The organism is Pantoea sp. Cy-639, assembly GCF_011752525.1.
Lineage (GTDB): Bacteria > Pseudomonadota > Gammaproteobacteria > Pseudomonadales > Pseudomonadaceae > Aquipseudomonas.
This window is the reverse complement of sequence record NZ_VWXI01000001.1, coordinates 57,672-283,874: the sequence shown is the minus strand read 5'-3', so window position 1 is coordinate 283,874 and position 226,203 is coordinate 57,672. Positions and strand designations below refer to the sequence as shown.

200 protein-coding genes and 1 riboswitch (2 of these 201 running past the window's edge) are annotated in these 226,203 nt (G+C 65.8%); of the genes, 110 read left to right on the top strand and 90 right to left on the bottom strand.

The window, feature by feature from the left end; translation table 11 throughout:
- The 9 genes in view from F3J43_RS01225 to F3J43_RS01185 are tightly spaced (at most 56 nt apart) and all read left to right on the top strand, a layout consistent with a single transcriptional unit that may run on beyond the window.
- Positions 1–1,463 carry the 3' portion of a terminase large subunit gene (locus F3J43_RS01225; RefSeq protein WP_166882995.1) on the top strand. The gene continues 205 nt to the left of window position 1, outside the view, so the window shows 1,463 of its 1,668 coding nt (coding positions 206–1,668); its start codon lies off the left edge, out of view; its stop codon occupies positions 1,461–1,463.
- A 56-nt stretch (positions 1,464–1,519) separates the two neighbouring features.
- On the top strand, positions 1,520–3,469 hold the full coding sequence (locus F3J43_RS01220) for a phage major capsid protein (RefSeq protein ID WP_166882994.1): 1,950 nt from the start codon (positions 1,520–1,522) through the stop codon (positions 3,467–3,469).
- A 48-nt stretch (positions 3,470–3,517) separates the two neighbouring features.
- Positions 3,518–3,733 carry a hypothetical protein gene (locus tag F3J43_RS01215; protein WP_205297565.1) on the top strand — a complete coding sequence of 72 codons (216 nt, stop codon included), beginning with the start codon at positions 3,518–3,520 and terminating at the stop codon, positions 3,731–3,733.
- Positions 3,734–3,747: 14 nt separating this feature from the next.
- Positions 3,748–5,115, top strand: a complete 1,368-nt coding sequence (locus tag F3J43_RS01210) for a phage portal protein (RefSeq protein ID WP_166882993.1) — start codon at positions 3,748–3,750, stop codon at positions 5,113–5,115.
- On the top strand, positions 5,102–6,208 hold the full coding sequence (locus F3J43_RS01205; RefSeq protein ID WP_166882992.1) for a phage portal protein: 1,107 nt from the start codon (positions 5,102–5,104) through the stop codon (positions 6,206–6,208). Before F3J43_RS01210 ends, F3J43_RS01205 begins: the two co-directional genes overlap by 14 nt.
- Positions 6,205–6,528 (top strand): head-tail connector protein, encoded by a 324-nt coding sequence (locus F3J43_RS01200; protein ID WP_166882991.1) that lies wholly within the window; start codon positions 6,205–6,207, stop codon positions 6,526–6,528. Before F3J43_RS01205 ends, F3J43_RS01200 begins: the two co-directional genes overlap by 4 nt.
- Positions 6,525–6,869, top strand: a complete 345-nt coding sequence (locus F3J43_RS01195; protein WP_205297564.1) for a phage head closure protein — start codon at positions 6,525–6,527, stop codon at positions 6,867–6,869. Before F3J43_RS01200 ends, F3J43_RS01195 begins: the two co-directional genes overlap by 4 nt.
- A complete protein-coding gene (locus F3J43_RS01190; protein WP_166882990.1) occupies positions 6,862–7,356 on the top strand; it encodes an HK97-gp10 family putative phage morphogenesis protein in 495 nt (164 codons plus the stop codon). Before F3J43_RS01195 ends, F3J43_RS01190 begins: the two co-directional genes overlap by 8 nt.
- A complete protein-coding gene (locus tag F3J43_RS01185) occupies positions 7,353–7,721 on the top strand; it encodes a DUF3168 domain-containing protein (RefSeq protein WP_166882989.1) in 369 nt (122 codons plus the stop codon). The genes F3J43_RS01190 and F3J43_RS01185 overlap by 4 nt, the downstream gene beginning before the upstream one ends.
- 7 nt (positions 7,722–7,728) lie before the next feature.
- Here F3J43_RS01185 and F3J43_RS01180 read toward each other — a convergent pair whose 3' ends face one another.
- Positions 7,729–8,061, bottom strand: coding sequence for an HIRAN domain-containing protein (locus F3J43_RS01180; protein WP_166882988.1), 333 nt, complete (start codon positions 8,059–8,061; stop codon positions 7,729–7,731).
- A gap of 142 nt (positions 8,062–8,203) precedes the next feature.
- On the opposite strand from F3J43_RS01180, the gene F3J43_RS01175 reads away from it, so the two are divergent.
- The 14 genes from F3J43_RS01175 to F3J43_RS01110 all read left to right on the top strand — a co-directional run bounded on the left by F3J43_RS01175 (position 8,204) and on the right by F3J43_RS01110 (position 21,476).
- A complete protein-coding gene (locus tag F3J43_RS01175) occupies positions 8,204–8,695 on the top strand; it encodes a phage tail tube protein (protein ID WP_166882987.1) in 492 nt (163 codons plus the stop codon).
- Between the two features lie 2 nt (positions 8,696–8,697).
- Positions 8,698–9,042, top strand: coding sequence for a phage tail assembly chaperone family protein, TAC (locus tag F3J43_RS01170; protein ID WP_166882986.1), 345 nt, complete (start codon positions 8,698–8,700; stop codon positions 9,040–9,042).
- 32 nt (positions 9,043–9,074) lie between these two features.
- Positions 9,075–9,338 (top strand): hypothetical protein, encoded by a 264-nt coding sequence (locus tag F3J43_RS01165; protein WP_166882985.1) that lies wholly within the window; start codon positions 9,075–9,077, stop codon positions 9,336–9,338.
- Positions 9,339–9,390: 52 nt separating this feature from the next.
- Positions 9,391–9,735: a hypothetical protein gene (locus F3J43_RS01160; protein WP_166882984.1), complete on the top strand. Its 345-nt coding sequence runs from the start codon at positions 9,391–9,393 to the stop codon at positions 9,733–9,735.
- 57 nt (positions 9,736–9,792) lie between these two features.
- Positions 9,793–12,852 (top strand): phage tail tape measure protein, encoded by a 3,060-nt coding sequence (locus F3J43_RS01155; RefSeq protein WP_166882983.1) that lies wholly within the window; start codon positions 9,793–9,795, stop codon positions 12,850–12,852.
- A 189-nt stretch (positions 12,853–13,041) separates the two neighbouring features.
- The gene (locus F3J43_RS01150) at positions 13,042–13,626 is read left to right on the top strand and encodes a hypothetical protein (protein ID WP_166882982.1); all 585 of its coding nucleotides are present in this window, start codon (positions 13,042–13,044) and stop codon (positions 13,624–13,626) included.
- The gene (locus tag F3J43_RS01145; protein WP_166882981.1) at positions 13,626–14,225 is read left to right on the top strand and encodes a hypothetical protein; all 600 of its coding nucleotides are present in this window, start codon (positions 13,626–13,628) and stop codon (positions 14,223–14,225) included. The genes F3J43_RS01150 and F3J43_RS01145 overlap by 1 nt, the downstream gene beginning before the upstream one ends.
- A 3-nt stretch (positions 14,226–14,228) precedes the next feature.
- Positions 14,229–14,627: a DUF6950 family protein gene (locus tag F3J43_RS01140; protein WP_166882980.1), complete on the top strand. Its 399-nt coding sequence runs from the start codon at positions 14,229–14,231 to the stop codon at positions 14,625–14,627.
- Positions 14,624–17,980, top strand: coding sequence for a phage tail protein (locus tag F3J43_RS01135; RefSeq protein ID WP_166882979.1), 3,357 nt, complete (start codon positions 14,624–14,626; stop codon positions 17,978–17,980). The genes F3J43_RS01140 and F3J43_RS01135 overlap by 4 nt, the downstream gene beginning before the upstream one ends.
- Positions 17,980–19,038, top strand: coding sequence for a hypothetical protein (locus F3J43_RS01130; protein WP_166882978.1), 1,059 nt, complete (start codon positions 17,980–17,982; stop codon positions 19,036–19,038). Before F3J43_RS01135 ends, F3J43_RS01130 begins: the two co-directional genes overlap by 1 nt.
- Before the next feature lie 11 nt (positions 19,039–19,049).
- A complete protein-coding gene (locus F3J43_RS23745) occupies positions 19,050–20,270 on the top strand; it encodes a phage tail fiber protein (protein WP_205297563.1) in 1,221 nt (406 codons plus the stop codon).
- 57 nt (positions 20,271–20,327) lie between these two features.
- Positions 20,328–20,759: a lysozyme gene (locus F3J43_RS01120; RefSeq protein WP_166882977.1), complete on the top strand. Its 432-nt coding sequence runs from the start codon at positions 20,328–20,330 to the stop codon at positions 20,757–20,759.
- A gap of 17 nt (positions 20,760–20,776) precedes the next feature.
- A complete protein-coding gene (locus tag F3J43_RS01115) occupies positions 20,777–21,262 on the top strand; it encodes a DUF2514 domain-containing protein (RefSeq protein WP_353618173.1) in 486 nt (161 codons plus the stop codon).
- 4 nt (positions 21,263–21,266) lie between these two features.
- Positions 21,267–21,476, top strand: coding sequence for a hypothetical protein (locus F3J43_RS01110; RefSeq protein WP_166882975.1), 210 nt, complete (start codon positions 21,267–21,269; stop codon positions 21,474–21,476).
- A 221-nt stretch (positions 21,477–21,697) separates the two neighbouring features.
- Here the strand turns inward: F3J43_RS01110 and F3J43_RS01105 are convergent, their stop codons facing one another.
- Both F3J43_RS01105 and F3J43_RS01100 read right to left on the bottom strand, forming a co-directional pair.
- Positions 21,698–22,111 carry an SOS response-associated peptidase family protein gene (locus tag F3J43_RS01105; RefSeq protein WP_205297561.1) on the bottom strand — a complete coding sequence of 138 codons (414 nt, stop codon included), beginning with the start codon at positions 22,109–22,111 and terminating at the stop codon, positions 21,698–21,700.
- A 57-nt stretch (positions 22,112–22,168) separates the two neighbouring features.
- Positions 22,169–23,059 carry an alpha/beta hydrolase gene (locus tag F3J43_RS01100; protein ID WP_166882974.1) on the bottom strand — a complete coding sequence of 297 codons (891 nt, stop codon included), beginning with the start codon at positions 23,057–23,059 and terminating at the stop codon, positions 22,169–22,171.
- A gap of 82 nt (positions 23,060–23,141) precedes the next feature.
- Between F3J43_RS01100 and F3J43_RS01095 the strand changes: the two genes are divergently transcribed.
- The gene (locus F3J43_RS01095; protein WP_166882973.1) at positions 23,142–23,765 is read left to right on the top strand and encodes a TetR/AcrR family transcriptional regulator; all 624 of its coding nucleotides are present in this window, start codon (positions 23,142–23,144) and stop codon (positions 23,763–23,765) included.
- Between the two features lie 136 nt (positions 23,766–23,901).
- Positions 23,902–24,249: a Y-family DNA polymerase gene (locus tag F3J43_RS01090; protein WP_205297560.1), complete on the top strand. Its 348-nt coding sequence runs from the start codon at positions 23,902–23,904 to the stop codon at positions 24,247–24,249.
- Positions 24,250–24,326: 77 nt separating this feature from the next.
- Here the strand turns inward: F3J43_RS01090 and F3J43_RS01085 are convergent, their stop codons facing one another.
- Positions 24,327–25,205 carry a LysR family transcriptional regulator gene (locus F3J43_RS01085; protein ID WP_166882972.1) on the bottom strand — a complete coding sequence of 293 codons (879 nt, stop codon included), beginning with the start codon at positions 25,203–25,205 and terminating at the stop codon, positions 24,327–24,329.
- A gap of 111 nt (positions 25,206–25,316) precedes the next feature.
- Here F3J43_RS01085 and F3J43_RS01080 point away from each other — a divergent pair, with 111 nt between their 5' ends.
- The 4 genes from F3J43_RS01080 to umuC all read left to right on the top strand — a co-directional run bounded on the left by F3J43_RS01080 (position 25,317) and on the right by umuC (position 28,243).
- Positions 25,317–25,922 (top strand): LysE family translocator, encoded by a 606-nt coding sequence (locus F3J43_RS01080; RefSeq protein WP_166882971.1) that lies wholly within the window; start codon positions 25,317–25,319, stop codon positions 25,920–25,922.
- A 75-nt stretch (positions 25,923–25,997) separates the two neighbouring features.
- On the top strand, positions 25,998–26,210 hold the full coding sequence (locus F3J43_RS01075) for a hypothetical protein (RefSeq protein ID WP_205297559.1): 213 nt from the start codon (positions 25,998–26,000) through the stop codon (positions 26,208–26,210).
- A gap of 340 nt (positions 26,211–26,550) precedes the next feature.
- Positions 26,551–26,979: a LexA family protein gene (locus F3J43_RS01070; protein ID WP_166882970.1), complete on the top strand. Its 429-nt coding sequence runs from the start codon at positions 26,551–26,553 to the stop codon at positions 26,977–26,979.
- 4 nt (positions 26,980–26,983) lie between these two features.
- On the top strand, positions 26,984–28,243 hold the full coding sequence (gene umuC / locus F3J43_RS01065; protein WP_353618180.1) for a translesion error-prone DNA polymerase V subunit UmuC: 1,260 nt from the start codon (positions 26,984–26,986) through the stop codon (positions 28,241–28,243).
- A 341-nt stretch (positions 28,244–28,584) separates the two neighbouring features.
- Here the strand turns inward: umuC and F3J43_RS01060 are convergent, their stop codons facing one another.
- Positions 28,585–29,067, bottom strand: a complete 483-nt coding sequence (locus tag F3J43_RS01060) for a tyrosine-type recombinase/integrase (protein WP_205297558.1) — start codon at positions 29,065–29,067, stop codon at positions 28,585–28,587.
- A 155-nt stretch (positions 29,068–29,222) separates the two neighbouring features.
- Positions 29,223–30,173 (bottom strand): LysR family transcriptional regulator, encoded by a 951-nt coding sequence (locus tag F3J43_RS01055; RefSeq protein WP_166882968.1) that lies wholly within the window; start codon positions 30,171–30,173, stop codon positions 29,223–29,225.
- A 160-nt stretch (positions 30,174–30,333) separates the two neighbouring features.
- Between F3J43_RS01055 and F3J43_RS01050 the strand changes: the two genes are divergently transcribed.
- The 3 genes from F3J43_RS01050 (at position 30,334) to F3J43_RS01040 (ending at position 32,690) form a co-directional block, all read left to right on the top strand.
- Positions 30,334–31,254 carry an alpha/beta hydrolase gene (locus tag F3J43_RS01050; protein WP_166882967.1) on the top strand — a complete coding sequence of 307 codons (921 nt, stop codon included), beginning with the start codon at positions 30,334–30,336 and terminating at the stop codon, positions 31,252–31,254.
- Positions 31,255–31,338: 84 nt separating this feature from the next.
- The gene (locus F3J43_RS01045) at positions 31,339–31,980 is read left to right on the top strand and encodes an SDR family oxidoreductase (protein WP_166882966.1); all 642 of its coding nucleotides are present in this window, start codon (positions 31,339–31,341) and stop codon (positions 31,978–31,980) included.
- 8 nt (positions 31,981–31,988) lie between these two features.
- On the top strand, positions 31,989–32,690 hold the full coding sequence (locus F3J43_RS01040) for a flavodoxin family protein (RefSeq protein ID WP_205297557.1): 702 nt from the start codon (positions 31,989–31,991) through the stop codon (positions 32,688–32,690).
- Between the two features lie 484 nt (positions 32,691–33,174).
- Here F3J43_RS01040 and F3J43_RS24400 read toward each other — a convergent pair whose 3' ends face one another.
- From F3J43_RS24400 to F3J43_RS01020, 4 genes are all read right to left on the bottom strand, one after another.
- Positions 33,175–34,242 (bottom strand): bifunctional HD family hydrolase/N-acetyltransferase, encoded by a 1,068-nt coding sequence (locus F3J43_RS24400; protein WP_166882965.1) that lies wholly within the window; start codon positions 34,240–34,242, stop codon positions 33,175–33,177.
- A 119-nt stretch (positions 34,243–34,361) separates the two neighbouring features.
- Complete coding sequence (locus F3J43_RS01030) at positions 34,362–34,919, bottom strand: helix-turn-helix domain-containing protein (protein ID WP_166882964.1); 558 nt, start codon at positions 34,917–34,919, stop codon at positions 34,362–34,364.
- 136 nt (positions 34,920–35,055) lie between these two features.
- Entirely contained in the window at positions 35,056–35,271 is a 216-nt protein-coding gene (locus tag F3J43_RS01025; protein WP_205297556.1) for a hypothetical protein, read from the bottom strand.
- A 268-nt stretch (positions 35,272–35,539) separates the two neighbouring features.
- Positions 35,540–36,469 (bottom strand): LysR substrate-binding domain-containing protein, encoded by a 930-nt coding sequence (locus F3J43_RS01020; protein ID WP_166882963.1) that lies wholly within the window; start codon positions 36,467–36,469, stop codon positions 35,540–35,542.
- A gap of 103 nt (positions 36,470–36,572) precedes the next feature.
- Between F3J43_RS01020 and F3J43_RS01015 the strand changes: the two genes are divergently transcribed.
- Positions 36,573–37,277: an SDR family oxidoreductase gene (locus F3J43_RS01015; RefSeq protein ID WP_166882962.1), complete on the top strand. Its 705-nt coding sequence runs from the start codon at positions 36,573–36,575 to the stop codon at positions 37,275–37,277.
- Positions 37,278–37,361: 84 nt separating this feature from the next.
- Positions 37,362–37,703: an SH3 domain-containing protein gene (locus F3J43_RS01010; protein WP_205297555.1), complete on the top strand. Its 342-nt coding sequence runs from the start codon at positions 37,362–37,364 to the stop codon at positions 37,701–37,703.
- A gap of 1 nt (position 37,704) precedes the next feature.
- Here F3J43_RS01010 and F3J43_RS01005 read toward each other — a convergent pair whose 3' ends face one another.
- On the bottom strand, positions 37,705–38,265 hold the full coding sequence (locus F3J43_RS01005; protein WP_166882960.1) for a cysteine hydrolase family protein: 561 nt from the start codon (positions 38,263–38,265) through the stop codon (positions 37,705–37,707).
- A gap of 268 nt (positions 38,266–38,533) precedes the next feature.
- Here F3J43_RS01005 and F3J43_RS01000 point away from each other — a divergent pair, with 268 nt between their 5' ends.
- Positions 38,534–38,956, top strand: coding sequence for a DUF892 family protein (locus F3J43_RS01000; RefSeq protein ID WP_166882959.1), 423 nt, complete (start codon positions 38,534–38,536; stop codon positions 38,954–38,956).
- A gap of 30 nt (positions 38,957–38,986) precedes the next feature.
- On the opposite strand, the gene F3J43_RS00995 is transcribed toward F3J43_RS01000, so the two are convergent.
- Positions 38,987–39,523 (bottom strand): heme-degrading domain-containing protein, encoded by a 537-nt coding sequence (locus F3J43_RS00995; RefSeq protein WP_166882958.1) that lies wholly within the window; start codon positions 39,521–39,523, stop codon positions 38,987–38,989.
- A gap of 366 nt (positions 39,524–39,889) precedes the next feature.
- Between F3J43_RS00995 and F3J43_RS00990 the strand changes: the two genes are divergently transcribed.
- From F3J43_RS00990 to bla, 4 genes are all read left to right on the top strand, one after another.
- Positions 39,890–40,084 carry a DUF1289 domain-containing protein gene (locus F3J43_RS00990; protein ID WP_166882957.1) on the top strand — a complete coding sequence of 65 codons (195 nt, stop codon included), beginning with the start codon at positions 39,890–39,892 and terminating at the stop codon, positions 40,082–40,084.
- A gap of 303 nt (positions 40,085–40,387) precedes the next feature.
- Complete coding sequence (locus F3J43_RS00985) at positions 40,388–41,005, top strand: hypothetical protein (protein ID WP_166882956.1); 618 nt, start codon at positions 40,388–40,390, stop codon at positions 41,003–41,005.
- Positions 41,006–41,149: 144 nt separating this feature from the next.
- Positions 41,150–41,785 carry a glutathione S-transferase family protein gene (locus F3J43_RS00980; RefSeq protein WP_166882955.1) on the top strand — a complete coding sequence of 212 codons (636 nt, stop codon included), beginning with the start codon at positions 41,150–41,152 and terminating at the stop codon, positions 41,783–41,785.
- Between the two features lie 70 nt (positions 41,786–41,855).
- Positions 41,856–42,731 carry a class A beta-lactamase gene (gene bla, locus F3J43_RS00975; protein ID WP_166882954.1) on the top strand — a complete coding sequence of 292 codons (876 nt, stop codon included), beginning with the start codon at positions 41,856–41,858 and terminating at the stop codon, positions 42,729–42,731.
- Between the two features lie 70 nt (positions 42,732–42,801).
- Here the strand turns inward: bla and F3J43_RS00970 are convergent, their stop codons facing one another.
- Both F3J43_RS00970 and F3J43_RS00965 read right to left on the bottom strand, forming a co-directional pair.
- Positions 42,802–43,200 (bottom strand): hypothetical protein, encoded by a 399-nt coding sequence (locus tag F3J43_RS00970; RefSeq protein ID WP_166882953.1) that lies wholly within the window; start codon positions 43,198–43,200, stop codon positions 42,802–42,804.
- A 183-nt stretch (positions 43,201–43,383) separates the two neighbouring features.
- The gene (locus tag F3J43_RS00965; RefSeq protein WP_166882952.1) at positions 43,384–43,698 is read right to left on the bottom strand and encodes a hypothetical protein; all 315 of its coding nucleotides are present in this window, start codon (positions 43,696–43,698) and stop codon (positions 43,384–43,386) included.
- A 161-nt stretch (positions 43,699–43,859) separates the two neighbouring features.
- Here F3J43_RS00965 and F3J43_RS00960 point away from each other — a divergent pair, with 161 nt between their 5' ends.
- Genes F3J43_RS00960 through F3J43_RS00950 form a run of 3 tightly spaced genes read left to right on the top strand, consistent with a single transcriptional unit; the run spans position 43,860 to position 45,984 of the window.
- On the top strand, positions 43,860–44,507 hold the full coding sequence (locus F3J43_RS00960; RefSeq protein WP_205297554.1) for an STN domain-containing protein: 648 nt from the start codon (positions 43,860–43,862) through the stop codon (positions 44,505–44,507).
- On the top strand, positions 44,504–45,046 hold the full coding sequence (locus F3J43_RS00955; RefSeq protein WP_166882950.1) for an RNA polymerase sigma factor: 543 nt from the start codon (positions 44,504–44,506) through the stop codon (positions 45,044–45,046). Before F3J43_RS00960 ends, F3J43_RS00955 begins: the two co-directional genes overlap by 4 nt.
- A gap of 29 nt (positions 45,047–45,075) precedes the next feature.
- Entirely contained in the window at positions 45,076–45,984 is a 909-nt protein-coding gene (locus tag F3J43_RS00950) for a FecR family protein (protein WP_166882949.1), read from the top strand.
- Here the strand turns inward: F3J43_RS00950 and F3J43_RS00945 are convergent.
- Together F3J43_RS00945 and gspH are read right to left on the bottom strand one after the other, a co-directional pair.
- Entirely contained in the window at positions 45,977–46,576 is a 600-nt protein-coding gene (locus tag F3J43_RS00945) for a type II secretion system protein GspJ (protein ID WP_166882948.1), read from the bottom strand. The two genes, F3J43_RS00950 and F3J43_RS00945, sit on opposite strands and share 8 nt — an antisense overlap.
- Entirely contained in the window at positions 46,573–47,007 is a 435-nt protein-coding gene (gene gspH / locus F3J43_RS00940; RefSeq protein WP_205297553.1) for a type II secretion system minor pseudopilin GspH, read from the bottom strand. The genes F3J43_RS00945 and gspH overlap by 4 nt, the downstream gene beginning before the upstream one ends.
- Before the next feature lie 116 nt (positions 47,008–47,123).
- On the opposite strand from gspH, the gene F3J43_RS00935 reads away from it, so the two are divergent.
- The gene (locus F3J43_RS00935) at positions 47,124–47,555 is read left to right on the top strand and encodes a general secretion pathway protein GspC (RefSeq protein ID WP_166882946.1); all 432 of its coding nucleotides are present in this window, start codon (positions 47,124–47,126) and stop codon (positions 47,553–47,555) included.
- Positions 47,556–47,729: 174 nt separating this feature from the next.
- On the opposite strand, the gene F3J43_RS00930 is transcribed toward F3J43_RS00935, so the two are convergent.
- On the bottom strand, positions 47,730–48,209 hold the full coding sequence (locus tag F3J43_RS00930; RefSeq protein WP_166882945.1) for a GNAT family N-acetyltransferase: 480 nt from the start codon (positions 48,207–48,209) through the stop codon (positions 47,730–47,732).
- Positions 48,210–48,392: 183 nt separating this feature from the next.
- On the opposite strand from F3J43_RS00930, the gene F3J43_RS00925 reads away from it, so the two are divergent.
- From F3J43_RS00925 to F3J43_RS00905, 5 genes are all read left to right on the top strand, one after another.
- Positions 48,393–49,013: a LysE family translocator gene (locus F3J43_RS00925; protein ID WP_166882944.1), complete on the top strand. Its 621-nt coding sequence runs from the start codon at positions 48,393–48,395 to the stop codon at positions 49,011–49,013.
- An 18-nt stretch (positions 49,014–49,031) separates the two neighbouring features.
- On the top strand, positions 49,032–49,904 hold the full coding sequence (locus tag F3J43_RS00920; RefSeq protein ID WP_166882943.1) for an alpha/beta fold hydrolase: 873 nt from the start codon (positions 49,032–49,034) through the stop codon (positions 49,902–49,904).
- Between the two features lie 156 nt (positions 49,905–50,060).
- Entirely contained in the window at positions 50,061–51,197 is a 1,137-nt protein-coding gene (locus tag F3J43_RS00915; protein WP_166882942.1) for an HlyD family secretion protein, read from the top strand.
- Positions 51,187–52,695 carry an MDR family MFS transporter gene (locus tag F3J43_RS00910; protein ID WP_166882941.1) on the top strand — a complete coding sequence of 503 codons (1,509 nt, stop codon included), beginning with the start codon at positions 51,187–51,189 and terminating at the stop codon, positions 52,693–52,695. The genes F3J43_RS00915 and F3J43_RS00910 overlap by 11 nt, the downstream gene beginning before the upstream one ends.
- A 92-nt stretch (positions 52,696–52,787) precedes the next feature.
- Positions 52,788–53,540, top strand: a complete 753-nt coding sequence (locus F3J43_RS00905) for an AraC family transcriptional regulator (protein ID WP_166882940.1) — start codon at positions 52,788–52,790, stop codon at positions 53,538–53,540.
- On the opposite strand, the gene F3J43_RS00900 is transcribed toward F3J43_RS00905, so the two are convergent.
- On the bottom strand, positions 53,510–54,940 hold the full coding sequence (locus F3J43_RS00900; protein ID WP_166882939.1) for an efflux transporter outer membrane subunit: 1,431 nt from the start codon (positions 54,938–54,940) through the stop codon (positions 53,510–53,512). The genes F3J43_RS00905 and F3J43_RS00900 overlap by 31 nt on opposite strands.
- A 16-nt stretch (positions 54,941–54,956) precedes the next feature.
- Positions 54,957–55,733, bottom strand: a complete 777-nt coding sequence (locus F3J43_RS00895; RefSeq protein WP_166882938.1) for a helix-turn-helix transcriptional regulator — start codon at positions 55,731–55,733, stop codon at positions 54,957–54,959.
- A gap of 425 nt (positions 55,734–56,158) precedes the next feature.
- Here F3J43_RS00895 and F3J43_RS00890 point away from each other — a divergent pair, with 425 nt between their 5' ends.
- From F3J43_RS00890 to F3J43_RS00850, 9 genes are all read left to right on the top strand, one after another.
- A complete protein-coding gene (locus F3J43_RS00890; protein WP_166882937.1) occupies positions 56,159–62,497 on the top strand; it encodes a non-ribosomal peptide synthetase in 6,339 nt (2,112 codons plus the stop codon).
- Between the two features lie 144 nt (positions 62,498–62,641).
- On the top strand, positions 62,642–63,367 hold the full coding sequence (locus F3J43_RS00885) for a hypothetical protein (protein ID WP_166882936.1): 726 nt from the start codon (positions 62,642–62,644) through the stop codon (positions 63,365–63,367).
- Between the two features lie 278 nt (positions 63,368–63,645).
- Positions 63,646–65,838: an iron-containing redox enzyme family protein gene (locus F3J43_RS00880; protein WP_166882935.1), complete on the top strand. Its 2,193-nt coding sequence runs from the start codon at positions 63,646–63,648 to the stop codon at positions 65,836–65,838.
- Positions 65,835–66,446: a LysE family translocator gene (locus F3J43_RS00875; protein WP_166882934.1), complete on the top strand. Its 612-nt coding sequence runs from the start codon at positions 65,835–65,837 to the stop codon at positions 66,444–66,446. Before F3J43_RS00880 ends, F3J43_RS00875 begins: the two co-directional genes overlap by 4 nt.
- Entirely contained in the window at positions 66,443–68,275 is a 1,833-nt protein-coding gene (locus F3J43_RS00870) for a carbamoyltransferase family protein (RefSeq protein WP_166882933.1), read from the top strand. The genes F3J43_RS00875 and F3J43_RS00870 overlap by 4 nt, the downstream gene beginning before the upstream one ends.
- A complete protein-coding gene (locus F3J43_RS00865; protein ID WP_166882932.1) occupies positions 68,262–69,395 on the top strand; it encodes an SGNH/GDSL hydrolase family protein in 1,134 nt (377 codons plus the stop codon). The genes F3J43_RS00870 and F3J43_RS00865 overlap by 14 nt, the downstream gene beginning before the upstream one ends.
- 276 nt (positions 69,396–69,671) lie before the next feature.
- The gene (locus F3J43_RS00860) at positions 69,672–70,874 is read left to right on the top strand and encodes a TolC family protein (RefSeq protein ID WP_166882931.1); all 1,203 of its coding nucleotides are present in this window, start codon (positions 69,672–69,674) and stop codon (positions 70,872–70,874) included.
- Between the two features lie 119 nt (positions 70,875–70,993).
- Positions 70,994–72,190 carry an efflux RND transporter periplasmic adaptor subunit gene (locus tag F3J43_RS00855; protein ID WP_166882930.1) on the top strand — a complete coding sequence of 399 codons (1,197 nt, stop codon included), beginning with the start codon at positions 70,994–70,996 and terminating at the stop codon, positions 72,188–72,190.
- A gap of 15 nt (positions 72,191–72,205) precedes the next feature.
- Positions 72,206–75,361 (top strand): CusA/CzcA family heavy metal efflux RND transporter, encoded by a 3,156-nt coding sequence (locus F3J43_RS00850; protein WP_166882929.1) that lies wholly within the window; start codon positions 72,206–72,208, stop codon positions 75,359–75,361.
- A 58-nt stretch (positions 75,362–75,419) separates the two neighbouring features.
- Here F3J43_RS00850 and F3J43_RS00845 read toward each other — a convergent pair whose 3' ends face one another.
- The 4 genes from F3J43_RS00845 to F3J43_RS00830 all read right to left on the bottom strand — a co-directional run bounded on the left by F3J43_RS00845 (position 75,420) and on the right by F3J43_RS00830 (position 79,638).
- Positions 75,420–75,908: an HvfX family Cu-binding RiPP maturation protein gene (locus F3J43_RS00845; RefSeq protein WP_166882928.1), complete on the bottom strand. Its 489-nt coding sequence runs from the start codon at positions 75,906–75,908 to the stop codon at positions 75,420–75,422.
- A 17-nt stretch (positions 75,909–75,925) separates the two neighbouring features.
- Complete coding sequence (locus F3J43_RS00840) at positions 75,926–76,543, bottom strand: ferric reductase-like transmembrane domain-containing protein (protein WP_166882927.1); 618 nt, start codon at positions 76,541–76,543, stop codon at positions 75,926–75,928.
- Between the two features lie 1,071 nt (positions 76,544–77,614).
- Positions 77,615–78,901, bottom strand: coding sequence for a sensor histidine kinase (locus tag F3J43_RS00835; RefSeq protein ID WP_166882926.1), 1,287 nt, complete (start codon positions 78,899–78,901; stop codon positions 77,615–77,617).
- Positions 78,898–79,638 carry a response regulator gene (locus F3J43_RS00830; RefSeq protein ID WP_166882925.1) on the bottom strand — a complete coding sequence of 247 codons (741 nt, stop codon included), beginning with the start codon at positions 79,636–79,638 and terminating at the stop codon, positions 78,898–78,900. Before F3J43_RS00830 ends, F3J43_RS00835 begins: the two co-directional genes overlap by 4 nt.
- Positions 79,639–79,871: 233 nt before the next feature.
- Here F3J43_RS00830 and F3J43_RS00825 point away from each other — a divergent pair, with 233 nt between their 5' ends.
- The 3 genes from F3J43_RS00825 to F3J43_RS00815 are packed head-to-tail and all read left to right on the top strand — an operon-like array spanning position 79,872 to position 81,119.
- Positions 79,872–80,147, top strand: coding sequence for a DUF2790 domain-containing protein (locus F3J43_RS00825; protein ID WP_166882924.1), 276 nt, complete (start codon positions 79,872–79,874; stop codon positions 80,145–80,147).
- Positions 80,137–80,685 carry a thioredoxin family protein gene (locus F3J43_RS00820; protein WP_286184300.1) on the top strand — a complete coding sequence of 183 codons (549 nt, stop codon included), beginning with the start codon at positions 80,137–80,139 and terminating at the stop codon, positions 80,683–80,685. Before F3J43_RS00825 ends, F3J43_RS00820 begins: the two co-directional genes overlap by 11 nt.
- A gap of 32 nt (positions 80,686–80,717) precedes the next feature.
- Entirely contained in the window at positions 80,718–81,119 is a 402-nt protein-coding gene (locus tag F3J43_RS00815; RefSeq protein WP_166882923.1) for a hypothetical protein, read from the top strand.
- A 3-nt stretch (positions 81,120–81,122) separates the two neighbouring features.
- Here the strand turns inward: F3J43_RS00815 and F3J43_RS00810 are convergent, their stop codons facing one another.
- Positions 81,123–81,740 carry a LysE family transporter gene (locus tag F3J43_RS00810; RefSeq protein ID WP_166882922.1) on the bottom strand — a complete coding sequence of 206 codons (618 nt, stop codon included), beginning with the start codon at positions 81,738–81,740 and terminating at the stop codon, positions 81,123–81,125.
- Positions 81,741–81,833: 93 nt separating this feature from the next.
- Here F3J43_RS00810 and F3J43_RS00805 point away from each other — a divergent pair, with 93 nt between their 5' ends.
- The 5 genes from F3J43_RS00805 to F3J43_RS00785 all read left to right on the top strand — a co-directional run bounded on the left by F3J43_RS00805 (position 81,834) and on the right by F3J43_RS00785 (position 84,797).
- The gene (locus tag F3J43_RS00805; protein WP_166882921.1) at positions 81,834–82,082 is read left to right on the top strand and encodes a helix-hairpin-helix domain-containing protein; all 249 of its coding nucleotides are present in this window, start codon (positions 81,834–81,836) and stop codon (positions 82,080–82,082) included.
- Between the two features lie 81 nt (positions 82,083–82,163).
- Positions 82,164–82,385: an MbtH family protein gene (locus F3J43_RS00800; protein ID WP_166882920.1), complete on the top strand. Its 222-nt coding sequence runs from the start codon at positions 82,164–82,166 to the stop codon at positions 82,383–82,385.
- Between the two features lie 4 nt (positions 82,386–82,389).
- Complete coding sequence (locus F3J43_RS00795) at positions 82,390–83,109, top strand: thioesterase II family protein (RefSeq protein ID WP_166882919.1); 720 nt, start codon at positions 82,390–82,392, stop codon at positions 83,107–83,109.
- A gap of 57 nt (positions 83,110–83,166) precedes the next feature.
- On the top strand, positions 83,167–83,718 hold the full coding sequence (locus F3J43_RS00790; protein ID WP_166882918.1) for an isochorismatase family protein: 552 nt from the start codon (positions 83,167–83,169) through the stop codon (positions 83,716–83,718).
- On the top strand, positions 83,715–84,797 hold the full coding sequence (locus F3J43_RS00785; RefSeq protein WP_205297582.1) for a DUF1615 domain-containing protein: 1,083 nt from the start codon (positions 83,715–83,717) through the stop codon (positions 84,795–84,797). The genes F3J43_RS00790 and F3J43_RS00785 overlap by 4 nt, the downstream gene beginning before the upstream one ends.
- A 100-nt stretch (positions 84,798–84,897) precedes the next feature.
- Here F3J43_RS00785 and F3J43_RS00780 read toward each other — a convergent pair whose 3' ends face one another.
- The 8 genes from F3J43_RS00780 to F3J43_RS00745 are packed head-to-tail and all read right to left on the bottom strand — an operon-like array spanning position 84,898 to position 90,964.
- Positions 84,898–85,788 carry a metal ABC transporter substrate-binding protein gene (locus F3J43_RS00780; RefSeq protein ID WP_166882917.1) on the bottom strand — a complete coding sequence of 297 codons (891 nt, stop codon included), beginning with the start codon at positions 85,786–85,788 and terminating at the stop codon, positions 84,898–84,900.
- The gene (locus F3J43_RS00775) at positions 85,785–86,684 is read right to left on the bottom strand and encodes a metal ABC transporter permease (protein WP_166882916.1); all 900 of its coding nucleotides are present in this window, start codon (positions 86,682–86,684) and stop codon (positions 85,785–85,787) included. The genes F3J43_RS00780 and F3J43_RS00775 overlap by 4 nt, the downstream gene beginning before the upstream one ends.
- Positions 86,681–87,430 (bottom strand): metal ABC transporter ATP-binding protein, encoded by a 750-nt coding sequence (locus F3J43_RS00770; RefSeq protein ID WP_166882915.1) that lies wholly within the window; start codon positions 87,428–87,430, stop codon positions 86,681–86,683. The genes F3J43_RS00775 and F3J43_RS00770 overlap by 4 nt, the downstream gene beginning before the upstream one ends.
- Positions 87,427–88,344 (bottom strand): metal ABC transporter substrate-binding protein, encoded by a 918-nt coding sequence (locus tag F3J43_RS00765; RefSeq protein WP_166882914.1) that lies wholly within the window; start codon positions 88,342–88,344, stop codon positions 87,427–87,429. Before F3J43_RS00765 ends, F3J43_RS00770 begins: the two co-directional genes overlap by 4 nt.
- 16 nt (positions 88,345–88,360) lie before the next feature.
- Positions 88,361–88,930: a DUF6162 family protein gene (locus F3J43_RS00760; protein ID WP_166882913.1), complete on the bottom strand. Its 570-nt coding sequence runs from the start codon at positions 88,928–88,930 to the stop codon at positions 88,361–88,363.
- Positions 88,927–89,244: a hypothetical protein gene (locus F3J43_RS00755; RefSeq protein ID WP_166882912.1), complete on the bottom strand. Its 318-nt coding sequence runs from the start codon at positions 89,242–89,244 to the stop codon at positions 88,927–88,929. The genes F3J43_RS00760 and F3J43_RS00755 overlap by 4 nt, the downstream gene beginning before the upstream one ends.
- Positions 89,241–89,780 (bottom strand): PA2404 family protein, encoded by a 540-nt coding sequence (locus F3J43_RS00750; protein WP_166882911.1) that lies wholly within the window; start codon positions 89,778–89,780, stop codon positions 89,241–89,243. Before F3J43_RS00750 ends, F3J43_RS00755 begins: the two co-directional genes overlap by 4 nt.
- On the bottom strand, positions 89,777–90,964 hold the full coding sequence (locus F3J43_RS00745; protein WP_166882910.1) for a PepSY-associated TM helix domain-containing protein: 1,188 nt from the start codon (positions 90,962–90,964) through the stop codon (positions 89,777–89,779). Before F3J43_RS00745 ends, F3J43_RS00750 begins: the two co-directional genes overlap by 4 nt.
- A 253-nt stretch (positions 90,965–91,217) precedes the next feature.
- On the opposite strand from F3J43_RS00745, the gene F3J43_RS00740 reads away from it, so the two are divergent.
- The 4 genes from F3J43_RS00740 to F3J43_RS00725 are packed head-to-tail and all read left to right on the top strand — an operon-like array spanning position 91,218 to position 122,565.
- Positions 91,218–103,433 carry a non-ribosomal peptide synthase/polyketide synthase gene (locus F3J43_RS00740; protein WP_166882909.1) on the top strand — a complete coding sequence of 4,072 codons (12,216 nt, stop codon included), beginning with the start codon at positions 91,218–91,220 and terminating at the stop codon, positions 103,431–103,433.
- Between the two features lie 13 nt (positions 103,434–103,446).
- Entirely contained in the window at positions 103,447–109,779 is a 6,333-nt protein-coding gene (locus F3J43_RS00735) for a non-ribosomal peptide synthetase (RefSeq protein ID WP_166882908.1), read from the top strand.
- Positions 109,779–121,562, top strand: a complete 11,784-nt coding sequence (locus F3J43_RS00730) for a non-ribosomal peptide synthetase (RefSeq protein ID WP_166882907.1) — start codon at positions 109,779–109,781, stop codon at positions 121,560–121,562. The genes F3J43_RS00735 and F3J43_RS00730 overlap by 1 nt, the downstream gene beginning before the upstream one ends.
- Positions 121,563–121,617: 55 nt before the next feature.
- Entirely contained in the window at positions 121,618–122,565 is a 948-nt protein-coding gene (locus tag F3J43_RS00725) for an alpha/beta hydrolase (RefSeq protein ID WP_166882906.1), read from the top strand.
- A gap of 977 nt (positions 122,566–123,542) precedes the next feature.
- Here the strand turns inward: F3J43_RS00725 and F3J43_RS00720 are convergent.
- The 6 genes from F3J43_RS00720 to pvdM form a co-directional block, all read right to left on the bottom strand.
- A complete protein-coding gene (locus F3J43_RS00720; protein ID WP_205297550.1) occupies positions 123,543–125,966 on the bottom strand; it encodes a TonB-dependent siderophore receptor in 2,424 nt (807 codons plus the stop codon).
- Positions 125,967–126,158: 192 nt separating this feature from the next.
- On the bottom strand, positions 126,159–127,811 hold the full coding sequence (locus tag F3J43_RS00715; RefSeq protein ID WP_166882905.1) for a cyclic peptide export ABC transporter: 1,653 nt from the start codon (positions 127,809–127,811) through the stop codon (positions 126,159–126,161).
- Positions 127,812–127,825: 14 nt separating this feature from the next.
- Positions 127,826–129,163, bottom strand: a complete 1,338-nt coding sequence (locus tag F3J43_RS00710) for a lysine N(6)-hydroxylase/L-ornithine N(5)-oxygenase family protein (protein ID WP_166882904.1) — start codon at positions 129,161–129,163, stop codon at positions 127,826–127,828.
- Between the two features lie 111 nt (positions 129,164–129,274).
- Positions 129,275–130,141 carry a dihydropyoverdine dehydrogenase gene (gene pvdO, locus F3J43_RS00705; protein WP_166882903.1) on the bottom strand — a complete coding sequence of 289 codons (867 nt, stop codon included), beginning with the start codon at positions 130,139–130,141 and terminating at the stop codon, positions 129,275–129,277.
- A gap of 14 nt (positions 130,142–130,155) precedes the next feature.
- On the bottom strand, positions 130,156–131,433 hold the full coding sequence (pvdN, locus tag F3J43_RS00700; protein WP_166882902.1) for a pyoverdine-tailoring periplasmic protein PvdN: 1,278 nt from the start codon (positions 131,431–131,433) through the stop codon (positions 130,156–130,158).
- Positions 131,434–131,450: 17 nt separating this feature from the next.
- Positions 131,451–132,803 (bottom strand): pyoverdine-tailoring dipeptidase-like protein PvdM, encoded by a 1,353-nt coding sequence (gene pvdM, locus F3J43_RS00695; RefSeq protein ID WP_166882901.1) that lies wholly within the window; start codon positions 132,801–132,803, stop codon positions 131,451–131,453.
- A 181-nt stretch (positions 132,804–132,984) separates the two neighbouring features.
- Between pvdM and F3J43_RS00690 the strand changes: the two genes are divergently transcribed.
- On the top strand, positions 132,985–133,419 hold the full coding sequence (locus tag F3J43_RS00690; protein ID WP_166882900.1) for a hypothetical protein: 435 nt from the start codon (positions 132,985–132,987) through the stop codon (positions 133,417–133,419).
- A gap of 69 nt (positions 133,420–133,488) precedes the next feature.
- Here the strand turns inward: F3J43_RS00690 and pbpG are convergent, their stop codons facing one another.
- Positions 133,489–134,421: a D-alanyl-D-alanine endopeptidase gene (pbpG, locus tag F3J43_RS00685; protein WP_166882899.1), complete on the bottom strand. Its 933-nt coding sequence runs from the start codon at positions 134,419–134,421 to the stop codon at positions 133,489–133,491.
- A 224-nt stretch (positions 134,422–134,645) separates the two neighbouring features.
- Positions 134,646–134,855, bottom strand: a complete 210-nt coding sequence (locus tag F3J43_RS00680; RefSeq protein ID WP_166882898.1) for a DUF6434 domain-containing protein — start codon at positions 134,853–134,855, stop codon at positions 134,646–134,648.
- Between the two features lie 172 nt (positions 134,856–135,027).
- Between F3J43_RS00680 and F3J43_RS00675 the strand changes: the two genes are divergently transcribed.
- Positions 135,028–136,266 (top strand): NADH:flavin oxidoreductase/NADH oxidase family protein, encoded by a 1,239-nt coding sequence (locus F3J43_RS00675; protein WP_166882897.1) that lies wholly within the window; start codon positions 135,028–135,030, stop codon positions 136,264–136,266.
- Positions 136,267–136,362: 96 nt separating this feature from the next.
- Here the strand turns inward: F3J43_RS00675 and F3J43_RS00670 are convergent, their stop codons facing one another.
- Entirely contained in the window at positions 136,363–136,548 is a 186-nt protein-coding gene (locus tag F3J43_RS00670; protein ID WP_166882896.1) for a hypothetical protein, read from the bottom strand.
- A 103-nt stretch (positions 136,549–136,651) separates the two neighbouring features.
- A complete protein-coding gene (locus F3J43_RS00665; RefSeq protein WP_166882895.1) occupies positions 136,652–136,996 on the bottom strand; it encodes a hypothetical protein in 345 nt (114 codons plus the stop codon).
- A gap of 162 nt (positions 136,997–137,158) precedes the next feature.
- Between F3J43_RS00665 and F3J43_RS00660 the strand changes: the two genes are divergently transcribed.
- The gene (locus tag F3J43_RS00660) at positions 137,159–137,980 is read left to right on the top strand and encodes a shikimate 5-dehydrogenase (RefSeq protein WP_166882894.1); all 822 of its coding nucleotides are present in this window, start codon (positions 137,159–137,161) and stop codon (positions 137,978–137,980) included.
- A 24-nt stretch (positions 137,981–138,004) separates the two neighbouring features.
- Here F3J43_RS00660 and F3J43_RS00655 read toward each other — a convergent pair whose 3' ends face one another.
- The 3 genes from F3J43_RS00655 to F3J43_RS00645 all read right to left on the bottom strand — a co-directional run bounded on the left by F3J43_RS00655 (position 138,005) and on the right by F3J43_RS00645 (position 139,493).
- Positions 138,005–138,247, bottom strand: a complete 243-nt coding sequence (locus F3J43_RS00655) for a hypothetical protein (RefSeq protein WP_166882893.1) — start codon at positions 138,245–138,247, stop codon at positions 138,005–138,007.
- 85 nt (positions 138,248–138,332) lie between these two features.
- A complete protein-coding gene (gene gloA / locus F3J43_RS00650; RefSeq protein ID WP_166882892.1) occupies positions 138,333–138,860 on the bottom strand; it encodes a lactoylglutathione lyase in 528 nt (175 codons plus the stop codon).
- 228 nt (positions 138,861–139,088) lie between these two features.
- Positions 139,089–139,493: a histone-like nucleoid-structuring protein, MvaT/MvaU family gene (locus F3J43_RS00645; protein ID WP_286184299.1), complete on the bottom strand. Its 405-nt coding sequence runs from the start codon at positions 139,491–139,493 to the stop codon at positions 139,089–139,091.
- Positions 139,494–139,804: 311 nt separating this feature from the next.
- Here F3J43_RS00645 and F3J43_RS00640 point away from each other — a divergent pair, with 311 nt between their 5' ends.
- Both F3J43_RS00640 and cobF read left to right on the top strand, forming a co-directional pair.
- Complete coding sequence (locus F3J43_RS00640; protein ID WP_166882891.1) at positions 139,805–141,094, top strand: OprD family porin; 1,290 nt, start codon at positions 139,805–139,807, stop codon at positions 141,092–141,094.
- A 71-nt stretch (positions 141,095–141,165) separates the two neighbouring features.
- Positions 141,166–141,915, top strand: coding sequence for a precorrin-6A synthase (deacetylating) (cobF, locus tag F3J43_RS00635; protein WP_166882890.1), 750 nt, complete (start codon positions 141,166–141,168; stop codon positions 141,913–141,915).
- Between the two features lie 8 nt (positions 141,916–141,923).
- Here the strand turns inward: cobF and F3J43_RS00630 are convergent, their stop codons facing one another.
- Positions 141,924–142,574, bottom strand: a complete 651-nt coding sequence (locus F3J43_RS00630; protein ID WP_166882889.1) for an ankyrin repeat domain-containing protein — start codon at positions 142,572–142,574, stop codon at positions 141,924–141,926.
- Positions 142,575–142,742: 168 nt separating this feature from the next.
- Here F3J43_RS00630 and F3J43_RS00625 point away from each other — a divergent pair, with 168 nt between their 5' ends.
- On the top strand, positions 142,743–143,624 hold the full coding sequence (locus F3J43_RS00625; protein WP_166882888.1) for a LysR substrate-binding domain-containing protein: 882 nt from the start codon (positions 142,743–142,745) through the stop codon (positions 143,622–143,624).
- Positions 143,625–143,765: 141 nt separating this feature from the next.
- On the opposite strand, the gene F3J43_RS00620 is transcribed toward F3J43_RS00625, so the two are convergent.
- The gene (locus tag F3J43_RS00620; RefSeq protein ID WP_166882887.1) at positions 143,766–144,329 is read right to left on the bottom strand and encodes a TetR/AcrR family transcriptional regulator; all 564 of its coding nucleotides are present in this window, start codon (positions 144,327–144,329) and stop codon (positions 143,766–143,768) included.
- Positions 144,330–144,419: 90 nt separating this feature from the next.
- Between F3J43_RS00620 and F3J43_RS00615 the strand changes: the two genes are divergently transcribed.
- Both F3J43_RS00615 and F3J43_RS00610 read left to right on the top strand, forming a co-directional pair.
- Positions 144,420–145,151, top strand: coding sequence for an SDR family oxidoreductase (locus F3J43_RS00615; RefSeq protein WP_166882886.1), 732 nt, complete (start codon positions 144,420–144,422; stop codon positions 145,149–145,151).
- Between the two features lie 27 nt (positions 145,152–145,178).
- Positions 145,179–145,772, top strand: a complete 594-nt coding sequence (locus F3J43_RS00610) for a 2-hydroxychromene-2-carboxylate isomerase (protein ID WP_166882885.1) — start codon at positions 145,179–145,181, stop codon at positions 145,770–145,772.
- On the opposite strand, the gene F3J43_RS00605 is transcribed toward F3J43_RS00610, so the two are convergent.
- The 5 genes from F3J43_RS00605 to F3J43_RS00585 form a co-directional block, all read right to left on the bottom strand.
- Entirely contained in the window at positions 145,769–146,059 is a 291-nt protein-coding gene (locus F3J43_RS00605) for a DUF7693 family protein (protein ID WP_205297548.1), read from the bottom strand. The genes F3J43_RS00610 and F3J43_RS00605 overlap by 4 nt on opposite strands.
- 7 nt (positions 146,060–146,066) lie before the next feature.
- Positions 146,067–146,612 carry a cupin domain-containing protein gene (locus F3J43_RS00600; RefSeq protein WP_023631327.1) on the bottom strand — a complete coding sequence of 182 codons (546 nt, stop codon included), beginning with the start codon at positions 146,610–146,612 and terminating at the stop codon, positions 146,067–146,069.
- Between the two features lie 79 nt (positions 146,613–146,691).
- A complete protein-coding gene (locus F3J43_RS00595; protein WP_166882884.1) occupies positions 146,692–147,897 on the bottom strand; it encodes an MFS transporter in 1,206 nt (401 codons plus the stop codon).
- 80 nt (positions 147,898–147,977) lie between these two features.
- On the bottom strand, positions 147,978–148,511 hold the full coding sequence (locus F3J43_RS00590; protein WP_166882883.1) for a cytochrome b: 534 nt from the start codon (positions 148,509–148,511) through the stop codon (positions 147,978–147,980).
- Positions 148,508–149,578, bottom strand: a complete 1,071-nt coding sequence (locus F3J43_RS00585) for a catalase family peroxidase (RefSeq protein ID WP_166882882.1) — start codon at positions 149,576–149,578, stop codon at positions 148,508–148,510. The genes F3J43_RS00590 and F3J43_RS00585 overlap by 4 nt, the downstream gene beginning before the upstream one ends.
- Before the next feature lie 134 nt (positions 149,579–149,712).
- Between F3J43_RS00585 and F3J43_RS00580 the strand changes: the two genes are divergently transcribed.
- Both F3J43_RS00580 and F3J43_RS00575 read left to right on the top strand, forming a co-directional pair.
- Positions 149,713–150,231, top strand: coding sequence for a sigma-70 family RNA polymerase sigma factor (locus F3J43_RS00580; protein ID WP_166882881.1), 519 nt, complete (start codon positions 149,713–149,715; stop codon positions 150,229–150,231).
- A complete protein-coding gene (locus F3J43_RS00575; RefSeq protein WP_166882880.1) occupies positions 150,228–150,980 on the top strand; it encodes an anti-sigma factor family protein in 753 nt (250 codons plus the stop codon). Before F3J43_RS00580 ends, F3J43_RS00575 begins: the two co-directional genes overlap by 4 nt.
- On the opposite strand, the gene F3J43_RS00570 is transcribed toward F3J43_RS00575, so the two are convergent.
- Together F3J43_RS00570 and xthA are read right to left on the bottom strand one after the other, a co-directional pair.
- Complete coding sequence (locus F3J43_RS00570; RefSeq protein ID WP_166882879.1) at positions 150,970–151,386, bottom strand: LysR substrate-binding domain-containing protein; 417 nt, start codon at positions 151,384–151,386, stop codon at positions 150,970–150,972. The two genes, F3J43_RS00575 and F3J43_RS00570, sit on opposite strands and share 11 nt — an antisense overlap.
- Before the next feature lie 611 nt (positions 151,387–151,997).
- Positions 151,998–152,810, bottom strand: a complete 813-nt coding sequence (xthA, locus tag F3J43_RS00565; RefSeq protein WP_166882878.1) for an exodeoxyribonuclease III — start codon at positions 152,808–152,810, stop codon at positions 151,998–152,000.
- A 163-nt stretch (positions 152,811–152,973) separates the two neighbouring features.
- On the opposite strand from xthA, the gene F3J43_RS00560 reads away from it, so the two are divergent.
- The 3 genes from F3J43_RS00560 (at position 152,974) to F3J43_RS24230 (ending at position 159,091) form a co-directional block, all read left to right on the top strand.
- A complete protein-coding gene (locus tag F3J43_RS00560) occupies positions 152,974–153,624 on the top strand; it encodes a GNAT family N-acetyltransferase (protein WP_166882877.1) in 651 nt (216 codons plus the stop codon).
- 107 nt (positions 153,625–153,731) lie between these two features.
- Positions 153,732–155,420 (top strand): autotransporter assembly complex protein TamA, encoded by a 1,689-nt coding sequence (locus tag F3J43_RS00555; RefSeq protein WP_205297547.1) that lies wholly within the window; start codon positions 153,732–153,734, stop codon positions 155,418–155,420.
- Positions 155,421–155,425: 5 nt separating this feature from the next.
- Positions 155,426–159,091 (top strand): translocation/assembly module TamB domain-containing protein, encoded by a 3,666-nt coding sequence (locus F3J43_RS24230; protein WP_205297546.1) that lies wholly within the window; start codon positions 155,426–155,428, stop codon positions 159,089–159,091.
- 85 nt (positions 159,092–159,176) lie between these two features.
- Here the strand turns inward: F3J43_RS24230 and F3J43_RS00545 are convergent, their stop codons facing one another.
- The gene (locus tag F3J43_RS00545; RefSeq protein WP_286184306.1) at positions 159,177–159,551 is read right to left on the bottom strand and encodes a Mor transcription activator family protein; all 375 of its coding nucleotides are present in this window, start codon (positions 159,549–159,551) and stop codon (positions 159,177–159,179) included.
- Positions 159,552–160,016: 465 nt separating this feature from the next.
- On the opposite strand from F3J43_RS00545, the gene F3J43_RS00540 reads away from it, so the two are divergent.
- Entirely contained in the window at positions 160,017–160,205 is a 189-nt protein-coding gene (locus tag F3J43_RS00540; protein WP_011533313.1) for a hypothetical protein, read from the top strand.
- Positions 160,206–160,241: 36 nt separating this feature from the next.
- On the opposite strand, the gene F3J43_RS00535 is transcribed toward F3J43_RS00540, so the two are convergent.
- Positions 160,242–160,607 carry a fe2+ zn2+ uptake regulation protein gene (locus F3J43_RS00535; protein WP_166882873.1) on the bottom strand — a complete coding sequence of 122 codons (366 nt, stop codon included), beginning with the start codon at positions 160,605–160,607 and terminating at the stop codon, positions 160,242–160,244.
- Between F3J43_RS00535 and F3J43_RS00530 the strand changes: the two genes are divergently transcribed.
- Both F3J43_RS00530 and pvdQ read left to right on the top strand, forming a co-directional pair.
- Entirely contained in the window at positions 160,606–160,794 is a 189-nt protein-coding gene (locus F3J43_RS00530; RefSeq protein WP_166882872.1) for a hypothetical protein, read from the top strand. The two genes, F3J43_RS00535 and F3J43_RS00530, sit on opposite strands and share 2 nt — an antisense overlap.
- Before the next feature lie 58 nt (positions 160,795–160,852).
- Positions 160,853–163,165, top strand: coding sequence for a bifunctional acylase PvdQ (pvdQ, locus tag F3J43_RS00525; RefSeq protein ID WP_205297545.1), 2,313 nt, complete (start codon positions 160,853–160,855; stop codon positions 163,163–163,165).
- Positions 163,166–163,253: 88 nt separating this feature from the next.
- On the opposite strand, the gene F3J43_RS00520 is transcribed toward pvdQ, so the two are convergent.
- Both F3J43_RS00520 and F3J43_RS00515 read right to left on the bottom strand, forming a co-directional pair.
- Positions 163,254–163,976, bottom strand: coding sequence for a UDP-2,3-diacylglucosamine diphosphatase (locus F3J43_RS00520; RefSeq protein WP_166882871.1), 723 nt, complete (start codon positions 163,974–163,976; stop codon positions 163,254–163,256).
- Positions 163,973–164,473 carry a peptidylprolyl isomerase gene (locus F3J43_RS00515; protein ID WP_166882870.1) on the bottom strand — a complete coding sequence of 167 codons (501 nt, stop codon included), beginning with the start codon at positions 164,471–164,473 and terminating at the stop codon, positions 163,973–163,975. Before F3J43_RS00515 ends, F3J43_RS00520 begins: the two co-directional genes overlap by 4 nt.
- Before the next feature lie 258 nt (positions 164,474–164,731).
- Here F3J43_RS00515 and F3J43_RS00510 point away from each other — a divergent pair, with 258 nt between their 5' ends.
- Positions 164,732–166,435: a glutamine--tRNA ligase/YqeY domain fusion protein gene (locus F3J43_RS00510; protein WP_166882869.1), complete on the top strand. Its 1,704-nt coding sequence runs from the start codon at positions 164,732–164,734 to the stop codon at positions 166,433–166,435.
- Between the two features lie 9 nt (positions 166,436–166,444).
- Positions 166,445–167,827: a cysteine--tRNA ligase gene (gene cysS / locus F3J43_RS00505; RefSeq protein ID WP_166882868.1), complete on the top strand. Its 1,383-nt coding sequence runs from the start codon at positions 166,445–166,447 to the stop codon at positions 167,825–167,827.
- A 48-nt stretch (positions 167,828–167,875) separates the two neighbouring features.
- Here cysS and F3J43_RS00500 read toward each other — a convergent pair whose 3' ends face one another.
- The 10 genes from F3J43_RS00500 to F3J43_RS00455 all read right to left on the bottom strand — a co-directional run bounded on the left by F3J43_RS00500 (position 167,876) and on the right by F3J43_RS00455 (position 178,971).
- The gene (locus tag F3J43_RS00500) at positions 167,876–169,453 is read right to left on the bottom strand and encodes a sensor domain-containing diguanylate cyclase (RefSeq protein ID WP_205297544.1); all 1,578 of its coding nucleotides are present in this window, start codon (positions 169,451–169,453) and stop codon (positions 167,876–167,878) included.
- Positions 169,454–169,541: 88 nt separating this feature from the next.
- Positions 169,542–170,021 (bottom strand): hypothetical protein, encoded by a 480-nt coding sequence (locus tag F3J43_RS00495; RefSeq protein ID WP_166882867.1) that lies wholly within the window; start codon positions 170,019–170,021, stop codon positions 169,542–169,544.
- 150 nt (positions 170,022–170,171) lie between these two features.
- Positions 170,172–170,327, bottom strand: a complete 156-nt coding sequence (locus F3J43_RS00490) for a hypothetical protein (RefSeq protein ID WP_166882866.1) — start codon at positions 170,325–170,327, stop codon at positions 170,172–170,174.
- A 60-nt stretch (positions 170,328–170,387) separates the two neighbouring features.
- Positions 170,388–171,167, bottom strand: coding sequence for an ABC transporter ATP-binding protein (locus tag F3J43_RS00485; protein WP_166882865.1), 780 nt, complete (start codon positions 171,165–171,167; stop codon positions 170,388–170,390).
- The gene (locus F3J43_RS00480; protein WP_166882864.1) at positions 171,164–172,180 is read right to left on the bottom strand and encodes a FecCD family ABC transporter permease; all 1,017 of its coding nucleotides are present in this window, start codon (positions 172,178–172,180) and stop codon (positions 171,164–171,166) included. The genes F3J43_RS00485 and F3J43_RS00480 overlap by 4 nt, the downstream gene beginning before the upstream one ends.
- Entirely contained in the window at positions 172,177–173,190 is a 1,014-nt protein-coding gene (locus tag F3J43_RS00475) for an ABC transporter substrate-binding protein (protein ID WP_166882863.1), read from the bottom strand. The genes F3J43_RS00480 and F3J43_RS00475 overlap by 4 nt, the downstream gene beginning before the upstream one ends.
- A 115-nt stretch (positions 173,191–173,305) precedes the next feature.
- A riboswitch (cobalamin riboswitch) is annotated at positions 173,306–173,517 on the bottom strand.
- 177 nt (positions 173,518–173,694) lie between these two features.
- On the bottom strand, positions 173,695–174,669 hold the full coding sequence (locus F3J43_RS00470; RefSeq protein WP_166882862.1) for a PDR/VanB family oxidoreductase: 975 nt from the start codon (positions 174,667–174,669) through the stop codon (positions 173,695–173,697).
- 65 nt (positions 174,670–174,734) lie between these two features.
- Entirely contained in the window at positions 174,735–175,856 is a 1,122-nt protein-coding gene (locus F3J43_RS00465) for an aromatic ring-hydroxylating oxygenase subunit alpha (RefSeq protein WP_166882861.1), read from the bottom strand.
- A gap of 164 nt (positions 175,857–176,020) precedes the next feature.
- Positions 176,021–177,619, bottom strand: a complete 1,599-nt coding sequence (locus F3J43_RS00460) for a BCCT family transporter (protein WP_166882860.1) — start codon at positions 177,617–177,619, stop codon at positions 176,021–176,023.
- A 260-nt stretch (positions 177,620–177,879) separates the two neighbouring features.
- On the bottom strand, positions 177,880–178,971 hold the full coding sequence (locus F3J43_RS00455; protein ID WP_166882859.1) for a tartrate dehydrogenase: 1,092 nt from the start codon (positions 178,969–178,971) through the stop codon (positions 177,880–177,882).
- Positions 178,972–179,068: 97 nt separating this feature from the next.
- On the opposite strand from F3J43_RS00455, the gene F3J43_RS00450 reads away from it, so the two are divergent.
- Positions 179,069–179,980 carry a LysR substrate-binding domain-containing protein gene (locus tag F3J43_RS00450; RefSeq protein WP_166882858.1) on the top strand — a complete coding sequence of 304 codons (912 nt, stop codon included), beginning with the start codon at positions 179,069–179,071 and terminating at the stop codon, positions 179,978–179,980.
- A 148-nt stretch (positions 179,981–180,128) separates the two neighbouring features.
- Here F3J43_RS00450 and F3J43_RS00445 read toward each other — a convergent pair whose 3' ends face one another.
- Both F3J43_RS00445 and F3J43_RS00440 read right to left on the bottom strand, forming a co-directional pair.
- A complete protein-coding gene (locus tag F3J43_RS00445) occupies positions 180,129–180,332 on the bottom strand; it encodes a hypothetical protein (RefSeq protein ID WP_166882857.1) in 204 nt (67 codons plus the stop codon).
- Between the two features lie 115 nt (positions 180,333–180,447).
- Positions 180,448–181,872: an aminotransferase-like domain-containing protein gene (locus F3J43_RS00440; RefSeq protein ID WP_166882856.1), complete on the bottom strand. Its 1,425-nt coding sequence runs from the start codon at positions 181,870–181,872 to the stop codon at positions 180,448–180,450.
- 438 nt (positions 181,873–182,310) lie between these two features.
- On the opposite strand from F3J43_RS00440, the gene F3J43_RS00435 reads away from it, so the two are divergent.
- Positions 182,311–183,720 carry an amino acid permease gene (locus F3J43_RS00435; protein ID WP_166882855.1) on the top strand — a complete coding sequence of 470 codons (1,410 nt, stop codon included), beginning with the start codon at positions 182,311–182,313 and terminating at the stop codon, positions 183,718–183,720.
- A gap of 55 nt (positions 183,721–183,775) precedes the next feature.
- Here the strand turns inward: F3J43_RS00435 and F3J43_RS00430 are convergent, their stop codons facing one another.
- Positions 183,776–184,234 (bottom strand): FecR family protein, encoded by a 459-nt coding sequence (locus tag F3J43_RS00430; protein ID WP_166882854.1) that lies wholly within the window; start codon positions 184,232–184,234, stop codon positions 183,776–183,778.
- 104 nt (positions 184,235–184,338) lie between these two features.
- On the opposite strand from F3J43_RS00430, the gene tam reads away from it, so the two are divergent.
- Positions 184,339–185,115 (top strand): trans-aconitate 2-methyltransferase, encoded by a 777-nt coding sequence (gene tam, locus F3J43_RS00425; RefSeq protein WP_166882853.1) that lies wholly within the window; start codon positions 184,339–184,341, stop codon positions 185,113–185,115.
- A 229-nt stretch (positions 185,116–185,344) separates the two neighbouring features.
- Here the strand turns inward: tam and F3J43_RS00420 are convergent, their stop codons facing one another.
- A complete protein-coding gene (locus tag F3J43_RS00420; RefSeq protein WP_166882852.1) occupies positions 185,345–186,214 on the bottom strand; it encodes a LysR substrate-binding domain-containing protein in 870 nt (289 codons plus the stop codon).
- 264 nt (positions 186,215–186,478) lie between these two features.
- Here F3J43_RS00420 and F3J43_RS00415 point away from each other — a divergent pair, with 264 nt between their 5' ends.
- The 5 genes from F3J43_RS00415 (at position 186,479) to F3J43_RS00395 (ending at position 192,663) form a co-directional block, all read left to right on the top strand.
- Positions 186,479–187,795 carry an MFS transporter gene (locus F3J43_RS00415; protein WP_166882851.1) on the top strand — a complete coding sequence of 439 codons (1,317 nt, stop codon included), beginning with the start codon at positions 186,479–186,481 and terminating at the stop codon, positions 187,793–187,795.
- A gap of 14 nt (positions 187,796–187,809) precedes the next feature.
- The gene (locus F3J43_RS00410) at positions 187,810–189,201 is read left to right on the top strand and encodes an FAD-dependent oxidoreductase (protein ID WP_166882850.1); all 1,392 of its coding nucleotides are present in this window, start codon (positions 187,810–187,812) and stop codon (positions 189,199–189,201) included.
- Between the two features lie 163 nt (positions 189,202–189,364).
- A complete protein-coding gene (locus F3J43_RS00405) occupies positions 189,365–190,075 on the top strand; it encodes a YebC/PmpR family DNA-binding transcriptional regulator (protein WP_166882849.1) in 711 nt (236 codons plus the stop codon).
- An 85-nt stretch (positions 190,076–190,160) separates the two neighbouring features.
- On the top strand, positions 190,161–191,105 hold the full coding sequence (locus tag F3J43_RS00400) for a LysR family transcriptional regulator (RefSeq protein ID WP_166882848.1): 945 nt from the start codon (positions 190,161–190,163) through the stop codon (positions 191,103–191,105).
- A gap of 148 nt (positions 191,106–191,253) precedes the next feature.
- Positions 191,254–192,663 carry a DOPA decarboxylase gene (locus F3J43_RS00395; RefSeq protein ID WP_166882847.1) on the top strand — a complete coding sequence of 470 codons (1,410 nt, stop codon included), beginning with the start codon at positions 191,254–191,256 and terminating at the stop codon, positions 192,661–192,663.
- Between the two features lie 24 nt (positions 192,664–192,687).
- On the opposite strand, the gene F3J43_RS00390 is transcribed toward F3J43_RS00395, so the two are convergent.
- Positions 192,688–193,287, bottom strand: a complete 600-nt coding sequence (locus F3J43_RS00390; protein WP_166882846.1) for a hypothetical protein — start codon at positions 193,285–193,287, stop codon at positions 192,688–192,690.
- A 131-nt stretch (positions 193,288–193,418) separates the two neighbouring features.
- Complete coding sequence (locus tag F3J43_RS00385) at positions 193,419–194,327, bottom strand: hypothetical protein (protein WP_166882845.1); 909 nt, start codon at positions 194,325–194,327, stop codon at positions 193,419–193,421.
- Between the two features lie 367 nt (positions 194,328–194,694).
- Here F3J43_RS00385 and katG point away from each other — a divergent pair, with 367 nt between their 5' ends.
- A complete protein-coding gene (gene katG / locus F3J43_RS00380) occupies positions 194,695–196,923 on the top strand; it encodes a catalase/peroxidase HPI (protein ID WP_166882844.1) in 2,229 nt (742 codons plus the stop codon).
- Positions 196,924–196,995: 72 nt separating this feature from the next.
- Here the strand turns inward: katG and F3J43_RS00375 are convergent, their stop codons facing one another.
- On the bottom strand, positions 196,996–198,333 hold the full coding sequence (locus tag F3J43_RS00375) for an MFS transporter (RefSeq protein WP_166882843.1): 1,338 nt from the start codon (positions 198,331–198,333) through the stop codon (positions 196,996–196,998).
- A 197-nt stretch (positions 198,334–198,530) separates the two neighbouring features.
- Positions 198,531–198,761: a hypothetical protein gene (locus tag F3J43_RS00370; protein WP_166882842.1), complete on the bottom strand. Its 231-nt coding sequence runs from the start codon at positions 198,759–198,761 to the stop codon at positions 198,531–198,533.
- Positions 198,762–198,878: 117 nt separating this feature from the next.
- Here F3J43_RS00370 and F3J43_RS00365 point away from each other — a divergent pair, with 117 nt between their 5' ends.
- Positions 198,879–199,028 (top strand): hypothetical protein, encoded by a 150-nt coding sequence (locus tag F3J43_RS00365; protein WP_166882841.1) that lies wholly within the window; start codon positions 198,879–198,881, stop codon positions 199,026–199,028.
- Between the two features lie 6 nt (positions 199,029–199,034).
- Here the strand turns inward: F3J43_RS00365 and F3J43_RS00360 are convergent, their stop codons facing one another.
- The 4 genes from F3J43_RS00360 to F3J43_RS00345 form a co-directional block, all read right to left on the bottom strand.
- Positions 199,035–199,823: a DNA/RNA non-specific endonuclease gene (locus tag F3J43_RS00360; protein WP_166882840.1), complete on the bottom strand. Its 789-nt coding sequence runs from the start codon at positions 199,821–199,823 to the stop codon at positions 199,035–199,037.
- A gap of 66 nt (positions 199,824–199,889) precedes the next feature.
- Entirely contained in the window at positions 199,890–202,046 is a 2,157-nt protein-coding gene (locus F3J43_RS00355) for a GAF domain-containing hybrid sensor histidine kinase/response regulator (RefSeq protein WP_205297542.1), read from the bottom strand.
- Positions 202,047–202,207: 161 nt separating this feature from the next.
- Positions 202,208–203,833 (bottom strand): methyl-accepting chemotaxis protein, encoded by a 1,626-nt coding sequence (locus F3J43_RS00350; RefSeq protein WP_166882838.1) that lies wholly within the window; start codon positions 203,831–203,833, stop codon positions 202,208–202,210.
- A gap of 221 nt (positions 203,834–204,054) precedes the next feature.
- Complete coding sequence (locus tag F3J43_RS00345) at positions 204,055–205,254, bottom strand: NAD(P)/FAD-dependent oxidoreductase (protein WP_166882837.1); 1,200 nt, start codon at positions 205,252–205,254, stop codon at positions 204,055–204,057.
- Between the two features lie 260 nt (positions 205,255–205,514).
- Between F3J43_RS00345 and F3J43_RS00340 the strand changes: the two genes are divergently transcribed.
- Positions 205,515–206,054 carry an RrF2 family transcriptional regulator gene (locus tag F3J43_RS00340; protein ID WP_166882836.1) on the top strand — a complete coding sequence of 180 codons (540 nt, stop codon included), beginning with the start codon at positions 205,515–205,517 and terminating at the stop codon, positions 206,052–206,054.
- Positions 206,055–206,063: 9 nt separating this feature from the next.
- Here F3J43_RS00340 and F3J43_RS00335 read toward each other — a convergent pair whose 3' ends face one another.
- Positions 206,064–206,981 (bottom strand): AraC family transcriptional regulator, encoded by a 918-nt coding sequence (locus F3J43_RS00335; RefSeq protein ID WP_166882835.1) that lies wholly within the window; start codon positions 206,979–206,981, stop codon positions 206,064–206,066.
- Positions 206,982–207,083: 102 nt separating this feature from the next.
- On the opposite strand from F3J43_RS00335, the gene F3J43_RS00330 reads away from it, so the two are divergent.
- From F3J43_RS00330 to F3J43_RS00310, 5 genes are read left to right on the top strand one after another with little or no spacing between them, the layout of a single operon-like run.
- Positions 207,084–207,644, top strand: coding sequence for a carboxymuconolactone decarboxylase family protein (locus F3J43_RS00330; RefSeq protein ID WP_166882834.1), 561 nt, complete (start codon positions 207,084–207,086; stop codon positions 207,642–207,644).
- A 47-nt stretch (positions 207,645–207,691) separates the two neighbouring features.
- A complete protein-coding gene (locus tag F3J43_RS00325; protein ID WP_166882833.1) occupies positions 207,692–208,756 on the top strand; it encodes an acyl-CoA dehydrogenase family protein in 1,065 nt (354 codons plus the stop codon).
- Positions 208,753–209,574, top strand: coding sequence for an ABC transporter ATP-binding protein (locus tag F3J43_RS00320; protein WP_166882832.1), 822 nt, complete (start codon positions 208,753–208,755; stop codon positions 209,572–209,574). Before F3J43_RS00325 ends, F3J43_RS00320 begins: the two co-directional genes overlap by 4 nt.
- Positions 209,567–210,766, top strand: coding sequence for an ABC transporter substrate-binding protein (locus F3J43_RS00315; protein WP_286184298.1), 1,200 nt, complete (start codon positions 209,567–209,569; stop codon positions 210,764–210,766). The genes F3J43_RS00320 and F3J43_RS00315 overlap by 8 nt, the downstream gene beginning before the upstream one ends.
- Positions 210,766–211,521: an ABC transporter permease gene (locus F3J43_RS00310; RefSeq protein WP_166882830.1), complete on the top strand. Its 756-nt coding sequence runs from the start codon at positions 210,766–210,768 to the stop codon at positions 211,519–211,521. The genes F3J43_RS00315 and F3J43_RS00310 overlap by 1 nt, the downstream gene beginning before the upstream one ends.
- A gap of 108 nt (positions 211,522–211,629) precedes the next feature.
- Here the strand turns inward: F3J43_RS00310 and F3J43_RS00305 are convergent, their stop codons facing one another.
- Together F3J43_RS00305 and argC are read right to left on the bottom strand one after the other, a co-directional pair.
- Positions 211,630–212,316 carry a GNAT family N-acetyltransferase gene (locus F3J43_RS00305; protein WP_166882829.1) on the bottom strand — a complete coding sequence of 229 codons (687 nt, stop codon included), beginning with the start codon at positions 212,314–212,316 and terminating at the stop codon, positions 211,630–211,632.
- 84 nt (positions 212,317–212,400) lie between these two features.
- On the bottom strand, positions 212,401–213,327 hold the full coding sequence (argC, locus tag F3J43_RS00300; protein ID WP_166882828.1) for an N-acetyl-gamma-glutamyl-phosphate reductase: 927 nt from the start codon (positions 213,325–213,327) through the stop codon (positions 212,401–212,403).
- 157 nt (positions 213,328–213,484) lie between these two features.
- Here argC and F3J43_RS00295 point away from each other — a divergent pair, with 157 nt between their 5' ends.
- Complete coding sequence (locus F3J43_RS00295) at positions 213,485–214,366, top strand: LysR family transcriptional regulator (protein WP_166882827.1); 882 nt, start codon at positions 213,485–213,487, stop codon at positions 214,364–214,366.
- 36 nt (positions 214,367–214,402) lie between these two features.
- Here the strand turns inward: F3J43_RS00295 and F3J43_RS00290 are convergent, their stop codons facing one another.
- Together F3J43_RS00290 and F3J43_RS00285 are read right to left on the bottom strand one after the other, a co-directional pair.
- Positions 214,403–214,609 (bottom strand): tautomerase family protein, encoded by a 207-nt coding sequence (locus F3J43_RS00290; RefSeq protein ID WP_166882826.1) that lies wholly within the window; start codon positions 214,607–214,609, stop codon positions 214,403–214,405.
- A gap of 16 nt (positions 214,610–214,625) precedes the next feature.
- Entirely contained in the window at positions 214,626–215,360 is a 735-nt protein-coding gene (locus F3J43_RS00285; protein ID WP_166882825.1) for an SDR family NAD(P)-dependent oxidoreductase, read from the bottom strand.
- A gap of 124 nt (positions 215,361–215,484) precedes the next feature.
- On the opposite strand from F3J43_RS00285, the gene F3J43_RS00280 reads away from it, so the two are divergent.
- From F3J43_RS00280 to F3J43_RS00265, 4 genes are all read left to right on the top strand, one after another.
- Positions 215,485–216,405, top strand: a complete 921-nt coding sequence (locus F3J43_RS00280) for a LysR family transcriptional regulator (RefSeq protein ID WP_166882824.1) — start codon at positions 215,485–215,487, stop codon at positions 216,403–216,405.
- Positions 216,406–216,506: 101 nt separating this feature from the next.
- On the top strand, positions 216,507–216,776 hold the full coding sequence (locus F3J43_RS00275) for a PA2433 domain-containing protein (protein ID WP_166882823.1): 270 nt from the start codon (positions 216,507–216,509) through the stop codon (positions 216,774–216,776).
- 124 nt (positions 216,777–216,900) lie between these two features.
- A complete protein-coding gene (locus F3J43_RS00270; RefSeq protein WP_166882822.1) occupies positions 216,901–217,599 on the top strand; it encodes an MOSC domain-containing protein in 699 nt (232 codons plus the stop codon).
- A gap of 38 nt (positions 217,600–217,637) precedes the next feature.
- The gene (locus F3J43_RS00265; protein WP_166882821.1) at positions 217,638–218,573 is read left to right on the top strand and encodes a 5'-nucleotidase; all 936 of its coding nucleotides are present in this window, start codon (positions 217,638–217,640) and stop codon (positions 218,571–218,573) included.
- Positions 218,574–218,612: 39 nt separating this feature from the next.
- On the opposite strand, the gene F3J43_RS00260 is transcribed toward F3J43_RS00265, so the two are convergent.
- Both F3J43_RS00260 and F3J43_RS00255 read right to left on the bottom strand, forming a co-directional pair.
- Complete coding sequence (locus F3J43_RS00260; RefSeq protein ID WP_166882820.1) at positions 218,613–219,263, bottom strand: TIGR04211 family SH3 domain-containing protein; 651 nt, start codon at positions 219,261–219,263, stop codon at positions 218,613–218,615.
- A gap of 223 nt (positions 219,264–219,486) precedes the next feature.
- The gene (locus tag F3J43_RS00255; RefSeq protein WP_166882819.1) at positions 219,487–220,068 is read right to left on the bottom strand and encodes a LysE family translocator; all 582 of its coding nucleotides are present in this window, start codon (positions 220,066–220,068) and stop codon (positions 219,487–219,489) included.
- Positions 220,069–220,330: 262 nt separating this feature from the next.
- Between F3J43_RS00255 and F3J43_RS00250 the strand changes: the two genes are divergently transcribed.
- Entirely contained in the window at positions 220,331–221,902 is a 1,572-nt protein-coding gene (locus tag F3J43_RS00250; protein WP_166882818.1) for a TerC family protein, read from the top strand.
- Here the strand turns inward: F3J43_RS00250 and rarD are convergent.
- Positions 221,865–222,752, bottom strand: coding sequence for an EamA family transporter RarD (gene rarD, locus F3J43_RS00245; RefSeq protein ID WP_166882817.1), 888 nt, complete (start codon positions 222,750–222,752; stop codon positions 221,865–221,867). The genes F3J43_RS00250 and rarD overlap by 38 nt on opposite strands.
- 31 nt (positions 222,753–222,783) lie before the next feature.
- Positions 222,784–224,370 (bottom strand): EAL domain-containing protein, encoded by a 1,587-nt coding sequence (locus F3J43_RS00240; protein WP_166882816.1) that lies wholly within the window; start codon positions 224,368–224,370, stop codon positions 222,784–222,786.
- Positions 224,371–224,675: 305 nt separating this feature from the next.
- Between F3J43_RS00240 and hppD the strand changes: the two genes are divergently transcribed.
- On the top strand, positions 224,676–225,752 hold the full coding sequence (gene hppD, locus F3J43_RS00235; protein ID WP_166882815.1) for a 4-hydroxyphenylpyruvate dioxygenase: 1,077 nt from the start codon (positions 224,676–224,678) through the stop codon (positions 225,750–225,752).
- A gap of 96 nt (positions 225,753–225,848) precedes the next feature.
- On the opposite strand, the gene F3J43_RS00230 is transcribed toward hppD, so the two are convergent.
- A protein-coding gene (locus F3J43_RS00230; protein WP_166882814.1) for a type 1 glutamine amidotransferase domain-containing protein crosses the window boundary here: on the bottom strand, positions 225,849–226,203 show its 3' portion. 335 nt of this gene lie beyond the right edge of the window; only the last 355 of its 690 coding nucleotides appear in the window; its start codon lies beyond the right edge, outside the window — the gene reads right to left on this strand; its stop codon occupies positions 225,849–225,851.

Sequence of the window (226,203 nt, the reverse complement as noted above, 5' to 3'; positions counted from 1 at the left end):
GGTACGACGCGGAAACCGGCAAGCAGCTGATCCGCGAGTTCGGCCTGCTGATCAGCAAGAAGAACACCAAATCCACCATTGCCGCCGGCATCATGCTGACGGCGCTAATTCTGTGTTGGCGTGAGGAAGAGGAACACTTGATCCTGGCGCCAACTCGAGAAGTGGCCGACAACGCCTTTAAACCCGCAGCTGCGATGGTTCGCGCCGACGAAGAGTTGTCAGCGATGTTTCACGTTCAGGATCATATTCGGACGATCACGGATCGCACGACGCGCAACAGTCTGAAAGTCGTAGCAGCAGATACCGATACCGTGTCAGGCAAGAAGTCTGGCAAGGTGCTGGTGGACGAGCTTTGGGTATTCGGCAAAAAGCCAGGCGCCGAGGCGATGTTCATGGAGGCGCTGGGCGGCCAGATCTCTCGGGACGAAGGGTGGGTTATTTACCTGACCACCCAAAGCGATGAGCCACCAGCTGGAGTGTTCAAGGAGCGGCTTCAGTATTGGCGGGATGTACGTGATGGCGTCATCGAGGATCGCAAGACGCTGGGGATTCTATACGAATTCCCCAAGGGCATGATCGAAGACCGGTCGTACTTGCATCCAGAGAATTTCTACATCACCAACCCCAACCTGGGGCGCTCCGTCAGTGCCGAGTGGCTGCAAGACGAGCTCCGCAAGAAGCAGGGCGCCGGCGATGGTTCGCTTCAAAAGTTCCTGGCGAAGCACCTAAACATTGAGATCGGACTGAATCTTCGCTCAGATCGATGGACTGGGGCTGATTTCTGGGAGGCTCAAGCTGATGAGTCGCTAAGCCTTCAGGTGCTGCTCGATCAGTCAGAGGTTGTGACCATCGGCATCGACGGCGGCGGTTTAGATGACCTGCTCGGCTTTACTGTGATTGGTCGACGGCGGGGAGGGGATGAATGGCTATCGACCTCCATGGCTTGGGCTCATCCAGTAGCCCTTGAGCGGCGGAAGTCGGAAGAGTCCAAGTACCGGGACTTCGAACGCGACGGCGACCTGGTCATCATCAAGGAGTTGCCGGGCGATGTAGCGGCGGTGGCGGACGTTGTCGAGATGATCTACGGCACCGGCCTGTTGGCGGCTATCGGCATGGACCCTGAGAAGACCCACAAGGTCATGCTCGAGGAGCTACTCAGCAGGAACATCGACGAGAAGATAATTTTCGGCATCCCGCAAGGCTGGAAGCTGGTGGGAGCCATCAGTATCGCAGAGCGCAAGTTGGCAGAGCGCAAGCTGTTCCATGCCGACCAGCCGTTAATGGACTGGTGCGTCGGTAATGCCAGGATCGAGTCGCGAGCCAACTCGGTGTTGATCACCAAGCAGGCCAGCGGAACCGCCAAGATCGACCCAGTGATGGCATTGCTGAACGCCGTTTCCCTGATGGCGACGAACCCGTCTCCGCCGGCCAAGAAATACCAGATGTTTTTCCTCAACTCGTAGCCGATCCGCTACGCCGAGCCCGCCAAGTGCGGGCTTTTGCATTTCTGGGGTAACCAATGAACAGAGCCTACAGCCTCCTTGAAATCAAGGCGGTGGACGATGACGCGCGCGTGATCACCGGCATAGCCACCACCCCTTCGCCTGACCGCATGGATGACGTGGTCGAGCCCAAGGGTGCGCAATTCAAGTTGCCAATCCCCTTCCTGTGGCAGCACAACCACGACCAACCGGTAGGACAGGTGACCAAGGCCACCGTGACAGCAGCCGGCATCGAGGTGACTGTCGAGCTGGCCAAGGTCGACGAGCCCGGAACCTTGAAGGATCGGCTCGATGAAGCCTGGCAGTCGATCAAGGCCAAGCTGGTCCGCGGCCTTTCCATCGGATTTTCACCGATCGAGTCGGCCAACATCGACGGCAGCTGGGGCCGCCGCTTCCTCAAGTGGGAGTGGCTGGAGCTTTCTGCCGTGACGGTTCCGGCTAACGCCGGTGCCAGCATCCAGACCATCAAATCCATCGACCGTGAGCTGCGCGCCGCGACAGGCATCAGCGCTCTACCGGTCGTGCGCATCACCCCTGCCGGCGCTTCGGCAACCATCACCAAATCAGCGAAGCCCGAGGAGGGCGATATGAACATTCAGGAACAAATCAAATCCTTCGAAAGCACCCGCGCCGCCAAGGCAGCGCGCCTCGAAGAAATCATGGCCAAAGCGGCGGAGGAAGGCCGCACCCTGGACGCCTCCGAGTCGGAGGAATACGACACCATCGAGGGCGAACTGAAGTCCATCGACGGCCACCTGGGACGCCTGCGCGGGTTGGAAAAGTCCATGGCGGCCGGCGCCAAGCCGGTAGAGCCTGGCCGCGTGAACAGCGTGTCCAAAGGCCATGAGGTGCGCGACAACGCAGTGATTCGCGTCGAGCGCACCTTGCCGAAGGGTACTTCCTTCACTCGCTACGCCATCGCGCTGGCGCGCTCGAAGGGCAACCTGATGCAGGCTGTCGAGGTCGCCAAGGGCTGGGAGGAATCCACCCCCGAGGTCGTGACCGTGCTGAAGGCTGCGGTTGCTGCAGGCACCACCACTGACCCGGCCTGGGCGGCACCACTGGTCGAGTACCAGACCATGGCGAGCGAGTTCATCGAGTTGCTGCGCCCGCAGACCATCATCGGCAAGATCCAGGGGCTGCGCCGTGTGCCGTTCAACATCAAGATGTCCGGTCAAGCCTCCGGCTCCAGCGTGAACTGGGTTGGCGAGGGCAAGCCGAAGCCGGTGTCCGCCCTGGCGTTCGACACCACTACTCTACGCTTCACCAAGGCTGCGGGCATCGTGGTGCTGACCGATGAGCTGGTGCGCTTCAGCAACCCGAGCGCCGAGGCTCTGGTGCAGGCGGACCTCACCGCATCGATGGCGCAGTTCCTCGATGTGGCCTTCGTCGACCCAGCCATTGCCGAGGTGGCCGAGGTTTCGCCCGCATCGATCACTCACGGCGTAACGCCGATCGTCGCCAGTGGGACCACCGCCGACGCGCTGAAAGCGGACGTGAAGCGACTGTTCGCTGCCTTCCTGGCTGCCAACATGACCCCGGCTGGCGCGGTCTGGATCATGACCCCGACCATGGCCCTGACCATCGGCATGATGACCAATGCCCTGGGCCAGGCTGAGTTCCCGGGTATCGACATGAACGGCGGCACCTTCATGGGGCTGCCGGTAATCGTGTCGGAAAGCGTTCCGGCCAACCCTGGGTCGGGCAGCCCGGTTACCGGCGCAGGCCAGCGGCTCATCCTGGCCAAGGCATCGGAGATCCTGCTGGCTGACGATGGTGGAGTGACCATCGACGTGAGCCGTGAGGCGTCCCTGCAGATGGACAGCGCGCCTGCAGCTGGTGCTACCGAGTTGGTCAGCCTGTGGCAGAACAACATGGTGGCCCTGCGCGCCGAGCGCTTCATCAACTGGAAGCGCCGTCGCCTGCAGGCGGTGGGCTACATCGACTCGGCCAACTACGAGTCCTGATCCATCAGGGCCGGGGTAGATCCCGGCCCTACCTGGAGGGAAGTCACCATGCAAATGGTTGCTCTGAAAGAATTCCGCTATGCCGGGCGGCAGTTGTTCCCGGGTGATGCGTTCGAGGCCCGTGATCGCGATGTCAGGCTGCTGAAGGCGATCAGCAATGCTCGGCTTGACGATGAGGCCGACGCCTCAACTGAGCAGGAACAGAAGGGATCGCCAACCCCCGCGAAGCGCACCTACAAGCGCCGCGACATGAAGTCTGAATAATCGGTGGAGCCGCGATGAGACTGTTCAAATGGGGCAAGAAGTCCGAAGAGAAGGGCTTGCGGCCGGCTGACAATCGCGGCGGCTGGCTTGGGGTGGTGCGTGAGGCGTTTGCTGGGGCTTGGCAGCACAATGTCGAGGTGAATCAGGACACTGTCCTAGCCTTCTCCGCCGTGTTCGCCTGCATCACCCTCATTGCGTCGGACATTGCAAAACTACGCTTGAAGCTGATACAGCTTACCGACCAGAAGGTGTGGGAAGAAACATCAAGCCCATCGTTCTCTCCGGTCATCAAGCGGCCCAACCACTACCAGAACCGTATCCAGTTCTATGAGACCTGGATGTTGTCGAAACTGACCAGTGGCAACACCTATGTGCTGAAGATCAGGGATGGTCGTGGCGTGGTGAGCAAAATGTTCGTGCTCGACCCGCGTCGCGTAGTGCCATTGGTTGCTGACGATGGCAGCGTGTTCTACCGTCTGATGGCTGACAACCTGTCGACCCTCGAGGAAGGGATGACCGTTCCAGCGAGTGAGATCATTCACGATCGCATGAACTGTCTGTTCCACCCGTTGGTTGGTGTCTCGCCTATTTATGCATGTGGCCTGGCTGCGATGCAGGGCAATGCCATCCAGAACAACTCAGCCAGGTTCTTCCAGAACGGTTCGAAGCCGGGTGGAGTGCTGACCGCGCCGGGCGCGATTGGCGAGGACACCGCAAAACGCCTCAAGGCTCACTGGGATGCCAATTTCTCCGGCGATAACGCCGGCAAAGTGGCTGTCCTGGGTGATGGCTTGAAGTACGAATCGATGGCACTTTCTGCCGCCGATTCGCAGCTTATCGAGCAACTGAAGTGGTCGGCAGAGACGGTGTGCTCGGTCTTTCATGTACCTGGGTACAAGGTTGGGGTGGGTGCAACTCCAACCAATGCCGGCGCTGAGATCTCCAACCAGGCGTATTACTCCGACTGCCTTCAGTCACTGATCGAGGCGGCAGAGCTGTGCCTGGACGAAGGCTTGGAGCTGCCTTCGCCATACGGTACGGAGTTCGATCTTGACGGCCTGCTGCGCATGGATACGCCGACTCTGTACAAGGCCAACAACGACGCTGTGGGTGGAGGCTGGATGAAGCCCAACGAGGCGCGCCGCCGAGCAGGTCTTGCGCCGGTTGAAGGTGGCGACTCTCCGATGATCCAGCAGCAGAACTACAGCCTTGCGGCCATTGCGCGCCGTGATGCGCAAGCCGATCCGTTCGGGAAAGCTGCTGTCGCCGCGCCGCCACCAGCAGCACCCTTGCCGGAAGAGCTGCCGCCCGAGGATCTGGAGAATCAGGTGCGGGTGTTCGCGCTATTGGTTGAGAAGGAGTTGAATCTTGAATCTGCGTGAACTTGAGGCACAGGCCAAAGCGCTCGCACCGGTCCTGAAGGGGTTTGTCGAAAAAGCCCTGACATCATTCCGAGAGGCTTTGTCGAAAGACCTGGATCAACGGGATTCCGTCCTGCGCGAGGATTTCAAGAAGTCCATCGAGGGTATTCCTCCGCTAGATGTCGAAGAAGTTGCCAGAGAGGCAGCGCAGCTCATACCAACGCCGGAGAATGGAAAGGACGCCGACCCCGAGCTGATTCGTCTGGCAGTGGCCGATGAGGTTGCCAAGCTGCCAGCGCCAAAGGATGGTGCATCGGTCACGCTGGAAGATGTCACTCCAATGGTGCTCGAAGCGGTGAAGGAGGCTGTCGAGGCACTGCCGCCACCTGAGCCTGGGAAAAGCATCGCGGTAGAAGATGTCCGGCCGTTGATTGCAGAGGAGGTGGCCAAGCTGCCAGCGCCCAAAGATGGTACATCGGTCTCACTAGAAGATATTGCCCCGATGCTGCTCGAGGCCGTGAAGGATGCGGTCGACTCCCTACCCCCGGCGCAACCTGGGGTCAGTGTAACGTCAGAAGATCTCCGACCAATCATCGCAGAAGAAGTCGCCAAGGTGATGCAGGGCCTGGTCCTGCCGAAAGATGGCGAGCCAGGCCGAGATGCCTTGCAACTGGAGATCCTGCCGGAGATCAGTCCCGAGAAGGCGTACGCCCGCGGCACCTATGCCAAGCATTTGGGTGGCCTATGGCGTTCCTTCGAGCGGACTACGGGCATGAAGGGATGGGAGTGCGTCGTCGAGGGCGTCGGTTCCGCAGTAGTGGAGCAATCCGGCGAGAGGGGGGTCGAGCTGGCTCTGGTGCTCTCCAGCGGCGCCGAGATCCGTAAAAAGCTTGAACTGCCGGTGATGATCTATCGCGGCGTGTTCAGTCCTGGCGACTACGTGCCGGGCGACACGGTGACCTGGGGGGGCAGCCTGTGGCACTGCGACGAACCAACGACCGACAAGCCGGGCGAGGTTGGGAGTAAGGGCTGGACCTTGGCGGCGAAGCGCGGCCGCGACGGCAAGCCCGGCACCAACGGCAAGGACCTGATCAAGGGGGTATCGGCATCATGATGTTCATCACTCTGGAGCAAGCAAAATCTCAGCTTCGCGTGGATGATGACGCCGACGACGATGACATCCGAGACAAGGTGCTCGAGGCGAGCGACCTGGTCAGGGGTTATCTCAAGTCCGCCGCTGATGCCTATCTGGATGCAGACGGCGAGGCCATTCCCGGCAAGGTTCCCTATGCGGTGAAGGCAGCCACCAAGCTCATGCTTGGCTACCTGTACAACCAGCGCGATAACGACCAAGACCGGGAGTTCGAGCAGGGTATGCTCCCAAGGCCGGTAACAGCGCTTCTCTACCACCTTCGCGATCCGGCACTGGCATGAGCATTCAAGCAGGCAAGCTGAGGCATCGAATCGAGATTCAGCACAAGGTCACGCCGCGCGACCCTGAGACATTGGAGTTCGGCGAGCCAGATTGGCAGTTGTTTGCCAAGGTGTGGGCGCAGGTTTCCCCGCTGTCTGGCCGCGACCTGATTGCTGCCCAGTCCGCACAGTCAGAAGCCACCGCCAGGATCGTGATTCGCTACCGCTCAGGGGTGCTGCCTACCATGCGCATCGTCTATCGGGACGAGGTGTACAGCATTGTTGGTCGTCCTTTGGAGGACCCGAACTCTGGTCGTGAATACCTCACGATCCTTGTGTCGAAGGGGGTGAAAGATGGCTGAAACAGTCGAGTTCAGCCTGATCGGCCTGGATAGCCTGCTGGGAAAGCTCGATGCTGTCAGCTACGACGTTAAGCGAAAAGGTGGTCGTACTGCGTTGCGCAAGGCTGCCCAGGTGGTGGTGCAGAAGGCGAAGGAGGGCGCTGAGCGCATCGACGACAAGGAAACCGGCCGCTCGATCTCCGACAACATCGCACTGCGCTGGAATGGTCGCTTGTTCAAGCGGACCGGCGACCTGGGCTTCCGGGTCGGCGTGCTGCATGGAGCCGTGTTGGCGAAGAAGGGTGAGACGGTCGACCTATCGATCAATGCTCCCACCCCACACTGGCGCCTCATCGAGTTCGGTACCGAGAAGATGGCCGCGGCCCCGTTCATGCGACCGGCCCTGGCCAACAGCATCAGCGAAGTCACCAACACCTTCGTCACCGAGTACGAGAAGGCGATCGACCGCGCAATCCGGCGCGCTGCGAAAAAGGCTGCATCCTCATGACACCACCCATTGAACTCGTTTGCGCGGCTGACCCCGGCGTTACAGCTCTGCTCGGTGCGGGTGTGAACCTGCGCCTGTACCCGTTTGGCGAGGCCCCGGAGGGCGTGGCCAAGCCGTATGCCGTTTGGCAGCTGGTGCGCGGGAGCCCGGAGAACTATCTGGCAGGCCGCCCTGATGTCGATGGTTTCACGCTGCAGGTGGACGTGTACGGCACCACCAGCGCATCCGTGCGCAAAGTGCGTGACGCAATCCGCGATGCAATCGAATTGCGCGCCTACGTCACTCGCTGGGGTGGTGAGTCGCGCGATTCTGCGACCAAGCACTACCGCACCAACTTCGACGTGGACTGGATAGTCCGCCGTTGAGTCAGGCTTACCAGTCGGTCTCAACTATGAGTGAGACCCGTGGGTGATCAAGCTCCAGGTACATGCTGTTCACATATGCCCCCAATATCTTGCCGCCTTCGCGAAGCTTCTTCGTGAAGAATTTGGCTCGCTCTTTCTTTATGTAGCCGATGTGGACATCGGTTGTTAGGAAGAGGGTGAACCAGCGGCGAACGGTGACATAGACAGCTATGGCATTTTCGTCATGAGGGTTGTTCGGTTCTGGAACCAGTTTCACCTCCATACCTTCTTTTACGGCCAGGCGGATGCGGCTTTGCCGGCCCTCGAATCCAGTGCCTGCAACAATGACGCTGTACTCCATGGGCACTCCTTGGATCGATAGATGGCGAAAGCTATTACGCATGGCCAGTGAATTGCCACTGGCTTTTCATCCACCTGGATAATTAAACAGTTCAACTGAGCCCGCCAAGTGCGGGCTTTTCTTTGCCCGACAGGAGACCACCATGTCGATTCTCACCCAAGGCACCCAGGTCTACGCCCTGATGCCGCCTCTCACTGGCACCGGTCCATTGGCTGTAACGGAGGTCGAGTGCGCCACGGCCTTCAACCCTGGTGGAGCGCCGGCGGAGCAGATCGAGGACACCTGCCTCAGCTCCACTTCCCGGACCTACAAGAAGGGCCTGCGTACCCCGGGTCAGGCATCGCTGACCATCAATGCCGACCCTAACAGCGCGAGCCATGTCCGCCTCCACCAGCTTTCCGAGGCCGACGGCGACACCACCATCAAATGGGCCGTGGGCTGGTCGGACGGCACCGCATCGCCGACGCTCAGCACTGAAGGCGATGACTTCGAGCTGCCTGCCTCGCGCACCTGGTTCGTGTTCGAAGGCTACGTCGCCGACTTCCCGTTCGACTTCGCCGCTAACGCCGTGGTGAGCACCGCGGTATCCATCCAGCGTTCGGGCGGTTCCGCCTGGATTCGTAAGGTGGCCTAACGATGGAACTGAGCATCTCCAACCTGAAGAAGTCCAAGGCCTTCACCGCTCGCCCGGTGGCCAAGGAGATCGAGTGGGACGACAAGAAGTTCACCTGCTACGTGCGGCCGCTGTCCTACCAGACGGCCATCGGCGATATCGCTGCTCACCGTGGCGCCGACCCGCTGGCCTGCCGTATCGCCTCGAGCATCTGCGATGCCGAGGGAAAGGCGGTGTTCACCGTCAACGACATCACCGGCGAGGCCGATCCGGAGAAGGGCGCTCTCGACCCTGACCTGACCAACCTGTTGCTGATCGCCATCGGTGAGGTGCAGAACGGCGCCGTCGCGGGAAAGAGGAAGCGCTAGAGCCGATCGACGAACTGTGGTGCGAGCTGGTGATGAACGGGATAGGCGGCCGCACCATCGCCGAGGCGCAAGAAAACATGACCTATCCCGAGTTTCTGACTTGGGTGAAGTTCCGGCAGAAGCGCGGATCGCTTCACCTGGGGATGAGGCTGGAGGTAGCTCTGGCCCAGTTCCAGGCCATTTACTTCAACAGCAAGACCAGAGAGTCGGCACCGAAACTGTACCCGCAGGACTTCGCTCCGCACATGGACCCACGGGTCGAGACGCTGGAGGAGGCCCTGGAAAGCTGGAGCTGATAGCCACAATGCGCCAAACTTAGCAGTTTGCTGACATTAATGGAGGGGTAAAGTGGGCAGGAATCTTGCTCTAGCACTGTTTTTTGTATCCGCAGCTTGCTTTGCGGGCGCTGAAAAAGTTCCTGCAACAGCAGCGGATTTGGCAGGCATTAAGGCCGCGATGGATGATGTTCTGAAGGATTCAGATAGTGCGAAGGTGAAAAGCGTATTTTTGACCCGTGAAGATAAAGGCTGGCAGTTCTGCGGACTAGTGAACGCCAAGAACTCTTACGGAGCTTATGCAGGATACTCGCCATTTATAGGAATGAAATTTCCTCGGGATACGGGTAAAGATGTCTATGTAGTGATGAGTGTTGGAGATGGTGCGGGTATTGTCTGCGGAAACGCAGTGAAGTGAAGTTGTGGATTTAAATCATGCCGCCTCCGGGCGGCTTTTTTTCGCCTGGAGAACGTCATGGCTGGATCGCTTGGCACGCTCACGCTTGACCTGATTGCCCGGATTGGCGGTTTCACTGGGCCGATAGACCAGGCGGGCCGGGCCGCCAAGAAATCATCAAAAGAGATGGTTGAGGCCGCCAATCAGGCAAAGTTTGCCTGGAGCGCTTTGGGGGAGGCTGCTGCTGGAGTAGTTGCTGGACTGTCCGTCGCAAGCATTTTTGGACGATTTGTCACAGAAACTAGAAATGCGGAGAGGGAACAGGCTCAGTTGAGCGCAGTCCTTCGTTCAACTGGTGAGTCGGCAGGCTTCAATCGTGAACAGCTGAATGACATGGCCGCCGCCATGGAGAAAGCGACAACGTTCTCGGGTGGTGATATCAACCAAGCCCAAACCACTCTTCTCGCATTCTCTGGAGTGGTCGGTAACCAATTCAACAGGGCGTTACAAGCCGCTGCTGACATGGCTGCACGGACAGGCATGTCGGTTAAAGACGCAGCGGAAACTATTGGTCGAGCCCTAGATGTACCGTCCAAAGGTCTAACTGCTCTCAGCAAGCAAGGGTTCCGCTTCACTGACGAACAGAAGAAGATGGCTCTGGCGATGGAGTCGACAGGTAACGTCGCCGGCGCCCAGGGCATCATTCTTCAGTCTCTCGAAGAATCTTATGGTGGTGCCGCAGCCGCCGCTCGGGATACTTTCGGCGGCGCAATGGAGGCCCTGCAAAATACAATCTCTGGCCTGCTGACTGGAGAGGGCAGCCTGACTGCGGCAAAGGACGTGGTTGAGTCGCTCAACAAGGTTCTTGGATCGCCTGAAGCAAAAGTTGCGTTGGAGGCGACAGCCAAGGCCGCAGTTGTCTTGGCTGGTGTGCTTTCCGTCCGCCTCGCAGCTGCAGCTGCAACCGCGGCCGCCTCCTTTGTTCGGGTCCAGTACGACACTGCTCGTTATCAGGCAACTCTCGCTACAATGGCTGGGGTGAGCAGGACGGCCGCCGCCGGCATTACCGCAATGAGTGTCACAGCCAGGGCGGCATCTGCATCGATGGCGCTTCTTGGCGGACCTGCAGGGATATTGATTGCAGCAGGTACAGCCCTGACCTACTTCACAATGAAAACGGACGATGCGCGGAAGTCGCTCATTGACGTCAGTAGGCCGCTTGACGAGCTAGCCGAAAAGTTCAGGGCGCTTGGGCGCGACCAAAAGGCAGCACAGCTCGCTGAGTACACGTCTGATTTCAAGCAAGCCACCCAGGACCAGGCAGACGCCTACAGCACGCTGATGAAGCGGGTGAATCGTGACCTGGGCAGTTCATTGTTCCCCCGGATCAAGAAAGAGTTCGATGAGGCCTATGCTGCTGGGCAGCCATTGTCCCTGGTCATCGAGGACCTGTCGCGGCGGTTCCGGCTCAAGCCGGAAGCCCTACAGGCTTGGGTGGCGCAGTCGGGCGCAGTTGCTGAGGCCGGCGAGAAGGCGTCCTATGCCGCCAGTCTGGTCAAGCGCCTCACCGATGAGTTCAACGCTAACACTGTCGCGGCGGCCACGAACGCAAACACGGTCCCCGAAAGGTCCAAGGTCTACACCGACTTGGCCAAGAAGATCGACGAGCAGATCGCTGTTGCTGGGAAGCGAACCGAAGCTGAGAAGCTTTCGGCAAGGATCAGTGGTGGCTTCGTTGAGGGCTTGAAAGAGGGAGAGGGTGATCTGCTGGTTGCCAAGCAGAAGAACTTAGACGCAATCGAAAAGGCTGCTGCGGCGACGAAGAAGGCCGAGGAAGACGCCAAGTCCCGCGCGAAATCAGCAGCAGAAGCACTGAAGAAGCGCGGGGTCGACGCCGAGGAAGGCTACCGCCGTCAGATCGCCCTCATCGATGAGACCACCGGCAAGCAGGGCAAGGCTACCGAGGTAGCCAAGTTGGCCTTCGAGCTGGAGACCGGCAAGCTCAAGGGTGTCAGCGCCGAGCGCCAGAAGGTGCTGGAAGGCCTGGCAGCCGAGCTCGACGCCAAGATCAAGCTGCAGAAGCAGAACCAGGAAGACCTGAAACTGGCCACCTACGCGGCCAACCTGAAGGACAGCAACACCATTGTTCGCCAGGGCTTCGAACTGGAGATCGCTGGCGCTGGCCAGGGTGAGAAGCTGCGCTCGCGGATGCGGGAAAACCTGGCGATCGAGCAGGACTTCGCCAAGCAGCGCAACGAGCTCTACAAGCAGTACAAGGAAGCTGACCTGCTGGGCGATCCTGATGCCAAGGCGCGATATGACAAGGAAACGGCCCTGCTGCGTGATGCCATGGCCGACCGGATTCAGATCCAGGAGGACTACTACCGCAAGCAGGATGAGCTGCAAGGCGACTGGCTCAGCGGTGCGAAGGACGCCTGGCAAGACTACGCCGATAGCGCCATGGACATGAACTCGCAGATGTACAGCGTCACCAGCAATGCCCTGGGCAGCCTGGAAGATGAGCTGGTCAACTTTGTGAAGACCGGCAAATTCAACTTCAGCGACTTCGCCGAAGGCATCGCCAACGACCTGCTGCACATGTTGGTGAAGGTGGGCCTCCAGATGGCGGTCAACGCCGCGATTGGTGACGCTGCGGCAGCTTCCTCGGCGGCGCTGGCGGCGGCGACCGGTACTGCCATGGCTGCTGCCTACGCGCCGGCCGCCGCCATGGCCTCCCTCGCCTCGTTCGGCGCCAACGCCGCGCCTGCATCGGCGGCGATCACAAGCACCACGGCTCTGGCCAGCAGCTTGTCGCTGGTCGGCATGGCGCATGACGGTATCGACAGCGTGCCGCGTGAGGGCACTTGGCTGCTGCAGAAGGGCGAGCGGGTAACCACGGCGAACACCAGCGCCAAGCTGGACCGCACCTTGAGCGATATTCAGCAGAACGGAGGATCGGCGGGGTGGAGCCAGATGCCACCCATCCAGCAGCACTTCCAAATCCAAGGCTCCGCGGATGAAGCCACGCTGGCGCGGATCAGGGAAGCTGCAACCCAAGGAGCAAACGCCGGATATCAGATGGTCCTCAAGGACTTCAAGACCAACGGCCCAGCGCGAAAGATGCTGCGCAACGGCTAGCCATGCGTATTAGGGGGATTCAATGACCGAAAAGCAGAAGGGGGCCAGCGAAGATCTTCTCGCTCGGATACGCAAGGCAGCGGCTCAGGGAGCCATGGAGGGCTACCGGAGGGTGCTCGAGGAATTCAGGGCAAATGGGCCGGCGCGGTAGGCACTGCGCAAGGATGATCAATCACCAGGAGAACCTACATGGCAATCGCATGGCCGGATGGCCTGTGCCCGAATGAAATGACCTGGGGGGTCGTCTACAACAACCGTGCGTTCACCTCAACGCTGTCCAACGCACAGCAGATCGTCGGTTACCCGGGAGCGTACTGGCAGTGCCAACTGACCTTTTCGGCGCTCTCGCGGGAGCAGGAGCGACTGCTGACGGCGTTTATCGGTCGCCTGCAGGGGATGTTCGGCACATTCAACCTGCCAGCCTTTACCCGCACACGCGCTGACTTCATCGGCGCACCGGTGGTGGTCACAGCCAATGCGCAGTCGTCGGTGATGCGCATTGGAGGCGTGACCGCCAACGCCAAGGTCTTCTCGATGGGCGACTACATCACCATCGGCGGGGTCATGTTCGAGGTCGTTGACGATGCAGTGTCGGGCGCCAATGGGCAGGTGCAGGTGACAGTGAACAAGCCTGTGCGCAAGACGATCACCGCCGGCACGCCGGTCGAGTACAGGGCGCCGTTCGCCGAAATGCGCCTGACCAGCGATAGCCATTCTCTGGCCCGGCGGCCGGTGATTTCCAATCTCACACTTGAACTTCGGGAGGCCTTCTGATGGCAGGCGCATTTCCCTTCAGCCAGCGGGTGGTGGACATCATCGCCCAGGGCAATTTCACCGCGGTGTGGGCCTGCCAGCTGGACTTTCCTGATCGGATGGTATTCGCGCACACCGGCACCGGGGATCTGGTGATCGATGGGATCACCTACCTGGGTGTCGGCAACTTCGGCGAGGTTGGTCAGGCTCAGGAAAGCAGCAGCTCCGGCTCACCCATGAGCGTTGAACTGACACTCAGCGGCCTGGATACCACGATCATCACCGAAACCAGCCTCAAGGGCTGCCGGGGGCGTAACGCCAAGTTGATGTTCGTGGTGTTCAGCCAGTCCGGCGAGTATGCCGCCGACATCCTGTTCAGCGGACGCATGGATGCTGCCCAGTTCGCCTACAGCGGTAACGGTAGCGACGGCAACCACATCAAGGTTCCGATCATCGATCGCATGGCCGAGTGGAGCCGTATTGGAACCGAGCGTTGGACGGATGAGAACCACCGAGCTCGATACCAGAACGACCGCTTCTTCTACGCCGTCGCCCAAATGGCCGACTGGCCCATCTACTGGGGTGCCAGCAAGGACGCTCCATCCTTCAGCTACGAGTAGCCCATGCGAAATCGAGACTGGACCACACAACTCGCGAACACGATCAAGGCCGCCACTGAGCGGCCTTTTTCATGGGGCGAATTTGACTGCTGCCTGTTCGCGGCTGACTGCGCGGTGGCGGTCTGTAAAACCGACCCGGCCGAGTTGTACCGGGGCCGGTACACGACCGAAACGGGCGCCAAGCGCCTACTGAAAAAGGTACACGGATCGCTTGAGGCCGCCTGGGATACCTGCTTCCAGCGGGTTAACCCGGCATTCATCCAGCGCGGGGACGTGGCCATGTACGACGGGCCGAATGGCCGAGGCGTGGCAGTGTTCTGGGCGGGTGAGTTCTGGTCGGTGGCAGAGGATGGGGTAGGGCGCATCGCCTGTGACCCGCTGGTGGTGTGGAGGGTTGAATGAGTAAGGCAGTCAGGAAGGTTGCGCTAGTCGCCGCCGGCGCCGCTCTGGGTTTTGTTACTGGCGGTGTAGGATTCGCGCTTATTGGCGGCGCCGTGGGGCTTTTTGTCGGCAGCCAGCAGGATGCTGCGCTGAAGTCTGGCCGCGGTAGTTATAGCAGCGAGCCGTCCGCGCAGACCGTGCGTTCGTCCAAAGCGCCGGCGCGCTTCATCCTCGGCAGAGTTAGCACCGGAGGCGTTCTGGTGTGGGCGCAGGAGCAGGCTGGTGCTCAGACCGATGGCGAGTGGGTTCACCTTGTTTACGTGCTTAGTGAGGGCGCCGTTGATGAGCTGGAGGCGATCTACCTTGGCGAGGAACTGATCAATACGTTCGGTGAGTTCGCTTCATACGAGCTGGTGGTGAACCCGACGCAGGTAAACGCCTTCTTGCGCGCAAACTGCCCTGACTGGAAAGACACACAGATTGGTCGGGGCCTGTCCTATGTGCGCGTGTCACTGAAGCACAACCCTGAGAAATTCCCATCTGGCATCCCGAACGTGCGGTTTGTTGTTCGTGGGAGGAACGATCTGTTTGACCCGCGTACCGGAATGACCGGCTACAGCGAGAACACTGCGCTTCACCTGCTGTGGTTCCTGCGCACGCGCTGCAAGGTGCCAGATGACGAGATCGTGTTCGAAACCTTCGCCAGTGCTGCCAACGTCTGTGATGAGTCGGTGGGGAATCCTGACGGTACTACCGGGCCTAGGTACCGATCTGGCTGCGTCATTGGCGCCGACGAGCAGCGCACCAACGTCATCCAGAAGTTGGAGGAGTCGTGCGCGGGGCAACTGATTCGCGTCGGCGGGAAATGGATGCTGCAAGCGGGCGCCTACTACGGACCGTGGGACTTCGAGATTACCGAGGACATGGTGATCGGCACCGTCTCTGGGGCGACCGAAGTCGGCAATGATGCAGCGATCAACGTTGTCACAGGCACATTCATCGATCCGTCGCAGTCCTGGGCGGAGACGGACTTTCCCGAGGTCCGGGTGCAAGAATGGGTTGATCAGGACGGTGGCGAGTCTGCCGAATCGATGTCGCTCGGGTATGTGTTCGACGCCTACCAAGGGCAGCGCCTGGCCAACATCAAGCTACGCCGCGCTCGGGCTGCTGGATCTCTACAGATTCCGATGAACTTCTCAGGTTATAACTGCCGCCCTGGGCGGGTGGTGCGTGTGAACCTGCCATCGCTGAACATCGTAGGCGAGTTCATCGTCACCGATTGGAACCTGGCCGCCGATGACGGCTGTACGGTCACGGTGTCGCAGTACGAAGCAGCAATCTTCGATGACGCCGTCGGACAGCCCTACAACCCGATCGGCTTCATCAATCTGCCGTCTGGCGGCCTGGGCAGTCCTACCGGGTTGACCTGGACCGTGGATGATACCGCCGAGGTAACCCAAGGCGTACTGAGCTGGGACGCACCGACCGGCATCGTGACGGGCTACGCAGTGACCGTGCGCCAGGCCGGTGTGGCCGTGCAGGCCCAGCAGGTGCCAGAGACCACGCTGCAGTTGCCCCTGGCCGGCCTTCCGTCGGGCAACTACACGATGAGCGTAGCCGCTCTCGGGCCGCAGGCGCGCTCGGGCGAGGCGAGCATCACGGTGAACATCGACGGCCCGCCGGTACCGGAAGCCTGCGTGGTGACATCGACGATCGAGAGCATCAACCTGGCGCCCAGCAACGTGCAGCACGGCCTGAATGGAGGCACCTACGAGTACTTCTACACGATGGACCCGCAGGCGCCGGTATCGCAGGCCGAATATCTTGGGCAGGGGCTTAGCCTGACGCACACCGGCCTGGCCTTCTTCACCAACTACTACTACTTCATCCGCTCCAAGAATGCCTACGGCGTGAGCGGTTATTTGAAGATTGCAGCCTCAACATCGACCGATGTGAGCACGATGCTGGCCGCTCTAGCTGGCAAGATCACTGAGACTGAACTTGGCCAAGAGCTGCAAAAGGAGATCGACAAGATCTCCGGCAACGAGCCCGGATCAGTCAACGATAGAATCGAGAAGGCGAAGCAGGATCTGGAGGACCAGATCAGCGAGCTGACTGACCCACTGCTGTACGACCCGGAGGGCGCTTACCTCAAGAACGACAGCGTCCGGCAGGGGCAGCGTCTCTACATGGCAATCATTGACGTTCCCGCCGCTCCGGATGGCAGCAACGCGCCGCCGAACCCGACCTACTGGGTCGATATTGGCAGCGTCGCCGAAACGTCAAACGCGCTCGCCAGCGTTGTAGCAAAGAATACGAGCGACATCGTGGATATCGACGGCCGGGTCACGGCGCAGTCGTCGATTATTCAGGCGGTGCAGGCTGCCTACCGCGACGACAACGGCGAAGGTGATCTGGCCGATGCTCTGGGCGGGTGGGATGCCCACGCGACGATTGCCCAGGAAATGCGTACTCGTGCGAGCGAGAACTACGCGATGGCCGAGCGTGTCACCAGGCTGAATGCCGAGGTTGGCGGAAACACGGCAAAGCTCGGCGAACTTGAGCGCGTTGTTGCAACAAACGAGGAAGCTACCGCAACGAGGTTCTCGAGCCTTGAAGGGCGGGTAGGCGACAACGAGGCCGGTCTGGCGCAAGAGGAGGTGGCCAGGGCCAACGGTGACGAGGCGCTGGCCGAGCGTATCGGCCTGATGGAAGCGACATTCGTCCTTCCGCAAGGTGACCGGGATGACAACGGCGAGGGTGATCTGGCCGGCGCGATGAAAGCCTGGCAGAACTCGGCGAAGATCGCCGACGAATCCCGCGTGCGCGCAACGGCTGATGAGGTCCAGGCGCGGCGATCGGAGACACTCGAGGTATCGCTGGGGCAGACGAACGCAGCTGTGCAGACGGTCAGCCAGGCCCAGGCGAACTTCGAGGGAAAAGCCAGCACGATGTGGGCGGTCAAGATGCAGCTGAACTCGCAGGGGCAGTACGTCGCAGCGGGCATCGGCCTCGGCATCGAGAACGGCCCCGCCGGCCTGCAGAGCCAGTTCCTTGTATCAGCAGACCGGTTCGCGGTGGTCAACAACATCAACGGGACTCTCGCGTCTCCGTTTGTTGTGCAGGGCGGGCAGGTCTTCATGAACACCGCGCTCATCAACACCGCATTCATTCAGCAGATCGTTCTCGGCATGACGCTGCGTTCGCAGGCAGTAGACTCGCAAGGCCGGCCGCTGGTTGAAATCAACATGGTGACAGGGGCGGTGACGATTCGAGGCCAGGATGCAAACGGCTCGACGCTGCTCAACAACGGCGGCCTCTACGTCTACGACGTGAATGGCGTCGAGCGTACCGCTGTGGGGAGGCTTACTTAATGGCGGCGCAATATGGACTTCGAACGCGGGATGCGACCGGCGCGGTAACGCTTGACACAACAATTACGCCAATACGCTCGCTGAAGATGATGCAGGTTGTTGGAAACGATGCCTTCGATCAGTACATCTCGATTCCGGAGATACAAGCGCAGTCGTTCGTTGTTGTTGATGCTCTCTATGATGGCGGTCAGAACACATCATCACCGCAGGCATGGTACTCGACTGGGCAGTTGCAGCTTCGACAGCCATACACCAGAACCTGGCAGGTGATGATTTTGTCGCAAGGAGGAGAACCGTTCGCGGCGCCGGGAAGCTACGGGGTCCGGGCCTTCAATAATAACGTGCGCACGCAAATAGATTCGACCAACAAAGTCTTGACGGTTCGTCACAGCGGAAACTTCAACATCGGATTCCAGGGGCCAGGGAGTGGTAACCAGATTCAATGGGGGGATGTGATATTCCCGGCGCCTGTAACCACGACCGAGCGCCCCCTGATCTTCCTGAACGCTGCGGACTACATGATGGTCGGTAATTTCTACGTAACGGGAGGCCCAGGTAACTGGACTGGATTCAGGCTGAAGGCTTGGAACAACCAGGGCGCTCATGGCACTCCAGCGCTCTATCCGATGCTGATCAAGTGGTTCTGTGCGAGTTATATGGCGCCCAATACTGGAGTAGGGAATTACGGCATTTCTGTCCGAGACGCAGCAAGTAACCGCACATTCGTCACAACTGCAAACTTGTCATTGCTCAACAGCCAGCCGGCATCTAATCAGTTCGTTAACATAGGGGCCCCGATCACCGGAGCGGGCGGCTACTACGCGCCAAGCCAGCAGATGCCCTGGACGGGAAGTTATGACGATTACGTTCTGGCGAATGCTCTGTTCTCGTGCACGAACGTAGGTCAAACAACGCAGCCGATTCGTGCAAATTTTGGCGGATTTCTGCCCGGTAATCGCTCAATTCTGCAGATGTACTGCGACAACGGCTCTGGAATTAATCCACTGACCGCGAATGGTCGAACTTTGTTCGCTTCGCGCCCTATGAAACCACTTTGAAGGAACTGCTCATGCCATGGTACAGACAAGGCACGGTAACTGTGACCTCTGGTCAAACGACAGTGACCGGCGCAACAACCAACTTCTCGGCGAACAGCCGTGTCGGCGATGCTTTCCAAGGGCCAGACGGTCGCTGGTACGAGATCACGAACATCGCCAGCGATACCGTGCTTAGCATTCTGCCCGCGTATCAAGGGGCGTCGGCCGCTGGTGGTGTGTATGCCTTGGCGCCGATGCAGGGTTACGTGAAAGAGTCGGCCGACCGGCTGCGGCAGATCGTAGAGCAGTTCGGCGGCACGCTGGCGGTGTTCGGCGGCGCGACCGACGCAGCGACATTGCGAGCGAACATCAACGCGGCGACCCGTGGCGCGAACAGCGACATCACGTCGATGACCGGTCTCACGACCGCGCTGAGCATCGCCCAGGGCGGCACGGGCGCGAAGACTGCTCCGGATGCTCGGACTGCGCTTGGCCTGGGCACTGCCGCACTCACTGCATCAGGCTCGGCGCCGGGCAACTCGATGCTTGTCGGCGACCGCAACTCGCCGACTGCGTCGACGATCAACACCTGGGGCAACTCCTTCCAGCTGTGGACTGCGCAAGCTACAGCCGGCGCCCCGGAAGCGGGCTCGTTCGGGATGATCATCAATGCCGGATGGCCAGGCGGCGGCTACGGCGGCCAGATCATGCTTTCCGTCACGGGCAAAATCTACTTCCGCTGTGGCGACTACACCAGCGCAACGACCCGCGAGATCTATCACACCGGCAACACCACGCGCGGTTCGGGCGGTGCGTTGTCTGCTGCATCGCCGATCGTGCGCATCGCGGATGTCGCCCGAAGCGAGCGCCGAGACCTGCTCGAGCAGAGTTTCGAACAGGCCGGGGACTGGGGGGCGGCAAACGACGAGGCACCGGGCGTCGCTGTCGAGCGTGTCGACGTTGGCGTGTACCGCGTCACCGGCGCACTTGGCCTTGCTGTGGAGGGTTGGCGCATCCAGGCCCCGTGTTCCCCGGATGGCGGCCGCGCCCTGGGCGTCACAGAGAGCGAGCAGGACGCCCAGGGCGTCGTGACCGTCCGGCTGTTCAAACAGCGCTGGACGCTCGATGACGAGGGCGAGTTGCATCCCGGAAAAGGGGCGCCTATGGACGTGCCGCTGGACAGCTGGATCGACGTTCGACTTCACATGCCGCCGGCGGCGCCGCTGCCTGACCCCGATGCGCCGCCGGCCTGACCTAGCCGACTGATCACCACCGCCGCCTGGCGGTATTTTTTTGCCTGGAGAAAACCCATGCGTACATCGCAACGCGGCTTGAGCCTCATCAAGTCGTTCGAGGGCCTGCGCTTGCAGGCCTATCAGGATGCCGTCGGCGTCTGGACCATCGGCTACGGCACCACTCGCGGCGTGAAGGCTGGCATGTCGATCAGCAAGGAGCAAGCCGAGCGCATGCTGCTGAACGATGTGCAGCGCTTCGAGCCGGAGGTGCAACGCCTGGTCACGGCTCCGCTGAACCAGAACCAGTGGGACGCCCTGATCAGCTTCACCTACAACCTGGGCGCGGCGAATCTGGAGTCGTCGACGCTGCGCCGACTGCTCAATGCTGGCAACTATGCCGCGGCCGCTGAGCAATTCCCGCGCTGGAACAAGGCTGGCGGAAAGGTGCTGCCAGGGCTTGTGCGGCGGCGCGCTGCTGAGCGTGATCTGTTCCTGGGGGCTGCGTGAGTGGCTGGGGCGTTCGAGTGATCGCGCTGTTTGCCGTGGTCGGGTCGTACTGGCTCGTCTACCAGCATGGTCGATCAGTTGAACGCGCCGAGGCTGAAGCCGCGTCAGCGACCCGTGACAGTCGCGATCGCTTGGCTGAGGTGTTGGGCGAGCGCGGAGCGCGCCAGGAAGAACAACGCCGCGCCGCGGCACATGAAGAGGTGAGGGCGCATGCTAATGAACAACGAACGATCGCTGAAGGCGCTGCTGCTGGGGCTGATGCTGTTGGCCAGCGGCTGCGCGACGAAGCCGGCAAGCTCGCTGCCGCCGTCGGTTGCCCCGGCACGGATACCGCCGCTATCGCCCGAGGCCAGGCAGCCACCCGCGCCGCCATGGTGCTCTCCGACTTGCTCGCACGGGCTGATGCTCGAGCGGGAGAGCTGGCGTCAGCGTATGACCGTGCCAGAATAGCTGGGCTTGCGTGCGAGGCGTCCTATAATGCCTTGGTCAAACCGGCAGGATAATGTCGTGAAGCGAAGCATCGAAGGGCTAGCGCAGGCTGGCGAGCCGCTGATACGCGAGGCCATTGAGGCAATACGCGCGTATCAGGACGCTGCGGATGCTGGTGCACCAGTTGAAGAGGTGAGGCGGTTGAAGCTCCAGGCCGATTCGCTTTACCAGGCCGTTATTGACTACCAGCTTCTGGTTTCTGGTAGCCCTCCGTCGACGATCCAATGAACAGGCCAAACGCATGAAACGACCAGCACCACTCATGCCTGATCACCCTATGTACACAGACGCTGTAGCAGCATTCAAGCGGTACCAGGACGCGCAGGAAGCCGGCGCGCCCGTAGAGGAGCTAGAGCAACTGCGGCAGCATGCTGAGTTCCTGTTCCAATCAGTGACGGACTACCAGCTTGAAGCGTTGGGAGGTCAATCGCTTAACCGTCACTGAACCGTCACTGAACCGGCTCTATGAGGCCTGCGCCCTGGTTGCGCACGTTGCCGACATCGGTGCCGACCCGATGCCACTCGAAGGCCTCTGCAGGCTCTCCCAGGTTGAGCACCATCTGTTCGGCGTGCTCGCTGGGCATGCTGTCCGCGATCCACTCGACCGCAAGATTTGGTGGCAGCACTACAGGCCGCCGATCGTGCACGTCGACAAGCCCGCCTTGCGCATCGGCGGTGATGATCACGAAGCCGTCATGCTCGCCGCCTGAGAACTGACCAACTGCGGCGCAGAGGGCAGGGCGCCCATCCCGCCGGCGGATGTAGTAGGGCTGCTGCTTCGGGCCGCCTTCGTCAACCCACTCATACCAGCCGTCCACCGGTGTGATAGCCACTACGCGTCCAGTCAAATCGTACTTTGCCATTTCTTGTCCTCAGGCCACTCGGCCTTGATCATTGCTTTGAAGGGCGGGTGCTGAACGCTAGACAGGCACGTTGTGGCGTAGAAATTCGAGCTGCTGGCGATTCACTCGCTCGAAGGCTTCGCCACCGTAAATTTCGAAATGGCCTTCTGAGCAGAGAACCACCTCAGCTTTTTTGGCTTGCCTGGCATAGCGCAGCGTCGGCCCAGAGGGGGCCACGCTATCGGTCTCGCACACGTGAACCAGCAAAGGGCAGTTGATCTCAGCGGCGCTGCGTCCTGGGTAATAGCAGGAGATATCCAGGGCAATTCGTGCAGCGGCTTTGTTGCTATATGCCTTGCCCTCCGGCACGAGAGCGAGGTAGCCAGGCAGAGCATCAGGAGCCGTCATCAAAGCTGCTGCGTTAGCAGGCCCAGCAACATCTACCAGCAACGGAGCCGCGCCGAAGATCGAGCCAATGCGATCAACGACGCCCAAGAGCGTCAGCTTCAAAGCCGTTCTTGTGCTTTGGGCCATTGCAGAAGCGAATCCAGAGGTAAACGGGCATTGGCTCATCACTGCAGCTACACAGCCGTCCTGTGCGCCAACGCGCATGACATGGCCACCACTGAATGACGTACCCCAAAGAATTACTCGCTTGGCATCCAACTCAGTTCTGGAACGTGCGTAGGAAATAGCAGAGCGCCAGTCCTCCAGTTGCCTGGAGATGCTGAGCAGATTTCTAGGGTTGCCGTCGCTGTCGCCGAAGTGGCGGTAGTCGAAAACAAGGCAGGCATAGCCAGCATTTCTGAATCGCTCAGCGACCATGTCCAGCCGCATATGGCGAATGGCCCCCAAACCGTGAGCCATGACGATGACGGGTAGCGGCTTCTCCCCTGCGGATGGCAGGTACAGCCAAGCTGAGCAACGTGAATTTCCCGAAGCGAAGGAAACATCCAAGCGTGAAGTCATGGGCAGCGAACCTCTTTCGTTTTTTTGATGCTATTCCAATTTTGGAAGTGCATCAAATTTTGTTCGGGTATACTGCCGTCCCATGAACATCTCCACTCCAACCCGCACCCAGCGCAAAGCCGAGGCCACTCGCCTTGCGATCATCCATACCGCCGAAGCATTGATTCTGGAGGAAGGGCTTTCTGCCCTGACGCTGGAGGCAGTTGCTGAGCGTGCCGATATCGCCGTGCAGACGATCTACAACCGGGTCGGTGGACGATCTGCCTTGCTCCTAGCCGTGACGGAAAAGGCCATGGAGGAGAACCGGGTATACATGGAAAGGGCCTACGCGGCGGCAGGTACTCCGTTGGAGCGGATTCGGGTTGCTGCTATGGGATACATCCGGTTTGCCAAGGAGCGCCCCAACGAGTTCCGTCTCATGGCCTCTCCTCCCGATACTCCGGAGGCTCAGACCCGTATTAGCTCGATGGTGAAGAAACATAACGCTCGACTTGAGGCTGCGCTGCGCGATGGCATAGCCGACGGTTCAATCGATCCAGCCATCGACCCATACCTTGTGTCTACCGCGATGTGGGCTGCCATGAATGGCATGCTTAGCCTGGCCTGGCGAGCAGATAGTGCGGCCGTCACGTCGGATGTAATGGATCAGCTTCTAGCTCAATCCATGGAATTGACGTTCAAAGGGTTGACCGCTCATTTGCGGTGAGCCCCCCGATCAAGCGTCCGCTATTGGCCGATTGCTGCCCTTCGCGAGAGACCGCTACCGACCCATAGCGGCCGCTCACACCAAGATGTCAGAGTGCTCGCAGTGACTTGATTTTCTATTCCACATAAATGGCGACATGAGCGAGCGGGTCATGTCGCTGATCGAGTCGATGGTGCCGGCTGTCGAGGTGTATTCGATAGATGAGTGCTTTGCAGACCTGTCTGGTGTCCAGGGTGATCTGACACAGTTCGGCCGCCAGATCCGCTCCAAGGTGCTCAAATGCACAGGCATCCCTGTCGGGGTGGGGATCGCCCGTACAAAGACGCTGGCGAAGTTGGCAAACCATACCGCGAAGCGCCTCCAGGCACAGACCGGAGGCGTGGTCGACATCTGTGATCCGTTTAAGCGTGACTGGGTTCTGCGCAACACGGATGTCAGCGAAGTATGGGGCATCGGCAGGCGGATTGAATCGCCTTTAGTTTGATAGACAGCTTGAATGGCTGCAAAGGTTCGAAAGCTGCCGGTCGCGGCTGACTGCTTTCGACCTATTGCGGAAACTTCCTACGTTGTGTGGCCAGAGAGCGAAGCGTCAAGGGACTGAACAATGAAACGCCGCAGACCATCCACCGCATTGGATCCCTGTGATGCCTTGCTTCGATAAACTGCAACATTCATGGGCTCGAGCGGCCCCAGCCCATGCATAGCACCTAGTATCTGGAAATGCGTGGGCACACTGCACCGCGTGAGAACAGCTACTGCCAACCCGCTTTCAACCGCCACGATCTGCCCAGCCAGACTGGAGCTGTTGTAGACCACCTTGTAATCGCGCCCTTGCCTGGCCAAGGAGCCAAGTGCGCCGAGCCGAGCCAAACTTCCCGTTTCATAAACGGCGATAGGCAGCGGATCTCGTGTCCAGAGTTCAAACTGGGGCGACCCCACCCAGACCATGGGTTCCTGGAAAAGCACCGAACCTCGACGAGCGCTATCGCTGGAGATCAGGGCAAGGTCGAGCTCACCACTGACTACCCGAGGTATCAGGGTTGTGGATTGCTCGCACGTCAGTTCGATCTCCACCCCCTCATGCCTGGGAGCGAAGCGTTTGAGTATCGGCGTGAGGTAATGCGCTGCATAGTCTTCTGCCACGCCAAGCCGGACCCGTCCAGTAAGCAGTTCACCGCGAAACGCGGCCTGAGTTTGAGCGTGTAATGCCAGCAAGCGCCGCGCATAGCCCAGCAGCATCTGGCCATCCTCGGTCAACTCGAGATTGCGTGGCCCCCGCTTGAGCACCTCTCGGCCAAGTGCAGCTTCCAGTTTCTTGAGTTGCATGCTCACTGCGGATTGGGACCGATGCACTTCGATCGCCGCGCTCGACAGCGAGCCGGTATCGACGGCGGCGACAAAGCATTTCAACCAGTCGATCTGCAAATCGCGAAGTGACATGGTGCTCTCTTGTTGATTTCGATAATCGAATACCTAGATGCCATATTATTCGCTTTTCGTCCAATGTGGGCAGACCTGATGATGCTCCGAATCTGAAATCCTGGAGACATCATGCAGCTCGATACCTGGTTGCTTTATCTGATTACATGCTGTGGTATTGCAGTGGTCCCAGGACCTAATGCGTTGCTGGTCCTTACCCATGGCGCCTTACACGGAAGAAACAAGACGCTCTTCACAATCAGCGGGGGCGTGATCGGCTTCGTCGGAATGATCGCACTCTGCGTGCTTGGCCTGGGCGCACTGCTTCAGGCTTCGATGCTGTGGCTGACGGTGTTGAAGATCGTCGGCGGGCTTTACCTGATTTGGCTAGGGGTCAATCTGTGGCGATCAGAACCGATTACGCTGGCCAATAAGGATAACTCTAGTTCTGGCAGCTGGTCGCTATTCTATCAAGGGCTGCTCAGCGCGGTTTCCAACCCCAAAGCACTGCTGTTGTTCACGGCATTTATTACACCCTTCATTGATCCTCGAGGAGATCTCGTGGCCCAAGCTGCGATTCTGTCCATGACATATGCCGTGGTGGAGTTTGGAGTCGAACTAGGCGTGGCAAGTGCTGCGCACAAAGTGAGGCCTTGGCTGGCTCGAACGGGGCGTCGATTCAATCAGATCTGCGGAGGGTTCTTCGTGATCTTCGGTGTGTTGATCCCAGCGCATTAGCAATGATCATGTGACTGCTTTGGGTCGATAGCTGCCCCTCGGGCAGGCAGTGAGCCGCCTATAAAGGAACGTATTGTGAAGAACAGCAAAAAAACCGAATACTGCACGATCTGCGGATGTCTACTCGACAATCCGGAAGATCCACTATCAGGCAATACCGGCGGAGATTGCTGGGGATGCATAGGCGCCATCGAGGCGGAAATGGGGTGCGCAGAGTCGCTCGCCTACGTACGCAAAGAATTTGAGGCAGGACTTCGGCCCGGTTGGATTGATCCATTCAAGCCCTAATTTGGAAGCTGCTTTACGACCCTTTGGGTCGGTTGCCCAGTGCGCCGCCACCCCCATCTCACCAGGTCCGCACGCGGGCCTGCGTCATCTACCCGCAGCACCGCGACTTGCGTCGTTGGCGCTACGTTGTACCGGCCAAGCGGATGGTCACCGACGTTGTTCCGCCAGACTTCCGGCATGCCCAGGGTCTCTATGTACTCACGTATCCCGCTGTACTGAGTGACTCTCCCGCACATACCCCACCTCGCGTTTGTCGGATGCCGGCGACAACACATTGACGGCTGAACGGTCTGAACGTTTACTGTATGAATATACAGATATCCGATTGAGTCCATCAGCCATGACCATAACCTTCCTGGGAACGCCAACCGGTGGCCCAGCGCAGCTTCCTGTCTACTCGTTTCGTGTTCCTGCTGGCTTCCCTTCGCCAGCTGCTGACCATTTGGAACGGCATATTTCGCTCGACGAGCTGTTCGAGCTGCGCGCCCCGCATGTGTATCTAGTGCAGGTAGAGGGCGACAGCATGCAGGGGGCCGGTATCTACTCTGGCGACCTACTCATCGTAGACCGCAGCAGGGAAGCCGAACACGGCGACATCGTGATCGCAGCGGTCAATAGCGAGCCCGTCTGCAAGCGGTTGTACCGTCGAGGTGGGGTAGTGATCCTGCAGTCTGAGAACCCGGCTTACCCGCCGCGGTATATCCTCGAGGGCGACGACCTGGTCATGTGGGGTGTCGTTCGCTACAGCGTGCGTGATCATGCGGTCTGAGCAGGTGTTCGCGCTTATTGATTGCAACAGTTTCTACGCAAGCTGCGAGCGCGTGTTCAGACCGGATCTGGCCAGGACGCCCATCGTGGTGCTGAGCAACAACGACGGCTGCGTGATCGCTCGCAGCTACGACGCGAAGCCGTTCGTGAAGATGGGCGAGCCTTATTTCCAGTGCCGCGAGAAGCTGCGTCGACATGGCATTGTGGCGTTCTCTTCGAATTACGCGCTGTATGGCGACATGAGCGAGCGTGTCATGTCGTTGATCGAGGCGATGGTGCCGGCGGCCGAGGTCTACTCGATTGATGAATGCTTCACTGACCTCACAGGTGTGCAAGGAGATCTGCTCCAGTTTGGCCGGGAGGTGCGGGCAAAGGTGCTGCGCTGCACCGGCATTCCGGTCGGGGTGGGTATCGCTCGCACGAAGACCCTGGCGAAGCTGGCCAACCACACGGCGAAGCGGCTGCAGGCACAGACGGGCGGGGTGGTCGATATCACTGACGACTTCAAGCGCGACTGGGTGCTGCGTAACACCGACGTGAGTGAAGTGTGGGGCATTGGCAGGCGAATGACTGCGCACCTCGAGGCGATGGGGATCAAGACAGCAATGGATCTGGCCAAGGCTGATCCTTGGACGCTCCGGCAGAAGTTCAGCGTGGTGGTGGAGAAGACCGCGCGCGAGCTGGCAGGCACGCCATGCCTTGAGCTCGACGAGCCAGACCCACCGAAGCAAGAGATCTGCTGCAGCAGAATGTTCGGGAAGCGATTGGAGACCCTGCCGCCGATCAAGGAGGCCGTGGCCACATACATGATGCGCGCCTCAGAAAAGCTCCGGGCCCAGGGCTCTGTGTGCAAAAAGGCCAGAGTGAGCATCCGCACCGGCATGTTCAACCCTGACGAGGTCAAGTACGCGAACGGAGCGATAATCGAGTTGCCGTATCCGACCGACGATGTGCGACTTCTGACGAAGGCGGCCGCGACCGCGCTCGAACGGCTGTTCCGGCCTGGGTACAGGTACAGCAAGGCGGAGGTTCTGCTGATGGATTTGTGTCAGCGGGGTGAGTACACGACTGACCTGTTCGCGGCGGAACAGCCTGTCGAGGCCACGCGGCTGATGTCTGTTGTCGATCAGATCAATGGTCGCTGGGGGAGGGGGACGATGCGGGCCGCCAGCGTTCCGGCGATGCCGGACTGGGGAATGAGACGGGATATGAAAAGCCAGTCGTACACAACGCGGCTTGATCAGCTGTGGACTGTTAAATGCTGAGCAGCGATAGAAGGTGAATTGTGGTCGGCAGAACGCCGGAGGAGGGTTTGAAATCAGTTCCAAAACTGAAACGGCGACCCTTGCAGTATGCGGCCTGTAGCCGTGTCGTTTCGTCTTTGTTTTGGAATCGATTTCACCGTTTGGGCCGCATTGGTCGGGCGTTTATACAACGGTCTTGAAAACCGTCGATGGGCAACTATCCTAGAGTTCGAATCTCTACGCTTCCGCCACATTCAAAGCCCTGATTATTCAGGGCTTTTTGCGTTTTTGGGGCATAAAAATACGACCCGTGGGAACACCCATTGGGAATGGTTTTATTTGTCAGCGATGACAAAGCTTTGCTACTTGGTGGGTTTCGCCAAGGCTCCAACTCGACGATAAACCCTCTCGGTAATGTCTCCCTTCGTGTGGCCCAGCAGCAGGCTGGGGTGGTCCACATCAGTGATCTCTGAAGCTGCTTTCGGGCGAATGTCGCGGAACTGGAACTGGCTGATACGGCCGGCCATGACCTGGTCGCCGGCGGCAGTTGCTTCCTTAACCGTCTCCTCCCTGGCATCGTCCCATCGATGGCGCAGCATCGGTGCTGTGACCCGCTTGCCGTTGTCGGTCAGCAGCAGGTAGGGCGAGCCATGCGGAGCGTTGCGCTCCAGAATTTTTCTGATTAGGGCGCCCAAGCTGCTCTCTACACCATCTACTTCGAGCATGATCCGCGGCTTCTTGTGGGTCTTCTTCTGCTTCACGCCGAGAGCGTTACCATCGATGTCGTCCCTCCTCATCACCAGCACGTCCGCCGGACGCTGGCCCGTCAAGTACGCCAAGTCCATGGCGTCCTTCAATTCACCAACCGCTTTCGCGTAAACCGCGCTCCAGATTGCGTCATTGCGTAGAAGTCCCGGGGTAACGCTGACGACTCATGGCACCTCCTATTTGGGCCTCATTATGAGGCTTGGAGGTGTCTACGAAACCAGGGGCGATTCACTCAGCGCCCCCGCTTCTTCTTGGACGGCGGCGGCTGCAGGGCTGCCATGCCTTCGCGCTTCTCGACCAGGAAGTCAATCAAAGCGCGCACCTTGGCGGGCATCTGCGTGCGGGTCGGCGCGTAAATGTAGAAACCCGCGAAGGGCTTGCACCAAGGCTGCAGCACACGCACCAGAGCGCCTGACTCCAAATGTCGCTGCACGGCAATGTCGATGTGCTGGATAAGGCCCACGTTCTGCAATGCGGCGCGGATCATGCCGTCATCGTCGTTCGTGATGACGCTGCCCTTCGGCTCTACCGTGAAGGCGTGTCCGTCTTCTTCCGGTCCAGTGAATTCCCATGGCAGGATCGCACCACCCGGCATCCGAAACCGCAGGCAGTTGTGCTGCGCTAGATCGGCGGGGGTGACCGGTTGTCCATGGCGCTCGAAATAGGCGGGCGTGCCCACCACCGCCAGTTCCAGCGCCGGCGTGATCGGCACGGCCACCATGTGCTCGGCCAGACTCTCGCCGACGCGGATGCCTGCATCGCAGCCGTCGGCCACGATGTTGGCCAGCGCATCATCGGCAACCAGCTCCAGTTGGAGTTTAGGGTAGCGGGAGCAGAACTCCTCCAGATGCGGCTCCAGCAGGGTTTTGGCCGCCACGCGGGAAGTATTCACCCGCACCAGACCCGAAGGTTCATCGCGTGCGTCATGCATGGTGCGCACCGTGCGTTCCACTGCAGTCAGCGCCGGATACCACACGTCATAGAGCCGCTGGCCTTCCTCGGTCAGCGACATATCCCGCGTCGTGCGGTACAGCAGCTTGACGTTCAGACGCCGTTCCAGTGCCTTTACGTTCTGCGACAGGTTGGCCCGGGAGACCCCCATCTCCGCTGCCGCCTTGGTGAAGCTGCGATGGTGGGCTACATGGGCGAACCAGGCCAGGGAAGGAAGCAACGACGGATCCATGCGGCGCTCATTGTCAATTTTAGAATACAACTGTAATCCAGATTGATGGCTATGAGGAGTCAAATGTTCGGCCTAGAGTGTATCCATTGATGCTTGATCGAACATCCCTCGAAGGGCGGTGATCAAGCAATTCACTCAGCGGCCCACTAAGGAGCGCACCATGCAAAGTATCAAGATCCAGACCACCTACTGGGACATCGCAGCGAATCTGTACTTCCCCCCGAGCTTCGACAAAACCAAGAAGTACCCGGCTCTCATCAGTGCTCATCCCATCGGCAGCTGCAAGGAGCAGACATCGGGCAACGTCTACGGGGAAGCCCTGTCCAAGGAAGGCTTTGTCGTCATTGCCTTCGACGCCAGCTTCCAGGGCGCCAGTGGTGGCGAACCGCGCTTCATCGAAGACCCGACGCTACGTGTCGAGGATTTCCGAGTGGTCTGTGACTACCTCGTGACGCTGCCCTATGTGGATGAAGAGCGCATTGGCGTACTCGGCATCTGCGGAGGCGGCGGCTACGCCATCAACGCGGCCATGACCGAGCGTCGTATCAAGGCTGTGGGGACCGTCACAGGCGCCAACTACGGCCGTGTGATGCGCGAGGCCTTCAGCGGCTTTGACCCCATCGGCGCACTGGAGGCCATGGCGAAGCAACGCACGGCTGAAGCCCGGGGCGCTGCGCTGCGCGTGGATGATCTGCTGCCGCTGTCTCCCGAAGCTGCCAAGGAAGCTGGCATCAAGGACATCGACATGGTCGGTGCCACCGACTACTACCGTACCGACCGCGGTCGCTCGCCCAACGGCCTGAACCGCTCGTTGTTCTCACATCAGACTGCAGCCATCGGCTGGGATGCTTTCCACCTGTGCGAGACCTTGCTGACGCAGCCCCTGATGGTGGTAGTCGGTGACAAGGTCGGAGGGTTTGGCGCCTATCGCGACGGCTGCGAGATCGTCGGTCGCGCAGCCTCGAAGAAGAAGGAACTGGTGGTGGTTGAAGGCTGGTCTCACTACGACCTGTACGACAAGCCGGAACCCGTGAGTCAAGCGCTGGCCAAGCTGGTTCCTTTCTACAAGGAAAACCTGTAAGGCCTAGCTTAGCGCCTGTTGAGGATGAACCAGCCTTCGGCCCTGCCGGGAACGGCGGGGCCGATTCATTTGGATAACTACACCATGACCATCAAAGTTTTGATCCTAGGCGCCAGCGGCCAGATTGCCCGCCATGCAGTGCAGATGCTGGGCGAGCGTAAGGATGTCGAGCAGACCCTGCTTGTGCGCGATCCCAAGAAACTGACCAGCACCGAACCCTCCAATGCCAAGATTGCGATCGGCGATGTGATGGACAAGACACTGCTGCCCCAACTCATGGAGGGGCAGGACGTGGTCTATGCGAACCTAGCGGGCAACGTGGACAAGCAGACCGCGCACATTCTGGCGGTGATGAAGGCCAAGAGTGTCAAGCGCTTGATCTTCGTGAACTCGCTGGGCGTCTACGACGAAGTGCCAGGCAAGTTTGGCGAATGGAACCGCAATGAGATCGGACAGTACTTGCCGCCGTACCGCGTGTCCGCGGATCTTATCGAGGCCTCGGATACTGACTACACCATCCTGCGCGCCGCATGGCTGCAGGACGAGGATGAAGTGGACTATCAGATCACCAACCGCAATGAGCCTTTCAAGGGGACGGAAGTGTCGAGAAAGAGTGTGGCCGCGCTGGTGACCGAGTTAGTGATGAGCCCCAGCCTACTGGTTCGTGCCAATGTGGGGGTGAACAAACCCAACACAGACGGCGACAAGCCCGCTTTCATCGAATGAGAAAAACCATGACCACCTCGCACTGGATTCTTACCGCCGTGGCACTGGCGTTGCTGGCAGTGTTCGCCTACCTATATGCCGTGACCTGGATTGAAAGCCACCAGGCCCGGCAACTGGAAGGCAAGCAGCTCTACGCTTCGACTTCTACGGGTACTTCACGCTCGGCGGTGGTGTATTTCTCGCGCTCGGGTAATACCGCGCTGGCCGCGCGCCATGTGGCCCAACGGCTTGATGCGAAACTGTTCACGCTGGAAGCGCCCAGCTACGAGTTGGGCATGGGGGGCCTGGCGTATGCCGTCATGGATGCGAATGCCCGCAGGTCGAAGCCTGAGGTGTTGCCGGGCACCACCCCGCGCACCATCGACCTCAAGCCTTTTGATACGGTGTGGATCGGCTCGCCCGTATGGCTGTACAGCCCCGCGCCGCCGATCTGGGCGTTTGTCGAGCACAACCGCTTCGACGGCCAGCATGTGGTGCTGTTCAATACCTTCAACAGCCATATCGGCGATGACTACATCGCCGCGCTCAAGACCAAGGTGCTGGAGCGTGGTGCCAAGTCCTTCGAGCACAAAAGGGTGCTGCGCGGGCGCATGACGCAGCAACTCAAGTCCGAGCAGATGCTGCAGGTGATTGATGAAGAATGGTTTGCTGCTGATACTGAGCGTGATTGCGAGCAGCATGTTTTCCCTGAATCGACCTTGGTTTCGTAGAGGCCTCGAACGGCTGCAAAGGGTCGATAGCTGTCCCTCGGGGCAGGCAGTGAGCCGCCTAAACGGAACGTATTGTGAAGAACAGCAAAAAAACCTGGGTTGATTCATTTACTAACCCAAAATCGCCAACGTCTAGTTTGCTGTTTTGGAGCTGTTTTGGAGCCGCAACAAGCTGAGCAAGTGAAGCCCAGTGATTTTGCTGGGCTTACTTCGTATTGCGCGGGCTGCAGCAAGGCTGTGGAAGATTGCGAAATCACACTATGCGCAGAAAGAAGCGCTGTGAAAGTACAAAACCTCGTTGAGCAACAGCAGAGGCTCGATCAGGACCTGATGGTGTATGTGAGTTGCGAAGATCCAGAGGTGGAGCCCGTTCGAATATGGAGACTTTCACCCTATTCGAAGTTCTGGTTTTTCAGGACTTCTTATGTTTACAGGGGCATGGAAAATCCACCCGTGGCGACGGCGCGTTCGATTACCGTCCGCGCTATCGGGTCGCTTCGAAAGCCTCATGGTATTGCACATCCCCTTCAGGTATTTCCCCTGCCAATGCCAGGGCCTGGAAGTATTCAGGCGGAACGCCAGGCAGCCTGAGTCCGGCCTGGGCCAGGAATCCGAAACGCCCATAGTAGGCTGGCTCCCCCAGTACCACGCAGCCAGCCGCACCAAGGTGGCGCAGTCGAGCGAGCGCGGCGTTCATCAACGCTGAGCCGATGCCCTGCTGCTGACGATCGGGGCTTACCGAGACAGGCCCGAGGCCATACCAGTCGGTTGTTCCAGGCGTGATCGTGACGGGGGAGATGGCAAGATGACCAATGATCACACCATGCTCCACGGCTACCAGAGACACGGGCAGTCGATTGGCGCGTCGCAGTGCGTTGACGATGAAGTGCTCGGTATGACTCGAGTGTGCGGCGTTCGCAAACGCCGCCTCCGTCACGCGGGCGATGGCATCGATGTCATCGGGCTGTTCGCAGCGGATTGTGATGTTCATGCAGATATTTTTCCTGGTGCCTTCGTCGAGCAGGTTGCGAAGCGCCTCGAACAATGGCGTGGCATCGGTGTATTTCTTGCCGTAGCCCAGATTGAATGCGTAATCGAAGTCTGGCGGGTTCTTGCCTTGATTGTGCTGGAGGATGGTCTCCAGCTTGTCCAGCGCCTTGACCGCCCTGGCTTCGGGTGACTGTGCATATTCATAGTCTTCCCAAAGCGCCAGGATTTCAGCTTTCAATGTTTCATCCAGTGCCTGAGTCAAGAGCAGGAGGTCGTTGCGCTCTTGTTGGCTTTTATTGGGGTATGCCTGCTTGCTGACAGCTGGGATATCGCCATTGATAGCCTCTCCCAGGTCGTGGATGACGCACAGCTTGAGCATTTTCAGCTTGTCGAGACCGGCCAGTTGCTCCTCGAAAACCATGGCCATCAAGCAAAGACGCCAGCTATGTTCAGCTGTGCTTTCGGTACGGCCGGAAGAAGTATGTGCGCTTCTGAGCACATCCTTGAGTCTTTCCGCTTCGCTCAGGAAGGCGAGGCGTCCTTTGAGTATTTCGATATCCATGGTTTCCCCAGGCACGGTCGGCGAGCGGCAGGCAGTTCGTCTCGAGTCGAGATCAGCCTAGAGCCGAAGGCAGTCAACGTCCACGCATAAAATATGCGGGCAGGCTGCACTGACCTCGCTCAGAGTGTTTCCACCAGGCGTGCGGCCGTTCCATCCGAGAGCGGGATGCGTGTCCAGCGGCAGTGGCTTTGGCTGATGGGGACGAGGTGGGAATCATTGGCGCCGCTGGAAAACTCCAGCGCAGGAGGCGCCAGGCGTTCCCGCCACCCCAACCCGTCCAGCGCTAGCTCCTGCTCAATGATCTGCGCCGTCGCGAAGCGCCAGAGGGACTGGCCAAGCAACTCGCTGAGCGGGCGGGTGAACTGGGCTGCGCGTGAGGGCGAACATGCCAGCAAGCGGTGTGTCAGGTCGCAAATCAGGTGGACTGGCCGTGTACTTTCCCTGACCAGCCGAGCCAGGGCCTGGTCGGAGGCCGCATCGAGGCGAGCGGCGAGGAGTCTCTCCAGGGTTTCGCGTGCGCTCGGGTCCAGTGCCAGCGCGCCACTTTCCCAGCGCGAAACAGTCGATTGGGTGACGTTGAACAACGTCGCCGCATGGGACTGCTTGACGCGGTGCAGCAGGCGCCATCGCCTGAGTGCAACACCTGGTAATTCCAGCCTTGGCAGCATGTGCGACATGAAGGGTCCGAGAGAGAGCGGGGCGGCGAGTGTGGGTCATGCCCGGCCACCCTGCAAGTTGGCTGGATGGAAGGGGGCGTGCCTTGCATGGCGGCGTCGGGCAGAGCCAGCCCGACGCTCGCTCTGCCTTCTTCCTTCACTGCAACGTCGTGGGTTTCAGCCCTTCTGGCGTTTGTGTCATGCCTGGTTCCAGCTTGGCGATGATTCGCGCCAGGCTCTCGGCCCTCTCACGGTCTCCCGATGCCTTCAATCGCTCAAGATCCCGACGCAAGTTCAGCAGGCATTTCTGTAGCCCCAAGGCAGAGGTGTCGTATTCATTGTCCATGTCGTTCTCGCGTTCCTTGGCATCCATGCCGTTTCAAGAAAGACAAGACGGTATCAGCTCAATCGGGGGGTAAATACTGATTATTCATACACCGCAGTGTGGGAGTCTGAAACCTCCTACATCGCTATAAGACCGATCCTACATAGTGGCTAGCAGAAGTGTTTCCAGCCGATTCAACAAGCATTCGCTGCCAGACCCTGTCGGACGGGAGCTGGCAGCGAATGGGCGGTATTGCCCATCAGGCTTTTTCGCCCGTTCATGGTCGAGTCCTCCTGAAATGATATGTAGCAAATACCTAGCGGTGATCCACGTCGATGAAGGCCGCTGAAGCCTCCTGCTCGAGCCAGCGCACCACCACGGCGGCGGCCGAACCGGGTTCTGGCGCTTGCGCCGCGAGCAGGTGGAAGCCTGCGGGCGTCTGCAGTTCGTGGTGTTCAAGGGCGCACACCAGGGTTCCGGCGCGAAGTGCATTCTCTACCAGCAGGCGGGGTACCAGGGCGATCCCCATGCCTTGCTCGGCGGCCTCGATGGCGAGGATGGTCTGGGAAAACACCGGGCCGTGGACGCGCTGGCCGGGTTGGCCGTGGTGGTCGAGCCAGCGTCGCCAGTTGTCGTGGCTATCAGAGATCAGCGGCACCCCGGCCAGGTCGCTGGCCTGCTGCCAACGCCGCTCGCCGCGAAGCGCCGGGGCGCATACCGGAATGGCCAGGCCAGGCAGCAGGGGCAGGGCGTAGGCCTCGGCGAAGGGCGGCGTACCCCAGCGCACGGCCAGATCGACAGCGCCTTTGCCGCTGAGTGGGCGGGTGCTGTCGGAGGCGTCGATCATCAGCGCCACCTGCGGCTGGGCTCGCGCCAGTTGACCCAGGCGTGGGATCAACCAGCGGCTGGCGAAGGCGGGGGTGGTGCTGAGCAGGACCTGACCGGGATCGGCCTGCTCGTCGCGCTGCAGCAGCTCACGGGTGGCATCCTCGAGGATGTCCAGGGCCAGGCGTACCCGCAGCAGGTAGGCGGCGCCTTTGCGGTTGGTCCGCAGGCCACGGGGCAGGCGTTCGAACAGCGGTCGGCCGAGCTTGTCCTCAAGTGTCCGGACCTGCTGCGCGACAGCGCCAGGGGTAACATGCAGCTCGTCGGCGGCGGCGCGGAAGCTGCCCAGCCGGGCGGCGGCCTCGAAGGCCGCCAGGTGGTTGACGATGGAGGGGGCGGTACGTCGCCCGGTGGCGCTCATCCAGTAGATTTCCTGCTGGCTGCTGCCAGTATTTGTGAATGGTGCATGGCACCGGATTCTGGCTTCATGAGGCCTTTCGATCAATCCCCCGAAGGAGCAGCGCATGTCTTCCGAAAAAGTCGCAATCATCACCGCCGGCGGCAGTGGCATGGGAGCCGCCGCCGCCCGGCGATTGGCCGCCGATGGCTTCAAGGTGGCGATCCTGTCGTCGTCCGGCAAGGGCGAGGCGCTGGCCGCCGAGCTGGGTGGCCTGGGGCTCACAGGCTCCAACCAGTCAGTAGAGGATCTGCAGCGTCTGGTCGATGCCGTGATGCAACGCTGGGGACGGGTCGATGTGCTGGTCAACAGCGCAGGCCATGGCCCGCGCGCACCGGTCCTCGAGCTCAGCGACGAAGACTGGCACCGCGGCATGGAGGTGTATTTCCTCAACGTAGTGCGCCCGACTCGATTGGTGACACCGATCATGCAACGCCAGCAGGCCGGCGCCATCATCAACATTTCCACCTTCGCCACCTTCGAGCCAGATCCGGCCTTCCCCACCTCCGGGGTGTTCCGTGCCGGGTTGGCGGCGTTCACCAAGCTGTTCGCCGATCGTTACGCCGCCGAGAACATCCGCATGAACAACGTACTGCCAGGGTTCATCGACAGCTTGCCGGAGAAGGCGGAGTTTCGTAGCCGCATTCCCATGGAGCGGTACGGCAAGGCCGAAGAGATTGCCGCCACCATCAGTTTCCTGGCGTCTGACGGCGCGGGGTACATCACTGGGCAGAACCTGCGGGTCGACGGCGGCATCACCCGTGCGGTGTGAGCTGACGGGCGTGCGTCATGCGCCGGGGCCGGTCTGCTAGCATCGACGCTTTTCGCAGCCAGGGAGAGGCTAGTGAAGTACGTCGTGATTGCACTTCATCGCAGTGAATATCCAAGGCCCATCACCTTTGCCCGGGGAACCTGGCTGCAGATCGGCCAGCGCTACGAGGGGGAGGAGGACTGGGAGGACTGGTACCTGTGCAGTTGTGCCGGGCAGACGCCGGGCTGGGTGCCGGTCCAGGTGATCGAGCGGCTGGGTGTCGATCGAGGCAGGGCGTTGGAAGCCTACAGTGCCCATGAGCTGGATATCGACCCAGGGCAAGTGGTGGAGGGGCTGCGGCGTCTCAATGGCTGGTTGTGGTGCCGCAGCCTGCGCAATGACGAGTTGGGATGGTTGCCGCTGGCGAAGCTGCGCCAGCTTGCCTGATTCAACCGCCGGCCAGGACCTGCGCGCAGTCCAGGACCCGGGCGTAGTCCATGGCCAGGTTGGCCAGCGACAGGGCGTGCACGTCCTCTGCCGGCCATCGCCGTCCCTGGGCATCGTGCAGGTCGAAGGTGTAGCAGGCGTCCGCCACCACCACGGTGTCGAACCCCAGGTTGCCGGCACTGCGCGCGGTGGCTTCCACCGAGTTGTTGGTGATCACCCCGGCGATCACCAACTGCTCGATCCCACGGACGTGCAGCCAGCGCTCCAGGCCGCTATGGGCGAAGGCGTCGGGCACGTGCTTGTCGAACAGCGCCTCGTTGACCTGCGGGCTGAATGCGGGTTGGAACGCGCAGCCGGACTGTCCGGGCCAGAACACCGAGGCAGGGTCGCGTGACACATGCCGTACATGGATCACTGGGCGTTGCCACAGGCGCCAGGCCGCCAGCAACTCGCCCAGGCGCTGCTCGGCTTCGGGGTTGTTGCGCCGGCCCAGGCGAGGGTGATTGATGCCGGCCTGCATGTCGATGATCAACAGGGCAGCGTTGGGGGCGAATGCGCTCATGGGCGGTGACTCTCCTTGGCAGGCCGGTGGCTTTTTCGGCTTCCGATACTGCAAGAAAACGGCATCGATGCACAGCGCATGCGTACCTTGCAGTGGCTGGCGCCGCTTCTGTGCTCATTGGCGCATCTGGTAGTTGCAGGTAGGTGGCTGTGGGGGATCTATTCGTTTTGTTGCACTCAAGCCCCATTTTTTTTCAATTATGTTCATCGCGCCATGGCTCTAAGCTCCTGTAGTCACCGCGCCGTAGAGCGGCTCCAGGAGTCTTGCGATGTGCTCTGCCCAATCCCTTCACGCCGATACCCCGCTTTGCGGCGAACTGATCGACTGGTTGCGCATGCTGTTGCGGGCCGAGCGCGCTGGCGCTCGGTTGATGCTCGACACTGCCCGCCAGACCGACGATCCCGAACTGCTCGCGCGTCTGGAGCACCTGCACCACGGCGAGGCGGAAAGCTGCCGCCGTTTGCGTCATTGCCTGGAGCGGCTGGAGGTCGCGCCGGGGCAGGGCATGGGTGAGTTCCATGGCAAGGCCATGGCCATTGCCGACCTGGACGAGCGTCTGCTGTTCATTGCCCGTGGCCAGCGCTGGGTTGCCCGACAGATCCGCGAGCGGCTGCCGACCCTGGCACAACCGTGGTTGCGTGACGAGTTGGCAGTGGTGCTGCATCTGCACCAGAGCGACGGCGAGGCCTGAGCGTCCGCCGGCGCCCACCCAGAACCACGTTCAACTTGCCTGCGCGACCTTGCGCGGCGCCGGCGCGTGGGTATGTGCTGCCAGCGAGAGTGCGTCGCGATCATGGCCGAGCAGGGTGCACAAGGCATCGATGATGACCTGATGGTCCTGCCGTTCAGGCAGGCCGGACACGGTGACGCTGCCGATCACCCCGGCGCCCTTGACCGTGATCGGGAAACCGCCGCCGGCACTGGCATAGTCGGCCGGCGACAGGTTGTAGCGCTGGGCGATGTCCTTCTGGTCCATGGCCAGTTGATGGCCGATGCGGTAGGAGCTGCACTGGAAGCGCTGTACGGTATTGCTCTTGCGCCGCACCCAGTCATGGTTGTGCGGTGTCACGCCGGGGCGGGCGGCGAGAAACAACGGGCGGTCGAAACGACGCACATCGATCACCAGCAGCCAGCCTTCGGCCTCGGCTCGCTGTTGCAGCAGCGAGCCGAGTTGCCAGGCCACGTCTTCGTCGAAATGGTCGAACAGCAGGGTCTTTTCCTGCTGGATCAGCAGCGCCAGGTCTTCGGCCAGTGTCATGGAAAGCTCCTCCCGCGGGTAACGATGAAGCTTCCGTGCAACAAGGCGCTTGGCGATCCTGCGTGGCGCTGCGATGGGTTTGTCCTGCCGTAGGACTTCCCAGGGCGGTGTCAAATGAAAGGTTTTTCATCTTTTGTGCAGCGTAGCAGCACGGCTCCATTTCACCTGTGGTTCAGCGTGGCGAGATAACCCACTGCCGGGCCGCGAGCCTTGGCAGGCAAGGGGGCGACCTTTCGTCGCCTCGCAGGCCGCTACCGATGTCGTGGCGCCGGCAAGTGGATCCGGTGCGCATGTCCTGGCGCTTGCGGGTGAAGGACAGGGCGTCGCTGACCGGGTACCCTACGCGCCCCTCGACGGAGCGCGACCATGGCCAAAGACATCGAAAATCCCTGCGTCTCGCTGTGCCAGCTCAACAGCGAAATATGCACCAGTTGCGGACGCAGCCGGGAAGAAATCCGCCGTTGGCGGAGCATGAAGCGGCCGGAGAAGATGGCCACCGTGCAGCGCGCGGGTACGCGGTTGAAGGCTTACCAGAAGAAACAGGACAAGCGCGGCAACTGACGATCACCGGGCTGCGTCTTTCCCTCGCGCGCTCGGCCTCAGTTGTCGGTCTGGTTCTGCTGCGATGCACGTATGCATCACCGGCGCGCTGCTGGTCTGGCGGGGCGAGTATCTGTTAACTGCCAGGTCATCATCACCAGGCTCGAGTCGATCATCAGCAGCAAGGCGGTGGTGGCGGGAGGGGGCTGCACAGTCTATCCGCGACGCGGTGAAGCCCTGCAATAGCGGGCATGCAGGGCCTGCCTGGGGCGATTGATGGCCGTATGATATTGTCTGCGCCTTTCACTGCAAGGTGTGCACGAGATGCCGGGTGTTGCCGATGTCGGGATCGAATTCGAGAAGTTCCTGCAATCCTGGACGGCCGAACGGGGCAACTTGCCTGCGTCCGTGGAAGTGCTGGGCAATGGTTTCGAAGGCTGGTTGAAGTTCGAGTTCTATTTCTGGCTGATCCGCGAACATGGACTTCGCGCCACCTGTGCCGGCGAGTATGGCGACATCGGTGTGGAATATGGGGTGGCCCTCGATCAACGTCGAGCGAGCATGGACATCCGGGAAAAGCGCTGCGACCTGTGGGTCAGTGACCTGGAGGGGCGCTATCACTTCATCGAGATCAAGGTGCCTTTCGCCAATCGCAACCAAGGCAAGATGTTCAACAGTGCCAGCGATGACTATTGGTACATGAGCCGGCTCAGGTCCCAGGCGGAGAAGGTATCCACTGGCAGTGTGATCATCGTTGGCGTGAATTTCGCTGACGAGCGCTGGGACAAGCATCTCGAGCGGGTGGCGGGGGCGGCAGATGCCTATCGGCAGACGAGCCATTGCGGTGGCCGGGTACCTGGCTCGCAGAGCCTGCACTGGGCAGTGCTAACCACCCATTACCCGCAGCCCGTCAGGGACGCTGTCGAAGAAACCAGCCTCTGATATGAGGGCGTGCCTGCTAGAGCGGACTGCATCGATATAGAAAATCTAAAGTCCCAGGGGCTAGATATCGTTTTTCCACGCCGGGGCCAGTGCCTAGCATGGCGACCAGGTGCAGCGTCGCACCAGCCCTGCAAGGAGTACGGCATGTCAGCCCCCGACCTGGTTCTCTATACCGACAGTTCACCCAATGGCTTCAAGATCACCATCGCCCTGGAGGAGCTCGGCCTGCCCTATACCTTGCACCATGTGCGCATCGAGCAAGGTGAGCATCGCGCCGAGCAGTTTCTCGCGCTCAACCCCAGCGGGCGTATTCCGGTATTGGTCGACCGTGCGGCCGATATCGTGTTGTTCGAGTCCGCCGCCATTCTGTTGTACCTGGCGCACCTGAGCGGGCAGTTGCTCGGGCAGGGGCCTCAGGAGCGCTGGGCGGTAATCACCTGGCTGATGTACCACAGCGCGAGCATGGGGCCTCTGCTGGGGCAGCGGGTGCATTTCGAGTGTTTCGACAGCCCGCCCAACCCCTGCGCCATTCACCGCTACCAGGCACTGACCGAGGCGACCTTCGCCACGCTCGACCAGCGTCTGGCCAGTCATCCCTGGCTGGCCGGCGAGGCCTACTCGATGGCGGACATCGCCACATTCGGCTGGCTGCATATTGCCCGTCTGGTGGCGTTCGACTTCAGTCGCTACACACACCTTGAAGCCTGGTATGCCCGAGTGGCGCAGCGTCCTGGCGTGCAGCGGGGCATCCGCCTGCCGGCACCGGCTACTGGGCCCTGAAGGGGGCCTTGGCTTACACGGTAAAAACCTCTAGCCTGCGCGCCTCGTCCATTGTCCCAGGGAGCAGACCATGCCATCGACCATCAGCCGCCGTCACCTCTTGCAGGGGGGGCTGGGTGGTGCTGCAGCCCTGGCGCTGCCTGCCTGGGCGGGCAACTCGCTGCAACGTCAGTTGCAACAGCTTGAACACGCTGCCGGCATCACTCTCGGCCTCTGGGCCCTCGATACCGGCAGCGGCAAGCGCCTGGCCTATCGTGCGGACAAGCGCTTCGCCTTTTGTAGTACGTTCAAGGCTGTCCTTGTCGGAGCGGTCCTGCACAAGAGTCAGACGGATCCTAAATTACTCGAGCGCCAGATCCCCTACGACATTGGCCAACTGGTGGTCTATTCACCGGTCACCGAAAAGCACACCGGGGCGGGCATGACCGTCGCCGAACTCTGCGCCGCTGCCTTGCAGTACAGCGATAACACTGCCGGCAACCTGTTGCTGGAACTGGTGGGCGGCCCGGCCGGACTGACCGCCTTCGCCCGACGCCTGGGCGATCCGAGTTTCCGCCTTGATCGCAACGAGCCGACGCTGAACAGCGCATTGCCGGGCGACCCACGCGATACCACCACGGCGCAGGCCATGGGTGTCACCCTGCAGCGCCTGCTGCTGACCAACGGCCTGCCGGCCGGTGCCCAGGACCAGTTGCGCGACTGGCTCAAGGGCAACACCACCGGCGACAGCCGCATCCGTGCCGGCGTGCCGCAGGGTTGGGTGGTGGGGGACAAGACCGGGTCGGGGGATTATGGCGTGGCCAACGATGTCGCGATCATCTGGCCGAAGGGACGGGCACCGTGGATCCTGGTGGTGTTCAGCCGCGCACAGGAGAAGAGCGCGGCGTGGAACAGCGAAGTGATCGCCCAGGCGACCCGCGTGGTGGTGGATACCTGGAAGGGCTGAGCCCCCGCTTCGGGTGACGGGGCTTGGCGTCATCTGCGAGTCGGCCGTTGGCGTGTGCCTGGGCGCGGCTTCAGCGCCGGTAGTAGCGACGATCATCCTGGTAGCGATGGTGCATGGCACGGTCGTGATGACGTTCCCAGTAACGCTGGCGCTCCACTTCCCGACGATGCTGCTCGCGACGCCATTGTTCACGGCGCCACTGTTCCTCGCGCCAGTCGTCCCGGCGATAGTGCCAGCGGCCGTCGCGCCAGTAGCGGTCGTCATGGGCAAGCATCGGCCCGCCCTGTTGCGCCGTGCCGCTGGCCAGGTTCGGCCAGGGGGAGGCCGGCGTTTGCAATGGCGGCTGCACGGTCGCCAGCGCGTGCGCCGGGGCAGGGCCCTGGGCCTGCATCTGGGCGGCAGACGCCGAGCCGACCGCCGCGAGTGCGAGCAGACCGAGCAGCAGCATGCGAGGGGCAGGGATTTTCATGGCGAAGACAACCTCTATGGACAGTCGGGCGCGTGGCCATCGGGCTGCAGGACCGCGACCCACGCCTAGCCATAGACCGGCACCGTGGCAAAAGTTCTGGCCGGGCGTCGCAAAATAGTCAGTATGCTCAGCGTGTTACCAGATATTTCTGGCGCCCCGGAGCGCGCTCCCCCAGTGCGCCCCCTAAGGCCGCTGCGGTACCACCGACACCCCGAACCCGCTGCCCATTCGGGTCGACGTCGCTGCCGGCGTCGCCAGCCCCAACTGGTTCGGTGACCTGCGCCTGAGCTGCTGGGCCGGATCGGTCTGCTCGCGCAACCGCTCGGCAGCCCGTTGATCCCCTCCGCGCAGTGTCTGCGTCAGGCAGTCATAGGCCAGCGCCCGCGCCTGGCCGACCTGCACGTCGATGCAGCCTTTGCCGGCCCCGGAATCGTCAGCGAATACCGGCAGTGCGCAACCCAGCAGCAAGGGCAGGGCGGCCCTCGATAACCTTGACATGCATCTCGCTCCTCGATTGGCCCGAAGCCAGAGTCTAGCCCGCGTCACCTGGCATCGGGGTGAAGCTTTGGTTGCCATCGGCTGTCACCACCGCGTCATACACAGGCCCCAGGATGACACTTCCCCGGCAACGGCGGCCAAGCAAGGAGGCCTGCTCATCCGTGCGTGCATTCCTTGTGGCCGGTCTCGTGCTGCTGGCCTGGCTGCTGGTTTCGTGGCCAGCGCGTGGCCATGGCCTGCTGACCCTCGACATCCCGGCGCAACCCCTGGACATGGCCCTGGATCGTTTCGCCCGGCAGAGCGGGCTGGCGGTACTGGTCGACCAGGCTTTGCTGGCCGGGCAACGCTCCAGCCCGGTGCAGGGGCGTTATCCGGCCCGTGAAGGGCTGCAGCGCCTGCTCCAGGGCACCGGGCTCGAGGCGCGCTACGGTGTGGCCGGCGGATTCACCGTGCAGCCGCTGCGCCTGCGTGGCGCTACGGCGCGCGGCCATGCCCCGGGCGGTTCGGCGGACAGTTATGGCGTGGTGTTGCAACAGGCCGTCGAGCATGCGTTGTGTGGCTCGGCACTGACCCGTCCTGGCAACTACCGGGCGGCCCTGCAGGTATGGATCGATGCACGTGGCCAACTGGTGCAGAGCCGCTTGCTGGCCTCGACTGGCGATCATGCCCGCGACGTGGCCGTGATCGAACGCTTGCGCGCGGTGCGCCTGGAACGGGCACCGCCGACATCCCTGGCGCAGCCGCTGACCTTGCTGCTGCGCCCGGTACCTATGGATTGCCCATTTTCGCAAGGAGCTGCGGCGGCATGAACAAACCTCGGGACAGTGCGCTGCTCAAGCTGTTTCTGAATTCCTACGATGCCTTCAGGATTCGCCTGAAGCGCCGGCTCGGCTCCGATGACCTGGCCCACGATGTACTGCAGGAAACCTACCTGCGGGTCGACCGCATGGACGCGGCGCAGGATCTGCAGAAGCCCGGCGCCTACCTCTATCGCATGGCGCTGAACGTCGCCGCCGACCGTCGCGAGGCCGATGCACGGCTGCTGACCGGGGCCGAGATCGAAACCCTGCTGCAAGTGGCCGAGGACCAGGACCCGGCACGTATCGTCGGTGGCCAGCGCGAGATCCAGAATCTGCTCGGCGCGCTCTATGAGCTGCCGGCCCGGCGCCGGCGGATCTTCATCGCCGCGCGCCTGGAAGAGGCTTCGCACCAGGAGATCTCCCAGCGCTTCGGCATTTCCACGCGCACCGTGGAGAAAGAACTCAAGGCTGCCCTGGGCCATTGCGCGATGCGTCTGGATCGAAAAGTGTTTCAGCGCTTCGGTCCCGGCGCGGGAAAACCGTCTTGATCAATAGTCGACCTCCTCATGTGAGCACCATGCCCCAGATCTCGCCCGATCCCGAGTTGCAGCGCCAGGCCCAGGACTGGCTCGTGCGGCTGACCTCCGGCCAGGCCACCCAGGACGATGCCCTGGCTCTGCAGCAATGGTGCGCGCGCAGTCCGGCGCATGCCGAAGCCTTCGCCGAGGCGCGCATGCTCTGGCGCCTCCTGGAGCCGGCGGCGCGCCAGGCTCGGCAGGCAGCTCCCATGACGCGGATCAACCGTCGGGCCCTGTTGGGCGGGGCGGTAGCTGCTTCGGCGGCCTTGCTCGTCTGGCGCGGCGGTCTGTTCGAGGACTTCGCGGCGCCAGCGGTGGCATTCGAAACCGAGCCCGGCGAGCAACGCCGTGTCGCACTGGCGCCGGGCATCGACCTGGAACTGAACGTGCGCACCCGGATCGGTCGCCAGGCACAAGGCATCGCCCTGCTCAGTGGCGAGATCGAGGTGCAGGCCAGCCAGGCGGTGCAGGTACGTGCCGCGGAGGGCGTGATCAGCGCCGAGCAGGCGCGCTTCAATGTGCGCGAGGACGACGACGGCGTCTGCGTCACCTGCCTGAGCGGCGAACTGCGGATTGCTGCCCTGGGCCAGGTCGAGGCGTTGCCGGCAGGTCGGCAACTGCGTTACGGCGCCCAGCGCATCGGCGCCGCGCAGCCCTTCGATGCCAGCCAGGTCATGGCCTGGCGCGAGCGCATGCTGGTGTTCCGCGATGCACCGCTGGCCCAGGTGATCGACGAGATCAACCGTTACCGGCCGGGACGATTGGTATTGCTCAACCCGTCGCTGGGTCGTCGTCGAGTGCAGGCGCGTTTCAGTTTCGACCAGTTGCCCCAGGCGGCGGAGCTGATCCGCAGCGCCTATGGCGCACGTTGCCTGGAATTGCCAGGGGGCGTGGTGTTGGTCAGTTGAACGGCCCCAGTACCTGGCGATAGACCTCGTCGCCCTGGGGGCCGCGCCAGGTCAGGCGTATTTCCAGCCCGGCGGGATTGTCGCTGGCCTCTCCGGCTGACGTGTGCCAGCCGGCCTTGGGTTGCCAGCTCCTCAGGTCGAAGGCCGTGACGTTGTCCAGCACCGCCACTGCGGCCTTCGGCGCCGGCAATGGATAGCGCTCGCGTACTGGCGCGGCGGCGCGATACAGGGTGCCGCCACGCACATACCAGCGCACCCGCTGCAGGCCGCTTCCTGGCTCGGCGCCGCTGCGCACCAGTTCCAGGCGCTCGGCGCGCACACGCACCGCAGGTAGCAGCGGCTTGCCCGCCGGCTCGCGACCGGGCAGGGCGGGTTCGGCCAGTTCCAGGGTGGCGCGCAGGGCCAGGTCGCGCTCCAGTTGCTGGAACACTCGCAGCAGCGCCTGGTTGTCCTCGCTGGCCTGGCGTACGTGGCGGTCGGCGCGACTGACGCTGTCCAGCCCGCGCCAGGCGATCAGGCTGACCAGCGCCATCAGCACAATGGCGATCATCACCTCGATCAGGGTGAAGCCTGACTGTCGCCGATGGTTCATGGCTGGCTCACCCGCACCTGCCCGGCGGCGCCGCGCGCCAGCTCCAGGCGCAGTGCACCGCTGCTCAGGTACAGCGTCAGCGGGGTACCGATCCATTCGCCGTCCAGCCATACCGAACCGCGTGGTTCTACCTGCACCCTGACCGGCCTGGCCTGCCAATGGCGGGGTTTCAAGGGGCCCTCGTCGAGTACCTGGCCGTCGGCGCGGACGAAGCGATAGCCGTCCTGGTCGCTCTGCCATCGCAGCGCCTGGCCATCGGCCTGGGCCTCGCTCTGGGCCAGCTCCAGCAGGCGGGCCAGGCGCTCGGCGTCGGCACGCAGGTGCTTGCCCGGGTCGGGGCGGATGTTCAGGCTGATGGCGGCGCTGGCGATGCCGACGATCACCAGCACCACCATCAGTTCGATCAGGGTGAAACCTCGTTGTCCGTTCACATGCTCGCTCCTGCTCCAGGCGGCCAGCATGCCTGGGCAAGATGATCGTGATGTGAAACAAAACCGTGAACATTGCCCGGTATGCTCGGGGCCTGGCGCACAAGGAGCCCGCGACCATGCGATTCGACCGTTTCTCGATTTCCCCTGGCCTGTTGTTGCAGGGCCTGGGGCTACTGGCCGCCGCCGCCGGGCTGGCGACCTGGACCAGCCTCCTGTTGCAGCGGTCGCCGGTGGTTGCCGCACCAGAGGCGCCTGCACTACAAGTGCTGGGGGACACGCCGGCGGGGCGCTGGTTCGCCGACTTGCCGGCCCAGGTGGACATCAAGGTCAGCGGTGTGATGGCCGGCAGCCAGGGCGCGGTGGCCATCGTCAGCCTGGACGGCGGCCCGGCCCGCGCGGTGCGCACTGGCGAAGAACTGGCCCGTGGCGTGCGCTTGCTGGCGATCGAGGCCGGTGGACTGCTGATCGAATACGCCGGTCAGCGTCGCCGGGTCGAAGTACCGGTGTTGACGCGTACTTCGTTCTGGGGGAATGAGCGCGAACCTTGATGGCAGCAAGTGCTTTATCGAGTCATCTATTGATATTCGAGAATATTGGATTTCAGGATTTTGACTTTTCAGTGGACTGCGCAAGAAGTTGCGCAGTTGTTTCGGGAAAATCACCAATCACCTGTACGAACCGGGCAGTTTCGTGCCGGCGGGTGTCGTTGTCCAGCGTCGCCCTCAACCCTCGGCGAACTGGCGTAGCCCCTCGCCATCGAGGCGGTAGCGAATCCACTCGTCCTGCGGCGCGGCGCCTAGCGACTGGTAGAAGCCGATCGCCGGGGTGTTCCAGTCCAGCACGCTCCACTCCAGACGCCCGCACTGGTTGGCCACCGCCTCGCGGGCGATGTGCCGCAGCAGTGTGCGGCCGGCGCCGTCGCCGCGCTGTTCGGGAGTGATGTACAGGTCTTCCAGGTAGATGCCGTTGCGCCCCAGCCAGGTGGAGTAGCTGTAGAAATACACGGCGAAGCCGATGGCCTGGCCGTCGCGTTCGCACATCAGGCTGCGCACGGTGCTGCCTTCGTCGAACAGGCTGTGCTCGATGTCGGCCAGGGTCGCCACCACTTCGTGGCGGGCACGCTCATAGTCGGCCAGTTCGGTGATGAAGGCGAGGATCTGCGCGGCGTCGCTGCGCACGGCGGGGCGAATGGTCAGGCTCATGGCGGGCTTCCCTGTGATTGTTGTGGCAGCCATGGTAACGGCATGGCGCAGGCCTGCCGAGGCCAGATACAATCGACCGGTGCAGTTATGTGTATCTGTTTAATTTTAGGTAACTGTACCGGTTGCTGGCCTTGCCACTCCGCTACCGTGGTCGAACGATAACCAGAACCCGGTACTCCCGCCATGTTTGCCTCCCTCGACCTGCTCAGCGCCTTCGTGCTGTTCGCCTTCGTCTCGTCCATCACGCCCGGCCCGAACAACACCATGTTGCTGGCCTCGGGGCTGAACTTCGGGGTGCGCCGCAGCATTCCCCACGCGCTGGGCATCAGCGTCGGCTTCATGGTCATGGTGCTCGCGGTGGGCCTGGGGCTGGGCGAAGTGTTCAAGGCCTGGCCGCCGCTGTACGGCATCCTGCGTTATGCCGGCGCGGCCTACCTGCTGTACCTGGCGTGGAAGATCGCCACTTCCGGGCCGATGTCCGGCGAGCTCGACGCCAGTCGCAAGCCTCTGGGCTTCTGGGGCGCGGCGGCGTTCCAGTGGGTCAACCCCAAGGCCTGGGTCATGGCGGTGGGGGCGATCACCACCTATACGCCGGCCCAGGGCTATGTGTTCAACGTGGTCGTGATCGCCGCGCTGTTCGCCCTGGTCAACCTGCCCAGCGTCGGTGTGTGGGTGATGTTCGGCAGCGCGCTGCGCAACTTGTTGCGCAATCCGCGTGCGGTGGTGCTGTTCAATGTCCTGATGGCCGTGCTGCTGGTGATTTCACTGTATCCGCTGCTGTTTGTAGAATCGGCGTTTTCCTAGCGTCGACGAGTGTTGTAGATGGAATTGATTCCCTGGTCCCATGAGTGCGCCGAAGGCTTTACCCTGCGGGGCTGGCGTACGCCGGCCAGCGGGCGGCCACTGCTGCACTTTCTGCATGGCAACGGCTTCTGCAGCCTGGCCTACCAGCCGCTGCTGCTGCGCCTGGCCGAGCACTTCGATCTGTGGTTGAGCGATGTGCAGGGTCATGGCGACAGCGATCATGGTGGTAGCTTCGTCGGCTGGAACCGCAGCGCGGCGCTGGCGGTGGAGGCGTTCGAGGCCGGGCGCGGCGAGTATGGCGAGGTGCCGCGGCTGGCGCTGGGGCACAGTTTCGGCGGGGTGCTGAGCGCATTGATCCTGGCGACCCGGCCCGGGCTGTTCCAGCGTGCGGTGCTGCTCGACCCGGTCCTGTTCAGCCGTGCCATGCTCGGTGTGCTGGGGGCGGCGGCGCTGGTCGGGTTGCACCGTCGCCACGGCCTGGCGCGCAAGGCGGCGACGCGGCGCAGCCATTGGCCCGATCGCCAGGCGGCGCTGGCCTCGTTGCAGGGGCGGGGGATCTTCAAAGGGTGGACCGATACGGCGCTGCATGCCTATGTGGAGCACGCCATCGGTGACTGCGGCGAGGGAGTGGTGCTTAAATGCCGGCCCAGCCGCGAGGTGGAGATCTTCAGCTCGTTCCCCGAGCGCATGTGGCAGCAACTGGCGCGGATCCAGACGCCGACCTGCATCCTCTACGGCGAGCGGACCTATCCGTTCGTGCCACGCTCGGTGCAACGGCTGGTGCGGCTCAACCCGCAGGTGAGCGCCCGGCAGGTGGCGGGCGGGCATTGCTTCATGCAGGAGGACCCTGCTGCCGCCGCGGAACAGATCCTGGCCTGCCTACAGCCGTGACGGTGATTCAAGTGGGAAGCCACTAAGACTGCTTGTCAGATAAGGCTGGGATCTTGAACTGTTGTCCATTTCGCGATGTTCGATGGCTGATTCGCGAGCGATAGACAAGTGCAGATTTCCTTAATCTGGCGCTCCCTTCATCGGACGGAGCCCAGCATGAACCAGGCGGTCAGCCCAGATCCCCAGCATACCCTCGAACAGATCCGCGCCCGCAGACGCCAGCGCCTGCTGCGCCTAGGCCTGGGCGCTGGCCTGGGGCTGCTGCTGGCGGCCTATGGCGGCTACTGGTGGCTGGATGGCCGCTTCCTCGAGCAGACCGACGACGCCTACGTACGCGCCGACTGGGCGCCGATCAGTGCCCGGGTCAGCGGCTATGTGGCCGAGGTGACGGTGGCCGACAACGCCACCGTCAAGGCCGGTGACCTGCTGGTACGCCTGGATGAGCGCGACTTTCGCGACCATCTGCGCAAGGCCGAGGCACGTCTGGCGGTGAGCGAGGCGGCGGTGCAGGTGCAGCAGATGCGCCTGCGCACCTTCGCCGCCGAGCAGGACGAGCAAGTCCAGGCCATCGCCCGTGCCGAGGCCGAGCGCGGTGGCAGCCGTGGCGAGGCGCAGCGGGCCGAGGCCGACTGGCAGCGCTACCAGCGCCTGGCCGAGTGGCAGGCGGCCAGCGTGCAGCGCATGGAGCAGGCCCGGGCTACGCGCATTCAGGCCCACGCCTTGCAGCGTGCCGCCGACGCCGAACTGGCTCGCCAGCATGCGCGAAAGGCCGTGCTGGCGCAGCAGGGCCGACAATTGGAAGCCGAGTTGCAACAGCGCCAGGCCGACCTCGAGCAGGCCCGTGCCGAGGCAGCGCTGGCCCGCAGCGCCCTGGCTGACACCGAGATCCGCGCGCCGTTCGACGGCGTGGTCGGCCAGCGCAAGGTGCGCCAGCAGCAATATGTCACCCCGGGCTTGCCGTTGCTGGCCGTGGTGCCCGTGGCCCAGGCCTATGTGGTTGCCAACTTCAAGGAGACCCAACTGGCGCACATGCGTCCCGGCCAGCCGGTGACCCTCGAGGTGGACACCTTCGGCCAGCACTGGCAGGGCACGGTGGACAGCGTCTCGCCCGGCTCCGGCGCGGTGTTCGCGCTGCTGCCGCCGGACAACGCCACTGGCAACTTCACCAAGATCGTCCAGCGCTTCCCGGTGCGCATCCAGCTCGCAGCGACGGCCGATGGCACGCCCCGGTTACTCCCGGGGATGTCGGTGATCGCCACCGTGGACACTCGGCAGGCCCGCGATGAGCGCTGAGGAAAAGGTTTCCGCCCGGGCCTGGGTGGCGGTGATCGGTGGCCTGTTCGGTTGTTTCATGGCCGGCATGAACGTGCACGTGACCAGTGCCGCGCTGCCGGAAATCGAAGGCGCGCTGGGTGCGAGCTTCGAGGAGGGCTCGTGGATCTCCACCGCCTACCTGGTGGCCGAGATCAGCATGATTCCGCTGACCGCCTGGCTGGTGCAGGTGTTCTCGCTACGGCGGGTGATGCTGGTGGGCTCGGCGGTGTTCCTGGTCAGCTCGGTGAGCTGCGCCCTGGCCAACAGCCTGGAGACGATGATCAGCCTGCGGGTGATCCAGGGCGCCTCCGGGGCGGTGCTGATCCCGCTGTCGATGCAACTGATCATCACCGAGCTGCCGAGCAGTCGCATCCCGCTGGGGATGGCGCTGTTCAGCCTGTCCAACAGCGTCGCCCAGGCCGCAGGGCCCTCGATCGGCGGCTGGCTCACCGACATGTACTCCTGGCGCTGGATCTTCCTTCTGCAACTGCCGCCCGGGGCGGCGCTGCTGGCGGCGGTGGCCTGGTCGATCAAGGGCCAGGCCGGCGACCGTGGCGCACTGCGTCAGGCCGACTGGCTGGGCATCGTGGCCATGGCCCTGGGGCTCGGGGCGTTGCAGGTGGTGCTGGAGGAGGGCGGACGCAAGGACTGGTTCGACTCGCGCTTCATCGTCGCCTTCAGCGTTGTCGCGGTGGTTGCCCTGGCCCTGTTCATCCAGCGCCAGTTGTGGGGCGCACGGCCATTCATCAACCTGCGCCTGCTCGGCAGTTACAACTTCGGCGTGGCCAGCCTGGCCATGGCGGTGTTCGGCGCGGCTACCTTCGGCCTGGTGTTCCTGGTGCCCAACTACCTGTCGCTGGTGCAGGGCTACAGTGCCAGCGAGATCGGCAAGAGTCTGATCGCCTACGGGCTGGTCCAGTTGCTGCTGGCGCCATTGCTGCCGCGGCTGATGCGCTGGCTCAACGCCAAGCTGCTGGTGGCCAGTGGCTTCGCCATCATGGCCCTGGGTTGCTGGTTGGGCTCGCAGTTGACGGTGGATGCGGGCAGCAACGTGATCATCCCCTCGACCGTGGTACGTGGCATTGGCCAGCCGCTGATCATGGTGGCGTTGTCGGTGCTGGCGGTCAAAGGCCTGGACAAGGCCCAGGCCGGCTCGGCCTCGGCGCTGATCTCGATGCTGCGCAACCTGGGCGGCGCGCTGGGTACGGCGTTGCTCACGCAACTGGTGTCGCAGCGCGAGCGTTTTCATTCGGTGCGGGTGGGGGAAGGGCTGACGCTGTTCGACAGCGCCTTGCAGCAGCGCCTGCCGGGCGGGATGGTCGACCCGCAGTCGCCACAGGTGATGCAGACCCTGGCGTTGATCGACCAGAGCGTGCGCGAGCAGGCCTACCTGATGGCCTATTCGGATGCCTTTTACCTGTCCTGCGTGGCACTGCTGGGGTGCGCGGCGGCGTCGTTGCTGCTGCGCAGTCGCTAGCCGGGGCCGCCGGCGATAACCGCGGTCATTCCACTGGCGGGCCCGCCCCGGGCCTGCCACTATCCCCCATCACCTGCAGCAGAAGCGTGCCCATGACCCGTCCGCTGATCCTCCCGCTTGCCGAGAACTACCGTCACGGCGAGCACATCGCCCCGCACTGCCATGACCGCGCCCAGCTGATCCATGCCATCAGCGGCGTGGTCACGGTCAATGCCCGCGAGGGCAGCTGGGTGGTGCCTCCGGGGCGCGGGGTGTGGGTGCCGGCGGCCACCGAGCACGAGCTGAGCATGGCCGGGGTGGTGCGCATGCGCACCTTGTTCGTCGACCCCGATGCGCGGCCCGACCTGCCGCGCCAGTGCCAGGTGATCGAGATCTCGCCGCTGCTGCGCGAGTTGATCATCCGCGCCATGGACATCGCTCCCGAGCCGCTGCCCCAGGGCCGTGACGGGCGCATCATGCAACTGATCCTCGACGAGCTGCGGGTGTTGCCGGTGTTCGCCCTGCATGTGCCCAGCCCCCGCTCGGCGCCGTTGCAAACCCTGTGCGAGGCGCTGCGCCAGGCACCGGCCGAGGATTGGTCGCTCACCCGTGCCGCCGCCTATTGCGGCTTCAATCCGCGCACCCTGACCCGTGCCTTCCAGCGCGAGACCGGCCTGAGCCTGGTGCAATGGCTGCGGCGCATGCGCCTGCTGGCGAGCCTGGACGCCCTGGCCGCCGGGCAATCGGTGCTGGAGGTGGCGCTGGACCTGGGCTACGACAGCCCCAGCGCGTTCAGTGCCATGTTCCGCCGTACCCTCGGGGTGTCGCCGTCGGTCTACTTCGGCAGGGCCGCCGAGCGCTGGTAGGCCAGCACGGGAATGTCGTCCCAACCGCCACCCAGGGCGGCATAGAGGTTCACCTCGGCCAGCAGTTGCGCCAGGCGGTCGTTGATCAGTCCTTCCTGGGCGCTGAACAGCGAGCGCTGGGCGTCGAGGAAGGTCAGACTGCTGTCGATGCCGGTGCGGTAGCGATGCTCGGCCAGGTCGTGGTAGCGCTGGCTGGCCGCGACCAGGCTGCGCTGGGCCTGGAGCTGGTGCTGGTAGGTGGCGCGCGCGGCAAGGCCGTCGGCAACTTCCTGGAAGGCGCCCTGGATGGCTTTCTCGTAGCGCGCCACCTGAATGTCCTTCTGCACCTTGGCGTAGTCGAGGCTGGCGCGCAGGCTGCCGGCGTTGAACAGCGGCAGGTTGATCTGCGGCTGGAACAGCCAGGTACCGGTGCCGGCGTCGAACAGGTCGGCCAGCTCGCGGCTGCTGCTGCCGGCGTTGGCGGTCAGGCTGATGCTCGGAAAGAACGCTGCCCGCGCCGCGCCGATGTTGGCGTTGGCGGCGCGCAGCTGGTACTCGGCCTGACGGATGTCCGGGCGCCGCTGCAGCAGGTCGGCGGGCAGGCCGGCAGGGAGCCTGGCGATCTGCTCGTCGGCCAGTGGCAGTGCCGGCAGGTCGCTGGCGACCTCGGCGCCGACCAGGCGGTTGAGCTGGTTCAGGTCGCGGGCGGCCAGGCGCGTGTAGCGGGCGACGGCGGCGCGGCTGCTGTCGACGCGGGTGGTGGCCTGGATCTCGTCGAGCGCCGACAGGGTGCCGGTGCGGCGTTGGCGCTGGGTCAGGCGCAGGCTCTGTTCGTCGGCCGCCAGGGTGCGTTGCGACAGGGCCAGCAACTCCTGGTCGGCGCGCCAGGTCAGGTAGGCGCCGGCGACACCGCTGATCAGGCCCAGCTCGGTGCTGCGGCGCGCCTCGTCGGTGGCCAGGTAGTCGAGCAGCGCCTGGTCGGTGAGGCTGCGCAGGCGGCCGAACAGGTCCAGTTCATAGGCGCTGATGCCGACGGTCGCCGACTGCTGGCTGCTGATCATGCCCTTGGCGCCGGTGCGCTTGCGCGGCAGGTACTGGCGCGTGCCCTGGGCATTGGCGGCGATCTTCGGCAACAGTTCGGCACGCTGGATGCGGTACTGGGCGCGGTAGGCCTCGACATTCAGCGCGGCCACCCGCAGGTCGCGGTTGTTGTCCAGGGCCTTGGCCAGCAGTTGGCGCAGCGTCGGGTCATGGAACACTGCCTGCCAGTCGCGGGGCAGGGTGTCGGCGGCCGGTCCGTCGGCGTAGGCCTCGCCAGTGGGATAGCGCGTGGCGCTGGGCGAAGCCGGGCGCTGGTAGTCCGGCGCCAGGGTGCAGCCGGCCAGCAAGGCGGCCAGCAAGGTCAGGCTGAATCGTCGCATCGGGCACTCTCGGTGATCAGGCGCCGGCCATCCAGCGGGCCAGGCCGTGGCGACCACTGACCCCCAGCTTGGCGGTGGCGCGCTTGAGGTAGGTTTCCACGGAACTGTTCTTGACGTTCAGGCGCAGGGCCATCTCCGGCACCGTGCCCCCGGTGAGCAGGCCGACGCAGACTTCCTGCTCGCGGCTCGACAGGCGGATCGCGTCCTGGTTAAGGCGCTCGATGAACAGTTGCCGCAGCGAGCCGGCTTCGTCTATCGGCGCCGCGCCCGGCCGGCGGGTGCTGGTTTGCTGGAGCAGTTGCGCGTGGTGTTCGACCAGCGGCAGCAAGGTGTCCGACAGGCTTTTGAGCAGCGACAGTTCGGCCAGCGAGAACGCCCGTTGACAGGGCAGGCGGTGGCAGCGGATGACCCAGCGCCGGTCCCCCTTGCGTGCCACCAGGTTGCACTGGTGGGCCTCGCGCCGGGAGCGGTGGGCGCCGGCGGGGGCGTTGATCTGGATCAGCAGCGGGTCTTCCATGCGCATGATGCCTTGCAGCAGCGGGTGGGCCAGGTCTGGCGCGGAGAAATCCTCGCGCAGGCCGGCGCTGCCGAGCACGATCATCTGGCTGATGCTGGCCCGATGGCTGTCGAGTGTCCATTCGCTGAGGTCGAGCCGGTGGATGGGCACCTGGGCGCCGATCAGCTGGAACATGTGTTCGGCAAAGGCGCTGTCGCCCGTGCTGGCTACCAGTTCGCCCAACTGCAGGTACAGCAGCGGGTCGTGGCGGTGTTCGAGGCTGTCGATCAGCTTCATAGTCCTGAGTCTTCCTTGATATTTCGGCCGTCGCGGCGGGCGGGTCTCGCGGTCGAGTCCTCTCTGTTCTGGGTGTTTGCGCTATTGGAAAGCAGGCTCCTTGCCTGCGTCTGTAGTGGAAACCGGGGACAGGAAAAGCGATTTAATCCGACTGTAAAAGTCGGTATTGCCGACAAGGTTTGGCTCAATATGGTCTGGTTGTTCGACAATTGGCGACAGAGTTTGCCGCTATCGCAGCATTTTCCGCTGCCAGCGGAGCGCGGTAGGACCCTGCCGGTGGCAGAAAATGGTGAAAGTCCTACAAAAAAATCAGCAAGTGCACACGGCATTTCCCAGCAGGGTGGTTGTCCGGGTTTGGGGGGCCATACAGGGGCAGGGGGCGGTGCTTGAATCCGCGGACGACCCGTTTCAAGGATGAAGCCCCCATGTCTGCCGCCGACACCTTTGCCCTGACCTGCGCCCAGCGCGATATCTGGCTGGACCAGCTCAGTCACGGCGATTCGCCGCTGTACAACATCGGCGGCTATGTCGAACTCGATGGCGCCGTGGACAGCGGGCGACTACAGCGGGCGCTGGCTCATCTGGTGCGCCTGCATGACGGCCTGCGCACGGTGCTGGTCAAGGGGGCCGACGGCCTGCCACGCCAGCGTTTCGACGCCGACTTGCAGATCGAGCTGGATGAGCACGACCTGCGCGGCGAGGCCGAGCCGGGCACTGCGGCCCAGGCTTTGATGAAGGCCCTGATGCGTCAGTTGTTCGCACTGTATGAGGGCCCGTTGCTGCGCATTGCCCTGCTGCGCGTGGGCGAGCGGCGCTACCTGCTGGCTGCCCAGGCCCATCACCTGATCCTCGACGGTTGGGGCTTCGAGCAGTTCTTTCATCTGCTCGGGCGCTACTACGGCCTGCTGGAGCAGGGGCGCCCCTTGCCGGCGACGGCCACCTCCTACCGTGACTTCATCGAACAGGACCAGCTCTACCAGGGCTCGGCACGCGAGCGGCGCGACTTCGACTACTGGCTGGCCAGCTATCGCGAGCTGCCGGATGTGTTGCTGCGTCAGCGCGAGCGTGGCTTGAAGGGTACGACGACCCCCAGCCGGGCACTCGATCGCGACTTTGCCCCCGACCTGCTGGCGGCCATGCGCAGCCTGGCGGCGGCGCAGCAGGCCTCGCCGCTGCATGTGCTGCTGGCGGCCCTTCACGTGTGCTTCTGCCGTACCGAGCAACGTGATGCGTGGGTGGTCGGCTTGCCGGTGCGCAACCGCACCGGCAAGCACAAGGCGACGCTGGGGCTGTTCACCCAGGTCAGCGCCCTGCGCCTGGATTTCGCGCGCACGCTGAGCTTCGCCGAACTGGTGCACGCCATTGCCGGCACCCTGCGGCGCGACCTGCGCCACCAACGCCTGGCACTGAGCGAGTTGAATCGCAGCCTGGGACTGCTGCGCGAGGAGCGTGCGCAGTTGTTCGAGGTCACTGTCTCCTACGAGGAGGAGGGCAACGACCTCCGCTACGGTGCGCTGCCGACCCACACGGTCAAGGTCAGCAACGACCATGAGCCGACGCCGCTGTCGATCTACCTGCGCAGCAACCGCCACAACGGCAAGGCCTGGCTGCACCTGGTGCACAACCTGGGCTGGCTGGCCGAGGACGAGGTCGAGGCGTTCGCCGAGCGCCTGCTGCAGGTGTTGGCGCAGGGGCTGGCGCAGCCGAACCTGCGGCTCGACGATTTCGAGATCCTCACCGCTGCCGAACGGCAACGCTTGGCGCAGTGGAACGACACCGGTCAGGCGGTGCAGGGCGAGCCGCTGGTGCATCGGCGGATCGAAGCGCGGGCGGCGTTGCAGCCCCAGGCCACGGCCGCCGAGCACGACGGGCAACGCCTGAGCTATGGCGAACTGAACCTGCGTGCCAATGCCCTGGCCGAGCGGCTGGCGGGGCTGGGCGTGGGGCCGGGGCAACGGGTCGCGGTAGCCGCCCGGCGCGGACTCGACACCCTGGTCGGCCTGCTGGCGACGCTCAAGGCCGGCGCGGCCTATGTGCCGATCGACCCGGCCCATCCACGGGAGCGCCTGGCCTACCTGCTGGCGGACTGCGCGCCACAGGTGCTGCTGACCCAGTCCGACCTGCGCGAACGCCTTGCCCCGGGTGATCTGCCGGTCATCGAACTCGACCGCCTGCCTGCGCTGACGAGTGCTGTGGCCAACCCGCAAGTGGCCGGGCTCGGCGGCGACAGCCTGGTCTATGTCATCTACACCTCCGGCTCCACCGGCCAGCCCAAGGGGGTGATGGTCGAGCACCGCATGCTGGCCAACCTGGTCGACTGGCACTGCTCGGCCTTCGGCCTTGACGCTGACAGCCACACCTCCAGCCTCGCCGGCTTTGGCTTCGACGCCATGGCCTGGGAGGTCTGGCCGGCCCTGTGTGCCGGCGCGACCCTGCACCTGGCGCCGGTGCGCGATGGCTCCGAGGATATCGATGCGCTGCTGCAGTGGTGGCGTGCGCAACCCTTGCAGGTGAGCTTCCTGCCCACGCCGGTGGCCGAGCATGCCTTCGCCCAGGGGCAGCCACATCCGACCCTGCAGACCTTGCTGGTGGGGGGCGACCGACTGCGTCGCCTGGCCCGCGAAGGCGGCTACCGGGTGGTCAACAATTACGGACCGACCGAGGCCACGGTGGTGGCGACTTCCGGCGAGGTCCGGACAGGCGGTCCGCTGGCCATCGGCGGACCGATCGCCAACACCCGCCTGTATGTGCTCGATGCTCAACGCCGGCTGTTGCCGCCGGGCGCGATGGGCGAGTTGTACATCGGGGGGGGCGGCGTCGCCCGGGGTTATTTCAATCGCCGGGAACTGAGCGCCGAACGTTTCCTCGACGATCCTTTTGCGCCAGCGCCGGGCGCGCGCCTGTATCGGACCGGTGACCTGGTGCGCTGGCTGGCCGACGGCACCCTGGAGTACCTCGGGCGCAACGACGACCAGGTGAAGATCCGTGGCGTGCGGGTGGAGCTGGGCGAGATCGAGAATGCCCTGGTCGCCCACGAGGCGGTGCGCGAAGCGGTGGTGTTGCTGCGCGACGGGCAACTGGCGGCCTGGTTCATCGCCGACCAGCCGGTGACACCCCTGGCGCTGCATGAGTACCTGCGCAGCCAGCTGCCGGCGGCGTTGCTGCCGGCAGCCTACGTCGCGCAGCCGGCCTGGCCGCTGACCGCCAATGGCAAGCTCGACCGCCGGGCCCTGCCGGCGCCGGGCATCGAGGCGTCGGTGCGGCGCGCCCACGAGCCGCCCCAGGGCGTCGTCGAGGAGCAACTGGCGGCGCTGTGGGCCGAGTTGCTGCAGGTCGAGCGGGTAGGGCGCCAGGATCACTTCTTCGAACTGGGCGGCCATTCGCTGCTGGCAGTGCAACTGATCGAGCGCATGCGCCAGCAGGGCCTGCGCGCCGACGCGCAGGTGCTGTTCGGTCAGCCGACCCTGGCCAGCCTGGCGGCGGCCATCGATGCCGCGCCAGCGCGTGAGGTGCCGGGCAACCGGGTACCGGCCGGCTGCACGCGGATCACCCCCGAACTGTTGAGCCTGGCCGCCCTCGACCAGGCCAGTATCGACGCCATCGTCGCGACGATTCCCGGTGGCGCCGCGAACGTGCAGGAAATCTACCCGTTGGCGCCGTTGCAGGAAGGGTTGCTGTACCACCACCTCACCGAGGCCCGCGATCCGTACCAGCAGCAGGCCTTGTTCGCCTTCGCCAGCCAGGCGGCGCTGGAGGCATTCGCCATGGCGCTGGAACAGGTGATCGCGCGCCACGACATCCTGCGCACCAGCCTGGCCTGGGAGGGCCTGGAGCAGGCGCAGCAGGTGGTGTGGCGCGAGGTGCGGCTGCCTCGGGCGAACTTCGTCGCCGCGTCTGGCGATGCCGCGTCGCGGTTGCGTGACCAGGCACCTGTGCTCGACCTGCGTCAGGCGCCAATGATGGCCCTGGCTTGCGTCGAGGACCTCGAGCAGCGGCGTTGGCTGGGCTTGCTGCACTTCCACCACCTGGTCAACGACGCGGTGTCGGTGCAGGTGCTGCTGGGCGAGCTGGGCGCGCTGATGGCCGGCCAGGGGCACACGCTGCCGGCGCCGGTGGGCTACCGCAACTATGTCGCGCTGAGCCGCGATCCGGCGCGCCAGGCGGCTCATGAACAGTTCCTGCGTCAGCGCCTGGCTGGGGTGGAGGCGCCTGCGAAGCTGGCCGGCATGGCGGAGGGTTCCTTGGCGGCGCAGCCGTTGGAAAACCACGGCGTCACCCTGCCCACGACCCTGGCGGCACGCCTGCGGCGCCTGGTCAGGGCGCAGGATGTCGGCCTGGGCAGCCTGTTCCACCTGGCCTGGGCCCAGGTGCTGGGCGCCCTGGGTGGACGCGAGGAGGTGGTGTTCGGGACCGTGTTGCTGGGACGGGTCATGGCCGGCGAGGGGGCCGAGCGGGCCCTGGGCATGTTCATCAACAGCCTGCCAGTCCGTATCGTCCTGGGCGAATGCGCTATCGGCGAGGCATTGCGCGATACCCACGGGCAACTGGCCGCCTTGCTGGGCCATGAAGATGCGCCGCTGCTGCTGGCCCAGCGCTGCAGCGGCTTGCCAGCCGGTGTGGCACTGTTCGACAGCCTGCTCAACTATCGGCACGGTGCCGCGGTGGACACCGCGGCGCTGGCAGGCGTCAGCCTGGTCGAGGCCAGCGAAGTGCAGAGCCACGCCCTGGTGTTGACCGTGGATGAGCAGGGCGATGTCCTGCAGTTGATGGTGCGGGCGCCTCGCGCGCTTGGCGCGCAGCGGGTGCTCGGGCATGTGACCTGCGCCTTGCAGGCCCTGGCCGACGCTCTGGAAGACGATCCGGCACTGGCGCTGACCACGCTTTCGACCTTGCCGGCCGTGGAGCGCGAGCAACTGCTGCTCGCCTTCAACGACACCGAGGAGGCGCTCGACCCAGCCTGCCCGCATCTGCCGGCGTTGTTCGCCGCCCAGGTGCGGCGCACCCCGGACGCGGTGGCGCTGCAGAGCGAGGAGGGGCAACTGACCTACCGCGAGCTCGATGCCGAGGCCAATCGCCTGGCCCATCACCTGGTCGCACTGGGCGCGGGGCCCGACACCCGGGTGGCGGTCTGCCTGGAGCGCGGCCTGCAACTGATCATCGGCCTGCTCGGCGTGCTCAAGGCCGGCGCTGCCTATGTGCCGCTGGACCCGGGCTATCCGGATGAGCGCCTGCACTACATGCTGGCCGACAGCGCCCCCCTGGCGTTGCTGGTGCACAGTGCCACCGCTGGGCTGTTCGACGACCAGGGCGCGGCGGTGACCGTCGATCTCGACCAGGCGCACTGGCGGCAACAGCCTGCGCATGCCCCGCAGGTGGCCGGGCTCAATGGCCGGCACCTGGCCTACGTGATGTACACCTCGGGTTCCACCGGCACGCCGAAGGGGGTGATGGTCGAGCACCGTGGCTTGTGCAACCTGATGCACTGGGGCTCGGCGCTGTGCCCGCCGCGGCCCGATGGCGCTTTGCTGCAGCGTGCGCCGTTCAGCTTCGACGGATCGGTATGGGAATTGTTCTGGCCGCTGTGCGCCGGCCTGCGCCTGGTACTGGCCAGGCCGGACGGGCATCGCGACCCGGCCTATCTGGTGCAACTGATCCAGGACCGCCAGGTGACCTGCGTGAAGTTCGTCCCGGCGTTGCTCGATGCCTTCCTCGAAACGCCCGGGGTGACAGGCTGCACCAGCCTGACCGATGTCTTCTGCGGGGGCGGCGAGCTGACCCTGGCCCTGGCCGCGAGCCTGCGCGAGCGCCTGCCCAGGGTGCGCCTGCACAACGTCTACGGCCCTACCGAGGCCACCGTCGACAGCACTGCCTGGACCCTGGAGCCGCACCAGCCGCTACCGGGCAGCGCACCGCCGATCGGCCGGCCGATCGGCAATACTCGCCTGTACGTGCTCGATGCCCATGACCGGCCGGTGCCGCTGGGCTGTATCGGCCAGTTGCATATCGGCGGGATCGGCGTGGCCCGTGGCTACCTGGGCCTGCCCAGGTTGCAGGCCGAGCGCTTCATCGCCAGCCCGTTCGTTGCCGGTGACCGGCTGTACCGCACCGGCGACCTGGTGCGCTACCGGGCCAACGGCGACCTGGAGTTCCTCGGTCGTAACGATTTCCAGGTCAAACTCAACGGCCTGCGCATCGAACTGGGCGAGATCGAGGCACTGCTGGCGGCGCATCCGGCCCTCGGCCAGGCCGTGGCCCTGGTGCGCGACGAGCGCCTGGTCGCCTATGCCAGCCGTCGCGACGGCCAGCCGGCGCCGTCCCCGGAGCTGCTGCGCAACTACCTGCTGGCACGTTTGCCGGCCTACATGGTGCCGTCGGCCTATGTGCTGCTGGACACGCTGCCACTGAGTCCCAATGGCAAGGTCGACCGCCAAGCGTTGCCGGCGCCGGATGCCGAGGCGGTGATCAGCCGCGCCTACCAGGCGCCGCGCGACGAACTGGAACAGACCCTGGCGCAGTTGTGGGCCGAGGTGCTGAAGATCGAGCAGGTAGGGCGCGACGACAACTTCTTCGAGCTCGGCGGACATTCACTGTTGGCGGTCAACCTGGTGGCGCGCATGCGCCAGGCCGGGCTGCAGGCCGATGCCCGGCTGCTGTTCAGCCAGCCGACTTTGGCCGGGCTGGCGGCGCACACGCGCAAGGCCGAGGCGCGGGTGGCCATCCCGCGGACTACCATTCCAGGCCTGGCCAGCCGCCGGCGGCTCTGAGCGCCTGACGTCATGGCCGGCCCCTGCCGACAGGCCGGTCATGACGTCGAGCAGCCTCGACCCTTGCCCCGGACTGCGGATCTTGGCACCCTTTGCCAGCCATTGCGTCTCGTTGACTCCGCACACAATTAAGGAACCACCAGGGTGAGTTGGGAAAAAGTCGGTAAATTGCTCGTCGGCCTGCTGGTCGTGGTGGCCTGCGCCACCGGGTTGTACACGCTGGTGCGTGACGGCAACCGCCTCGAGGCACGCCTGACCTATGCCTACCTGACCTACCCGAGCCAGTTCAGCGAGCGCATCAGCCAGGCCAGCGACTTGCTCAAGTACGAGCACCTGCACGAGCAAGTCGGCGAGATCGGCGCCGGCAACCTCAGCCATGCGCAGATCGACAAGCTGGTGGACCTGGCCCAGGCGCCCTACCTGCAACTGTTCGCCAAACCCTTCGAGGCCGGGTTGGTGGACCACCGTACTGGCCTGCTGATCGAACTGCGCAACCCCCGCGAGGTCCCGGCCAAGGCCGTCCAGGTACGCCTGCCGGCCAAGGGGCTGGTGCAGATCCGCGACGATGCGCAGAACGACACGATCCTCCAGGCACCGACCAACACCCTCGACATCCCAGTCATCGAAGCCGGCGGGGTGTGCAAGATCTGGGTGTATTTCGACGCCGATTACTCGTTGATCCGCCAAGGCGGGATCGGCATCCGCGATGCCGACGGCAAGGCCAATATCCAGGTCTACCGCGAGTTCATCGGCTTCCCCGCGCTGGTGGCCAGCTACAGCACCGAGCTGATGGTACTGCTGGCGCTGCTGGTGATCGGGGTGCTGGTGCTTGGCTACCGCAGCCTGGCGCTGCGCGCCGGAAGGCCCTGAGCGCGATCTCGAGGCCTGGCCGGTGCGTCACGAGGAGCATTAGCTGGGGTAATGAGAACCCCGAAATCCCCGCGTTTTACATTTTCATGAAGGCCACCCAGAATCCGCCTCGCAAAACGTTATAAGCATATTCCGGTTGTGCCGGAAGATGCTTCGCATCAAGGACGATGCACCCTTCACCCAGGCGGGTGGCTGCCTACACGAATACCTTCGTGCGGTGGTCCATGGCTCGCCCGGGTGAGGGCTGTCTGCAGGCAGTCATCAAGGGGGTGGCCATCATGGCCAACAGGGCACAGGGTGTGCCGACGTTTGCTGCGCCCAGCTTTCTGCCGATTGCGCCGAAAGCCTTGCAACAGGTGCAGCTCAATACGCGGCAATGGTTCTTCAGACTGGTCAACCAGGAAGAGCGACACGGTTTGCTGGAGCTGGTCTGGCTGCGCCTGCAGCAGCGCTTCCAGGCACCGTACGATGCAGGCCCGGCACAGACGCTGAGCGCCGTGCTGCAAGGCCGCGACCCGGCCTCGCAGAGCTTGCATGGGCAAGTGCGTGAGCTCATGCCCTTGCTGGTCGCGCAGCCTGAGCGCCTACGTCATTTCTACTTTCAGCACGCCCCGCTGTTCAAAGTGATGGGCGGCTGGCTCGACGGCGTCACCTCGATCGCCCATGCCTGGCGGCCAGACGCCGGCCTGCTGTTGCAGATCCACATGCGCATGGTCGGCGATGGTTTCCCCGAACGCAGCCAGAGCCGTGCCTTCGAGCAGGCTGCGTTGCGTGCCGGGGTGGCGTTGGGCGAGGTCTTCAGCCAGCGTTTCAGCGACGCCCCGGAGATTGCCGAAGCCGCCTTCGAGCTGCCGGTGTTCCTGCTGTCCCTGGCCTGCTTCCCGCAAGCCTTCCAGGCTCGCACGCTGGGGGTGAACCTGGCCTTGTGCGACTACCTCGACCACCTCAACCTGCTGCGCGATGGCGACACGCCGCTGTTCGGCCTGGCCGCCCCCAGCCTTTATCGCCCCTTGGCCTGCGCGGCACTGGAGGCCTACTTGCGAGAGGCACCGGAGGGGGCCCAGGACGAGGTGCTGCAAGGGCATGCCTGTGCGCTGGCGTTGCTGGCCGCCGAGCAACGGCGCCTGGCCACGGAGCTGGGTGACGCGCAGCGCTTCGACGAGCACGCGGCGATGCTGACCCTGATCGAGCGGCTTGGCCATCACGGTTGCGGCTACCACCGGCGCGGACAACTGGGGGGCGAGCCCATCGACCACTGGCTGAGCCCGGAGCGCTTCTGCCCCCACGCGACGCTGGCGGCGCTGGCCGATTCGCGCTACGTGCGGCCAGGCGAGCCGGCGCGCAGCGCACTGCTGAACCTGATCGGCAAGCCTGAAGGGCGCATGTTCGGGGTGTTCTCGGCACAGGACATCCGTGTGGTCGAGCGCTGGATCGCCACCCTGGACCCTGCGCGCAGCCAGGTCGTGCAGCCTGAGCCGCGGCCGCTGCCCAGTGGCGGCGAGCGCGACCTGTGCCAGGCGGCACTGGCCCAGGCCAGGCAGCAAGCGCTGGACAAATACGCCGGCTGGCCCCTGCAGGCGCTGTATCCCTTGTTCCTGCAGATCGACCAGGCCCCCGATGCATTACCGGCGGCCAGGGCCTATGTCGAGGACTGGCTGGCCCAGCACCGTGCACGGTTGCAGCGCGATGGGCTGCCCTTCGAGCGTTACAGCCACGCGGCCCTCGGGCAATGGCTGGAGGCCCAGCATGCGCGGCAGGTGAGCAGTTACCAGCCCCTGCGCGGCGAGCCCGAGGAAACCCGCGAGGAGATCATCGCCGATGCGCTGGCCCTGGCTCCGCTGACCCTGATCGATGGCGCCTGGCTGCGCCAGGTGGTGGCCCCGGCCAGCGTCACCAGCCCTATCGGCGCCTTGCTCTACCGCACGCTGGTCGACGAACTGGGGCAGGGCGACTGCGACCTGCACCACGGCAATATCTACCGCCAGTTGCTCGCCAGCATGCAGGTCGAGCCCTGCAGCTTCGTCGAGCCGCACTTCGCCGGCCTGGACTGTTTCGACGAGGACGACCTGCGGGTGCCGGTGTTCTGGCTGGCGATCTCGCTGTTCCCGCAAAGCTTCCAGCCGGAAACCCTGGGGCTGAACCTGGCGATGGAACTGTCCGGGGTCGGCGGCGAGTACCGACGCTCCGCCGACATCCTGCGCCACTACGGTTTCAGTGCCCTGTTCACCGACCTGCACAACACCATCGACAACGTGGTCAGTGGCCATACCGCCTGGGCCATCGAGGCCATCCGCCTGCACCTGGACGATGCCCTGCAGCGCGGTGGCGTGCAGGAGCAGGCGCGGCACTGGCAGCGGATCTGGCTGGGCTACCGGGCCCTGAGTCCGCCGCCGCGCTCGCCCTGGCAGCAGGCGAAACGGCATCTGCGACAGCTGCGTGACACCTTCACCCATCCGCGAGGTTCCTCATGACATACGGTTTTCTCTCCTTTCTGCTGGCGGTGCTGATCATCAACCTGGCCCCGGGCCCGGCCATGCTGTACGTGATGAACCAGTCGCTGCGCCATGGCGTGCGCACCGGCCTGAAGGCGGCTGCCGGGGTCGAGTTCGGGGTGTTCTTCTACGTGTTGCTGGCCGCCTTCGGCCTGATGCTGATCTTCAAAGAAGTGCCGCTGCTGTACCGCATCATCCAGGTCGCTGGCGCCCTGTACCTGCTGTACCTGGCCTACCAGTGTTGGCCGCGGCGCAGCGCGGCGGCCAGTGACGGTGAAGCGGCCCCGGCGCCGGCAGGTTTCGCCTTTGGCAAGGGCATGCTGATCAACCTCACCAACCCCAAGATCGGCCTGTTCTTCGTCAGCCTGCTGCCGCAGTTCGTCCCGGTCGATGCCCAGCCGGCCTGGCTGTACTTCCTGATCTACGGCCTGGTGTTCAACATCGGCGGGATCGTGGTGAACATGACCGTCGGCCTTGCCGCCCACAACCTGCGGGCGTTCATCCAGCGCAGTTCGTGGTTCGACTATGTGCCGCCGGTGCTGTTCCTGGGCATTGCCCTGTTGACCCTGACACGGGAGTTCGCATGACTTACATCCTCGGGCTATCGGCCTTCTACCACGACAGTGCGGTGACCCTGATCAAGGACGGGCAGATCGTCTGCGCCTTGCAGGAGGAACGCTTCTCACGGGTCAAGCAGGACAAGGGCTTTCCTCGTCATGCCCTGCGCCAGTGCCTGGCGCAGGCGGGCATCAGCCTCGGCGACGTGGCCTGGCTCGCCTACTACGAAGACCCTGAGATCAAGTTCGAGCGGATCTGCTCGACCTACAAGCGCAACTTCCCCCGTGGCGCCCTGGCCTTCGCCCAGCAATACACCAAGTTCGCCGCGCGCAAGGACATCAAGGGCATCATCGCCGAGGAGCTGCGCGCGCTGTTCCCGGACCAGCCGATGCCGCCGCTGTTCGTCAGCCAGCATCACCTGAGCCACGCCGCGTCGGCGTTCTACCCCTCGCCCTACCCGGAGGCGGCGGTACTCTGCGTCGACGGGGTCGGCGAATGGGCCACCACCACCGCCTGGCATGGCCAGGGCGCCAGCCTGAAGCCGCTGTTCGAGGTGCGTTTCCCGCATTCGCTGGGCCTGTTGTATTCGGCGTTCACCTATTACTGCGGGTTCAAGGTCGATTCGGGCGAGTACAAGCTGATGGGCCTGGCACCCTATGGCGAGCCGCGCTACGTCGACACCATCCTCGACAAGCTGATTACCCTGAACGAGGACGGCAGCTTCACCCTCGAGCGCCAGTATTTCGACTACGAAGTCGGCGAGCGGATGATCAGCGATGCCTTCGAACGCCTGTTCGGCGCGCCGGCGCGGGAGCCGGAAAGTCGTATCGGCCAGCGCGAGATGGACCTGGCTGCATCGATCCAGGTGGTCACCGAACGGGTCATGCTCGCCCTGGCCCAGCGTATCAAGGCCCAGACCAACGCCGAGTACCTGTGCCTGGCCGGCGGCGTGGCGCTGAACTGCGTGGCCAACGGCAAGCTCCTGCGCTCCGGGCTGTTCAAGGGGATATTCGTGCAGCCTGCCTCGGGCGATTCCGGAGGCTCGCTCGGGGCGGCGCTGCATTGCCACTACCAGACGGCCGACGCCCTGCGCACGGTCGACGGTCAGCACGATGCGATGCAGGGCGCCTACCTGGGCAATGCCTACGACAACACGCAGATCGAGCAGACCCTGCAACGTCTCGGTGCGCACTACCAGAAACTCGAGCCGGCCGCGCTGATCGAGTCCACCGTGCGGCAACTGGCGGACGACAAGGTGGTCGGCTGGTTCCAGGGGCGCATGGAGTTCGGCCCGCGTTCGCTGGGCGCGCGCTCGATCCTCGGCAACCCGCGTTCGGCCTCGATGCAGAGCGTGATGAACCTGAAGATCAAGAACCGCGAGTCGTTCCGTCCGTTCGCCCCGGCGGTGCTGGCCGAGCAGGCCGGGCAGTGGTTCGAGCTGGACACACCGTCGCCGTACATGCTGATCGTCGCCCCGGTACACCCGGACAAGCGCCTGCAGGGCCTGGACGAGCGGGGCTACAGCGGCATCGAGAAGCTCCAGCTGACCCGCTCGCAGATCCCGGCGGTGACCCATGTCGACTGTTCGGCGCGGGTGCAGACCGTCGATGGCCGCCACAACCCGAGGTTCCGCGAGCTGCTGGCCGGGTTCGCCGCCCACACCGGTTGCCCGGTGCTGATCAACACCTCGTTCAACGTGCGCGGCGAGCCCATCGTCGAGAGCCCCGAGGATGCCTATCGCTGCTTCATGCGCACCGAAATGGATTGCCTGGTGATCGGCGACTACCTGCTGAGCAAACCCGAACAGCCGCACTGGCACGAAGAGGCCGACTGGAGAAACCAATATGCCCTCGACTGAAAAACCGCTGCTGAGCCACCACGAGGCGGTGCAGGAGGTGTACCGCTGGACACCGCAGATCCGCGACTACGACCGCTTCATGCACATCGGCGCGCGCTGGGTGCCGTACACCATGTACTTCCACGAGAAGCTGTTCCGTTCGCCGACCATCAACACCGATGCCCTGGGCTTTCGCTACACCGAGCTGGACGGACGGCGCTACTCGGTGGCCGAGCGCCCCGAGGGTGGCAAGGTCAACCTGCTGGTGGGCGGTTCCACGGCACTGGGCGTGGGCTCGACCCGCGACGGGGCGACGGTGGCGTCCTACCTGAGCGCGATCACCGGCGAGGTGTGGCTGAATTTCGCCGGGCGCGGCTACAACTCCACCCAGGAGTTGCTGATGTACCTGATGCACCAGAAACGCCTGGGCCAGATCGGCCATGTGGTGGTGCTCAGCGGCATCAATACCCTGGCGCTGGAGGGCATCCCCGACGCCTTCGCCAGCGAGCATGGCCGCTATTACTACTCGTTCGAGTTCCAGCACTACATGAACAAGTTCAACGAGGACATGAAGCGCAAGAAGAACACCTTCGGCGCCAAGGGCGGCGAGTCGCTGCTGCAGCGCTGGAAGCAGGCGCTGTTCTACGACAACCCGGCGGACGAGGTGATCACCGACGAAGGCGTGTCGCTGGACGCGCGCCTGGAGCGCGCCGCGCTGTCGATCACCGATGCCCTGAAGCAGTGGCGCCTGCTGCTGGCCGGTAGCGGGGCGAGCCTGAGCTTCGTCCTGCAGCCGCTGGCGCACTGGTGCCGGGAGCGCCTGACGGCGGAGGAGGAGGCGGTGTTCCACGCCATCGACAGCTGCCCGAACAATTTCTACCGCTTGTTCAGCGGCGTGCTCGGCAAGGAAGTGCATGCGCCGTTCCTGCGGCATATCCAGGCCCATGCCGACGGCATCCCGTGCCTGGACATGAACGCGATGCTTACCACCAGCCCGGTGTTCGAAGAGACGCTGTTCGTCGACCGCGTCCACTTCAACGACCTGGGCAACCAGCAACTGGCCCAACTGCTCAGTGATGAACTCGGCCTTTACCAGGAGAAGCAGCATGAAGATTCTTCGCAAACTGTTAAGTCTGTTTAAGCGCAAGAAGAAACGCGGCGGGTCCATCTACCCGCTGCGTTGAGCAGGACCGGGCGCCGGGGCGGGCAGGCTGGAGAGATCAGCCCGCCTGCACCCGGCGCGCGGGACATGCGCAGTACATGGGCCTGCAACGGGCCCACGTTCCCGGCGCGACAGGCCGGGTAGCCTGCCGGTCGATTACAGAATTGTAATGTTGTCGCCACCGCCTCGATAACCACCCCTGCCTAGAGTCCCACGGCAAAGCATTCCGCCGCTTGTCGACGAGGACTCCCGACCGTGCCCATTCCCCGCAAGATCGCCTGGCTCTGCCTGTTGCTGGCCGGCCCTGCCAGCGCCCAGAGCCTGAGCCTGGACCAGGCGCTCAGCGCCGCCTTCGCGCACAACCCCGAGCTGGCCGCCGTCGGCCGCGAGATCGGCATCGCCGAGGGCGACCGCCGCCAGGCCGGGCTGGTGCCCAACCCCGAGCTGTCCTGGGAGGTCGAGGACACCCGGCGCAAGACCAGCACCACCACCGTCACCCTCAGCCAGGCCCTGGAGCTCGGCGGCAAGCGTGGCGCGCGCATCGAGGTCGCCGAGGCCGGCCAGGCGGTCGCCCGGCTGGAGCTGGAGCGCCAGCGCAATGGCCTGCGCGCCGATGTGATCCAGGCGTTCCACGCCGCGCTGCGGGCGCAGACCGCGCTGGAGCTGGCGCAGCAGTCGCAGGCCCTGACCGAACGCGGCCTGCGGGTGGTGGAAGGGCGGGTCAAGGCTGGCCAGTCGTCGCCGGTGGAGGCGACCCGTGCCCAGGTCCAGCTGGCCCAGGCCCAGGCCGCGGTGCGCCGGGCACAGAGCGGACGCAGTGTTGCCCGACAGTCCCTGGCACGCTTGACCGGTAGCGCCGAGGCCGGTTTCGACCGCCTCGACAGCGCCAGCCTTTCGCCGGGCCCGGCGCCGCGTGCCGAGCCCTTGCTGGCCAAGGTCGAGCAGACCGCCGATTGGCGCCTGGCCGCCGCGCGGATCGAGCGCGGCGAGGCCAGCCTCGGCTCGGAAAAGGCCCAGCGCATCCCCAATCTCACCGTCAGCCTCGGCAGCCAGTACAGCCGCGAGGATCGCGAGCGGGTCAACGTGGTCGGGCTGTCGATGCCGCTGCCGCTGTTCGACCGCAACCAGGGCAATGTGCTGGCCGCCGCGCGCCGCGCCGACCAGGCCCGCGACCTGCGCAACGCCGTCGAGCTGCGCCTGCGCAGCGACACCCGCAGCGCCCTGGACCAGTGGGCCACGGCCATGGGCGAGGTGCAGGCCTACGACCGCACCATCCTGCCCTCGGCGCAGCAGGCGGTGGACACCGCCACCCGCGGCTTCGAGATGGGCAAGTTCGCCTTCCTCGAGGTGCTCGACGCCCAGCGCACGCTGATCGAGGCGCGCGGGTTATACCTGGATGCGCTGGCCCAGGCCACCGATGCCCGGGCGCAGGTGGAGCGGATCTACGGCGAGCTTTGAATCACACCCCAATCGCGGGGCAAGCCCGCTCCCACGAGGCGAGCCCAGTGTCCGTGGGCGCGGGCTTGCCCTGCGATCGGGCCCGAATTGCAACCACGACTTTCCCAGCAGGAATCCCCATGACCCCACCTCGCAAACTCGCGATCCTCGCCGCTGCCCTGGCCGTCCTCGGCCTTGGCGGCGTGGCCTGGACCGGCACCCTCGGCAAGGCTGCCAGCGGCCAGGCCCAGCACGATGACCATGGCGAAGAAGGCCATGACCACGCCGATGAAAAGGCACCAGGCCACGAAGAGCAGGAAGGTCAGTTGCACCTGTCCGCCGAACAGATCCAGGCCGCTGGCGTGCAGTTGGCCACCGCCGGCCCGCAGACCCTCGGCACGGCCATCAGCTTCCCCGGCGAGATCCGTTTCGACGAGGACCGCACCGCCCATGTGGTGCCCCGCGTCCCCGGCGTGGTCGAGGCAGTGCACGCCGAGCTCGGCCAGGCGGTCAAGCGTGGCCAGGTGCTGGCGGTGATCGCCAGCCAGCAGATCTCCGAGCTGCGCAGCGAGCAGCAGGCCGCCCAGCGCCGCCTCGAGCTGGCGCGCCTGACCTTCGCCCGCGAGAAGCAGCTGTGGCAGGAACGCATCAGCGCCGAGCAAGACTACCTGCAGGCCCGCCAGGCCCTGCAGGAGGCCGAGATCGCCGCGGCCAACGCCGGGCAGAAGGTCGCCGCCGTGGCGCCGGCCGGGCGGGGCAACCGCTACGAGCTGCGCGCCCCGTTCGACGCGGTGGTGGTGGAAAAGCACCTGACCGTCGGCGAGGTGGTGGACGAGACCAGCAACGCCTTCACCCTGTCCGACCTGAGCCGGGTCTGGGCTACCTTCGCCGTGACGCCGCGTGACCTGGACAAGGTGGTCAGCGGCCGTGACGTCAGCGTCAGCGCCCCGGACCTTGGCGCCCAGGTCGACGGCAAGGTGAACTATGTCGGCAGCCTGCTCGGCGAGCAGAACCGCGCCGCCACCGTGCGCGCGACCCTGGCCAACCCCAATGGCGCCTGGCGCCCAGGGCTGTTCGTCAACATCGCGGTCACCGTCGAGCGTTTCGACGCCGCCGTGGTGGTGCCAGAAAGCGCCTTGCAGACCTGGGAGGAGCAGACCGTGGTGTTCGCCCGCACCGAGGAAGGCTTCGAGGCGCGCCCGGTCACCCCGGGACGCCGCGACGCCGGCCAGGTGGAGATCCGCGAGGGGCTTGCCGCCGGTACCCAGGTCGCCGCCGCCGGCAGCTTCGTCCTCAAGTCCGAGCTGGGCAAAGGCTCGGCCGAACACAGCCACTGACCAGGGACATCTTCCATGTTCGAACGCCTTATCCAGTTCGCCATCGAGCAACGCCTGGTGGTGATGCTCGCCGTGGTGCTGATGGCTGCCGTGGGCATCCACAGCTACCAGAAACTGCCCATCGACGCGGTGCCCGACATCACCAACGTGCAGGTACAGATCAACACCGCGGCGCCTGGCTACTCGCCGCTGGAGACCGAGCAGCGCGTCACCTTTGCCATCGAGACCGCCATGGCCGGCCTGCCGGGCCTCAAGCAGACCCGTTCGCTGTCGCGCTCGGGGCTGTCGCAGGTGACGGTGATCTTCGACGATGGCACCGACATCTTCTTTGCCCGGCAACTGGTCAACGAGCGCCTGCAGGTGGCCCGCGAGCAGTTGCCCGAAGGCATCGAGGCGGCCATGGGGCCGATCTCTACGGGCCTGGGCGAGATCTTCCTGTGGACCGTCGAGGCCAAGGACGGCGCGCTCAAGGACGATGGCACCGCGTACACCGCCACCGACCTGCGGGTGATCCAGGACTGGATCATCAAGCCGCAACTGCGCAACGTGCCGGGAGTGGCCGAGGTCAACAGCATCGGCGGCCATGCCAAGCAGTACCTGGTCGCGCCGGAGCCCAAGCGCCTGGCCGCCTACAAGCTGACCCTCAACGACCTGGTCGCGGCCCTCGAACGCAACAACGCCAACGTCGGTGCCGGCTACATCGAACGCAACGGCGAGCAGTTGCTGATCCGCGCCCCGGGCCAGGTGGCCTCGGCCGAGGACATCGCCAACATCGTCATCTCCAGCGTCGATGGCACGCCGATCCGCGTCAGCCATGTCGCCCAGGTCGGCCTGGGCCAGGAACTGCGCTCCGGCGCGGCCACCGAGAACGGCCGCGAAGTGGTGCTGGGCACGGTGTTCATGCTGATCGGCGAGAACAGTCGCACGGTGTCCCAGGCCGTGGCGGCCAAGCTCGAGGAGATCAACCGCAGCCTGCCCAAGGGGGTGGTGGCGATCACCGTGTACGACCGCACCAACCTGGTCGAGAAGGCCATCGCCACGGTGAAGAAGAACCTGGTCGAAGGTGCGATCCTGGTGATCGCCGTGCTGTTCCTGTTCCTTGGCAACATCCGCGCGGCGCTGATCACCGCCATGGTCATCCCGCTGTCGATGCTGTTCACCTTCACCGGCATGTTCAGCAACAAGGTCAGCGCCAACCTGATGAGCCTCGGCGCCCTGGACTTCGGCATCATCGTCGACGGCGCGGTGGTGATCGTCGAGAACGCCATCCGCCGCCTGGCCCACGCCCAGCAGCGCCATGGCCGCATGCTGACCCGCACCGAGCGCTTTCACGAAGTGTTCGCCGCCGCCCGCGAGGCGCGCCGGCCGCTGATCTACGGGCAGTTGATCATCATGGTGGTGTACCTGCCGATCTTTGCCCTGACCGGGGTCGAGGGCAAGATGTTCCACCCCATGGCCTTCACCGTGGTGATGGCGCTGCTGGGGGCGATGATCCTCTCGGTGACCTTCGTCCCGGCGGCCATCGCGCTGTTCGTCACCGGCAAGGTCAAGGAAGAAGAAGGCGTGGTCATGCGCACCGCGCGGCGGCGCTACGCGCCGGTGCTGGAGTGGGTGCTCGGCCGGCGCAACCTGGCCTTCGCCGCGGCTGCCAGCGTGGTGCTGCTGTCGGGCGTGCTGGCCAGCCGCATGGGCAGCGAGTTCATCCCCAGCCTCAGCGAAGGTGATTTCGCCCTGCAGGCGCTGCGGGTGCCGGGCACCAGCCTGTCGCAGTCGGTGGACATGCAGCAGCGCCTGGAGAAGACCATCATCGCCCAGGTGCCGGAGGTCGAACGGGTGTTCGCCCGTACTGGCACCGCCGAGATCGCCTCGGACCCGATGCCACCGAACATCTCCGATGCCTACGTGATGCTCAAGCCGCGTGAGCAGTGGCAGGACCCCGGTAAACCGCGCGAGGCGCTGATCGCCGAGGTGCAGCGCGCCGCTGCCAACGTGCCGGGCAGCAACTACGAGCTGTCGCAGCCGATCCAGTTGCGCTTCAACGAACTGATCTCCGGGGTGCGCAGCGATGTCGCGGTGAAGGTGTTCGGCGATGACATGGACGTGCTCAACCGCACTGCCGCGCAGATCGCCGCCAGCCTGCAGCAGGTGCCGGGGGCCTCGGAGGTGAAGGTCGAACAGACCAGCGGCCTGCCGGTGCTGACCATCGACATCGACCGTGACAAGGCCGCGCGCCATGGCCTGAACGTGGGCGACGTGCAGGACGCCATCGCCATTGCCGTCGGTGGTCGCCGTGCCGGCACGCTGTACGAAGGGGACCGGCGCTTCGACATGGTGGTGCGTCTGCCCGAAGCGCTGCGTACTGATGTCGACGGGTTGTCCAGCCTGCTGATCCCGGTGCCGGCCAGCGCCAGCGGCGGTGCCACGCAGATTGGCTTCATCCCGCTGTCGCAGGTGGCCACGTTGAACCTGCAACTGGGGCCGAACCAGGTCAGCCGCGAGGATGGCAAGCGTGTGGTGGTGGTCAGCGCCAACGTGCGCGGGCGTGACCTGGGCTCGTTCGTCGAGCAGGCCTCGCAGGCGCTGATCGAGCAAGTGCCGATCCCGCCGGGCTACTGGACCCGCTGGGGTGGCCAGTTCGAGCAGTTGCAGTCGGCGGCCGAGCGCCTGCGGGTGGTGGTGCCGGTGTCGCTGCTGCTGGTGATGGCCTTGTTGCTGATGATGTTCAACAACCTCAAGGATGGCCTGCTGGTGTTCACCGGTATTCCCTTCGCCCTTACTGGCGGGGTGCTGGCCTTGTGGCTACGCGACATTCCGCTGTCGATATCGGCGGGAGTGGGCTTCATCGCGTTGTCTGGGGTGGCGGTGCTCAATGGCCTGGTGATGATCGCCTTCATCCGCAACCTGCGCGAGGAGGGGCGTGGCCTGCGCGCGGCGGTCGAGGAGGGCGCGCTGACCCGCCTGCGACCGGTGCTGATGACGGCGCTGGTGGCGTCGTTGGGGTTCATTCCCATGGCCCTGGCCACAGGTACCGGTGCCGAGGTGCAGCGGCCGCTGGCGACGGTGGTGATTGGCGGCATCCTGTCGTCGACGGCACTGACCTTGCTGGTGCTGCCGGCGCTGTACCAGTGGGCGCATCGGCGTGAGGAGGTTCAAGCGCCAGAGAACGGCTGATATCTGGGGCGAGGATCCAGGGGCCGCGTTGCGGCCCTTTCGCGATACAAGGCCGCTCCTACAGGAACCGGCGTAGCCAGTGATCCAGGCTCAGGCGCCCCGAACCCTTCAATAACAGGGGCAGCAACGCTACCAGGTAGATCAGCGGCAGCTTGAAGTTGCCGTGGCCCTGGTCGCTGATCGCATAGCCCTGGGCCAGTTCGGCCAGGCTCGACCACTCGTTGGGCCAGTGCACGGCAGCGATCGCCACCACCGTCACCACCATCAGCACCGCCGAGGCCAGGCGTGTGCCCAGCCCCAGCAGCAACAGCAGCGGACAGACCAGTTCGGCCCACATCGACAGTTGCCAGTTGAGGCCTGCTGGCAGCAGGTTGAACGGAAACGGGAAACTGGCCTGCAGGTCGGTGAACCAGTTCACGCCATTGAATTTTTCCAGCCCCGATTCGAAGAATTCCCAGGCCAGGAACAGGCGCAAGGGCAGGTCGGCGCCCCAGCTGCCGAAACGGTCGAGGACGCTGAACGGGCGGGTGAGGGTCGGGTTCAACATGGCAAGGCTCCTTGCGATCAGTGGGAAAGGGACGGGCTGGCGCGGCGCAGGCGTTGGGCCTGCTTGGCGATGAGCTTGACGGCGATGGCGGCGAACATCAGGGCGAAGGCCAAGGGATACCAGCCGCCCAATGGAATGCGCTTGTAGAAGGACAGACAGAACACCACGGCCAGCAGCCAGGTCCCACTGCTGTGCAAACCCTTCCACAGGCGCGGGCCGAGCAGGCGCATCGGTGTCTTGAACGAAGTCAGGGTCAGCAGCAGGATGAACAGGTAGCCGAGCGAGCCTGGCAGGTTGGCCACGGTGCTGCGCCCGGCCCAGAACAGTTCGGGGAAGCGTTGGGCGTACAGGTAGATCAGGACGCCATGCACGCTGTGCGAGAAGGCGAAGGCCAGCCCCAGGAAGCGGCGTTCGCGCAACAGCCGGCGGCTGCCGGCGCCGGGCATCAGGATGACCAGCGACGAGGCGAGGAAGGTCAGCAGGAACAGTGCGAACGAGCTGCGCGCGGTGGCGCGGATCGCGCTGCGCAGCGCATCGGCGCCGGGCGGTTGGGCGACGAGCACGGCTGCGGTCATCAGCAGGGTGAGGGCGGCGAGGGTGGCGAACAGCTTCCAGCCGGAGGGCAGGGTTTTCATCATTGAAGTTCCCGGTATCTATGGCGACGGCGGGGTGCGGTCGGCCGTGGTGCCGGGGAGTGTGTGGGGGCGGGGTATCTGCAGTGTGTCGAGGCGGCGGGGTTTATGTATCCGACTGTAGACTGTGCCCCACAGACCTGTTTCCACAGGCGAAGCGACTGTAGTGCCCACGCTGAAACCGCGTCATGCCAACAAGGCGAACCAGGCAATACCACAGGAGAGATTGGCCCGAGACAAATGTGGGAGTGGGCGAAGCCCGCGATGCGCCGCGCGGGCGGCGCGCGATCTCACAGGCGCTGTGATTCTGTCGGCGAACCCTTGGCAGCACTAACGCCTTCTCCTGGCGGAACATTGTCTTTGCCGGATCGCGGGCTTCGCCCGCTCCCACAGACTGTGCCCCACAGACCTGTTTCCACAGACCTGTTTCCACAGACCTGCTCCCACAGACGAAGCGACTGTAGTGCCCACGCTGAAACCGCGTCTTGCCAACAAGGCGAACCAGGCAATACCACAGGAGAGATTGGCCCGAGACAAATGTGGGAGTGGGCGAAGCCCGCGATGCGCCGCGCGGGCGGCGCGCGATCTCACAGGCGCTGTGATTCTGTCAGCGAACCCTTGGCAGCACTAACGCCTTCTCCTGGCGGAACATTGCCTTTGCCGCATCGCGGGCTTCGCCCGCTCCCACAGACCTGTTTCCACAGACCTGTTCCCACAGACGAAGCGACTGTAGTGCCCACGCTGAAACCGCGTCATGCCAACAAGGCGAACCAGGCAATACCACAGGAGAGATTGGCCCGAGACAGATGTGGGAGTGGGCGAAGCCCGCGATGCGCCGCGCGGGCGGCGCGCGATCTCACAGGCGCTGTGATTCTGTCGGCGAACCCTTGGCAGCACTAACGCCTTCTCCTGGCGGAACATTGTCTTTGCCGCATCGCGGGCTTCGCCCGCTCCCACAGACTGTGCCCCACAGACCTGTTCCCACAGACCAGCTCCCACAGACCTGTCCCCCACAGTTCCACTCCCAACGCTCTGCCCCGGCAGGCCTGTCCTTGCCTGCGGCCTGCCCGGAGTTCAGCGCAGTTCGATCTGCGCGCACAACCCGCCCTCACGGCGGTTGCGCAGGGTCAGGTGACCGCCGATGGCCTGGGTGAGCTGCTGAGCGATCGCCAGCCCCAATCCGGTACCACCGGTGTTGCGGTTGCGTGACCCTTCGACGCGGTAGAACGGCTTGAGCACCTCGTCCAGCTCGGCCTCGGGAATCCCCGGGCCGTCGTCGAGCACGCGGATCAAGATCACGCCGGCCTCGCGAGCGACCTCCAGGCGCGCCGTGCCGGCGAACTTCAGTGCGTTGTCGACCAGGTTGACCAGCACTCGGCGCAAGGCATGCGGACGCGTCTCGAGCGTGGCCTGGGCGTTGCCCTCGCGCTCGACCTGCGCGCCGCTGTCCTGGTAGTCGAACACCAGGCTGTCGAGGAAGGCATCGAGGTTGACCCGACACGGCGCCTCGGTGCCACTGTCCATGCTGCGGGCGTAGGCGACGCCCTCGCGCACCAGGTGTTCCATGGCATCCAGGTCGTGCCACAGCTTGTCCTTCTCCAGCCCGTCGTCCATCTGCTCGACCCGCAGTTTCATCCGCGTGATCGGCGTCTGCAGGTCGTGGGAGATCGCCGCCAGCAGTTGCATGCGCTCCTTGAGGTAGGCGCCGATGCGCGCCTGCAAGGCATTGAAGGCGACAGCGGCGTAACGCACCTCGCGCGGGCCGCTCTCGTCCAGTTGCGGGCCAGGGTGGTTCGGGTCGAGGTCGTCCAATGCCTTGACCAGCCGGGTCAGCGGGCCGATGGCCAGGCGTACCGCCAGCCAGGTGCACAGCAGCAGCACCAGCAACTGGATCACCAGTACCACCGGCAGCCAGGTGGCCACCGGCACCGATGCCGGGGTCACGTCGATGGTCAGTGGTGCGCCGTCGGCCAGGCGCAGGTGGGCCTGGAAGTGGGCGTTGGGGCCGGGGATCTCGAGGAAAGTCAGCTTGTAGCGGTCGCCGATGGCCTTGACGATCGAGTCGGCGGCCATCGGCGGGTTCTCGCTGGGCATGGCTTCGCCGGGCAGGCCGCCGTCCAGCCGGTAGCGGTAGGTGCGTCGCTCAAGGCGTGGCAGCCAGGACGGGCGCTCGGCTGCCGGCAGGCGGTCGAGGATGGCCACCGAGGTGGACACGTCCAGCTCCAGGTTGCTGAGCATCATCGAGCGGCTGCTCACATAGCGCTCGTAGGCCTGCAGGCTGAACGACAAACCGTAGGCCAGCACCAGGCCGGTGAAGAAGATCAGCGCCAGGCGCGAGGCCAGGGTGCGGGGCCATTTCATGCCGGGGTCTCCAGCAACTGCACCGCCAGCGAGAACACATAGCCCTCGCTGCGCACGGTCTTGATGCAGGTGGGCTCGCGGGCGTCGTCGCCCAGGCGCTGGCGCAGGCGGCTGACCAGCAGGTCGATGGAGCGGTCGAAGATGTCCGCCTCGCGGCCCTGGGTCAGGTTGAGCAGTTGCTCGCGGCTGAGCACCCGCTGCGGATGGTCGAGGAAGACCCGCAGCAGGCGGTACTCGGCGCCGGACAGCGCCACCAGGGTGCCTTCGCTGTCGAGCAGGTGGCGCGCGGTGGTGTCCAGCCGCCAGGGACCGAAGGCCAGCAGCCGGCTGCTCTCGCTGATGGTCAGGTTCGGCGGCAGCATGCGTGTGCGGCGCAGCACGGCATTGATGCGGGCCAGCAGCTCGCGGGCGGAGAAGGGCTTGGTCAGGTAGTCGTCGGCACCCATCTCCAGGCCGATGATGCGGTCGGTCTCGTCGTTGCGCGCGGTGAGCATCAGCACCGGGGTGTTGCGGTGCTTGCTGGCGCGCAGTTCGCGGCACAGCAACAGGCCGTCGTCGCCGGGCATCATGATGTCGAGGACGATCAGGTCGACCGTGTTGCCTTCGAGGAAGGCGCGCATCTGCCGGCCATCGGCGACGATGCTGGTGCGCAGGCCGTTCTTTTTCAGGTAGTTGCCGACCAGTTCGCGAATCTCGCGGTCGTCGTCGACGACCAGGATGTGATCGACGTGTTCCATCGGGCGTGTCCTTGTTCTTGAGGGATGGGCGCAGTGTACAGAGCGGATCCGCGCTTGCCTGTCGCGGTTTGTATTGCAGTGTATCCGGCGCGGGCGCAGATACAGGAGGACGCATGTCCCCCCTGTGGCCGACACATGCGCGATACCTGGCGGGGCTGAAATGGTTCTCGACCGGAGAGCAAGCGGCTCTCCATGCCAACCCCAATGCCAAGCCTTGCACCAGGAGACACACCATGAACCTCAAACAGTTCGCCAGCGCCGCCCTGTTCGCCGTCTTCGGCCTTGCCGCCGTCGCCGCCCAGGCCAGTACCAGTTCGATCAACGATGCCAGCGTGATGCAGTACCGCTATGGCGAACACCTGGATGTGCAGAAAGTGCTGTCGGTGAAGAATGACCAGCACCATGCCTGCGGCGTGGTCAACACCCGCATGGACTACCTCGACTCCCACGGCCAGCCACAAAGCGTCAGGTACATCAGCTACGCCACCAGCGGCTGCCATGACAACTGAGGCGTGCGCCCTGCGCCGCGGTCTGCTCAAGGCCGGTGGCGTGGCCTTGGCCCTGGTCGGCCTGGGCCTGGCCGGCCACCTGCTGGCCCAGGACAGCTACGGCCCCATGCCGTCGCTGGCCGGGGCCGGGCAGTGGCTCAACTCGGCGCCACTGGACGCCCAGGCCCTCAAGGGCAAGGTGGTGCTGGTGGATTTCTGGACCTACGACTGCATCAACTGCCGGCGCAGCCTGCCGCATGTCAATGACTGGTCGCGTCGTTATGCCGACCAGGGGCTGGTGGTGATCGGGGTGCACACTCCCGAATATGACTACGAGCACGACCTGGGCAACCTGCGCGAGCAGGTGCGGCAACTGGACATCGACTATCCGGTGGCGGTCGACAACGATTACCGGGTGTGGAACGCCTGGGGCAACCAGTTCTGGCCGGCCCACTATTTTGTCGACCGCAAGGGGCAGGTACGCCACGTGCATTTCGGCGAGGGCGACTACGCCGGGCAGGAGCAGGTGATCCGCCAGTTGCTCGACGAGCAGGGCTGATCGAGCCGGCGCGAAACAGCTATGCTTGGCCGATGACCAGCCTGCCTCCCCAACGCCATCCCTGTCCTCCGGGCGCCTGCGACTGCGGGCGCGAGCGGCTGGCCGAGGCACAGGCGCCAGCCGCTCGTATCCTGCTGCTGACCCGTGAGGAGGAAAAGCGCCTGCTCGAGCGCCTGGAAAACCTCAAGGACCTGGCCGACCTCGAGCACCTGCAACGGCGCCTGTACGAGAACCTCGGCATCCGTGTGCGCATCGCCCCCGGCAACAATGAAGTACGCACCATGCGCGGCATCGTCATCGAACTGGACGAGCAGCCGGGCCTGTGCCGCAAGACCCGCCAGTCGATCCCGGCGGCGATCCGCCGTGGTCTGGAGCGCAATCCCCAGGTAGCCTTCCGCCTGCTCGATGCCCACGACCTGCTGCGCGACGCCTGAAGCTCAGCGCATTGCCGCCAGCTTGATACCGAAGCCCACCAGACAGACGCCGGCCAGGCGTTCGAGCAGGTTCACCAGGCGCGGGTTGGCGCGCAGCCGCTCGGCCAGGCGCTGGGTCAGCAGCACGGCGATCAACCCGTAGAGCAAGGTCAGCCCGGCGACGGTCGCTGCCATGAAGGCGAAGGTCAGCATGCCCTGGTGGCGCAACGGATCGATGAACAACGGGAAGAACGCCATGTAGAACATGATCGCCTTGGGGTTGAGCAAAGTGATGGCCATGGCCTGGCGCAGGTAGTGGCCGTTGCCCATGCGGCTTTCCCGGGGTGTTGCGCCAGGCTTGCTCAGCACCATGCGCAGGCCGAGCCAGGCCAGGTAGACCGCGCCGGCCCACTGCACCACATGAAAGGCCGCCGGGTAGGCGGCCAGCAGGGTGGCGACACCGGCCACCGCCAGCCACATCAGCACCTGGTCGCCGAGGATCACCCCGCAGGTCGCCGCCAGCCCGCCCTTGAGGCCACCCTTGCCGGTAGCGGCGATCAGGGCGAAGTTGCCGGGCCCGGGAATCGCCAGGAGGATGAGGAACGCGATCACGAATGCGCCGTAGTCAGTCACGCCGAGCATGGGGAGATCTCCGGGTGGGGGTTGGCGGGTAGAGACGGATATATGCCATCATCCGCGCCACTTGCAAAGCCATGGCATCACAGGGAGGTGGAGATGGCGTTTTCCGCGGATGAGCGCACGGCGCTGCTGGCGGTCCGGGGTGTCGGCCCGACGGTCGTCGAGCGCCTGGAGCAGTTGGGGTATGGCTCGCTGCGACAATTGGCCAAGGCCGATGCCGCCAGCATCGTCAGCGCGGCGGCGAGCCTGGTCGGCTCCAACTGCTGGAAGAACAGCCCGATGGCGCGCAGCGCGATCCAGGCGGCGATTGCCCGGGCCAGGGCATGGGGCGATGGCGATGAGTAATTTTTCCCGCGGCCCCTTCGTTTCCTTCAAAGCCGCCCCGCGCCCGGCGCGTTCGGCCCTCATCATCCAAGGAGACAGGCAATGACTTCCGTTTTCGACCGCGACGACATCGTGTTCCAGGTAGTGGTCAACCACGAAGAGCAATATTCCATCTGGCCCGACTACAAGGCGATCCCCGACGGCTGGCGTGCGGTCGGCAAGAGCGGCCTGAAGAAGGATTGCCTGGCCTACATCGACGAGGTCTGGACCGACATGCGTCCCTTGAGCCTGCGCCAGAAAATGGCCGAAGTCGCGGCGCAATGACGCGGTGAGCGCGCTGAACCTGCTATGCCTGCCTTACTCGGGGGCCAGCGCCATGGTCTACAGCCGCTGGCGGCGCAAGCTGCCGGCCTGGCTGCAGGTGCGCCCGGTGGAGCTGCCCGGGCGCGGGGCGCGCCTAGGCGAACCGCTGCACACCGACCTCAAGGCGCTGGCCCGGCAACTGGCGGCCGAACAGCGCCAGCATACCCGCGCGCCCTATGCGCTGTTCGGCCACAGCCTGGGCGCGCTGGTCGCCTTCGAGCTGGCCCATGAACTGCGCGCCCTCGGTTGCCCGGCGCCGCTGGCGTTGTTTGCCAGCGGCACCGCGGCGCCGACCCGGCGCGAGGACTACGACGCCGCCAAGTGGCGCCAGCCGAGCAGCAACGAGGCGCTGATCGCCGAGTTGCGCACGCTCGGCGGCACTCCCGAGGAGGTGCTGGGCAACCAGGAACTGATGAGCCTGACCTTGCCAGTGGTGCAAGCGGACTTCCTGCTCTGCGGGCGCTACGACTACCAGCAGCGCGCACCGCTGAGTTGCCCGTTGCATGTGCTCGCCGGCACCGATGACCGGGCCAGCGACGAGCAGTTGCATGCCTGGCGCCGGGAGACCTTGGGCGACTATTCCCTGGCGAAATTCCCCGGTGGGCACTTCTTCATCAACGGTCACGAGGACCAGGTGCTCGCCACGCTGTGCCAGACCCTCGCGCCGTTGCGCTTGACTGCCTGATTGACGAGGCGCCTTGCCTGGGGGAGGCTTGGGCTTTTCCCAGGCAAGAGGCTGACAATGTTGATCGATCCTCGCAAGGCCACGCTGCTGGTCGTCGATATCCAGGAAAAGCTCATCGGCGCGATGAGCGACCCGTCGGGCACCGCGGCGCGGGCGCGCTGGCTGCTGGCGGCGACGGCCGAACTGCAACTGCCCACGGTGATTTCCGAGCAATATCCCAAAGGCCTGGGCCCGACCCTGGAAGCCCTCAAGGCCGCCGCGCCCGCCGCGCTGGTCGTGGAGAAACAGCACTTTTCCTGTGTTGCTGGCGAATGCCTGCCGGTGAGCCTGTTCGAGCGCGGGCAGGTGATCGTGTGCGGCATGGAGACTCACGTCTGCGTGCTGCAGACCGTGCTCGACCTGCTGGCGCTGGGCAAGCAGGTGTTCGTCGTCGAGGACGTCTGCGACAGCCGCACGGCGGCAAGCAAGGCGGCGGGCCTGGCGCGCATGCGCGACGCCGGGGCGCAGATCGTCACCCGCGAGATGGTGCTGTTCGAGCTGCTCGGCAGTGCGGCGCACCCGCTGTTTCGCCAGATCAGCAAGACCTACCTGGTCGGTGAGCAGCCCTGAACGGGCGGCGGCTGGCCAGCGGGCTGCTGTGCCTGGGGCTGCTCCAGGGGTGTGCCGGGCATCGTGAAGAGGCGCCGGAGGCCGATCCGGGCAAGGTCCGTGCGCAGTTGCTGCACCTGCTACCGGCACAGGTGAAGGACCGCGAGGGCTGGGCCACGGACATCCAGGTGGCGTTGCAGGCCCAGGGCATCACGGCGAACAAGGGCAACCTGTGCGCGGTGCTGGCAGTGACCGAGCAGGAATCGACCTTCAATGCCGACCCGCAAGTGCCGAACCTGGGGCGCATCGCCCGCGAGGAGATCGACCGCCGCGCGGCGCGGGCGCACATGCCGCAGTTTCTCGTCGACACCGCCTTGCGCACGCCGTCGGGCAACGGCCAGAGCTACCAGCAGCGGTTGCTGGCCGTGCGCAGCGAGAAGCAGCTCAGTGCGCTGTACGACGAACTGATCGGGCGCCTGCCGCTGGGTGGCAGCTTGCTCGGCGGCCTGAATCCGGTGCACACCGGCGGGCCGATGCAGGTCAGTGTCGATTTTGCCGAGAAGCACGCCCGGGACTACCCGTACACCTACCAGGGCACGCTGCGCCAGGAGGTGTTCAGTCGCCGTGGCGGGATGTATTTCGGCATTCTTCACCTGCTCGGTTATCCGGTCCATTACGAGCGTCCGCTGTACCGGTTCGCCGACTTCAACGCCGGCTGGTATGCCAGCCGCAACGCGGCGTTCCAGGCGGCCCTGAGCCAGGTGACGGGGGTGACGCTGGCACTGGACGGCGACTTGATCGCCCCGGGAGCGATCCTGCCGGGCACCACCGAGCAGGCCGCGCGCAAGCTAGGCCCGAAGCTGGGGCTGCGCAACCCGCAGATCCGCGCGCAACTGGAGCAGGAGGGCAGCCTGGCGCTGGAGGACACTGCGCTGTACCGCGGGGTGTTCGCCCTGGCCGAGGCCCGGACGGGCAAGCCGTTGCCCAGGGCAGTGCTGCCGGGGATCGAGCTCAAGAGCCCGAAGATCACCCGCAAGCTGACCACGGCCTGGTTCGCCGGTCGGGTGGATGAGCGTTACCAGCGCTGCATGAAGCGCTGATTGATGACGGGCCCCGACGGCACCGGCGATGCCGGTATCGCGGGGCAAGCCCGCTCCCACAGCGTCCCGCGTCCTGCCTTGGTTGCAGGGGCCCGGGGCCTCAACCTTGCTCCAACGCCTGGAGCACCTGCTCGACGCAGGTCGCGAGCCCCGCCAGGCTGTCCTCGGGATCGCTGTCCAGTACCAGCAGCCTGGCCCCTGCAGCCTTGATCACCTCGGCGACCCGGGCGTCCGCTTGGCGGTGGTGCAGCACCAGCGCCACATCCTGCGTCTTCAGTGTCTTGCCCAGCGCCTCGAGCGTTGTCTCGTCCCACTGCTCGTCGGCCGGCAACGGTTGTTGCACCAGGTCCAGGTTCAGCCCGCTGGCCAGGTAGCCCAGGCGCTCGGACAGGCTGACCACGCTGAGGTTGTCCACCTGTGCCAGGCGGGCCTGGCTGCTGGCGTTCAGCGCCAGCAACTGGCGCTTGAGCCCGGCCAGGTTGGCCTGGATCCGCGTCTTGTCCGTCGGGGCCAGGCGCTCCAGGTCGCTGGCCAGCACATCCGCCATGCGTCCAAGGTTGCCCGGGCTGAGCCAGGGATAGGTCGCCAGGCCGTCGTCACCCTTCACCGCGATGCCGGGCAGGGCACCATCCACCGGGCGCGCGGCATCGATCTCGATGATGCGGATGTTGCTGCGCCGGGCCATCGGGTACAGCGGATCGTCGCGCCAGATCGAACGCAGGCCGATCACCGCGTCGGCCTGTTGCGCCACTCGCTGCAGGTCGGCGGCGCCACGGCCGTTGAAGTACGAGGGCTGGCGACTGGCCGGCAGATTGGCTGGAGCCGCCTGGCCGAGGCGTACCGAGGTGCCGTCGAGCAGGGCCGTGGCCAGGCTGTGGGTGACCGGCAAGCTGGTCAGCACCTGGGGCCCGCTGGCTGGCGCGGCACCGCCCTGCGCGGGCAGTCCGGCCAGGGCCAGGACGAGGAACAGTGGTTTGGGCGAAAGCGTCATGCCGGGTTTCCTTGCAGGTGTGGAACGAGGGCGCGGGCCAGGGCGGCGAGGGCGAAGCACAGGCCGGCGACTAGGATGATCGCGGCGCCCGAGGGCACCGGCAGGTCGAACATGATCGGCAGCAGGATACCGAGCAAGGTGCTGAGCGTGGCGATCAGCACGGCCAGGCAGAAGAACCCCTTGAGCGACTGGCTGACCAGCCGCGCCGCCGCTGCCGGGATCACCAGCAAGGCGCCGACCAGGATCGCCCCGATCACCTTCACCGCCGCCACGGTGACCAGGGTCACCAGCACCACGAACAGATAGTCCAGGGTCTTCACCGCTACCCCGCGTACCGCTGCCAGCTGCGGGTTGAAACTGGCCAGCATGATGCGGTTGTACAGCGGCAGCGCCAGGCCCAGCACCAGCAGCGCGACCACGCCGAGCACCAGCAGGTCCTGGGCGCTGACGGTGAGCACCGAGCCGAACAGCACGTTCTCGAGGATGTGCACGTTGATCTTGCCGGCCAGCATCAGCAGCAGGCTCGCGCCCAGCGCCAGCGACACCGAGAGGAACACGCCGATCAGCGTGTCCGGCGACAGCCCGGTGCGGTTGCGCAGGAAGTTGAGCAGCAGGCCGAACAGCAGGCAGTAGCCGAACAGGCTGCCGTACGGCCCGGTGTAGGGTTCGCCGAGCAGAATGCCGATGGCCACGCCAGTGAGCGCGGCATGCCCGACCGCCTCGGAGAAGAAGGCGAAGCGCTTGACCACCACCAGGGTGCCCAGGCCGCCCAGCACAGGGCCGATCATCAGCCCGGCCAGCAGCGCGTTGACCACGAAACCGTAGGCCAGCGCCTCGGGCAGGTAGCCCGCCGTGGCCCATTGCTGGAGCAGTTGACGCAAGGCATCGAAGTTCATCGGCCAGGGCCCTCGTTGCGGGGCTGGACGCTGAACAGCCCGAGCAGCCGCTCGGGGCTCAGCGCTTCGGCCGGCGGGGCGTCGAACAGCACCCGCCGGTTCAGGCCGGTGGCGCGATCGGCCAGGCGCAGCACGGCCTCAAGGTCATGCTCGATCCACAGCACGGTGGTGCCGCTCTGGCGCCAGCCCTGCAACAGTTGGCCGAACACCTGGATGCCGGCCTCGTCCAGTGCCGACATCGGCTCGTCCAGCACCAGCAACTGGGGCGCGGGGATCAGGCCCTGGGCCAGCAGCACGCGCTGGCGCTCGCCGCCGGACAGCGCGCCCATGCGCCGCTTGCGCTTGTCGAGCATGCCTACCCGCGCCAGTGCCGCGTCGATGCTCGGGCGCAACCTGCGGGACGGGCCGAGAAAGGCCGGGCGCCGCTGGCACAGGGCGGCCATGAAGTCGTCGACGCTCATCGGCAGGCCGCGGTCGAACTCCAGGGCCTGGGGCACGTAGCCGATCACCTGCTGCTCGCCTGGCCAGTGCAGGGTCAGCGCGCCCTGGTGCGGCATCTGTCCGAGCAGGGTCTTGACCAGCGAACTCTTGCCGCCGCCGTTGGGGCCGACGATGGCATGCACGCTGCCGGCAGCGACCGTGAAGCTGACCTGTTCGAGGATCCGCGTGCGGCCAAGGGTCAGGTCGATCCCGGCGAACTCGATGCGCGGCCCGCAGGCGCTGGCCAGGTGGGCGGCAGCGGTCATGTGCGGGTCTCCTGGATGGCGCGGACCACGGTGTCGAGGTTGCGCTGCATTTCCACCTCGTACTTGTCCTGGGTGTAGTCACCGTAGGAAATGTGGCTCAGCGGGTAGAGGCGCACTCCAGACTCGCGGCGGATGGTCTCGACGTAGGCCGAGGGGAAGTCCATCTCCGAGAAGATCACCTTCACGTCGAGCGCCTTGAGCTGGTCGATGGTCTTCTTCAACTGCGCCGGACTCGGCTCGATGCCGTGGGCCGGCTCGACCACCGCGGTGACTTCCAGGCCGAAGTCACGCAGCAGGTAGTCGTAGGCGGCGTGGATGGTGGCCACGCGCAACGACACGTCCGCCGTCGCGCTGACCTTGGCCAGGGCCTCGGCGCGCAGGGCGCGCAGGCGCTTGGCGTAGGCGCGGGCATTGCGCTGGTAGAAGCGGGCATTGTCCGGATCGAGCGCACCCAGCTCGCGGGCGATGTTGTTGACCTGGGCGATGGTCGCGCTGATCGACAGGAAGGTATGCGGGTTGACCACCTTGCCGGCGCCGCGCGCGGCGATGCCGGTGGCGGCCAGCAGCGGCACGTTGGCATTGGCTTCGATGGTGCGGATGGCGGGCTTTTCGCTGGCGGCGATCATGCGGTCGGCGAAGTCGTCGTGGCCGACGCCGTTGAGCACGATCACGTCCAGCGTGCCGATGCGCTTGATGTCCTCGGCGCGCGGTTCATAGGCATGGGGGTTGAAGCCCGCCGGGATCAGCGGCACCACCTCGGCCTTGTCGCCGACGATGGTGCTCACGTAGCTGTAGTAGGGGTGCAGGGTGATGCCGATGCGCAATGGCTTGCCGTTGTCGGCGACGGCCAGGGCCGGCAGGGCGCAGGCCAGGAACAGCGCCAGGGCGCGGCGGGCGAGGGCGGAGCGGAACATGGGCGGGTCCTTGGGTTCAGTGGCGGTGTTGGCGGGTGACCCCGGCGTCGTAGTGGCTGACTACCTGGCGCCAGCCGGCAGCGATCAACAGCGGCGTGGCCAGGTCGTCCGGCGCCAGGGCGCTGCTGTCGCGACGCAGCCAGATCTCGGGGCGGGTGTCTGCGTCGGCAGCCGGGATCAGCAGGAAGGTGCCGGCCAGCGAGGGATCCTGGCTGTGCCCCAGGTAGGCGCCGTTGTCGAGCAGGCGCCACTGGTGCCGGCCGCGGCGCTGGCTGCTGGCGTCGTCGACGAACGGCGGCAGGCCTTCTGCGGCCAGCGCCTGGGCATCGGCAGCGCTGCCGGTTTCCTCGCGCAGCGCGCGGATCTCGTCGGCGGCCACCCACAGGTCGGTATGAATGCCCTGTTCGGCGGCGCTGAGGTCACGCCGGGCATCGAGCTGATGGACGGCGATGGCCTGCTCGTCCTGGCGTTCGCCGCGCAGCGTCACCACGGCGGCGGCCAGCGTCACGATCAGCGCGGCGGCCAGCAGCACGCAGAGGGTCTCGTGGCCGGCGCCGGCCGGGCGCACCTGTTGGATACGGCTCATGGCGCACCGATGTCGGCGTGGTCGACTTCCACCACGTGGCCGGGGCCGGCGTCGAACAGCACATAGAACTCACCGTCGGGGCGCTTGAAGGTCAAGGTCGAGTCGTCGCCGAGCTTGCTGGCCACCAGCACCTGTTCGTCGTAGCCGATCACGTCGAGGGTCACTCCCGGAGCGCCGCTGCCGTCGGAGAAACCGCCCTTGCAGGTGATCTGTGCGCCGGTCTCGGTGCATTCGCACATCGGGTTGTGCGCCAGCGCCGGGGTGGCGACGAGCATCAGCAAGGGCAGGGCGAGCCTGCGTGGCAGCGGGGTCATGGGGTGTCTCCTTGTTTCTCGAGCCAGGCCACGGTGGCCGGCGAGGCTTGGGCGAGCGGGACCGAGGCCTGGTGCATGCGGCCGTCCCAGCCTTCGATGGTGATCCAGATCTGCGCGTCGGCCCGGGTGCGTGGCGGTATCGGCAGCGAGGTGCCCATGCGGTATGGCGTGCCGAAGAAGATCGTGCCGGCCGCGCGCAGGCTGCGCGGCTTGCCGATGCGCAGGTAGATGGCCTTGACGCCCTCGGCGCAGGTCGCGCACAAGGCAGCGTTGAACACCTTGAAATAGCCTGCCGGGCCATCTGCGCGCGGGGCCTCGTCGCGCAGCTCGGCCAGGCTCAGTTGCCAGGGGCCGACCGCGATGTTTTCGATCAGGTGCGCGCCCAGGCCGCTTTCGCCGCGCAGCAGGCGGACCTCGGCGAAGTACTTGGGCATGAAGCCCAGCGGGACCAGGATCAACAGGATGTTCAGGTGCAAGCGCCATTTCAGCCACAGCCGGCGCAGCGGGTGGACGGGCAAGGCCGGGGCCTGGGTCATGTCGGGGTCTCCACGGGCTGCTGGCGGGCCGGGCGCGGTTCGCGCTGGCGCTTGAGGGCGGCGGCGGTGGCCTGGGCGGTGCGCTTGCTCCAGATCAGCAGGCCACTGAGCACCATCAGGCTCAGCAGCAAGCCGAAGAAGGCCCACACCAGCTTGATCGCCAGGCCGCCAAAGTCGCCGGTGTGCAAGGGCCGCATGGATTCGGTGACGAACTCCAGGGGCGAGCGGTCGGCGAGCAGGAACTGGCTGTCGACGCGGCCGGTATAGGGGTTGACCTCGGCGGTCTGGAACATCAGCGGGTACCAGCCGCGTCCGCCCATGCGCACATGGCTGTAGGCGGTGGCGGGCACGGCGATGAAGCTGATCTCCAGGCCGGGGATGGCGGCAGTGGCGATGCGCGCGGCCTGGTCCAGGTCGATGCGTGGCGCCGGGCTGCCGTCGGCGCTCTGCGGCACTTCCTCGCGGGCGATCACCGGCACGATCGGCTCCGAGGACAGGGTGATGTGGTTGTCGGCGAGAATCGCCTGGATCAGGAACCAGGTGCCGGTGATCGAGATCACCGCGACGAACCAGATCGACCAGACCCCGGCCAGGCGGTGCAGGTCGCCCCAGAAGATGCGCGCGCCATGGCTGCGCCGCGGCAGCTTGAAGAAGCCTTTCCAGAACTTCTTGTAGACCACCAGGCCGGTGACCAGCGACGCCAGCATCGGCAGGCCGAGCAGCGACACCAGGTACCAGCCCCAGCTGTAGCCATGGGTGAAGGGTACCAGCCACCAGCCGTGCAGGGCGCGGGTGAAGGCTTCGAAGTTGAAGTCCGGGCTCTTGCCCTGGATCGCCCCGGTGTACGGATTGACGTAGTACATCGGCGCCGTGCCGTCGGGCAGGCTCACCGAGGCCTGCAGGGCGAAGTGCGCGCCGTCCGGCTGCACCAGCTGGCGCACGATCATCTGTGGCTGGGCCGCGTGCATGGCGTCGAGCACCTGCTGGAAGCTCAGGCGCTCGGCATCGTCGTGGGGACGGCTGGCGCGCACGTCGGGGTTGGCCAGCCAGACGATCTCCTGGCTGACCACCGCGAGCATGCCGGTGAAACAGACGATCAGGACAAAGAACCAGATCGGCAGGGCGAGCCAGCTATGGACCAGGAACCACAGCCTGGATTTGGATTTTTTCGAAGGGTTGGCCATCACTCGGTCTTCTGCGCGTAAGGGTGATCGAGCCGAAGCTCGACCGTGGGCTGCACTTAATAGGACGAATGAGAATCAAAAACCGGCGACGGCAAATGAAAGCAAATGTTTCAGGAGGCTCTGGATGCGCGAACGCACAGGCTATCCGGAGCCGTGGGAGAGGCCCTTGGGCCGGTAATTTTTTGCAAGTTGTATCCGTTTCGTAGGGATAGCCGGGCTCGGCCCGATACCCCACTCGTACGGAAGCAATCTGATGAATGCCGAAAAGTCCCTGCAATTGGCCCGCCGTTTCATCGAGCTGCCGCTGGACAAGCGCCGCTTGTTCCTGGCCAGCCTGAGCAAGGAGGGCATCGACTTTTCCCAGTTCCCGATTCCGGCCGGCGACGCGACGCAGGCGCGGCAGGCGGTGTCCTATGCCCAGCAGCGCATGTGGGTGTTGTGGCAGCTCGACCCCAAGGGTGGCGCCTACAACCTGCCGGGTGCGGTGCGCTTGTGCGGCGAGCTGGACGACGCAGCGCTGGAGCAGGCCTTCGCCACGCTGCTGGCGCGTCACCAGGCGTTGTGCACGGTGTTCGGCCGCGATGATGACGACCAGCTGTACCAGCAGCACCGTCCGGCAGCGCCGCAGATCCAGCGGCTCGACCTGCGCTCGGTGGCGGCCGGCGAGCAGGAGGCCAGGGTCCAGGCCGAGGTCGAGGCCGAGTCGTTGCGCCCGTTCGACCTCGAGCAGGGGCCGTTGCTGCGCGTGCGCCTGCTGCGTCTGGGGGCGCGCGAGCATGTGTTGCTGTTGACGTTGCACCATATCGTTGCCGATGGCTGGTCGATGAATGTGCTGATCGACGAGTTCAGCCGCTGCTACGACGCCTTCGCCGCCGGCCAGGCGCCGCAGTTGCCGGCGTTGCCGATCCAGTACGCCGACTATGCGCTGTGGCAGCGCCGCTGGCTCGAGGCCGGCGAACTGGAGCGCCAGCTCGGCTACTGGCAGGGGCAGTTGGGCGAGGAGCAGCCAGTGCTGGAGTTGGCGCTGGACCATGCGCGCCCGGCCACCCCGAGCTTTGCCGGGCAACGCCTGGAACTGGCGCTCGACGCTGGCCTGGCCGAGCAACTGCGCGGTTTCGCCCGTCAGCACAACCTGACCCTGTTCATGCTGCTGCTGGGAGCCTTCGGCCTGTTGCTGCAGCGCCATACCGGCCAGGGCGACCTGCGTATCGGCAGCCCGGTGGCCAATCGCAACCGAGCCGAGACCGAGGGGCTGATCGGCCTGTTCGTCAACACCCAGGTACTGCGCCTGCAGCCTGGCGCCCAGGACGACGTCCTGACTTACCTGCACGCCGTGCGCCAGACCGTGCTCGGCGCCCAGGCCCACCAGGACCTGCCCTTCGAACGCCTGGTCGATGCGCTCAAGGTCGAGCGCAGCCTGAGCCATGCGCCACTGTTCCAGGTGATGTACAACCACCAGCCCGAGGTCGCCGACCTGGCCAGCGTGACCCTGGCCTCGGGGCTGGAACTGCGCTCGCTGGAATGGCGCGGTCGCACCACCCAGTTCGACCTCAGCCTGGACACCTACGAGCAGGGCGGCGTGTTGCGCGCCGCCTTCACCTTCGCCACCGACCTGTTCGAGGCCGACACCGTGCAGCGCATGGCCGAGCACTGGCTGACGCTGTTGCGCGGGCTGGTCGAGCAGCCGCACCAGGCGTTGTGGCGGTTGCCGATGCTCGATGCGGCGACCCGTCGGCAGGTGCTGGAGGACTGGAACGCCACCGAGACCCGCTATCCGCTCGAGCAGGGTGTGCACCAGTTGTTCGAGGCGCAGGCGCGGCGCACCCCCGATGCGCCGGCGCTGCTGTTCGCCGAACGCACGCTGAGCTATGCCGAGCTGGACGCCGAGGCCAACCGTCTGGCCCATTGCCTGCTGGCCCAGGGCGTGGTCGCCGATAGCCTGGTAGGGGTGGCCGCCCAGCGCAGCGTCGAGATGGTCGTCGCCTTGCTGGCGATCCTCAAGGCCGGCGCCGCCTATGTGCCGCTGGACCCTGAATATCCCCGCGAACGCCTGGCCTACATGATCAAGGACAGCGGCATCGACCTGTTGCTGACCCAGCAGGCCTTGCTCGACCAACTGCCGCTGCCGGACGGCGTGCGCTGCCTGGCGCTGGACGCGCTGGACCTGCGCGAACAGCCCGATGTCGCGCCCGCGCAGGCCATCGCACCGCAGCAACTGGCCTATGTGATCTATACCTCCGGCTCCACCGGGCGTCCGAAAGGGGCCGGCAACAGCCATGCGGCGCTGACCAACCGGCTGTGCTGGATGCAGCAGGCCTATGCCCTGGATGCCACGGACACAGTGCTGCAGAAGACCCCGTTCAGCTTCGATGTGTCGGTGTGGGAGTTCTTCTGGCCCTTGATGAGCGGTGCTCGTCTGGTACTGGCGGCGCCCGGCGAGCACCGCGACCCTGCGGCACTGGTGGCGCGGATCCGCCAGCATGGCGTCACCACGCTGCACTTCGTGCCCTCGATGTTGCAGGCGTTCATCCATGAGCCTGCGGCGGCCGGTTGCAGCAGCCTGACGCGGATCGTCTGCAGCGGCGAGGCACTGCCTGTGGACGCCCAGCGCCAGGTGTTCGCCAGGCTGCCGGGAGCGGCGCTGTACAACTTGTACGGACCGACCGAGGCGGCCATCGACGTCACCCACTGGAGCTGCCGCGAAGAGGGGCGCGACAGCGTGCCGATCGGTCTGCCGATCGCCAACCTGCGCACCTATGTGCTGGATGCTGGCCTCGAACCGGTGGCGCCGGGCGTGGCGGGCGAGCTGTACCTGGCCGGTGTCGGCCTGGCCCGCGGCTATCACCGGCGTCCTGGCCTGAGCGCCGAGCGCTTCGTCGCCGACCCGTTCACCCCGGGTGGTCGCCTGTACCGCACCGGTGACCGTGTGCGCCAGCGTGGCGACGGGGTGATCGAGTACCTGGGGCGCTTCGACCACCAGGTGAAGATCCGCGGCCTGCGTATCGAGCTGGGCGAGATCGAGGCCCGCCTGGCCGAGCACGCCAGCGTGCGCGAAGCGGTGGTGCTGGCTGTGGACGGGCGCCAGCTGGTGGCCTACCTGGTGCTCGCGGCGCAGGCCGAGGGCTGGCAGCCAGCGCTCAGGGCCTGGCTGTTGCAGAGCCTGCCGGAATTCATGGTACCGAGCCATCTGCTGGCCCTCGACAGCCTGCCGCTGACCCCTAACGGCAAGCTCGACCGCAAGGCCCTGCCGCGGCCGGACAGCGCCCCGCAGGGTGAGTATGTCGCCCCGCAGGAGCCTGTGCAGATTCGTCTGGCGCAGGTCTGGAGCGAGGTGCTGGGCATCGCCCAGGTAGGTCTGGACGACAACTTCTTCGAGCTCGGCGGCGATTCGATCATTGCCATCCAGGTGGTCAGCCGGGCACGCCGGCACGGCCTGCAGTTCAATCCGCGCGACCTGTTCCAGTACCAGACCGTGCGCAGCCTGGCGCCGGCAGTCGGGCAGGCGGCGGTGGTCGAGGCCGAGCAGGGCCAGGTGCAGGGGCAGGCGCTGCTGACACCGATCCAGCAGGCCTTCTTCGAGCAGGCGATGGCGGTGCCGGGGCACTGGAACCAGTCGCTGCTGCTCGATCTGCGCGAGGCGCTGGCGCCCGACGTGCTGGCCGCTGCGCTGGCGCGGCTGGTCAGCCAGCACGACGCGCTGCGCCTGCGTTTCGCTGAACAGGACGGGCAGTGGCAGGCGTGGCACCAGGCCGATGGGCAGGGCGCGTTGTTCAGCGAAGCCCGCGCCGACAGCGACGCGGCGCTGCTGGAGATCTGCGAGGCCGCCCAGCGCGGCCTGCGCCTGGGTGATGGTCCGCTGCTGCGTGCGGTGCTGGTGCACCGTGAAGACGCTCGCCAGCAGTTGCTGCTGGTGATCCATCACCTGCTGGTGGACGGAGTGTCGTGGCGGGTGCTGCTCGAAGACCTGCAACTGGCCTGCCGGCAACAGCCGCTGGCAGCCAAGACCACTGCCTGGCAGGCCTGGGCCGCACGCCTGCCGGCCCTGGCCCAGGCGCATGCCGGCGAGCTGGACTACTGGCGCGCGCAGACCGCCGACGGCGAGCTGCCGTGCGACCATCCGGCCGGGGTGTTGAGCAATCGCCACGGGCGCACGCTCAAGGCGCGCCTGGACAGCGAGCTGACCCGGCGTCTGCTGCAGGTGGCCCCGGCGGCCTATCGCACCCAGGTCAACGACCTGCTGCTGACCGCGCTGGCGCAGGTGGTCAGCCGCTGGAGCGGGCACGCCTCGGTGCTGGTGCAACTGGAGGGCCATGGTCGTGAGGAGGTGTTCGCCGATGTCGACCTGTCGCGCACCGTTGGCTGGTTCACCACGCTGTTCCCGGTCCGCCTGACCCCCGCAGCCGGCCTCGACGCCTCGATCAAGGCCGTCAAGGAGCAGCTGCGCGCCGTGCCTGGCAAGGGCCTGGGCCATGGCCTGCTGCGCTACCTGGGCAGCGATTCGCAGCGCCAGGCGCTGGCGGCGCTGCCGGCACCGCGCATCACCTTCAACTACCTGGGGCGCTTCGACCAGCAGTTCGATGCCGACGCGCTGTGGCAGCCAGCCAGTCAGGGCAGCGGTAGCGCCCAGGACGCCGACGCGCCACTGGCCAACTGGCTCACTGTCGAAGGCCAGGTATACGGCGGCGAGCTGTCGCTGCAGTTCGGCTACAGCGAGCAGATGTTCGAACAGGCCACCATGACCCGCCTGATGGACGCCTATGTCGCCCAGTTGCGGGCGCTGGTCGAGCACTGCTGCCAGCCGCGCGCGGCCCAGGCCACGCCCTCGGACTTCCCGCTGGCGCGCATCGACCAGGCCGGCCTGGACGCCCTGGCGCTGCCGCTGGCCGAGATCAGCGACCTCTACGGGCTGTCGCCCATGCAGCAGGGCATGCTGTTCCACAGCCTGGACGGGCAGGGTGGCGACAGCTACATCAACCAGCTCAGCGTCACCGTCGAGGGCGTTGAGCCGGAGCGCTTGCGCGACGCCTGGCAGGCCTGCGTCGATGCCCATGACATCCTGCGCAGCGGCTTGCTCTGGCAGGATCCGCTGGAGCAGCCGGTGCAGGTGGTGCGACGCCAGGCCGAGCTGCCATGGCGCTACCTGGACTGGCGCGGCCAGGCCGACAGCGCCGCGGCGCTGGAGCAACTGGCCGCCGCCGAGCGCGAGCGCGGCTTCGACCTGGGCAGTCCGCCGTTGCTGCGCCTGGTCCTGGTGCGCCTGGACGACACGCGCCACCAGTTGATCCAGACCCACCACCATGTACTGATGGACGGCTGGAGCAACGCCCAGTTGCTGGCCGAAGTCCTCCAGCGCTACGAGGGGCAGGCGCCGCGGGCGAGCGGTGCACGTGTGCGTGACTACATCCAGTGGTTGCAGGAACGCGACCAGGCGCTCGACCAGGCCTTCTGGCACGCGCGGCTGGCGGCATTGCCCGGGCCGACGCGCCTGGCCCAGTCGGTGCCCGTCGTGGCGCCCGGGCAGGGGTTCGACGCGCATGCATTGCAGCTCGACGCCGATCGGCTGGCGCGCCTGCAAGCGTTGGCGCGCCGTCACAAGGTCACCCTCAACAGCGTGGTCCAGGCCGCATGGCTGTTGCTGTTGCAGCGCTACACCGGCCAGTCGACGGTGTGCTTCGGCGCCACCGTCGCCGGCCGCCCGGCGCAGTTGCCGGGGATCGAGCAGCAGGTCGGCCTGTTCATCAACACCCTGCCGGTGATCGCCGGCGCTCGCGGCGAGCAGGCCGTCGGCGACTGGTTGCGCGAGGTCCAGGCGCACAACCTGGCCCTGCGCGAGCACGAGCACACGCCGCTGGCCGACCTGCAGCGCTGGGCCGGCCAGCCTGGCGAGGCTCTGTTCGACACCCTGGTGGTGTTCGACAACTACCCGGTGGCCGAGGCATTGCGCACGACGCACGGCGGCCTGCGCTTCAGCGGGCTGACGCACCGCGAGCACACCCATTACCCGCTGACCCTGGAAGTCGGCCAGGGCAACGGCCTGACCCTGGCCCTGAGTTTCGACCGAGCCTGCTTCGACCTGGCGCGGGTGACCGAGTTGGCGGCGCACCTGACGCACCTGCTGGAGGCCTTCTGCGCCGCGCCCGACCAGGCGCTGGGCAACCTCGGCCTGCTGGACGACGAGGCCTGCCGCCGCACGCTCGGGACGTGGAACGCCACGGCCCGGGATTATCCACGGGCGAGCGTGCAGCAACTGATCGAGGCGCAGGTGGCGCGGACCCCGCAGGCCGATGCGCTGCTGTTCGGCGAGCAGCGCCTGAGCTACCTCGAGCTTGACGAGCGCGCCAACCGCCTGGCCCACCGCCTGATCGAGCAGGGTGTCGGCCCGGACGTGCTGGTGGGCATCGCCGCCGAGCGCAGCCTCGACATGGTGGTCGGCCTGCTGGCCATCCTCAAGGCCGGTGGCGCCTATGTGCCGCTGGACCCGGAGTACCCGCGCGAACGCCTGGCCTACCTGTTCGAGGACAGCGCCATGGCCTTGTTGCTGACGCAGTCGCACCTGGACTTGCCGGTGCCCGCGCAACTGCCGCGACTGCACCTCGACCGCCTGGCGTTGCAGGGCTATCCGGTGCAGCGCCCGGACGTCGCCGTCGAGGGCGAGCACCTGGCCTATGTGATCTACACCTCCGGCTCCACCGGGCGTCCGAAAGGGGCCGGCAACAGCCATGCGGCGCTGACCAACCGGCTGTGCTGGATGCAGCAGGCCTATGCGCTGGACGCCACGGACACGGTGCTGCAGAAGACCCCGTTCAGCTTCGACGTGTCGGTGTGGGAGTTCTTCTGGCCGCTGATGGTCGGCGCCCGCCTGGCCATCGCCGCGCCGGGCGACCACCGCGACCCGGCACGGCTGGTGGCGCTGATCGAGCGCCACCAGGTCAGCACGCTGCACTTCGTGCCGTCGATGCTGCAGGCGTTTCTCGGCGATGAGCAGGCCGACCGCTGTACTGGGCTCAAGCGCATCATCTGCAGCGGCGAGGCGCTGCCGGCCGATACCCAGCAGCAGGTGTTCGCCCGCTTGCCGGGCGTCGGGCTGTACAACCTCTACGGGCCGACCGAGGCGGCCATCGATGTCACCCACTGGCGCTGCCGCGAAGAGGGGCTGGACACGGTGCCGATCGGCCAGCCGATCGCCAACCTGGCCACCTATGTGCTTGACGGCGACCTCAATCCGTTGCCGGCCGGGGTTGCCGGCGAGCTGTACCTGGGCGGCGCAGGCCTGGCGCGCGGGTATCACCGCCGCGCCGCGCTGACCGCTGAACGCTTCGTCACCAGCCCGTTCGGCGAGGGTGGGCGGCTGTATCGCACCGGCGACCTGGCGCGCCAGCGCGCCGATGGGGTGATCGAGTACGCCGGGCGCATCGACCACCAGGTGAAGATCCGCGGCCAGCGTATCGAGCTGGGCGAGATCGAGGCGCGCCTGCTCGAGCAGGCCCAGGTCCGCGAGGCCGTGGTGGTGGCGCTCGACCAGCAGCTGGTGGGCTACGTCACCGGTGCGGTCGACGCCGACGCGCTGCGTCAACGCTTGCGCACCCTGTTGCCCGAGTACATGGTGCCGAGCCAACTGCTGGTGCTCGAGCACATGCCGCTGAGCCCCAACGGCAAGCTCGACCGCAAGGCCTTGCCGCGCCCGGACGCGAGCCGCCAGCAGGGCGCCTTCGTGGCGCCGCAGACGCCGACCCAGCAGGCCCTGGCGCAGATCTGGCAGCAACTGCTCAAGCTCGAACGGGTTGGCCTGCACGACAACTTCTTCGAACTGGGCGGCGACTCGATCATCTCGATCCAGGTGGTCAGCCGCGCCCGTCGCCTGGGCCTGCACTGTTCGCCCAACGACCTGTTCCGCCACCCCACCGTGGAGGCTCTGGCGCGGGTCGCCGGGGAAGGCAGCGTGGCCGTGCTCGAGCAGGGGCCGGTGACCGGTAGCCAGGTGCTGCTGCCTGCCCAGCACTGGTTCTTCGAACAGGTGCAGGTCGAACCTGAGCGCTGGAACCAGTCGCTGGTATTCGACGTATTGGCACCGCTGGACGGCGAGGCACTGGCTGCGGCCCTGGAGCGGGTGGTCGGCCATCACGATGCCTTGCGCCTGCGCCTGGACAGCGCGCGCGCTCACTATGGCGAGGCCGACAGCGCGCTGCTGTGGCAGCGCCAGCTCGACAGCGAGGCGCAGTGGCCGGCCCTGGCCGATGCGGCCCAGGCCAGCCTCGACCTGAACCAGGGCCCGTTGCTGCGGGCGGTGCTGGCCAGCGTCGAGGGGCGTCAGCGCTTGCTGCTGGTGGCCCACCACCTGGTGATCGACGGCGTGTCCTGGCGGATCCTGCTGGAGGACTTGCAGGCTGCCTATCTCGACCTGCAGGCTGGGCGCGCCGTGCAACTGCCGGCCAAGACCCATTCGTTGCAGGCCTGGGGCCAGGCCTTGCAGGCGCGTGCGCAGGGGGATGTGGCGGACGAGGTGGCGCAGTGGCAAGGCCTGCTCGACGGTGCTTCGACGGCCTGGCCTTGCCCGCATCCGCAGGGGGGCCGCCAGCGCCGTCACCTGGACGTGGCCCGTGCCAGCCTGTCGGCGGAGCATACCCGCCAGTTGCTGCAACAGGCGCCGGCGGCCTACCGCACCCAGGTCAACGACCTGCTGCTGACTGCCCTGGCACGGGTGGTCACGGCCTGGAGCGGGGCCGACGAGCTGCTGGTGCAACTTGAAGGCCACGGCCGCGATGTCGACGGCCTGTCCCTGGACCTGACCCGCACGGTCGGTTGGTTCACCGCCTTCTACCCGGTGCGCCTGACCCCGGCCGCGACACTTGGCGACTCGCTCAAGGCCATCAAGGAGCAGTTGCGCGCGGTGCCGGGCAAGGGCGCGGGCTTCGGCCTGCTGCGCCACCTGGGCACAGCCCCGGTGCGCGCGGCCATGGCGGCGCTGGCGCAGCCGGCGGTCACCTTCAACTACCTCGGCCAGTTCGATGCGGGCTTCGCCGAGCAGGATGCGCTGTTCGCCCTCGCCAGCCATGCCACTGGCCTGGAACAGTCGCTGGACGCCGAGGTGCCCGGCGAATGGTCGATCGATGCCAGGGTCGAGGGCGGCCGGTTGTCGCTGACCTGGACCTTCAGCCGCGAACGCTACCCGAGCCAGGAGGTGCAGGCACTGGCCGATGCCTATGTCGCCGAACTGGCGGCGCTGGTCGAGCATTGCTGCACGCCGGGCCAGGGCAGCGCCACGCCGGCCGACTTCCCGCTGGCCGGCCTCGACCAGGCCGCGCTCGATGCCTTGCCGGTGGCACTGCACGAGGTGCAGGACATCTACCCACTGTCGCCGATGCAGCAGGGCATGCTGCTGCACAGCCTGTTCGACAACGGCCGTGGCGACTACATCAACCAGGTGCGGCTGGATGTCGAGGGCCTCGACCCGGCACGCTTCGTCCAGGCCTGGCAGGACTGCCTGCAGGCGCACGAGATCCTGCGCAGCGGCTTCCACTGGAGCGCGCAGACCGAGCAGCCGGTGCAACTGGTCTACCGCCAGGCCCAACTGCCGGTGTCGCGCAGCGACCTGACGGGGCAGGGCGACGAGGCCTTCGACGCGCTGGCCGAAGCCGAGCGCCAGCCAGGCTTCGCGGTGCTGCGGGCACCCTTGCTGCGCCTGCACCTGGCACAGCGCGCGCCCGGGCAGCAGCACCTGGTGCTGACCTACCACCACGCGCTGCTCGATGGCTGGAGCACCTCGCAGTTGCTCGGCGAGGTGCTGCAGCGCTACAGCGGCCTGCCGGTCGCGCCCCAGGCTGGACGCTACCGCGACTATATCGCCTGGCTCGGCGAGCGCGACCAGGGCGCCAGCGAAGCCTTCTGGCGCGCACAGCTGGCCGACCTGGCCGGCCCGACGCGCCTGGTGGACGCCATCGGCGTGACTGGCGATGCAGCCCTGACGGGCGCGCAGCGTGATCTGCACCTGCACCTGGACACGACCACCTGCGAGCGTTTGCAGCGTCTGGCCAGGCACCACCAGGTCACCCTCAACAGCGTGTTGCAGCTGGCCTGGGCGCTGCAGTTGCAGCGCCTGACCGGCGCCGACCAGGTGACTTTCGGCGCCACGGTATCGGGGCGGCCTGCCGCGCTGGCCGGGGTCGAGCAGCAGATCGGCCTGTTCATCAACACCCTGGCGCTGATCTGCGCGCCGCAGGCCGGGCAGACCCTGGGCGAGGCCCTGGCCCAGTTGCAGGCCAGCAACGTCCGTCTGCGCGACTTCGAGCACGCCGCGCTGGCGGATATCCAGCGCTGGGCCGGCCAGCCGGGCGAGGCGCTGTTCGACCATATCCTGGTGTTCGAGAACTACCCGGTGGCCCAGGCCCTGCGCGAGGGGACGCCCAGCGGGCTGCGTTTCGCCAACCTGCAGGCGCCGGAGCGCACCAGCTACCCGCTGACCGTGCTGGTCAGCCAGGACCAGGGCTTGCAGGTGACCCTGCGCTACGCCAGCGAACGCTTCGCCGAGACGGCGGTGCAGGGCCTGTGCGATGGTCTGCGCGAGCTGCTGGAAGGCTTCCTCGACAGCCCCGCGGCACGCCTTGGCGAGATCGTTGCGGCCGGCAACCAGGCGCTGCGCCGGCAAGTCGCGCAGTGGAACGCCACGGCGCGCGACTTCCCGCTGCACAAACCGGTGCATCACTGGATCGAGGCGCAACCGGCCGAGGCGGTGGCGCTGCTGTTCGGCGAACAGTCGCTGACCTACGGCGAGCTCGAGGTCCGCGCCAACCGCCTGGCCCATGGCCTGATCGCCCGGGGCGTCGGCCCCGAGACCCTGGTCGGGGTCGCCGCCGAACGCAGCCTGGAGCTGGTGGTGGCGCTGCTGGCGGTACTCAAGGCCGGCGCCGCCTACGTGCCGCTGGACCCGGACTACCCGGCCGAGCGCCTGGCCTACATGCTCGAGGACAGTGCGGTGCGCTGCCTGCTGGCGCCGCCCGGTCTCGCGCTGCCGGTACCGCCAGGGGGGGTGCGGCTGGACATCGACGGCGACTGGTCGGCCTATCCGGCCAGCCGTCCGCAGGTCGAGATCGATCCGCAGAGCCTGGCCTACATGATCTACACCTCCGGTTCCACCGGCCAGCCCAAGGGTGCCGGCAACCGCCATGCGGCGCTGACCAACCGACTGTGCTGGATGCAGCAGGCCTATGCGCTGGACGCCACGGACACGGTGCTGCAGAAGACCCCGTTCAGCTTCGACGTGTCGGTGTGGGAGTTCTTCTGGCCGCTGATGGTCGGCGCCCGCCTGGCCATCGCCGCGCCGGGCGACCACCGCGACCCGGCACGGCTGGTGGCGCTGATCGAGCGCCACCAGGTCAGCACGCTGCACTTCGTGCCGTCGATGTTGCAGGTGTTCCTGCTCGACGAGGGCCTGGCGCGCTGCGCCAGCCTGCGCCGCATCGTCTGCAGCGGCGAGGCGCTGGCGGTACAGACCCAGCGTCAGTGCCTGGAACGCCTGCCACAGGCTGCGCTGTACAACCTGTACGGACCGACCGAGGCGGCGATCGATGTCACCCACTGGACCTGCCGCGAGGAGGGCCTCGACCTGGTGCCGATCGGCGCGCCGATCAGCAACCTGAGCTGCTATGTGCTCGACGCCAACCTCGAGCCGCTGGCGCCCGGCGTGATCGGCGAGCTGTACCTGGGCGGCGCAGGGCTGGCGCGGGGTTATCACCGCCGTCCGGGGCTGACCGCCGAGCGCTTCGTCACCAGCCCGTTCGGCGCCGGCGAGCGGCTGTACCGCAGCGGCGACCTGGCGCGCTGGCGCGTCGATGGCGTCATCGAGTACGCCGGGCGTATCGATCATCAGGTGAAGATCCGCGGGTTGCGGGTCGAGCTGGGCGAGATCGAGGCGCGGCTGATGGAGCAGCCCGGAGTGCGCGAGGCGGTGGTGCTGGCGGTGGACCAGCAACTGCTGGCCTACCTCACCGGCACCCCGGCGCTGGAGGCCTTGCCGGCGGCGCTGCGCGGCGTGCTGCCCGAGCACATGGTGCCGGCGCGGCTGGTGCTGCTCGACAGCCTGCCGTTGAGCCCCAACGGCAAGCTCGATCGCAAGGCCCTGCCGCGCCCCGAAGTCGCGCCAACGCAGCAGCGCGCGCCGGTCAGCGACCTGCAGCGCGAGGTCGCTGCGCAGTGGGGCGAAATCCTCGGACGCCAGACGGTCGGCCTGGACGACAACTTCTTCGAGCAGGGCGGCCATTCGTTGCTGGCCACCCGCCTGGTCATGGGCTTGCGCCAGCAACTGGGCCTGGACATTGCGCTCGAGGCCCTGTTCGCCAGTGCCAACCTGGAGGACTTCTGTGTCCGCATCGAGGCCCAGCGCGGCGCCAGCGCGCCGATTGTGGACGAATTGGCTAAATCCCTGGAGGCGCTCAAACGTCTATCTGCCGACGAACTCGAAAACCTGATCGATTGATGGGAGTGGCCTCGTGCAAGAACTATTGGACTCGGTGGCATCGCTCAGCCCGCGGGAGCGCAAGGCGTTGGCGGCGATGCTGGGCAAGAAGGGCATCAACCTCTTCGGCATCGCTCCGATCCAGCCGCGGGACCGCAACGAACCGGCGCGCCTGTCCCATGCCCAGGAACGCCAGTGGTTCCTCTGGCGCCTGGACCCTCAGGGCAGCGCCTACAACATGGCGGCTACCTTGCGTATTCGTGGCGCGCTCGACGTGCCACGCTTGCAGGCGGCGTTCCAGGCGCTGGTGGCGCGCCACGAGGTACTGCGCACCACCTTCGCCGAGCAGGCCGACGGCCCGGTGCAGGTCATCGCCGAGCACCTGCCGCTGAGGTTCGAGCGACTGGAGGGCGCGGTCGATGCCCGGCAACTGGCCGAAGCCTTCCATGCCCGGCCGTTCGACCTTGCCGGCGGCCCGCTGCTGCGGGTCGGCGTGCGCCAGGAGGGCGACGACCAGCACCTGCTGCTGCTGACCCAGCACCACATCATTTCCGACGGCAGCTCGACCCAGCAACTGATCCGCGAGGTCATGGCGCTGTACCAAGGTGCCACGCTGGCGACGCCAACCCTGCAATACGCCGATCATGCCGCCTGGCAACGCCAGTGGCTGGACGCCGGCGAGCGCGAGCGCCAGCTGGCCTGGTGGCGTGAGCGCCTTGGCGGCGAGGCGAGCATTCTGGCGCTGCCGTTCGACCGGCCGCGTCCGCTGGAGGCCGACAGCCGTGGCGCGGCGGTGGCGCTGCGCCTGCCTATGCCGCTGCTGGCGGCGCTCAAGGCGCGGGCCAGGGCCAGCGACGCGACGCTGTTCATGTGGCTGCTGGCCGCGTTCCAGGGCTTCCTCTATCGCTACAGTGGCCAGGCCGACGTGCGCGTCGGCGTGCCGGTGGCCGGGCGCAGCCGCCCCGAGCTGGAAGGCTTGCTGGGGCTGTTCGTCAACACCCAGGTGCATCGCACCGAGGTGGACGGGCAGGGCAGCTTCGAGCAGTTGCTCGGCCAGGTCATGACCGAGGCGCGCCAGGCCCAGTCGTACCAGGACCTGCCGTTCGAGCAACTGGTCGAGGCCCTGCAGCCGCAGCGCCAGCTCAATGTCAGCCCGCTGTTCCAGATACTCTTCAACTTCCAGGGTGCCCAGGCGGCGGACACGGCGACGGCGGACCTGCAGGTCGAGCACCTGGACTGGGCGCGGCCGGCGGCGCCGTTCGACCTGACCCTGTACATGCGCGAGACCGCGGCGGGCCTGGACGCCGAATTCATCTACCCGACCGCGCTGTTCGACGCCAGCACCGTGTCGCGCATGCTCGGGCATTGGCAGGCCTGGCTCGAGGCGCTGCTGGCCGACAGCGGACAGCGGATCGACGAGGTGGCGCTGCTGCCGGCCGCCGAGCGCGCCCAGCGCCTGCTCGCCGGCAACCCGCCAGCCACGCCATTGGCCAACCCGCTGCCGGTGCACGCGCAGTTCGTCGAGCAGGCCAGGCGTACGCCGCAGGCCAGCGCGCTGGTGTTCGCCGGTCAGGCGTTCAGCTACGCGTGCCTGGAGCAGGCCAGCCGGGCCGTGGCCCAGGCCTTGCTGCGCCAGGGCGTGCAGCCCGAGGCGCGCATCGGCCTGGCGGTGCGGCGCGGCCCGGCGCTGGTGATCGGCCTGCTCGGCATCCTGCGCGCCGGCGCGGCCTATGTGCCGATGGATCCGGCGTTCCCGGCCCAGCGCCTGGGCTACATGCTCGAACAGAGCGGCGTGCGCCTGCTGTTGAGCGAGCAGGCGGTGGCGGCACGTCTGGCGCTGCCGGAGACCGTGCAATGCGTGAGCCTGGACGACTGGCAGGCCCTCGTGCCCGACGCTGAGCCCCTGGCGCCGCTCGCCGACCTCGACCAGCTGGCCTATACCCTGTACACCTCGGGCTCCACGGGGCAGCCCAAGGGCGTGATGATCAGCCATCGCGCGCTGAACAATTTCATTGCCGCGATGGCCGCGCGCCTCGATCTGGCGGCCGGCGACACGCTGCTGTCGATGACCACGTTCTCGTTCGACATCTTCGGCCTCGAGCTGTACCTGCCCCTGCTGACCGGCGCCTGCGTGGTGCTGGCCAGCGAGGAGCAGGCCAAGGATCCGCTGCACCTGCGCGCGCTGCTGGCACAGCAGCCGGTGCGGGCGGTCCAGGCCACACCGTCGGCCTGGCGCATGTTGCTCGACAGCGGCCTGCACGATGCGCTGGGTGATGTGCAGGTGCTGTGCGGTGGCGAAGCGCTGCCGCCCGACCTGCTGGCACGCCTGCAGCGGCTCAGCCCGCAGGTATGGAACCTGTACGGCCCGACCGAGACCACCATCTGGTCCAGTGCCCAGCGTATCGACCGCCAGCAGGGCGAGGCCTTGCTCGGCGAAGCCCTGGACAACACCCGGCTGCATGTCCTCGGCCCGGACCTGACCCCCGCACCGCTGGGGGCGGCGGGTGAGCTGCTGATCGGCGGCCTGGGCCTGGCGCGCGGCTACCTGGGGCGTGCGGGGCTGACCGCCGAGCGCTTCCTGCCCGACCCGGCCGGCGCCGGCCAGCGTCTGTACCGGACCGGTGACATGGCGCGCCAGCGCGCCGACGGTGGCCTGGAATACCTCGGCCGTGCCGACCAGCAGGTCAAGGTGCGCGGCTTCCGTGTCGAGCTGGGGGATATCGAGGCGCAACTGCTGCTGGTACCGGGTGTGCGCGAGGCGGCGGTCAAGGTGGTCGCCGGTCAGCTGGCGGCGTGGATCGTTGCCGACGACGCCGCCAGTGACGAGGCCTTGCGCCGCACGCTCGGTCAACGCCTGCCGGCCTACATGGTGCCGGGCCTGTGGCTGCGCCTGGCGAGCCTGCCCAAGACGCCCAACGGCAAGCTCGACCGCAACGCGCTGCCGGTTATCGAAGCCGCTGGCGCCGATGACGGCGGCCGGCCGCCGGCCAGTGCGCTGGAGCAGGCGGTCGCGGCGGTGTGGGAGGAGGTCCTGGGGGTGACCGACCTGACCCTCGAGGCTGACTTTTTCGGCCGTGGCGGCCACTCGCTGCTGGCTACCCGGATCACCTCGCGGCTGCGTGAACGCCTGGGGCTGGAGGTGCCGCTGCGGCTGCTGTTCGAGCATCCGCAACTGGGCGACTTCGCCGCGGCGCTGGCTCAGCTGGGGCAACCCGGACAGGGCCAGGCCATGGCCCGCGCGCCTGTCGAGGCGCGCAGACTGCCGTCGTTCGCCCAGGAGCGCCAGTGGCTGCTGTGGCGCCTGCGCCCGGACAGTCACGCCTATACCTTGCCCGCCGGCCTGCAACTGCAGGGCGAGCTGGACCTGGACGCGCTGGAGGCGGCCTTCGCGGCGCTGATCGCCCGCCATGAGCCGCTGCGCAGCCGCTTCATCGGCACGGCCGATGGCGTCGGGATCGAGGTGCTCGATATCCTCAAGCTGCCGATCCGCACCTGCGACGTCCCGCCCGAGGGCCTGGCGGCGCTGATCGACGAACAATTGCACCAGCCGTTCGACCTGGCCGAGGGGCCGCTGCTGCGCCTGACGCTGGCGCGGCTGGGCGAGCAGCAGCAGGTTCTGCTGCTGACCCAGCACCACATCGTCTCCGACGCCTGGTCGATGCAGGTGATGGTCGAGGAACTGCTGGAAACCTACGCGGCCTTGCGCGAGCAGCGGCCGGCCAACCTGGTGACGCCGCCGCTGCGCTACTGCGACTACGCCTGGTGGCAGCGTCAGTGGCTGGCTTCGCCGGCCGGCGCGCAGCAGCTGGCCTACTGGCGCGGGCAACTGGGCGACGAGCAGCCGGTGCTCGAACTGCCGTTCGACCGGCCGCGCCCGGCCCAGCCGAGCGGGCGCGGCGGGTTGGTCAGTCGACGCCTGGGCGCCGGGTTGTCCGCTGCCGTCGCGCGCTGCGCGCGGGAGCAGGGCTGCACGCCGTTCATGGTGCTGCTGGCGACCTTCCAGGTCCTGCTGTGGCGCTACAGTGGCCAGGACGATATCCGTGTCGGGGTGCCGGTGGCCGGGCGCAACCGCCTGGAGACCGAGCGCCTGATCGGCTTTTTCGTCAACACCCAGGTGCACCGTGCCCGCCTGCAGGCCTCGGACACCTTCGCGCAGTTGCTGGCGGCAGTGCGCGACACCGCGCTGGGCGCGCAGCAGCACCAGGACCTGCCGTTCGAGCAACTGGTCGAGGCGTTGCAGCCTCAGCGCAGCCTGGCCCACACCCCCTTGTTCCAGGTGCTGTTCAACCACCATGGCGAAGTTGCCCGCAGGCCCTGGCAGGCGCCTGTCGCCGGGCTTGCGGTGACCCCGCTGGCCTGGCCGCAGGACAGCGCCAAGTTCGACCTGACCCTGGAAACCCAGGTGGTCGACGGTGACATCGTCGCCTCGTTCATCCATGCCCTCGACCTGTTCGATGACGCCACTGTCGAGCGGATGGCCGACCATTACCTGCAACTACTGGCTGCGTTCGTCGAGCAGCCATGCCTGCGCCTGGGCGAGCCGGCGCTGGCCGCGAGCCAGGTCGCGGCGCTCCAGGGCGCGTCCCTGGGCAGCGATGGCGAGACGGTCTACGGCCTGTTCGCGCGTCAGGTGCGGGCCAACCCGCAGCGCCTGGCGCTGGTCGAAGGCGCGCGGCGGATCACTTTCGGCGAACTGCAGCGCAAGGTGCTGGGGCTGGCCTCGGCCTTGGCGGGCTTCGCGCCGCAGGCCCGGATCGGCGTGGTGGCCGGGCGTGACAGTGGCTTTGTCGTCGCCGCGCTCGCCTGCCTGCGCCAGGGCCTGGTGTTCGTGCCGATCGATCCCCTTGGCGAGCCCCTGCGTGCGCGACAGGCCATGGCCGACAGCGGGGCGCAACTGCTGATCGGCGATCCTGCGCAGTTGCAGGCCTTCGCCGAGATCGCGCAACTGGACCCGGCCACGCTCGGGGAATGCGACGACGCGCAGGCGCCGGCCGCGCTGGCGGTCGACGCCGACCAGCTGTGCTACCTGCTGTACACCTCGGGCTCCACCGGCACGCCGAAAGGCGTGGCGGTGCGCCATGGCGGCCTGGGCAACTACCTGCGGGCCCTGGAGCAGTGGCTGCCATGGACGCAGATCGAGCAACTGGCGCTGCTCTCCACGCCGACGGCGGACCTTGGCTACACCACATTGTTCGGCGCGTTGAGCCAAGGTCGTACCCTGCACCTGCTCCCGGCGGCGTGGGCCTTGGACGCCCAGGCCGTGGCGCGCTATGTGCAGGCCGAGAGTATCGACCTGTTCAAGCTGGTGCCCTCGCACCTCGCGGCACTGCTCGAGGGCGGCGGTGCGGCCGTGCTGCCGCGCCGGGCCCTGGTGCTGGGCGGCGAGGCGCTGCCGAGCGAACTGCTGCGCCAGGTGCGCCAGCTCGCGACGGGGTGCGAGGTGTTCAACCACTACGGGCCGACCGAGACCACCATTGGCGTGCTGAGCACGTCGCTGGCCGGCGTCGAGGCGGGACCGGTGCCCCTGGGCCAGGCCATGGCCAACCTGCGCCTGAGCGTGGTCGATGCCCAGTGCGAGCCGCAGCCGCCAGGGTTGTACGGCGAGTTGCTGGTCGAAGGTGCCGGCCTGGCGCAGGGCTACTGGGGGCGACCGGGCCTGACCGCCGAGCGTTTCGTGCCCGCAGCGGGCGGCGGGCGGCGTTATCGCACTGGCGACCGGGTCCGGGTGCAGGCAGGTGCCTTGCTGTTCGCCGGACGCATGGACGACCAGGTCAAGGTGCGCGGCCACCGCATCGAGCCCGGCGAGATCGCCGCCGCGCTCAAGGCCCTGCCTGGCGTGGCCGACGCCCACGTTGGCCTGGCACCGTCGGTCGAGGGCCTGGTGGCCTGGGTGGTCGGCCAGGGGCCGCAAGCGCTGCAGCCGGCGGCGTTGTTGCGCGAACTGGGCAAGCACCTGGCCGACTACCGGGTGCCGGCGCATTGCGTGGTGCTCGAGCGCATGCCGTTGACCGCCAACGGCAAGACCGACCGGCGCGCCTTGCCCGCGCCGCACGTGGTGCCGACACGGCCCTTCACGGCGCCGCAAGGCGAGCGCGAGGTTCGCGTCGCGGCAATCTGGCAGGCGGTGCTCAAGTGCGAGCGGGTCGGCCGGGATGACGATTTCTTCGAATTGGGAGGCCATTCGCTGCTGGTGATGAGCGTGGTCTCGCGTGTGCAGTTGGAACTGGGAATGACCATGAGCCCACAGTTGCTGTTCAGCCACCCGACGCTCGCCGCGCTGGTGGCACACCTCGAACCCCAGGCCGCGGGCCTGGACGAAGCGCGGCTGGGCCGCCTGGAAGACCTGTTTGACGAGGTGGATGCGTGATGGACAACCAAGCGACCGCGGCCCGTATTGCCCGCCGTTTCGTGCTGATGCCGCTGGAGAAGCGGCGCCTGTACCTGGAAAAGATGGCCGCGGAAAACCTCTCGCCGGCCAACCTGCCAGTGCCCGAGTGCCAGTCGGCGCTCGAGGTGCTGCCGTTGTCCCATGCCCAGGAGCGGCTGTGGTTCATCTGGCAGCTCGAGCCCGACAGCGCCGCCTACAACCTGTCGCGCGCCCTGCGCCTGAATGGCGAGCTGGACCTCGGCGCGCTGGGCCAGGCGTTCGCTGCGCTGGTGGCGCGTCACCAGCCGCTGCGTACCCTGTTCGGCCTGCATGAAGGCCGGGCCTGCCAGTTGATCCAGGCGCCGTTCGCGGTCGAGATCGCCGTGCAGGAGGTGGCAGCGGATGCCTTGCAGGCCTGCATCGAGGACGAGGCCCACCAGCCGTTCGACCTGTCTGCCGGCCCGCTGCTGCGCGTGCGCCTGTTGCGCCTGGCGGCAGACGAGCATGTGCTGGTGCTGACCCTGCATCACATCGTCGCCGACGGCTGGTCGATGCAGTTGCTGGTCGATGAGCTGGTGCAAGGCTACCTGGCGCAGGTCGCGCCGGGGCAGGGCAGGGCCGCGGCGGCGCTGCCGATCCAGTACGCCGACTACGCGATCTGGCAGCGGGCCTGGATGGAAGCAGGCGAGCAGGCGCGCCAGCTGGCCTACTGGGTCGAGGAACTGGGCGGCGAACAGCCGGCCCTGCAACTGCCGGCCGACCACCTGCGTCCGGCTGTCCCCAGCGGGCGCGGCGACAGCGTCGAGCTGGAACTGCCCGAGGCGCTGGGCGCGGCCCTGCACGGCGTGGCCCAGGCCCATGGGGCGACGGTGTTCATGCTCCTGCTGGCATCGTTCCAGGCCCTGTTGCACCGCTACAGTGGCCAGCAGGACATCCGCGTCGGCGTGCCGAGCGCCAACCGTAACCGCCCGGAGATCGAAGGGCTGGTCGGTTTCTTCGTCAACACCCAGGTGATGCGTGCCCAGGTGGATGGGCGCATGCCTTTCGCCACCCTGTTGCAACAGGTCAAGGCGCGGGCGATCCGCGCCCAGGCCTACCAGGACCTGCCGTTCGAGCAGGTGGTCGAGCGCCTGAGCCCGGAGCGCAGCCTGAGCCATTCGCCGCTGTTCCAGGTGATGTTCAACCACCTGCGCGAAAGTGCCGGGCAAGGCCTGGTGGCGTTGCCGGGGCTGCGCGTCGAAGGCGTGCAGTGGCGCAACCACACCGCCAAGCTGGACCTGGCGCTGGACACCCGCGAGGCGCCGGACGGGCGCCTGAGCGCACGCTTCACCTATGCCTGCGACCTGTTCGAGCGCGCCACTGTCGAGCGCCTGGCCCGTCACTGGTTGCAACTGCTGCAGGCGATCGCCGCCGACAGCGACTGCGCCCTGGGCGAACTGGCGCTGCTCGACGCGCAGGAGCGCGCCGCGGCCTTGCGCGCCTGGCAGCGCCCCGCCGAGGCGATGCCCTTCACCCCGGTTCACCAGCGCATCGCCGCCCAGGCCAGGCTGAGGCCGCAGGCCATCGCGGTGACCTGCGAGGGGCGCAGCCTCAGTTTCGCCGAGCTCGACGGACGCGCCGAGCGCCTGGCCGCCAGCCTGTGGCAACGCACCGGGGGCCGTGGTGTACGCATCGGCATCGCCCTGCCGCGTGACGAGCAGGTGTTCGTCGCCCTGCTGGCGGTGCTCAAGGCCGGCTGCGCCTATGTGCCGCTGGACCTCAAGCACCCGCCCCAGCGGCTGGCCTACCTGATGCGCGACGCCGGCATGCCGCTGCTGCTGACCCATGCCAGCGTCAGCGCCGGCCTGCCCGAGGACAGCCAGGTGCAGGCGCTGGACATCGACGCGTTGCTCGCCGAGTCGGTGGCGCCACTGCCGCCCCAGGCAATCCACCCGGCGCAACTGGCCTATGTGATCTACACCTCCGGCTCCACCGGCGAGCCCAAGGGGGTGGAGGTCGGCCATGAAGGCATCGCCCGTCATTGCCAGGCGATCGGCGAGCGTTATGCGATGAGCGCCGATGATTGCGAGCTGCTGTTCATGTCGCTGGCCTTCGACGGCGCCCATGAGCGCTGGCTGACCACCCTGAGCCACGGTGGCCGCCTGCTGTTGCGCGAGGACAGCCTGTGGACGCCCGAGCAGACCCTGCAGGCCATGCTCGCCCACGGCGTCAGCGTGGCGGCATTCCCGCCGGTGTACCTGCAGCAGCTCACCGAGCAGGCGGCCCTCGGTGGTCCGCTGCCGCGTGCGCGTATCTACTGCTTCGGTGGCGACGCGGTGCCCAGGGCGAGTTTCGAGCGCTTGCGCGAGGTGTTGCGTCCGGAGCACATCATCAATGGCTACGGCCCCACCGAGACCGTGGTCACGCCGCTGCTGTGGAAGGCGCCGGCCGACCAGCCGTGCCCCAGTGCCTATGCGCCGATCGGCAGCCCGGTGGGTCCGCGCACCGCCTGCGTGCTCGATGCCGAGGCCAACCTGATGCCGGCCGGCGCCAGTGGCGAGCTGTACCTGGGCGGGCTGCTCGCCCAGGGTTACCTGAACCGTCCGGGGCTGACCGCCGAGCGCTTCGTCCCGGACCCCTTCGCTGCGGGCGGCGAACGCCTGTACCGCACTGGCGACCTGGTGCGCCAGCGCGCCGATGGCGACTACGACTACATGGGCCGGGTCGACCAGCAGGTGAAGATCCGCGGTTTTCGCATCGAGCTTGGCGAGATCGAGTCGCGCCTGCTGGCCCTGGAGGGTGTCGACGATGCCGTGGTCCAGGCCCGCGAAGGGCAGGGCGGCAAGCAACTGGTGGCCTATGTGGTCGCCGCCGCAGGGCAGGACGGCCAGGCACTGGTGGCGCAACTGCGCACGCGTCTGCGTGCCGACTTGCCCGACTACATGGTGCCGGCGCACTTCATGCTGCTGGCCAGCCTGCCGTTGAACCCCAACGGCAAGGTCGACCGCAAGGCACTGCCGGCACCGAGCCTCGATACCCGCCTGGTCGACCATGTCGAGCCTGCGGCAGGCCTGGAAGCGCAGATCGCCGCGCTGTGGCAGGACATCCTCGGGCACGCTGCGGTGAGCGCCACGGCCAACTTCTTCGAACTCGGCGGTGACTCGATCATCGCCATCCAGGTGGTCGGACGGGCGCGTCAGGCGGGTATCCGCTTCACGCCCAAGGACATGTTCCTGCACCAGAGCGTGCGCGAGCTGGCCCAGGTGGCGCGCCGCGCAGAGGCCGAGGCGCTGGCCGAGCAGGGGCCCGAGCAAGGCGCCACGGCGCTGTTGCCGATCGCCGAGTGGTTCTTCGCCCAGGCCCACCCGCGCCCGGCGCACTGGAACCAGGCGCTGGTCCTCGAACCGCGCCAGCCGTTGTCTTCCACCCGGCTACGCGAGGCGTTGCAGTGCTTGCTGGCCCACCATGACAGCTTGCGCCTGCGCTTCACCCCGACCGGGCAGGGCGTGCAGGCCTGCTACCGCGACGCGGTCGACGCTGGCGAAGTGCTCTGGCATGAACAACTGAGCGACGAGGCGCACTGGCCGGCACTGGCCGACAAGGCCCAGCGCAGCCTGGACCTGGCCGAGGGGCCGCTGCTGCGGGTGGTACTGGCCGATCTGCCAGGGCAGCGTCAGGCGCTGCTGCTGGTCATCCATCACCTAGTGGTCGACGGCGTGTCCTGGCGCATCCTGCTCGACGACCTGCAGGGTGTGCTGAGCAGCCTGGAGCAGGGGCAACCCGTCCGCCTGCCGAGCCGTACCAGCAGCGTCAAGGCCTGGGCCGGGCGCCTGCTCGAGGCCGCCGCGCAGCCGCGCTGGCAGGCCCAGCTCGACTACTGGCAAGCCCTGGCCGACGGTCCGCTGGCCGAGCTGCCGGCCCGTGCCGGCGCCGAGGTAGCCGCGTGCAACGCACAGGCCCGGCAACTGGAGGTGACCCTCGACGAGGCGACGACCGCGCGCCTGTTGCACCAGGCGCCAGCCGCCTACCGCACGCAGATCAACGACCTGTTGCTGGCCGCCCTGGCCCTGGCCGTGCGCGGCTGGACCGGGCAGGCGCGCACGCTGGTCCAACTGGAGGGGCATGGCCGCGAGAGCGAGACCTTCGAAGGCATCGACCTGACCCGCAGCGTTGGCTGGTTCACCAGCGCCTACCCGGTGTGCCTGGGCGTCGCGGACGATCTCGCCGCGACCTTGATGCAGGTCAAGGAGCAATTGCGCGCAGTGCCCGACAAGGGCCTGGGCTTCGGCCTGCTGCGCCACCTGGGCGATGCGCCGACCCGGGCGCGCATGGCCGCGCTGCCCGAGGCGCGTATCACCTTCAACTACCTGGGGCAGGTCGACGGTGGTTTCGGCGAAGACGCCCAGGGGTGGTTCCGCCCCGGCACCCTGGGTGCCGGCAGCAGCCAGGACGACCAGGCGCCGCTGGGCAACTGGCTGACCATCAATGGCCGGATCGAGGGCGGGCGTTTGACGCTGGCCTGGAAATTCGCCGAGCAGCAGTTCGCCGCCGCCGATATCGCCGCCTTGGCCGATGGCTACCTGCAACACCTGCGGGCGTTGGTCGAGTACTGCTGCGACCCGGCCAACGGCGCCCTGACCCCATCGGACTTCCCGCTGCTGGCCCTGAGCCAGGCACAGCTCGAGCAGTTGCCCGTGGCGGCGCGTCAGGTGCAGGACCTCTACCCGTTGTCGCCGATGCAGCAGGGCATGCTGTTCCACAGCCTGTACCAACAGGGCTCGGCGGACTACATCAACCAGTTGCGCTGTGATGTCGAGGGGCTCGACCCCGAGCGCTTCCTGCAGGCCTGGCAGCAGGCCATGGACCGGCACGACATCCTGCGCAGCGCCTTCCTCTGGGGCGGTGCATTCGACCAGCCGGTGCAACTGGTGCAGCGTCAGCTGGCATTTCCGTTGCGGGTACTCGACTGGCGTGATCGCCCGGTCGAGGCCGCCGCCCTCGACGCCCTGGCCGAGGCCGAGCGCCAGGCCGGCTTCGCACTGGCCAGCGCGCCGCTGCTGCGCATGCTGCTGGTGCGCCTGGACGAACACCGCCATCACCTGATCTACACCAACCACCATGTGCTGATGGACGGCTGGAGCAGCTCGCAGTTGCTCGGCGAGGTGCTGCAGGCCTATGCCGGGCAAACGGTGGCCGCGGTGCGTGGCCGCTACCGCGACTACATTGCCTGGCTGCAACGCCAGGACGCCGCTGCCAGCCAGCGCTTCTGGCAGGCGCAACTGGCGCCGCTGGAAGCGCCGACCCTGCTGGCCAACGCCTTCGCCAGCCGTGCGCCGGAGCCGGCGACCGATACCCTGCGCCAGCAAGCGGCACGGCTGATCGACGGCCAGGCCTGCGCGCGCCTGAACCAGTTCGCCCGGCGCTGCAAGGTCACCCTGAATACCGTGGTGCAGGGCGCCTGGGGGCTGCTGCTGCAACGCTGGAGCGGCCAGGACGTGGTGGCCTTCGGCGCCACGGTCGCTGGGCGTCCGGCCGAACTGGCCGGTATCGAGCAGCAGGTGGGGTTGTTCATCAACACCCTGCCGGTGGTGGTCCAGGCCGATCCTGGCCAGGCGCTGGAAGCCTGGCTGCAAGCGTTGCAGGCACAGAACCTGGCACTGCGCGAGCACGAACACTGCGCGCTGGCCGATGTCCAGCGCTGCGCCGGTTTCGAGCCGCAGGCGCTGTTCGACAGCCTGCTGGTGTTCGAGAACTACCCGGTGGCCGAGGCCCTGGGCGCCGGCGCGCCGGCCGGCGTGCGCTTCGCCACCATCGACAGCCGCGAGCAGACGCACCTGCCGTTCACCCTGACCGTGCACCAGGGCGATGGGCTGGCCCTGGGCCTGACGTGCGTTGGCCTGGATGATCCTGGCCTGGGTGAGCGTCTGCTGGAGCAACTGGCCGAGGCACTGGAGCAGATGAGCCAGGCCGCCAGTGGCACGCTGGGCGAGCTGGCGCTGCTGGGCGCGGCCGAGCAGCACCAGGTGGTGAGGCAGTGGAACGCCACGGCGCGGCACTACCCACAGGCGCAACCGGTGCACCGCTTGTTCGAGGCGCAAGTGCGCGCCCGGCCCGAGGCGCTGGCGCTGGTGTGCGCCGGGCAGCGGCTGGACAACGCCACGCTCAATGCCCAGGCCAACCGCCTGGCCCACCAGTTGATCGCCCTGGGCGTGGGCCCGGAAAGCCGTGTGGCGGTGGTGGCCGAGCGCAGCGTGGAGATGGTCGTGGCGCTGCTGGCGGTGCTCAAGGCTGGCGGCGCCTACGTGCCGGTCGACCCTGAGCTGCCGGCCGAGCGTATCGCCTACCTGTTGCAGGACAGCGCCGCCCAGTTGCTGCTGGGCCAGGCCGCCCTGCGCGAGCGGGTGCCGGTGGATGCGGCGCGGACCTGCCTGTGGCTGGAGCCTGGCGCGCTGATCGGCGAGGGCTACCCGGCCCACGATCCGCAGCCGGCGCTGCAACCTGAGAACCTCGCCTACCTGATCTACACCTCGGGTTCCACCGGCCAGCCCAAGGGCGCCGGCAACAGCCATGCCGCGCTCTGCAACCGCCTGGCCTGGATGCAGGAAGCCTATGCCCTGGGCGAGGGCGACCGGGTGCTGCAGAAGACGCCATTCAGCTTCGACGTGTCGGTATGGGAGTTCTTCTGGCCGCTGATGACCGGCGTGCCGCTGGTCATGGCGTTGCCAGGCGAGCACCGCGATCCGGCGCAGTTGATCGCGCGCATCGTCGCTGAGCGCATCACCACCATGCACTTCGTGCCGTCGATGCTCCAGGCGTTCCTGCAGGATCCGCAGGTGGCGCGCTGCAGCAGCCTGCGGCGCATCGTCTGCAGTGGCGAGGCGCTGCCGGTCGAGGCGCAGCGCCAGGTCTTCGAGCGCTTGCCCGGCGTGGCCTTGTACAACCTGTACGGGCCGACCGAGGCAGCGATCGACGTCACCCACTGGACCTGCCGCGAGGAGGGCGGCGACACGGTGCCGATCGGTCAGCCGATCGCCAACCTGGCCACCTACGTGCTCGACGCCGCCCTGCGGCCATTGCCCGCAGGCGTGGTGGGCGAGTTGTACCTGGGCGGCCTGGGCCTGGCGCGGGGCTATCACCAGCGTCCGGCGCTGACCGCCGAGCGCTTCGTCGCCAGCCCGTTCGGCGCCGGCCAGCGGCTGTACCGTACCGGCGACCTGGCGCGCCAGCGTGGCGACGGTGTCATCGAGTACGCCGGGCGCATCGACCACCAGGTGAAGATTCGCGGCCAGCGCATCGAACTGGGCGAGATCGAGGCGCGGCTGATGGAGCAGCCGTGGGTCAACGAGGCGGTGGTGGTAGCCCGCGATGGCAGCCATGGCAAGCGCCTGGTGGCTTACCTGGTGGCCGCCGCCGAGGCGCCGACGGCGTTGGGCGAGGTATTGGCCGAGCAGTTGCGCGCAGTGCTGCCGGCGTACATGGTGCCGGCGCACTTCGAGGTGCTGGCGAGCATGCCGCTGAGCCCCAATGGCAAGCTCGACCGCAAGGCACTGCCCGAGCCAGGGCTGGCCCAGGTGGCCTCACGGGCACCGCAGGGCGCGCACGAGCAGGCCCTGGCGCAGATCTGGCAGGAGGTGCTGGGCCTTGAGCAGGTGGGTGCCGACGATAACTTCTTCGCCCTGGGCGGCGACTCGATCGTGTCGATCCAGGTGGTCAACCGTGCGCGTCAGCGCGGCCTGGCCCTGGAGCCCAAGGACCTCTTCGAGCAGCAGACCATTGCCCGCCTGGCACTGAAGGTCGGTAGCGGCGGTGCCTTGCCGGCGCTGGCCACGCCGAAGGACTGGCATGGCCTGAGCGAGGCACAGGTGCAGGCCTTGCCGTTGCCCCACGAGCGGATCACCGGTCTCTACAGCCTGTCGCCGATGCAGAAGGGCATGCTGTTCCTCGGCCTGGACAGCCCTGACGCCCAGTTGTACGTCAACCAGCTGAGCGTGCCGGTGCACGGCCTGGACCCGCAGCGCCTGCGTCAGGCCTGGGTCGAGGTGGTGCGCCGCCACGATATCCTGCGCACCGGTTTCCTCTGGCAGGGGCTGGACGAGCCGCTGCAGTTCGTCCTCGATGCGTTGGCGCTGGCCTTCAGCGAGCGCGACGGGCGCGACCTGGCCGCTGATCCCATGGCCATTGGCGAGCTGGCGCGCGAGGAGCGCGAGCGTGGCTTCGACCTGGCCAATCCGCCGTTGCAGCGCCTGCTGCTGGTCGACCTGGGCGAAGGCGGGCACCAGTTGATCTGGACCTACCACCACCTGCTGGTCGACGGCTGGAGCACTTCGCAACTGATGGGCGAGGTGCTGGCGCTGTATGCCGGCAAGACGCTGCCCGAGCCGGTCGCCTACCGCCAGTACATCGGTTGGCTGCGCAACCAGGACCAGGCCCGTGGCGAGGCGTTCTGGCGGGCCCAGCTCGAACCGCTGGAGGAGCCGACCCTGCTGGCGGCCTGGCAGCCGCGCCGGGCCGACGGCGAGGGCCATCAGGCGCTGTACACGCGTTTCGACGCGGGTCTGACCGGGCGCCTGAAGGCCTTCGCCCAACAGCAGCGCATCACCTTCAACACCCTGGTCCAGGGCGCCTGGCTGCTGCTGCTCAGCCGCTACAGCGGCCAGTCCTGCGTGGCCTTCGGCGCCACCGTGGCCGGGCGCCCGGCCAACCTGGCGCACAGCGACGCGATCCTCGGGCTGTTCATCAATACCTTGCCGGTGGTGCACCCGCTGCAGCCGACCCAGGCGGTCGGTGACTGGCTGCGCGCGCTGCAGGCGCGCAACCTGGCGATGCGCGACTTCGAGTTCACCCCGCTGGCGCAGATCCAGCGCTGGGCGGGGCGCCCGGGGCAGCCGTTGTTCGACAGCATCATCGTGTTCGAGAATCACCCGGTGGATCAGGCCCTGCGCGATTGGAGCGACGAGCGCCTGCGCTTCGGCGAGATGGACAGCGTGGGCCTGACCAACCTGCCGATGGACCTGATGGTGACCCTCGACGAGGTCCTGACCATCGAGTACATGTTCCTGCGCCAGCACTTCGACGCGCAGGCCGTGGAGGGGATCCGTCTGGGCATGGAGGGCCTGTTGCAGGCGCTGGCCGAAGACGGTGAGCGTCGGCTCGGGGTGATCGGCCTGCCGTGTCCGGCACAGCCGCAGGCGCGGCTGCCGGCAGGCGCCGACGCCCACTGGCAGCCGGTTCATGCACGGATCGCCGAATGGGCCGCGGGCAACCCGCAGCATCCGGCGCTGGTCTGCGCCGAGGGTGCTCGCCTGAGCCATGGCGAGCTGCAAGGGCGGGCCAACCGCCTGGCCCACTGGTTGATCGCCCAGGGTGTCGGCCCTGAGGTGCGGGTGGCGGTGGCCCTGCCGCGCAACGAGCACCTGCTGGTGGCGTTGCTGGCGGTGCTCAAGGCCGGTGGCACCTACGTGCCGTTGGACGTCGATTACCCGCGCGAACGCCTGGCCTGGCAACTGCAGGATTGCGGCGCGGCCCTGGTGCTGACCGCCGCCGAGCAACGCGAGCGGTTGCCGATACCCCAGGGCGCGCTGGCGGTCGACCTGCCGGGCCTGGCCTTGAACACCTGGCCGGAGCAGGCACCGGTTTGCCGGGTCGATCCGCACAACCTGGCCTACATCATCTACACCTCCGGTTCCACCGGCCTGCCCAAGGGCGTGGCGGTCAGCCACGGCCCGCTGGCCATGCACTGCTTGGCGGTGGGCGAGCTGTACCAGATGAGCCCGGACGACTGCGAGCTGCACTTCATGTCGTTCGCCTTCGACGGTGCCCACGAGCGCTGGCTGACCGCCCTGAGCCATGGCGCCCGCCTGCTGCTGCGCGGCGATGAGCTGTGGACCGCGCAGCAGACCCTGGCGCAGATGCGCCAGCATCAGGTCACGGTCGCCGCGTTCCCGCCGGTCTACCTGCAGCAACTGGCCGAGCAGGCCGAGCGCGAGGGCCAGGCTCCGGCGGTGCGGGTGTACTGTTTCGGCGGCGATGCGGTGCCCAAGGCGGCGTTCGAGCGGGTTCGCGCGGCATTGGCGCCGCAGTGGATCATCAATGGCTACGGGCCGACCGAGACCGTGGTCACCCCGCTGATCTGGCGCGCTGACGCTGTCACCGACTGCGACAGCGCCTACGCACCGATCGGCTCGATCGTCGGCCGGCGTAGCGCCCATGTCCTGGATGCCGACCTCAATCCGCTGCCGATCGGGCTGGCCGGTGAGTTGTACCTGGGCGGTGAGGGGCTGGCGCGGGGTTACCTGGAGCGTCCGGGGCTGAGCGCCGAGCGCTTCGTCGCCGATCCGTTCGGCGCGCCGGGCCTGCGTCTGTACCGCACCGGCGACCTGGTGCGCCAGCGTGCCGATGGTGGTTTCGACTACCTCGGACGCCTCGACCAGCAGGTCAAGGTGCGGGGTTTCCGCATCGAACTGGGCGAGGTCGAGGCCTGCCTGAAACGTTGCCCTGGCGTGCGCGATGCCGTGGTGGTGGCCCATGCCGGGGTCAGCGGCCAGCGTCTGGCCGGCTATGTGGTGATGCACGAGCCGGCACTGGCGGTCGATCCGCGAGCAGCGTTGAGCCAGGCCCTGGAGCAGGCGTTGCCGGACTACATGCGGCCCTCGAGCCTGACCGTGCTGGAGCAGTTGCCGCTGACGCCGAACGGCAAGATCGACCGGCGCAACCTGCCGCTGCCGGGGGCCGAGCCGCGTCGCTACGTGGCGCCGCACAGCGAGCTGCAGAAAGCCCTGGCGGCGATCTGGAGCGAGGTGCTGAAGGTGGCGCAGGTGGGCCTGACCGACAACTTCTATGAGCTGGGCGGCGACTCGATCCTCAGCCTGCAGGTGGTGGCCAAGGCCCGTGGCCTGACGCGCCTGGGGCTGCGCCTGAAACTGCGCGACCTGGTCAGCCGGCCGACCATCGCCGAGCTGACTGGCGAGGTCGCGCAGGGGCCGCGGCTGGCGCCGACCCTGGCGCTCAACGCGGCGAGCGGGCAGGCGCCGCTGTTCTGCCTGCATGCAGGTTTCGGCACGGTGTTCGACTACGAGCCGCTGGCCCGTCGTCTCGATGGCCGTCGTCCGTTGGTCGGGCTGCCGTGTCGCTTGTTGCTCGAGCCCGGGCGCCAGGAGCCGTCGCTGCAGGCGATGGCCATCGACTATGCGGCGGCGATCCGCGGCCAGCAGGCCGAAGGCCCGTATCACCTGTTGGGCTGGTCGCTGGGGGGCACGCTGGCGGCGTTGGTGGCTGCCGAGCTGGAAGGCCAGGGCCAGCAAGTCGCCTTCCTCGGGTTGGCCGACAGTTTCGTGCCTGGCACCGAGCAGGTCGATCCCGACCGACCGGGCGACTGGCACGCCGACCTGCAGGGCCTGCTGGGCTGGATCAGCGACCAGGCGCCGCAAGTCGACGTGCAGGCCTTGGCCTGCGCGCAGACCGCTCGCGACTATCTGGGCCAGACCCTGGCCTTGAATGATCGGCAGGGCGGTGCCTATGCCGCGCTGGGCCTGGACGAGTGGCTGAATCTGTTCGACAGCGCCCGCCAGCTCAAGCGCCTGGCTTTGGCGGCGGGGCCATGCCCGGCGCTGCGCTGCGTGCCGACGCACTGGTGGGTGGCGGGGCGCAAGGCCCACCGCCTTGCCTTGGCCAGCCAGTTGCGGCAGCCACTGGAGGATGCCGTGATCCTGCCGTGCGACCACTTCCAGCTGCCGCGCGACGCGGCCTGGCTGGACGCGGTCGAGCAGGCTCTGGCGCCGTGCCTGGCCGTGCTGGCCAGCGACTGAACTTTCCTTTGTCTTGAACATGCCCGGCCACCTGGCCGGGCAGCGGAGATCTACCGTGAACCTCAATCCTGATATCGCTGCGTACCTGCAGTTGGTCAATGCCGCCCGTGCCAATGGCAAGGTAGCGGCGATGCATGAGATGTCCCCTGAACAGGCCCGCGAGGCGTTCGACCAGTCCTCGCTGATGATGAGCCTGGGCGGTGACGACAGCGTCGAGGTCGAGTCCCTGACGTTGATCGCCCGTGACGGCGCGGCGCTGGCTGCGCGGCTGTACCGCCCGACGCCGAGGCAGGCCGGTATGTGTTCGGCGGCGCTGGTGTATTTCCATGGTGGTGGCTATGTGGTCGGCAGCCTGGACTCCCATGATGCCTTGTGCCGCGACTTGGCACTGGACTGTGGGTTGCCGGTGCTGTCGGTGGCTTACCGGCTGGCGCCGCAGTGGCGTTTTCCGACGGCCAGCCACGATGCCGAGGATGCCTGGGCCGCGGTGCTGGCCCGGGCCGAGGCCCTGGGCCTGGATCGGCAGCGGCTGGTGGTCGCTGGCGACAGCGTCGGCGCTAGCCTGGCGGCTCAGGTCGGTACGCCTGGGGGGTGGCCGCGCTTGCGGGTGTTGATCTACCCGGTGACCGATGCCACCAGCCAGACTGCTTCGCTGCAGCGCTTCGCTACTGGCCACCTGCTGGAGACCGCGACCCTGGAATGGTTCTACCAGCAGTACGCGCCGGTGTCGGGCGAGCGTGGCGACCCGCGTCTGTCGCCTTTGCTCGGGGCGGTGGCCAATCCGCAGGTGCCGGTGTGCCTGGTGCTGGCCGACTGTGATCCGTTGTATGACCAGGGCCTGGCCTATGCTGCGCACTTGCGCGAGTCGGGTGTGGTCGTGCAGTTGCAGGTGTACGAGGGGATGGTGCATGACTTCATGCGCATGGATGCCATTGCCGACGAGGCGGCCGAGGCGCGGGCGGCGATTGCCGAGGCGGTGTGCGAGGTGCTGGGGGAGGGGTGACTGAGCAAGTCTGCATCTCGCGAGCTCGGCTGTGTCGAGGGGGCTGGATCTCCTGATGCCTGCGTTCAGTCTCCTGAAGTCGTGAAGAGGGGGTGGTGGTTGGGCTGGCGCAGCTGTCGCTAGCAGGGTTTCGTGTGATCTTGCCGGCCCAATCGCTGGCTTCGCCAGCTCCCACATTTCCCCCGCTGGTCGCCCAAGCTCCTGGTCTCCTGGTCTCCTGGTCTCCTGGTCTCCTGGTTCCTGACTTCCTGACTTCCTGATTCCTGATTCCTGATTCCTGACTTCCTGACTTCCTGACTTCCTGACTCCTGGTCTCTTGGCATCTGGCATCTGGCATCTGGCCGTCAGGTCGTTGGCTTGTAGGAGCTGGCGAAGCCTGCGATGGGGCCGAATGCCATGTACCTACAACAAGCCGGGCCGTACACAGCCCAAGCACGTGGGGCACAGTCCAAGCAGGCATATGTTCGATAGAAACATCGGCGAATAAACCAGGAGAGGCACTGCCAAACAATTCTGGAGTAGATATTCCAAGCTTCAGACTTTTTGCTCTTGCTCTTGCTCTTGCTCTTGCTCTTGCTCTTGCTCTTGCTCTTGCTCTTGCTCTTGCTTTGGCTTTTAAGCGCGCAATAGTCCAGGCGACGCCTATTGCGACTTCAGGAGGCCGAGCGAAGGTGCCTGTAGGGCCAGGTGCGCAGCACCCCTCGGCGTAGCCGAGGGCGCGAGATGTAGACTTGCGTAGCAAGTCGTAGGCCGCGCTGGCCCGAAAGGCGCCGTAGCGAGGGGACCCCGAAGCGAAGCGTAGGGGCCGGATGATGGAGCGAGGATTTTTTGGTTCCTTTTTGATCCTTCAAAAAGGGACCCGCCGTAAGGGCGGAAAGGTGACTATGCGTCGCCAAAGCCAATGAATGCGCATACATCCCGCAAAACCACCCACCCTCCAAAAAGCCGCCCCCCAAGAGTCCCCAGCCCCACTCCGATCAGAACTTGGCCCGAAGCGTGACGGTAAAGTTCCGCGGATCCCCGAAGAAGTTGTTGTAGTGGTTGAACTGGACGGTCTGGTAGTACTTCTTGTCGAAGGCGTTGTTCAGGTTGCCCTGGAGTTCGAAGTGTTTGTCGATCTCGTAGACCGCATGCAGGTTGGTCACTGTGTAGCCAGCCTGTTCCACCCGGTAGGTGGCGGTTTCCTTGTACATGTGGGTCTGCGACAGGACGCTGCCGCCCACGCGCAGTTTTTCCAGCGGTGCGGGCAGGCGATAGTCGGTGGTCAGTTTGAACAGGTGGCGCGGGATGTCGGTGTTGGCCGCCGAGCCCTTGCTGGCGCCGCCTTCGTAGCGTGGCGAGGCGTAGGTGTAGCCGGCCGAGAGGTTCCAGTTCGGCGTCAGCTCGCCGTAGGCCTCCAGGTCCAGGCCGGTGGTGCGGATTTTCTCTTTCGCGGCAAAGCAGCTGGGCACGCCCGGGGCGCAGCTGTCGAGCTGCTCGGCGGTGCCGGTCAGGTCGGTCTGGAACAATGCCAGCGAGCCGCCGAAGCGTTTGTCCAGGGTCTCGCCCTTGAGGCCCAGCTCGTAGTTGCTGCCGGTGGCCGGGGCCAGCACGCTGCCGTTGTAGTCGACGTTGCTCTGCGGCTTGAACACCTCGGTGTAGCTGGCGTAGGCCGAGAAGTTGTCGTTCAGCTCCTGGACGATGCCGGCATAGGGCGTGACTTCGCGGTTCTTCGAGTAGTCGGCCTTGACCCCCAGCAGGTCGGTCTCGGTCTTGTACCAGCTCAGGCGCGAGCCAAGGATCAGCTTGGTCGAGTCGGTCAGGCTCAGGCGGGTGGCCAGGTAGGCGCCTTGTTGCTCGGTGGTGTAGTTGTACTTCCACAGGTTGTAGTTGATGTTCGGCGCTGGCGGGTTGAAGGCGCCGAGGTCGTTCACGTCGAAGCCGTAGTTGTAGCTGGCGTCGCGGCCGCCGTGGTAGTCGAAGTCGTCCTGGCGGGCATTGAAGCCGACGATCAGGTCATGCTGGCGGCCGAGCAGCTGGAACGGGCCGCTGAGGTAGCCGTCGAGGCTGGTCTGGGTGTCGTCGTAGCGAAAACCGCGCGGGTTGAGGGTGTAGCGCCCCGGGTTGTTGGCCACCGGCCAGGTGTAGTTGGCCAGGAAGTCGGACTTGGCCCAGATCTGGTTGGCCGCCAGGACCAGTTTCCAGTCGTTGTCGAAGTGCTTCTGGTAATCGACGAAGACGTTGGTGTTGCTCTTGTTCAGGTGCGCCCAGTCGGCGGTCAGCGCGGTGGAGCGCGAGAGCGGGTAGAACTCGCCATTGGCCTTGGCCGGCAGGCCGCTCCAGTCGTAGCCGGGGTTGCGGTCTTTCTGGTAGCTGAAGCCCAGGGTCACCATCGAGCTGTCGTCGAGGTCGGCCTCGAGGATGCCGTAGATCAGCGAGTTCTCTTTCTTGGCATGGTCGCGGTAGCTGTGGCCGGTGGTATAGGACACCACCGAGCGGCCGCGCAGGGTGCCGGCATCGTTGAGCGCCGAGCTGACATCCACCGAGTTGCGGTAGGTGTCCCACGAGCCGACCGAGGAGGTGACCTGCACCTGCGGCTCGACGGTGGGGCGCTTGCGGATCAGGTTGATCGCCGCCGACGGGTTGCCGGCGCCTTGCATCAGGCCGTTGGCGCCACGGACGATCTCGACGCGGTCGTACAGGTCGGTGTTGGGCTTGGAAATCGCGTCCAGCGAATAGGCGTTGGCGATGTTGGTCGGCACGCCATCGATCTGCAGGGTGTCGATCTGCTGGCCACGGGCGTAGTAGTTGGTGCGCTCGGTGCCGTTCTTCACCAGGGTCACGCCGGTGGCGTTGGTCAGCACGTCGTCGAGGTTGACCAGGTTCTCGTCCTCGATGCGCTGGCGGGTGACCACGGTCACCGACTGCGGCGTCTCGCGGATCGACATCGGCAGCTTGGTGGCGGTGCTGGTGCTGCCGGTGGTGTAGGCGTGGGTGCCTTCGCTGATCGCGCCCAGGCTGTTGCTGGTGACGTTGGTGGCGCCCAGTTGTACCGCCGAATCGCTGGTGCTGGCCGGCAGCAGGGTGATGGTGTTGCCGTCGATGCTGAACGACAGGCCGCTACCGGCCAGCAGCCGGGCCAGGGCCTGGGCCGGCTCCAGGCTGCCTTGCACCGCCTGGCTGCGCAGACCGCGGGCCAGGTCGGGGCTGTACAGCAGCTGCATGTCGGCCTGCAGGCCGAAGCGCTGGAGCGCCGCGCCCAGTGGTTGGGCCGGGATGTCGAAACTGACCTGCTGGGCCTGGGCCAGTGTCGGCAGGGATAGCGAGGCGCTCAGCAGCAGCGAGGCGGGAAGGTGTTGACGACGCAGGCACTGCTTGACCAGCAGTGCGGCCAGCGGGGTCATCTTCGGGAAGACATGCATTACGTACGCTCTGTGTGAAGGGTTAGTTGTTGGTATTGGTTCTTATTCTCTTTATTTGACGCGCTGCAGCCAGGAAACCGGAAAAACTATTCAAAAAGATTTGTATTCGCGGTTATGCAGGCGGCTGCCGAGGTGGCCTGGCACGGCGCAGGAGTGGGTTCGGGCGGTGCGTGGCGCACCGCCCGGGAGGTTTCAGGCGTCGACGCCGCGCTCGCTGTGGACCCGGCCGGCGTCAAGGCGCACCAGTTGGTCGGCGACATCGAAATAGCGATCGTCGTGGGAGATGACGATGATGGTCTTGCCCAGGCGTTGCAGGTCGGGCAGCAGCTCGGTGTAGAACACCCGGCGGAAGGTCGGGTCCTGGTCGGCGGCCCATTCGTCGAACACCAACACCGGGCGTTCGTCGAGCCAGGCGTTGACCAGCGCCAGGCGCTTGCGTTGCCCGGTGGACAGGTCGGTGGTGGTGAAGCGCCCGTCGCGGATGTCCACCTTGTGGGCGATCTCCAGGCGCTCGAGATAGTGCCGCGCGCTGTCGGGGATCTGCCGGTCGTCGAGCAGCACGTCGTCGAACAGGTAGTAGTCGGCGAACACCGTGGTGAACAGCTGGCGGTAGTCGTCGCGGTTGCGCGCGTCGATGGCCTGGCCGTTGACCCGTACCTCGCCCTGCTGCGGCACGTACAGGCCGAGCAGCAGCTTAATCAGGGTGGTCTTGCCGCAGCCGTTCTCGCCGACGATGAAAGTGATCTCGCCTTGCCTGAAGGTCAGGTTCACCGGCCCCAGGCGAAACGGCTGCACCCCTTCGGCGGGGGCGAAGGCGAAGCCGACATCCTTGAGTTCGAGCAGGTCCAGCACCTGGCGGTTGGGCCCGGCATCCTCCAGCAGCAGGTGCGGCTCGGGCGAGGAAAAGCGCTCGGACAGTTCGGCGATGCGGCGGAAGGCGATCTGCGCCCGGCTGACGATCGGCAGGGTGCCGACCAGGTGTTCCAGCGGGCCCTTCATGTACAGCAGCACCAGCACGAAGCCGCTGGTGACCGCCGGGCTGGCGCTGGGCCACAGCGACTGCAGCACCAGGGCCAGGCCGATGACCACGAAGAACAGCATCGAACCCAGGCTCTTGGCGATGACGAAGGTGTTGATCGAGCGGACCTGGATATCGCGGATCTCGTCGGCGGTGTGGCGGATGCCCTGGTTGAACATGCGCTGGCGCCGCGGGCGCTGGATACGCAGTTCCTTGGCGCCCTCGGCGATGGCGTGGTAGTGCTTCTGCAGCCGGTCCTCGGCGTCGCGCGCCTGGTAGAAGCCGCGGATGCCGCGGGCGCGGGCGATGTACTGGATGGTCGTGCCGAGGGCGATGGCGGCCAGCATGATCAGGAACATCGGCCAGGACAGCAGGGCCAGGTAGCCCATGCAGCCGAGGGTCACGGTCAGCGAGATGGCCAGGGGCGCGAAGGCGAAGGCGAAGTCGCTGATGGTGTCGACGTCGTGGGTCAGTACCGGGATCAGGCGATGGCTGCGGTAGCGCTCGATCTGCTCGATCGGCGCCGACAGCACTTTCTCGCCCAGGCTCTGGCGCAGGCGGGCGATGATGTGCTGGCCGACATAGTTGGTGGCGATGTCGGAGCAGATGGTGCTGAGCAGGGCCACCACGCACAGCCCGGCGAAGGCCAGCACCACCGAACCGTTCAGGCCGCCTTCGGCGTGCAGGCCGTTGTTGATGGTGGCCAGCAGCGCGGTGACGCTGAGGCCACCGAGCATGCCGAGGCCGATCGACAGCGCGACGATCGGCCAGAAGGGTTTGAGCAGGGCGCACAGCTCGCGCAGCGCCCCGCGTGGTTGCTTGGACATGGACGGTTCCTGCTTCAGGCGCGGGACAGCGCGGCGGCTTCGAAGGACGGCTGGGCGAGTGGCTTGGCCAGGGCCTGGTACAGCGACTGGCCGATTTCCGCGGCGCGCACCGGCAGCACCGAGAGCAGGGTGTCGCTCAGGCCGTGGGAGGCTTCGCAGAACCCTTGCAGGTAGACGCTGGCGCCGAACTCCGGAGTGGCCAGGGCGCGGTAGTCGCGGTCGACCTCGAAGTCGCGCAGATGCTGTTGCAGCGGTGCCAGCAGCTCGCGGTGGGAGCGGCGTTCGTAGCCGGTGGCGAGGATCACCGCGTCGTAGCGGTGGGTCTGGCGCACGTCGGTGGCCAGGTCGCGCAGGGTCAGCTCGATGCCTTCGGCGGTATCTGCCACGGCCTCGATGTTGCGTCGGCAGAGCACGGTGTGGCGGTACTGATGGGCGACTTTCTGGCGGTAGAGGATGCCGTAGATGCGTTCGATCAGGTCGACATCGACCACCGAGTAGTTGGTGTTGTGGTACTCGCCGATGAGCTTTTCCCGTGCAGCGTGGGGCTGGTTGAACACCAGGTCGGTGTATTCGGGGGCGAAGATCTCGTTGACGAACGGGCTGTCGTCGGCCGGCTTGAGGGCCGAGGCGCGCAGGATCATGTCGACCTTGACCGAGGGGAAGCTGTCGTTGAGGTCGATGAACGCCTCCGCGGCGCTCTGGCCGGAGCCGACCACGGCGATGCGCATCGGTTTGCCCTGGGTGCACGGCAGGCGTTCGAGGGCACTCAGGTACTGGGAGTGGTGGAACACCCGTGGATCGTCCTTGAACGGGCAGAACACCTCGGGAATCTTCGGCGTGCCGCCGCTGCCGACCACCACAGAACGGGCCAGGCGCTGGTATTCGCGACCCTGTTGATCGCGGGAGACCAGGCGCAGGTGGTCGACGCGGCCGTCGCGCAGCTCGGGCTCGATGCGCAGCACTTCCTCGCCGTACACCGCCTGGGTGGCGAAGTGCTCGGCGGCCCAGCGCAGGTAGTCGTTGTACTCCAGACGGCAGGGGTAGAAGGTGCCGAGGTTGATGAAGTCGGCCAGGCGCTGCTTCTGGTGCAGGTAGTTGACGAAGCTGTAGGGGCTGGTGGGGTTGCGCAGCGAGACCAGGTCCTTGAGGAAGGAGATCTGCAGCTCGCTCTGGGTGGCCAGGGTGTTGCCGTGCCAGCGGTAGTCGCTCTGCTTGTCGATGAACAGCGCGTCCAGGGCGTGGCCGTTGGTTTCGGCGAGTTCTTCAAGGGCGATGGCCAGGGCCAGGTTGGAGGGGCCGAAGCCTACGCCGATCAGGTCGTGGATTGTCTCGGAGGTAGCGTGCTGGCTCATGGGTGCGGTTCCTTGGGTGATGGTGTGGGGGCGCCCGAGGCGCCCCGAGTCCTGCGCAAGTACACCGATTAGGACGAGCCGCGTTGGGTGGAATTTACCGCCGCCCGGCCTTCAGAGTTCGCGTGCCACGCGAAAGCCGAGCCAGTCGCCGCGGCGGCTGGCGGTGGCGTTGTTGCGGTTGCCCGAGCGCGAGAAGATCGGCGCCTCGCCCCAGTCGTTGCCGCGGATCGAGACGACCTCGCAGTTGGCCTGCTGCCAGGCGCTGCCGTCGGCCGGCGCGCCGATGTAGCTGTCGTGGTAGCAGTCCTCGACCCATTCGTAGACGTTGCCGTGCATGTCGTAGACGCCGAAGGCGTTGGCCGGGAAGCTGCCCACCGGCGAGCTGTAGCTGAAGCCATCCCTGGGCCCGTAGACGTTGGCGTGCCGGCTGATCTGGAACTCGCCCTCGGGGTCGAGGGGGAAGGGGAACAGGCCAGTGCTGCCGGCGCGGGCGGCGTATTCGCGCTCGGCCTCGCTGACCATGCGGTAACGGTGGCCGGTCTTGTTCGACAGCCAGGCCACGTAGGCCTGCACGTCGTGGTAGCTCATGCACACCGCCGGCTGGCGCGGGCCTTGCGGGTAGCTGGGCTTGCCATTGCTGCAGTGCCGGCCGGGGCGGTTGTCGCCATCGCCGATGACGGTGCCGGTCGCCTTCTGGTAGGCGGCCCACTCGCCGGCGGTGACTGGGTAGCGGCCGATGGCGAACGGCCGGGCGAAAGTCACCGGGTGCTGCGGGCCCTCGTCGTCCTGGCGGCCCATCTCGTCGGCCGGGGTGCCCATGGTGAAGGTGCCGGCGGGCAGCACCACCAGTTCCGGGCAGAGCGTCTTGCAGTCACGGAACACCGTGCCGGGCTTGGCCTCGGCGGTGGCGGCGAGCGCAGGCAGGCAACAGGCGGCCAGCAGGGCGGCCAGGGTCAGGCGGGGCAGGGTGGTTGGCATGGCAGGAACCTTGTTCAGAGTTGCTGGGCGACCAGGGTCATGACCCGGTCGATCTGCTGTTCGTCGTTGAGCAGGCTGGGGGCCAGGCGCACGACCGGGCCGACGTCGCGGTGCACGGCGTCGCTCATCACCTTGTGGCGCACCAGGTGCGCGGCGATGGCGTCGGCGTCCTTGCCGGGGATGCGGAAGAAGGTGAACCCGGCGGAAAACGCGGGGCTGCTCGGGGTCACCAGCTCGACCTGGCGATGCTCGGCCAGGCGTGCCTTGAGCAGGCTGTTGAGCTGGTGGATGCGCGCCTGGACATCGGCCTTGCCCAGCGCCAGGTGCAGCTTGAAGGCTTCGCCCAGGGCCCAGCGATGTTCGAAGGCGTGGTAGCCACCGGGGGTCATGATGGTGGCGAAGTCCTCGTCGCGGGAGAAGGTGGCGACGCTGGGCGTGAGGTGTTCCATGCGTGCCGAGGCGGCGCAGATGATGCCGGTGCCGCGCGGGCCGAACATCCACTTGTGGGTGCCGGCGATGAAGTAGTCGCAGTTGAAGTCGGCGAAGCGCGCGTTCTCCACGCCGAAGCCGTGCACGCCGTCGACCACGTAGAGAATGCGCTCGGCCTCGCTGCGCTCGCGGTTGTGCCGGCGTACTAGCGCGCCGATTTCGCCCACCGGCAGCTTGACGCCGCTGCCGGAATGCACCCAGGTCATGCCCAGCACCCGGGTCTGTGGGCGGATGTTGCGCTCCAGGGTGGTCAGCACCTGGTCGGTGGACACCTCCCAGGGCTTGTCGAACAGGCGCAGCTTGCGCACCTGGGTGCCTTCGCGGCGGGTGCGAAAGGCCAGGGTGCGATGGGTCGAGTAGTGCTCGTGCTCGGTGGTGAGGATCTCCTGGCCGGGGGTGACCTTGAGGCCGCCATAGATCATCGCCAGGCCCTCGGTGGTGCTGCCGGTCAGGGCGATCTGTCGCGGCCCGACTTCCAGGTAGCGCCCGGCCCAGTCGCGCACCTCGTCCTCGCGCTGCCATTCGTACTGGCTTTCCCAGTCCATCAGCGCGGCAGGGTTGCGGTCGAGATCGGCGCGGTGGCGGTCGATGGCGGCCTGCACCGGTTGCGGATGGGCGGTGACCAGGAAGTTGGCGAAGTGCGCCACCTCTGGGTCCAGCGGGAACAGCGCGCGCAACTGGCGCCATTTGTCGGCGCCGCTCAGTGGCGCGGGCGCGGGGCTGGCGGCCAGGGCGGCGGGCAGCAGTGGCAGGCCGGCGGCGACCAGCCCGGCCTGCTTGAGAAAGGTACGACGGTTGCTCATGCGCGGACGGGCCTTGTTCAGCGGGTGGTGGTGGCGACGGGGCGGGCGGCTTGCTGGACCTGGCCCCAGACCCGCAGGAAGTTGCCGGCCCAGAGCTTGGCGATATCGGTTTCGCTGTAGCCGCGGGTGAGCAGCTCGGCGGTCACGTTGCGGATCTCGCTGACGTCCTTCCAGCCCTGCAGGCCGCCGCCTTCGTTGAAGTCGGAGCTGATGCCGACGTGGTCGATGCCGACCTTCTTCACCGTGTAGTCGATGGCGTCGACATAGGTCTTCAGGGTGGCCTTGGGGTCTTCCTCGAGGATGCCGTAGAGGCTGCTGGCGTACTCGCCGAAGCGTTGCTCCGACCAGATGGCGATGGCCGGATCGCCCGGCATCAGGGCGTAGTTCAGGTCGTTCAGCGGACCGAGGTCGAAACGCGCGCGCAGGGCCTCGAGCTTGTCCAGCACCGGTTTGGCCGGGCGCTTGAGGTAGCCGCTGAAACCGACTACCTGGATCAACCCGCCGCTGTCCTTGATCAACTTCATCTCGTGGTCACCGAGGTTGCGGCGGATGTCCAGCAGACCGCGCGGCGCCGAGTGCGAGGCGACGATCGGTGCGCGGCTCAGGCGCGCCACATCCTCCAGGGCCAGGGTCGACATCTGTGACACGTCGATGATCACCCCCAGGTCGTTGAGCCGGGCCACGGCCTGCTCGCCGATGGGCGCCAGGCCGCCGAGGGCATCGGCGCTGTCGTTGAAGAACGGCATCGGCCGCGAGGAGTCGGCCCAGTCGTTGTTGCCGATGTAGCTGAAGCCGAACATGCGCATGCCACGCCTGGCCCACAGGTCGAGCTGCGACAGGTCGTCGCCCAGCGGGTAGGCGTTGAGCAGGCTGATGAACACGGCGAACTTGCCTTCGCCGTTGAGGCGGCGGAAGTCGTCCGGGGTGTAGGCAATGCCGACCTGGTTGGGGAAGTCGCGCACCAGGTTGCTGATGATCTGGTAGCGCACCTGCTGTTGGTGGCGCGCCTCGTCGACGAAGCCGGCGGTGGGCTTGTGCGGGGCGTTGGGGCCGTTCCACATCTCCGGCCAGGCGAGGATGGTCAGGGCCGCGCCGGACAGGCGGCCCTTGCCGGCCTTGACCAGGTCGAACTGGTACGGGCCGTCCTTGTCCGCCTCGCGGTCGTGGGTACCGAAGCTCAGCGGCACGGTGATGTGGCCGTCGAACGACAGCATGTGCTCGTGCAGGTCCCGGGCCTGTTCGACGATCTTGCGCGGGTAGCCGGCGTTTTGCTTCCAGTACAGGTAACCACCGGCGGCGCTGCCCAGGGCGACCGCCAGGGCCAGGGGCAGGCCGATGTACAAGGCTTTGCGGGAACGGGTCTTGGTCATTGCCATCTCGTTGCAGGGCTGATCGGATCGACCTGGCGGCGCAGGTGCGCGCCGGGGCAGGGTTCGGGTATCAGGTGGACGAGTGGCGACGGGGCAAATTTATCGATGTGCGGCTATCAAGTCCGGCACTGACTGGCCGATAGCCCGGACATTGGAAGGAACCACCGTGGAGGATTAGAGAATGGTAGGTATCAGCAATCTGAATATCAATGTCGCCAGCGGCCTGGCGGCGACCGCCCCATCGGGCGAGAAGGCCGAGACTGGCGTGGCGGCTCTGCACGTCGACATGTCCGGCCTGAATGAAGCAGCCAAGAAAACCGAGGATGCGAAGAAGGCCCAGAGCGGTGATCAGGAGAGCAGCGAGCCGTCGCACATCCAGCAGATGCGCCAGATGATCAAGCAGTTGCAGAAGCAACTGGCCGAAGAGCAGAAGCAACTGGCGCAGATCGCCTCGCAGAAGATGGACGATACTGCCAAGCTGGCGCTGATCACGGCCAAGCAGGCGAGCATCGCCACCCTCAGTGGCCAGATCCAGGCTGCCACCGCGCAACTGCTCGAGGCGCTGAGCAAGACCGGCGGCAGCAGCGCCGGTGGCATGGTCTCGACCCAGGCCTGATCCCGTGCCCTTCACCGGGCCAGGACTGCGACAAAAAAGAAGCCCCGCTGATGCGGGGCTTCGTCGTTTTCAGTCCTGGGCCAGGCGCGAACGGTTCTGCCGCTCGCTCTTGTACTGCATGGCCACTGCCGGCGCGGCCTTGGCATTGCCGGTTTCCAGCCACTGGCGCAGGCGGCTGGCGTCGGCGAAGTGGGTGTACTTGCCATAGGCGTCGAGGATCACCATGGCCACTGGGCGGTTGTCCATCCGGGTCAGCAGCACCAGGCAGTGACCGGCCTCGTTGGTGAAGCCGGTCTTGGTCAGCTTGATGTCCCAGTTGCTCTTGTTGACCAGGTGGTCGGTGTTGCGAAAGCCCAGGGTGTAGTTGGGTTTGCGGAAGGCCACGGTCTGCTCGCGGGTGGTCGACAGTTCGCTGAGCATCGGGTACTTGCGCGAGGCCAGCAGCAGCTTGGCCAGGTCCTGGGCGGTGGAGACGTTCTGCGTCGACAGGCCGGTCGGCTCGACGTAGCGGGTATGGCTCATGCCCAGGCTGCGGGCCTTGGCGTTCATGGCCTTGATGAAGGCGCCGTAGCCGCCTGGGTAGTGGTTGGCCAGGGTGTTGGCGGCGCGGTTCTCCGAGGACATCAGGGTGATCAGCAGGGTCTCGCGGCGGTTCAGCTCGCTGCCCAGCCGCACCCGTGAATACACCCCCTTCATCTCGGGGTTGTTGGCGATGGTCATGGTGAGCATCTCGTCCATCGGCAGCTTGGCGTCGAGCACGACCATGGCGGTCATCAGCTTGGTCACCGAGGCGATGGGACGCACGCGATCGGCGTGGTTGGAATACAGTTCCTTGTTGGTGTTCAGGTCGATCAGCAGGGCGCTGCCGGAGGCCAGGTGCAACTTGCTCGGGTCGCGTTGCGCCTGGGCCGGGGGTTGGTTCTGTGCAGCAGCGGTCGACGGCAGGGTCGCGGTACCTGTGAGCAACAGCAGCAGGCTGAGAATGGACAGGGAAGTTTTCACGTTGAGGCTCACTAAATGTTGGTATGTCGTTGGCTGTGCAAGGGTTTCCCCCCAGAAAACCGATGCATTCTGGATTATGGCCGAACGGCTGTCGAATGCCTTATATCCAAAGGGAGCAACGTGAACGAAATTTAATCCTGTACCAATTCTGTACCAATTACTTTCGCTTCGAGTTTCGCCAGTTCGGCCCAGTCGCTGGAGGAGTTCAGCCATTTGGCGCGGGCTCAGGCGAGATGGCGGCGACGCCATTCATCCGCTACATCGCCCATCGTCAAAGCCTCGCCGCGCTTGATCCAGGCCATGAAGGCGCGGTCGAACCTGAAGGTCTCGCCGCACTCCTCGCGCAGGAACTGGCGGACTCTCTGCGTATTGCGGTAGTGCTTGTCCAGCCGGGTTGCACGGGTGATTGGGCCTGCATGCCAGTCGAAAGTCATTTCCTGCTCCTTGGAAAAGCGAAACCCTGTTGGCCATCGAGCATAGCGAAGATTGCGCAGTACTGGCCGGCAGTACGTCTCGTCTGGCCGCTTGACCTTAAAGTTGACTTCAGGCTTAGCCTTCTCCGTACCTCGCGCCTGACCGTACCAGGCAGCCTACCCGGAGACCACCATGACACCATTCCAGCCCCTGCAACTGCCCAACGGCAGCGTCATCCCCAACCGAATCGCCAAGGCGGCGATGGAGGAAAACCTCGCCAACCTCGACCAGACCCCATCGGACGCCTTGCTGCGTCTGTACCAGGCCTGGGCCGAAGGCGGCGCGGGCCTGTTGCTGACCGGCAACGTGATGGTCGATGCGCGGGCCATGACCGGCCCGGGCGGGGTGGTGCTCGACGACAGCCAGCCGTTGCGCCGCTTCAGCGAGTGGGCGCGTGTCGGCCGTGCCCAGGGCGCGCAGTTCTGGATGCAGATCAATCATCCCGGTCGGCAGATGCAGGCCAGCCTCGGCCAGGACACGGTCGCGCCGTCGGCAGTGGCGTTGGAGATGGGCGGCCTGTCGAAGTTGTTCGCCCTGCCCAGGGCTCTGGACGAGGCCGGTATCGCCGAGGTGATCCAGCGCTTCGCCCGTACCGCGGCGCTGGCCGAGCAGGCCGGGTTCAATGGTGTGCAGGTGCATGCTGCCCACGGCTATCTGCTCAGTCAGTTCCTCTCGCCCCTGAGCAACCAGCGCCAGGATCGTTGGGGTGGCAGCCTGGAGAACCGTGCACGGCTGCTGCTGGAGGTGGTGAAAGCGGTGCGCGCGGCGGTATCGCCGGGCTTCGGCGTAGCCGTCAAGCTCAATTCGGCGGACTTCCAGCGCGGTGGCTTCGAGCCGGCCGATGCGCGGCAGGTGGTGCTGTGGCTCAATGAGCTGGCGGTGGACATGGTCGAGTTGTCCGGCGGCAGCTACGAGGCGCCGGCCATGCAGGGCGACTCGCGGGATGGGCGGACCCTGGCGCGCGAGGCGTACTTCCTCGAGTTCGCCCGCGAGATCGCCGCCATTGCCCGGATGCCGGTGATGGTCACCGGTGGCATCCGTCGCCTGCCGGTGGTCGAGCAGGTGCTCGACAGCGGTGTGGCCATGGCTGGCATCGCCACCGCCCTGGCCCTGGACCCGGCCTTGCCACGGCTCTGGCAGGCTGGTGAAGTGGCGGCGCTCGCGGTGTTGCCGGCGATCCGTTGGAAGCGCAAGGCCTTCGCTGCGCTGGCCTACATGGCGCTGGTCAAGCTGCAGATGCGCCGCCTGGCCGATGGCCGGCGTCCGGCACCGAATGCTTCGCCACTGCGGGCGCTGCTGCTGGAGCAATGCGCCACCCGGCGCCGCAGCCGTCAGTACCGTCAGCTGATGGCGCGTCGGGCGCAGGCCTGATACGACAGGTGAGGTTGTGAAGAAACCAAAAAAAAGCCCGCCAGGATGGCGGGCAACAAGAGGCGTAGGGAGCAACGCACAACAACAAATTCGGGTTCAGGCGGTGAAGTGGCCTTCGAGCAGGCGCTCGGCCAGGCATTGGGCCGAGGAGCGCGTGGTCAGCGGGCCGCTGATGGCCTCGCCGTTACGCATCAGGTACCAGCACGCCAGCAGGCCTTGTTGACGCAGGCTCGCCGGAACAGCGCTGCCGACGACGGACATGATCTGAATGTTGGGAGCCATGGTGGTACCTCCTGTGAACATGGGCCCACCTTACGCAGTCGTCGTCCGGCTTTGAAATCAATGTCCTCGATAGTGCCCATTACTTTTATCAACTATGCCGCGCTCACCAGCGGGGCGGGCCGTAGTACACCGGTGGCGGGCCGTAATAGCGGTGGTACACCGGTGGTGGGGCAGGCACGTAGCGTTCCACCACGTAGGGCTGGTAATACACCGGCGGCGGCGGGGCCTGCACATAGACCGGCGCGGGCGGCGGGTAGTAGGCCGGCTGTGGCTGGACATAGACGGTGCGGTCATGGCCACCGCTGACCGCCGCGCCGACGACCGCGCCGACCACCGCCGCGCCGATCACCGGCCCCGGGCCGTACCAGCCGCCGCCGTGGGCCGACGCCTGCCCGCTGATGGCCAGCGCGCCGACCAGCAGGGCGATTCCGGGGATGAGACGCTTCATGATCGTTCCTCGCAAGACAACCCCACGCTCGGGGCCTGCTTACTATGACCGTGGCCAACGTCAACTGCGTACAGGGGAACGGTAAAGGTTGTGTAAGGGGCGACCGGCGGTTGTCTCTGGTACGCTCGATCAATCGTTTCAGCCTGATCGCGAGGAGCGGCCATGAGCATCACCCCCAGCCGGGACACGGTCCTGTGCATTTCCCTCGCCGGACGCCCCGGCACCTTCGGCGTGCGCTTTCACAATCACCTCTACCAGCAGCTCGGGCTGGATTACTACTACAAGGCCATGACCACCCGCGACCTGCCGGCCGCCGTCGCCGGTATCCGGGCCTTGGGCATTCGCGGCTGCGGGGTATCGATGCCCTACAAGGAAGCCTGCATGGCGCTGGTGGACGAGATCGACCCTTCGGCGGCGGCCATCGAATCGGTGAACACCCTGGTCAACCAGGACGGTCGCCTCAAGGCCTACAACACCGACTACCTGGCGGTACGCCAACTGCTGGCGCGGCACCGCGTGGACCCGGCCACGGGGTTCGCCCTGCGCGGTAGCGGCGGCATGGCCAAGGCGGTGGCTTGCGCCCTCCGTGACGCCGGGTTCGCCGATGGCACCATCGTCGCGCGCAACGAACAGGCCGGCCGGCAGTTGGCGGATACCTGCGGCTACCGCTGGTTGCCGGCGTTGGGCGAGCTGTGCCCGCCGATGCTGGTCAACGTTACACCGATCGGCATGGCGGGAGGGCCGGAGGCGGATCAGCTGGCGTTCGCCGAGACCGCGATCGCGGTGGCCGAGCGGGTATTCGACGTGGTCGCCATGCCCTCGCGCACCCCGCTCATCCAGCGGGCCGAGGCGCTGGGCACGCCGGTGATCACTGGGCTTGAGGTGATCGCCTTGCAGGCGCTGGAGCAGTTCGTGCTGTACACCGGGGTGCGTCCCCGCGATGAACAGGTGGCAGCGGCGGTGGCGTTCGCCCGGGAAGGGTAAGGCCACCGTCACCCATGGGCTGTGTCAGAAGGCCTTGCGCCCTTCGTCCAGTTGCTGGTCGACCAGCGCCCGGCCATGGGCCAGGGATACGTGCTGGGCGTTTTCCAGGTCTGAGAAGAACTGCATCGGCATCGAAATGCGCCGGCTGGTGTGGCCTGCAGGATCGGTGATCAGGCATCCGGCGGCATAGGGCAGGGGAGAGTCGGGGTGGGGCATCACGCTGGCGGTGATGGTGTGGTCGCGGTATTCACAGTGAAGGGTTTGCATCGTCCTGACCTCGCTGTGGCTTGGAAGCAGTGTTACTTCCATATACCACAGCGAGGGGCCGGGAGTTCCCGGCCCGACGAATGCCTCAGTCCTTCAGGTCGGTCGGCTGGATCACTTCGACCCAGTAGCCGTCCGGGTCCTTGACGAAGGCCAGGTGCTTCATGCGGCCATCGCTCAGGCGTTTCTGGAACGGCACGTCGAGGGCTTCGAAGCGCTCGCAGGCAGCGCGCACGTCCGGCACCGAGATGCAGATGTGGCCAAAACCGCGCGGGTCGGTGTTGCCGTTGTGGTAGGAGAACTCGGGGTCGTGCTCGGTACCGTGGTTGTGGGTCAGTTCCAGCACGCCGGGGATCGACTTCATCCACTGGTGACGCGCGGCGTCGTCGGCGGGGATGGTCTTCGGGTCGACCAGGGCCAGGAAGTACAGGCTGAAGGCCGCTTCGGGGAAGTCGCGCTTGTCCACCAGGCTGAAGCCCAGCACGCGGGTGTAGAAGTCCAGGGACTTCTCGATGTCCTTGACCCGCAGCATGGTGTGGTTGAAGACGAAGTTGGCGGTGGCGGCATCTGGCTGGGCGGTGACGCCGGGCAGGGTGTGCAGATCGTGCAGGCTCATGGTGACTCCAGAATCGGGGCCGGGCCAGGCGGCGCCGGCGATGAAAACAGGTGGGCCATGATACGGAAGACTTGCGCCAGCGCAAATGAAAGCGCCCTGCACGAAGGCAGGGCGCTGGAATTAGAGGCCCGCATGTGCGGGCGCGTGATGGGGTCGCTAGTCCTTTAGCTGGTTTCGATAGTGCCCCCGTTCATGTGAAAAAAGTGTGAAGGGGGCGTCGAGGATTCATCAGCGCACCCAGCTTTCCACCGTCTGCGCACCGTACTGCTCCTTCCATGCCTTGAGACCGCGGTGGTTGCCGCCCTTGGTCTCGATCAGCTCGCCGGTGTGCGGGTTTTCATAGACCTTGACGACCCGCGGACGGCGCTGCTGCTTGGCGGCAGGGGCGGCGGGGCGGGTGGCGGCCTTGGGGTCGAGGATCGCGATGATGTCGCGCAGGTTCTTGTCGTAGCTTTTCATCAGACCGACTAGTTTCTGCTCGAATTCGATTTCGCGTTTGAGACCGGCATCCTTTTTCAACGCTTCCAGTTGTGCCATTTGTTCCTGAAGCGCTTTTTCGGCAGCACGAAATTCTGCAAGTCTGGACACTGTCATCACTCCTTTAAGTCTGCCGTGGCGGGACGTGACGAACATGAAGATGGATTAAACGTCGGCCACGCGGGTGGGTTCAGCTGTTCGCTGTGACTGAGTGTAGTAGTCGCTTGGAACGGGGTAAACAGCAAACTTTCAATCAATAAGCCGGGAACTTTGCAGGTTTTTCGTGCCTGACTCGAAAAAACCTACGGCAGTGTTCGCCTGTGCTTGTAGACCATGGTCCAATGGCTTGGACTAGAGCGGATGGTGGAAAATCCAAGATGATGGTCGAAGTATGTTCGTCTGTCGCGTAGTGCCGTGCGGATGAGCGCACGGATTGTTTCTTGCCCTTCTTTTGGATGTTTCTTCGCATGTTTGCCCCTTTCCCCCTCGCCCCCGGGCGCCGAGTTGCCGGCCTGTTCTTCCTGTGTGCCGGTGTCAACGCCCAGGCCGCCGGTTTTCTTGAAGACGCCAGTGCCAAGGTCGAAGCACGCAATGTCTATTTCAACCGGGACTTCCGTGACGGTCACAGCAGTTCCAGCCAGGGTGCGTCGAAACGCGAAGAATGGGCCCAGGGCTTTATTCTGAATGTTCAATCCGGCTACACCCAGGGCCCGGTAGGCTTTGGTGTCGACGCACTGGGCATGGTCGGTTTCAAGCTCGACTCCAGCCCGTCCGACAGCAACAGCGGCCTGCTGCCGTCCTCCGGGCACAACCCTCGCCACTCTGCCGACCAGTACGCCAAGATGGGTATCGCCGGCAAGGTGAAGGTGTCCGAGACCGTGTTCAAGTACGGTTCGATGATGCCGGATGTACCGCTGCTCAAGTACAACGATGGCCGTCTGCTGCCGACCATGTTCCATGGTGCCTGGCTGACTTCCGAGGAAGTGCGCGACCTGAAGTTCACCCTGGCCCGTCTGAACCAGTACACCGCGCGGGATTCCACCGATCGCCAGGACATCCGCGTGCATTGCAAGAACAAGCGCTATGCCTGCAACATCGAAGCCGACCACTTCGACCTGGCCGGCGTCGACTACCGCTTCAATGATCGCGTCAGCGCCCAGTACCAGGTGTCGAAGCTCGAGAACATCTACCGCCAGCACTTCCTCGGCCTGGTCGCCAGCCAGCCGCTGGACGTCGGTATGCTGTCTGCCGACCTGCGCGTGATCAAGAGCGATGACATCGGCAACGCCCGTGCCGGGCACATCGACCACCGCGCCTTCAGCGGCATGCTCGGCTACAGCCTGGGCGGCCACAAGATCAGTGCCGGCTGGCAGCGCATGTTCGGCGACAGCGCCATGCCGTACCTCGACGGCACCAATCCGTACCTGGTCAACTACGCTCAGGTCAACGACTTCGCCGCGGCCCAGGAGCGCTCCTGGCAACTGCGTTACGACTATGACTTCAAGGCCCTCGGCGTGCCCGGCCTGACCTTCTTCACCCGCTATATCAACGGTGACAACATCAAGGTCCCGGGCAGCAACGCCGAAGGCAAGGAATGGGAACGCGACACCGAGTTGAAGTACCAGGTACAGAGCGGCACTTTCAAGGACGTCAGCGTGCGCCTGCGTAACTCGACCTATCGCAGCAACTACGAGAAGTGGGCGCGCGACATGGACGAGACCCGGGTCATCGTCAGCTACAACTTCTCGATCTTCTAAGGCCGCGCCCGGCTTTGCCAGATGCCGGCGCCCGGTCGACAATGACCACCGGCATCCAGGCAGGGCAGGCAATGAAGCAGCTTCTACTGATCGGAATCGGCCCGGGCGATCCGCGCCAGGTCACCTACGAAGCCGTGGAGGCGCTACGGCGCGCCACGGTGTTCTTCGTGCTCGACAAGGGCACGGACACCGGCGAGCTGGTGCAACTGCGCAAGGCCATACTCGAACGCTACCTGCCCCAGGCCCGTTACCGGCTGGTGCAGGTCGCCGACCCGCGTCGCGATGGCGAGGCGCCGGATTATGTCGCGGCCGTGCAGCAGTGGCATGCCCAGCGTGCCAGTCTTTACGCGCGGCTGATCGACGACGAGCTGGGCGAGGGCGATGTCGGCGCGTTCCTGCTCTGGGGTGACCCGGGGCTGTACGACAGCACCCTGCGTATCATCGAGCAGGTACGTGAACATGGCATCGCGCTCGCGCTGGAAGTGATTCCCGGCATCAGCAGCATCCAGGCCCTGGCCGCGCGCCACCAGATCCCCCTCAACCGTATCGGCGAGCCATTGACCGTGCTGCCGGGCCGCCGCCTGAACGAACAGGCGACGCTCGACAACGTGGTGGTGATGCTCGACGGGCGCTGTGCGTTCGCCACCCTGGACGATCCCGGGCTGGTGATCTACTGGGGCGCGTACCTGGGGACGGCGGACGAGCTGCTGGTGTCCGGCCCGCTGCTGGAGGTCCGGGAACGGATCCTCGCGCTGCGCGAAGCGGCGCGTCGGCGCAAGGGCTGGATCATGGATACCTACCTGCTGCGCCGGGAGGCATGAGCGGCGCGTCAGCGCTCGAGCAATGCCTGCATGGCGCGGTAGCCACGCTGGCGGGCATGTTCCAGCGCGGTCACGCCTTCCTTGTCGGTGATCTGCGGGTCGGCGCCGGCTGCCAGCAGGCGGCGCACGATCTCCACGTGCCGCGGGCCGCCGTCGCCGAGGATCACGGCTTCGAGCAGGGCGGTCCAGTGCAGGCGGTTGAGGTGATTGACGTCGACCCCGGCGTCGATCAGTGTCTGCACGGTCTCTACGTGGCCGCGTTCGGCGGCGGGAATCAGCGCGGTGCCACCATAGCGGTTGGTGCTCCTGAGGTCGGCGCCATGTTCTAGGGTCAGGCGCAGAATGTCGTTCAGGCCCCGGGCGCCGGCGAACAGGTAGGGGCTGTCGTGGATGTTGTCCTTGGCGTTGACGTCGGCACCGGCCTCGATCAGTGCCTTGGCGGCGTCCACGTGGTTGCCATGGGTCGCCACCAGCAGGGCGGTCTGGCCCTGATCGTCGCGGGCATCGGCATGCGCGCCTTCGGCGAGCAACTGGCGGATGGCGGGGGCATCGCCGCGCTGGGCGGCGCTGAGCAGTCGGGTGTCCATGGCGGTGGTCTCGGCGTGGGCGGCAAGGCTGGTGAGCAGGGTCAGCATCAGGGCTGCAAGGGGCAGTCGCATGGTTGCGGGTCCTTGTTGGGGTGCGGTCCATGCTAGGCAACTGGCGGCCCTGGCAGAAGTGAATTATCTGGATGGCAGGCAGTGGCTGGGCAAATGCGCCTTGTCGGTTGCCCGGTGCCGGGGGGCGTGGTAGAACGCAGGCTTGTCATTCACTAGTTGAATATCCAGATGTCCATCAGCGCGAAATCGAATAGGGCCCTGTTCGACCTCGACCTGCTGCGCGCCATCGTCGTGGTGGCCGATTGCGGCAGCTTCACCACGGCGGCCGCGCGCCTGCATTCCACCCAATCCACCATCAGCCAGAAGGTCCGCCGCCTCGAGGAAATGGTCGGGCACCGTCTGCTGGTGCGCGGCAATCGCGACGTGCTGCCTACCGACGCCGGTCAGACCTTGCTCGGCTATGCCCGCCACATGCTGTCGCTGAACGACCAGATGCTCGAGGCCCTGGCGGGAGCGATGGTTGGCGTCACCGTGCGCCTGGGCGTGCCCGAGGATTTCGTTGGTGGGCGTACCACCAATGCCTTGTCGGCGTTCAGCCGGCGCCACCCGCAGGTCAAGCTAGAGGTCACCAGTGGTCTGTGTCGCGACCTCAGCCAGGCCTACGACAACGGCGAGCTCGACCTGGTGCTGCTCAAGCAGCGGCGCAACAGCCGCGAGGGCGTGGCCTGCTGGCCGGAGCGCCTGCAGTGGATCGACAGCGCGCGGATGCCGGCTTTCGAGCTGGACCCGGTACCGCTGGTGACCTTCCCGCCGCGCGGGCTGTACCGTGACGACATGATCAATGCCATCGAGGGCATGGGCCGGCGCTGGCGCATCAGCTTCACCAGTTCCAGCCTCAGCGGCATCCAGGCCGCGGTGGCGGATGGCATGGGCATCAGCCTGCTGCCACCACGGGCGGCGACCCGCGAGCACCGGGTGCTGGGCGTGGAGCAGGGACTGCCGGAGGTGGACAGCTACGAGATCGTGATCGTGCACCGGCCGACCGCCGATGTGATGGTCAAGACCCTGGCCGAGGTGCTCACCGAGCTGCTGGCGGCGCACGCGCTCTGAGCATCGCCCGGTGTTTCAGCGTGGCCCGCCGGCGCCACGTTCGCGCAGCGCCTTGGCCACCTCGGCCTCGATCTTGTATGCCGGGCCTTCCAGGCTGTTGTGGTCGCGGGTGTAAGGGTCAGCAGCAGGTCAATCAGGGCGCTAGCGAACCTCATCGAACATTTTGTCGAGCAGTGCGCGACTGGCATCCAGCACCTGCGCCTGCACCGGTTCGCTGGCCAGCATGCGGCCGACCACCAGCGCGCCGACGCACTGGCTGAGCAGGGCCCAGGCCAGTTGCGGGTCGTCCAGGGTCTCGCTCCAGGCCTGGTGCAGTTCGACCAGCCAGTGTTCGGCCTCTTCGCGTACTGGTTGTTCGGCGCGGGCGATCTCCACCCCCAGTGGCGGCAGCGGGCAGCCGCCTTCGGCATTGTGCAGGTGGGCCAGGCTCAGGTACTGCTCGAGCAGGCGCTTGAGACGCTGGCGGTCGGGGCCATGGCGGGCCTGGCGAGCGAGCGGGCTGTTGGCCAGTTCGCGGCGCACCACCTCGGTGAACAGGTCGTCCTTGGACGGGAAGTGGTTGTAGAAAGCCCCCCCGGTCAGGCCAATGGCTTTCATCAACTCGGCCACGCCGGTACCGGCGAAGCCGCCACGCTTGGCCAGTGCGCCGCTGCTGGCCAGCAGTCGGTCACGGGTCTGTTGCTTGTGTTCGCTGCTATAGCGCATCCGCGCAGCCTCTTCTGGCCTGACTTGACGATGGCGTGATCGTAGCATAGCGTTCGTTTACTAAACGATCATTCATCAATGGAGCGGTCCATGGCAGAACAACAAAAGGTCGTGCTGGTGATCGGTGCCGGCGACGCCACTGGCGGCGAGATCGCCAAGCGTTTCGCCCGCGAGGGGTACGTCGCCTGTGTCACCCGGCGTCAGGCCGACAAGCTGCAGCCGTTGCTCGACGAGATCCGCGCCGCGGGAGGGCAGGCCCACGGCTTTGCTTCCGATGCCCGTGACGAGCAGGCGGTGGCCGAGCTGGTCGAGACCATCGAACGCGATATCGGCCCGATCGAGGCCATGGTGTTCAATATCGGCGCCAATGTGCCGTGCGGCATTCTCGAGGAAACCCCGCGCAAGTACTTCAAGATCTGGGAAATGGCCTGCTTCGCCGGTTTTCTCTGCGCCCAGGCAGTGGCGCGACGCATGGTCGAGCGCGAGCGCGGCACCATTCTCTTCACCGGCGCCACCGCCGGCACCCGTGGCGCTGCCGGCTTCGCGGCCTTCGCCGGAGCCAAGCACGCCCTGCGCGCCTTGGCCCAGAGCATGGCGCGGGAGCTGGGGCCACGGAACATCCATGTCGCCCACGTGGTGGTGGACGGCGCCATCGACACCGCGTTCATCCGTGACAATTTCCCTGATCGCTATGCGCTCAAGGACCAGGAGGGCATCCTCGATCCGGCGCATATCGCCGACAGCTACTGGTTCCTGCATGCCCAGCCACGGGACGCCTGGACCTTCGAACTGGACCTGCGGCCGTGGATGGAGCGCTGGTAAACCCTGTACTCATACAAGGATCGAATCATGAGCAAGACCGTCGAGTTCTTCCTGGACCTGGGCAGCCCGGCCACCTATCTGGCCTGGACCCAGTTGCCCACGTTGTGCGCACGTCACGGGGCACACCTTGAATACCGGCCGATACTGCTGGGCGGGGTGTTTCAGGCCACCGGCAACGCCTCGCCGGTGATGGTGCCGGCCAAGGGACGCTACCTGCGCATCGACCTCAAGCGCCATGCCGATCGTTATGGCGTGCCGTTGGCGCTGCCGCCGGGATTCCCGGTCAATACCCTGCTGCTGATGCGTGGGCTGATCGGCACCCAGCTGTTTGCCCCGGAGCGTTTCGAGGCACTGCTCAAGGTGTTGTTCGAAGGGTTGTTCGTACACGCGCGCAACCTGTCGGAGCCGGCGATGCTGGACGAGACCCTGGCCCAGGGCGGTCTTGATGCCGAAGCGTTCCATGCACTGGCCGCGCGGCCCGAGGTCAAGGACGCGCTGCGCCAGGCCACCGAGCAGGCGGTCGAGCGTGGACTGTTCGGGGCACCGACGTTCATCGTCGAGGGGCAGATGTACTTTGGCCAGGACCGCCTGGATTTCGTCGAACAGGCCCTGGCGGGCTAGGCCCCGAGCAACTGCTCGAGGCGTCCGCGCTCCCAGATGCTCAGGTGGTCCACCGGGTTGGTGCCATAGCGCGGCCAGTCTTCCAGGCTGGCCTGGCGGCCGTCGGGGGCGCGGCAATGACGGCAGCGCGCCAGCCCTTCGGCGTCCAGTTGCAGGGTCAGCCGCCAGTCGTCGATGCGCAGTTCCACGCAACCGTCTGCATGGCGGGCCAGGGGGACCAGCGGATGGATGCCCAGGGCGGCGTCGCGCAGGCACTGGGCGACTTCACGGCTGCTGGGGACGGACACGGTGGCGTCAGAAGTTCGCCGGGGTATTGGCGCTGATGATTTCCGCTTCGTCGGGGCCGATGTTCTTGAAGCTGTGGGGCAGGGTGGTGGGGATGTAGTAACCGTCACCGGCGTTGAGAATGCTCACCTGGCCGTCGACCCACAGCTCCAGGGTGCCACGGGTGACCAGGCCGCATTCTTCGCCTTCGGCGTGCACGATCGGCTCGCCAGAGTCGGCGCCCGGGGCGTACAGCTCGCGTAGCATGCGCATCTGCCGGCCTTCGACGCTGGCGCCGACCAGCAGCATGCGCAGGCCGTTGCGGCCCAGGTCAGGCTGCTCGCCGCCACGGAACACATAGCGCTCTTCCCGGACCGGCTCGTCGAAGCTGAAGAACTCCGCCAGCGACATGGGAATGCCTTCGAGCAGTTTCTTCAGGGAACTGACCGAGGGGCTGACGCGGTTCTGTTCGATCTGCGAGATCGTCGAGTTGGTCAGGCCGCTGCGGCGGGCCAGTTCCCGTTGGGAGAGGTTGTTGCGTTCACGCACCAGTTTGAGTCGTGTCCCCGTGTCCATAGCCGCCTTGTTTGCAGAGGTGTCAAAAATAATGGGCGACGCATTAAAACACACTCTGCGCCGGTGCGCGCTGTGCTTGTCAGTGGCGCTGGTCGGCCGGTGCCGGCCAGAGTCCGACCAGCAGCAACAGTACCCCCACGGCGACGAACGGCAGGCGCGGGTCGAGGGCGTAGACCAGGGTCCCGGCCAGTGGCCCGATCACCGCGCCCATGCCTTGGGCGGCTCCCACCGAGCCCGCCGTGGCGCCCTGTTCGGAGGCTTCCATGGCATTGGCCGCCAGGGCCGAGAACGCCGGGAAGACGAAACCCATGCCAAAGGCTGCGACGAAGAACGCGGCCCACAGCCAGAGCGCACTGGTGGCCAGGGCGGCCGAGGCGAAGCCCAGCCCGGAAACGCAGGCGCCGATGCGGATCATCTTCAACGGCGGCCACTCCAGCTGGCGCAGGAACACTTGGGCCAATACCAGCGCCACACCAACGGTAGTCAGGGCGATACCGGCGGCCTGAGCGGCGTCGGCCGAGGCCAGTTGCAGGCGATCGAGGGCGAAGAAACCGACGGTGATCTGTGACACGGTCACGCTGAGCATCGCGCTGAAGGCCACCAGCAGTGGCCGGCGCAGGCGTGGGTCGGACAGCCGTACCGGGCTGGGCGCATGACGTTGGGGCAGAGGCTGCGGCTTGAGCTTGAACAACAGCACCAGGAAGGCCACGGCCGGCAGCAGCGACATCAGGTAGAACGGCAGGCTCAGGCTGAAGCGCGACAGCAGCGCCGCCAGCGCGGGCCCCAGCACCAGCGCGACAGCGTTGGCCGCGCCCAGCGAGGCCATGGCCCGGGCCCGTCGCTGGGGTTCGATGTGGTCGGCGATCAGTGCGTTGCCGCCCACCGGCAACGCGGCATAGAACGCGCCGATCAGGCCGCGCGCGAGCATCAGCCCGAAGAACGCCAGGGTCGCCCCCGGCAGCCAGCGCAGGGCGCCGTCGATGAACAGGCACAGCAGCCAGTAGGCCAGGGTGAAGCCGGCGCTGCCGAGCAGCAACACGCGGCGTCGGCCGTAGCGGTCGGCGGCCCGGCCCCAGGGCCGGGCGAGGATCACCCAGACCACGCCGGCCACGGTCACCGCCGCGCCGGCTTGCCAGGTGGCCATGCCGAGCAGGCGGGCGATGGGGCCGATGAGGGCGACGAAGGCCATCATCGACATGGTGCAGGCCATGTTGACCAGCATCAGCGGACGCAGGTCCAGGGTGCTGGCAGGGGTGAAGGCGGCAGGATCCTTTGCGACGTTCATGGGGGTCCAATAGCAGCGACGAAATGAGCGCCGATCTTAGTGACAAGTGTCCATCGCTGTCGACCCGCGTCTTGCGCTGCTCATTCACCGCGGCGCAACGGACCAGGCCACATGCTGTGCAAGATACCGTCGCGACGTACCAGGGCGTGGACCAGGGCTGCCGCCAGGTGCAGCAGCACGGTGGCGAACAGCAGGTAGCCGGCCCAACTGTGGGCCTGGCGCAATACGGCGTACAACTGCAAGTCGTGCGGGGCGATCGCAGGCAGCTGCAATGGGCGTGGATAACCACCGGCCGAGAGCATCGCCCAGCCCAGCAGCGGCATGCCCAGCATCAGGCCGTACAGCAGCAGGTGCGAGGCGCTGGCGGCCAGGCGCTGGAGGCGCGGCAGGTCGTCGGGCAACGCTGGATGGGGCAGGGCCAGGCGCAGGGCGATGCGCAGGAGCACCAGCAGCAACAGGGCCAGGCCGGTGGCCTTGTGCAGCTCGACCAGCAGCGGATGCCGGGGCGACAGATCGCCAACCATGCTTGCACCGATGAACAGCATGGCCAGGATCAGCACGGCCATCGTCCAGTGCAGCAGGCGGGCCATGGGGTGGAAGGCGGCGGGGGTCATGGCTGGGCTCCTTCGCTCAGGGCTTCGTGGCTGCGGCGGTTGAACGACACCGAATAGGCGGCCGAACGGGCGGCGAGGATCGGGTCGGCGGAGGCTTCGATGCCGTTGGGCAGGATCAGCGGGTCGAAGTTCAGGTCACGACAGGCGCCCTGTTCGGGGGCATCGACCTGGGTCAGCACCAGGGTGCCGGCATCGAGGCTGCGACGTTCGACGGGCCACGGCCTGGCCGGATCGTCCACCGGGTCGCCAGGCTCGGCCAGGGTCAGGCGCAGGGTCCAGCGCAACGGGCCGTGGGCCAGGCGCTGGGCCAGGTCGTGCTGGAGGAACTGGCGGTCATCGACCTGGGCGGGCAGGGCCGCGAACGGTGTCTGTGGCTCCAGCGTCCAGCGCACCGGCCGGGCCTTGCCATCGGCATCGATCAGCTTGAAGGCGTTGATGCTGTGGTAGGCGGTACTGGCGAAGCTGTCGCTGGCGCGGTAGCTGGCCGCCCACTGGCGAAAGGCCAGGCTTTCCGGGTGAGCGGCGAAGAATGCCTGCAGTTTCGCCGGGTCGGGCTTGCCGGTGGCGGGATCCGGGGCGCTGGCCAGCACCTGCTGGTAGAACCCTTCGGGGGTGCTTACGGCCAGTACCGGCGGGTTGTTCATGCCGGTGCGCCAGACCTGCCCGTCGTCGCTGCTCAATTGCAGGGCCAGGCTGCGCACCGACACGGCGGTGTCCGGGGCGAACGGGTTGGCGCCGCCGATGGCGAAGCGGCCGATCACCGGTACCTGGGGCTGGCTGAATACTCGGGCGCTGGACAGGCTGGCGGCCTGGCCGCTGCTCTGGAAGTAGCCGCTGACGCACAGGCCCTTGGCGTGGTTCTTGCGGTAGCCAGGGTGGTGGCCGGCCAGGGCCTCGAAGGTGTCGATGATGCGCTGTGGTGTCAGCGCCGGTGCGCCGATCCAGCCGGCGGCGTAGGCGAAACCCGCGCCCAGGGCGGTGATGACGGCGCCAATGGCGGCCAGGCGCAGGGCCTTGGCGGGGCCTTGGAGAGGGCCTTGGAGAGGGCCGTGATGAGGCGTGTGCATGGGACAGTCCGCTCGCTGTGGAATGAGCCGGTACGACGGGGGTGGTTGAAGATTATTCCCGGCCGGGGGAATAGATTCCGGGTTGCCGCGTCTGCCCATTACACTGACAGGCCATTGGGGCCCGGGATCCGACCATGCATGAACTGGACGACCAACAATGGCGCGAGTTGCTGCAGCGCCTGCGGCGCTTCGCCTTGTGGCTGACCCGTGACGCCAGCAGCGCCGACGATCTGGTGCAGGCCACTGTCGAGCGCGCCCTGGGTCGCTGGCGCCAGCAGCGTGAGCCAGAACGCCTGCGGCCGTGGTTGTTCACCATCCTTTATCGGCTGTTTCTCGATGCCAGGCGTCGCGAGCGCCTGCATGTCCGCTGGTTGGCGCTTTTCGGCCGTGGCCAGGCGGCGGAGCCAATGGGCGCCGACACCGAGAGCATCGTGCTGGCCCAGGCCGACCTGCAGGCCTTCGCCCGGCTGTCGACCGAGCAGCGGGCATTGCTGCTGCTGGTCAGCGTCGAGGGGCTGAGCTACAAGGAGGCCGCGCAGGCCCTGGGCATTCCCATCGGCACGGTGATGTCGCGCCTGTCGCGCGCACGTGCGGCCTTGCGTGACCTGACCGAAGGCAACCCGCCACCCCCGGCTTTGCGGAGACTCAAATGAAACGCCTTGCCCCTACCGAGCATGAGCTGCATGCCTATGTCGACGAACGCCTGGCCCCGGCGCGCCGGGCCGAGGTCGAGGCCTGGCTGGCGGCCAACCCGCTGGAGTCGGCGCGTATCGAGGCCTGGCGCCATGATGCCCGGCGTCTGCGTGCAGCCTTGGCGGGGCTGGGCGAGCCGGCGGGTGAACCCTCGCTGGACCTGGCATCGTTGCACCGTCAGTTGCGCCAGCGGCGGCAGAGACGCCTGGCTACCGCTGCCGTGTTGCTGCTGGCGGTCGGCCTGGGCGGGCTGGGCGGCTGGCAAGCGCGGCAAGCGACCCTGGTGGAGACCGGGCTGCCGATGGCCGATGCGGTGCAGGCGCACCGTCTGTTCGCCGATGCCACCACGCTGGACATCCAGGCCGCCGATCCGGCTCGTCTGCAAGCCTGGCTCGGGCGTCATTTCAACCGTGTCGGCCAGTTGCCGGATCTCTCTGGTTATGGCCTGCATCCCGTTGGCGCGCGGTTGCTCAGCAACGAGGCGGGGCCGGCGGCGCTCCTGGTGTTCCAGGATCACAGCGGGCAGCGTATCAGCCTGTTCCTGCGCTCGCCTGGCGAACACTTCCGGCGCATGCCCAGTGGCCAGCGCACCGATGGCCAGTTGGAGGCGCGCTATTGGTCCCATGGCGACTACAACTTTGCCTTGGTCAGCGCCGCCGCCGATCCTCGTGGCGAGCCTTTGCGCCAGGCGCTGGGCCTCAGCCTGTAAGAAGCTCGAGCAGGTGCTGGTGGTAGCGGTTGCCCAGGGTGGGTGGGGTGAACACGAAAGGCGCGTCGGCGAAATCGGCGAGGGGCACGCTGGTTTCGCAGTCCTGTGGATGGTCGGCGGGCAGGGCCAGCAGCAGGGCCAGGTCGAGCGGGTCTTCGAGCAGCATGCGTGTCAATTGCGCGGAGCTGGCTTGGTGAAGTTTCAGCTCGATGTCCGGCCATTGCTGACGAAAACGCTTCAGGCCGGTGGGCAGTTCAGGGTGGCCGGCCAGGGCGAGACTGCCCAGGCGCAACTCGTCGCTCTGGCCCTGGGCTATCCGCCGGGCCTGATGCACACCGTGTTCGAGGGTCAGCAGGGTGGCACGGGCGGTGGTCAGCAACTGCACGCCGGCAGGTGTCAGGCGCACGCATGGGCAATTTCGGGTTACGCGGTTTGAGGAAGTGGGGGATGTGGATTATCCGCGGGATTTGCGGGGGGCGGCGGGATCTGGGGGAGCTGGCGCAGCGGTGGGAGGAGGTGGTTGGGTTGCGGGAGTGAAGTTGGGCGATTTTGCGCCCTTGCGGCGGGTCACTTCTTGTCAAGCGCGACAAAAATTAACCAAGAAACGCAGCGCTCCGTTCATCCGGCCCTGCGCTCCTGAAGTCGCGAAGGTAAGGGTGGCGACTGGGATGGTGCAGCTGTCGCTAGCAGGGCTTCGTGTGATCTTGCCGGCCCAATCGCAGGCTTCGCCAGCTCCCACATTTTCACCGCTGGTCGCCCAGCCTTCTCGCTATTCGCCGCTGGTCTCCTGGTTCCTGGCCGGCAGGCCTCCGGCTGTGGGAGCTGGCGAAGCCTGCGATGGGGGCCGAAGACCATACATCTACAACACCTATTGCGGCTTCAGGGGGGCGCGCTGGCCCGAAAGGCGCCGTAGCGAGGGGACCCGAAGCGAAGGGGTCGGATGATGGAGCGGGGCGGCTTTGGTTACTTTGGCCGCGTCCAAAGTAACCCGCCGTTGAACTGTCCCCAAAAAAGACCTCAGTTCAACTCCAACCAGATCGGCGCATGGTCCGAAGGTTTCTCCATCCCCCGCAGTTCATAATCGACCCCAGCAGCCTTGATCCTGGGCACCAACCCCTGCGAAGCCATGATCAGGTCGATCCGCAGCCCACGCTTGGGCTCATCCTCGAATCCTCGGCTACGGTAGTCGAACCAGCTGAACCGATCGCTGACCTCCGGATACAGGTGCCGGAAGCTGTCCACCAGCCCCCAGCCCTTGAGTCGCGCCATCCACTCGCGCTCCTCCGGCAGGAAACTGCACTTGCCCGTCTTCAGCCAGCGCTTGGCGTTGTCCGGCCCGATGCCGATATCGCAATCCTCAGGCGAAATATTCATGTCGCCCATCACCACCACCGGCTGAGCGTTCTCGAACTGACCTTCGAGCAGCGCCTGCAGGTCACTGTAGAAGCGCTGCTTGGCCGGAAACTTGGTAGGGTGGTCGCGACTCTCGCCCTGGGGGAAATAACCATTCATCACGGTGATCGGCGTGCCGTCACGGTCAGCGAAGGTGCCCCAGATGAAACGACGCTGGGCGTCCTCTTCATCACCGGCAAAACCCTTGAACAGCGACAGCGGCTTCTGCCGCGACAACAGGGCCACACCGTAATGGCCCTTCTGGCCGTGAAAGTGCACGTGGTAACCCAGTGCCTCGACCTCGGCCAGCGGGAACTGCTCGTCGCTGACCTTGGTTTCCTGCAGGCCGATCACGTCGGGCTGGTGCTTGTCGATCAGCGCCGCCAGCTGGTGTGGGCGCGCGCGCAGGCCATTGATGTTGAACGAGACGATCTTCATGGCAAGTCGATCCTGGTAAAAGCCACGGATGCTAGCGGACATCGCCTGCCGCGACCAGCGTGGCGCTGGCATCGGCGCGCTGCTAACGTGCTGGAAGGGGGTGAACGATACGCAGTGGAACACCTCCAAGGCACTGTACGCCCATACCAGGAGGTTTGCCGCAATGCCCGACGCCACTGCCTCACCGGCCCGGATCTGCCTGCTCGACCAGGGCTACGCCCGCGAGGTGCGCTCGCTGCTCTACCACGCCTATCGTCACGAGCCTACCTTCGCCTGGCTGTTCGAAGGCCAGCGTCCCGGTTATGAGCGACGTTTGCGGGTCATGGTACGGGAGTGGGTGCGCCAGCACTTCTACCTGCAATTGCCCGCCATTGGCCTGCTGCTCGACGACCGTCTGATCGGCGTCGCCCTGATCGTGCCGCCGCAACGCCGGCTGGGCGTGGCCGACAGCTGGGCCTGGCGCCTGCGCATGATCCTCGGCACCGGCCTGCGCTGTACCCGCCGTTACCTGGACTACCAGGCCGCGCTCGCTGCCTGCCTGCCGGGCCGACAGGTGCATGTGCTGCCGCTGCTGGGCGTGCATCCGCAGTTCCAGGGCCAGCAGCATGGCGAACAATTGCTGCAGGCTGTGCATGACTGGTGCGCCGAGGACCCCAACGCCGAGGGCGTGGTGCTGGACACCGGCAATCCGCATTACCTGGCGTTCTACCAGCGCCAGGGTTATGAAGAGATCGGGGAAGTTGCTATAGGACCAATCCGAGAACGGGTATTCTTTCATCCCAATCCAGTGTCATCCAAGGTGTCAAATCTGTGACAGGTCTTGGCTGACGCCTCCGTTTGCCGTCTCGCTCTGGTAGCATGCGCCGCATGACGTATTCAGGAAGACTTTGCTGCGGCCTGCTTTTGTTGGCCGCCAGCTCCATGGCATGGGCCCAGAGCGAATTGCTGGTGCGGGTAAAACCCGCCAACAACCCGCTCAAGGGCAATATTGAAGGTTATATCGGCAGCCTGGGTGACCGCGACGAAGAAGCGCTGCTGCGCTTCAGCCGCGGCGCCGAGGAGCAGGCGCGCAAGGCGGCCCAGGCCCTGGGCTACTACCAGGCGCGCATCAGTACCGAGGTCAAGGCGCCGCGCGACAAGGACTCCCCCCCACAACTTATCATCCGCGTGGAACCCGGCGAGCCGGTGCGCCTGCGCAACGTGACCGTGCGCATCGAAGGCCCGGCCAGCGAACTCAAGGCATTCCGCGTTCCCGACAGCCGCGTGCTGCGTCCGGGCGAGCAGCTCAACCATGGCCACTACGAAGATGCCAAGCGGCTGATCCTGAACCAGGCATCACGCTACGGTTTCTTCAATGGCCGCTTCGAGCGCCAGCGCCTGGCGGTCGATCCCCAGGCGGGCGTGGCCGATATCGAGCTGGTCTACCAGAGCGGTCCGCGCTATCGCCTGGGAGCGGTCAAGTTCGGTGGCGACACGCCGCTGGACCAGGACCTGCTGCAGCGCATGGTCTCCTTCAAGCCAGGCACCCCTTACGATTCCGAGCTGATCGCCGAGCTCAACAACGATTTGCAATCCAGCGGCTATTTCGAAGGCGTACGGGTAGACGCAGCGCCTAGCGCAGCCGTTGGCGAGGACATTCCGGTGGATGTCCGCCTTGATACTCGCAAGCCCCGTACCATGGGCCTGGGACTTGGCTTCTCGACCGACGTCGGGCCGCGCGGCAAGGCCAACTGGACCCGACACTGGGTCAACCCGCAAGGCCACAGCTATGGCTGGGAAACCGAACTGTCGGCACCTCGGCAGAACGTCGGGCTGTGGTACGACATCCCCCTCGACCCGCCGCTGACCGACAAGCTGCGTTTCGCCGGTGGCTACCAGAACGAAGAGATCGCCGGCACCGACAGCCTGAGCAAGCTGCTCACGGTCGGCCCAGAGTGGCACAGCAAGCTGCCCAGCGGCTGGCAGCGGGTGATTTCGCTCAAGTACCAGCGCGAGGAGTATCGCCTGGGCGACGACTCCGGCTTGAGCAACCTGCTGATGCCCGGCGTGAGTTTCTCCTACCTGCGCAGTGACAACCGCATCGACCCGCACAACGGCTATCGTCTGCAGTTCGACCTGCAGGCCGCCAAGGAAGGCCTGGGCTCGGACACCAACCTGGTACACGGCAACGTGTTGCTCAAGGGCCTCACTACCCTGGGCCAGAACCACCGCTTCCTCGGCCGCGCGCAGTTCGGCGGCAGTGCTACCAACGGCTACCAGCAGAACATCCCGCCGTCGCTGCGCTTCTTCGCCGGTGGCGACCAGAGCGTGCGTGGCTATGACTACCAGACGCTGTCGCCGAGGAACAACAAGGGCGACCGCATCGGTGGCCGCTACCTGGTGGCTGGCAGCGTCGAGTACCAGTACTCGATCGCCGAGAAATGGCGCCTGGCGACCTTCGTCGACCAGGGCAACTCGTTCAATTCGCTGGAACTGCCCAGTCTCAAGACCGGCGTCGGTATCGGCGTGCGCTGGGTATCGCCGGTCGGTCCCCTGCGCCTGGACCTGGCCCACGCGCTTGACGACGACGGTGGCTTCCGCCTGCACTTTTCCATGGGGCCCGAGCTGTGACACGCGTGATCAAATCCATCGTATTCGGCGTGCTCGGCCTGTTGCTGCTGAGTGTGCTGGCGCTTGGCCTGGTGCTCGGCACCCAGGCGGGCAGTGGCTGGGTGCTGGGACAAGTACCGGGCCTGCAGGTCGACGACTTCAGCGGGCGCCTGGGCGGCGATTGGCAAGCCAGCCGATTGCGCTGGGTCGACGGTGACAACCAGGTCGAGGTGCAGGCGCCGCAGCTGGACTGGTCGCCTGCCTGCCTGCTGCGTGCCACCCTGTGCGTGGAGCGTCTGCAGGCCGAGCGTGTCGACATGGCCTTTGCCCCGGGCGAGGACAAGGCCGATAGCGGCCCGCTGCAGTTGCCGGCGTTGCGACTGCCCTTGGCCATCGAAGTGGATGAAGTCAAGGTCGGTCAGTTGCGCCTGGACGGCAACGAACTGCTCGGCGACCTGCAACTGGCAGCGCATTGGACCGCCTCCGGCCTGCAGGTCGACAGCCTGCAACTGCGTCGAGACGACCTGCGCCTGGCGCTGCAAGGCACGTTGCTGCCACAAGGCGACTGGCCTCTGACGCTGCAGGGCTCGTTGCAGCTGCCCCCGGTCGAAGGTCAGCCCTGGCAGCTGGCTTTGAACGTCAAAGGCGATTTGCAGAAGACCCTGGGTATCGATGCCACCAGCAGCGGCTATCTCGACGCTCATCTCGAGGGCGAACTGCAGGCACTGGCCGAGCACCTGCCAGCGCGCCTGAACCTCCGTGCGCAGGCATTCAAGGCAGCGGCCAGCCTGCCTGACACGCTGCAACTGAACCAACTGCGTCTCGATGCCCAGGGTGACCTGCTCAAAGGTTACCTGTTGAGCGGTTCCGCCATGCTCCCCGCCGAACAAGGCCCGGTCGGCCTGGTGCTGGCCGGCAAGGTCGATGCCAAGGGCGCCCGTCTGGACGCGCTGGACCTCAATGCCAGTGACACCCAGCGCCTCAAGTTGCAGGCCAGCGCCGACTGGCAACAGGGCCTGAGCGCCGACGCCTCCCTCGACTGGCTGGATTTCCCCTGGCTGCGCCTGTACCCGCTGGAGCAGGCGCCACAGGTCACGCTCAAGCGTCTCAACGCCCAGGTGCAGTATCGCGACGGGCACTACAAAGGCGCTTTCAACGGTGACCTGGACGGCCCGGCAGGCGCGTTCAGCCTGGCCAGCCCATTCGACGGCGACCTCGGCCAGGTGCGCCTGCCGCAACTGGCGTTGCAGGCGGGGCAGGGCAAGGCGGCGGGTAGCGTCGCCCTGCGCTTCGCCGACACCCTGGCCTGGGACGTCGACTTGCAGCTGTCGGCGCTCGATCCGGCCTACTGGCTGGCCGAGCTGCCGGGCACCCTGGCCGGGCCGTTGCGCAGCCAGGGCGAATTGAAGAGCGATCAGCTCAGTCTCAAGGCGCAACTTGACCTGAAGGGGCGTCTGCGTGGCCAGCCTGCGCAACTGAAGGTCGATGCCGACGGTGCCGGCGACCACTGGACCCTCGGCAGCCTTGCGGTACAACTGGGTGACAACCGCATCCATGGCAGCGCGAGCCTGCAGCAGCGCCTGGCCGGGCGGGTCGATCTCGATCTGCCGCGCCTGGGCCAGCTCTGGCCACAACTGCAAGGGCAGGCCAAGGGGCGTCTCGACCTGGCGGGAACCTTGGCGGCGCCGCAAGGCAGCCTGGTGTTGCAAGGGCAGCAATTGGCTCAGGCCGACAACCGGGTGCAGCGGTTGGACCTGGACGCTCGGCTGGATGCTGCCCAGCGCGGGGTAGTGATGCTCAAGGCCGGCAATATTCGCCTGGGCGACACCACCCTCGGCAACCTCGATGTCCAGGGCAAGGGCGACATTCGCCAGCAGGCCGCGACCCTGGCCCTGGAAGGGCCGCAGCTCAAGCTCGACCTGGGGCTGGACGGCACCCTGGCCAAGGGCGACTGGCGTGGCCGCCTGGCCAGCGGCCGGATCCAGGCCGGCGGCCAGGACTGGCAGTTGCAGGCTCCGGCACGCCTGCAGCGCCTGGCCAGTGGTCAACTTGACTTTGGCGCTCACTGCTGGCGTTCCGGCCAGGCCAGCCTGTGCGGCGAAGACCAGCGCCTGGCACCGGAGCCACGCCTGCGCTACCACCTCAAGCAGTTCCCGCTGCAGAGCCTGGCGCAATGGTTGCCCAAGGACTTCGCCTGGCAGGGCCTGCTCAATGCCGACATCAACCTGGATATCCCGGCCAGCGGGCCAAAGGGCAACATCCGTGTCGACGCCGGTGGCGGCACCCTGCGCGTGCGTGACAACGGCCGCTGGGTCGACTTCCCCTACCAGGCGTTGCGCCTGGACAGCACCCTGGCGCCGCGTAGGATCGATACACGCCTGGATTTCCGGGGTGAACGCCTGGGCGAGCTGAGCGTCAATGCCCGACTCGATCCGTTGGGCCGCAACAAACCGTTGAGCGGCGATTTCCGTCTGTCCGGGCTGGACCTGTCGATTGCCCGGCCATTCCTGCCGATGGTGGAGCGCCTGTCCGGCCAGCTCAATGGCAGCGGGCAGCTGTCGGGCAGCCTGCTGGCGCCCCAGGTCAATGGACACATTGCCCTGAGCGGTGGTGAAGTCGCTGGCGCCGAGTTGCCGGTGAGCCTGCGCGAGCTGTCGTTGCAGGCACAGATAGCCGGCGAACAGGTGCTGCTCAAGGGCGACTGGCGCAGTGGTGAAGCCGGGCGCGGAGCCCTGGACGGGCACCTGACCTGGGGGCAGGCGCTGGGAATGGACCTGCGACTGCAAGGGCAGCAACTGCCAGTGAGCGTGGAGCCCTATGCCGCGCTGGAAGTGGCGCCTGACTTGACTATCCGTCTGGTCGACGAGCGCCTCGCGGTCAGCGGCAAGGTGCGCGTGCCCAAGGGCAAGATCACCGTGCGCGAGCTGCCACCGTCGACGGTCAAGGTCTCGGACGACACGGTGATCGTCGGCCACCAGACCGAGCAGGGCAAGCCGCCCATGGCCGTGGCCATGGACATCGACGTCGAGGTGGGCAGCGACACACTGTCATTCAAGGGCTTTGGCCTGACGGCCAATCTGCTGGGGCATGTGCACATCGGTGACAACCTCGACACCCGCGGCGAGCTGAGCTTGGCCGATGGCCGCTACCGGGCCTATGGTCAGAAGCTGACCATCCGCCGGGCGCGACTGCTGTTCGCCGGTCCGATCGACCAGCCGTATCTGGATATCGAGGCTATCCGCCAGGTCGACGATGTGATTGCCGGTATCCGTCTGAGCGGCAGCGCCGAGCAACCTACCACCAAGGTATTCTCGGAGCCCGCGATGAGCCAGGAGCAGGCGCTGTCCTACCTGGTGCTGGGACGCCCCCTGGGCAGTTCCGGCGAGGATAACAACATGCTTGCCGAGGCCGCGCTAGGACTGGGCCTGGCGGGCAGCGCAGGGATCACCGGCAGCCTGGCATCGAATCTGGGGATCCAGGACTTCCAGCTCGACACCCAGGGCTCGGGCAATACCACCAGCGTGGTTGCCAGTGGCAACCTGACCGAGCGCCTGAGCCTGCGCTACGGTGTCGGCGTCTTCGAGCCGGCCAACACCATTGCCTTGCGCTACAAGTTGAGCAAGAAGGTCTACCTGGAAGCGGCCAGTGGCCTGGCCAGTTCGCTGGACATCTTCTACAAGCGCGACTTCTAACCCCCCTCCTGCACACACGCGAACGCCGGCTCCATAAACGGGCCGGCGTTCGTGCAGGCGTTCCTGTTGCGGATCTGCAAGGTGTTCAGCGCACCTCGCAATCCTGGCGGCGAATATTGCCGATCTGGCGCAGGCTCAGTCCGTATTTGTCGGCCAGCAGGCTACGCGACAGCCCGTTGGCACTTTCCCGCTGGATCTGCAGGTTGCGCAACTGACGCTGGAAGTGGTCCACCTTGGGGATTTCCAGCGCCATGCCGGCATAGCGTTGAATCAGTGCATCCAGTGCTTCGGCCGGCAGTACGTCGGCCAGCTTGGTGCGAGCGCGGTGCTTGGGGATGTACTTGGGGCGCCCGCCGAACGCACAAGTCAGGTTGTAGGCATTTTCAAGGCCGATGCACTCGATGAGCGATTGCAGCGAATGAGGCATCGAAGTCACGTCGATATCAGTCAGGTCTGGCATTTTCACGTTGTTGTTCCTTCAAATCGAGGGGGATTACCGCTGTCCGCAAGGGACATCGAATGACCGGCCGGTCGGGTGGCTTGGCTCGATTCTCGAACAGCTTCTGAAAAGGTCGCTAGGAGTGAACCGGACCGGAGCCCGTAGCCTTTACCGCTCGATGTTTGTAGGAGGCAGTTGTGTTGCGCGTGGGAAATACCTTCACCCTTATGGGGCGGGGCCCAAAACATCTAGAGAAAATTTTCCATGATGGCACTTTGGGTGCTTATCCCTAGGCAAGCTCAAGGGGAAGTCATTCCAATGGACCGGCAGCCTGCAACCGCAGGCTAGTCGCTGGTCAATGTCATTAGGAAAAGTATGAAAGCAGTTGTCGGCTGGCAGGAACTTCAGCGTGGGAGTATGTGGCGAGGTATCATGGCGGCGGCTCCGCTGGGAGCCCCATGTCCCTGATGTTGCAAGGAACCTTCGATGACACACGTGCAGCGCCTGAAATATTCGATCCTGATCATCCTCGTGGTCCTGGGCATCATGCTCGGCCTAAGTTACCTGCAGAAGCAGGGGACGATCAGCGAGCAGACATTCCAGTACATCGCCATCGCCATTGCGGTGGTCGTGGTGGTGATCAACGGGATCCTGCGGCGCAAGGTCAAGCCTTGAGGCGGACGGGCCGGCTACAGTGGGCCGGCCATGGGTTCAGCGTGTCGTGGCCGGCTGCTCGAGCACGGCCCGGGCCTGCGGGTTGAGGCTGTAGCACTTGTCGCTGCCGAGGTGGATCACCCCCTCGGCGCACAAGCGCTTGAGCACCTCGCGCACGCTCAGGAATGACAGTGGGATATCCAGCTGTTCCAGCTGCGCGTGGACACCACGCACGCCGATGCTGCGACCCTTGCGGTCGGCGTTGTGCAGGGCGTCGATCACTTTCAGGCGGATCAGGCTGGTGCGCAGGCCATAGCTGCGCAACAGCTCGCGGATCTGCTCGTTGCCGGTTCGTTCCTCCGGCCCGCCAGGCGTCTTGCCTGGGTTGCGCCCCGCCGGCAGCGAGGTGTGGGGAGTGTGCATGCGAATGCTCCTTTTCGTGGACAGTTCCAAAAGCCTGGTTGCTGAAGGCGCTGCTATTGAAAGCACAGGTTCTGAAAACATGAATGCCTCACTTCTTAAGACGAATGAGAACGGCAAAACTGCAGCCCCAATGGAAAAAAATCTGATGCCTTCAGTTGAAGACGTTGCAGTCCCTGCGGCGGCGTAAAATTTTCATCCGGCCATTCGTCTGATCGGGATGACCCCCGATTGCACGAGGAGTGCCTGTGATCTCTCTTCCACGTTCCCTGTCCCACTTCGGTCTTGCCGCAGTCCTGGCCGCCAGCAGCCTGGCTGCCCAGGCGCGCGAAGCAGGTGGCGAAGCTTCAGCGCAGATCCGCCGCACCAGCTTCGGCGTGCCGCATATCCTCGCCAGGGATGAGCGCGGTCTGGGCTACGGTATCGGCTATGCCTACGCCCAAGACAACCTCTGTCTGCTGGCCGGCGAAGTGCTGACGGTCAATGGCGAGCGCTCGCGTTATTTCGGCGGCGACGGCAAGACGCTCGAGCAGCGCGACAACCTGGCCAGCGACCTGTTCTTCACCTGGTTCAACAACCCCGCAGCGGTGAACGGTTTCTTGCAAGCACAGCCGCTGGCCGTGCGCGACCTGCTGGAAGGCTACGCCAGTGGCTACAACCGGGCCTTGGGCGAGCGCCGCGCGCAGGGCTTGCCGGCCGACTGCGGGGCAGGGGAGTGGGTGCGGCCGATCAGCAGTCTCGATCTGGTCAAGCTGACTCGCCGACTGCTCGCCGAAGGGGGCCTAGGCCAGTTCGTCGAGGCCGTCGTGGGCGCGACACCACCGCGGCTGGCAGCACAGCGTCCTGCCGTGGACTACAGCGTTGCCTTGGCGCGTCAGGCACGTTTCGCCACGGAGCGTGGCAGCAATGCGGTGGCGGTGGGGCGCGAGCGCTCGGTCAATGGGCGCGGCCTGTTGCTGGCCAATCCGCATTTTCCCTGGGTCGGCGGCCTGCGCTTCTATCAGATGCAATTGACCATTCCTGGGCAGTTGGATGTTATGGGCGCGGCCTTGCCCGGCCTGCCGGTGGTGAACATCGGCTTCAACCAGCACCTGGCCTGGACCCACACGGTCGATACCTCGAAGCATTTCACCCTCTATCGCCTGCAACTCGACCCCCAGGACGCCACTCGCTATCTCTATGACGGCCAGTCGCTGCCGCTGGAGCGCCAGCAGGTGAAAGTGGCGGTCAAGGGCAAGGATGGCCACGTGGATGAGGTCGAGCGCACGGTATACGTGTCGAAGTTCGGGCCGGTGGTGCAATGGCCAGGCCGGCTGGACTGGGATAAACAGGCCGCCTACAGCTTGCGTGACGCCAATCTGGACAACACCCGGGTGCTGCAACAGTGGTACCAGATCAATCGCGCAGGCAGCCTGGAGGCGTTGAAGGCTTCGGTGGGGCAGTTGCAGGGGATCCCCTGGGTCAACACCCTGGCGGTGGACAGCGCTGGCAAGGCCCTGTACCTGAACCAGTCGGTGGTGCCCTACGTCGACCAGGCACTGCTCGAGCAGTGCGCTGGCACCAAGGCTCCGGGGTTGCTGACGGTGCTGGATGGTTCGCGCAGCGCCTGCCAGTGGCAGGCCGACCCCCAGGCTGCCCAGCCGGGAATCTTCCCGGCGCGCCTGCTGCCCAGCCTGGAGCGGGCCGACTATGTGCAGAGCGCCAATGATTCGGCCTGGCTGGCGAATCCGGCGCAGCCTCTGAGCGGCTTCTCGCCGCTGGTGAGTCGCAGCGAGCAGCCGCTGGGCATGCGCAGCCGCTTCGCCTTGCAGCGCCTGCAAGGCAACGGCAAGCTGGGTGTTGCCGAACTGCAGCGCATGGTGTTCGACGACGAGGTCTACCTGGCCAGCCTGCTGCTGCCGGACCTGTTGCAGTGGTGCGCCGGCGTCGAGGCCGATCTCAAGGGGCTGTGCGCCAGCCTGCAGGCCTGGAACGGCAAGGCCGACCTGGACAGTGGCGTGGGCCTGCTGCACTTCGACAACCTCTTCACCGCGTTGGCGCAGCAGCCACAGATCTGGCGCGTGGCGTTCGATCCGGCGGATCCTCAGCACACCCCGCGTGGCCTGGCAGTGGAGCAGGCGGCGGTGCGCAAGTTGCTGCGCGAGGCGGCGCTGGCTTCGCTGGAGCAGGTGGGCAAGGCAGGTATCGGCGCCGATCGGCGCTGGGGGCAGATCCAGCAGGCGGCCGATGGTACGCCGGTGCCCGGAGGGCCGCAGGCGCTGGGCGTGTACAACGCGATGGTCAGCGTGCCGGTGGGGCCGGGCAAGCGTCTGGTGGTCAGTGGTTCGAGCTACCTGCAGATCGTCAGCTTCACCGAGCAGGGGCCGCAGGCCCAGGGGCTGCTGGCGTTCTCGTTGTCGAGCGAGCAGGGCTCGGTGCATGCCGGCGACCAGACCCGCGCCTTCGCGGCAGGACAGTTGCTGCCGATACCGTTCACCGAGGCGCAGATCAAGGCTGATCCGCAGTATCGACGGTCTGTCATCAGCGAGCGGGATGCGGGGCCGGTGGTCAGCGCCCAGTAAGCTCGCCGACAAGCCGGCTCATCCTCTCAGGAGCCGGCTTTGCCGGCGAACACCTGCGAGGCCGGCTCCTGCAGGAGGGGCTTGTGCTTCAGGCGAATTCGAACGGGGCCAGCTGGAAGCCCTGTTCATCTACCTGCAACGCCCAGCCGCGGCGATCCCAGTCCCCAAGCACGATGCGTCGCGCCGGCTCGCCGTCGACCACCAGCTTGTGGATCGCCGGGCGGTGGGTATGGCCATGGATCAGGGTGCGCACGGCGTGGGCCGCCATCACCTTGGGGACTTCGTCCGGGGTGACGTCGACGATCTCGGTGCTCTTCATGCGTGTCTGCGACTTGCTTTCGCTGCGCAGCTTGCGTGCCAGCTTCTGGCGCGTGGACAGCGGCAGATGCCGCAGGATCCACAGGCTCAGCGGATTGCGCAGGTAGCGGCGCAGCTTCATGTAGGCCACGTCGCGGGTGCACAAGGTGTCGCCATGCATCAGCAGTACTCGCTCGCCCCCGAGCTCGACCACGCAGGGATCATCCAGCAGGGTGCAGCCGGCGGCGGCGCAGAACGCCTGGCCGATGAGGAAGTCGCGGTTGCCGTGCATCAGGTAGATCGCCGTGCCGCTGTCGCTCAGCTGGCGCAGGGCCTGGCAGATCGACTGCTGGAACGGGGTCATGGCATCGTCGCCGATCCAGGCCTCGAAGAAGTCGCCAAGGATGTACAGCGCCCTGGCGTGGCGGGCGCGGCCGTCGAGCAGATCAAGAAACGCCCGGGTGATGTCCGGGCGTTCTTCTTGCAGGTGCAGATCGGAGATCAGCAGGATCACTCAATGATCTCGGCTTTCTCGATGATCACGTCGTCCTTCGGCACGTCCTGGTGGCCGGCCTTGGAACCGGTGGCGACTTTTTCGATGGCGTCGACGATCTCCTGGCCTTCGATCACTTCACCGAACACCGCGTAGCCCCAGCCCTGGACGTTCTTGCCGCTGTGGTTGAGGAAGTCGTTGTCGGAGGCGTTGATGAAGAACTGCGCCGAGGCGGAGTGCGGCTCCATGGTGCGGGCCATGGCGATGCTGTACTTCTTGTTCTTCAGGCCGTTGTCGGCTTCGTTCTGGATGCTGGCGCGGGTCTTCTTCTGGCTCATGCCGGCCTCGAAGCCGCCGCCCTGGATCATGAAGCCCTTGATCACGCGGTGGAAGACGGTGCCGTCGTAGTGGCCTTCCTTGACGTACTGGACGAAGTTCTCGGTGGTTTTCGGGGCTTTCTCGGCATCCAGTTGCAGGATGATGTCGCCGTGGTTGGTGCTCAGTTTGACTTTGGACATGCTTAAGTTCGCTCTCAAGGCATCGGGAATAGGGGGCGCTGGCGCTCGGGCAGCGGACGCTGCGTCGGGTGGCACGGCATGCGCCACAAGGCGCGCGGCGGTCATTCTGCCGGTTTCGGCCGACGGCTGCGACAAATAGCTGCGACAAATCGCGTCTGTTTGTCCGCGTCCGGCTGTCGGCGGCTTGACTGCTTCGGCTATGATAGGCCCTTTGATTCAATCGGCCTACCCGGCCGGACACGTGCATTCAAGGATCCTATGAGCAAGCCCACTGCCGACAACGCGCCCAACGCCGCTGCCAAAGGCGCCCCCGCCGTCCCTGCGAACTTCCTGCGGCCGATCGTCCAGGCCGACCTGGACTCGGGCAAGCACAGCAGCATCGTCACCCGTTTCCCGCCGGAGCCCAACGGTTACCTGCATATCGGCCACGCCAAGTCGATCTGCGTCAACTTCGGCTTGGCCAAGGAATTCGGCGGCGTCTGTCACCTGCGTTTCGACGATACCAACCCGGCCAAGGAAGACCAGGAGTACATCGACTCCATCCAGCGTGACGTCAAGTGGCTGGGCTTCGAGTGGGCAGGTCCGGTGCGTTATGCCTCGGACTACTTCGAGCAGTTGCACGACTGGGCCGTGGACCTGATCAAGTCGGGCAACGCCTATGTCTGCGACCTGACCCCCGAGCAGGCCAAGGAGTACCGCGGCAGCCTGACCGAGCCTGGCAAGGACAGCCCGTTCCGCGAGCGCAGCGTCGAGGACAACCTCGACCTGTTCGCGCGCATGCGCGCCGGCGAGTTCAAGGACGGCGAGCGCGTGCTGCGGGCGAAGATCGACATGGCCTCGCCGAACATGAACCTGCGCGACCCGATCCTCTACCGTATCCGCCATGCCCACCACCACCAGACCGGTGACAAGTGGTGCATCTACCCGAACTACGACTTCACCCACGGCCAGTCGGACGCCATCGAAGGCATCACCCATTCGATCTGCACCCTGGAGTTCGAAAGCCACCGCCCGCTGTACGAGTGGTTCCTCGACAAGCTGCCGGTGCCGGCGCACCCGCGTCAGTACGAGTTCAGCCGCCTGAACCTGAACTACACCATCACCTCCAAGCGCAAGCTCAAGCAGCTGGTCGACGAAGGCCATGTCGAGGCCTGGGACGACCCACGCATGTCGACCCTCTCGGGCTACCGCCGCCGCGGCTACACCCCGGCCTCGATCCGCAACTTCTGCGAGATGGTCGGCACCAACCGTTCCGACGGCGTGGTCGACATGTCGATGCTCGAGTTCAGCATCCGTGACGACCTCGACCGCACCGCGCCGCGTGCCATGTGCGTGCTGCGTCCGCTCAAGGTGGTCATCACCAACTACCCCGAGGGCCAGGTCGAGCAGCTCGAACTGCCGCGCCACCCGAAGGAAGACATGGGCGTGCGCGTGCTGCCGTTCGCCCGCGAACTGTACATCGACCGCGACGACTTCATGGAAGAGCCGCCCAAGGGCTACAAGCGCCTGGAACCGGCCGGCGAGGTGCGCCTGCGCGGCAGCTACGTGATCCGTGCCGACGAGGCGATCAAGGACGCGGACGGCAACATCGTCGAGCTGCGCTGCTCGTACGACCCGGACACCCTGGGCAAGAACCCCGAGGGTCGCAAGGTCAAGGGCGTGATCCACTGGGTGCCGGCCGAGGGCAGCGTCGAGTGCGAAGTGCGCCTGTACGACCGCCTGTTCCGCTCCGCCAACCCGGAAAAGACCGAAGACGGCGGCAGCTTCCTCGACAACATCAACCCCGATTCGCTGCAGGTGCTGAGCGGTTGCCGCGCCGAGCCGTCGCTGGCCCAGGCCCAGGCCGAGGACCGCTTCCAGTTCGAGCGCGAAGGCTACTTCTGCGCCGACCTGAAGGACAGCCAGCCGGGTCGTCCGGTGTTCAACCGCACCGTCACCCTGCGTGACTCCTGGGGCAGCTGAGGAACCGCCGTGCTTTCGATCTACAACACGCTGAGCAAGACCAAGGAAGCCTTCAAGCCGCTCGATGGCAACAAGGTGCGCATGTATGTCTGCGGCATGACCGTGTACGACTACTGCCACCTTGGCCACGGCCGCAGCATGGTGGCCTTCGACCTGGTCACGCGCTGGCTGCGCAAGAGCGGCTATGAGCTGACCTATGTGCGCAACATCACCGACATCGACGACAAGATCATCAACCGGGCCAACGAGAACGGCGAGTCGTTCGACGCGCTGACCGCCCGCATGATCGAGGCGATGCACGAGGACGAGCGGCGCCTGAACATCCTGCCGCCTGACCAGGAGCCCCGTGCCACCGACCATATCGCCGGCATGCACGCGATGATCCAGACCCTGATCGACAAGGGTTACGCCTATGCCCCGGGCAATGGCGACGTGTACTACCGCGTCGGCAAGTTCGCAGGCTACGGCAAGCTGTCGCGCAAGAAGATCGAAGACCTGCGCATCGGTGCCCGCATCGAGGTCGATGAAGCCAAGCAGGATCCGTTGGATTTCGTGCTGTGGAAGGGCGTCAAGCCGGGCGAACCGTACTGGGATTCACCGTGGGGCCCGGGCCGTCCGGGCTGGCACATCGAGTGCTCGGTGATGTCGACCTGCTGCCTGGGCGAGAGCTTCGACATCCATGGTGGCGGCAGCGACCTCGAGTTCCCGCACCACGAGAACGAGATCGCCCAGAGCGAGGCGGCCACTGGCAAGCCGTACGCCAACGCCTGGATGCACTGCGGCATGATCCGTATCAACGGCGAGAAGATGTCCAAGTCGCTGAACAACTTCTTCACGATCCGCGACGTGCTCGACAAGTACCATCCGGAAGTGGTGCGCTACCTGCTGGTGGCCAGTCACTACCGCAGCGCTATCAACTACTCGGAAGACAGCCTGCGCGACGCCAAAGGCGCCCTCGAGCGCTTCTACCACGCCCTGCGTGGGTTGCCACGGGTCGAGGCCAAGGGCGGCGAGGCATTCGTCGAGCGCTTCAGTGCGGCAATGAACGACGACTTTGGCACGCCCGAAGCCTGCGCCGTGTTGTTCGACCTGGTGCGCGAGATCAACCGCCTGCGCGACAGCGATGTCGATGCCGCCGCGGGCCTGGCGGGTCGCTTGCGTGAGTTGGGCGATGTGCTGGGTGTGCTGCAGCTCGATGCCGACGACTTCCTGCGAGCGGGGGCCGAAGGCAAGGTCGACGCCGCCGAGGTCGAGGCCCTGATCCAGGCCCGCTTGCAGGCGCGTGCCGACAAGAACTGGGCGGAGTCCGATCGTATCCGCGATCAGTTGACCGCGATGGGCGTAGTGCTGGAAGACGGCAAGGGTGCGACTACCTGGCGCCTGGCCGACTGATCCGGATCGCCGCCCCTGTACCCGGCGGGTGCAGGGGCGGCGGCTTGCTCAGGGGCTCGGAGGGGCGCAGCGCACCTGGTTGCGACCGTCTTGCTTGGCGCGCTGAAGCTCCCGTTTTGCGGCAGTCAATGCGTCGTTCGGCGGCTGCTGGACGTGCGCTGCCCAGTGCGCAACACCCAGTGACACGGTGATCGCGCCCACTGGCTCGATCACTGTGTCCTGGACTGTCCGACGCAACCGTTCGGCCACCTCGGCCGCCATGGCGAGGCTTGTGTCTGGCAATACCATCAGAAATTCCCCGCCACCCGTGCGGCATAGCACGTCACCCTCGCGACACATCGGCCGCATCAGTTCAGCCAGGCGGCGCAGCACTGTATCCCCGACCTTGTGCCCGTGCTCATCGTTGATTCGCTTGAAGTGGTCGGCGTCCAGCGCGATGGCGCAGAAGTCGCGCCCCTCGGCTTTTAGCAGTGACAGGTTGAACGCCAATCCGTGGCGATTCAGCAGCCCGGTCAGGGGGTCGGTCTGGGTGTCGCGGTTGAGCCGTCCGGCGCGCTCCTGCAGCAGGTTCGGGACGAACAGCAGGGCCCGCTTGAGTTCGGCGACCTCGAAGTACCAGGCGTGGACTCGATGGAGGTGTTCGGAGGTTTCGACACGATCAAGGTTGTGCGCGCCGTCGGCCAGTTGCCATAGCGGGCGGACGATGATCAACGTCAGCCACCACAGCAGCAGGAAGCCTAGCAGCGCCAAGGGCGCAGAGCTGTAGATCACGCTGAGGAGCAGGTGCTGCAACGGTTCCATGGTGGCTCGCAGCGGTTGCTGGGCGACCACGCCCCAGCCGGTGCTCGGTACCGTGGCGAAGCCGGCGAGCACTTCCACGCCACGGCTGTTGATCAGGCGTTGTGTGCCGTTGCCCTGGGTGGGTAATTGATCGATCAGAGTGTTGCTGTCCATCAGTGTGCCGATTCGCCGGGTATCCGGGTGGTAGAGGAGGCGACGGTTGCGGTCGACGACATAGAGGTAGGAGCCGTCCTGGTAGTAATGACCGGCAAGCAGGTTGCTCAGGAAATTGTGCTCACGCAAGTAGAGGCTGCCGCCCATGAATCCGAGGTAGTTGCCCGCCGCGTCATGGATCGGCTGCGACAGCACCACCATCAGGTTGTTGGCCGGCGAGAGGAACGGCGTGGACATCAGCGGGCGGCGCTCGCGCAACGCCTCCTGGGCGCCTGGGGACGTCACGAGCGTGCCGACCAGATGCTGCAGCGACGTGGGCGAGACGGCCAGCATGCGGCCCTGGGCATCGACCAGGAAGGTCGAGTTGAAGGCATTGCTCTGCTGCAGGACGCGTTCGGTCTCGGCCTGCAGCGCCCCGACGTCACTGAGCTGCCGACCTTGTACCTGGGTGCTGTAGGCCAGTTGTTTCAGTGCATTGGAGAGAAAGGTCTCGGTGATCGCCGCCAGTTTGGCGGCGTAGACGCGATTGGCTTCCAGCGAGTTGGAGATCAGCAACTGGCGCTGTACACGGTTGTTGGCATAGTAGCTGGTCGCCGTCATCAGCATGACGGTGAGGGTGCAGAGCACCAGGATGAGCGTGCGCAGGCGCAGGCGGCGTTTGGTGTATGACAATCTCTGGCTCGCAGCGAGGGATGGTGGGAGATGACCATACTCGCCACAGCCTACCCAGCCTGTAGGCAAAGACTGTCTGTTGTGTAGGCTAGCGGGCGCTTTCCTCCAGTTCGCCCAGCGCGTCCTCGACTTCCTGCATCCGCTGCTTGGCCAGGGCCTGGACCTTCGGATCGCGGGCGCTTTCACGCATCAGGCCGGTGAGCTTCTCGCTCAGGCGCTTGCCTTGCTCGGTCTCGCCGAAGGCGCGGGCCTTGGCCGGGTCATGGGTGGCGGCGACGATGAGATCGAACTCGGCATCGCTGAAGTGTTCCTCGCTATACAGCTTGAACAGGTCCTGGCGTTGATCCTCGACGGTCAGGTGCTGGCGCAGCACCTCCTTGATCCGGGCCTCGGGGACCTGGCGGTGGGTCATGGCCAGCAGTTGGGCCATCCGGTCGATGTTGTGTTCATAGGCTTCCTGCAGCGGCAGGTTGGCGAGGATCTTGTCTTCGCGGGAGGGTTTCTGGTCGCAGGCGGCAAGGGCGACGCACAACAGCAGGGGTAGCAGCAATCGGGGCGAGCGGAGCATGGCGAAGGCCTTGGGCACGGGGAGAGCGTGAGTGTACTGCATGCAAGGCCAGGACTTGGCGAGGCGGCACGACACAGTGGACATCGAATGCAATCGTACTACGTGGTACACCTGTGTCACGTGCGTGCCGGGCTGGGTGGCATGGCGCGCTCAGGGCTGGAAAGGGTTGCGCAGACGCACCCAGACGATCGCCGGCAGCGCCATCAGCAGCCATTTCAGGTAGCGGTTGATGTCGTAATGCTCACAGACGGTACCGATGATCGTGCAGACCACCACCACCGCGAGAAACGGCAACATTCTTTCCATCAGTTGAAATCCATCATTGTCGGGAACACGGCCTCGTACTTTACCAGGCCGGTGCATGGTTCAGGGGCTGCGAAAGCGCAGGACGCGTGCGCCATCGAAGGGGTCGGCAAGGTAGTGGGCGTGGACACCGAAGGTGCTCAGCAGGCGCTGTGGGGTGAGGACCTGCTCGGGAGTGCCGAGCGCCACCAGGCGACCTTGGTCGAGCACTGCCAGGCGGTCGCAGGTCAGGGCCTGGTTGAGGTCGTGCAGGGCCACCAGCGTGGTCACCGGCAGGGCCTGAACCTGGCGCAGCAGGGCTAGCTGATGCTGGATGTCGAGATGGTTGGTCGGCTCGTCCAGCAGCAGCACTTGCGGACGCTGGGCCAGGGCGCGGGCGATGTGTACACGCTGGCGCTCGCCGCCGGACAGCTCGCGCCAGACCCGTTCACGCAGGTGGCTGGCGTCGGCGTCGGCCAGGGCTTGCTCGACGATGGCATGGTCGGCCTTGCCGAACGGTGCGAGGGCCGACAGCCAGGGGGTGCGACCGAGGGCGACGGCGTCGTACACGCGGATGGCGTCGAGGGTGTCGGCCTGCTGCTCGACCAGCGCCAGGCATTGTGCGATGCGACGGCGCGGCAGTTGCGCCAGGGCTTCGCCGAGCAAGTGCACGCTGCCGCTATCGGGCCTGCGCAGGCCGGCCAACAACTTGAGCAGGGTGGACTTGCCTGAACCATTGGGGCCGACGATGCCGAGGGTCTCGCCAGGCACGAGGCGCAGATCGATGCCGCGCAACACCTCGCGGCTGCCCAGGCGCAGGCCGAGGTCGTGGCAGGCCAGGGGGGCGATGGCAGCGGGGCTCATGGGTGCCCTCGGCGGCTGATCAGGATCAGCGCGAACAGCGGCGCGCCGATCAAGGCGGTGACCACCCCCACCGGAATCACCTGACCGGCGATCAACGTGCGCGACAGGATATCGGCGACGATCAGGAACAGCGCGCCGCCCAATGCACTGGCCGGCAGCAGGCGATTGTGGCCGGGGCCCAGGAGCAGGCGCAGGGCATGGGGAATCACCAGCCCGACGAAGCCGATGGCGCCGACGATCGACACCATCACCGCGGTCACCAGCGCCGCGCAACTGATCAGCAGCAGCTGGGTGCGGCGCACTGGCACGCCGAGTGAGGCGGCCGAGTCGGCGCCGAAGGTGAAGGCATCCAGGGCACGACGGTACCACAGGCACACGACCAGGCCGAACAGGGCCGTTGGCACGGCCAGCCACACCGATGGCCAACGTACGCCGCTGAGGTTGCCCAGCAACCAGAACAGGATGCCGCGCGCCTGCTCGGCAGTGGCCGACTTGGTGATCAGGAAGGCGGTGAGGGCGTTGAACAGCTGCGAGCCTGCGATGCCAGCCAGGATCACCTGGGCGTTGTGCGGGCTGCTGCCGCTGGCCCGTGACAGGGCCAGCACCAAGGCGAACGCCGCCAGCGCGCCGGTGAAGGCGCCGCCGGACAGTGTCAGTGTCGCGCCACCGAGGCCGAGCAGGCCGACCGCCACGGCGCCGGTCGAGGCGCCAGCGGAGAGGCCCAGCAGGTAGGGGTCGGCCAGCGGGTTGCGCAGCAGCGCCTGCAGGATCACCCCGCACATGGCCAGCCCGGCGCCGCAGGCAGCGGCCACCAGGGTGCGTGGCAGGCGGTAGTTCCAGACGATGCCGGCGTCGATCGGGTCTGGCGAGTAGCCGGCCTGCCACAGGTGGTTGGCCAGCACCTGCCAGATCACCTCAACGCTCAACCGGGTCTCGCCGATGGCGATACCGGCGAGCAGGGCCAGGCACAGGGCAAGCAGGGCGAGGGCGACAAGCAGCAACGGACGGCTCATGGCTGTGGCGCTTTACCGCTGGCGAACGCCGTGGACAGCACTTCCAGTCCGCGGAACAGGCGGATGCCAGCCTGCATGGCATCGGCATCGAGGACGATGATCCGGCCTTGCTTCACCGCGTCCATGTTGCGGGTCACCGGGTCGCTGCGCAGGAACTCGAGTTTCTTCCGGTAGTCGTCGGCAGGGTAGCGGCGACGGTCCATGCGGGCGACGATCAGCCAGGTCGGGTTGGCCCTGGCCAGGGTTTCCCAGCCGACGGTCGGCCACTCCTCGCTGGACTCGACCACATTGCGCACGCCGAGGGTCTGCAGCATGAAGTCGGCTACGCCCTGGCGGCCGGCAACGTAGGGGTCGAGGGCCAGGTCGGCGCTGGAGAACCAGAACAGGGCGCTGGTGTGCGTCAGGTCCTTGTCCGCCAACTGCTGTCGCGCATGCAGCAGGCTGCCCTGGAGTGCCGCGTTCAGTGCCGCGCCGCGCTCCTGCACGTCGAAGATCTCGGCCAGTTGGCTGATGCTCTTGTAGAGGCTTGCCACCTTGAATGTCTGCAGGCGGGTGCCGTCGGCGCCGACCAGGTTGTCCTTGCCTTCGCAGTCCGAGGGCAGCAGGTAGGTGGGGATATCCAGCTCGGCGAACTGTTCACGGGTGGCGACCACGCCCTGGGCGCCGACCGCCCATTCGAACTGTGCCACCACCAGTTGCGGACGCTTGCCCAAGACCGCCTCGAAGCTCGGCTCGTTGTCGGCCAGGCGCTCGATCCTGTCGTTCTGTGCCTTGAACTCAGGCAGCACGTTGTTGAACCACAGCGAAGTGCCGACCAGCCTGTCGCCGAGGTCGAGGGCGTAGAGGATCTCGCTGCCGGCCTGGCCGATCGCCACCGCGCGCGCGGGGGGCTGGGCGAAGGTCTGCGGCACCCCGCAATTGTCGACGCTCAGCGGGTAGTGGGTCGCGGCGGCCTGGGCTAGGCCGGCCAGAGAAAGGCCGGCGAGCAGGGTGGCGAAGCGGGGCAGCATGGTCAGGCGAGCTCCTGTCGAACGGTGTGCGGCAATGAGCACGGACAGGCATCGCCGAAGGCTGGCCAAAGGACGTGAGGCAAGCGGCGGATGACCATCCCGGACACCCCGCCGGTTGGTGAATGCATTGCCGGCAGGTCTCCTGACTGGTGCGTCCTGGCCCTGCGCCAGCCTTCCCGGATCGCTTGATCCAGTGGCATCGATGGCGTGGGCTCGGCACCTACAGTTGCGGGGGCAGTTCCGTTTGGCGCGGACAAGACGCGCCTGGGATTCCCTGTTGGGCTCTGTACGAAAAGTCGCGTAGGCACTTTCCGTGCAAAGCCTGGTTCCGAATGGAAACCGGCGCGGGCATGGTAGAGCATCGACCGCCGGGTGGGAATGTTTTTGCAGGCAGTTGCGGCGCATGATTGCGCCGCGCCACGACCGCAGCGGGCAGGGGGAGCGGCCGGGGGCAGGTGGCAAGCGCTGGGGAACAGCGGCATGGCCGCTGTCGGTTGTTCAGGTTCAGAGATCCAGCACCAGCCGCGCCGAGCGGGCGCGCGACACGCACAGCATCATGCTTTGCTGCGCTGCTTTCTCCTCATCGCTCAGGTACTGGTCGAAATGTTCGGCCTCGCCTTCGAGGATCGCGGTCTCGCAGGTACCACACACGCCTTCCCGGCACAGGCACTCGACCTTGGCGGCCTTGGACTTTTCGATGGCCTGGAGGATGGTCATGCCTTCCTCGACCTCGAGCTCGGTACCGGAGCGGGCCAGCACCACGGTAAAGGCCGACCCGCTGGCCGGCGCGGCGGCGGCGAACTGCTCCCAGTGCACGCGGGACTCGGCGATGCCGGCAGCGGCGGCGCTGGCGATTACTGCGTCGATCAATGGCTTGGGCCCGCAGACGTACAAGTGGGCGTCGTCGGCCAGGCTGGCGCACAGCGCGCCGAGGTCGAGCTTGCGCCCCAGGCTGTCGATGTAGAAACGGATGTTGCCGGCATGCGGGCCGTTCTCCAGGTCACCCTGGAAGGCGCCATGCTCCGGAGCACGGAAGGCGTAGTGCAGCTCGTAGGGGGTGGCGCCGCCTTCGAGTTCGTGCAGTTGCGCCAGGAACGGGGTGATGCCGATGCCACCGGCGATCAGCACATGGCGACCTGCCGCAGGATCGAGGGCGAACAGGTTGTTGGGGGTGGAGATGGTCAGCTCGGTGCCGACCTCGACCTGCTGGTGCATGAACGCCGAGCCGCCCTTGGACTGTTCCTCAAGGCGCACGCCGATCTGGTAGCTGGACAGCTGGCGCGGATCGCTCATCAGCGAGTAGGCGTTGCTGAACTGGCCACCGCAGGCCGATTGCATCTGCACGATGACATGGCTGCCACCACCGAACGGGGGCAGGGCGGCGCCGTCGGCGCGGGCCAGGGTGAAGCGCTTGATCTGTGGCGTGGCCTGTTCCACGCCAGTCACCCGCACCTTGAACATTTCGTATTGCTTGGCCATGGCTTACCTCGACAGCGAAGCCCCAGGCCAGGCCCTGGCCCGGGGCGGACAACGAAGGGTGGGGCTCAGTCGTCCAGGTGGGCGACGGCGATCAGGTTATGGAAGTGGGCGATGCCGTGCTCGCTGACGCCGCTGCGCTGCGCGTCGACCATGATCCGGCCCTGGCCACGGTAGCCGCGGGACTTCAGGCCTTTCTGCACGCTCTCCACCAGGCGCAGGTCCTCGGGGCGGAACACTTCGCGGTACCAGTCGATCAGCTTCTGCTGTTCCTCGCTGATGTCCTTGTTCAGGAAATAGATGTCGTAGTGCTGCAGGGTGGTTTCGGCGTCGACCGGGAACTCGTAGATCACGGTCATGAAGTTGGCCCCAGGCGGTACGTTGAACATGGTGCAAGGCCAGGCCCAGAAGCCGGCGAAGGATGGGTCCTTCACTGATTCGTCGAACTTGAACGACTGCTCCGAGGGTTTGGCCAGGCCGTATTGCAGGGTCCAGTTGCCGTGCAGGCTGTGGTTGTACTGGCCGACGTCCACCGAGTCGGAGAAGCCGGGGTGGGCCGGGGCGCAGTGGTAGCACTCCAGGTAGTTGTCGACGATCGACTTCCAGTTGGCCGGGGTGTCGCTGACGAAACGTGCGGCCAACTGCAGGTCGTCGATCACCGCGCAGGCTTCGCGCATGCGTTTCTGCAGGCCGGGCAACTGGTCTTCGACCGGGGCGGCGTCGTTGTCCATGTTGATGAAGATGAAGCCGGCGTATTCCTCGACGCGCAGCTGCACCAAGGTGGAGTTGTCCTTGTCGAAGCTGGCGACGTTCTCGCAGTTGCGCGCATGAGCCAGCTCGCCGTCGAGCTTGAAGGTCCAGGCGTGGTACGGGCAGGTGATCACGTTCTTGGCCTTGCCGCTGCCTTCGAGCAACTGGTGGCCGCGGTGCGGGCAGACGTTGTAGAACGCGCGCAGCACATCGTCGCGCCCGCGCACGACGATGATGCTTTCGCCGATCACCTGGCGGGTGATGTAGGCGTTCTTCTCGGCGACCTCGCTGCGGTGGCCGACGCAGATCCAGCTACGGGCGAAGATGGCTTCCTTCTCGTGTTCGAACACGGCGGCCTGGGTGTAGAACTTGGCCGGCAGGGTGAAGGCCACCTCGGGGTTGGCGCAGAAGTCGGCGGGCAGGCGTTTGAAATCGTTCATGGCTCTATCTCTGTTCTTATTGGTTGACGCGTATCTGTTGGTTAACAAATCAGGCAAAATTTTTTCTATCGCTGTCGGTTTCTGTAGGAGCGGCCTTGTGTCGCGAAAGGGGCGCCGGGGCTGCCACGCAGCCCTTTCGCGACACAAGGCCGCTCCTAACAGGGTCAGTGCACTGCGGCAGCGCTGCGTGGCGTCTGTTGCTGCGGCTCTTCTCCGGCCAGGCGCGCGGCTTCTTCCTCGATGCGGTACGCCGGTACCTGGCCATAATCGGCCGACAGCCATTTGAAGAAGCCGTAGATCTTCACCAGCAGGATCACCATGAACGGGATCGCGGTGAGCACCACGGCGGTCTTCATGGTCGACAACGAGGCCTTGGCGAACAACATGGCCAGCGGCACCAGGGTCAGCACCACGCACCAGAACAGGCGCAAGGTCGGGCTCGGGTCTTCGCCTTCGCGCAGGTTGCGGGTGCTGGTGGCGGCTACCGCGTAGGCCGCGGCGTCCATGTGCGAGGCACAGAACACCGCCATGATGAACAGGTACGCGGCCAGGAATAGCGTGCCCCAGGGCAGGGCCAGCAGCAGGTCGGTCACCGCCGCCTCGCCGCCCAGGGTGCCGAGCAGCTTGGGTACGTCGATCTGGCCATTGATGAATTGGTGCATGCTGTAGCTTTCCAGCGCGCCGAAGAAGAACCAGCAACCGAAGCTGCCGCCCAGCAGCAGGGCGAACACCACTTCCTTGATCAGCCGGCCGCGCGACACGCGGGCGACGAACATCGCCACGCCCGGGGCATAGGACACCCACCACAGCCAGTAGAACACCGTCCAGTTGCGGGTGAAGGCGCCGTCGCCGGCCGGATCGGTGAACAGGCTCATCTGCACGTAGTGCTGCAGCATCAGCCCGATGGAGTTGGCGGTGTTGTTCAGGGTGAACTGGGTCGGGCCGACCAGCAGGACGATGGCGGCGAACACCAGGGCGCCGACGCAGACCATCTTCGACAGGCGCTGCAGGCCGCCGTCGATGCCGATGTACGAGCTCAGCGAAAACAGCAGCGCCACTGCGCCGATCACCAGCAGTTGCACGGTGAAGGTGTTGGGTGTGCCGGCCAGGTCCGCGAGGCCGCGGGTCAGGGTCGAGGCGGTGAGGGCCAGTGACACGGTCAAGGCGCCCATCATGGTCAGCAGGAAGATCAGGTCGACGGCGCGACCGACCGGGCCGGTGGCCTTGAAACCGGTCACCGCTTCGATCACCGAAGCCAGGTTCAGGCCGCTCTTCTTGCGCACGTGGAAGTGGTAGGCCATGGCCAGCGAGGCCAGGGCGTAGATCGACCAGGCGCTGATGCCCCAGTGGAAGAACGAATAGCTGACGCTGTACTCCAGGGCCTGGGCCGACATCGGCGCGATGTTCAGGCCGGGGGTCTGATAGTAGTAGGCCCATTCCATCACGCCCCAGTACAGGGTCGAGGAGCCCATGCCGGCGCAGATGAACATGAACACCCAGGTGGCGGTGGAGTATTCGGGCTTGCCGGCCCCCAGGCGGATGTTGCCGTACTTGCTGAAGGCCAGGTACAGCACAGCCAGCGAGCTGCCGAACACCAGCACCTGGACGCTGGTGCCGAAGGTGCGGGTGGACAGCTCGAACAGCTGGTTGGCGAGGCTTTCGGCCTGCGCCGGGAAGGCGGCAAGACCGATCACGGTGAGCAGCACGGCGAACAGGCTCACGGCGATCAGGAACACGTCGATCTTTTTATTCTTGGGGGACATCAATTGTCTCCTGGAGCATTTTTTTTGTAGTAGGCGTCAGGCGTTGGGAAGTCCGTATCGGGGGTGTTCGGTCCTTTCTGCTGATTGAATCTGTTAACTATTGGGTAACATGTATCTTTTGGTTTACGGATTCTGCATCGAATCGGGATGGGTGGCAATAGGATCGTCGGACAATCCGCATGATTGGACGCCGCCATCGCGCTGCAAGCCCGCCCCATGACCTGTGGGAGCAGGCTTGCGCCGCGATGGCGGCGGGACGGTCAGGCGCCGAGCAATTCGGCGATGGCCTTGCCCACGTCCTGGGTCGACCGGCTGCCGCCCATGTCACGAGTAGTGTCGCCGTTGGCGATCACGGTCTCGATGGCCTTGAGGATGTCGTCGTGGGCCGCCTGGTAGCGCGCGTCTTCGTCCGCCTTGCCGAGGAACTCGAGCATCAGCGCGCCGGACCAGATCATCGCGATCGGGTTGGCGATGTTCTTGCCGTAGATATCCGGTGCCGAGCCGTGCACGGGCTCGAACAGCGACGGGAACTTGCGCTCGGGGTTGAGGTTGGCCGATGGCGCGATGCCGATGGTGCCAGCGCAGGCCGGGCCCAGGTCGGAGAGAATGTCGCCGAACAGGTTGGAGGCCACCACCACATCGAAGCGTTCCGGCTGCAGCACGAAGCGCGCGCAGAGGATGTCGATGTGCTGTTTGTCCCAGCTGATCCCGGGGTAGTGCGCAGCCATGGCGGCGGTGCGCTCGTCCCAGTAGGGCATGCTCACGGCCATGCCGTTGGACTTGGTCGCCGAGGTGACGTGCTTGCGTTCGCGGGTCTGGGCCACGTCGAAGGCGTACTTGAGGATGCGGTCGACGCCGCGACGGGTGAACACCGACTCCTGCAGGACGAACTCGTTCTCGGTGTTCTCGAACATGCGTCCGCCCAGCGAGGAGTACTCGCCTTCGGTGTTCTCGCGGATCACCACGAAATCGATGTCGCCCGGTTGCTTGTTCGCCAACGGGCAGGGCACACCGGGGAACAGGCGCACCGGGCGGATATTCACGTACTGGTCGAAATCACGGCGGAACTTGAGCAGCGAACCCCACAGCGAGATGTGGTCCGGCACCTTGTCCGGCCAGCCGACGGCGCCGAAGTACAGGGCGTCGAAGCTCTTGAGCTGGTCGAACCAGTCGTCCGGCATCATCTTGCCGTGGGCCAGGTAATAGTCGCAGCTGGCCCACTCGAAGAATTCGATCTCAAGGTTCAGGCCATGCTTGCGCGCGGCAGCCTCGACCACGCGGATCCCTTCGGGGAGGACTTCGTTGCCGATGCCGTCACCGGGGATGGCGGCGATTTTGAAGGTCTTGGTCATGGAGCGCATCTCGTGTCTAGGGAACAGGTGCGGACCATGCTATAAGGCTGTGATTCGGAGATAATCAGTCTTCCGGTCAATTCTTGGTGCACGAATCGTGAATAATCTGCCGAATCTGGACGACCTCAACCTGTTCCTCCAGGTAGCTCGCCGTGCCAGCTTCGCCGCCGTGGCCGACGAACGCGGCATGTCGGCGGCGTTCGTCAGCAAGCGCATCCGCCTGCTGGAAGACAGTCTCGGCGTGCGCTTGCTGCACCGCACCACCCGGCGGGTGACGGTGAGCGAGGAGGGCGAGCGGGTCTACCAGTGGGCGCAGCAGATCTTCGAAACCGTGCGGCGCATGGACGACGATCTCAACGCCGGCCAGCGCGAGCCCGCCGGGCAGTTGCGTATCGCCAGCAGCCTGGGCCTGGGCCGGCGCTTCGTCGCGCCGGCGTTGTCGGAGCTGGCCGCACGCTACCCGCGGCTGGACATCCGCCTGGATGTGCACGACCGCCTGGTGGACCTGATTGCCGAGGGCGTGGACCTGGATATCCGGGTCGGCAACGTGATCGCCCCGCACCTGATCGCCAAGCCGCTGGCGCGCAACCGTCGGGTGCTGTGCGCGGCGCCCGGGTACCTGGCTGCGCGGGGCACGCCGCGCGTGCTGGCCGACCTGGCCAGCCACGATTGCCTGGTGATCAAGGAGCGCGACCACCCCTTCGGGCTGTGGCACCTGGAGGGGCCTCAAGGCGAGCAAAGCGTGCGGGTGACCGGGTCGTTGTCGAGCAACCATGGCGAGGTGGCACACCAGTGGTGCCTGGACGGGCGCGGGATCCTGCTGCGCTCCTGGTGGGATGTGCACGACAGCCTCGAGGACGGGCGGCTGGTGCAGGTCTTGCCGGACTACCAGCAGGCGGCCGACATCTGGGCGGTGTATACCGCGCCCCTGGCCGGCTCGGCCAAGGTGCGGGTAGCGGTGGAGTTCTTCCGGCAGTACTTCGCCGAGCGTTATCGACTGCCAGATTGAGCCTGCGGCCGGCTCCTCAAGGCTCGATGGCGAGGCCACGACGCGCCCCAGTGCCTAGCTGACGGCAGGCTGGATGGGGCCCAGGGCGGGCACCAGAGCCCGGCCTCATCAGCGTATGACGAGGCCGGGCGATGCGCTCAGGCGCGGGTTATTTCGCCCACCACTGGGCGCCGCCTTTCGGCCAGCTGATGCCGTCGTACTCGAGGCGAACGAACGGGTCGTTCGCCCAGTTCATGCCGATGTCGGTGAACACGCCGCCGCCCGCCACCAGGTCGAGGTCGGTGTCGTCAAGGACTTGAGGGGTGCTGTCGGTTCGTGCGTCCGATGCTGTCGCAGTGTTGAAGGTGAACATGCTGTCGTCTCCTTGATTGTCGAGGCGCCGCACTCCTGCACGGCGCATGGACAATCTAGTGGCCGTCCACCGGATGCCTCAATAGTACGGGTGACCTAGCGCGATCGGCCTAGGGTCATAGGCTGGCCCGTCGCACATGCTTGACCAGTACCTTCTCCAGCATCTCCCACAGGGTCGGGTCGGTGCTGAAGGCGACGTTGAAGCGCATCCAGCCGGTGGCCTTGGCATCGACCATGAACAACTGGCCCGGGCCGAGCATGATGCCTTTCTCCAGTGCATCGTCCAGCAACGCTGCGCTGTCGGGAATCGCCGGGTGGCGGGTCCAGATATACATGCCTTCGTCCGATTCGATGAACAACTCGAAGCCCAGTCGGTGCAGGTGCCGGCCCACTTCCTGGTGCGCTTCGGCCAGGCGCTGGCGCAGGCGCTTGAGGTGCTTGCGCCAGCGGCCGTCGATGATCGCCGCGTAGACCACCCGCTCCATCACCTGCGAGGTGGTCAGCCCCGAACGCATCTTCAGGTGCAGCAACTGCTGGGTCAGTTCCGGGCTGGCCAGCAGGTAGCCGACCCGCACGTTGGGCGAGATGCTCTTCGAGTAGCTGCCCACATACAGCACCTGCTGCAGGTGGTCGAGGCTGGCCAGGCAGGGCAGCGGGTCGGCGATCATGTCGGCGTAGAGGTTGTTCTCCACCAGGCGAAAGCCATGCTGGCTGGCCAGTTGCAGCAGGCGGTGCAGCTGTGCCAGCGGGGTGCGCGAACAGGTCGGGCTGTGCAGGTGCGGCTGGGTGAAGAACGCGGTGGGGCGATGGTGCGCCAGCAACTGTTCGAGGTGATTGAGGTCGTAGCCGTTGGGCGTGCGCGGCACGCCGATCAAGGTGGCGCCCTGGGTGCGCAGGATGCTCATCAGGTTGGGGTAGCCGGGGTCGTCCACCAGCACCACGTCGCCGGGGCGGACCAGCGTGCGCACGGCCAGGTCAAGGGCCTGGCTGGCACCGTGGGTCAGCATCAGTTGCGCCGGGTTGGCGACGATCGACAGCTCCTGTTGCAGGTTCTGCGCGGTCAGCGCACGCAGTTCGGGCAGGCCCATGGGGTCGCCGTAGCCGGACAGCTCCAGCGGGCTGCCGGCCACCTGGCGCAGGCCGCGGCGCAGGCCGTCCTCGTACATCCAGTCGTTGGGCAACCAGCCGCAACCGGGTTTGTACGGCAACTGGCGGATTTCGAAGATCTGCTGCAGGTACCACTCGGAATTGAACGTCGGGCGGGCGGCATCGACTTCGACGTTATGGCTTTCCAGTAGCTCGTTCGCCGCCCGATTGACGAAGAAGCCCGCATTGCCCTTGCTCACCAGCAGGCCCTGGGCCACCAGCCTGTCATAGGCTTCGACCACGGTGAAGGTGCTCACCGAATAGGTGGCGGCGAAGGCACGGATCGACGGGACCTTGGCGCCGGGCTTGAGGGTCTGGTTGTCGATCAGCTCGCGCAGCCCGTCGATGATCTGGTTGACCAGCGGGGTGGGGGAGTGCGGATGTAGTTCGAGCATTCGGGGGCCTTCAGGTGCGCGCGGCGCCAGTCGCCGGCAGGGTGTCGCAGGTGTATTGCATCGCAGGCCTGTACAGTGCAGTGCGTAATTCCTGCAGCTGTGCATGGCTCAAAGTGTGCGACATTTTTACATTACGTGTCAGATATCTCCAACACAGCACGTATCAGCGTCATGAATAATCACAACATCGCTGCTTTGCCGTCGAGCCTCGCCTCGCACCCTCTTTTCCCGAGGCCGGACACCTGTCGTCCGTCCCCAGCATGGTTCAGTTCGTCCAGAGGACAGCCTCTGGACGCGTAAGCAGGCCGCCACGGATGGCCTGCGTGTGCTTGCGCACACCTCCCTGCCCGCATGAGTACTGATGTACAGGTGAGACCGATAACCATCGGGGTTTCACAGTTTTTCCTTGGATAAAAAGAAGCACGGGGTAAATAACTGATGGACGCAACATCCACATCCACCACCGCGAAAGACGGGCACGAGAGCAAGCTCAGTGCCTCGCTGAAGTCGCGCCACCTGACGATGATGTCGATTGCCGGGGTGATCGGCGGCGCGCTGTTCGTCGGCTCCGGCAGCGTCATCCACAGTGCCGGTCCGGCCGCCGTGCTGGCCTACCTGGCCGGCGGCATCCTGGTGGTGCTGATCATGCGCATGCTCGGCGAGATGGCGACTTCGTCGCCGGACACCGGTTCGTTCTCCACCTACGCCGACCGCGCCATCGGCCGCTGGGCTGGTTTCACCATCGGCTGGCTGTACTGGTGGTACTGGGTGATTCTGATGGCCTGGGAAGCCTATGTCGCCGGCAAGATCCTGCATGGCTTCTTCCCTGACGTCAGCGTCAACGTGTTCGTGCTGGCCACCACGCTGCTGCTGATCACCGTCAACTTCTTCAACGTCAAGCACTACGGCGAGTTCGAGTTCTGGTTCGCCCTGATCAAGGTGGTGGCGATCGTCTGCTTCCTGGTGGTGTGCACCGCGGCGGTGATGAACGTCTGGCAGTTCGGCGAGGTGCGCGGTATCAGCCACCTGACCGCCGAAGGCTTCATGCCCAACGGCATCACCACGGTGATCGGCGCGCTGCTCGGGGTGATGTTCGCTTTCCTCGGCGCCGAGATCGTCACCATCGCCGCCTCCGAAGCCAAGGACCCGGCCACCCAGATCGTCAAGGCCACCAACTCGGTGGTCTGGCGCGTGTGCCTGTTCTACGTCGGCTCGATCTTCCTGATCGTCTGCCTGGTGCCGTGGAACGACCCGATGCTCGGTGTCTCTGGCTACGGCGCCTATCGCCGCACCCTGGAACTGCTGGGCGTGCCGTATGCCGAACTGCTGATGAACTTCGTGGTGCTGACCTCGGTGAGCAGTTGCCTGATCTCCGGCCACTACACCGCTTCGCGCATGCTGTTCTCGCTGGCCCAGCGTGGCGATGCGCCGCGCCTGTTCAAGTTCACCCGTACCGGCACCGGCGTGCCGGTCAATGCGATCATCGGTTCCTGCCTGGTGGCGGTGTTCTGTGCGCTGATCAACTTCAGCGAGACCCTGCGTCCGAAGGATGTGCTGGAAACCCTGATGAACACCACCGGCATGATCGCCCTGCTGGTGTACCTGGTGATCGCCTTCTCGCAACTGCGCATGCGTCGCAAGCTGGTTGCCGAGGGCAAGGAAGTGCGCCTGAAGATGTGGCTGTTCCCCTGGCTGACCTACCTGGTGATCGTCTTCATCGTCGCCGCGCTGGTGACCATGGCCTTCATGCCTGACTACCAGATCCTGGTGATCTCCACCGGTATCGCCGCGGCGATCGTGGTGGCCATGGGCGTGGTGCACCAGATCCGCACCGGCAAGCGTCACTAAGCGTCGTTTGCCGTGCGCTACGGCCGGATCCCCTGTGGGATCCGGCCGTTTTCGTTCAGGGCTGGCGCAGCGTCGGGCCGGCGTGGTCGAACAGCGCCGACTGCCCGGCCGCCAACGGCAGGCGCAGGCTGGCGCTTTCCAGCTCGGCGCTGCCGGCCTGCAGGCGAACCTGGGAGTGATCGGCGCGTCGCGAGACCGAGAAGCGGGCGTCACGGGTGGTGAGGATGCCGTGCTCGGTGGCCAGCAGGAACGGGCGGGGATCGTCATCGGCGACCTGGACCGAAAGCCGGCCTTCGAGCAGCTTCAGCCGCCGTTGCCGGGCGTCATACTCGACATCCACGGCACTGTTGGCCTCCAGCACCAGGTGGCTGCCATCGGGCAGGTCGTGGAACAGTTGCTGGCGGGTGCCGGTACTGAGGTCGGCCAGTTCGAAACCCTCGTTCATCCAGGGTGAGCCGAGCAGGGCCGCGGCGCCGACCAGGGCCAGGAGCAGCAAGGGGAGGGTGGACTTCATGTGCGTGCCTATGCGATGCGATGCTCCAAGCCTAGTCGGTTCGAGAGGCGGGCAAGCTGCGCGATGGCATATGCTTGCAGCATCGTCCATAGAAGGAGACATCCATGGCCTGGTCCGCCACTCAGTACTCGCTGTTCGAAGACGAGCGCACCCGCGCGGTGCGCGACCTGCTCGCCGCCGTGCCGCCGCGCCCGGTACGCCATGCCACCGACCTGGGCTGCGGCCCGGGCAACTCCACCGAGGTGTTGCTGCAACGCCACCCCGACGCCCAGGTCAATGCCCTGGACAGCGACCCCGACATGATCGACAAGGCTCGCCAGCGGCCACGCCTGAGCATTCCACGGGTGCAATGCGAGATTGCCGATATCGCCGGCTGGTGTGCCAAGGAGCCGCAAGATCTGATCCTCGCCAATGCCTCGCTGCAATGGCTGCCCGACCATGGCCAGCTTTATCCGCACCTGGTGCGCCAGCTCAGCGAGGGCGCCAGCCTTGCGGTGCAGACCCCGGACAACCTCGACGAGCCGGCCCATCGCCAGTTGCGCGATATCGCCAGTCGCGGGCCATGGGCCGACAAGTTCGCCGATTTCAGCCTGCCTGCCCGGCACAATGCGGCGTTCTACTACGATTTGCTGAGCCCGTTGTGCGCGCGGGTGGATGTGTGGCGAACCACGTACCATCATCCGCTCGAAGGCGGCGCCGAGGCGGTGGTGGAATGGTTCAAGGGCTCGGCCTTGCGGCCGTACCTGGCGCGGCTGGATACCCGGGAACAGGCGGACTTCCTGCAGTTGTACCGGCAGGCGATGCAGCGTGACTATCCTGTGGCCTGCGATGGCAAGGTGCTGCTGCCGTTTCCCCGATTGTTCGTGGTGGCCACGCGCTAGGGGCTGTGTGAAACGTCTTGAGACGAAGGTCAGGCAAGGCGAAAACAGCCGAGGAACGGCCGGGGCGCGCGCCCGACTTTACGGCTTGTGAATGAGCATTCCGAGGCTGTTTTCAACGCAGCATCACCGAGTATCCAGGCTTTTCACCCAGGGCAGGGCTTAGAACACGCCGCCCAGGTCAACCAGCAGTGCCGCAGCGACCTGTATGGGGCAAGGGGCGGAGCCGCTTTCAGGTATCGGCCAGCACCATTTCCAGGAAGGTCTCCACCACCCGACGCGTGCGTTGTTCCCTCAGGCACACCAGTGTTTCGGTCAGATGCCGCTGGCAATCCACGATCGGCAACGCACAGACCCGCGCATCGGCGCCGAATTCCGCCGCCGACACCACGCCGACCCCGATCCCGACTACCACCGCTTCCCGCGCGGCCTCCCGGCCTTCCACCTGAATCGCCGGGCGGATGCGCAAGCCCGCTCGCTGCATCTCTTCCTCCAGCGTCTGTCGTGTCACCGACCCTGGCTCGCGCAGCACCAACGGTGTGTCGTCCAGGTCGGCAAGGCTGATCGAGCCACGGCTGGCCCACGGGTGCTGGTGGGCGACGAAGGCCACCATCGGGTCACGGCGCATCGGTACGCAATACAGCCGTTCATCGTCGACATCGCGCCCGAGCAGGGCCAGGTCGGCCTGGTAGCTGAACAGTCGCGCCAGCGACTCGTCGGTGTTGCCGGTCTCGATCTTCACCTGGATTCCCGGGTAGCGCTGGCAGAACCGCGCGACCTGCGGCAGCACGTGCACGGGGGCGTCCACCGCCAGCGTCAGGCTGCCGGTGTGCAGGGCGCGGGAGTCCTGCAGCAGTTCGAGCGCCTCGGCTTCGCAGGCGAACAGGCGCTGAGTCACCCCCAGCAGCCGCTCGCCAAGGTCGGTCAGTTGCACCGAACGCTTGTTGCGATGGAACAGCAGCACCCCGAAGCGCTCCTCGAGCTTGCGCACCTGGTCGGACACCGCCGGCTGGGTGAGAAACAGCTTTTGCGCCGCGCGGGTGAAGCTGCCTTGCTCGGCGACGGCATGGAATGCCTTGAGTTGAGCGTGGGAGACCGACATGTGCACTCCGGTGAAAAGCTGGGCTTATGTGTGAAATACGATAAATCGATTTTATTTATCAGTCAGCAGCTGTTTCCATGTGTTTCAACCCGACGTCGCTGCCACAAGCAGCGCCATGTCGGCCATGGCAGCGCCGCGGTCACGCCCGATCGCCGTCGCCATCTGACCAGATGACGTCCCTCCGTCATGCAGTGCGCAACACAACAACAAGACAGGCGTTTTTTCACATTCAGCCGGCACACTCGAGCAAGAGGTCAGAGTCAAATGAATCAATCCCTGGGCGCCATCAAGCGTTGGCGCATGCAGATCTTCGCCATCACCTGGCTGGCCTACGCGGCCTTCTACTTCACCCGCAAGGCTTTCTCGGTCGCCAAGCTCGGCATCGGCGAAGACCCGACGTTCATGCTCGACAAGGCCGCCATGGCCAACCTCGACGGTATCTACCTGGCCGCCTATGCCGTGGGCCAGTTCACCTGGGGCATGCTGGCCGATCGCTTCGGCCCGCGCGTGGTGGTGCTCGGCGGGCTGCTGATCTCGGCAGCGGCGGCGGTGGTGATGGGCAGCTACGCGACCTTCCCGATCTTCGCCACCTGCATGCTGGTCCAGGGCCTGGCTCAGTCCACCGGCTGGGCGGGACTGTGCAAGAACATCGGCAGCTTCTTCCCCGCCGCGCAGCGTGGCCGCGTGCTGGGGCTGTGGAGCTCGTGCTACGCCTTCGGCGGCCTGGTCGCCTCGCCATTCGCCGGCTGGTGGGCCTATACCCTGGTCGGCACCTGGCACGCGGCATTCTTCTCCAGTGCCGCGGTGGTGGCCGGGGTGGCGCTGCTGTTCTTCATCTTTCAGCGCAACAAGCCCGAGGACGTCGGCCTGCCTGCGGTGGAGCCGGAGCCAGAGAGCATGGCGCCGGGCGGCCACCTGTGCAGTGTCTGGGCACCGCTGCGCGAGATCCTGCGCAACCGTACGGTGCTCACCCTGGGCCTGGCCTACTTCATGCTCAAGCCGGCGCGCTACGCCATCCTGCTGTGGGGGCCGGTGATCGTCTTCGAGCAGATGCCGTCGGTGGGCAAGGTGGGGGCGGCGATCATTCCCACTGCCTTCGAACTGGCCGGGCTGCTGGGCCCGATCATCATCGGCCTGGCCTCGGACAAGCTGTTCGGCGCCCGGCGCATGCCGGCCTGTGTCATCAGCCTGCTGCTGCTGACCCTCACCCTGGCCGGGTTCATGGCGGCGATGCACAGCGGCAGCGTGATGCTGGTGGTGGCCCTGCTGTTCGTCATGGGCCTGACGCTCTACGGCCCGGACTCGATGATCAGCGGCGCCGCCGCCATCGACTTCGGCACCGCCAAGGCCGGCGCCACCGCCGCCGGCTTCGTCAATGGCTGCGGCTCGGTGGGCGCGGTGCTCGGTGGCTTGCTGCCGGGCTACTTCGACAGTGTCACGGTGTTCCTCATCTTTGCCGGCACCGCGCTGTTCGCCGCCTTGGTGCTGCTGCCGCACTGGAACAGCCGCCCGGCGAGCGTGCCCCAGGCCAACGACGTGGCCCCCAATACCAGCATGGCAATCAAGCCATTGCGTACCTGAAGGAAAGCGAAGCGATGAGACCGTTCTGGCTGCAACAGGCCCTGGACCAGGAAGAGCAGGCCGCATGCCCGCCGCTGGTGGGCGACGCGCGCTGCGATGTGTGCATCGTCGGTGGCGGCTACACCGGCCTGTGGACCGCGCTGATGCTCAAGGAGCAAGCGCCGCAGCTGGACGTGCTGCTGATCGAGGCCGACATCTGCGGTGCCGGGGCCAGCGGGCGCAATGGCGGCTGCGCGCTGTCCTGGTCGGCCAAGTACTTCACCCTGGAGCGTCTGTTCGGCGTGCAGGAGGCGGTGAGACTGGTGCGCGAATCCGAGCGCAGCATCGCCGCCATCGGCAGCTTCTGCGCGGCCAACGGCATTCGCTGCGACTACCGCATGGACGGTACGTTGTACACCGCCACCAACCAGGCCCAACTGGGAGGCACCGACGCGGTGATCGCGGCGCTGGAGCGCCAGGGCATCAATTCCTTCCAGCGCTTGCCCCTCGAGCAGTTGCAGCGCCTGGCCGGCTCCGAACTCCACCTGGAAGGCTGGTACTCGCCAGCCGCCGCCACGGTGCAGCCGGGCCGCCTGGTGCGCGGTTTGCGGCGGGTGGCGCTGCAGCGCGGGGTACGCATTCACGAGGGCACGGCGATGACCGGGCTGACGCATGGCGCGCCGGCAACGCTGCGCACCCGCACCGGGAGCATTCGCGCCGACCGCGTGGTGCTTGGGCTCAATGCCTGGATGGCACGTGCCTTCCCGCAGTTCGAGCGCAGCGTGGCGATCGTCTCCAGCGACATGGTCATCACCGAGCCGTGCCCGGAGCTGTTGCGCCAGATAGGCCTGGACAGCGGTGTCAGCGTGCTCGATTCGCGGATCTTCGTGCATTACTACCACAACACCTCCGATGGCCGGCTGATGCTCGGCAAGGGCGGTAATACCTTCGCCTATGGCGGGCGCATGCTGCCAGTGTTCGACCAGCCGTCGCCGTACCGGCCGCTGCTGCGCGACAGCCTTGCCGAGTTTTTCCCGGCACTGGCCGAGGTGCCATTGGCGGCGAGCTGGAACGGGCCATCGGACCGTTCGGTGACAGGCTTGCCGTTCTTCGGCCGGCTCGATGGGCAGGGCAATGTGTTCTATGGCTTTGGCTATTCGGGCAGCGGGGTGGGGCCGTGTCACATGGGCGGGCAGATCCTCTCGTCGCTGGCACTGGGGCTGGACAATCCCTGGACCCGCTCGCCACTGGTCAAGGGACCGTTGGGGCAGTTTCCGCCGGAACCGATCCGTTACCTGGGGTCGCTGATGGTGCGCAACGCCATCCGCCGCAAGGAGCGGGCCGAAGACCGTGGTGTGCGGCCGCGGCGGCTGGATGTGCGGCTGGCGAAGTTCGCGGCGGCGGCAGGCAAGGCCGACAAGGGCTGAGGCTGTCGGGTTCGCCGGTGCCAACCAGTGCGTTGCCGGTTTCGCCGGCACGCTTGCGCAGTGATGCGATTTCTTGTCGAACCGGGCAGCAAGGGCGTATAAACTCTCCCCACTTTTTGGCCGGTCGCTTCCTGAACCGGCCGCTGAAACAAAGAGAGTCGATATGGGCGCACAGTGGAAAGCCAAGCATAGAGAAACGGCGGCCAACGCCAAAGGCAAGATCATGGGCAAGCTGGCCAAGGAGATCCAGATCGCTGCCAAGTCGGGCGCCGACCCGGACATGAACCCGCGCCTGCGCCTGGCCATCGTCCAGGCCAAGAAAGCCTCGATGACCCGTGAGACCCTGGAGCGTGCGATCAAGAAAGGCGCGGGCCTGGACGGCGAGGCCGTGCAGTACCATGCCGTCAGCTACGAAGGCTTCGCTCCGCACCAGGTGCCGCTGATCGTCGAGTGCCTGACCGACAACATCAACCGCACCGTGGCGCAGGTCCGCGTGCTGTTCCGCAAGGGCCAGCTGGGCGCCAGTGGTTCGGTTGCCTGGGACTTCAACCATGTCGGCCTGATCGAGGCCACCCCGGAAGGTGATGCCGATCCGGAAATGGCGGCCATCGAAGCCGGTGCCCAGGACTTCGAGGACGGTGAGGAAGAGGGTTCGACCCTGTTCATCACCGACACCACCGATCTGGACGCGGTGCAGAAGGCCCTGCCGGAGCATGGCTTCACCGTCACCTCGGCGAAGATCGGCTACACCCCGAAGAACCCGGTAAGCGCCGCCAGCCTGAGCGCCGAGGCCCTGGCCGAGGTCGAGGCGTTCCTCGAGGCGATCGACGAGAACGAAGACGTACAGAACGTCTATGTCGGCCTGACCGACTGATCCGAGTGACGCCAGCGCGGGGCAGGCCCGCTTCCACGCATGCCGTGGGAGCGGCCTGTCCCGCGCTCATTTGTGGACCTGCGCCATGCATCCTGCCTTCGCTGCCCTCAGTCTCGCCCACTTGCGTACCCTCGACTGCCTGCTGCAGTTGAAGAACCTCAGCCATGCCGCCGAACGCCTGGGTTGCAGCCAGCCGGCCCTGAGCCGCCAACTGGCCAGCCTGCGCGACGCCTTCGACGATCCGTTGCTGATCCGCCAGGGCCGCGGCTATGTGCTCAGCGAGCATGCCGAGACGCTGGTCGAGCCGCTGCGCCAGGTGCTCGACGAGCTCCAGGCGCTGCGCCAGCCCGCGGCGTTCGACCCGGCCCGCTGCGAGCGGCGCTTCTGCCTGGCGGCCTCGGACTATGTCGCCGAGCACATGCTGCCGCTGCTGGTGGCGGCGCTGGCACGCGAGGCGCCGGGTGTGTCGCTGGAGTACCGCACCTGGCAGGCCGGACAATATGCCTTGCTCGCCAGCGGCGAGATCGACCTGGCCACCACGCTGTTCGACGAGTCGCCAGCCAACCTGCACGGTCGCCTGCTCGGCGAGGACCGCGCGGTGTGCCTGATGCGCCATGACCACCCGCTGGCGGCGTTGGCGGCGCTGGAGCAGGGCGACTACCTGGCCTACCAGCATGTCCGGGTATCCGGCGGCGGCGACAAGGACAGCTTCATCGACCGCCACCTGCGCGCCCAGGGGCTGCAGCGGCGGATCAGCCTGGAGGTGCCGTTCTTCAGCGCCATGGTCCAGGTGATCGGCAATGGTCAGGCGCTGGCCACCGTGCCCGAGCACATCGCCCGCCAGTTGGCACGGTTGCACGGCCTGGCCTGGCGGCCACTGGGTTTCGTCGAGCACACCCAGCGCTACTGGGTGGTCTGGCACCAGCGCCTGCAGGCTTCGGCCGAGCACCGCTGGCTGCGCAACCGGGTGTTCGAGCTGTGGCGCCAGTCGCAGTTCGGCGTGCAGGGCGGGCATGCGTCTTTGCCATAGCAGGTATGCACGAAGCGGGGTTATTCAACAGGGGATAGCGGCCTAGACTGCGAGGCATCGTGTTGCCTGTGCCGGGGGCTACGTGGGAGCGGGCTTGCTCCGCGGCAGGCTCGGCCAAGGCAGCGGACAACCCACAGGAGAGCGCCGCGTGACCCCAGAACAATTTCGCCAGTACGGCCACCAACTGATCGACCTGATCGCCGACTATCGCCAGAGCGTCGGCGAACGTCCGGTGATGGCCCAGGTCGAGCCCGGCTATCTCAAGGTCGCGCTGCCACAAGGCGCGCCGCAGCAAGGCGAGCCGTTCCAGGCCATCCTCGACGATGTCGACAGACTGGTGATGCCCGGCCTGTCCCACTGGCAGCACCCGGATTTCTACGGCTACTTCCCCTCCAACGGCACCCTGTCGTCGGTGCTCGGCGACTTTCTCAGCACCGGCCTGGGCGTGCTCGGCCTGTCCTGGCAGTCGAGCCCGGCCCTGAGCGAGCTGGAAGAAACCACCCTCGACTGGCTGCGCCAGTTGCTGGGCTTGAGCAGCCAATGGAGCGGCGTGATCCAGGACACCGCCTCGACCAGCACCCTGGTGGCGCTGATCTGTGCCCGCGAACGGGCCACCGACCATGCCCAGGTGCGCGGCGGCCTGCAGGGCCAGGCCAGGCCCCTGATCGTCTACGTCAGCGCCCATGCCCACAGCTCGGTGGACAAGGCCGCGCTGCTGGCCGGATTCGGTCGTGACAACATTCGTCTGATTGCCACCGACGAGCACTTCGCCATGCGCCCGGAGGCGCTGCGCGAGGCCATCGAGCGTGACCTGGCCGCCGGCAACCAGCCGTGCGCGGTGGTCGCCACCACCGGTACCACCACCACCACCGCGCTGGATCCGCTGCGTCCGCTCGGCGAGATCGCCCAGGCCAACCAGCTATGGCTGCATGTGGACTCGGCGATGGCGGGTTCGGCGATGATCCTGCCGGAATGTCGCTGGATGTGGGACGGCATCGAGCTGGCCGATTCGGTGGTGGTCAATGCCCACAAATGGCTGGGCGTGGCCTTCGATTGCTCGATCTACTATGTGCGCGATCCGCAGCACCTGATCCGGGTGATGAGCACCAACCCGAGCTACCTGCAGTCGGCGGTCGATGGCGAGGTGAAGAACCTGCGCGACTGGGGCATTCCGCTGGGGCGCCGGTTCCGTGCGCTGAAACTGTGGTTCATGTTGCGCAGCGAAGGGGTCGAGGCGCTGCAGCAACGCCTGCGTCGCGACCTGGACAACGCTCGCTGGCTGGCGGGGCAGGTCGAGGCAGCGGGGGATTGGGAGCTGTTGGCACCGGTGCAGTTGCAGACCCTGTGCATCCGTCATCGTCCGGAGGGACTGGAGGCCGACGCACTGGACGCGCACACCCGAGCCTGGGCCGAGCGCTTGAATGCCTCAGGTGATGCCTATGTCACCCCGGCGACCCTGAACGGGCAGTGGATGGTACGTGTTTCGGTGGGCGCGCTGCCGACCGAGCGCGAGCATGTCGAGCGGCTCTGGCAGCGGCTGCAGGCGGTCGTGGCCTGACCGGCAGGGCTTGCATGCAGGCCCTCATGCCGCGCCTTGCAGCAACAGCCGCAGCGATGCGTCGAATTGTTTCAGCGCCTCGGCCTGCACGGCCTGCTCTTCATCCAGCTGGCGGACCGGTCCGAGGCCATCCGCGCCCTTGCGGGCCAGCCCTTCGGCGCGTCCGATGTAGGTGAGCTGGTCATCGAAGAACCGCGCCACCACGCTGGCCTCGATGCCTGCTGCCGCCAGTTGGCTCTGGGTGTCGAGCAGCACGATCACATCAGGCCGATTCGCGAGCAAGGTGTCGAGGTCGTCATAGAAGGTGACCTCGGCAAATTGCCGGGCCAGCGACTGTGCCAGCCAGCCATAGGCCTGGTTGTGGCCCAGGGTTGCCACTGGCGTGGCGGTGGCCTTGCCTGGTCGAGCCTGGTCGCGGTGCCGCTGCAAGTAGTCCAGCGTCGCCGTGGCGTTGCGCCCGAGCAGCACCGCCACGCGCTGGCCGTGGTTCAGGCTGACGCTGGACAGCTCGGTGGCCGAATAGAAGTGGCCGTAAGGTTGCGCCGCCTGTTGGCCGGCAGATGTGGCGCACCCGCTCAGGGCGGCGAGCAGGGCCAGCAGGGCGGCGATCATGCCGGTTTTCATCGAGCGTGCCTCGTCGAAGATCCAATGTCGCCATCTTCCTCGCCCCTGTTCTTGGGCGGAACTCGATGGCAAGCATGATGGCTATCGACGCAGTTGATGGAGCTGCGCAGCGCGCAAGGCAGGCTGCCGGCTCATGGCTTGCGGGTGGGAGCGAGCAAGGGTGGGGGATCGGCTTGGCCGTCCTGGCTGCCCATCATCGTGGAAAAAGACGGCATGTTGTGCTCATCGAGAAACTTCTGGGCCACCGCCAGTGTCACCGGTCGGTTATCCATCCAAGGCTGTTGCCACTGCTCTGAAATGTACAGCTGCGGGGTGGCCGCAGGCTCCAGGCTGCCATCGACAAAGTGGAATGACTGGGTCACGTGCAGGTGTTCGCCAACATAGCTGGCACTGTCCACAACCCAGGAAAACCGCAGCACCTGATGTTGCCCCTGGCGCTCCACGACAAAGCCGTTGGCAAAGCTGACCGGGCGGGTTTGCCCGCTGATCTGGTCCTTCATGACACCTGTACTGCGGTAGGCACTATAGGGCGATAGGGCGCCCGTACGCAGTTGCGCTACCTCTGGTGGAACCGGGGTGCCACTGAGCTGCCTGCCCTTCGGATCAAGGATGAGCACGTTGAGCAACTGGTCATCGTGCAGGGAGTAAAGCTGGTTGGTGAGGGTCAGCACTACTTCGGGAATGCCATCGCCATCGAGGTCCGTCACCTGATATTGCGCGTGAGTCGGGATCTGCCTGTAGGTCAAGGGCGCTGTGGCCGGATAGTCACGGAAACGTTGGTCTTTGGCCGTGTGGGTGATTTCCAGCGTCTTTACCGGAACACGGTTCAACAACAGTGTGATGAGGTCGGGTTCACCCACGAAAAGCTCATCGTGCTGGGCCCACTGGGCGACCGTCGTGCGATCGGTTTTCAGCTCCACTGCCAAGGGCTGCTTGAGCTCGGTGACCTGTTGGCGGTGTTCTGCCAACGGTTTGATCAGGTCCTGAAAGAGGCCGGACCAGAACGCGAGCGCAGTCACGGCAAAAGCGACTCCACCCATGACACGATGGCGCCTGACAAAGGCAACCAGACGTCTGAACAGCTTCCTGCATATCCGCTTCATTATTGCGCGCAGTTCCTTCGATCCCGGCAGTATCTGTGTTCAGTGCTTGAGAGGCGCAGACTATCACAGGGCAACATCATCTCTATTAGCTCTCTGGCGCGGCTCGACTAGTCTTTCTGCGGGCTCCTCGGAAATGGGTGTTTCGGACGGTCTGGGTACAAGGCGTCGTCATTGCCGGCACAGCCCGGCCACCCTTGATGAGGGGCGACGCGCAGCGTTGGCCGGCGCCAAGCGGATGCCTGGCAGCACACCCACAAGAACGTGCGAAAGCCTGAATAGACCCGACCTAAGAAGGTAGAAGCAGATGTCGAACGAATCGAAATGCCCGTTCCATCAAACCGCAGGTGGCGGCACCAGCAACCGTGACTGGTGGCCTGATCAGCTCAACCTGAAGATTCTCCACCAGCATTCGCGCAAGTCCGATCCGATGGATCCGGACTTCGACTACGCCAAGGCGTTCAGGAGCCTCGACTTCCAGGCCCTCAAGCAAGACCTCAAGGCCTTGATGACCGACTCCCAGGACTGGTGGCCGGCCGACTTCGGCCACTATGGCCCGCTGTTCATCCGCATGGCCTGGCACAGCGCCGGCACCTACCGCATCGGTGACGGACGCGGCGGCGCCGGCTCCGGCCAGCAACGTTTCGCGCCGCTCAACAGCTGGCCGGACAACGTCAGCCTGGACAAGGCACGTCGTCTGCTGTGGCCGATCAAGCAGAAGTACGGCAACAAGATCTCCTGGGCCGACCTGATCGTGCTCACCGGCAACGTCGCCCTGGAGTCGATGGGCTTCAAGACCTTCGGCTTCTCCGGCGGGCGTGTCGATGCCTGGGAGCCGGATGAGGATGTCTACTGGGGCTCGGAAACGATCTGGCTGGGCGGTGACGTCCGCTACGGCAAGGCCGAGGCCGCAGGCAAGGGCGACCTGGTGGCCGAGCCGGCCAAGCGTCCCGAAGAGCACAGCCGCAACCTGGAGAATCCGCTGGCCGCGGTGCAGATGGGCCTGATCTACGTCAACCCGGAAGGTCCCGATGGCACGCCCGACCCGGTCGCTTCGGCCAAGGACATCCGCGACACCTTCGGGCGCATGGCCATGAACGACGAAGAAACCGTAGCCTTGATCGCGGGTGGCCATGCCTTCGGCAAGACCCACGGCGCCGGCCCTGCCGACAATGTCGGCCCAGAGCCGGAAGCCGCGGGGCTGGAGCAACAGGGGCTGGGCTGGAAGAACCGCTTGCGCACGGGGGTGGGCGCCGATGCCATCACCAGCGGCCTGGAGGTGATCTGGACCTCGACCCCGACGCGCTGGAGCAACGAGTACCTGGAGAACCTGTTCAACTTCGACTGGGAGCTGACCAAGAGCCCGGCCGGAGCTCATCAATGGCGCCCGAAAGGCGGTGCCGGCGCCGGGCAGATCCCCGATGCTTTCGATACGGGTAAACGCCATGCCCCGGCGATGCTCACCTCCGATCTGGCGCTGCGTTTCGACCCGATCTACGAACCTATCGCCCGGCGCTTCAAGGACCACCCCGAGCAGCTAGCCGACGCGTTCGCCCGCGCCTGGTACAAGCTCATCCACCGTGACATGGGGCCATTGGCGCGCTACCTCGGTCCGGAGCTGCCCAACGAGGAACTGCTCTGGCAGGACCCTTTGCCCAAGGCCAGTCATCCGTTGCCGGGCGAGGCCGACCTCGCGACGCTCAAGGCCAAGGTACTGGCCTCGGGCCTGAGTGTTGGCGAACTGGTGGCCACCGCATGGGCCGCGGCCTCGACCTTCCGTGGTTCGGACAAGCGTGGCGGTGCCAATGGCGCTCGCCTGCGACTCGCACCGCAAAAGGACTGGGCGGCGAACACAGGCACGGACAAGGTACTGGCGGCGCTGGAAAAGATTCGCGGCGAGTTCAACGCCGGTGGCCGGCATATCTCCCTGGCCGACCTGATCGTCCTGGCGGGCGGCGCAGCGGTGGAGAAGGCCGCCAAGGACGCCGGACATGCCATCGGCGTGCCGTTCCGCCCGGGTCGGGTCGACGCTGCGCAGGCGCAGACCGATGTCGAGTCGTTCGCCGTGCTCGAGCCCCTGGCCGATGGTTTTCGCAACTTCACCAAGGCGCGCTACAGCGTCAAGGCCGAGCGGCTGCTGCTGGACAAGGCCCAGTTGCTGACCCTCACCGCGCCCGAAATGACTGTGCTGATCGGGGGGCTGCGGGTGCTTGGCGCCAACCACGGCGGCAGCAAGGACGGGGTGTTCACCGACAAGGTCGGGGTGCTCAGCAACGACTTCTTCCGCCACTTGCTGGACATGGGCGTGGAGTGGAAGCCGACCTCGGCCGACAACGAGGCATTCGAAGGCCGTGAGCGCAAGACCGGACAGCTGAAATGGACGGCGAGCCGGGTCGACCTGGTGTTCGGCTCCCATGCCCAGTTGCGGGCCATCAGCGAGGTCTATGGCAGCAGCGATGGCCAGGCGAAGTTCGCCAAGGACTTTGTCGCCGCCTGGGTGAAAGTCATGGAGCTGGATCGTTTCGACCTGTTCTAGGCCGTTCGGCAACGACGCCCCGGTGGTCCATGGCTGCCGGGGCGTTGTCGTGTTCGCGAGCGCAAGGCTGGATCAGCGCGTCGCCTGCACGGCAGGTGCTGGCAGCGGTGGCGTGTCCGGCTCATGCAGCGAGATCTTGGCGGTTTCTGGCAGCGCCATGCCACCGATCAGGGCCAGCAGGGCGATGGCCACCAGGTAGAAGGCTGGCGCCAGGCGACTGCCGCTCAGCTCGATCAGCCAGGTCGCGACCAGGGGGGCTGTGCCGCCGAACAGGGTGTAGGCGACGTTGTAGGTGATTGCCGAGGCGGTATAGCGGCTGCGTGTCGGAAAACACTCCGACAGCAGCGCGGCAGTGACCACGCCACTGAGCAGTGCCCCCACCGCCAGCAGCAATACCCCCAGCAAGGCGCCCGACAGCGAGCCGGAACTGGCCAGCCAATAGGCAGGGAACACTGTGAGCATCACCCACAGGCAGGTGATACCGATGGTCCGCCGCCGACCGATGCGGTCGGACAACGCCCCGGCCAGCGGGCAGCCGGCAGCGGCAAACAGCAGCGCCACGGTGGACACCAGCAACGCTTCGGCGCGGCTGAGCTGGCCGACGGTCTGCAGGTAGGTGGCGAAGTAGGTGGTGAACATGTAGAACGACAGCGCCGTCAGCGAGATGAACAGGCCCAGGTTGCGGATGGTCCGGCCGTGGTGGCGCAGGGTGTCGCCCAATGGCGAGTGGGCGTGGGCCTTGCCCTCGGCCATGGCCTGGCGAAAGGCCGGCGTCTCTTCCATGCGCCAGCGCAGGTACAGGCCCACCAGCCCCAGGGGAGCCGCGACCAGGAACGGCACGCGCCAGCCCCAGGCGTTCATCGCCTCGGCGCTCAGGCAGGTCTCCAGCCCGTAGGCGATCACCGCCGCGCAGGCGAACGCCGAGAACGTCGACACCGGCACGAAGCTGCCATGGAACGCGCGTTGCTCGCGAGGTGCGTGCTCCATCAGGTAGGCACAGGCACCGGCGTACTCACCGCCGGCGGAGAAGCCTTGCAGGCAACGTGCGGCGGTCAACAGCGCAGGGGCCAGCACGCCGATGCTGGCGTAGGTGGGTAACAGGCCGATCAGGGTAGTGGAGCCGGCCATCAGCAGGATGGTCAGCGACAGGATGCGCTTGCGCCCCAGGCGGTCGCCCAGGGCGCCGAACACGATGCCGCCCAGCGGGCGCAGGGCGAAGGCCACGGCGAACACGGCGAAGGTTTTGAGCAGGGCGACGCCAGGGGCTTCGCTGGCGAAGAACTGACTGGCGATCAGCGTGGCGAGAAAGCCGTAGACGGCGAAGTCGAACCATTCGACGAAGTTGCCGATGGCCGAGGCGGCGATCACCCGGCGCAGGGTGGCGGGCGGGACTTCATGGACGCTGGACATGCATGTGCTCTCCGGTGGTCTGGGCAGCCTGGTCGAATACGCCGCGCGCGTTGCGTGGCGGCGCGGTTCTTTCTGGCCAGTAGACCGGGAGGCGGGGGAGTGTGCATCGTCTTGGGCGACACTGGTTTATCCGTTACGGCCTTGAGGCCCATGCGCAACGGGTGAGGCCCGGCAGGGCAGCCGGGCCGAGGTGCACGTTATTCGGTCTTCTTGACCTCCTTCTCCACGTGCTTCTTGGTCTTGTGGTGTTTCTTGCTGGTGTGCGTGGCGCTTTTGGCGGCCGGCTTGGCATCTTGCTTCATGCCGCTGTCGGCCGGCTTGGCATCTGGCGTCATGCCCTGGGTGGTATCGCCTTCGGCAAAGGCCAGCGGGCTGGCGGCAACGGTGGCCAGCAGGCTGGCGAACAGAACGGCTTTGATCTTGTGCATGGTGTCTCTCCTGTTGGGATGCGGCGCGCCGTCAATGGCGCATCGCAAGTCTAGACCGGCCCTGGCAGGATTTCCGGCTAGAGTTGCTGGACATGTCCATTTCAGGAGAGATGAAGGATGAAGGCGAGGATGCTGATGGTGATGCTCGGGCTGCTGGTGCTGTGTGGCTGCCGGTACTTCAGCTACCAGGAGAGTTGTACCGACGACCCACAGCAGGTCGACTGTGCCGATCGCGGTGCGCAAGGGGGCGAGCACCGCAGGCGCTGATGTCAGTCATTGCCGGTCGCATCCCGCTGTCACTGGCCAGGTGTGCGACGGGCGCTGGTCTTTAAGGGTGTCGGGCACATCGATCGGCGCTTCGCCCGGCCCCAGCAGCCGCTCGATCTCGCGCACGCTGCGCAGGTAGGGATCGAGGTCGCTGCCCAGCCCGTCCAGGTGCGGGATCCACCAGGCGATCACCTGGGGCCGGTCTTGCTCGTCCTTGGTCAGCAGGACTTTCCAGAACACCTCCGGGGTGGCGATGCCGTGGGATTCGACGAAATGATCGTTGTCCAGCGCCGCGCCGGCGTGGCCGAAGACCACGCCGCCGATCACCGTCACCGGGTGCAGGTCGCGGTAGCACTCGGTCAGCAGTTCGGTCTGGTACCAGGTGCGGCTGTTGTGCGTGGCCAGTTGGGGAACGATGTTGCTCATCAGGTTGGATGCGTCCATCGCCGCGCGGTCGTCATCGAAGTGGTTGTTGGCCGCCAGGTGACCCCGGTGAAAGCCCTTGGGCAGCGAGTACGCCTTGGCTGAGGCCTGCCCCTTGCAGCCCGCCGGCAGGTCGCGGTCGAGGCGGAAGTTGTCGAGGCGCGGCAGTTGGCCCTGATCCTGGCCGAGGGTGAAGCGAAAGCGGTGCGGCTCGCCACGCTGGCAGTCGTACCAGAGGGTGTAGCGGCCACGTTCGAGCACGGTCAATGCCAGGGGCGCGGTGACGCTCGGCTCCAGCAAGGGGCGGGTGGGCAGGCGGAGCGCGCAGGAGGTCAGGGTGAGAAGGAACAACAGGAACAGCAAGCGGCGCATGCAGCGTCTTCCATGAGCGGTCGGGCCGGCATGATAGCGCTGGTGCGCGCCACGGCAAGCCTGGCGTCACGGGCCGCGGCGGCTCAGTACCTCGTTCAGCGACTGGCAGACCTGCTCGGCCGAATAGGGCTTGGCGAGAAAGGCGAATCCCTGGTGCCCGCCTTCGGCGATAGCGTCGCTGTAGCCGGAGGTGAGCACCACCGGCAGGTCTGGGTGGCTGTGGCGCAAGGCAAGGCCCAGGGCCAGGCCGCCCATGCCAGGCATGACCACGTCGCAGAAGACGGCGTCGAACGGTTGTTCGGTCGCAGCAATGCGGGCCAGCGCCTCTTCGGCGCTCCTCGCCCAACTGATGTGGTAGCCGTGGTCGCGCAGGATCTGCGCGATGAAACCACCCACATCGGCATTGTCTTCGACCACCAGGATCCGTTGGCGCTGGCCCTCTGCACTTGGTGCCGGGTGCTCGGGGGCGGCCTCGGTAGCCGACGGGGTCACCTGGGGCAGGTAGAGGGTGAAGGTGGTGCCCTGGCCTTCGCAACTGGTGACCTGGACATCGCCACCTGACTGACGGACGAAACCGAATACCTGGGACAGGCCCAGTCCGGTGCCCTGGCCTGCGGCCTTGGTGGTGAAGAACGGGTCGAAGATGCGTTCGAGCAGGTGCGGGGCGATGCCGACGCCGCTGTCGACCACCGAGATCGCCGCGAACGGCCCAGCCTGGGGGGCCTGGCCACGCAGGCCGGGCATGTGCTGGTCGGCCTGCAGGCGCAGGCACAGGGTGCCTTGGCCGGCCATGGCATCGCGGGCATTGATCATCAGGTTGATCACCGCCGTTTCCAGCTGGCCCAGGTCGGCATGCACATGGCAGGGCGCCTCGGGCAGCTCGAGCCTGACTTCGATGCGCGCGCCGGTGGCGGTGTCGAGCATGTCGGCCATTGCCTCGAGCCTGGGGCCGGCCTCGAACACTTGCGGGCTGAGGGCCTGGCGGCGGGCGAAGGCAAGCAGTTGGCCGGTCAGCTTGGCACCGCGTTCGACCGTGTCGGTCATGGTCTTGAGGTAGCGGTTGCGGCGGGTCTCGTCGAGGTCTGGACGCTGCAGGAAGTGCAACGACGATTGGATGATGGTCAGCAGGTTGTTGAAGTCATGGGCCACGCCACCGGTGAGCTGGCCTATGGCCTCGAGTTTCTGGGCCTGGCGCAACACGGCTTCGGTATGCAGCAACTGGCCGGTGCGCTCCTCGACCCGCTGCTCGAGGGTGGCGTTGAGCGTTTCCAGGGCGGCCATTGCCGCGCGCACTTCGGCAGCGGCCTGGACCCGCTGGATATGCGCCCAGCAGCGTTCGGTGACTTCGCTGACCAGGGTCTGTTCGTAACGGGTCCAGGTACGCGGCCGGCGGTCGTGAATCGCCATCAGCGCGGTCAGCCGGCCATCCTTGATCAGCGGCATGCAGATGGTCGCGGTGATGCCCATGGCCTGGAAGGTCGCCGCCTCCTGCGCCGGCAACTGGTTCAGGTTGTCGTCGATCACCAGGGGCAGGCCGGCGCGCAGGCGGCTGACCGCCAGGCGGCCGAAATCGTTCAGGCGGTACTTGCCCACCAGCGGCGGCAGGCCGGGGGCGACCCAGTCGCCGCAGATGGTGAAGCCGTCCTCGTCGGGCTCCATCACCGCGTAGGCGCAGCTCGACAGTTGCAGGTGTTCGCCGAGCAGGCGGGTGGTGGTGGCCATGATCCGCTCGGGCGCGGTGGCATTGGCCGCAGCCCGGCCCAGGCTGTCGAGGAAGTTCAGGCGGCGATTGGCGATCACGCTGGCGGTGGTTTCGGTGACGGTGTCGAGCATGCCCAGCACGCGACCGTCGTGGTCGCGGATCGGGCTGTAGCAGAAGGTGAAGAAGGCACGCTCGGGATTGCCGCCGCGTTCGATCAGCAGCGGGAAGTCCTCGATGTACACCGCTTCGCCGGCCAGCGCGCGCTGGGCCATGTCGGCGATATCGCTCCAGGCTTCCTGCCACACTTCGCTGAAGGGCCGGCCGAGGGCCTGGGGCTTGCCGCCAAGGATGTCGGCGAAGGCATCGTTGTGCAGGGTGAGCAGGGTCTCGCCCCACAGCACCGCCTGCGGGAAGCGCGAGGCGAGGCACAGGGAGACGGTGGTCTTGAGTACGTCGGGCCAGGCTTGCAGCGGGCCTAGCGCAGTGGCACCCCAGTCGTGGTCACGGATGCGCTCGGCCATGAGCCCGCCACCTTCTAGCCATTTCGCCATGAGCGTTTGCCGGTCCTTTGCGTGAGAGCATCAGAGTGCATCCTGGCCAGGCGCTTGGCGAGCGATTTATGCAAGTGGCATGTCGGGGGATTCCCTCCGGTGCCAGGCCTTGCTGGCGCCGGAGGGAGCGTTCAGAGCTTGAACTGCGCCACCATGGCGTTCAGGTCCACGGCCAGACGCGACAGCTCTTGCGCCGCCGCACTGGTCTGGTTGGCACCGGCCGAGGTCTGCATCGCCAGGTCGCGGATGTTCACCAGGTTGCGGTCTACCTCCCGCGCTACCTGCGCCTGCTCCTCGGAGGCACTGGCGATCACCAGGTTGCGCTGGTTGATCGAGGCGATGGCCGCGGCGATCAGCTCCAGCGCCTGGCCGGCGCCCTGGGCCACTTCCAGGGTACCGCCGGCGCGGCCCTGGCTGCTGTGCATGGCGCTGACCGCGCGCTCGGTGCCGGTCTGGATGGCGCCGATCATCTGTTCGATCTCGGCCGTCGACTGCTGGGTGCGGTGGGCCAGGGCGCGGACCTCGTCGGCGACCACCGCGAAGCCACGCCCGGCCTCGCCGGCCCGGGCGGCCTCGATGGCGGCGTTGAGCGCCAGCAGGTTGGTCTGCCCGGCAATCGAGCCGATCACGTCGAGTACCTGGCTGATCTGGTTGGCGCTGCTGGCCAGTTGTTCGATTTCCTGGGAGGTGCCGGTGACGTCCTCGACCAGGTAGCGGATCGACTCCAGTGCCTGGTTGACCTGGTCACGACCGTCGCGGGTGGTCTGGTCGGCGCTCTTGGAGGCGTCGGCGGTGCTCACCGCGTTGCCGGCCACTTCCTCGACGGCGGCGGTCATCTGGTTGACCGCGGTGGCGGCCTGGTCGATCTCGGCGCTCTGCTGGTGCAGGCCGCGGCTGGTGTCCTCGGTGACCGTGTGCAATTCCTCCGAGGCCGAGGCCAGCTGGTCGGAGGAGGCGGCGATCTGGCGCAAGGTGTCGCGCAGGTTGTGCTGCATGCGCGACAGCGCGCCGAGCAGCAGCGCGGGCTCGTCGCGGCCACGGATGGCGATGTCCTGGGTCAGGTCGCCGGTGGCCACGCGCTCGGCCACACGCACTGCCTCGGCCAGGGGCACGACGATGCTGCGGGTGAGCAGGGTGGCGATGGCGGCCAAGGCCAGCAAGATCACCACCAGGGTGGCGGTGAGCAGGGCGAAGGTTTCGTCGGAGGCATCACTGCTGCGCAGCGAGGCCTGCTCGGCGCCTTTGCTGTTGTACACGATCAGCGCGGCGAGGGCTTTCATCATGCTGTCGGCGTATTCGGCCAGAGGGCCGTTGACCAGGCGTCGGGCCTCGTCGAGCTGGCCACTGCCGACGGCGTCGCGGATGGCTTTCTGCAAGCCATGGTAGCGCTCGCTCAGGCTCAGGAAAGTACTGAACAACGCGCGATCATCGGGGTTGGTGATGGTGTCTTCGTAGGCCTTGAGGTCGGCCTGCAACTGCTGGTTGATCTCGGCGATATGGGCCAGGGTGGCCTGACGTGCGGCGGGAGCTTCCTCGAGGACGCTGCGCAGGGTGAGGGCGCGGGCGCGGCCGAGGTTGCTGCTGACATCGCCCAGGGCCAGTACCGCGGGCATCCAGGTGAGGCGGATCTCGTCAGTGGCGGTGTCCATCTTGCGTGTTTCGTAGAGGGCGATCAGGCCCATGGCCAGGACCAGCATCCCGAGCAGGGTGAAAATGCTGGCTGCGCGAATCCCGATCTTCATGTTCCGTAACTGCATGCGACGCTCCTTGACGGTGGCGGGCAGGCTTCAAGAGCACGGTCTTGACCGGGCTCGGAGGGTTCGCGCTCTCGATGCACTGCTAAGGGTTATATCCTCACGGTTCATGTTGTTTTTTGCGCATGATGCCACAGCGCCATTATTATTGACCAGACGTTCAATGTAATTACGCATACAAGAAAGCCCGTCATATAGTGACGGGCTTTTGCATTTTGTTCTTGTCAGACGATCGCGATCGCCGGGTCAGCCGCCGCCAACGCCAGGGCGCGGTCGGCGGCAGGTGGATAGATCCACACCGAGTTGATCTGGCGCTTGACCGCCTTGCCTTCCTGGCCCTGCAGCTTCAGTTCGCGCTCCCAGCCCTCGCTGAAGGTCGCGCCCCACTCGCCGAGGTCGAGGCAAGTGACGTACTTGGGCTGGCGGTACACCACCGGTGCCAGGCCGAGCAGGTCGGCCATGGCGTTGTTGCCCGAGTGGCGGCCCATGGGAATGGCGTGCTGGCAGGTCATCAGCGCGTGGTTGCCGAGCTCGTCCACGGTGGCCCAGGCCACGTCACCGGTGGCGTAGATATGCGGTTCGCCGATTACCTTCAGATGCTCGTCGACCCGCAACCGGCCCAGGCCATCGCGTTCGCCGGCCAACTGCGCGGTGAGCGGGCTGGCCTTGACCCCGACAGTCCAGATCACGGTCTTGCTGGCGATGTACTCGCCGTTGTCCAGGGTCACGCCACCGGCGTCGACGGCCACCACCGAGGCGCCGGTCAGCCATTGCACGCCAGCGTGCTCCGAGGCGGCGACGATCGCCGGGGTGATGCCCGCACCCAGTGCGGCGCCGACGCTGGCGCCGCGGTCGACCAGCAGCACGCGGGCGATGCCCTCGCCGAGGATGGCGCGCAGGCGGGCGGGCATTTCGGTGGCGGTCTCGATACCGGTGAAACCACCCCCGCAGATCACCACGGTATTACGGGCCGGCGATGCTGGCTGCGCCGCGAGGGCGAGCAGGTGTTGTTCCAGGCGCATGGCCGACTCCATCTGGTCGACGTCGAAGCTGTGTTCGGCCAGGCCCGGTACGGCGGGGCGGGCGACCTGGCTGCCAGCGGCGAGCACCAGGCGGTCGTAGCCGATCTGCTGTGCCTGGCCATTGCTGTCGAGGTAGTCCACCTGGCGCGCGGTGCTGTCGATGCGTTCGGCCTGACCGTGGATGAACGTCACGCCGACGGCTTCGAACAGTTCGCTCAGTGGTGCCTGCATGGCGTGCACGTCGGCTTCGTAGAAGCGTGGGCGGATCCGCAGTTGCGGTTGTGGCGCCAGCACGCTGATGCGCACGTCGCCGCGCTGCGCCTGGTCGAGCAGACGGGCGGCGCTCAGGGCGCTCCAGACGCCAGCGAAACCGGCACCGATGATCAGGATGTGAGGGGTCATGGAGGATGCTCCGCAAGGTGGGGGAAAGGGCTTCGGCGCGGTGTTGGCCTGCAGCCGAATAACTGCGACTTTATTGGTCGTAGTTATATTCGGCAAGCGGTTTTTTCACCACAGGCCTCTCCAGGTCTCGGTTAAGGGCTGGCAAAGCTGCATGGATAAAGGGATTAGGGGTGGTTGATAATCGATGGGCGGCATCAAGGCACTTTGCCTGGCAGCGCGCAGAGGCGTACTATTTGCGACAAATTAGGTCGGAGATTGATATGTCGCTTTACAGTGCCGGCGTCGAGTACGGCATCCACTGCCTGTTGTTCCTGGTCGACGAGCGTGGCGATAGCCGCGAGTCCAGCGTGCGCGATCTGGCCGAGTTGCAGGGCGTGCCCCAGGAGTACCTGGCCAAGGTCTTCACCAAGCTCGCCCGCGCCGGCCTGGTAGTGGCCACCGAAGGCGTACGGGGTGGTTTCCGCCTGGCCCGGCCGTCGGACGAGATCACCGTGCTGGACATCGTCACCGCTATCGACGGACCGAAGAAGATCTTCGACTGCCGCGAGATCCGCGAGCGTTGCGCGGTGTTCGAGGGCTCGGCGCCGGGGTGGGCGACCGAGGGCACCTGCGCGATCCATGCGGTGATGCTGGGGGCGCAGAAACGCATGGAAGAGGCCTTGGCCCAGCAGACCATCCTCGACCTGGCGCGGCGCTTCGGGCGCAAGGCACCGGCCGAGTTCGGGCAGAAGGTCAACGACTGGATGGGCGAGCGCCGGGAAGGGAAGGGCGCCGGGGATATTCCGCTACGTCAGGAATAGCGCCTGCGTTCAGGCCTGGCGACCTTCATGTTGCTTGCGATAAGCCCCCGGCTGCACGCCCATGGCCTTGGCGAACGCCCGGGTGAACGCGGCCACCGATTGGTAGCCCACCTGCGCCCCCACCTGCTCGACGGTGTTGCCTGCCTTGAGCAACTGGCTGGCATGGCGCATGCGCAGCGCCAGCAGCACCTGCCCCGGCGACTGCCCGGCCAGTTCGTTGAAGCGCTTGAAGAATGCCGAGCGCGACAGCCCGGTGCAGGCCGCCATGTGTTCCAGGGTCCAGGGCTGGCCAGGCTCGTCGATCAGCCTTTCGAGCAGCCCGGCGAAGGCTGGCTGCCGGGCCAGGGCCACCAGTCCACCGAGGGATTGCCCTTCGTGCACTTGCTGGCGCAGCACATAAAGGAACAACAGGTGGGTGAGGCGCTCCAGCAGCGTCTGCGAGGGCTGCGGGGTGCGCCGGCACTCGGCCAGGATCAGCTCGAACAATGCCCGTGCCGCGCTGCCTTCGGGGTCTTCGGCGCGCAGCAGGATGAAGTCTGCCAGCCCCTCGACGATCAGTGACGACAGCCCCGACTGGAAGTGGAAGAAACCGCAGACCAGGCCCACGCCATCGCCGGCCTCGACGTCCAGCGCCTGCATCGGCTGGCGCGGCTGGGCGCAGGCATCGGCCGCATCCTGGTCGCCGGACAGGCGGTAGGCCAGGTCGCGCAGCAGGAACACCGCGTCGCCACACGCCAGGCGCACCGGCTCGGCCCGGCCATCGACATGCAGCCAGCAATGCCCTTGCACCACCAGGTGGAAGCTGGCCCGCCCCATGCCTTGGGTGCTGGCGTGCCAGCCCCCGCAGTAGCGGCCGACGTGGAACAGGCTGGCGTCGAGCTCCAGGCCCTCTAATAACCAATCGACGAGATGGCTGGATGAAATCATCTAATGCAAAGACTCTGGAGCAAGGAAAGGCGACTGATGAATATGGATGCTACTTCTTATAACCAACAGACTGTAGCGATCTATATCAAAGGAGACCACTCCATGTCCGCGCGCATTACTCTACACAGTCTGCAAACCGCTCCAGAAGCCGCACGTCCGTTCCTCGAGAACGCCCAGAAGAACTCCGGTTTCATTCCCAACCTGCTGGGCATCCTGGCCAACGCCCCGGCCGCGCTGGAAACCTATGTCACCGTATCGGCGCTCAACGGCAAGTCCGAGCTGACCCTGGCCGAGCGTGAAGTGGTGCAACTGATCGCCGCCACCCAGCATGGCTGCGACTTCTGCGTGGCCGGCCACACCGCCGTGGCGTTGAACAAGGCCAAGCTGCCCCAGGAAGTGGTCGATGCCTTGCGCGCCCGTGGCGAATTGCCCGATGCCCGCTATGAAACCCTCGCTGCCTTCACCCGCGAAGTGATCGCCACCCGTGGCAATGTCTCTGAGGCTACCTACCAGGCTTTGCGTGATGCCGGTTTCACCGAGGGCAACGCGCTGGAAGTGATTCTCGGTGTCAGTCTCGCTACCCTGTGCAACTTTGCTAATGTGTTCGCCCAGACGCCACTCAACGACGAACTGAGCAAATACCGCTGGCAGCCTTCGGCGTAATCGAGGCCCGATGCCGGCGTGACCGGCGTTTCAAAAGGAGTAGGGACATGCTTGATTGTGCTTTTCGTCAATGGCTGGACGCCAATGCCGAGGCCATTGACCAAGGCCAGTGCGAGCCGCACCTGGTGCTGGCGCACATCGCCGAGTCGCAGTTGCTGCGGGTTGGCGTCGATCCGGCCCTGGGCGGCTCGGGTGGCGAGGTCAGCGACGCGGTCGAGGCCATCGCCGCCATTGCCAGTCGCTCGTTGGCGGCAGCCTTCGTCTGCTGGGGCCAGCGCGCCTTCATCGAATACCTGTTGCACAGCCCCAACCAGGCCCTGCGCGAGCAACTGATGCCCGGGCTGCTCAAGGGCGAGCTGGCTGGCGCCACTGGGCTGTCCAATGCCATGAAGTTCCTCTCTGGCATCGAGGCCTTGCAAGTCCGTGGCCGTCCGGCGAGCGACGGCTGGAACCTGGAAGGCCGCCTGCATTGGGTGACCAACCTGCGCAAGAGCGGCTTCGTGGTGGCCGCGGCCATCGAGGACGACACTGGCGGTGCGCCGTTCGTGGTCGCCATCCCGTCCACCGCCCAGGGGCTGGAGCGCTCCGACGACCTGCAGCTGATGGGGCTGCAATCGAGCAACACCGCGGCACTGGCGTTCCACCAGGTACCGTTGGCCCGCGGCTGGTTGTTGCACGACAACGCCCGTGAGTTCCTGCCCCAGGTGCGCCCGGCGTTTCTGGGGCTGCAATGCGGCATGGCCATCGGCCTGGCCCGGCGTGCGCTGGACGAGGCGCAGGAGCACCTGCAAGGCCGTGGTTCGTTCCTCGAAGAGGCGCGCCAGGTGCTCAAGGAGCGTCTGGAAAACACCGTTGGCGAGCTCAAGCAGGGCCTGCTCGACGGCCGTTTCCTCAAGCAGCCGGCTGCTCTGTTCAAGCTGCGCATCACCCTCGCCGAAAGTGCCGCCGATGCTGTGCAGCTCGAGCTGCAGGCCAGCGGTGGCAAGGCCTACCTGACCGCCTACGGCGAAGGCTTCGCTCGTCGCTGGCGTGAGTCGGCGTTCGTGCCGATCGTCACCCCGAGCCTGGTGCAACTGCGCGCCGAGCTGCAACGCCAGGCGGCCACTGCATGACCGACGTGTTGCTCGAAGCCTGCGACATCAGCCTGGGCTACCCCCGCGAGGGGGGCTGGCAGGCCGTTCTGGAGACCTTCGACCTGCGCCTGGCGCCGGGTGAGGTGGTGACCATCCTCGGCCCCAGCGGGGTCGGCAAGTCGAGTCTGCTGCGGGTGCTGGCCGGCCTGCAGCAGCCCCGTGGCGGCAGTGTGCGCTTGCATGGCGAGCCGCTGCAGGGGCCGCATCCGCGCCTGGCGGTGGCGTTCCAGGACCCAAGCCTGCTGCCCTGGCTGAGCCTGGAGAAAAATGTCGCCTTCGGCCTCGACTTCGCCCGCCAGCCCAAGCTGGCGGCCAGCGAGCGGCGCGCACGGATCGACCATGCCATCGAGGCGGTGGGCCTGGCCCATGCCCGTGGCCAGTATCCGGCGCAGTTGTCCGGCGGCATGGCCCAACGCACCGCGCTGGCCCGCTGCCTGGCCCGCCAGCCCGAGGTGCTGCTGCTCGACGAACCGTTCGGTGCGCTGGACGAAGTGACCCGTGCCGACATGCAGCAGTTGCTGCTGCAACTGATCGCCACCCACAACACCGCTGCGCTGCTGATCACCCACGATATCGACGAAGCCCTGCTGCTGTCCGATCGCGTGCTGCTACTGGGCAACCACCCGGCGCGCACCCTCGGCCAGTGGCACATCGACCTGCCGCAGCCTCGGGCGCAGCGGGTCGAGGAGCTGGGTGCGCTGCGCATCGAGATTCTCAAGACCCTACGGCGGGCAAGCCGCACAGCCGAACCTACTTCTTCTCCCTTGCCCTCGGAGGCTGTCCATGTGCATGGATGACTGCTGTTCCTCGACGTCTCGTCGCGACTTTCTCAAGCTGAGCGCGATGCTCACTGCCGCCGGCGCGGTGCCGCTGCTGTCGAGCCTGCAGGCACGTGCTGCCGCCGAACCGGACGCGCCGGTGCGTATCGGCTACCTGCCGATCACCGACGCCACGCCGTTGCTGGTGGCGCACAACAACGGCCTGTTCGAGGCCGAGGGCATCAAGGCCGAGCGCCCGGTACTGCTGCGCAGTTGGGCGCAGGTGATCGAGGCGTTCATCTCCGGCCAGGTCAACGTCATCCACTTGCTGTCGCCGATGACCGTGTGGGCCCGCTATGGCAGCAAGGTGCCGGCCAAGGTGGTGGCCTGGAACCATGTCGGCGGCTCGGGCCTGACCGTGGCGCCGGACATCACCGAAATGAAACAGCTCGGCGGCAAGACCGTGGCGATTCCGTTCTGGTACTCGATCCACAACGTGGTGCTGCAGCAGATGCTCAACGATAACGGTCTGACCCCGGTGTCGAAGCCGGCCAGCGCCGCGCTGGCGGCCAACGAGGTCAACCTGCTGGTGCTGCCGCCGTCGGACATGCCGCCGGCCCTGGCCAGCAAGCGTATCGCCGGTTACATCGTCGCCGAGCCGTTCAACGCCCTGGCCGAGAACCTCAAGGTTGGCCGCGTGCAGCGCTTCACCGGCGACGTGTGGCGCAACCATGCCTGTTGCGTGGTGTTCATGCACGAGCACGACCTGAACAACCGTCCGGATTGGTCGCAGAAGGTGGTCAATGCCATCGTCAAGGCCCAGCAATGGACCCGCGAGCATCGCGCCGAGGCCGCCGCGCTGCTGTCCAAGGCTGGCCCCAACAAATACACCCCGCACGATCCGGCGGTGCTGGGCAAGGTCCTGGCGCCCACTGCCGAGGACCGCGCCGGCTACATCGCCAGCGGGGCGATCCAGCACCAGCAATGGGACGAGAAGCGCATCGACTTCCAGCCGTACCCGTTCCCCAGCTATACCGAGGAACTGGTCAAGCGCCTGAAGAACACCCTGATCGAGGGCGACAAGGGCTTTCTCGCCGAGCTTGATCCGGCGCATGCCGCCCGCGACCTGGTCGACGATCGCTTCGTGCGTAACGCCATTGCCGCCGTGGGCGGCCCGGCGACATTCGGCATTGCCGAGAACTTCCAGCGTAGCGAGGAGTTCGCGGTCTGATGCGTGGGCATGTCGTGCATGGCGCCCTGGGCCTGGCTGGCCTGGCGGCGCTGCTGTTGTTGTGGTGGGCCGGGGTGCAGGTGTTTGGCGCGGCCGACGGCCTGTCGGCGCGCTTTTCGCCCCAGGCCACGCTGGAGAGCCTGGTGCAGTTGCTGGGGCAGGGCGAGGTGTACGGGCATATCTGGGTGAGCCTCAAGCGCATCCTGGTCGGCCTGCTGCTGGCGTTGCTGATTGGTGTGCCGCTGGGCCTGCTGGTGGGCAGCTATCGGCATCTGGAAGCGGCGACCACGCCGGCGTTCCAGTTCCTGCGGATGATCTCGCCGCTGTCGTGGATGCCGGTGGTGGTGATGCTGATGGGGGTGGGCGACCAACCGATCTACTTCCTGCTGGCGTTCGCGGCGTTGTGGCCGATCCTGCTCAATACCGCTGCCGGGGTGCGCCAGCTCGATCCGCGCTGGTTGCAGTTGTCCCGCAGCCTGAGCGCCACGCGCTGGGAGACACTGTGCAAGGTGATCGTGCCCGGGGTGATCGGTCATGTGCTGACCGGGGTTCGCCTGGCCATCGGTATCTTGTGGATCGTGCTGGTGCCGTGCGAGATGCTCGGGGTCAGTGCGGGCCTGGGGTACTTCATTCTCGACACCCGCGATCGCCTGGCGTACTCCGAACTGATGGCGATGGTGCTGCTGATCGGCGTGCTGGGCTTCATGCTCGATGCCCTGGCGCGTGGGCTGCATCGGCGCTGGGTGCATGCCTGAAGGGCATGCGTCTATTCACCACCGTGTCGCCTGGTTCGCCAGCCAGGCCGGCGCCTACAGGCCTCGGGCACGGTAGGCGCCGGCAAAGCCAGCGAGCAGCGGTTATCTTCAATGCCGGACCAGGCGTTGCCTTGCGCAGGCCTGGGCTTCTTCTGCCAGGGCGTCCAGGCGCTCATCGCGCAACTGTTCCGCTTCGGTCATCGCCTCTTCGCCGTGCTGCTTGAGCAGATAGGCATGGATCTGCATGACTTCGACGGTCTGGTAGATCGGCGCGATATCCAGCCGGCCGATCAGGGCCCCGCTGGCACGCCCGGTGCTGCTCATCAGCACCTGCGGCCCGGCGCTGGCCACCACCTGCAGGCCCATGGCCTCGAACCACGGCACCTGGACTGGGAATGCGCTGAGTTCGACACAGTCGTAGCGACCCCGCAGGTCATTTAGCAGGCCACGGGCGATGCCTTGTCGCCGATGGCCGGGATCCACGGCCAGGAACGCCAGGGCGCAGGCCTGTGGATCGTCCTGGGCCGGCAGCGCCAGGGCGAAGCCGAGCAAGCGGTCCGGGGCGTCGGCGTCCAGGGCCAGGGTCAGTTCCACTCCCAGGCCGCGGGTGCCGTCCAGGGCCATCAGGTACTGGTGCACTTCCAGGCCCACGCCGTACTGGTACAGCGGATAGAGCGGATTGTCGGTGCTGATGGCGACGCTGCTGAGCTGGCCGACATGGTCGATCACCAACTGGCGGATCTGGCTCTGGAAGGATTCGGGTGGCACGCCGTCGAGGCGGCGGAGGATGAACATCGCGGGTAGCACTCCGGGTACAACATGGGGGAGCGGCCATTCTACCCGCAGTGTGGTGTCGATGTGGGGCATTCGCCGTGGGGTCTACAGGGCGGCGAGGACCAGGTCGAGGTTCTGCACCGCAGCTCCCGAGGCGCCCTTGCCCAGGTTGTCGAACACCGCCGTCAGCAGCACCTGCCCATGCTCGGGATTGGCGTAGAGGGCCAGGCGCAGGTCGTTGCTGTCGTTCAATGCCTGCGGGTCCAGTGCCGTCGCCGGGCCTTGCTGGTGCAGCGGCATCACCTGTACATGACGGGCCCCCTGGTAATGCTGCTCCAGGCAGGCTTGCAACTGTTCGGCGCTGACGCCTGGCAGCAGGCGCAGTTGCAGGGGAATGCTCAGCACGATGCCCTGGCGGTAGTCGCCATAGCCCGGCACGAACACAGGCCGCGCGCTGAGCCCGGCGTGCTGCTGGATCTCCGGCACATGCTTGTGGGCCAGCTCCAGGCCATACAGCTGCAGGGTCGGCAGATAATCGTCGCGGCGCTGTTCATGGCGTTCGACGGCGGCCCGGCCGCCACCGGAGTAGCCGGAGATGGCATGGATGCCCAACGGGTAGTCCGCCGGCAGCAGGCCAGCCTTGACCAATGGGCGCAGCAGGGCGATGGCGCCGGTGGGGTAGCAACCAGGGTTGCTGATCCGGGTGGCCCGGGCGATACGTTCGGCTTGCTGCTCGTCCAGCTCCGGCAGGCCATACACCCAGCCCGGCGTGGTGCGGTGGGCGGAGCTGGCGTCGATCACCCGCACGGCCGGGTTGCGGATCGTCGCCACCGCCTCGCGGGCGGCGGCGTCCGGCAGGCAGAGCAGGGCGATGTCGGCGCTGTTGATGGCCTCGGCGCGGCGTGCCGGATCCTTGCGCTCGGCCTCGGGCAGGGTGAGCAGGCGCAGGCCCTGACGACCGTGCAGGCGGGCATGGATCTGCAGGCCGGTGGTGCCTTGGTCGCCATCGATGAAAACCAGGGGCTGGTGCATGGGAGTGTCCATCAGCAAGGAAAGATGCCGTCATCCTCGCCTGCTCATGAATGAAAGAAAATTTGAATATCATGATTGCCATGTTCAGAATTTCTGAACTATGCGAATGCCGGTCATGCTGGCGAATCCGCCCCCCCCAAGGTCCCAGAGCCAAATCATGCGAGAAATCAGCCTAGATCGCCTGCGCACCCTGGTGGTGATCGCCGACAACGCTTCCTTCGCCGACGCCGCCCGCCAGCTCAATCTGGCCCCGCCGACCATCAGCCTGCACATCGCCGAGCTGGAGGCGCGTATCGGCGCTCCATTGCTCACCCGTACCCGGGGTCAGGTGCGCCCTACGGTCATTGGCGAGACACTGCTGGCCCGTGCCCGGCGCTTGCTGGCCGATGCCGACCAGGCGCTCGACGAGGTACGTCGTCAGGTCGCGGGCCTGACCGGGCGGGTACGCCTGGGTGCCTCCACCGGTGCCATCGCTCATCTGTTGCCCCAGGCCCTTGAGGCTTTGCGGGTGGAACATCCGGGCATCGATGTACAGGTCCAGGTGCTTACGTCCCAGGCTTCATTGGCCCGTCTGCGCGAAGGCAGCCTGGACATCGGCCTGGTGGCGCTGCCTCAGGTGGCGGGCAAGGGGCTGAAGGTCACGCCGTGGCGCCGCGATCCGATCATGGCCTATGTGCCGGCCGACTGGCAGCCACCGGTGCAGGTGACGCCGGCCTGGCTGGCGGCTCGAGCGCTGATTCTCAACGACAGCACCACGCAGCTGTCGCAGGTGACTGGGCAGTGGTTCGCGGCGGCGGGCCTGTATCCTGAGCCGCGTATCGAGCTGAACTACAACGATGCGATCAAGAGCCTGGTGGCAGCGGGGTACGGGGCGACGTTGCTGCCGCAGGAGGGCGAGGGCGTGCAGCATGACCCGCGTATCCTCCGACGGCCCTTGCGCCCTGGATTGTGGCGCCAGCTGGGGATTGCCTGCCGGGATGGTGAAGTGGAGCGGGCGACCGCGCATGTGCTGGCGGCGCTGGACAAGTTGCGACAGTGAACCTGGCGTGGGAGCGGGCTTGTCCAGCGATAGGCGTCAGCTACGTTCGCGCTGTCTGAGCGCGGTCACCGTCTCGCCTCCCACGCCCCAGTTATCGGTGGGTACTTCTTCGATCACCACGAAGGTACTGGCCGGTGGCTTGCCCAGTACCTGCTCCAGCAAGCGGGTGGTGCCTTCGATCAGCAGGCGCTTGTGTTCGCCAGTCACGCCTTCGTCGGTGACGCGGATATGTACATAGGGCATGTCGGCTCCTCCTGGGTCAGTGCCAGGTGCCGGCGGTGCTGCCACCGTCCACCGGCAGGATGACGCCGCTGACGAAGCGAGCCTCGGTCAGGTAGAGCACGGCATCGACGATGTCCTCGGGCCTGCCGGTGCGACCGCTCGGCGACAGCTTGCGCAACCCTTCGACAGTACCGCTGTGCAGTGGCGTGTCGATGATGCCGGGGGCCACTGCATTGACCTGCACGCCACTGCTGGCCAGTTCCACGGCCAGCCCTTTGACTGCCTGGTTCAGGCCGCCCTTGACCAGCACCGGCAACAAGGCTGGCACCCGGGTGTCCGGTTGCAGGGCCAGCGATGCAGTGATGGCGACGATATGCCCGTGCCCTTGTGCCTGCATCACCCGGGCTGCGGCCTGCGCGGGATAGAAGAAACCCTTGAGGTTGGTGCCGACCAGCATGTCGACGTCTGCCTCGGTGTAGTCGGTCACCGGCTTGGGGATGAAGACGCCGGCGTTGTTGACCAGGATATCGACCCGGCCGAAGGTCTCCAGGGCAGTGGCGATCAAGCGCTCGGCGGTGGCCTTTTCGGCGATGTCGCCGGCCACGCCGATGAAGCCTGGCGGATTGCCAAGGCGCGCGGCGGCTTCGTTCAGGCGGGCTTCGCTGCGGGCGTTGCCGATCACCTGGTCGCCGCGCTCGAGAAACGCCTGGGCGAGGGCAAAGCCCAGGCCGCTGGAGGCGCCGGTGATGATGACGGTTCTGGCGGTATGCATGGTGTGGACTCCGGTTGATCGAGCCTTGTGCTCGGGGGTGGAGCCACTCTAGGACGTAACCTTGGCTTGAAAAATACGCCGCGAGGCATTTCAATCGATACATCATGTAATCAATCGAGCCGCCATGACCCGCCATTTCGATGACCTGCAACTGGGTAGTCTGGAGCTGTTCTGTCTGGCCGCCGACGCCGGCAGCTTCACCGAGGCGGCCAGCCAGGCCGGCGTCACGCCGGCGGCGGTGAGCCGTTCGGTGGCCAGGCTGGAGGAACGCCTGGGCGTGCGCCTGTTCGTACGTACCACCCGGCAGGTGCGCCTGTCCGAGGTTGGCCAGGCGTACTACCAGCAATGCCGTCAGGCCCTGGGACAACTGGTCGAAGCCGAGCGCCAGGTCGCCGGCGGCCAGCTCGAGCCCAGTGGTCGCCTGCGCCTCAGCGCCCCCACGCCATACGCCCATCATCGTCTGTTGCCCCTGCTGCCGAGGTTTCACCAGCGTTACCCGCGGGTGCAGGTGGACGTGCATGTGAGCAATCGCAACGTCGACTTCGCCGAAGAGCATTTCGACCTGGCGATCCGTGGCCGCGCGCCGGCCGATTCGCGCCTGGTGGCACGACGGCTGGAGGACGCCGAACTGGTCGTCGTCGCGACGCCCGACTACCTGGCCCGTGCCGGCACCCCTCGCACGCCGGATGATCTGGCCGGGCACGAGTGCATACAGTTCGAGATGCCCAGCAGTGGACGGCAGCCACCGTGGAGCTTCTGCCAGGATGGCCGGCAAGTGGAGCTCGACACCCGGGGCTCGTTCACATGCCTGGGGGATTTTCTGGCCACCACCACCCTGGTCCGCCATGGAGCAGGCTTGATGCAGGCTTACCGGTTCACCGTGCAGGAGGCACTGGCCAAGGGCGAGCTGGTGGAGGTACTGGGTGCATACGGCGGTACTTCCCGGCCGTTCATGCTGGTCTATCCGCAGACCCGGCACATGCCGTTGAAGGTGCGGGTGTTCATCGACTTCCTGCTCGCCGAGCTGCCCATGCCACTGAACTGAAGCCACGCACGATGGGCGATGTGCGGCTAAGCTCCTTGCTGCGTCGGCATGTGCTCCGACGTCCTTTCCAGCAGTCCGGTCGTTTCCCAGGAGAACGCTCCATGAAATCCATGACACTGCTAGTGATCGCTTCCGTGCTCAGTCTTGCCGCGCATGCCGACGACAGCGCGAAGACCAATTGCGATGCGCGCATCGCCGAGCTGGAGAACATCCACAAGACCGATGGGCCGGGAATGCATGGCGGCATGGCCCACGACTTCAAGATGCACATGAAGGCTGCCAAGGACGCTCGGGCCAAGGGCGACATGGGCAAGTGCATGACCTCGGCCGAGCAGGCCAAGACCATCTTCAACAACGCGCGCGGCAAGTAGCGTCTGCACGCAGGCGCGAGTGGGGCCATTGTCCTGCTCCGCTCCTGCACACTGGCGCGCCTCTGCCTTGGGCCTGTCACCGCTCTGGTGTAAGCTCGCCCGGTCCTTTGCACGAGATCGCCGCATGCCACCGTCCAGCCTTCGCCTCGACAGCCTGCTCACGGGCATTGCCCGGCCGTTCACTCGTCCGGGCTCGCGTAGCGCCATCGACAAGCAGCCCCGGCAGGGTGCCCATGCGCTGACCTTCCTCGGCATCGCCGGCGACGAGCAGGGCGACCTGCGGGTGCATGGCGGCGTCGACAAGGCCATCCATCACTATCCTCGCGAGCATTACGTCGACTGGGTCGCCGAGCTCGGCGAGCATCCGCTGCTGGCGCAGCCCGGGGCCTTCGGCGAGAACTTCAGCACCGATGGCTGGCGCGAGGCCGATGTCTGCCTGGGTGATCGCATCCGGGTTGGCAGCGCGCTGCTCGAAGTGTCCCAGGGGCGCATGCCGTGCTGGAAGCTCAACGACCGCTTCGAGGTGGCGCAGATGGCACTGCAGGTGCAGCAGAGCGGGCGCACCGGTTGGTACTACCGGGTGCTGGAGGAGGGCGTGGTCGAGGCAGGCGACAGCCTGAGCATCGTCGAGCGCCGCCATGCCGAGTGGTCGGTGGCGCGGTTGTCGGCGGTGCTGTTCGACAAGCGCCTGGAGCCCGACTTGTTGCGCGAATGCCTGGCATTGCCACTGGTGCCGAGCTGGCGGCGGACCCTGGAAAAGCGTCTGCAGCAGCGCCAGGTCGAGGACTGGGGCTCGCGGCTGCAAGGGCGCGCCGACGCCTGAGGACGGCGGTTTTCATTTTCAACCACAAGGAACGCGCAATGCCCTTCGAACTGGACGAACGCCTGGTGATTGGCGTCGCCTCGAGCGCGGTGTTCGACTTAAGCGAGTCGGACGCGGTGTTTCGTCGCGACGGCGAGGCGCAATACCGCAAATACCAGGAGCAGCACCTGGACGTACCACTGGGCAAGGGCATCGCCTATCCCTTCATCAAGCGCCTGCTGGCGTTGAACGACCTGCGCGAGGACCCCGAGGATCCGCTGGTGGAAGTGGTGCTGTTGTCGCAGAACGACCCGGACACCGGCATGCGGGTGATGAAGACCATCGACCACTATGGCCTGAACATGACCCGGGCGATCTTCACCCAGGGCCGCTCGCCTTATGCGTATATCCCGGCGTTGAACATCGCGTTGTTCCTGTCTGCCGACAAGCAGCACGTGGATGCGGCGATCAATGCCGGTTACCCGGCGGGGCAGGTGCTCGACTCACGCTTCGACGATGACGAAAGCGACGACAACCTGCGCATCGCCTTCGACTTCGACGGGGTGCTGGCCGGGGACGAATCCGAGGCGGTGATGCAGTCCGGCGGGCTGGACAGCTTCCACGCCCATGAGGTGAAGAATGTCGCCCAGCCGCACAATCCCGGGCCGCTGAAGGAGTTCTTCGTGCGCATCGCGCGGATCCAGGCGGCGGAGGAGCAGTACAAGCTCGAGCATCCTGGCTACGAGAATCGCCTGCGGGTGTCGATCGTCACCGCGCGCAACGCGCCTTCCCATGAGCGGGCGCTGAACACCCTCAAGAGCTGGGGCGTGATGGCCAACGATGCGTTCTTCCTGGGCGGGATCGAGAAGCGTCGGGTGTTGCAGGTGCTCAAGCCGCACATCTTCTTCGACGACCAGTCGGGGCACCTGAAGAGCACCAGCACGGTGGTGCCGTCGGTGCATATCCCGTTCGGGGTGAGCAACCGCCCGGTTTGAGCCCGGCCTGCGCTCCGAGGTTGGCCGGGATGGCGCGCCTCAGAACCAGCGGTCGTTGCGTTTGCGCCCGCGGGTCAGCGCCGGCAGGATCAGCCCCGCCAGCAGTCCTGCACCGGCGATGCTGCCGCCGTAGACCATGTAGCGCATCATCACCTGCTTGTTCTCGTCGCCCAGGCGCGCCTGGGTGTCGCGCAGGGTCGACTGGCTTTGCTCGAGCTGCTCGTTCAACGCCTTGTTGCGGGTTTCCAGTTCGTCGATCAGTGCCTTGCGCGAATCGAGGGTCTCCTGCATGCCTTGCACGCGGTTCTTCCAGCTGTCGTCGATGTGCTTGAGCTGGCCGGAGAGGTCAGCCACCTGGGCGTCGAGCTGGGGCAGGCGTTCGTTCTGGCCGGGCACGGCCTGCAAGTCGCTGGTGAGGATCCACACCAGGTCGCCGCTCTGGCCACGTACCTGGCTGTAGTTACCCTGGCTGGCTACCAGCGTCACCTTCTGCCCGGATTTGAGCGTGCCGACGATGCGGTGGCCATCGGTTGGGCCGCTGCGCACGTAGGTGCTCAGGCTGTCGCTGACCCAGCGCGCATCGCTGGCTGGCGCCTCGGCGTGGGCCGGGGCGGCGAGGGCGATCAAGGCGCTGATCAGGCCGCCGCGCAGGGTGGTGAGGGCGAGGGAGGCTGGCTGGTTGTCTGGCATGCTGGTCTTCGCTGAAACAGGACGAATGAAGGCCCGATGACTGGGCCGCGATTCGGTCGGATGGATTGACCGTCAGCGAAAGACCGTTTTTTTGTAAGCAGGTTCACTACCTGGGAATGGAAATGTCGACAGCATGTGGCAGCCACTACTGGCCCATTGCTGGCGCCTGCGCCGCGAGCCGGGTTGCTCTCACAGTGCCGACGCCAGCATGTCGAGGCCATGCTCAGACGATCAGGTACACCGCGCTTGCCACCAGCAACACTGCCAGCCCACGGTTGAACAGACGCATCCGTCGCGGCTCGCCCAGGTACTGGCGAATCACGCTGCCGGCCCAGGCCCAACTGGCCACCGAGACGAAGCAGATCGGTGCGTAGATCCAGGTGAACAACCACAGTAACGGCTGCTCGCCGCCGGTGTAGGCGCCGATTCCTGCCACGGCCGCCAGCCAGGCCTTGGGGCTGAGCCACTGCATGGCCGCGCCGTGCCAGGCGCTCGGCGCCCGTTGCTGGCCATCGCTGTGCAAGGCGCCATCGTCGCTGGCCAGCTTCCAGGCCATGTACAGCAGAAAAGCCACGCCACCCCCGTGCAACAGCCTGCCCAGCAGTGGCCAGCGCAGCAGCAGTTCGTGCAGCCCCAGGCCGACCAGCACCAGCAGCAGGCAGAAACCGAGGGTGGCGCCGGCGGCATGCCCGAGGCTGGCGCGCAGGCCATGGCGGGCGCCGCTACCGAGGGCGACGATGTTCACCGGACCAGGGGAGATGGAGGCCGCCAGGGCAAAGGCGGCCATCGACAACGACAGGCTCATGGGGTGATTCCTTGTGTGGGGACAGAGGTCGCGATCCTCGCCGATGCCGCCGGCGAGCGTATTGAACGAAAATGCCCAGGCGCCCCTGTTACAGCTTTTGTAATAGTTTCTCTCTGTCAGAAAAACCTGCTTCGATTGTAGGATCATCATCCCTTTTTTCGAATAAGGTCTATATGAGCACCTTCGCGGAGCCCCCCAGTCCCTGGCCGTCCCGGCCTTCCTTCCCGCGTCCGCGCGACGCTTCCCCAGTGAGTACCCGCTAATGGAATGGCTAGCCGACCCCACGGCCTGGCTGGGCCTGCTGACGCTTATCGTCCTCGAGCTGGTGCTGGGTATCGACAACCTGGTGTTCATCGCCATCCTCGCCGACAAGCTGCCGCCTCATCAGCGTGACCGCGCGCGGGTGATCGGCCTGTCGCTGGCGCTGATCATGCGTCTGGGCCTGCTGGCCAGCATCTCGTGGATGGTGACCCTGACTGCACCGCTGTTCGAGGTGTTCGGCAAGAGCTTCTCCGGGCGCGACCTGATCATGCTGTTCGGCGGCGTGTTCCTGCTGTTCAAGGCCACCATGGAGCTGCACGAGCGCCTCGAGGGGCATGTCGCCCAATCCGGCGGCACGACGCGTCACGCGGCATTCTGGCCGATCGTCGCGCAGATCGTGGTGCTTGACGCGGTGTTCTCGCTGGATGCGGTGATCACGGCGGTGGGCATGGTCGAGCAGCTGTCGGTGATGATGATCGCGGTGATCTTCTCCATCGGCATCATGATCGTCGCCAGCAAGCCGCTGACCCGCTTCGTCAACGCCCACCCGACGGTGATCATGCTGTGCCTGGGCTTTCTGATGATGATCGGCTTCAGCCTGACCGCCGAAGGCCTGGGCTTCCATATTCCGAAAGGCTACCTGTACGCGGCCATCGGTTTCTCGATCTTGATCGAGCTGTTCAACCAACTGGCCCGTGCCCGCCGCAAGCGCAGCCTGCAGCAGCACCGGCCACTGCGCGAGCGCACGGCCCATGCGGTGCTGCGCCTGCTGGGCGGGCGCCGGGTCGAGGCCGACGAGGTGGGCGAGGAGATCGCCGACCTGGTCGAGGGTGCTGACGCGCAGGTGCTGTTCGACCGTCGCGAGCGGGTGATGATCAGCGGCGTGCTGAACCTGGCCGAGCGGCCGATCCGCACGGTGATGACCACCAGGACAGAGGTCGATGTCATCGACCTGGCGCTGCCGGCGACGGCGATCCGCGAAGCCTTGGCCAATTCGCCATACTCGCGTCTGCCGCTGATCCGCGATGGGCGCATCGACGAGCCGCTGGGGTTCGTGCACAAGAAGGAGTTGCTCAAGGAGCTGCTGGCCGGCAGCGAGCCTGACCTCGAGCGCATGGCCCGGGCACCGTTGAACCTGCTGGAGAGCTTCAGCATCCTCAATGCCCTGGAGCAGATGCGTGGCCAGTCGACCCACATCGCTTTCGTGATCAACGAGTTCGGCGATTTCACCGGGGTGCTGACCATGACCGACATCCTCGAGTCGATTGCCGGCGAGTTGCCGGATGCCAGCGAGGTGGAGGGGCCGGGCGTGGTCGAGGAGGGTGGCGGTTTTGTCGTCAGTGGCGCGTTGAACCTGGCGCAGATCCAGGCGCGCACCGGTTTCGCCGTCCGCCCCACCGAGGACTACCAGACCCTTGCGGGCCTGGTGATGAGTCTGCTGGACCGCCTGCCAATGGTCGGTGACCAATTGGTCTGGAACGGCTGGACCTTGACGGTGGTGACGGTGGAAGACCGCCGGGTACGCCAGGTGCGGCTCACACCGAGCGGCGGCGTTGGCGCAGCAGGTGCTTGAGGCCCTCGAGCACCAGCACCAGCACCGCGGCCCAGATCGGCAGGTAGGTCAGCCACTGGTCCGGGCCGATGCTCTCGCCCAGCAGCAGGGCCACGCCTACCAGCAGCACCGGCTCGACGTAGCTGAGCAGGCCGAACAGGCTGAACGGCAACAGGCGGCTGGCCAGCACGTAGGCGATCAGGGCGCTGGCGCTGATCGCCCCGAGCAGCGGGATCAGCCCGTACAGACCCGGGTGGGTGTTGAGGTCAGCCGTCGTCAATGGCCCCTGGATCACGAAGTACAGGGCCCAGGGCAGCAACAGGCACATGTCGCACCACAAGCCGCCGAGGTGGTCGGTGCGACAGCGTCGGCGCAGCACGAAATAGATCGGGTAGCCGACCATCACCAGCAACGTCTCCCAGGCGAAGCTGCCGTGCTGGTACAGTTCGTGGCCGACGCCCAGCGCCGCGCAGCCCACGGCCACCTTCTGCAGGCGTGACAGGCGCTCGCCGTACACCAGCCGCCCGGTCAGGACCATTGCCAGCGGCAGCAGGAAGTAACCCATCGACACCTCGAGGCTGCGCCCGTGCAGCGGGGCCCACAGGAACAGCCACAGCTGCACGCCCATCAACCATGAAGTCCCGACCATGCCCAGCAGCAGCAGGGGCGTGCGGCGTACCCGCGCGAGCAGCTCGCCGACCCGCTTCCAGTCCCCGCTGATCAGCATGAACAGGGTCAGGCAGGGCAGGGTCAGCAAGGTCCGCCAGCCGAAGATCTCCTCGCCGTCCAGGGGCTTGAGGAAGGTGGTGTAGAAATACATCACGGCGAACAGACAGGACGCCATGACCGACGAGAAAATGCCTTTTGACACGAATGCCTCGGAAAACGGGAAGGGGTGTGGATCAGCCGCGCATGATCTCAGGGGCCGCGTCCGGCGGCAACCGTGGCCTGCCGGGGCGTGCGGCGAGGGCCAGCAGCAGGTCCTCGACCGGCATCGGCCGGGCGAACAGGTAGCCTTGCAGGAAGTCCACGCCGTGGCGCGCCAGGTAGTCACGCTGCACGTCGGTCTCCACTCCCTCGGCGACAATGCCCAGGCCCAGCTTGGCCGACAGCTCGATGATGCTGTCGAGAATATGCTGCGACAGGGCGTCGCCGCCGATCATGGCGACGAAGCTCTGGTCGATCTTCAGGTAGTCGACCTGGAACTGGCGCAGGTAGCTGAGGCTGGACTGGCCGGTGCCGAAATCGTCCAGGGCGATCATCACGCCCATGGCGTGGAGCTTTTCGAACAGCTCCAAGGTGACCGGTGCCGGCTCGATCAGCTTGCGTTCGGTCAACTCCAGGGTCAGCACCACCCGCCCGGGCGGGAAGTGCTGCAGGAAGGTTTCGCAGTCGTCGAGCAGGCGCAGGTCGCGACAATGGTCGGCGGTGATGTTGATGCCGACGTGGAAGCCATCGTCCAGCAGGGCTGCATGCGGTGCCAGGACCTGGGCGGTCTGCAGCATCAGCGCGCGGGTCATGGCGACGATCTGCCCGCTGTGCTCGGCATAGGGGATGAACAGGTCGGGGCGTACCAGGCCCTCGCGCGGGTGCTGCCAGCGCATCAGCACCTCGACTCCGGCCCAGTGGTAGTCGCCTTTGCGCACCACTGGCTGGAAGTAGGGCAGGAATTCCTCGGCATCCAGTGCCCGGTCGAGTTCGGCGCGCGGCGAACTGGCCCGGCGCAGTTGCCAGCGGCAACTGGCACCGGCCACCACGCCCAGCAGCAACAGCAGGCCGAGCAGGGCCGGGTAGCGGCTGCGCATCAGTTCGCCCGGCTTGTCCGGGCCATAGCCGCCGTGGATGCTGAACGGATAGCGGCTCGAGGCCAGGCTGACCGCGGCACTGGCGGCGACGGGGGGCGTGCCGTCGTGCACCTGGCCATCGGCGCCCATCCAGTGGTTGCCTACCTGCACCTGCAGTTCGTCGTCATCGCCGATCAGGCGCAGGGCGGTGCGCAGGTGATTGCCGTCCACCGTGGTGATTGCGCCGCGCCCGCCCTGGCTGCTGCGGTAGACCAGCAGTGACTGGCCCGGGGTCACCGAGTTGCCGTTCATCAGCCAGAGGCGCCCGTCGGTATAGTCGCGGGGATCCACCGGTTCGTCGAAATCGCCAAACAGTGACGAACAGTAGAGGTTGTCGTGGTCGAACAGGTTGGTGGAACGGACGAAGGCATTGCGAGTGACTTCCACGCGCAGGGCCAGTTGCACCTGTTCGCAGGGTTGTCCGGCCCTGGGCTGCAGGTGACGGGCGGCGGCGGCGAGGCTGTCGAGGATGTGCTCGACATGCCCGGCCACTTCCGCCACCGTGGCCTGGCTGCTGGCACGCAGGTCGCGGTCGGTCTGCCAGCGCATCACCGCCAACCCGCAGGCTAGCGGCAGCAGGCCGACGACCCAGGGCAACAGGGTGCGCCAGCTCCAGCGGGCAGGGCGGTGACGGGTCAGAGGCATGGATGTACCTAGGTAGGATAAACCTCACAGAGGATAGCGGTTTGCCAGTGTCCGCTGCGAACTAAAACGCGACAAACCGTTTTACGCCCTGTAGAATCGCATTACGAATAAAACAATAAGGTCCTTCGCTTTCCGGAGGATCAAGCCCGCCGAGAATGGGTCCATATGACATACCATGGGTTCAAGCTGATCATTGGTGACTACCTCGCCCGTAGCGTGCGCGGCATTCCCTGCTCACCACCTCTGCCACTCCGCATCGCAAGCCAGTAACCAACCGTTTTTTTGCTGCAGATGAGGACACGAACATGGCAGATATCTTCGACAACCCGATGGGCCTGGAAGGCTTCGAATTCATCGAACTCGCGTCGCCCACCCCTGGCGTACTGGAACCCGTCTTCCAGATGCTCGGCTTCACCAAGGTGGCGACCCACCGCTCCAAGGATGTGCACCTGTATCGCCAGGGTGGCATCAACCTGATCCTGAACAACGAACCCAAGAGTGCAGCCTCGTACTTTGCCGCCGAGCACGGCCCGTCGGTATGTGGCATGGCGTTCCGCGTGCGCAATGCCCATGAGGCCTATGCCCGTGCGCTGGAGCTTGGCGCCCAGCCGGTGGAGATCGAAACCGGGCCGATGGAACTGCGCCTGCCGGCGATCAAGGGCATCGGTGGCGCGCCGCTGTACCTGATCGACCGCTATGAAGAAGGCAGCTCGATCTACGACATCGACTTCAAGTTCATCGAAGGCGTGGATCGCAACCCGGTCGGTGCCGGCCTGAAGATCATCGACCACCTGACCCACAACGTCTATCGCGGGCGCATGTCCTACTGGGCCGGCTTCTACGAGAAGCTGTTCAACTTCCGCGAGATCCGTTACTTCGACATCAAGGGCGAATACACCGGCCTGACCTCCCGGGCGATGACCGCGCCGGACGGCATGATCCGCATCCCGCTCAACGAAGAGTCGTCCAAGGGTTCGGGGCAGATCGAAGAGTTCCTGATGCAGTTCAACGGCGAGGGCATCCAGCACGTGGCCTTCCTCACCGACGACCTGCTCAAGACCTGGGACGCGCTCAAGGGCTTCGGCATGCGCTTCATGACCGCGCCGCCGCAGACCTACTACGAGATGCTCGAGGAGCGCCTGCCGGGCCATGGCGAGCCGGTCGACCAACTCAAGTCGCGCGGCATCCTGCTCGATGGCGCCTCCGAAGCCGGCGACAAGCGCCTGCTGCTGCAGATCTTCTCGGAAACCCTGCTCGGGCCGGTGTTCTTCGAGTTCATCCAGCGCAAGGGGGACGATGGCTTCGGTGAAGGCAACTTCAAGGCGCTGTTCGAATCGATCGAGCGTGACCAGGTGCGTCGTGGCGTGCTGAGCACCGACTGACCGACGCGGCAAGACGTTATCGCGGGGCAAGCCCGCTTCCACGCCGGATCCCGGTGGGGAAGCGGGCTTGCCCCGCGATGCGTTTGCTGCGAAGCCTCACTTCTTCTTGGCCAGATAGCCGATGACGGCTTCAGCCACGCCCACCGTGGAGGCCGGGTTCTGCCCGGTGATCAGGCCGCGGTCCTCGACCACGCAGGCGGCCCATGGGTCGTCGGCCTTGCGGTATTCGCCCCCGCGGGCGCCGAGTTCGTTCTCGGTGAGAAATGGCACCACCTTGTCAAGCTCTGCCAGCTTCTCCTCGATGTTGGAGAAGCCGGTCACCGCTCGGCCCCTGAGCAACAGGCTATTGTCGCCGAGCTTGATGTTCAGCAAGCCCGCCGCGCCATGGCAGACTGCCGCGATCACGCCGCCGCGCTCGTGGATGCGCCGCGCGAGGTCCTGCAACTGTGGA

Coding starts and splice junctions, on each gene's coding strand:
- F3J43_RS01220 (WP_166882994.1), top strand. CDS start 1,520: ATGAACAGAGCCTACAGCCTCCTTGAAATCAAGGCGGTGGACGATGAC.
- F3J43_RS01215 (WP_205297565.1), top strand. CDS start 3,518: ATGCAAATGGTTGCTCTGAAAGAATTCCGCTATGCCGGGCGGCAGTTG.
- F3J43_RS01210 (WP_166882993.1), top strand. CDS start 3,748: ATGAGACTGTTCAAATGGGGCAAGAAGTCCGAAGAGAAGGGCTTGCGG.
- F3J43_RS01200 (WP_166882991.1), top strand. CDS start 6,205: ATGATGTTCATCACTCTGGAGCAAGCAAAATCTCAGCTTCGCGTGGAT.
- F3J43_RS01195 (WP_205297564.1), top strand. CDS start 6,525: ATGAGCATTCAAGCAGGCAAGCTGAGGCATCGAATCGAGATTCAGCAC.
- F3J43_RS01190 (WP_166882990.1), top strand. CDS start 6,862: ATGGCTGAAACAGTCGAGTTCAGCCTGATCGGCCTGGATAGCCTGCTG.
- F3J43_RS01185 (WP_166882989.1), top strand. CDS start 7,353: ATGACACCACCCATTGAACTCGTTTGCGCGGCTGACCCCGGCGTTACA.
- F3J43_RS01180 (WP_166882988.1), bottom strand. CDS start 8,061: ATGGAGTACAGCGTCATTGTTGCAGGCACTGGATTCGAGGGCCGGCAA.
- F3J43_RS01175 (WP_166882987.1), top strand. CDS start 8,204: ATGTCGATTCTCACCCAAGGCACCCAGGTCTACGCCCTGATGCCGCCT.
- F3J43_RS01170 (WP_166882986.1), top strand. CDS start 8,698: ATGGAACTGAGCATCTCCAACCTGAAGAAGTCCAAGGCCTTCACCGCT.
- F3J43_RS01165 (WP_166882985.1), top strand. CDS start 9,075: ATGAACGGGATAGGCGGCCGCACCATCGCCGAGGCGCAAGAAAACATG.
- F3J43_RS01155 (WP_166882983.1), top strand. CDS start 9,793: ATGGCTGGATCGCTTGGCACGCTCACGCTTGACCTGATTGCCCGGATT.
- F3J43_RS01150 (WP_166882982.1), top strand. CDS start 13,042: ATGGCAATCGCATGGCCGGATGGCCTGTGCCCGAATGAAATGACCTGG.
- F3J43_RS01145 (WP_166882981.1), top strand. CDS start 13,626: ATGGCAGGCGCATTTCCCTTCAGCCAGCGGGTGGTGGACATCATCGCC.
- F3J43_RS01140 (WP_166882980.1), top strand. CDS start 14,229: ATGCGAAATCGAGACTGGACCACACAACTCGCGAACACGATCAAGGCC.
- F3J43_RS01135 (WP_166882979.1), top strand. CDS start 14,624: ATGAGTAAGGCAGTCAGGAAGGTTGCGCTAGTCGCCGCCGGCGCCGCT.
- F3J43_RS01130 (WP_166882978.1), top strand. CDS start 17,980: ATGGCGGCGCAATATGGACTTCGAACGCGGGATGCGACCGGCGCGGTA.
- F3J43_RS23745 (WP_205297563.1), top strand. CDS start 19,050: ATGCCATGGTACAGACAAGGCACGGTAACTGTGACCTCTGGTCAAACG.
- F3J43_RS01120 (WP_166882977.1), top strand. CDS start 20,328: ATGCGTACATCGCAACGCGGCTTGAGCCTCATCAAGTCGTTCGAGGGC.
- F3J43_RS01105 (WP_205297561.1), bottom strand. CDS start 22,111: ATGGCAAAGTACGATTTGACTGGACGCGTAGTGGCTATCACACCGGTG.
- F3J43_RS01100 (WP_166882974.1), bottom strand. CDS start 23,059: ATGACTTCACGCTTGGATGTTTCCTTCGCTTCGGGAAATTCACGTTGC.
- F3J43_RS01095 (WP_166882973.1), top strand. CDS start 23,142: ATGAACATCTCCACTCCAACCCGCACCCAGCGCAAAGCCGAGGCCACT.
- F3J43_RS01090 (WP_205297560.1), top strand. CDS start 23,902: ATGAGCGAGCGGGTCATGTCGCTGATCGAGTCGATGGTGCCGGCTGTC.
- F3J43_RS01085 (WP_166882972.1), bottom strand. CDS start 25,205: ATGTCACTTCGCGATTTGCAGATCGACTGGTTGAAATGCTTTGTCGCC.
- F3J43_RS01080 (WP_166882971.1), top strand. CDS start 25,317: ATGCAGCTCGATACCTGGTTGCTTTATCTGATTACATGCTGTGGTATT.
- F3J43_RS01070 (WP_166882970.1), top strand. CDS start 26,551: ATGACCATAACCTTCCTGGGAACGCCAACCGGTGGCCCAGCGCAGCTT.
- F3J43_RS01060 (WP_205297558.1), bottom strand. CDS start 29,067: ATGGACTTGGCGTACTTGACGGGCCAGCGTCCGGCGGACGTGCTGGTG.
- F3J43_RS01055 (WP_166882968.1), bottom strand. CDS start 30,173: ATGGATCCGTCGTTGCTTCCTTCCCTGGCCTGGTTCGCCCATGTAGCC.
- F3J43_RS01050 (WP_166882967.1), top strand. CDS start 30,334: ATGCAAAGTATCAAGATCCAGACCACCTACTGGGACATCGCAGCGAAT.
- F3J43_RS01045 (WP_166882966.1), top strand. CDS start 31,339: ATGACCATCAAAGTTTTGATCCTAGGCGCCAGCGGCCAGATTGCCCGC.
- F3J43_RS01040 (WP_205297557.1), top strand. CDS start 31,989: ATGACCACCTCGCACTGGATTCTTACCGCCGTGGCACTGGCGTTGCTG.
- F3J43_RS24400 (WP_166882965.1), bottom strand. CDS start 34,242: ATGGATATCGAAATACTCAAAGGACGCCTCGCCTTCCTGAGCGAAGCG.
- F3J43_RS01030 (WP_166882964.1), bottom strand. CDS start 34,919: ATGTCGCACATGCTGCCAAGGCTGGAATTACCAGGTGTTGCACTCAGG.
- F3J43_RS01025 (WP_205297556.1), bottom strand. CDS start 35,271: ATGGATGCCAAGGAACGCGAGAACGACATGGACAATGAATACGACACC.
- F3J43_RS01020 (WP_166882963.1), bottom strand. CDS start 36,469: ATGAGCGCCACCGGGCGACGTACCGCCCCCTCCATCGTCAACCACCTG.
- F3J43_RS01015 (WP_166882962.1), top strand. CDS start 36,573: ATGTCTTCCGAAAAAGTCGCAATCATCACCGCCGGCGGCAGTGGCATG.
- F3J43_RS01005 (WP_166882960.1), bottom strand. CDS start 38,265: ATGAGCGCATTCGCCCCCAACGCTGCCCTGTTGATCATCGACATGCAG.
- F3J43_RS01000 (WP_166882959.1), top strand. CDS start 38,534: ATGTGCTCTGCCCAATCCCTTCACGCCGATACCCCGCTTTGCGGCGAA.
- F3J43_RS00995 (WP_166882958.1), bottom strand. CDS start 39,523: ATGACACTGGCCGAAGACCTGGCGCTGCTGATCCAGCAGGAAAAGACC.
- F3J43_RS00990 (WP_166882957.1), top strand. CDS start 39,890: ATGGCCAAAGACATCGAAAATCCCTGCGTCTCGCTGTGCCAGCTCAAC.
- F3J43_RS00985 (WP_166882956.1), top strand. CDS start 40,388: ATGCCGGGTGTTGCCGATGTCGGGATCGAATTCGAGAAGTTCCTGCAA.
- F3J43_RS00980 (WP_166882955.1), top strand. CDS start 41,150: ATGTCAGCCCCCGACCTGGTTCTCTATACCGACAGTTCACCCAATGGC.
- bla (WP_166882954.1), top strand. CDS start 41,856: ATGCCATCGACCATCAGCCGCCGTCACCTCTTGCAGGGGGGGCTGGGT.
- F3J43_RS00970 (WP_166882953.1), bottom strand. CDS start 43,200: ATGAAAATCCCTGCCCCTCGCATGCTGCTGCTCGGTCTGCTCGCACTC.
- F3J43_RS00965 (WP_166882952.1), bottom strand. CDS start 43,698: ATGTCAAGGTTATCGAGGGCCGCCCTGCCCTTGCTGCTGGGTTGCGCA.
- F3J43_RS00955 (WP_166882950.1), top strand. CDS start 44,504: ATGAACAAACCTCGGGACAGTGCGCTGCTCAAGCTGTTTCTGAATTCC.
- F3J43_RS00950 (WP_166882949.1), top strand. CDS start 45,076: ATGCCCCAGATCTCGCCCGATCCCGAGTTGCAGCGCCAGGCCCAGGAC.
- F3J43_RS00945 (WP_166882948.1), bottom strand. CDS start 46,576: ATGAACCATCGGCGACAGTCAGGCTTCACCCTGATCGAGGTGATGATC.
- F3J43_RS00935 (WP_166882946.1), top strand. CDS start 47,124: ATGCGATTCGACCGTTTCTCGATTTCCCCTGGCCTGTTGTTGCAGGGC.
- F3J43_RS00930 (WP_166882945.1), bottom strand. CDS start 48,209: ATGAGCCTGACCATTCGCCCCGCCGTGCGCAGCGACGCCGCGCAGATC.
- F3J43_RS00925 (WP_166882944.1), top strand. CDS start 48,393: ATGTTTGCCTCCCTCGACCTGCTCAGCGCCTTCGTGCTGTTCGCCTTC.
- F3J43_RS00920 (WP_166882943.1), top strand. CDS start 49,032: ATGGAATTGATTCCCTGGTCCCATGAGTGCGCCGAAGGCTTTACCCTG.
- F3J43_RS00915 (WP_166882942.1), top strand. CDS start 50,061: ATGAACCAGGCGGTCAGCCCAGATCCCCAGCATACCCTCGAACAGATC.
- F3J43_RS00910 (WP_166882941.1), top strand. CDS start 51,187: ATGAGCGCTGAGGAAAAGGTTTCCGCCCGGGCCTGGGTGGCGGTGATC.
- F3J43_RS00905 (WP_166882940.1), top strand. CDS start 52,788: ATGACCCGTCCGCTGATCCTCCCGCTTGCCGAGAACTACCGTCACGGC.
- F3J43_RS00900 (WP_166882939.1), bottom strand. CDS start 54,940: ATGCGACGATTCAGCCTGACCTTGCTGGCCGCCTTGCTGGCCGGCTGC.
- F3J43_RS00895 (WP_166882938.1), bottom strand. CDS start 55,733: ATGAAGCTGATCGACAGCCTCGAACACCGCCACGACCCGCTGCTGTAC.
- F3J43_RS00890 (WP_166882937.1), top strand. CDS start 56,159: ATGTCTGCCGCCGACACCTTTGCCCTGACCTGCGCCCAGCGCGATATC.
- F3J43_RS00880 (WP_166882935.1), top strand. CDS start 63,646: ATGGCCAACAGGGCACAGGGTGTGCCGACGTTTGCTGCGCCCAGCTTT.
- F3J43_RS00875 (WP_166882934.1), top strand. CDS start 65,835: ATGACATACGGTTTTCTCTCCTTTCTGCTGGCGGTGCTGATCATCAAC.
- F3J43_RS00870 (WP_166882933.1), top strand. CDS start 66,443: ATGACTTACATCCTCGGGCTATCGGCCTTCTACCACGACAGTGCGGTG.
- F3J43_RS00865 (WP_166882932.1), top strand. CDS start 68,262: ATGCCCTCGACTGAAAAACCGCTGCTGAGCCACCACGAGGCGGTGCAG.
- F3J43_RS00855 (WP_166882930.1), top strand. CDS start 70,994: ATGACCCCACCTCGCAAACTCGCGATCCTCGCCGCTGCCCTGGCCGTC.
- F3J43_RS00850 (WP_166882929.1), top strand. CDS start 72,206: ATGTTCGAACGCCTTATCCAGTTCGCCATCGAGCAACGCCTGGTGGTG.
- F3J43_RS00845 (WP_166882928.1), bottom strand. CDS start 75,908: ATGTTGAACCCGACCCTCACCCGCCCGTTCAGCGTCCTCGACCGTTTC.
- F3J43_RS00840 (WP_166882927.1), bottom strand. CDS start 76,543: ATGAAAACCCTGCCCTCCGGCTGGAAGCTGTTCGCCACCCTCGCCGCC.
- F3J43_RS00835 (WP_166882926.1), bottom strand. CDS start 78,901: ATGAAATGGCCCCGCACCCTGGCCTCGCGCCTGGCGCTGATCTTCTTC.
- F3J43_RS00830 (WP_166882925.1), bottom strand. CDS start 79,638: ATGGAACACGTCGATCACATCCTGGTCGTCGACGACGACCGCGAGATT.
- F3J43_RS00825 (WP_166882924.1), top strand. CDS start 79,872: ATGAACCTCAAACAGTTCGCCAGCGCCGCCCTGTTCGCCGTCTTCGGC.
- F3J43_RS00820 (WP_286184300.1), top strand. CDS start 80,137: ATGACAACTGAGGCGTGCGCCCTGCGCCGCGGTCTGCTCAAGGCCGGT.
- F3J43_RS00815 (WP_166882923.1), top strand. CDS start 80,718: ATGACCAGCCTGCCTCCCCAACGCCATCCCTGTCCTCCGGGCGCCTGC.
- F3J43_RS00810 (WP_166882922.1), bottom strand. CDS start 81,740: ATGCTCGGCGTGACTGACTACGGCGCATTCGTGATCGCGTTCCTCATC.
- F3J43_RS00805 (WP_166882921.1), top strand. CDS start 81,834: ATGGCGTTTTCCGCGGATGAGCGCACGGCGCTGCTGGCGGTCCGGGGT.
- F3J43_RS00800 (WP_166882920.1), top strand. CDS start 82,164: ATGACTTCCGTTTTCGACCGCGACGACATCGTGTTCCAGGTAGTGGTC.
- F3J43_RS00790 (WP_166882918.1), top strand. CDS start 83,167: ATGTTGATCGATCCTCGCAAGGCCACGCTGCTGGTCGTCGATATCCAG.
- F3J43_RS00780 (WP_166882917.1), bottom strand. CDS start 85,788: ATGACGCTTTCGCCCAAACCACTGTTCCTCGTCCTGGCCCTGGCCGGA.
- F3J43_RS00775 (WP_166882916.1), bottom strand. CDS start 86,684: ATGAACTTCGATGCCTTGCGTCAACTGCTCCAGCAATGGGCCACGGCG.
- F3J43_RS00770 (WP_166882915.1), bottom strand. CDS start 87,430: ATGACCGCTGCCGCCCACCTGGCCAGCGCCTGCGGGCCGCGCATCGAG.
- F3J43_RS00765 (WP_166882914.1), bottom strand. CDS start 88,344: ATGTTCCGCTCCGCCCTCGCCCGCCGCGCCCTGGCGCTGTTCCTGGCC.
- F3J43_RS00760 (WP_166882913.1), bottom strand. CDS start 88,930: ATGAGCCGTATCCAACAGGTGCGCCCGGCCGGCGCCGGCCACGAGACC.
- F3J43_RS00755 (WP_166882912.1), bottom strand. CDS start 89,244: ATGACCCCGCTGCCACGCAGGCTCGCCCTGCCCTTGCTGATGCTCGTC.
- F3J43_RS00750 (WP_166882911.1), bottom strand. CDS start 89,780: ATGACCCAGGCCCCGGCCTTGCCCGTCCACCCGCTGCGCCGGCTGTGG.
- F3J43_RS00745 (WP_166882910.1), bottom strand. CDS start 90,964: ATGGCCAACCCTTCGAAAAAATCCAAATCCAGGCTGTGGTTCCTGGTC.
- F3J43_RS00740 (WP_166882909.1), top strand. CDS start 91,218: ATGAATGCCGAAAAGTCCCTGCAATTGGCCCGCCGTTTCATCGAGCTG.
- F3J43_RS00730 (WP_166882907.1), top strand. CDS start 109,779: ATGGACAACCAAGCGACCGCGGCCCGTATTGCCCGCCGTTTCGTGCTG.
- F3J43_RS00720 (WP_205297550.1), bottom strand. CDS start 125,966: ATGCATGTCTTCCCGAAGATGACCCCGCTGGCCGCACTGCTGGTCAAG.
- F3J43_RS00715 (WP_166882905.1), bottom strand. CDS start 127,811: ATGTCCAAGCAACCACGCGGGGCGCTGCGCGAGCTGTGCGCCCTGCTC.
- F3J43_RS00710 (WP_166882904.1), bottom strand. CDS start 129,163: ATGAGCCAGCACGCTACCTCCGAGACAATCCACGACCTGATCGGCGTA.
- pvdO (WP_166882903.1), bottom strand. CDS start 130,141: ATGCCAACCACCCTGCCCCGCCTGACCCTGGCCGCCCTGCTGGCCGCC.
- pvdN (WP_166882902.1), bottom strand. CDS start 131,433: ATGAGCAACCGTCGTACCTTTCTCAAGCAGGCCGGGCTGGTCGCCGCC.
- pvdM (WP_166882901.1), bottom strand. CDS start 132,803: ATGACCAAGACCCGTTCCCGCAAAGCCTTGTACATCGGCCTGCCCCTG.
- F3J43_RS00690 (WP_166882900.1), top strand. CDS start 132,985: ATGGTAGGTATCAGCAATCTGAATATCAATGTCGCCAGCGGCCTGGCG.
- F3J43_RS00680 (WP_166882898.1), bottom strand. CDS start 134,855: ATGACTTTCGACTGGCATGCAGGCCCAATCACCCGTGCAACCCGGCTG.
- F3J43_RS00675 (WP_166882897.1), top strand. CDS start 135,028: ATGACACCATTCCAGCCCCTGCAACTGCCCAACGGCAGCGTCATCCCC.
- F3J43_RS00670 (WP_166882896.1), bottom strand. CDS start 136,548: ATGGCTCCCAACATTCAGATCATGTCCGTCGTCGGCAGCGCTGTTCCG.
- F3J43_RS00665 (WP_166882895.1), bottom strand. CDS start 136,996: ATGAAGCGTCTCATCCCCGGAATCGCCCTGCTGGTCGGCGCGCTGGCC.
- F3J43_RS00660 (WP_166882894.1), top strand. CDS start 137,159: ATGAGCATCACCCCCAGCCGGGACACGGTCCTGTGCATTTCCCTCGCC.
- F3J43_RS00655 (WP_166882893.1), bottom strand. CDS start 138,247: ATGCAAACCCTTCACTGTGAATACCGCGACCACACCATCACCGCCAGC.
- gloA (WP_166882892.1), bottom strand. CDS start 138,860: ATGAGCCTGCACGATCTGCACACCCTGCCCGGCGTCACCGCCCAGCCA.
- F3J43_RS00645 (WP_286184299.1), bottom strand. CDS start 139,493: ATGTTCGTCACGTCCCGCCACGGCAGACTTAAAGGAGTGATGACAGTG.
- F3J43_RS00640 (WP_166882891.1), top strand. CDS start 139,805: ATGTTTGCCCCTTTCCCCCTCGCCCCCGGGCGCCGAGTTGCCGGCCTG.
- cobF (WP_166882890.1), top strand. CDS start 141,166: ATGAAGCAGCTTCTACTGATCGGAATCGGCCCGGGCGATCCGCGCCAG.
- F3J43_RS00630 (WP_166882889.1), bottom strand. CDS start 142,574: ATGCGACTGCCCCTTGCAGCCCTGATGCTGACCCTGCTCACCAGCCTT.
- F3J43_RS00625 (WP_166882888.1), top strand. CDS start 142,743: ATGTCCATCAGCGCGAAATCGAATAGGGCCCTGTTCGACCTCGACCTG.
- F3J43_RS00620 (WP_166882887.1), bottom strand. CDS start 144,329: ATGCGCTATAGCAGCGAACACAAGCAACAGACCCGTGACCGACTGCTG.
- F3J43_RS00615 (WP_166882886.1), top strand. CDS start 144,420: ATGGCAGAACAACAAAAGGTCGTGCTGGTGATCGGTGCCGGCGACGCC.
- F3J43_RS00610 (WP_166882885.1), top strand. CDS start 145,179: ATGAGCAAGACCGTCGAGTTCTTCCTGGACCTGGGCAGCCCGGCCACC.
- F3J43_RS00600 (WP_023631327.1), bottom strand. CDS start 146,612: ATGGACACGGGGACACGACTCAAACTGGTGCGTGAACGCAACAACCTC.
- F3J43_RS00595 (WP_166882884.1), bottom strand. CDS start 147,897: ATGAACGTCGCAAAGGATCCTGCCGCCTTCACCCCTGCCAGCACCCTG.
- F3J43_RS00590 (WP_166882883.1), bottom strand. CDS start 148,511: ATGACCCCCGCCGCCTTCCACCCCATGGCCCGCCTGCTGCACTGGACG.
- F3J43_RS00585 (WP_166882882.1), bottom strand. CDS start 149,578: ATGCACACGCCTCATCACGGCCCTCTCCAAGGCCCTCTCCAAGGCCCC.
- F3J43_RS00580 (WP_166882881.1), top strand. CDS start 149,713: ATGCATGAACTGGACGACCAACAATGGCGCGAGTTGCTGCAGCGCCTG.
- F3J43_RS00575 (WP_166882880.1), top strand. CDS start 150,228: ATGAAACGCCTTGCCCCTACCGAGCATGAGCTGCATGCCTATGTCGAC.
- xthA (WP_166882878.1), bottom strand. CDS start 152,810: ATGAAGATCGTCTCGTTCAACATCAATGGCCTGCGCGCGCGCCCACAC.
- F3J43_RS00560 (WP_166882877.1), top strand. CDS start 152,974: ATGCCCGACGCCACTGCCTCACCGGCCCGGATCTGCCTGCTCGACCAG.
- F3J43_RS00555 (WP_205297547.1), top strand. CDS start 153,732: ATGGCATGGGCCCAGAGCGAATTGCTGGTGCGGGTAAAACCCGCCAAC.
- F3J43_RS00545 (WP_286184306.1), bottom strand. CDS start 159,551: ATGCCAGACCTGACTGATATCGACGTGACTTCGATGCCTCATTCGCTG.
- F3J43_RS00540 (WP_011533313.1), top strand. CDS start 160,017: ATGACACACGTGCAGCGCCTGAAATATTCGATCCTGATCATCCTCGTG.
- F3J43_RS00530 (WP_166882872.1), top strand. CDS start 160,606: ATGCGAATGCTCCTTTTCGTGGACAGTTCCAAAAGCCTGGTTGCTGAA.
- F3J43_RS00535 (WP_166882873.1), bottom strand. CDS start 160,607: ATGCACACTCCCCACACCTCGCTGCCGGCGGGGCGCAACCCAGGCAAG.
- F3J43_RS00515 (WP_166882870.1), bottom strand. CDS start 164,473: ATGTCCAAAGTCAAACTGAGCACCAACCACGGCGACATCATCCTGCAA.
- F3J43_RS00510 (WP_166882869.1), top strand. CDS start 164,732: ATGAGCAAGCCCACTGCCGACAACGCGCCCAACGCCGCTGCCAAAGGC.
- F3J43_RS00495 (WP_166882867.1), bottom strand. CDS start 170,021: ATGCTCCGCTCGCCCCGATTGCTGCTACCCCTGCTGTTGTGCGTCGCC.
- F3J43_RS00490 (WP_166882866.1), bottom strand. CDS start 170,327: ATGGAAAGAATGTTGCCGTTTCTCGCGGTGGTGGTGGTCTGCACGATC.
- F3J43_RS00485 (WP_166882865.1), bottom strand. CDS start 171,167: ATGAGCCCCGCTGCCATCGCCCCCCTGGCCTGCCACGACCTCGGCCTG.
- F3J43_RS00480 (WP_166882864.1), bottom strand. CDS start 172,180: ATGAGCCGTCCGTTGCTGCTTGTCGCCCTCGCCCTGCTTGCCCTGTGC.
- F3J43_RS00475 (WP_166882863.1), bottom strand. CDS start 173,190: ATGCTGCCCCGCTTCGCCACCCTGCTCGCCGGCCTTTCTCTGGCCGGC.
- F3J43_RS00470 (WP_166882862.1), bottom strand. CDS start 174,669: ATGGCCAAGCAATACGAAATGTTCAAGGTGCGGGTGACTGGCGTGGAA.
- F3J43_RS00465 (WP_166882861.1), bottom strand. CDS start 175,856: ATGAACGATTTCAAACGCCTGCCCGCCGACTTCTGCGCCAACCCCGAG.
- F3J43_RS00460 (WP_166882860.1), bottom strand. CDS start 177,619: ATGTCCCCCAAGAATAAAAAGATCGACGTGTTCCTGATCGCCGTGAGC.
- F3J43_RS00455 (WP_166882859.1), bottom strand. CDS start 178,971: ATGACCAAGACCTTCAAAATCGCCGCCATCCCCGGTGACGGCATCGGC.
- F3J43_RS00445 (WP_166882857.1), bottom strand. CDS start 180,332: ATGTTCACCTTCAACACTGCGACAGCATCGGACGCACGAACCGACAGC.
- F3J43_RS00440 (WP_166882856.1), bottom strand. CDS start 181,872: ATGCTCGAACTACATCCGCACTCCCCCACCCCGCTGGTCAACCAGATC.
- F3J43_RS00435 (WP_166882855.1), top strand. CDS start 182,311: ATGGACGCAACATCCACATCCACCACCGCGAAAGACGGGCACGAGAGC.
- F3J43_RS00430 (WP_166882854.1), bottom strand. CDS start 184,234: ATGAAGTCCACCCTCCCCTTGCTGCTCCTGGCCCTGGTCGGCGCCGCG.
- tam (WP_166882853.1), top strand. CDS start 184,339: ATGGCCTGGTCCGCCACTCAGTACTCGCTGTTCGAAGACGAGCGCACC.
- F3J43_RS00420 (WP_166882852.1), bottom strand. CDS start 186,214: ATGTCGGTCTCCCACGCTCAACTCAAGGCATTCCATGCCGTCGCCGAG.
- F3J43_RS00415 (WP_166882851.1), top strand. CDS start 186,479: ATGAATCAATCCCTGGGCGCCATCAAGCGTTGGCGCATGCAGATCTTC.
- F3J43_RS00410 (WP_166882850.1), top strand. CDS start 187,810: ATGAGACCGTTCTGGCTGCAACAGGCCCTGGACCAGGAAGAGCAGGCC.
- F3J43_RS00405 (WP_166882849.1), top strand. CDS start 189,365: ATGGGCGCACAGTGGAAAGCCAAGCATAGAGAAACGGCGGCCAACGCC.
- F3J43_RS00400 (WP_166882848.1), top strand. CDS start 190,161: ATGCATCCTGCCTTCGCTGCCCTCAGTCTCGCCCACTTGCGTACCCTC.
- F3J43_RS00390 (WP_166882846.1), bottom strand. CDS start 193,287: ATGAAAACCGGCATGATCGCCGCCCTGCTGGCCCTGCTCGCCGCCCTG.
- F3J43_RS00385 (WP_166882845.1), bottom strand. CDS start 194,327: ATGGGTGGAGTCGCTTTTGCCGTGACTGCGCTCGCGTTCTGGTCCGGC.
- katG (WP_166882844.1), top strand. CDS start 194,695: ATGTCGAACGAATCGAAATGCCCGTTCCATCAAACCGCAGGTGGCGGC.
- F3J43_RS00375 (WP_166882843.1), bottom strand. CDS start 198,333: ATGTCCAGCGTCCATGAAGTCCCGCCCGCCACCCTGCGCCGGGTGATC.
- F3J43_RS00370 (WP_166882842.1), bottom strand. CDS start 198,761: ATGCACAAGATCAAAGCCGTTCTGTTCGCCAGCCTGCTGGCCACCGTT.
- F3J43_RS00365 (WP_166882841.1), top strand. CDS start 198,879: ATGAAGGCGAGGATGCTGATGGTGATGCTCGGGCTGCTGGTGCTGTGT.
- F3J43_RS00360 (WP_166882840.1), bottom strand. CDS start 199,823: ATGCGCCGCTTGCTGTTCCTGTTGTTCCTTCTCACCCTGACCTCCTGC.
- F3J43_RS00355 (WP_205297542.1), bottom strand. CDS start 202,046: ATGGCCGAGCGCATCCGTGACCACGACTGGGGTGCCACTGCGCTAGGC.
- F3J43_RS00350 (WP_166882838.1), bottom strand. CDS start 203,833: ATGCAGTTACGGAACATGAAGATCGGGATTCGCGCAGCCAGCATTTTC.
- F3J43_RS00345 (WP_166882837.1), bottom strand. CDS start 205,254: ATGACCCCTCACATCCTGATCATCGGTGCCGGTTTCGCTGGCGTCTGG.
- F3J43_RS00340 (WP_166882836.1), top strand. CDS start 205,515: ATGTCGCTTTACAGTGCCGGCGTCGAGTACGGCATCCACTGCCTGTTG.
- F3J43_RS00335 (WP_166882835.1), bottom strand. CDS start 206,981: ATGATTTCATCCAGCCATCTCGTCGATTGGTTATTAGAGGGCCTGGAG.
- F3J43_RS00330 (WP_166882834.1), top strand. CDS start 207,084: ATGTCCGCGCGCATTACTCTACACAGTCTGCAAACCGCTCCAGAAGCC.
- F3J43_RS00325 (WP_166882833.1), top strand. CDS start 207,692: ATGCTTGATTGTGCTTTTCGTCAATGGCTGGACGCCAATGCCGAGGCC.
- F3J43_RS00320 (WP_166882832.1), top strand. CDS start 208,753: ATGACCGACGTGTTGCTCGAAGCCTGCGACATCAGCCTGGGCTACCCC.
- F3J43_RS00315 (WP_286184298.1), top strand. CDS start 209,567: ATGGATGACTGCTGTTCCTCGACGTCTCGTCGCGACTTTCTCAAGCTG.
- F3J43_RS00310 (WP_166882830.1), top strand. CDS start 210,766: ATGCGTGGGCATGTCGTGCATGGCGCCCTGGGCCTGGCTGGCCTGGCG.
- F3J43_RS00305 (WP_166882829.1), bottom strand. CDS start 212,316: ATGTTCATCCTCCGCCGCCTCGACGGCGTGCCACCCGAATCCTTCCAG.
- argC (WP_166882828.1), bottom strand. CDS start 213,327: ATGCACCAGCCCCTGGTTTTCATCGATGGCGACCAAGGCACCACCGGC.
- F3J43_RS00295 (WP_166882827.1), top strand. CDS start 213,485: ATGCGAGAAATCAGCCTAGATCGCCTGCGCACCCTGGTGGTGATCGCC.
- F3J43_RS00290 (WP_166882826.1), bottom strand. CDS start 214,609: ATGCCCTATGTACATATCCGCGTCACCGACGAAGGCGTGACTGGCGAA.
- F3J43_RS00285 (WP_166882825.1), bottom strand. CDS start 215,360: ATGCATACCGCCAGAACCGTCATCATCACCGGCGCCTCCAGCGGCCTG.
- F3J43_RS00280 (WP_166882824.1), top strand. CDS start 215,485: ATGACCCGCCATTTCGATGACCTGCAACTGGGTAGTCTGGAGCTGTTC.
- F3J43_RS00275 (WP_166882823.1), top strand. CDS start 216,507: ATGAAATCCATGACACTGCTAGTGATCGCTTCCGTGCTCAGTCTTGCC.
- F3J43_RS00270 (WP_166882822.1), top strand. CDS start 216,901: ATGCCACCGTCCAGCCTTCGCCTCGACAGCCTGCTCACGGGCATTGCC.
- F3J43_RS00265 (WP_166882821.1), top strand. CDS start 217,638: ATGCCCTTCGAACTGGACGAACGCCTGGTGATTGGCGTCGCCTCGAGC.
- F3J43_RS00260 (WP_166882820.1), bottom strand. CDS start 219,263: ATGCCAGACAACCAGCCAGCCTCCCTCGCCCTCACCACCCTGCGCGGC.
- F3J43_RS00255 (WP_166882819.1), bottom strand. CDS start 220,068: ATGAGCCTGTCGTTGTCGATGGCCGCCTTTGCCCTGGCGGCCTCCATC.
- F3J43_RS00250 (WP_166882818.1), top strand. CDS start 220,331: ATGGAATGGCTAGCCGACCCCACGGCCTGGCTGGGCCTGCTGACGCTT.
- F3J43_RS00240 (WP_166882816.1), bottom strand. CDS start 224,370: ATGCCTCTGACCCGTCACCGCCCTGCCCGCTGGAGCTGGCGCACCCTG.
- hppD (WP_166882815.1), top strand. CDS start 224,676: ATGGCAGATATCTTCGACAACCCGATGGGCCTGGAAGGCTTCGAATTC.